Here is a 226,354-nt window from a genome sequence, read left to right as displayed (position 1 = left end):
AAACTCACCAACCTGTCCCGCGACTGGGTGATCATGAAGCTGAAGTTCACCGTGCCTTTCGATACGGATGTCGAAAAGGTTCGCAAGATCTTCAAGCGGATCGGCCAGGACATCATGGAGATGGATGAGTTCAAGGACGATATTCTGGCGCCGTTCAAGGGACAAGGTGTCGCCGATGTCGACGACGTCGGCATCGTGGTGCGCGGCAAATACACCACGAAGCCCGGCAAGCAGTTCGGCATCCGCAAGGAAATCTACAAGCGCGTGCAGCAGGCGTTTGACGAAAACGGCATCCAGTTCGCGCGCAAGGAAGTGCGGGTCAACATTCCCGACACCGCCAAGCTGGACGACAAGCAGAAGGAAGCCGTCACCGCAGCCGCCGCTGCCGCGGTCGCCGACATGGACAAGAAACCGGCAGCGGAATAAGGCCCTGCCTTGCTCCGGCTGCAAAAGCCGGCCTGCCGCTTTGATAAAATAAGCGGTGGGCACGGCGTTTGTGGCCCATCCTTCGAGACGCCGCTACCGCGGCTCCTCAGGATGAGGCGACAAGGGGGCGGAAAGGCTTCAGCAAACCGCAGCCTCATCCTGAGGAGGCCGCCAGGCCGTCTCGAAGGATGGGCCCAAAGCTCCAGCTCCCCATTTTTTCGACCGGATAAGCCGATACGCAGGTCAGCCCGTGCTTCACGTCGGATTTAACCGGCGTATACGCCCTTCTCCCGATTGAGCCGGACGCCGTTCCGTGCCTAAGATTGCATGTCCGCGGGAGGCGGGCAGGCAAAATGCTTTTGGGAGGAAGCCGCCTGATGAGTGACAACACGTCGACCCCGCACGGCGCCGGGGCACCTGCTGCCAATGGGCTACGGCCCATGCCCAAGGTCAACACGATCACCGTCAACGATGTGATCGATGCGTTTGCGGCGGGCCTTGCGGATTTCCGCAGGGCGCCGGTCTACGGCCTTGCCATCGGGGCGTTTTTCGCTCTCGGCGGCCTGTTCGTGATCCTGAGCGCGGCCGCCCTCAACATGAGTTACCTGTCCTATCCGGCAGCAGCCGGCTTCGTGCTGATCGGGCCGTTTGCCGCGGTTGGCCTCTACGAGGTCAGCCGGCGTCTTCAGAACGGCGAGACGCTGTCCTGGTCATGCATTTTCGGCACCATGTGGGCGCAGAAAAGCCGCGAGCTTTCCTGGATGGCCTTCGTGGTTCTGTTCATCCAGATCATGTGGATGTATCAGGTGCGCCTGCTGCTGGCGCTGTTCCTCGGCTTCCGGTCGTTTGCCTCGTTCGACGAGTTCCTGACCCAGGTCATCACCACGCCAGAAGGCCTGATGTTCCTGGCCGTCGGCCATGTGGTCGGTGCGATCCTGTCGCTGATCCTGTTTTCGCTGACCGTGGTGTCTTTTCCGCTGCTGATGGAAGAAGACCGGGACTTCATCACCGCCATGATCACCAGTGTGCGGGCCGTTTTCGCCTCGCCCGTCCCGATGATCGGCTGGGCCTTTGTCGTGACGGCCGTGCTGATCGTGTCGATGGCACCAGCCTTCCTCGGCCTTATCGTATCCCTGCCGATCCTTGGTCATACGACCTGGCATCTCTACAAGAAGTGTGTGGAGACGCCTGAGGCCTGATGATGTGAAGGCCTGCCTCCAGAAGGCGCGCAAGCACCGGCCGGGCGAACGCGGCAGGTGCGGCTGTGCAAAGGCGCGTTCGGGCAATCAAGCTGCAGGCGTCAGGCAGACAGGATCTTGCGGAAACGCAGCAGCACGATGGCCAGGGCTGCGGCGGACATCGCGCTCATCGCCAGCATTTCCCCGCCGACCAGCCCGAAACCGCTGCCCCGGTAGAGGACAGACTGGGTAAAGCGCACAAAATGCGGTGACGGGCTGATGGTGAGGATGACCGCCTGCAGCCAGGCGGGCATCGACTCCAGCGGCGTCATTCCGCCTGACAACAGGATCATGACGATGATGACGGGGATTACGAGCAGGCCGAACTGGCCCATCGACCGGGTGAAGCTGGCCAGAAGCAGGCCGATGCTAGCAATCGCGGCAATATAGATCGCAGACCCCGCCACAAACAGCCCGAGCGATCCCGCAACAGGCACCCCGATCAGGAATTCGACCACGAAGATGAGGCTCAGCACCGTTGCCGCCAGGATGACGAGGGCCGTTGCCAGGATTTTCGAGACGACGATCTCATGCGGGCGGACCGGCATCACCAGCACATGTTCGATGGTTCCGTGTTCCCGTTCACGGATCATCGATGCGCCCGAAAGGATCAGGGTCAAAATGGTGATGGAGTTCATGAGCTGCATCACCGAAGTGAACCATTCCGGTGTCAGGTTCGGGTTGTATCGGTTGCGGAAGACCACATCGACCAGCCCTGCCCCTCTGCCCGGCAGGTCGAAATACCGTGAGATTTCCTCGGACAACAGACTGGTCATGAAGGTCGCGCCGTTGCCTGCGTGGGCAACCGCCGTGGCGTCGATGTCGAGTTCGAGCGTTGCATTTCTCCCGGCGCGCAGATCGCGCTCGAAGTTGGGCGGGATCGACAGGATCAGGACATGATCGCCACGCTTCAGGGCCGCCTCTGCTTCTTTTGGATCGAGCTGGACGGGAGCCGCGAAGAGCGGTGGCTGGACCACGTCGGCCAGTCTTCTCGATAAAATGCTGTGATCTTCATCGACCACGGCCGTCGACAGGTCCTTGATGTCGGTCGAGACCGCGTAGCTGACCATGTAGGTCGCAATGGTGAAGACATAGACGATCAGAGCCAGCATCAGCTTGTCGCCGCGTATGGCGCGCAACTCCTTTACCGTGAGCAGGAGGATGTGTCTGACACTGGTGATCATCGAAAGGGACCCACGCATCGCTCAGCGCTCCTGCTTGCGCAAGGCAAGCACTGACAGCGCGAGATAGATGACCACGAACGCGCAGAGCATCGCCGCGCTCCAGCCCATGTCGGACCAGCCGTAGGCCTTGACGAAGGACCCTACGCTTACCTCCTGATACCAGGCGCCGGGAAACATCTTTCCCAGAAGCTGACTGGATGGTGTCAGCGAGGAGACCGGCACGATGAGGCCGGAAAAATTCACTGTCGGAATGATTGTGATCACGGCTGTGGCAAACACGGCGGACACCTGTGTGCGCGTGAAACTTGAAACAAGCTGTCCCAAACCGGTCGTTGCAATCACGTAGATGACGGAGACGGTGAAGAGCGCGAAGAGATTGCCCGTGAACGGAACGCCGAACAGAAGCCGGCCCATCAGGTAGAGCGTCCAGAAATTCAGCACTGCCACGGCGATATAGGGAAGCTGCTTTCCGGTCAGGAACTCCAGCCGGGTGACCGGCGTGGAGCGGAAATTGGCGATCGTTCCGGTTTCCTTCTCCCGGGCCACGCCGATGGCGGCCATGATCGCGGGGGTCAGCATGAGGATGAGCATGACCACGGACGGCACCATGGCATAGGCGCTCTTGAAGGCCTGATTGAACCGGTATCGCGTTTCGATGCTGACCGCGGCACCTGCTGCCCTGCCGCTTTCCTTCGCCAGCAGGTCCGAGAACAGGTTCAGGACGCCGAGCACGTAACCGTGCGCCGTTTCCGCGCGAAAGGGCATGGATCCATCCACCCAGAGCGAAACTTCCGGCACATGTCCGCGATGCAGATCCCGTCCGAAGCCGCTCGGGATCTCAAGCGCCACGGTGAGCGTGCCGCGGCCCATGCGGGTGTCGATCTCCGCCGGGCTTGAAATTGGCGGCCCCTCATCGAACTGGCGGATCGAGGTGAATTGCTCACTCAGACGGCGGCTCTCCGGGCTCTGGTCCTGATCGTAGACCGCAAAGGTGATGTGGTCGACATCGAAGGATATGCCGTAACCGATGGTGAACAGCAGGATTGCCGGCCCCATGAAGGCAAAGAACAGGCGTACGGGGTCGCGCATGAGTTCGAGCGTTTCCCGCGAGGCATAGGCCCAGAGCCGGGTGAGCGGGCGGTTTTTGTCCTTGCGGTCCGGGGTGAAAGCCACCTCGCCCGCGGGCTCAGTGGCGCGCTCGCCGGTCTCGTCTTCCAGCCAGCCGATAAAGGCCTCTTCCAGCGTGCTGTTGCCCCTTTTCTCTGTCAGCTCGGCGGGCGTACCGACGGCGAGAACCTTGCCGGCATGCATGAGCGAGACGCGGTCGCAGCGTTCCGCCTCGTTCATGAAATGGGTGGAGATGAAGATGGTCACCCCCTTGTCGCGGGAGAGCGAGATCAGCTTGCGCCAGAAACTGTCGCGGGCCACCGGGTCGACCCCCGAAGTCGGCTCATCCAGGATGAGTATCCGTGGCTCGTGGATGGTGGCGACGGCAAGCTGCAGGCGCTGCCGGATGCCCAGCGGCAGGCTTTCCGGCTGCTGGTCCGCAACGTCGGCGAGATCGAATTCCTGCAGCACGTCGTCAACGCGCGTTACCGCGCCCCCGTAAAGGCGGGCATGAAGTGCCAGGTTCTGCCGGACGGTCAGTTCCGAATAGAGCGAGAAACTCTGCGACATGTAACCGATGCCGAGCCGGGCCTCCATGTCCGCATTTGCCAGTCGTTTTCCGAAGAGACGCGTCTCACCTTCCGTCGGCTCCAGCAGGCCGGTGAGCATCTTCATCGTTGTGGACTTTCCGCAGCCGTTCGAGCCGAGGAACCCGAAGATCTCCCCTTCCTCGATCTCGAAACTGACATTGTCCACCGCGGTGAAATCACCGAAACGTTTCGTGAGCCCGGTCGCCGAAATCGCCGGGTCCGCCTCCGGGCGCTGCTTGCGGGGGCGCAACTCGACTGGCCTGTGCCGGCCGCGTTCGCTCTCCGGCAGGAGATTGACGAAAGCTTCTTCCAGCGTGTCGGCGCCGGCAATGTTCTTCAACTCCTGCGGAGAGCCCGACGAAATGATCCGGCCGCCGTTCACGGCCGCCAGCCAGTCGAAGCGTTCCGCCTCTTCCATATAGGCCGTTGCCACGATCACGCTCATGGAAGGCATCCGCACCCGCATGCGGTCGATCAGCTCCCAGAACTGACGGCGAGACAGCGGATCGACGCCGGTCGTCGGCTCGTCCAGAATCAGAAGAGCGGGATCGTGGATGAGTGCGCAGCACAGGCTGAGCTTCTGCTTCATACCGCCCGACAGCTTGCCCGCCGGCCGGTCAGGAAACGGATCAAGGCCCGTCGCCTCAAGCAGCATGGCAATGCGTTCGGCGCGCTCGCTGGCCGGTTGTCCGAAAAGACGGCCGAAGAAGTCCAGGTTCTCGCGCACAGACAGCGTGGGGTAGAGATTGCGTCCAAGCCCCTGCGGCATATAGGCGATGCGCGGCATGATCGACGCGCGGGCACGGGCGGAGGCGATATCGGTACCGAGGGTGACTATCCGGCCGGCTTGCAGCCGCCGTACACCGGCCAGGAGCGCAAGAAGGGTGGACTTGCCAACGCCGTCCGGGCCGATCAGGCCGGCCATGACACCTGCCGGGATCTGCAGGTGCACGTCGTCGAGCGCTACCGCCGGGCCGTAGCGATGGCCTACCCCTTCAAGTTCGCACGCCCAGCCCATCGCACTCACTGCGGCAGCTTGACTTGCAGATCGTCCGGCCAGACAGCCGCAGGGTCGGAGCGCACGAAGCCGACGCCGCGGATGCCCACCTTCACCCTGTCCTCGAACTGGCTCAGCAGATCACGCGGCACGGTCAGCTTGACCCGGAAGACAAGTTGCGAGCGCTCCTCATGCGTCTCCACGCTCTTGGGCGTGAACTGAGCCTGCGATTCTATGAAGGTGACGCGTGCCGGAATGACATATTGCGGTACAGGGTCCAGCACCATCCTGGCTTCGTCGTTGATCGACAGCACGCCCACCACATCTGCGGGCAAATAAAGGTTCATGTAGACATCGGTCAGATCCAGCAGCGTCACCACCGGCGTACCGGCGTCGATGACCTCCCCCGGCTCGTGGAGGCGGTATTCGACACGCCCGCGGATGGGCGAGCGGATGGTCAGATCGTCGAGCTGAACCTTGATCTCTTCAACGTTTGCCTCGGCCGCGGCAATCAGCGCATCGCCGCTGCTGACCTGAGCGCGCGCCTGAGCCAGCGATGCTTCAGCGGCCTTGAGCGTGTTGGTGGCATCATCCAGTTCGGCCTGGGAAACATGCCCACTCGCCTTCAGCCCCTCGATGCGCTTGTAGGTGGAGCGCGCGAGCGACAAGGCGCTTTCGGCCTGACTGACGGCAGCTTCCGCCTGCTGTTTCGAAGCCTTGCCTTGCAAGACCGAGGCTTTCGCGGCCAGAAGCTTTGCCTGAATGTCCCTGTCGTCCAGCGTTGCCAGCACGTCGCCCGCTTCAACTGTCTGGCCTTCGCGTGCAAGCACTTGCGTCAGCCGGCCGGGATATTTTCCCGCAACATCAACGTTCTGGGCCTCGATGCGGCCATTGGAACTGGCAATGTCCTCGTCGCCCAGGTTCCCGCGCAGCTTCTGCACGATCCGGTCGAATGCGTTTTCGGCAAAAGCTGGCGGCGCAGAAAACGCAATCGCGGAAAGGCAGGCAAACACAATCGCAAGTTTTCTGGAACCGATCGACATTTTCACTCGCTTCAGGACTGGGGAACCTCGACTGCCGCTCCCCCGTTCGCCTGGAACCGCAGGGCTGTGGCCATCGCTCACGGAGGAAGGCGTTCACTCGGCCGGAACCGGCCATTCTAGGGTGTGGGCTCAGAAATGAAGACGAAATGGCAGGAGAAATGGCGAACCCGCGTCAGGAAGAGTGCGCGGAGCGGGCTTTATGCCCGGTCAAGCAGGCTGACGACACGCGGTGAAACCATTTCATCTTCATTTATGAGTCCACACCTTAGCCTTATCACTCTTCAGGGTTGTTTTTCATGCGCCAAATCGTCTTTGCCTCAAGATCTTCCTCTGCCGTCCGGTAGTCGACGCGGGTGAGGTAAAGACCGTCGGCCGGCGCCACCGGGCCACAGGCGTTCCGGTCACGAGCGGCAAGCGCCTTCGTGATGTCTCCCGGGCCCCATTTGCCTTCGCCGACAAGGCGCAGCGAGCCGACCATGGAACGGACCTGATTGTGGAGGAAGGAGCGCGAAGCGCATTCGGCAATCACGAACTCGCCATCGCGATAGACGCGGAATTCCTCCAGCGTCTTTTCCGGGCTTTTTGCCTGGCAGCGCGTGTGACGGAAGGTGGTGAAGTCGTGATGACCGACGAACTCCTGCGCGGCCGCGTGCATGGCATCCGCATCGAGATGCACCTTCACATGCCAGGCCAGGCCAAGCTGGTGGGTGAGCGGCGGCAGCCGATTGTGAATGCGGTATCGGTAAGAGCGGCGAATCGCGGAAAATCGCGCGTCGAAGCCCTCGTGCATTTCCGCAGCATCGAGGATCACCACCGGGTCTGGCTGGCAATGGAAATTCAGCGCACCCATGACCGTTCTTGCGTCCCAGTCCTTCGAAAGATCCACATGGCAGACCTGCCCGGTGGCATGGACGCCGGTGTCCGTGCGACCGGCGCCGCCGATGGTCACCTCCTCGCCGGAGAATGCCTTGGCGGCACGTTCGATTACCGCCTGAACGGATGGCGCGTTCGCCTGGCGCTGCCAGCCGCTGAACGGCCTGCCGTCATATTCCACCGTCAGTTTGTAGCGGGGCATTACTCGAATTCTTCAAAGGGCGTGGCGAAGGCCACCTCGATGGGCAGGTCGCGCGATCCGGCTTCCGTCAGCGCCAACGCCATGAAGGCGTCGCCCGCATAAGGCCCCTGCACCTTGCGCGCCAGCACGGGATCGAAGCCGAAGCGCGGATAATAGGACGGCGGGCCGAGCACGAGAACAAGGTCCTCTCCGAGGTCCTTCAGACAGTCCAGTGATGCCTTGATCAAGGCCGAGCCGATGCCCGTCTTCTGGCGGTCCGGCCAGACGGATATCGGAGCCAGGCAGACGACCTGCATGCCCTGCCCAGACCCGACGGCTGCCGGTGTTACGCGGCTATAGGCAATATGTCCGACGATCCGGCCGTCGGCATCGACCGCGACCTGTTCCAGCACAAGGGCGCCGCAATGGCGCAGCGTGTGCACCAGCCGGGCCTCCATGTCGGATGGAAAGGCGGACATGACCAGCTCCCTGACGGCAGCTTCGTCGTCAGGTGTCACATTTCTGATGGTAAGGCCGGCAGCTTCGGCGGCTTGGGTCATTTCGGTCTCCTCAGACGCCAGCTTAGTCCAGAACCGTGCCGTCAGAAAGCGATGCGCCGCGCAGGAATTCCGCACCGCTCATCGGCTTCTTGCCGGCTCGCTGAACCTGCTCCAGACGCACCGCGCCTGTTCCGCAACACACCACCGGCACATCTGCCCCGGTCTGGATGGACCCCGGCGTGCCGGACGCTTCGCCAAGCGTGCTGCGCAAGACCTTGACCCGCTCCGCCTTGCCGCCGAGCGGCATTTCGCACCAGGCGCCCGGGAAAGGCGACAGGCCGCGAATGTGGTTGTGAACCTCGGCAGCCGGTTTCGACCAGTCGATCCGTGTTTCCTGCTTGGAGAGCTTGGCCGCGTAGCTGACGCCTTCCGCGGCCTGGGCCTGATCGCCGAGCGCGCCGCGCGACAAGGCAGCCAGCGCCCGGACCATCAGATCACCACCAAGCGAAGACAGCTTGTCGTGAAGGTCCCCGGCGGTCATGTTCTCGCCGATGGCAACGGTTTCCGACATGCACACAGGGCCGGTGTCGAGCCCTTCTTCCATGCGCATTACCTGAACAGCGGTTTCCGTATCCCCAGCCATGATCGCCCGGTTGATCGGCGCCGCACCCCGCCAGCGCGGCAGCATTGAGGCATGAAGGTTGAGACAGCCGTATTTCGGCGCGTCCAGGATGGGTTTCGGCAAAAGAAGGCCGTAGGCAACCACCACAGCGACATCTGCATCGAGAGCCGAAAAGGCTTCCTGTTCTTCCGCCCCTTTCAGGCTCTGCGGTGTGAACACCGGGATGCCGAAGGATTCCGCAGCCTCATGAACCGGCGATTTCTTCAGATCCATGCCCCGGCCCGCAGGACGCGGAGGCTGTGAATAGCAGGCGACAACATCGTGGCCCTGGCCGACGATTTCCATGAGGGTCGGCACCGAGAAATCCGGGGTGCCCATGAAGATGACACGTAAGGACATGAGGCTCCTGAGGCGTTTTGAAGAACTGCGCCCTTATTGCGTTTCACGCCGGGTGTTGCAAGGGGCGCGGGCGCTGTTTGCCACGCGTCCAATTGGCGCCATCTCCCCTGAAGGCCGATTTTGCGAGTTCGAACCCGACCGTGGGCCAGTGGGGACAGTCATGGCACCCCACGCCCCGTCCTGCTTGTTTGCTTCCAGCTTCGTGACAGCAAAGAGAACCGCGAGGTGTTGCAGGAACGGAGCGGTCCTCATATTTGCCGCCGCCACGTCTCTCGGGCGGGCGGCGCCGGATCAGAGTTTTCCGGCCATCTTCGCCTGCTTGGTGAATTTCTTGACCACCCGGTCGCGCTTCAGTTTCGACAGGTAGTCGATGAACAGCTTGCCGTTCAGATGGTCCAGCTCGTGTTGAATACAGGTTGCCAGAAGACCGTCGGCCTTGATCTCCTGTTCGGCGCCTTCCCTGTTGAGAAACTGAACCGTAACTTCGGCAGGCCGCTCGACCTCCTCGTAGTAGTCGGGGATCGACAGGCAGCCTTCCTGATAGACGGACAGATCGTCGCTCGACCAGACGATCTTCGGATTGATGAACACCATCGGCTCCTTCGGAGCGTCGTCCTTGGCGACATCAAGCACAAAGATACGTTGCAACAGCCCGATCTGGCTGGCGGCAAGACCGATGCCGGGCGCATCGTACATGGTTTCCAGCATATCGTCGGCCAGCTTGCGGACGTCGTCGTCGACGGTCGCGACAGGTGCACAGACCTCGCGCAGGACCGGATCGGGAATGGTGATGATCGGGCGTATTGTCATTTGCCTGACATAAGAAATCGCGACGCGGCGGTCAACGCGGAAATAGCGCGGGGACCTCCCGTTTTCAACGCTTTCGACCAGACCGATCACTTGCAATAGACCACAGCCCTCTGCAGCCGCGCGGATGGGCCTTCGCCCCGAATCGTTCTATGTTTGTTTCATGAATGAGATCCTGTTCGAGTTGAGTGGCCGTCCGGTGACGGTCCTGGAGGCTGCCATTGCCGGTGGCCTGTTTCTTCTGGCCCTGATTGTCTGGCTGGTGCTGAAGATCATGCGGGAGATCCGCCTGCGCGCCGAGTCGGATGCGGTGGCGGGCGAACGCATACACGAGCTGGAAAGCCATCTCTCCCAGCTTCTTAAGTCTCAGGGGGAAATGACCGGCCGCATGCAGACGATGGCGGAAGTGTTCGGCTCGCGGCAGTCCGACATGATGCGGGCCGTCAACGAGCGGCTGGACGGCATGGGCCACAAGCTGAACCTTTCGATGGCCGATACCAGCAAGCGCACCCAGGACGGCCTCAGGCATCTGCACGAGCGGCTGGCGGTGATCGACCGGGCGCAGCGCACGATTACCGATCTTTCCGGCCAGGTCGGCCAGTTGCAGGCGATCCTGTCCAACAAGCAGACCCGGGGAGCCTTCGGGCAAGGGCGGATGGAGGCGATTGTCCAGGACCAGATGGCCCCCAGCACCTATTCCTTCCAGGCAACGCTCTCCAACAACAGCCGTCCGGACTGCCTGATCCACATGCCGAACGGCGCCCCATCGCTGGCCATCGACGCCAAATTTCCGCTGGAAGCCTTCAACCTGCTGCGCGAAGCGGAAACGGACGACCAGCTGAAATATGCGCAGGCCCAGTTCCGCCGCGACTTCACGAAACACATTCAGGATGTCGCCGAGAAATATCTGTTGCCGGGCGAAACCCAGGATACCGCTTTCCTGTTCGTGCCGTCTGAAAGCGTCTTTGCCGAGCTCAACGAGAGCTTCGAGGATCTCATCCAGAAAGCGCACCGCGCGCGGGTGGTGATCGTCTCACCGTCGCTGCTGATGCTGTCGATCCAGGTGATCCAGTCGGTGCTACGCGATGCCAAGATGCGCGAGCAGGCCCATCTGATCCAGGCCGAAGTCGGCCACCTGATTGCCGATGTCAGCCGGTTGAACGACCGCGTCGGCAAGCTTCAGGCCCATTTCGCGCAGGCGAACAAGGATATCGACCAGATCCTGATTTCCTCCGACAAGATCTCCAAGCGCAGCCGCCGCATCGAGGATCTGGAACTGGGTGAACTGGAAAGCGCCGTAAAGGAAGATACCAGCGCGGAACCCAAGCTGGCGCTGACGCCTGAAGGGTGACGCAGCAATTCTGTTGCTGCTGTTTCAAGCCGGGTCTACAGTCCCGCCGGCTCGATCCGAGTCGATTTGGAGGCAGGTATGTCGTTCCGGAATTCTCTTTTTTCAAAGACACTTAACATCGCTCTTACCGGCCTGGCGCTTGGGGCACTTGCACTCCCGCTGAGCCAGAAGGCGGCAGCGGAAGAGTGCAGCCAATCGGTCGAAACTGTCTGGCTGGACACCTATTCGGTTGAAGCCGATGCACAGGGCGCATGCGGGTCCGCGGAAATCTCCATTGCAGTCTTCAATCAGTCCGGCGGCATTGAATATCAGGCCAGCTTCGATCAGAACGACCTCTTCGGTTTTTACGGCGTCGAAACCCTGAGCGACATGCAGGCAGCCTTGCTGGACTGGGTCAGCGGCTACACCGATGTCGCCACCTCCGCCAAACTGCCGGTTTGGCCGGAAGGCGCTGAAGGTCCGCAGGCAGGAGAGTTTCCCTTTTACGCCGAAGAAGGCGTGACACGGGAGATCTATGAACGGGCCCGCCAGGAAGACCGCCCCATGGTCTGCTTCATCCAGGGCACCGAAAGCCAGCTTTGCCTGGTGAAAAATCCGACGTCCGGCGCGCTTGAGTCCATCGGCGTGCAGACATTCCCGGGCTGATAAAACAGCCAAGGAAGCCAGCGACAAACACCCCACAATGGCATGACTTCAGGCTGGCAGGCTCCGGGCAGGTATTGCGAAGCCCGGAGTAACGCCGCTTTCAGTCCGCTTAAAGAACCGGCAGGCGCCGGGCCCCAGTGATCGCACCCCATTCAGTTGCCGCGATGCGGTCGATCGCCTTGTCCAGAGGCTCGTAAGCGACGGTCATCGTATGGCCATTGGCGTGAAGCAGGCGGTTGTCGCCAGTGATGATGCCGACATGCCCTTTCCAGAACAGCAGATCTCCGCGCTTCAGTGCCGCCGGATCGTCATGCGGAATGGCCTCACCGGCTTCCGCTTCCTGCATGTCGCTGTCGCGCGGCAGGTCGTGCCCGCCTGCCTGGGCGGCAAGCTGCACCAGCGCTGAACAATCAAGGCCAAGGCTGGAGCGTCCGCCCCAGCGGTAGGGCGTGCCGACAAACTCTTCCGCGACAGCCACCCAGTCGTCTTTGATCGTGTCCACGGGCACCAGATGTTTTGCGACGACCGCCGAACCGTCGCTCAAAAGCGCATAGCTGAGCCCCCGCGTTTCCGTTTCCCCCGTCACCGTGACAAGAGAGCCGATGGACAGGAGCCCCAGCGGTGGAAACTTCAGGTCGGCAACCGGGTAGCGATACGTGCGCAGTGCCCGCACCCTGTGTGTCGCCGGTTTGACCGGACCAAGACCATCGGAGGAAAACCAGCCGACATATCCATCCGTGTCGAGCTGCCCCCAGGCCCAGCCTTCCGGTGTCTGTTCATAGACCGTCACCCACTCGCCGTTGAGGGCTTCGGTGTCGATTGGCCTGTCCGGGCGCGGTTCGGGCCGGATCGGCAACTGATCGGCAACGACCTGAAACACTTCGCCTTCGGCAAACCGGCTGGCGATTGCCCGGCCTTCATAGTCGATGGCGGCAAGGTCTGCACGAACCGGGTGGCGGCGGCGGTCGAAAGTCTCGGTCATGGTCGATCCCGAACTGGGGTGGGCTGTCAGCGCGGCAGTTCCCTGGCCTTTTCAACCACCAGATCGCCGAGCTGCTCCAGATAAAGTGCGCCTTCCACCGTGCGGGTGATAATCACATTGCGTTTGTCGGCTTCATCGCGCTTGCGCGACAAAAGCCGCATACCACCCAGAGTGTCAAGCGCCCGGGTGATAGCGGGTTTGGTGACGTTCAACTTGGCTGCCAAACCGCGCACCGTGTGGGGCGGCGGCTCCAGATAAACCGTCATCAGGATCGTCAATTGGCGTGCGGAAAGATCCTGCTCGCTGTCGCGAACAAGCGCCAGATTGACCTCGTGCATCAGTTTCAGCGCCTGAGAAGCGCGCAGTTCGACGGCCATGAGTTACAGGGTCCCATCCTTTTCCCCCATCCATCTCCATGACCATCGAAGCACGAAAACGTTTCGGAGCCGTTATTGTGCGCTTGGAAAACGCTCGGAGATCACATCGAACAGACCACGAATGCCCTGGGCTTCGCCGCCCATCGGTTTTCCGGGCTTTTCCATCGGGGTCCAGCCGAAAATATCGAAGTGAACCCAACTGCCGGCGTTCTCGACGAAGCGGGACAGGAACAGGGCTGCCGTGATGGAGCCCGCAAAACCGGCACCTGACGTGTTGATGTGATTGATGTCGGCCACCTTGCTGTCGAGATATTTCAGATAGGGCTGCCAGAGCGGCATGCGCCACAGCGGGTCGGCAGTGGCCTCGGCCATCACCGCGATATCCTCGGAAAGTTCGTCGTCATGCGTGTAATAAGGCGGCAGATCCGGCCCAAGCGCGACGCGCGCGGCGCCCGTCAGCGTTGCCATGTCGATCAGCATCTCCGGGCTTTCCTCGTCGGCAAGCGCCAGCGCATCGGCCAGGATCAACCGGCCTTCGGCATCGGTGTTGCCGATTTCGACGGTCAGCCCCTTGCGGCTCGGCAGGATATCGCCCGGACGGAAGGCGTTGCCGGCAACGGCGTTTTCGACACAGGGCACGATGACCCGCAGGCGCACCGGAAGCTTTGCTGCCATGATCATGGACGCAAGTCCGAGCACATTTGCGGCTCCGCCCATGTCCTTCTTCATCAGCGCCATTGAGGATCCCGGCTTCAGGTTCAGACCGCCGGTGTCGAAGATGACCCCCTTGCCCACCAGCGTGACCTTGGGCGCCGTTTCGTCACCCCAGGTGAAATCCGCCAGGCGCGGCGCCCGGCTGCTGGCCCTGCCGACCGCATGCACCATCGGAAAATTCTCTTCCAGGAGATCTTCCCCGATAACGATCCGCCCGGTGCCGCCATGTTGCTTGAACAGCGCAACAACGGCCTGGGACAGTTCACCCGGTCCAAGATCGTTCGCGGGCGTGTTGATGAGATCACGCGCCAGCTTCACGCCGTCGAGAATCGTTCCGAGACGCTCGAGATCGACACTGTCGTCAACAGCCAGACGACGGGTCTTGCCTTCGCTTTTCAGGTAACGGGTGAAGGAATAGGTGGAAAGCGCAAAGCCGAGTGCTGCCTGTTCGGGATCCGGAAATCCTTCGGCAAGATGGTAGTCCCCTTCCGGCAGTCCCGCGACAAGGCCGCCAAGTGCCAGCGGATGCGGCAGGCCGTCGTCCTCAACGCCGAACAGCACCGCCGTACCGCCCTCTCCGGGAACGAGCAGAGACGTTGCGGGCTTTCCCGCGAAATCATTGACCTTGCACCAGTTTGCAGCCGGCGCACCAAGCCCGTCCAGAACCTGCGGCAGGCTTGCCTCGGTAACGGCGTGGATGGGCGTGGAGCTGGTAACATCGCTCTTGCGGACTAGGCTTTCGCGCACGGGGGACCTCCGTTGGAGATTGGATTCGATCTTCAAGACCTAGGACGCCCCGCGTCCGGACGCAATATGGCGCTGAGCGATCCGCACCGCTTCTCGCAAATCGCAACGATGCTTAACCAAGCATTAGGGTTAATTATCTATTTCTCATAGGGAAACATGAAAGCCGCCGACAACAAGGATGTTGGAAATGCAATCGCCCAGAATCGGTTCCGTTCGCCGTCGCACCCGTATCGCTACGACGCTGCTGGCCATGTCGGCGCTTGTCGTTGTCAATGGCTGTGCATCCAACCGGGCCAACACGGGCACGCATTCACCAGCCTCGGGCTACACCTCGCCGGGCTCTTCCCAGGCACTGGCGCAGGTCTCCAAATGGTCCAAGGCCTATGAGCGCGACCGCAAGGACCGCAGCGCCATCCTGGGATACTCCAGCGCCCTCAGCCAGAACGGACAGGTGCCCCAGGCCATGGCCGTGTTGCGCTCCGGTGTGATCGCTCACCCGAAGGACCGGGAAATCGCCTCGGCCTACGGCAAGGTGCTGGCGATGAACGGCCGGTTCGACGAAGCACTCAATGTCATTCGCGGTGCCCAGAGGCCGGATACACCGGACTGGAAGCTGATGTCCGCGGAAGCGGCGATCTACGATCAGACCGGCAACCACGACAAGGCCCGCAGCCTTTACAAGCAGGCTCTCATGATTGCCCCGAACGACCCCAGCCTTCTGAACAATCTGGGCCTGTCCTATCTATTGTCGAACGATCTGCCTGACGCCGAATACACCCTGCGCAAGGCAGCCGCCCTGCCCGGTGCAGACAGCCGCGTTCGCCAGAACCTGGCCCTTGTGCTGGGCATCCAGGGCAAGTTCGACGAAGCCATACAGGTGGCCCAGGCGGAGATCGATCCGCAGCAGGCACAGGCCAATATCGCCTATCTGCGCACCATGATGCAGAAACGCCAGCAGGGCTGACGCGCCTTTCCCTCATCAATCAAGCAGCTGTGTTCCTGACCGACCTGGCCCACGGCTCGACTAGCCGGCTCAGACGCAAAACTGGCTATGAATAAGCGCCTGTGCTGCAGACGCAGCTTTCCTGCGCGCATTCTCACCGCGATTTCAAATCAGCCAGGTATCGATGTCTGTAGTAGGAGTTGGGGTCTCCGGCGAGCTATCCGCCGGAGACAAAGATCGCAGCTTACCTGAAGGTGTCCATCACCTGGATGACCGCCGGTCCCATGATGATGAAGAACAGCACCGGCAGAAAGAACATGATCATCGGCACCGTCAGTTTCGGCGGCAGGGACGCAGCCTTCTGCTCGGCCATCTGCATGCGCTGTTCGCGGGTGTCGTCCGCCATCGTGCGCAAGGCGGTCCCGACAGGCGTGCCGTAGCGCTCGGCCTGGATGAGCGCCATCATGACGTTCTTGACCCCGTCCACGCCGGTTCGTTTCGCCAGGTTCTCATAGGCGATGCGGCGATCGCTGAGGTAGGAAAGTTCTGCGGTCGTGAGCGACAATTCTTCCGCCAGCTCAACCGACTGAACACCGACTTCCTCAGCAACACGCCTGAAGCCCTCTTCGATCGACATGCCGGATTCCACGCAGATCAGCATGAGATCGAGCGCATCCGGCCAGGCACGCTGAATGGTCAGTTTCCGCTTGTCGATCTTGTTCTTCAGGTAAAGGTTCGGCATGAAGGCACCGAGACCGGCAAGCCCCAGACAAAAGCAGATCTTCGACAATGCCGGCAGGTCGTCAGGCAGGACGAGAAACGCATAGGCAACCGAGAAAGTGAAGATACCGGCAGGTATAACGATACGCGCGACCAGGAAATAATACAGCGGCGCAGCCCCGCGATAACCTGCCATCCTGAGATTATCGACCGTCGTTTGGTCGGACAGCGCTTCCTTGAGGTTCAACCGATCGACAAGACTTTTCATCTGTGCTTTCGGCTGATTGCGCAAGGAGGCCTTCGCGTCCGCGTGGGTCGCCTGAAGTCGTGCCCTCTCCTTGGCCCGCAGCTTGTCGCGTTCGATCGCGACCGATTTCATCCGTGACTTCAAGGTGTCCCGGGACAAGAGCGGCATCACAAGGGAAAAGACGGTACCCGTAACCGCGATCATGGCCAGGACCGCTGCCAGAAACTGGCTGGATGCGAGGGTGTCGATGTCCATGCCGTCTCCTAGAAGTCGAAGTTGATCATGGCGCGCATCACCATGATGCCGCAAAACATCCAGAACAGGCCGCCGGCGATGATGATGTTACCCGCCGTCGTTTCGAACAGGACCATGATGTATTTGGGCGAAATCAGATACATGATCCCGCCGACGAAGAACGGCAGCGAACCGATGATCCCGGCAGAGGATTTTGCCTCGGCACTGAGTGCCTTGATCTTGCGTTTCATGGCCTTGCGGCCGCGCAGCACTTTGGACAGGTTGTTCAGCGCCTCGGCAAGACCGCCACCCGCCTTTTGCTGAATGGCAACCACAATGGCGAAAAAGTTGGCTTCGGGCAGAGGAACACGTTCGGGCAACTTGCCGACCGCATCGGCAAGTGAGATCCCCATGATCTGGGTTTCAGTGATCTTGCGGAACTCCGTTGCGACCGGATCGCGGGCTTCGCGGGCAACCACCTTGATGCAGTCGCTGAGCGGCAGACCGGCCTTGACGCCGCGCACGATGATGTCGACGCCGTTGGGCAGCTCTTCAAGAAAGGCGTTGAAGCGGCGCTTGCGTTTGCTGGCAACATACCAGCGGGGAAACCCGAGGCTTCCGGCAAAGCCGAATCCGGCAGCAATGTACAGATTGCCGCCACCTATGATCAGTCCCAGAATCAGGAAGACAACGCCCGCGACGATGCTGAAGATCACGAAATGATGGGTTTCCCAGGTCAGTCCGGCCTGCTCGATCTTGACCTTCAGCGGCACCTTCTGCTGCTTGTCCTGCTTGGCCTTTTGCCGTTCCTCGAATTCCTTGAGCTGGTCCTGGATCGACCGTTTGCGGCGGTCGACATCACGAAGGGCCTTGCGCTGGTTTTCGCTCTGGGGCCGGGCCGCAACCGCGTTGACACGCTGATCGCGCCGCTTGGAGCCGGACAGAGCGGGCTGAAACAGGCTGTAGATGATGCCGCCAACGGCGAGCATCACCAGGAGCGCGACGGCCAGACCGGTGATTTCAGGTGTAAGAAACTCTTCAAATCCGGACATGGGGTCCTCAATCAGCTACGTATTCAGGCATCTCGGAAGCATCCAGTGCCTGTGCCAGACGGGCTTCTTCGCCGAAATATCTGGCACGTTCCCAGAATTTCGGCCGACCGATCCCGGTTGAGCGATGCCGCCCGATGATCTTGCCGTTGGGGTCTTCGCCGACAATGTCGTAAAGGAAGACGTCCTGGGTCGTGATCACGTCGCCTTCCATGCCCATGACTTCGGTCACATGGGTAATGCGGCGGGAGCCGTCACGAAGACGCGCGGCCTGAACCACCACATCGATGGAAGAGACAATCATCTCGCGCAGGGTTCTGGAGGGAAGCGAGAATCCCCCCATGGTGATCATGGATTCCAGACGGGACAGGGCCTCACGCGGGGAGTTGGCGTGCAGCGTGCCCATGGAGCCGTCGTGACCGGTGTTCATGGCCTGGAGAAGGTCAAAGGCCTCCGGGCCACGCACTTCGCCCACGATAATCCGTTCAGGACGCATACGCAGACAGTTCTTCACAAGGTCGCGCATGGTGATCTCGCCTTCCCCTTCCAGGTTCGGCGGGCGCGTTTCCAGACGCACCACATGCGGCTGCTGCAACTGCAATTCGGCACTGTCTTCGCAGGTGATGATGCGTTCGGTGTTCTCGATGTAGGCGGTCAGGCAGTTGAGCAGGGTCGTCTTGCCCGAACCGGTACCGCCAGAGATCAAGACGTTACACCGCGAGCGCCCGATGACCTGAAGGATCGTCGCGCCTTCCGGTGTGATCGAGCCGAACTTCACGAGTTGGTCGAGGGTGAGCTTATCCCGTTTGAACTTACGAATGGTCAGTGCTGGGCCGTCGATGGCGAGCGGCGGGGCGATGACGTTGACGCGCGAGCCGTCGGGAAGACGGGCGTCACAGATCGGGCTGCTGTCATCCACACGGCGGCCGACCTGGCTCACGATGCGCTGACAGATGTTCATGAGCTGCGCATTGTCGCGGAATGCCACCCCGGTCTGTTCGACCTTGCCCGAGGTTTCGATGTAGACCGTATGGGCGCCGTTCACCATGATATCGGCAATGTCGTCGCGGGCCAGCAGCGGTTCCAGAGGTCCGTAGCCCAGAACGTCGTTGCAGATGTCTTCCAGCAGGTCTTCTTGCTCGGAAATCGACATCACCACGTTTTTCAACGCGATGATGTCATTCACGACATCGCGGATCTCGTCGCGAGCATCTTCGGCATCGAGACGGGCAAGCTGCGACAGGTCGATGGCCTCGACCAGCGCGTTGAAGATCTGGGCCTTGGTCTCGTAATACTCGTTGTTCTTCTTGCGCGCAGCCGGAGCGGCCGGTTGAGGCTCGGGCGGCGGCGGAGGGGCCGGAGGCGTCGCCGGCTTGGGAGGTTCGGTCTGGATCTTCTGCGGCGCCGGTTGTTCCGGCTGTGTTGCCTGCTCCACAGGCGCAGGTGCGTCCTGCAGCCCAGGTACGCTACCTGGCCGGAGGGTCTGGGGTCCAGACGATGAGCTGCCACGTCTACCAAACATAACGAACTATCTGCTCCGCTCTCAGGCCGGTCTAGCCGGCCTTCCGCTTCAATTTTGAAAGCAATCCGCCGAGGCTCGACCGCGACGCCCTGACGGGCTGCGCCTTGCCGGAAACGGTGTGTGCCAGGTCGTCAAACACACGCGAAATTGCATGTTTGCCGTCAATTTCGCCGATCATCTGGCCGTTGTTGGCCGCAGTTCCGAAAAGATGCGGCTCGAACGGAATGGTCGCATGCACCGTCAGTCCGAGCGCGCCGGCAAATTCGTCCGGCTTGATCTCGGGGCGTTTGGGCACATTGACCTTGTTCATGATGAGATGCGGCGGACGATCGTTCGGTCGCAACTGCTTCAACATGTCGACAACGTTCTTCGCATTGCGCAGGTTGGCCAGGTCAGGTTCCGCGACAAGGACGATCTCGTCGACGCCAAGCAGCGTGTTCTTGACCCAGGCATTCCACGCATGCGGCACGTCCAGCACGACGCTCGGCACCCCGGCCCGCATCGTCTCCACCAACTGGTCGAAGGACTTCTCGCTATAGTCGTAAGTGCGCTCCAGCGTGGCCGGTGCGGCCAGCAGGCTCAGGTGATCGTTGCACTTGGACAGAATGCGGTCGAGATAGGTTTCGTCCAGACGCTCTGGGGAAGACACGGCCTCAAAAACACCTTGCAAAGGGTCCTGATTGTAATCCAGTCCCGCGGTGCCGAATGGCAGATCGAGATCGGCCACGACGACTTCGCTTTGAAAAACGCGGGCAAGGGCCCAGGCGCCGTTGTGCGCGATTGTCGAGGCGCCGCAGCCCCCCTTGACGCCGAAGAACGCAATGGTGCGGCCAAGCGGTTCGGCATCGGGATCGGCATAAAGATTGGCGATGGAACCGATGAGCTGGAACACGTTGACCGGTGTGATCAGGTATTCGCTGACACCACGGGAGATCAGATCGCGATAGAGCGTCACGTCATTGACATCGCCAATGACGATCACCTTGGTCCCCGGATCGCAATACTCGGCCAGATGGTCGAGGCTCGGCAGAAGATCTTCGCGCCTGCCGGATGTCTCGACAACAATCAGGTTCGGTGTCGGGGCCTGCTCGAAGGTTTCGATCGCAGCGGGAATACCGCCCATGTCCAGTTTCAGATGCGCCTTCGCCATGCGCCGGTCTTCCATGGCAGCCTCCGCCACCCGCATGGTGGCGTCGGTCAGACAGAAGCCGTGCACGGTAATGCGCGGAATGGAACCGACATGGAGACCTTCGTCGCTGCCTGCATGGCTGTGCGGCGCAGGCTCGTAAACAGGCTCCATATAGCCGGACATGTCTTTGAAGTCTGGGTTGGCACTCATCGCTATCCCCTAGTCCTTGGCAACTTCAGCGCCGACACCTTCTTTGAAGTCACCCGCAGTTACCTCGCCCTTCCGGTATTTTTCTATGACCACCGCACGCCGACCCTGATCGGATGGGGCGGATGCTCTCGGTGTGATCAGGTCGGACGGATTGTCGACCATTGCCGCCAGGTTCGCCTGGCTGGCACAACCGAAGTTTTCGTAATTGATGTTTTCGCCGAAGCCGCCACCGATGTTTCTGGGCCAGGCCCCGCATTCGCCCGCAGTTGCCTGCATACGTGCGTAGGACAGGCGGATCGGGGCATCCGCGCCGGGGTCGCCGACAGAATAGGTCCGTGTGCTGATCCGGTTCCTGGAAACACCCCCTTGCTGCAGCGCCTGACGGATCTTGGGCGTGATCGAATGAACCGCCGCTTCATTGGCCCCGCCTGACGGGACGAGGATCTCGACGGATCCATTGCCTTTTTGCCGGGACTGCTGACCAAAGGCAGCAATGGTGCTTTCGATCGGACCGTTGATGTTACGCGTGTTGCGCCCAACGGGAAGATCCAGCGTTTCCGGCTCCTCGGTGATCACGATCGGGTGCATCAGCCTGTAGTCATGGGAGGCAAGCATCTGGCTCGTCGACTGCGACTGGTTCTGGCAGCCGGCAGCGATCAGGCATCCGAAGACCACAAGGGCTGTTTGCGAGAGCGTCTTTCCGCGGACTGTTTTCGACATGTTCATCCGTCCGTTCTCACTTGTAGATAAAGCCGACCTGACCGTGATAAGTGCCTTCGGCAGCGGCTCCGGTCGGGTTGTAGATCTTGTTCAGCCGATTGAGGAAAATCGTTCCGGCATCTGACGGCGCCATCAGGTTCTTGTCCGGGCGCTGCAGCTTGCTGACAGCAACTGGCTGAACCACGTAAGGCGTCACGAAAACCGCCAGTTCCGTCTGCTCTCGCAGAAAGTCACGGCTCTTGAAGAGCGCACCGAGGATGGGGATCTGCATCAGGCCAGGGACACCTTCGATGGCCTGCTGATAGGATTCCTGCAGGAGGCCCGCCATCACCAGCGTGCCACCGGACGGCAGTTCCATGGTCGATTCCGCCCGGCGCACCTTCAGGGCGGAAATGGTGATACCACCGGCCGACACCGCACCGTCGTTGCTCAGTTCGCTGACCTCGGTCTTCACCCGCAGGCTGATCCGGCCTTCGGACAGAACCACGGGCGTAAAGTCGAGACCCACACCGAACTTCTTGAACTCGACGCTGAGTTCACCGTCCCTCTGCGAAATCGGGATCGGAAATTCGCCACCTGCCAGAAAGCTCGCATTTTCACCGGAAATCGCTGTCAAGGTCGGCTCGGCCAGGGTGCGGATGACGCCTTCCCGCTGCAAGGCTTCCACCTGGGCGGTGATGCTCGTTGCGCCGGCGGTCAACTGGGTGCCGCCGACAGCCTGGTTCACGATTGTCGGGTTCACGGTGAAGTTCGGCAGACTGGACATGAAGGGCGTGAAGTTGCCAATGCCGATCGTGCCCTGGAACTGCACACCGAGCTGCTTGATGATCGACCGCTCGACTTCTGCGACCGTTACCTTGAGGTGAACCTGGTCCTTGCCGGCAACCGAGATCAGGTTGACGACTTCGCTTGCACTGGCGGCCCCTTGAAACTTGGCAGCGATATCTGCTGCCTGCTGGGCTTCCAGAGTGCTTTTGGCCGTACCGCTGAGCACCACGCTACCGTTGATCGATTCCGCGAAAATATTCGATCCGGGAATGAGCTTCCGGATGATCCGGGTGATGTCGGACGTGTCCTTTTCAACCCGGACGTCGAAACTCGCCAGCTCCCGGCCGCTTCGGCTGAACAGAACCAGGCGGGATTGGCCAGCGGTGTTGCCGATCACGAAGATGCGGCGCGGCGTTCTGAGAACGGCATCCGCGATCTCCGGATTGGACACCAGCACATCCGCCGCGTCTTCGGCGAGATTGATCACGACCGACCGGCCGACGCCAACATTCAGGATACGGCCTGTCGCCCGCTCGCCTGCGGCGATGTGGACCTGGCTTGGAAAATTGCCTTCAGCCTGCGCTACGGGAGCGGAAACTCCCATCAGCCCCCCCAGCAGAACCGCTGTGGCAGCCAGCTTGTAAAGATATTGTTTCATCGCGCCCCTCTTGCCGGACGTTCTGTTTTCAAACGGGCTCATTGCGCACCTGCCTGGCTCGTCACGCCGTATTTCACATAGCTGACACCCCTTCGGCGGCCGCCATCATCCTCCGCGTCGTCGGCGGAGTCCTGAGCACTGCGCAAAGCGAGCGCGATCGTGCCGATCTGCTGCGACTGGGCAATGATCTCCGACTGGGGCAACGACAGCTCCAGAGTGGCTGTCCGTTTGGGAGACAGGTTCTTCTGCTCCTGCTCGCCGGCGGTCGTGCTGTCGATTGCCAGGACGCGAATGTTCTCCAGGATCGTTTCGCTGACTGCGCTGGTGTCCGACTTGCGGGTCAAGATCACGTCGACCTTGTCGCCAGGAAGGATGAAGCCGCCAGCGCTTGTTTCCTCCTCGACGCTGACCGCAATCGCGCGTTTGCCCTTTGGCAGGATTGCGGCCATGAAACCCTTGTCGGTATTGATAAGACGCTCTGGGCGCACAGGCTCACCGGCGAAAATCGGAGCCCGGGCGATTCGGCCTGCATATTCCTCGTTCGCCAGCGGCGCGGCCTCCTTCGTCACGGCCCCGAACGGAACCGCATCTTCGGGCCAATTCGCCCAGGACATGTCGTCAGGCGACAGCTTGGCGCCTAGTGGAATGTCCCTCTGGGCTACCAAAACCTGCGTTTTGGTCTGCTCAGCGACGGGAGCCTGTACGATTTGCGGCTCGGCAGGCTTGTTGCCCGACATCATGACCATGCGGAAGGCGATGATGCCAGCCGCCACAGCAATTGCCAGGACGAAAATTCGCGCGATTTTCATGACCAAAACCCAATATTCCTATGCGCACATGCGCTGTTCCTGACTAGGATGACGGGTAATTGGTCAAAACATGGTTAATCAGACGTGGATGTTTTCAGTTAATATTCGTTAACTTTACTGAACACTTTCTTAAATCACTGCATTCTGCAACGTTTACTGCGCCAACTGGCAGCCAGACAGCTTCATGGGCGTGATTTCTTTTTGCTTGAAATGTGGTTGCGAAAGACTGTTAGGCAGGCAGAATACGGCAATAACCGCTGCACAGGCCATTCTTTACCCTTACAGGCGACTGTTCCGCCTCAGCGCAGAGAACGGATTGCGAGTTCACGCTACGTGAGCGCGTCAGACAAGGGCGAGAGAACCCGGCAGGCACGGTAAAGCGGGCAGCGGTCCATACCGCAGAAGTCGTTCAGGAGAATCCGTCAGCGGATAAGATCAAACCAGTAAGTGGAAGAATATACCTGAAGACCGGCAATCGCGATCGCGATGCCGTAGGGAATTCCGCTTTTACTGTCATGAAGGCGTGCGAACCATTCCTGGCGGTAGAGCACAGATGGCACGACGCTTTGCTGACGCATGATCAAAAGACCGAACGTCAAGAACATGCCATAGATAGCAACGAAAAGTACGAACATCAGCAGTTCCTGGGAAAAGCCGATCCATAAAGCAATCGCGCTGATGAACTTGACGTCGCCTCCCCCCATCCAGCCGAAAGCGAAGAACAGGAAACAGGGTGCGAAGACAACGGCGAAGGCCAGCGCATGCATCCCCCAGGCCTGCAACGGCAAGCCTGTCGCGACCGCCAGGATGGCAAAGCCCGCGATCAACAGCAGGGATACCCGGTTCTGGATGGTCATTGTCAGCAGATCGGAAGCGCCGCCAAAAGCGACCAGCATCGGAAAAATGACGAGAATTGCAGCCTGAACCATGGAAACTTCGTCTCTTCGAAAAACCAATGTCTCAAGGTTAGGGGGGAGAAGTTAACATTTCGCAGAAAACCAACCTCGAGGAACAAAAAACGGGCGGAAAATCCGCCCGTTCTTGTTCAACCTCATCGGCGGCTTGCGCCGCCGAGAGCGATTAGGAGCCGACCTTGGTCGCTGCGGTGTTCATTTCGCCCTGGATCTTCGTGAAGATGCCGCTGATGGACGTACCGGTTGCAGCCACTGCACCGACAATCACGATGGACAGCAGGCCAGCGATCAGGCCGTATTCGATTGCAGTCGCGCCAGATTCGTCATTTACGAAACGGTTGATAAGAGATTTCATGTGTTTTGCTCCAAGTACCACTGAATTGACAGCTTCAAGTCCGTCGGATCTTTTGTGTCCGATTGGACATAGGCTCACCCTAGGACAGAGAGCTTTCCAACAAGTTAAATTTACCACCCTCCATGAAGAGAATGCTGGCAATTATTACTATAGTTAACAATATGTATAAATAAAAATTTATTAATACGCTCTAAAAACTTTAATATAAACTCGCGAAATTTGAATATATCGACCTATATCTATCACTATTCGAAATTTAATGCGCTCATTTCTTAGTTCTTATTTGAGTTTTAGCGCCGTTTATACGAGGATTTCTTTCTGAAATATTCCAGTCTGACGCCGCAAAAAGTATGCATGCACAGAAAAACGTCCTCAAGCGCAGGAATAAAGACCAACCGCGCGAATAACCGGACGGAATAGCGACACAAGATCCCTTCACACTTCTTTCGGACAGCCGTTAGCAGATCGTTCACCACGTTTGACGCATGATCTTCTAAGAAAATGCACAATTGGAGTATCCATAGGCATGTTTGCGCAGCTAATCAGATGGACTGGCCTGTTTGCCGTTGCCCTGAGCACGACCGTAGCGGTCGCGCAGGACGGCCCGGTGCTCGTCACGGTCGATCGCGCCAAGGTCTTCAGGATCGAGGACGGCGCCGCGGCGGTGATTGTCGGCAATCCCTTTATCGCGGATGTGGCGATGTTCGATCAGAACACCGTTGTCATTACGGGCAAGAGCTACGGAACCACCAACCTTGTCATCCTGGATGGCGACAACAAGCCGATCGTGGACGAAACCATCACGGTCAAGGCGTCGGATGACGATGTGGTGTCGGTCTACAGAAAAGTCTCACGGGAATCTCTGTCCTGCAATCCGGCGTGCGAGCCGGTGCTGCGTCTGGGAGACTCGAACGAGGCCTTCAAGGAAACCGCCGACCAGGCAAGCGCGCGCAACGACCTGGCGATAAGGGCAGCCGGCGCGCCGCAGTAATGGACCAGTTGACGGAGTAGTCACCGAATGCGCGTGTTGAAGCGGCTTCTCACATCAAGACAGAATAGAGGGCGTGCCGCCTTTGGCAGGAATGACAGCGGTGCGACCGCCGTCGAATTCGCGCTGATCGCAATTCCGTTTTTTACAGTCGTGTTCGGGATCATTGAAGTGGGCCTCTACCATTTCGTCAACCGGATGTTCGACAATGCGGTGATCACCGCGTCCCGTGAAATCCGCACTGGCCAGGCTCATGAGGGCGGCTTTAACGCCACGACCTTCAAGACACATATATGCGACAATCTTCCGGATTTTCTGTGCTCCATGGACAGGCTGGTGGTCGATGTCGACAAGGTTGAAACCTTTGCCCTGGCAAAGTCCGCAAGCGAGAGCCTTTACGATGAAGAAGGCAATCTGAAAGAAGAGTCCAATTACGAAGATGCCGGAGCAGGCGAAATCGTCGTTGTGAACGCCATCTATAAATGGCCGATGATCACATCGCTTCTGGCGCTGAATCTCGCAGATCACGGCAACGAGCGCTATCTCACCTCTACCATGGTGTTTCGAAATGAACCCTGGAACTAAGACGCGTCGTCATTTCCCACAGCCCCGGTGTTTCCTGACCGGATTGCGGAGCATCGGCGCCGACAAGCGGGCGGTTACCGCGATCGAGTTTGCAATGATCCTGCCCTTCATGCTGATCCTGCTGATCGGCATGGAGGAAGTTACCGGAACCCTGGACCATGACCGAAAGGTCAGCCGTATCGCCAACTCTGTCGCCGACCTTGTCGCTCAAGGTCAGACCCTTACGCCTGCCGACCTGAAAGCCATGCTGGATATCGGTGGCAAGATCATTGATCCTTATCCTGACACAGACCTGGAAACGATCGTGGCCAGTGTCACGTTCGATGACGAGGGCACTCCGGCTGTCGATTGGAGTTATTCGTCGAAGGGTGGCTCTGCCTGGCCGGAGGGGTCCAAGCCACCGATTGAACTTCCGGAAACTGTAGCTGTCCCGAATTCGTCAATTGTTCTGGCTCAGGCGAACCTCAAGTACGTGCCGACGTTCTCCGGCATGTTCACCACGTATTTTGCCAGGGAATCCTCGATCGACCTGAGCGACTCCTATTACCTGCGCCCGCGGCTGACAGACACTGTCAAATGCCCGGCTTGCTGAGGAAACAAGCGTAAGGGCCGCCAGGCGAAAAGGGCGGCGCCAGAACCTACCATCGCGACCTGACATTCGCTGTTTCAAGCGACGGGACACCTCTCTAAGCTAACTCCCGTATTTTTAACTTCGCACAATCCGGCTAGTCTGCCTCGCAATGCTGCGTCGCAATATGCGCTTTTGAGTATGGGATTTTTGAACCGATGGCGACTAACAAGACTTACGATCAGATCAAAGTCGGCGACACCGCGGAAATCGTGCGGGAATGCTCCTCCAACGACCTTCTGGTCTTTGCGCACGCATCCGGCAATCACAATCCGATACATCTGCCTGACACCGACTGGACCGGCGATGGTCATATCGACAAACCCGTTGCACCGGCCATGTGGGTCGGAGGGCTTGCCTCCGCGGTACTCGGCAACATTCTTCCCGGGCCCGGCACGATCTACAAGGCCCAGTCGTTCCGCTTTCTTGGCGGAGCCGCGGTCGGCGACAAGCTGCATGTGAGGGTCACGGCAACCGAAAAACGGCCGAACAATATCGTCGTGTTCGACATGTCGGTGACACGGGGAGACGGCACCCGGCTTGTTGAAGGCGTTGCCGAAGTCGCTGCGCCGACACAGCTCATCGAGTTTGATTCCAGCGACATTCCTGCGATCCTGGTGCAGCGCCACCGGCACTTCAACCGGATGATAGAACTGGCAAAAACCCTGCCTGCCCTGCCGACCGCGGTGGCCGCACCAGACGATCCCAACTCGCTGGAAGGTGCCCTGATGGCCGCCCGCGAGGGGCTGATCCAACCCATCCTGATCGGCGCGAAAAACCGGATTGAAGCTGCAGCCAAAGAACTTGATGAAGACCTCAGCCCCTATGAGCTGATCGATATCGAAGATGAAATGGAAGCGGCCGGCCGTGCCGTCGCGCTGGTGCATGAAGGCCGGGTCAAGGCCGTGATGAAAGGCCACCTTCACACCGATCATCTTCTACACCACGTGGTCAAACGCGATGGCGGGCTCAGAACCAAGCGGCGCATCAGCCATGTCTTCGTGATGGATATTCCGGGCCGCAAGACCCCGGTCCTGATTTCGGACGCCGCAATCAACATCACACCCGACCTCAACACCAAGGTTGACATCACCCAGAACGCCATTGACGCCGCCTTGTCTCTTGGCCTGGAAATGCCACGCGTGGGCGTTCTGTCCGCAATTGAAACCGTGAACCCGGCGATCCCGTCCAGCCTCGATGCGGCGGTCCTTTCCAAGATGGCCGAACGCGGCCAGATCACCGGCGCAATCGTCGACGGTCCCCTGGCGATGGACAACGCGATCGATGTGCAGGCAGCCCGAACCAAGGGCATCACCTCCCTGGTTGCCGGACATGCAGAGGTCCTGATCGTACCGAACCTGGAATCGGGCAACATGCTGGCGAAGGAACTGACCTTCATCGCTCATGCGGAAGCAGCCGGCCTGGTCATCGGCGCCAAGGTTCCCATCATGCTGACCAGCCGGGCCGACGACAGCCGGGCTCGCCTAGCCTCCTGCGCCCTAGCCCTGCTTTACACGCACTGGCAAGCAACCGGCAATCCGGCAGGCATTTTCGACAGGGAAGGCGACGGATAATGGACCCGGTCATTCTTGTCCTGAACTCGGGCTCATCGTCTATCAAGTTTACGCTCTATTCGGGAGAAAGCGTTCAGCTCAAGGGGCAGATCTCCGGACTGGGGGCCACGCCGCGTATTGCCCTTGCCTCACGAGTTTCCGATACAAGAGTGGACAGGGCACTCACCGCAGACGAAGGCCGGAGCCACGTGGCTGCACTCGCCGCCCTTCTGCCGGTCCTGGAACAGGAACTCGGCGGTCGCAGTGTCGATGCCGTCGGCCACAGGGTAGTCCATGGCGGCGTGCCTCACACCGAACCGGTTCGCCTGACAGCAGAGGTCCTGGCGGATCTCAAAGCACTCGAACCGCTCGCCCCCCTGCATCAACCGCATAATCTGGCCGGGATTGCTGCCGCCAACGACGCTTTTCCGGAGGCGATGCAGGTCGCCTGTTTCGATACTGCCTTCCATCGCAGCCACCCGTGGGTCAACGATACTTTCGCCCTGCCCCGGCCCCTTTATGACGAAGGCGTGCGTCGCTACGGTTTTCACGGGCTGTCTTACGAGTATATCTGCTCCTACCTGAAACAGGCTCATCCGGAGATCTATGCCGGCCGGCTGATCGTGGCGCACCTTGGCAACGGGGCTTCCATGTGCGCCATCCGCGAAGGCAAGAGCATCGGCTCGACCATGGGCTTTACCGCACTCGACGGCTTGCCGATGGGAACGCGCTGCGGGCAGCTCGATCCCGGTGTGGTACTGTACCTGCTGACGACCAAGGGCATGAGCCCAGATGCTGTTTCGGATCTGCTTTACAAGCAGTCAGGCCTCAAGGGGCTTTCCGGCATCAGCCAGGACATGCGCACCCTGACGCAAAGCAGCGACCCGAAAGCCGCTGAAGCCATCGAGTATTTCGTTTTCCGCATCCGACGGGAACTGGGCGGCATGGCTGCCGTTCTCAGCGGCCTCGACACTGTTGTCTTCACCGGCGGCATTGGCGAGAACTCGGCACTGATCCGCGAGAAAGTCTGCGAAGGACAAGAGTGGCTTGGCCTTGAAATCGATCCGGCCAGAAACGAGGCGGGCGCAGAGGTTGTCTCGGCCGAAACCTCCCGCATCAATATTCTGGTTATCCCGACCGATGAAGAAGCCATGATCCGGCATCACACCGAAAAGCTGCTGGACACCAACGGCTGAGGGCGGACCGTCGTTGCGGTGAACAGCGATCCGTTCAGCGGCCCACCGGATCGAGCAACGCCGCGTAGTCGTTTTCATAGGTGCGCAGAACCGGCCGGTAATCGGCATGCACCACAGGCTCGAACCCGCCCGGAAGGTCCGGTTCAATGGCCAGATAGGCGTCGGGCGCTTCCCGGCGCATGTCCATCAAGCCGGCCCTGAGACGCCGTTTCAACGTGTCAGGCAAATCCTTGCGCACGGTATGCGCTGAATAAGGGATCGGCGGCGAGCGCCACACGACTTCCAGATCCTTGAAGCCGCGTTCACCTGAAACGTAAAAGTCGTTGAGCGTGCCGGCCGTGTAGCCGTTCTTTGCCTCGCCCGCCAGCGTCGACCAGCCCAGAGCCGCCTCGACCCGGCCATCCAGAACGGCACGGATACCTTCGACCGGATCCTTCACCTCGACAAGCGCACGGAAGTGCGCGCGCGCATCGATACCGTCCGCCGCCAGATTGGCAAGTGGAACGCGGTAACCGGTCACGGTGTGCGCACCACCGACGGCAAGGCGTGTCCCCTTGAGGTCAGCCAGGGTCACCTGTTCAGCGCCTCGTCTGGCGACCAGAATGGCATAGAAGCGGGCCGGGAAATCGTCCGGCGCAGCGGTCACCAGCGGCTCCACGCAACTGCAAAGCTGGTACACAGCGGCATAAGCGGAGGGAGAGAGCCGGGCATAATCGATCTTGCCGGTGGAGAGCGCCTCAACAGCGTCCGCCATGGTGTCCATCAGAAAGAGGTCCACCGGCAAATCGGCGATTTCCTCCAGAGCAAGACGAAATGGCTCCACCCGATCGCGCGCCCCCTCGTCAGTCGCGACCACCACGCCGAGCCGCAAGCGGTCAGGCATGGATTGCGCGTCTTCTGCATGAGCGGCGGCGGTGAACAAGACCGCCGCCAGAAAGGGGGTGATCCATCGGAAAAGGCGCTTCACAAGTGCCACATTGCCGACATAACCTTCTGATGAAACTTGCAAAATAATAACTCGCCTTTTGAACAACTTCCGCCAGAAAACCGGATCGGCCACATGAGCGATGCTATCACGACCGTCGTCTTCGATATAGGGAATGTCCTGATCGAATGGAATCCCGAATATCTATATCGCGAGCTGATTCCGGATGCCGCCGCACGCGAAGAGTTCCTGACGACGATCTGCACAATGGAGTGGAACCTGCAGCAGGATCTCGGCCGGCCCTGGGCCGAGGCCGTCGATGTTCTGTCCCGCCAACATCCGGACAAGGCGGAGCTCATTGCAGCCTACGACAACCGCTGGCACGACATGGTGCCAGGCGAAATTCCCGGCACGCCCGACTTGCTCGCACAGCTCAAGTCCCAGGACACGCCGCTCTACGCGATCACCAATTTCTCGGAAGACAAGTTTGCGCAGGCACAGGAACGATTTCCGTTTTTAAAGACAAGCTTCCGCGACATCGTCGTCTCAGGCGCTGAAAGGGAGATCAAGCCCGGCCTGCGTATCTACGAAATCCTGCTGGAGCGTAACGGACTGAAGGCGAATGACTGCCTGTTCATCGATGACAGCGAGCGCAACGTCGAAGCCGCCCGCAAGGCCGGCATGGCGGTGCATCACTTCAAGGGGGCTGAAGGGTTGCGCGCGGAACTGGAGCAACTCGGATTGCTGAACGGATAATCCCGCCGAAGGACAGGCTGCGTGCCCTGTCCTAGCGGCGAGGATTTATCCCTCGAAGCCTTCCAGCACATTGACGCAATTTGTACCCAGTGCCTCGACGGCGTAGCCGCCTTCCATCAGGAAAATGGTGGGTACGCCGACCTTGGCCAGCCTTTGTCCAAGCCGGATGTAGTCTTCGCTCTTGAACTTGAAACCGGAGATCGGATCCTTCTCGTAGCAATCCATGCCGAGCGAGACGATCAACGCGTCCGGTTTATAGACCAGCAGCCACCTGCACGCTTCCTCAAGGGCCGGCAAGTAGGCGTCCCAGTCCGTGCCGAGCGGCAAGGGCCAATTGCGGGTGAAGCCGGTGCCGGCGTGCTCGCCGGTCTCGTCGGCAAAGCCGAGGAAATAGGGATACTCGTGCTTCGGATCGGCGTGGATCGACAGGAACAGGACGTCCGGCCGGTCATAGAACAGCGCCTGGGTGCCGTTGCCATGGTGATAGTCGACATCCAGTATCGCGATGCGGTGCAGACCGTAGTCCCGCAGATACTGGGCTGCGACGGCGGCGTTGTTGAAGAAACAATAGCCGCCGAAGAAGTCGTAGCCGGCGTGATGTCCCGGTGGCCGGCACAGCGCGAAAGCTGATTTTTCGCCGTCGAGCAGCAGACGGGCGGCTGTCAGCGCGGTGTCGGCGGAAGCTCGTGCAGCCTTGTAGGTGTTCTCGCCAAGCGGTGTCCCGGCATCCATCGAGTAGCGCCCGAGCAGACCGTCGATGTGTTCGACCTCAACATCGTGGCGGAGGCTGCGGATGGGCCAGACAAAAGGAAAGGCCTCCCGTGTGCGTCCCGCAGCCGTCCATTTTTCCCAGAAGCTTTCCAGAAACGACACGTAATCGGGTGCATGTACCCTGTGCAGCGGGCGGACGGGGAATTCTTCCGGCACGACGATTTCGCCAACGTTGCGCTGCCGCACGGTCTTGAACACGATTTCGGCCCGGCTCGGGATCTCGACAGCGGGCTTCAGTTCGCCGTCGGATATTTCCTGCGCTGGTGCATGCGCGAGCTGGGTGTTTGAAAAAACCGTCTTCACAAGCCGCCCCCAAGTCCCTGTTGTCTCACACCGCTGCGCTACTGTAACCCATTTCAGGAAAAACGGAATTCCGTAACATGCGTATAAGTCTCTGAAGGCCGTAACAAAACGGGGGTGAAGCCGTCATGGTTGACACTGTCCGGCCAGCGCTGCGCTTCCAGGCACAGCCCGGCATGCGGCCCATAGGTCCTGCCGTCCAGGCCTGGAACCGGCACTGTCATGTGCTGGGCGTCATAGAGCTGAAGCCCCGGTTCGGTTGTCCAGATCTCCATACGCCGGTCACCGGAACTGTCTTCCAGGGCGGCAGCGAATTCGACGTTCTCGCGCGGGGCGTCCGCCAGGCAGAAATTATGATCATAGAGCACCTTTTCCTCACCGGCCTTGCGCCGCAACTTGCGTCCATCCCGGAAGTCATAAGGTGTCCAGGCAACGTTGCGGATCTCGCCTGTCGGGATCAGCGCCTCGTCCACGGGCAGATAGGTCTCGGCCGCGATTTCCAGCGTATGATCGAGTATCGTGCTGCTGCCATCCAGATTGAAATAGGCATGCTGGGTCAGGTTCACCGGTGTAGTCTTGTCGGTGGTTGCGGTGATTTTCAGGCGCAGCGCACCGGCACCGGTCAATGTGTAGCGGGCGAGCACTTCCACCCGTCCCGGATAGCCCATCTCACCGTCTTCGGAGACAAGTTTCAACAGAACGCTGGCCTTGTCGTGCTGCTCCACCTGCCAGACGCGGCGGGAAAATCCGACTGAGCCGCCGTGAAGGTGGTTCTTTCCCCCTTCGTTCTGATCGAGCTGACATTCGACACCGTCTATCGTCATCCTGCCACCGGCGATGCGGTTGGCGCAGCGTCCGGCGATCACACCGAAATAGGGTGAATGATCCAGATAGCTCTGGAGATCCTCAAAGCCGAGCACCACCGTCTCGCCGTCGACCTTGAGGTCACGGATGATGGCGCCGAGAGTGAGGATGGAAGCCGCCAGAGGTCCTTTTGCCAGCGTAATTTCCTGGACGGGCGTCCCGTCGGGCAGAACCCCAAATTCCTTGATCATGAAAGTCTCCGGCGAGAAAGCGGCAGAATGCACAAAAGGCGGCGGAACTATCCGCCGCCTTCCGTCAATCGGTCAAGTGGTTCAGAGCGTCTGGTTGTAGTCGCCCACTTCCGAATTTTCGCGCAGGACAGCATCAACCGCCTTGAACATGGCGTGGAGGCGGTCTTCGGAAACCGGGCTTTCCACCACGACCACCAGCTCCGGCTTGTTGGAGGAGGCGCGCACAAGGCCCCAGGTGCCGTCTTCACTGACGACGCGAACCCCGTTGACGGTGATCAGGTCGGTGATCGCCTGTCCGGCAACCGTTTCGCCCTTGGCTTTCATGTCCTGGAACCGTGCGACAACCCGGTCGACGACGTCGTATTTGATTTCGTCGTCGCATTTGGGAGCCATGGTCGGCGATCCCCAGGTCTTGGGAAGATCCCGGCGCAGGTCTGCCATGGTCTTGTCCGGGTTACGGTCGAGCATGTCGAGAATTGCGATGGCCGAAACGAGCCCGTCGTCATAACCGCGGCCAATGGGCTTGTTGAAGAAATAGTGGCCGGATTTTTCGAACCCGACCATGGCATTCAGCTCGGTGACGCGGCGCTTGATGTAGGAGTGGCCGGTCTTGAAGTAGTCGGTCTTGGCGCCGTTGGCCTTCAGCACGGGGTCCGTGTGGAAGAGACCGGTGGATTTCACATCGACCACGAACTGGGCACCTGGATGAAGCGCGGAGATATCGCGCGCAAGCATCACGCCGACCTTGTCGGCGAAGATCTCTTCGCCTTCGTTGTCGACGACGCCGCAACGGTCGCCGTCGCCATCGAAACCGAGGCCTACTTCCGCGCCGACTTCCAGCACCTTGTCACGAAGCGCGTGAAGCATCTTCATGTCTTCCGGGTTCGGATTGTAGCGCGGGAAAGTGTGGTCCAGCTCGGCATCGAGCGGGATGACTTCGGCGCCGAGCGCCTCCAGGATCTTCGGTGCAAAAGCACCGGCCGTGCCATTGCCGCAAGCCGCGACCAACTTGATCGGTCGCTTCAGTTTGGCCCTGTTGGTGAGGTCCTTGAAATAGACATCCGGGAACCCGTCGACGAAGCGATAGCTGCCGCCACCTTTCAGATCGAAGGCGGCTTCAAGAACGATCTCCTTCAACCGGCCCATTTCGTCCGGGCCGAAGGTCAGCGGGCGGTCGATGCCCATCTTGACGCCAGTCCAGCCATTGTCGTTATGCGACGCCGTGATCATGGCAACCGCCGGAACGTCGAGCGCGAACTGCGCGAAATAGGCCATCGGCGACAGCGCCAGACCAATGTCGTGCACGTTGATGCCGGCTGCCAGCAGACCGTTGACCACAGCCATCTTGATGGAGGAGGAATAGCTGCGGAAGTCATGGCCGACCACGATATCCGGGCGCACACCGCGTTCGTGGATGAGCGTGCCGATGCCCATACCGAGCGCCTGCATGCCCATCAGGTTGATTTCCTTTTCGAAAAGCCAGCGGGCATCATATTCGCGGAAGCCCGTGGGCTTCACCATGGGAAAGGACTCATACTCAAAAGTGTTGGGAGTCAAATTCGGACGCGGTTTCGGAAACATCAATGCCTCTCGGAGCAATGGAGATGAACGGAACAGGAAAACCCCAAGGGACGGTATGACAATTCACTGCACCAGCACAAGCGTGCCATCGGAGATGTCAAACCGCTTGAGTTGATTGAGAACGGACATGCCAAGCAGGGGTTCCCCAAGGCTTTGATCTTTCAACACAAGTGTGTCGATATTGCGTAATCGGATCTTTCCAATGCGCAAATTGTCAATGGTCGCCTTTGCGCCATGCACCGTGCCGTTTGCCGTCCGGATCGCGTATTTGTAGTCGGATGAATTCAGGAAAATGCCGATGTTTTCGGCAAGCGATTCCGGCAAAACGGTGACGGTTGCGCCCGTATCGACCAGCATGTCCACCGCACGCCCGTTCAGATAGGCATCGGCGACGAAGTGCCCTTGCCTGTTGGCCGAGATCCGATGGCTCCGCTCGCCAGTTTCATTCGCCCCGCTGTCGTCCTCGTCGTCGGCGCGATAATCGGCAAAAGTGCCACTGCTCACCAGCGCCGGAAACCTGTTCTCGAGCAGATAGGCCGCAAGAGGCGCGATCACGATACAGGCAAGGAAGATGATGACAAACCGCGACATACCGGGTCCCGACGTTGCGTGAACCCCTCAGATATCACGGTTTCCTTAGCGGCCTGTAAAACGGGATCAGTCAATTGTATCCGCCAGCCGGGCGATGTCTTCCAGATGCGGCGCGCTGGACTGGGCCCCTGTCACCGTGCAGGCCAGTGCACCGGCAGCAGCCCCCTCCTTCAAAGCCCGTTCAAAGGGGGCCTTTCGATCGAGCGCGGCAGCCAGAGCACCGCAAAAGGCATCTCCGGCGCCGGTGGAATCGACAGCCTTCACGACAGGCGAGCCAAAGCGGTAGCGCGCCGTTGGCGTGCGTGCCAGCACACCGTCTGCCCCAAGGGTGACGACGACAGACCGGCCGTCTGCCGCCAGCTTCTCGGCGAAGGTTTCCGGGTCACCGGCAATGGCGAGGCGCTCTCCGATCTCAGCCGCTTCGCTGAGGTTGACCACCACGGTTCCGGCAACGTCCAGGCAAGCCCTCAAATCCCCCTCCGGAACAGGTGCCGGGTTCCAGATGACGGAAGCTCCGGCATCACGGGCATGGCGGGCCCCTTCGACAACTTCAACCAGCGGCACCTCGCCCTGAACGAGCAGCGTGTCACCAGCCCCGAACCGGCCCTCCAGCCAGGAGGCCTCGACACGCGCGTTGGTACCGCTGGCGACGATGATCTGGTTTTCCCCCGCCGGATCGATGCCGATCAGGGCAAGGCCCGTCGACCCGGCCATCGTGCGCAGTCCGGAAAGATCGATGCCGGCCTGGCGCAGGTTCAAAAGTGCCAGGTCTGCAAAACTGTCCTGACCGACCGCCCCGATGAACCGCACATCGGCCCCTGCCCGCCTGGCGGCCAGCGCCTGGTTGGCGCCTTTTCCGCCCGGAAATGTCTGATGATCGCGGCCGCTCACGGTTTCGCCGGCGGTCGGAAGACGGGGCACGGCGACAACCAGATCCAGATTGATTGAACCAAAGACTGTAATCATGCCGTTTCCCCTTTTGGACCGAAAGGTTAGACACAGCAGGCTCGAGCGCAACAAAAAAGCGCGGAGAGATTTCCCCGCGCTTTCCTCCGTTCGTTTGTCGGCAGGTTACTTCGTGCCGTACATGCGGTCGCCGGCGTCGCCGAGGCCTGGAACGATATATCCTTTCTCGTTCAGCTTCTCGTCGATAGAGGCAGTGTAGACCGGCACGTCCGGGTGGTTCTCGGTGAAATTCTTGACGCCTTCGGGTGCTGCGAGCAGGCAGAGGAAGCGGATGTTGTTGGCACCGCGCTCTTTCAATTTCTGAACCGCGGCAATCGCCGAGTTGGCGGTGGCCAGCATGGGATCGACCACGATCACCAGACGTTCGTTCAGGTCTTCCGGAGACTTGAAATAATATTCAACCGGCTGCAGCGTCTGCGGATCACGGTACAGGCCGATGTGCGCGACGCGCGCGGACGGAACCAGATCCAGCATGCCTTCCAGAAGACCGTTCCCGGCGCGCAAGACCGATGCGAACACCAGCTTCTTGCCTGCCAGGGTTGGTGCCTGCATTTCGGCCAGCGGCGTCTCGATGGTCTGGTAGACAAGCGGTAGATCGCGGGTGACCTCGTAGCAGAGCAGCGTCGAGATTTCGCGCAGGAGCCTCCGGAACCCCTGAGTGGACGTTCCCTTGTCGCGCATGATGCTCAGTTTGTGCTGAACCAGCGGGTGGCTGATGACAGTGGCTCCGGACATATCTGCCTCTCTTTTCAATGGGGCCGTAACACCGGCCCGGTCTCGTAATTTTCCATGTTCGGGACCTATGCCCCGAACGGCAACCAAAAAACAGACCCCGGGTTCATGAAGTGCCCGAGTTTTTTCGCTTCCTGCGGATGTGTTTGCACATAAAGACCACCGGCACGGCTGGTCCCGCCTTCCAGGATGCAGGTAAGCGGCAACTGATCCTGATGGACCTTGAGTTCGTGCCGCAGCAAGTCGGCCAGTCTATCCGTCAGGGCAAGAGCGACCGCCCGGATTTCGATCATCCGGTCGCGGGCCGATTCCGGCGACAGCGCGGTGTCCGGTTCGAGGACCTTCAGCACCCCGGCGTCATAAAACAGGGCCGCATGGGCAAGATCGGCCGGCGGCGTCAACGCCTCCAGTCCGGAAACTTCGAACCCGGCCCAGGCAAGCGGTTCGATCAGCGAATAGACCATCTCCTGGGCAGCCTGGTGGAACGGCACAATGAACGGACCCGGTGTGCCACCCTGCCTTGAATGTTCGAAGCTGTCGCCATAGACCATGTTGCCGTCACCGGCCCCGCCTTCCCAGAGCGGACAGAACGATTCCAGCAACCTGTCGAGCAGGTCCCGCGCCGAAACCGCGCCATCGCTTTTCTTCGCCATCTGCACGGCAAGAAGGCCGGGCCGGGTCACGTCGCCTTCGCCAAAGAGATCCGGCCGCAGGGCGAGCGCCTCTCCGAAGCGTTTCAGATGGCGCTGCATCGCTTCGAGCAAGCCGTCGTTATCGCTTGCGTCCCATTGCAGGCCTTCGGCAAGTTCCATCCGGTCCATCTGCACAAGCGTTTGCGCGTCGACACGATAAGGGTCGGTCATCTCGCCTGAAAAGGAACCGGCGGCGAACATGTGAAAGGCTGCGAGTGCCGCAGCCTCCTGCCCGGTTGCCCTGGTCCCGGTCATCCGGTCTTCGAAAACCCAGCCTTCGGGGTGACGGGTCTTCATGTAGGTGCCGAGAATGGCAAGGTCGGCGGCGGCGGCCAGCATTTCTTCGGCGGTTTCAAACCCGCGCGCATTTGCCAGCGCGCCCCAGCGGTCGATGCCGCCCGCTTCGAAATTACGCCAGATTCCATAAGGTGGGATGTGAAAGTCCGGATAGTTTTCCCGTGTCGTTTCAAGCACTTTTGCCAGGGCAGTTTCAAGCTGATCCGGAACCGCTTCGACGTAGGCGAGTTTGCCATCTGAGGCGAGCTTCAAAAGCTCATAGGCTTTTTCCCGAACGTGCTGTGGCCGGAACAGGGACAAGGCTGGTTGGGTGTCGTTCATCGAAGATCGCCGGAACTGGAAAGGATTGTGTGAAAAGTCGCTGCTCTCGCCTATCTGCACACCATAACCTTGTCAAACCGGTTCGTCATTGGTCATCATCTTCGCGATCTGAACCCAAGTCCTTCAACCGTCCCAAACCGGAAGTTTTATGTCTGCCGTTGTTTCAATTGCCGCCCTCCTCATCGGATCCGGACTGCTGTTGCTTGCCGGAGGCCTGCACGGCCTCTTGTTGCCGCTGGCAGGTCTCGCCAACGGGTTTTCCGATGCCTCGCTGGGTCTGCTCGGAACCGGCTGGGCCGCAGGGTATGTCAGCGGTTGTCTGGCCGTACCGGTCATCGTGAAGCGGGTCGGACATGTGCGGGCCTTCGGTGCGCTTGCCTCGCTGGCGGGGATCTCCGTTCTTCTGAATCTCCTGTTCATGGACGCGGCCGTGTGGATCGTGCTGCGGGCAATCACCGGGTTCTGCTTTTCCGGCGCGGCGATGATCGTGGAAAGCTGGCTGAACGAACGTTCGACCAGCGAAACACGCGGGCGGATCTTCGGCATCTACACCATGATCAACCTGGGGGCGACCACTGCCGGGCAGATGCTGCTGACGCTTGGCGACCCGTCCGGCTTTTTCTTCTTTGTGCTCGGCTCGATCATCTACTCGCTGTCGCTGCTGCCGACGGCACTTTCCACCGCGGCGTCACCCCAACCGCTGACCCAGGCGCGGCTCGACCCCAAGAAGCTCTGGCGCAACTCGCCGATTGCAGTTGTTGCGGTTTTCATGGTTGGTATTTCGAACGGATCCTTCGGCACGCTGGGGGCCGTTTACGGTCTTCGGATCGGACTGGATGTTCCGGAAATTGCCATCATGATGAGCTTGGCGCTGCTGGCTGGCGCCGTGTTGCAGATCCCGGTCGGCATGCTCTCCGACAGGCTCGACCGGCGCCTGGTTCTGGTCGGCCTTGCCATTACCGCAATGTCCTTCGGCTCCAGCCTGTCGTTCTTCGGCGGTATCGATCCGACCATCACGGTTCTCCTGATCGCGGGCTTCGGCGGCGTGGTCTATTCCATGTATCCGGTGATCGTCGCCCACGCGAGCGACCATGCCGAACCAGGTGATTTCCTCAGGATCAGTGGCGGCCTTCTGCTTATCTTCGGCGCCGGCACCATGGTCGGACCGCTGCTTGCATCAGGGTTGATGACCTTCACCTATCCGGGGGCACTCTTTCAGGTGACGGCCGCGGCACACCTTTCCATGATGCTCTTTGCCCTCTGGCGCATGCGTCAGCGCGCTTCGCTTTCGCAGGAAGACAAATCTGACTTCGTCATGGCCGTATCGACCGCGCAGATCACGACACCGGAAACCGTCAGCCTGGATCCACGCACCGAAGTGGACGAGACCGGCGGGGACATCTGAGGGGGCCTGACGCCACCTTTACCTTTGGCAAATATCCCCAAAACCTCATCCTGAGGAAGCGCGCAGGTCCGTCTCGAAGGATGGGCCGCTTGTTCCTGGGGGCGCCGCCCATCCTTATCTGTTGAGATTTGATTAGATTGGTCTTGGGAGGGCCGGTTGCTGCCCTCCCAAGTGGGCCGGAGACCGTACCATCCTGGGTACTCGGCAAGTCCGTTCGAAGCCAGGTTCCCGGTCCACTTTCCAACTTATCCCGAATGGTTGCTCGCGCAAGAGTGCGTAGATAAGGCAGGGACAGATGGACGAGACCAAGCACTTTGTCGGAATTGACGTGTCGAAGGCAGCGCTGGATGTGCATGTTCTGCCAGTCGGCAAAAGCCAGCGGTTTCCCAATGATGGTGACGGCCATGCGGCTCTTGCGGGATGGTTGTCATCCCATCCAGTCGAGCGCGTGGTCCTTGAGGCGACGGGTGGCTATGAACGCAAGGCGGTGCAGGCGCTGCAGCAGCAGGGGTACCATGTTTGTGTGGTCAATCCGGCCCGCCCCCGGGACTTTGCCAAGGCCGGTAGTCGGTTGGCCAAGACCGACCGGCTGGATGCAGCCGTTCTGGCCCACTATGCGCAGGTGTTTGATCCGCCGTCGGCTCCTCGTCCGGGCGACGTCGAGGCGAAGCTTGCGCGCTATGCCTCTGCTCGGGACAGCTTTGTTGCCGAGAAGACCCGGCTGCGCAATCAGCTCGGCCTCAATGACGATGCTGATCTGGAGCGCATGCACCGGGATATACTGGAGACGATAGAGGCCAAGCTTGCGGAATTGGACCGCATGATCCAGAGCTGCATTCGCGAAAAGGCCGAGGTGAGCCAGCGCTATGACCAGCTCAGGGCCGTTCCGGGCATCGGGCCGGTCGCCGCCGTCAGCCTCCTGGCGTTCCTGCCCGAACTGGGGCGGGTCTCGCGGCGGGCCATTGCTGCCCTGGTTGGCGTCGCGCCCTTCGCCAGAGACAGTGGCATGATGCGGGGGCAACGCAGGATCGCCGGCGGCAGGGCCAAGGTGCGCAGGATGCTGTTCATGGCAAGCCTGTCAGCAGCACGCCACAACCCCATCATCAAAACCTTCTACGAACGCCTCATCAAAGGTGGAACAGGCAAGAAACAGGCAATCATCGCCTGCTCCAGGAAGCTCCTGACCATCCTCAACGCAATGGTCAGGGACAATAAGGAATGGCAGCCGATGAGCACCTAAAAACATGGTTGCTTCGAGACGGACCTGACGGTGCTCCTCAGGATGAGGTTTTGGGGATGAGAGGGCGAGAGGCGAGAGGCGAGAGGCACACAAAAGTTCACGCTGAATCAAACAAATGCAAAGCACCCGCGCATGGCCGACGTCATTCCGGACAAGCACAGCAACGCTGTGTGCCGATCCGGAAACCAGATTTCAGCGTGAGCGAAGCGAACTCTCTTGAAACAAATCTGGCGTGCCGCGCATCCGGCATGATGCAGAAAACCTGCCTCAGCCTGTCGGCACCTGCCTTGCGCTTTCCAGTCGCACCAGAAGCCTTGTGCGTGTCGGCTCATCGCAGAAGGCGGCTTCGATGGCGGTGCGGGTGACGTCCATCTGATCGTCGAAACTCCAGCCGAAGGTTTCGGTGACCGATGAATATTCCTTGCCGAGCGTGGTGCCGAAAAAGGGCGGGTCGTCGGAGTTGAGCGTGATCTTCACGCCTTCCTTGCGCAGCATGTTGACCGGGTGGAAGCGCAAGTGGGTGTAGACACCAAGGGCGATGTTCGAGCCGGGGCAAACCTCCAGCACGATTTCCTCATCGACAAGGCGCTTGACCAGGTCCTTGTCCTCAATCGCCCGCACACCGTGGCCGAGGCGTTTCACGCGCAGAAATTCGAGGGCCGCGGTCACACTGTCCGGTCCGCCGAATTCGCCCGCGTGCGCCGTCGTTCCAAGCCCGGCTTCCGTCGCCATGCGGAAGGCCTTCGCAAAATTGGCCGGGTGGCCGGAGCGCTCGTCGCCGGCAAGACCGAAGCCGGTCACCAGGGGATGCGGATTACCGACCACTTCCTTGACGACCCGTTCGACGGACGCCGAGCCGAAATGGCGGACGCCGATCGCGATCATACGGCCTTCGATGGCGGTGTCGGTCTTGGCACGTTCTATCCCGGCTGCCAGTCCCTCGACATAGGACCGGTATGACAGGCCCGCAGCCTGGGCATGGTCAGGCGAGATGAAGACCTCGCCATAGATTGCCCCTTCCGCCGCCAGCATACGGAAATAGGTTTCCGCCAGAAGGGCGTAGTCCGCCGGTGTCCTGAACACCGAACTGGCAACGTCATAGGCCTTCAGGAAGGTGGTGAAATCAGACCAGATGTATTTTCCGTTGCCGTTGAGCACGGCGGAAACATCCACGCCGCGCTTTTCGGCAAGTCGCTTGACCAGGGTCGGCGGCGCGGCGCCTTCGATATGACAGTGCAATTCCGCCTTCGGAACCGTGATGGCGTCGCTCATGTCGCGCTGGTCCTCGTTCGAGTATGGTGCCGGCCGCCTCTCCGTTTTCCTGAAGGAAAGGCGGAGGGGCGGCCTGCGGCTATTGTGCCCGATTCACCGGCTTGCCGGAATGCGGATGCGGTCAGAGAAAACTCGTGCCGTTCGGCCCGACCGCGATGCCCAGATGATCGGCGACCGTTTCGCCGATATCGGCATAGGTCTTGCGACCACCGACGCTTCTGCCTTCAAGGCCCGGGCCGGTTGCGATCACCGGAACATGTTCGCGGGTATGGTCCGTGCCGCGCCAGGTCGGGTCACAGCCGTGATCGGCGGTCAGGATCAGAAGGTCGCCGTCCTTCATCTTCGCAATCATTTCCGGCAGGCGGCGGTCGAAATGTTCCAGCGCGGCTGCATATCCCGGCACATCCCGGCGGTGACCGTAGAGCGAGTCAAAGTCGATGAAGTTGGAGAAGATCAGGTCGCCGTCAGAAGCCTCATCCATGGCTTGCAGCGTCTTGTCGAAGAGCTGATCATTGCCCGCCCCCTTCAGCACCTTGGCGACACCCTGATGCGCAAAGATGTCGGATATCTTGCCGACGCCATAGACCGTGCGACCGGCCTCTGTCAGCCTGTCGAGCAAGGTCGGCTCCGGCGGCAGCACCGAATAGTCGCGTCGGTTGGCGGTGCGCTGGAAAGTGTCGGAGCTTTCGCCGACAAATGGCCGCGCAATCACCCGGCCGATGTTGTAGGGATCGGCAAATTCCCGTGCGATCTCGCAAAGCTCGTACAGCTTCTCAAGTCCGTAGTGCTCTTCATGGGCGGCGATCTGGATGACGGAGTCCGCCGATGTATAGAAGATCGGCTTGCCCGTGCGGATGTGCTCTTCGCCGAGTTCGGCAATGATCACCGTGCCGGAAGCGTGTTTGTCACCCAGGATGCCGTTAAGACCCGCCTTCTCGCTGATCTTTGCAATCAGTTCTTTCGGGAAGGTCGGGATGGTTTCCGGGAAGTAGCCCCAGTCAAAACGCACCGGCACACCGGCAATTTCCCAGTGACCGGAAGGCGTGTCCTTGCCGTTGGAAACTTCAGCAGCATAGCCCCACAGGCCGTCCGGTTCTCCGGCGAACTCCAGGCCCGGCACGTCCTTGCCGGTGGACAGACGCCCGGCCGCACCCAGGCCGAGCCGGTCCATGTTGGGAACGGACAAGGGACCGGAGCGCAGACCGTCCTTGTCGCCTTCACCGGCAGCGCACCGCGCCGCGATATGACCCAAAGTATCGGCCCCGGCATCGCCAAAGGCGTCCGCATCCGCGGCACCGCCGATACCGAAACTGTCCAGAACGCACAGAATTGCACGAGGCATGGACATCTCCTCAAATTATCATTGCCGGCCGGTTCGACCGGAGAGGTTCCGGGCGACCATTCGCCCGGAACGCGTTTTCCCGGTCAGGGAGCGATGCGCTCAACGACGCTCGGTCTGTCCTCGACATCGGCCGCGGAGCCGACGGTGTAGGCCTTGCGCACTGCGACGGCGGCCTCTTCGGCCTCCGCCTCGGTCCTGGCATGGACGATGGCCAGAGGCGCATCCGCGTCCACGGTGTTGCCGACACCGGCAAGGCTGGTCAGGCCGACGGACGGATCGATCACGTCGGCTGCCGCCCGGCGTCCACCGCCAAGCGCGACGACCGCAACGCCGACTGCCCGGGCATCTACGCCCGTGACCACGCCGTCATGTTCGGCATAGACCGGCGCTTCCACCGGAGCCTTGGCGAGATAGAGTTCCGGCTTGTCCATGAAGTCGGCCGGGCCGCCGAGCGCGTGAACCATCTGGGCGAATTTCTCCGCCGCCTTGCCGCTCTGGAATGCGTCGCGCATCATGTCGGAACCGGCCTCTGCATCAGCGGCGATACCGCCGGAGGCAAGCAATTCGCCGCCCTGTGCCACGGTGACATCCCAAAGTCGGTTGTCGATGGCCGTGCCTTTCAGGAAGTCGACAGCGTTCTGCATTTCAACCGCATTGCCTGCGGCGGACGCCAGCGGCTCGTTCATGTCGGTGAGGAGCGCCGTGGTCTTCAGGCCCGCTCCGTTTGCAACCAGCACCAGGCTTTCGGCGAGCGCGCGAGCATCTTCCAGCGTTGCCATGAACGCGCCCGTGCCCCACTTCACGTCCAGCACCAGACCCTGCAGACCGGCCGCCAGCTTCTTGGACAGGATCGACGCGGTAATCAGATCGATGCTCTCGACCGTGCCGGTCACATCACGAATGGCATAAAAACGCTTGTCTGCGGGAGCCAGGTTGCCGGTCTGGCCGATGACGGCGCAACCGATCTCCTTGACCACCTTCTTGAACAGCAGATTGTCCGGCTGTGTCTGATAGCCCGGGATACTGTCGAACTTGTCCAGCGTGCCGCCGGTATGGCCGAGGCCGCGGCCGGAAATCATCGGCACGGCAGCACCGCAGGCGGCCAGCGCCGGTGCGAGCATCAAGGAGACGTTGTCGCCGACACCACCGGTGGAATGCTTGTCGAGGATTGGCGCGTCGATGCCGGACCAGTCCATCACATCGCCGCTGTCGCGCATGGCGAGTGTCAGCGCCACACGTTCGTCAACGGTCAGCCCCTTGAAGAAGACGGCCATGGCAAGCGCCGCCACCTGGCCTTCCGTGACCGAGCCGTCTGCCAGACCCTTGACGAAGAACTGGATCTCCGCAGCGTCCAGCGTTCCACCGTCGCGCTTCTTTCTGATGAGTTCTTGCGGCAGCATTTGTTGTCCTTCTTGAAGCCGTCTCAATAGCCGTGGTGGGAATGGTCCACGATTTCCTGGCCCTCGATCGTGGAGATCAGGGCATCCAGAAGACCGCTGGCGCCAAAGCGGAACGTGTGTGCCGATATCCAGTTCTGGCCCATGATCTTGTCGGCAAGCGCCAGATAGGCGGCTGCGTCCTCGGCCGTCTTGATGCCACCCGCCGGCTTGAAACCGATGACACGTTCGGCGTTGTCGCGCCGGGCTTCCTCGATCGCGGTCAGCATTATCTCGGCCGCTTCCAGCGTCGCATTGACGGCCACCTTGCCGGTCGAGGTCTTGATGAAATCCGCACCAGCCCCGATGGCAATGTTAGAAGCTGCGTGGATCAGCAACGGGTCCTTGATCTCACCCGTTTCCAGGATGACCTTGAGCAGCGCCGGTTCCGGAATGGCAGCCTTCACGCGGATGATCTGTTCTTCCGCAAAGCCCTTGCGGCCGGCGCAGAAAGCCTTGTAGGGCATCACCAGATCGATCTCGTCAGCCCCGTCGGCCAGCGCCTGCTTCGTCTCCAGCAAGACCGCTTCCGTATCTTCACCGCCTTCAGGGAAGTTGACCACGGTTGCCACCTTCACGCCGGTGCCGGTCAGCTCCTTCGCCGCCTGCGCGACAAAACGCGGCCAGACGCAGACAGCAGCGACAGACCCGTGATCCGTCACGGTTCGCCCGGTCAGTTTGGAGATGTCGGCTGCCGTGCAGTCGTCATTGAGGTTGGTCAGGTCGACGAGCCCGAGGGCACGTTTGGCGTTTTCGATCATGTCGCTCATTGGCCGATCTCCTTCACGAATGCCCGCACCAGCTCTTTCATACGTTCCATGCCCTGCAAGGCGACGGACTTGGTTTCGTCGTGAGACAGCGCATGCGTCTGCATGCCTGCGCCGTAATTGGTGATAATCGACATGGCCGCGACACGCATGCCCAGGAACCGGGCCATGATGACTTCCGGCACCGTGGACATGCCCACCGCGTCCGCGCCCAGTGTCTTGGCCATGCGGATTTCGGCTGGCGTCTCGAAAGACGGGCCGGAGAACCACATGTAGACGCCCTCGGCAACCGGATCGCCGGTTTCCTCGGCCACCTTCTTCATGGCCGCGCGCAGGTCCGCATCGTAGGCGGTGCTCATGTCGAGGAAGCGCTTTTCGTCCTCTTCGCCGATCAGCGGGTTCATGCCCGACCAGTTGATGTGGTCGGAAATCAGCATCGGCGAGCCGGGAGCAACTTCCTGGCGCAGGGAACCGGCCGCATTGGTTGCCAGCAGGATCTCGCAACCGAGCTCCTTCAGCGTTTCCACCGGCGTGCGCATGACCGTCGGATCGCCGCCCTCGTAATAGTGGGCCCGGCCCGACAGGATGACCACCGGCACTCCGGACAGCGTGCCGGCAACCAGCTCGCTGGAATGGGACGTGACGGTGGAGACCGGAAATTCGGTCAGGTGCGAATAAGGAATGCGGACAGCATCCTCGACTTCCTCGGCAAGCGCGCCGAGGCCGGAGCCGAGGATCATGCCAATCTTGTACGAGCCCTCCCGGGCAGCGCGGACAATATCCGCGCATTCACGGCCGAAACCACTCATTGTGGGTCAGTCCTTCTTATTTTGACGTGTATTCCAGTTCGAAGGCGGCAGGCAGCAGTTCATCCATCGTGAAGCTGCGCCGGATGCCGTCGAGATCCGCGACATGGACAACCAGTTCGTCCGTGCCGAATTCCTTCAGACGCTGGCGGCACATGCCGCACGGCGTACACAAGGCCGCATCGCCAATGACGACGGCCTCCGCGATTTCGCGATAACCGGCCGCGATCATGGCGCTGACCGCCCCACCTTCCGCACAGACGCTCACCGGATAGGAGGCGTTCTCGACGTTACAGCCGGTGAAAACGGTGCCGTCCGGTGCACGCAGGGCCGCGCCGACCAGGAAGTTGGAATAGGGTGCATATGCGTTTTCACGAACCGCTTTTGCGGCCTCGAACAACGCGTCCAGATCGCTCATGAACGCTCCTTGAGATACGGAATGCCTGCCGCCTTTGGCGGGATTGCCTTGCCGATGAAGCCTGCAAGCAGGATCACGGTCAGAATATAGGGCAGTGCCTGGAAGAACTGCACGGGAATTTCGCCGATACCGGGTAATTTCTGGCCCTGCATCCGGATGGCGACTGCATCGAGGAAGCCGAACAACAGGCAGGCGAACATGGCGTTTGCCGGTTTCCACTTGGCGAAAATCAGCGCCGCCAGTGCGATAAAGCCCTTGCCTGCCGTCATGTCCTTGATGAAGCCGGACGACTGGGCGATGGAGAGATAGGCTCCGGCAACACCGCACAGGGCACCGCAGGCGATCACCGCCCGGTAGCGCAGCCAGGTGACCGAAATACCGGCGGTATCGACGGCCGCCGGGTTTTCCCCGACCGCACGCAGACGCAGGCCGAAACGGGTGCGGAACAGCACCCACCAGGTCAGCGGGACGGCCAGGAAGGCCGCATAGACCAGAATGTTATGACCCGACAGAAGTTCACTGTAGAGCCCACCGATGACCGGAACGTCGCGCAGTTCCTCCGCGTACGGCAGGATGATGTCCCGGAAACGTCCACCCTCCGGCAGCGACGGCGTACGGCCGCCCTGACGGAACCAGGTCTGACCGAGCAGTGCCGTCAGGCCCGCGGCCAGGAAGTTGATGGCGACGCCGGACACGATCTGGTTGCCGCGATTGGTGATCGAGGCGAAGCCGTGGATCAGGGACAGGCCGATCGAGACGGCCATACCCGCCAGAAGGCCGATCCAGGCATTTCCGGTCAGGTACGCCACGGCACCGGCCCCAAAGGCGGCACCGAGCATCTTGCCTTCCAGGCCGATATCGACCACGCCGGAGCGTTCCGAATAGAGCCCCGCGAGACAGGCCAGCAGCAGCGGTGTCGACAGGCGGACGGTGGAATCGAGTGTCAGGATCACGATCTCGAACATGATCACGCCTCCTTCGCGGCAAGGGCCCGGGAGGGCGTGAACAGCTTGACGATGGCCGGACGGAACATGTGCTCAAGCGCACCGGCGAACAGGATCACGAGGCCCTGGATCACGATGATCATGTCCCGCGTGATGTTCGGCATTTCGAACGAAAGCTCCGCGCCGCCCTGATAGAGCATGCCGAACAGGATCGACGCCAGAACGATGCCGACCGGATGGGCCCGGCCCATGAGTGCGACGGCAATGCCGACGAAGCCGTAGCCGGTCACGAAGTCGATCAGCAACCGGTGCTGCGAGCCCATGATCTCGTTGATCGCCATCATGCCTGCCAGACCGCCGGATATGAGCATGGTGATGACAATGGTGCGCACCGGCGAGATACCGGCATAGACCGCTGCCGTGGCATTGGCGCCGAAGGACCGGATCTCGAAGCCCAGTTTGGTGCGCCAGATCAGGACCCAGACCAGCACACATGCCGCCAGCGCGACGAAGAGCGACAGGTTGACCGGGGCATAGCCGAAGCCGAAGGACGGGAAGATATCGTTCAGGAACGGCAGACGGCCGCCCGCCTCGAAGGTCCGCGTTTCGGGCTGCATCGACCCCGGTTTCTTCAACGCGTTGTTGAGCAGATAGACCATCAGCGACGAGGCGATGAAGTTGAACATGATGGTGGTGATCACCACGTGGCTGCCGCGGGTCGCCTGCAGCCAGGCCGGAATAAACGCCCAGGCGGCCCCCATCAGCGACGAGCCAATGATGGCAAACGGCAGGGTGATGTACCACGGCACGATTTGGTCCAGCGCCAGACAGGCAAAGGCAACCCCGAGACCGCCGATATAGGCCTGCCCCTCGCCGCCGATGTTGAAGAGCCCGGCATGAAAGGCGACGGCCACGGCCAGGCCGGTGAAGATGAAGTTGGTGGCGTAAAACAGCGTGAAGCCGATGCCTTCTCCATATCCTACGGAGCCCCAGACCAGGAGCTGCACCGCGTCCAGCGGGTTTTCACCGATCAGGACAACGACGAGGCCCGACACCAGAAAGGCGGCGGCCAGGTTCAGGAACGGTATCAGGCCGTAATCGACCCAGCGCGGGAGCTGACCGGCACTCATCGCGCGCCTCCTTCAACAGCCATCTTGTTGTTATCTTCCACACCGGCCATCAGCAGGCCAAGTTCGCCTTCGTCCGCATCGCTGCCGCGTTCGCCGACGATCTTGCCGTCGAACATCACCAGCACCCGGTCGGACAGCGCACGGATTTCGTCAAGTTCTACCGAGACCAGCAATATGCCCTTGCCGGCATCGCGCATTTCCACGATGCGGCGGTGGATGAATTCGATGGCGCCGATATCGACACCGCGCGTCGGCTGACCAACCAGAAGCACCTCCGGATCGCGCTCGATCTCGCGCGCCAGCACGATCTTCTGCTGGTTGCCACCCGAGAAATTGGCGGTCTTCAGCATCGGATTGGGTGGGCGGATATCGTATTTCTCGATCTCCGCCACAGCGTTTTTCTTGATGGCGGCAAGATCCATCAGAACGCCCCTGGAATAGGCCGGATCGCGGTGATAGCCGAGGATGGAATTCTCGTATTCGGAGAAGGAATTGATGAGGCCCATCCGGTGCCGGTCTTCCGGCACGTGGCCCATGCTCTTGGCCCGCATGTCTGCGGCATCAAGCGTGCTCGTTCCCAGATCAATGGTCTCGCCGTTGATCTTCAGCGTGCCTCTGGTCGCGCGGCGGATGCCCGCAAGGGTTTCCAGGAGTTCCGACTGGCCGTTGCCGGAGACACCGGCGATGCCGACGATTTCGCCCGCACACACGATGAAGGAAACGTCCTTGACCACCTGAACGCCGCGGCTGTCGGTGACCGTCAGGTTCTCGACTTCCATTACGGGTGCCTTGGGTTGCGCCGGTTTCTTGTCGACGCGCAGCAGAACACTTCGGCCGACCATCAGTTCGGCCAGTTCTTCCATGGAAGTGCTCGCCGTTTCGCGTGTCGCCACCATCTCGCCGCGGCGCATGACGGAAACGGTGTCCGTCGCTGCCATGATCTCGCGCAGCTTGTGCGTGATCAGCAGAACCGTCTTGCCCTCGTTCTTCAGGACTTCGAGGATCTTGAAGAGATGGTCCGCTTCCGGCGGTGTCAGAACGCCGGTCGGTTCGTCGAGGATCAGAACTTCCGCGCTGCGATAGAGCGCTTTCAGGATTTCCACTCGCTGCTGCAGGCCGACCGGTAGATCCTGGATCAGGGCGTCCGGATCGACACGCAGCTCATATTCGTCTTCCAGCCGCTTGAGTTCCGTCCGGGCGCGGTTGATGCCGCCGGACAGGAGGGCGCTGTCCTCGGCGCCCAGCACCACGTTTTCAAGCACCGAGAAATTATCGACCAGCATGAAGTGCTGATGCACCATGCCGATGCCCAAGCCGATGGCGGCCTTGGAGTCCGAGATGGTGACCTTCTTGCCGTCCACCAGGATGTCGCCCTCGTCGGCCTGATAGAAGCCGTAGAGAATGGACATGAGCGTCGATTTGCCTGCCCCGTTCTCGCCGATGATGCCGTGGATCGACCCTTTCTTGACCACAAGGTCGATGTCCTTGTTGGCATGAACCGGGCCAAAGCGCTTGTTGATCTTGCGCAGTTCGATTGCCGGCGTATCGCTCATGCGTTCCCCCAGGCGTGACTGTTTTTCTTTGTCATTGTTATTGCCCCTCGCCGCTGCCTTGCTGTGTCCCGATCAGAAAGGACACGCTCCGTCCGTGACGACATCGTGAACCTTGACGCTGCCGTCGGAGATAGCGGCAACGGCAGCGTCCGCCGCAGCCTTCATGTCCGGCGTGATCAGGTCCTTGTTGTTTTCGTCCAGCACCCAGTCCATGCCGCCGTCCGCGACGCCCAGCACCTTGATGCCGGGTTCGAAGGTTCTGTCCTTCGCTGCCTGAAAGCTGTCGTAGACGGCATTGTCCACGCGCTTGCGGATGGAGGTCAGGACCTTGCCCGGGTGCAGGCCGTTCTGGTTGCTGTCGGTGCCCATGCCGAGCACGCCCTTGTCTGCCGCTGCCTGCAGCACACCGATGCCGGTTCCCCCGGCTGCCTGAATGATCACATCGGCGCCCTGGTTGATCTGGCCAATGGCCAGTTCACTGCCGCGAACGGGATCGGCAAAGGCGGCCGGCGTATCGCCCGTCATGTTGGACAGAACGCGGATGTCCGCTCTGGCGGCCTGCGCGCCCTGCTTGTAGCCGCACAGGAACCGCTGAATGATCGGTATATCCATGCCGCCGACAAAGCCGATGGTGCCGCTTCTGGAGGCCATGCCCGCCAGCAGGCCGCCGATATAGGCACCCTCATGTTCCTTGAAGACGTAGGAGCGCACGTTCGGCTGATCGACCACCATGTCGACGATGGCAAAATCCGTATCGGGAAAATTGGGCGCTACCTGGCCAAGCGAATTGGCCTGATTGAAGCCGATGGCGACCACGGGCGATGCGCCCCGGCTGGCGAAATTCCGCAAGGCCTGCAGGCTCTGCGCATCGCGTTCCAACTCGAATTCCCGAACGGTGCCGCCGTCCTGGTCCTGAAACCGTTTCACGCCGGCATAGGCGCTTTCGTTGAATGAACCGTCGAACTTTCCGCCGACGGAATAAACGATGGCCGGTTCGGCCAGACTTGCCGTTGTTGTCATGAAGACAGCGCAGGCCGCAGCAATGACGCCTGATGTGAGACGGAGCATCCTGTCCTCCGAAAACGGGTTGGGCACGCCAGAAAATACAGGTGGACCTCCGCGCGAAACCGCGCGGAGGTCCGTTAGATCTGCCTTACATCGGGCAGGACTGGTCGGCCATGTAGTCGTGAACTTCGATCTCGCCGGAGATGATCTTCTGGGTCGCTTCTTCGACCTTGGCTTTCATCTCGTCGTTGACGAGTTCGGCATTGTTGTCGTCCAGCGCCCAGTCGACGCCGCCTTCCTTGAGGCCGAGCACTTCGAAGCCGGAAGACCAGCTGTCGTTGGCGGCGTCTTCGAACGCCTGGTAGACGGCGATGTCAACGCGCTTCAGCATGGAAGTCAGAACCGAACCCGGATGCAGGTTGTTCTGGTTGCTGTCCACGCCGATGCCGAGCTTGCCGGCGTCAGCAGCAGCCTGCAGAACACCGATGCCGGTGCCGCCGGCGGCGTGATAGACGACGTCAGCACCACGGTCGAACTGCGACTTGGCCAGTTCGCCACCCTTGACGGGATCGTTCCAGGCCGCGCCGGTGGTGCCGGTCATGTTCTCGAACACTTCCGCGTTCGGGTTGGCGGCCATCACGCCCTGCTTGTAGCCGCAGGAGAACTTGCGGATCAGCGGAATGTCCATGCCGCCGACGAAGCCGACCTTGCCGGTTTCGGACGCCATAGCGGCCAGCATGCCGACGATGTAGGAGCCTTCCTGCTCTTTGAACAGGATGGAGCGCACGTTCGGCAGGTCGACGACCATGTCGACGATCGCGAACTGCGTGTCCGGGAATTCCTTGGCAACCTTTTCCACGGCATTGGCCTGGGAGAAGCCGATGGCGACGATCGGGTTCATGCCGCGCTTGGCGAAGTTGCGCAGAGCCTGTTCGCGCTGGCTATCGTTCTGGATTTCGAAGTCGCGGTATTCGACGCCGGTGTCTTCCTTGAACTTTTCAGCGCCGTTGTAGGCACCTTCGTTGAACGACTTGTCGAAACGACCGCCCAGATCGTAAAGCACTGCCGGCTTGATATCGGCTGCAAGTGCGCCCACGGCGGTAAAGGCCAGGCCGGCAAGCGCGGTGCCGATGGTAAGAAGCTTTTTCACTTATATGTCCTCCGACATGCGGGGGCCTGCCTTGTGGCCGGCCCGTTTCCCCTCGTGGCCCAGCCGCATCATGCGGACTGTGCCAGCTGCAATCCGGCCCGTGCCGTCAGAGCCCTCGCAAGGGTCTCGTCTGCCACAAGGTCGGTAATGACACCGGTACGCAGGGCCGCGAGCGTGGCTTCCACCTTGCTCTCCCCACCTACCAGCGCAATCACACGGCGCCCGCGCACTTCATCGAAATGCAGACCCACGGCGCAATCGCCGAGCGGATCCGGGGCCAATTTTCCCTCGATCGTCAGAAAGCGCCCCATCAAATCACAGACGGCGCCGCCCGACAGCAAATCTTCCTGTTCTTTTTTGGAAATCATGCCGCGCTGGACAAGATGCCCCTCGTTCTCGACGGAGCCGATCCCGATCAGGAAGGCATCCGACTGGCGCGCGCGGTCCATCAGGTCCTGCACGCTGCGCTGGGTCAGGAACATCGCCTTTTCGTCCTGGTTCTCGGCAAAATAGGGAACCGGCAGATAGTAGCCGATGCCACCTGTGCGTTCCTGCATCTTCTGAACGATGTCATAGGGGTTGGCGGCAAGCGTGCGTGTCAGGGATCCGCAGATCGACATGATTTCCAGATCGTTTCGCGTGACCTTCGGCAAGGCCTCGACAGCCGCCGTCAGCGTACGGCCCATGCCGACGCCAAGGCGAGTGACATTGTTACCGCCGAGCAGGCCGGACAGAAACTGTGCCGCAGACACCGCCACGGCCCTGAGAGCGCTGTCGTCATCACCGCCGCCAAGATCGGGCGCGATGATGCAATTGGTCAGGCCGAAATGCTCCGTCAGCTCCTTTTCAAGCTGAAGGCATTCCATCGGGCGACCATCGACCTGGAATTTGACGAATCCGGCTTTTTGCGCATGAGCGATCAGGCGATGCACCTTGGCAGGCGACACGCCAAGCTGTGAGGCAATCTCACCCTGGGTACGGCCGCCCACAAAGGACAGCCACGCTGCCCGGATGGCCATATACGATGTCCAGTCGTCGTCGCGAGTCTGCATTCCGCGTCGAAACCTTCCCCTCCAGAGCCACTGCACACGCCTTGCGGCGGACAGGATGCTCAACCACTCTCAAAACGCCCGGCCTTTCGGCATTGCACCACGCTGGATGAAATACCTGCCCGTTCAGCCATGCGACGCGGTTGACCGCAACGGTCCGGCTGTGCCCTGCTCTCTTTCGGAGCTTTTGTTTTCCGGGGCCGCGAAGGCTCTCCGAAAAATTCTTCACCAAGTGAGAATTTCTTCAGATCATGACCAGCCTTGCCTTTGCCGTCAACTAAAAAAACTGCCAATTTTCTGGCTGATTGCTGCATTTCTGGGCAGCAATATGCGTCAAACACCACCTCTGAGTGGCGGCAAATTCTGCCCAAGGCTGCGGATTTTTTGGACGAGCACGGCAAATTTTGCCTAGCTGCACGGCAAAATTTGCCGGTGGATTTTCCACATCTAGCAAACACCAGTGCATGACCGGCCGGAATACGGCCGTTTAAACGGACTGCCCCGGACCCTGTCAAAGCTTCTGAATTGACTGCTTTTTTGGGACACCGACCTGCAATCTCGCCAGAATTTCTCACGGGTTTGCGCAAAAATGTGACCGTCATGGCGGATTGATTTCCCTCGAAAAAACACCACCTTACTTATACGTAAGGCCAGACGTTCGGCCATGGATGAAAAATTTGCCTAGCAAGTCGGGAACATATCCCGAGCCTGTGGATAGAACATGCACTGCGTGCACATTACTTTTGCCAGCTTGGGAATATTACGCTACGTTTGGCATGTAGCTTGCTAAGTAAATTTCGAAGCTGAACCAAGGCATTCAGCCAGTGCCTTGTTAGGAATCACGAGGAACGGAAAGATAAGGAATTAAACAACAAAATAAACAGGGGAGACGTGGCCATCCTGCCGAAAGGCTGACTTAAGGAGAAGAACCATGCGTCTCGACATAACAAAACTAGACTGTGCAACGACGGTTACAAATTTACTGTCACTGATCTGTGTGGCATTCCTTTTTGCCGCGCCTGCCTCAGCCCGAGACTACCGTCCGGCCCTGATGGCTTCTTCGCAATACAGCTATAATCCGGCCAATGAAGTGGACGTCGAGCTCGTCCTGGCTGTCGATATCTCTCAATCCATGGATACTGAGGAACAGGAAGTGCAGCGCGCCGGGTATGTCGCCGCTCTCACCTCCAGGGAATTCCTTGACGCCATTCAGGTGGGTCCGATCGGCCGTGTTGCCGTGACCTACATGGAGTGGGGCGGTGTCGACGAGCATTTCATCGTGGCCGACTGGACGGTGATCCAGGACGCAGGGTCTGCCGCTCACTTTGCTTCCAAGATCGCGGAAGCGCCGCTCCGGCAGGTCCAGCGCACCTCCATTGCCTCAGCGCTCGAAAAGTCCGTCTTTCTGGTTCAGAACAACCAGTATGAGGGTTTGCGGCGCGTGATCGACATTTCCGGTGACGGCCCGAACAACCAGGGCGGTTCGGTGACGGCAATGCGCGACCGCATGGTGGCAGCCGGCGTCACCATCAACGGTCTGCCGCTGATGATGAAATCGAACAAGAACACCTGGCAGGCAATGCTCAACCTCGACCACTATTACGAGGATTGCGTCATCGGCGGTCCGGGCTCCTTTGCCATTCCAGTGCGCAGCCAGGAAGCGTTCGCCGATGCGATCCGCATGAAGCTGGTGATGGAGATCGCCGGACTACACCTGCAGGAGCCCGACCCTTATTTCCAGCGTGTGGCCGGACGCGAGCCGATCCGCTGCAATCTGTTCGACTGACCGCCACGTCTCCATTCTCCTTATCACCTGCCGCGTTCCGGTCTGGAACGCGGCATTTTCTTTTCCTTTCGGCCAGCCGTCTTCCCGAAGGGAACAGCTTCTGAGCCAACCCCGTCATCTTCCTTTGCCTAAAGCGCTTTGAACGGCTAAACACTTTCCCGCTGCTGTCGCTTCCGGCCAGGGTGTCTTTTCGTCCGTTTTCATCAGTGCACGAACAGACCTCCCGGGACTTTGGTTTCGATCAGCTTTCGGCTATTCAATCGATCCGGATTGCCTAGACCCCAGAGGACCACCGATGCCTGCCACGCCCACTCTTGCGCTTGTCGCGCATGACGCCAAAAAAGACGCCATGGTCGAGTTCGCCAGACGGCACCAGGACAAGCTTTCCGTCTTCGATCTGGTCAGCACCGGCACCACCGGCGGCCGTATTCTGGAAGCCTGTCCGACCCTCAAGGTCACGCGGCTGAAAAGCGGTCCACTCGGCGGCGACCAGCAGATCGGCGCCATGATTGCCGAAGGCAAGCTGCAGGGCCTGCTGTTCTTCGTCGACCCGCTGTCGCCCATGCCGCATGATGTCGACGTGAAGGCCCTGATGCGCCTTGCCGTCGTCTATGACATGCCCATGGCCCTCAATCCGTCGACCGCGGATATCCTGCTGCGCTCCGCCCGCCTTCAGGGCCTCAAGACCACGTCCGCGACACCTGAAGTTGGCTCCCTGTCCTCATGAGTTTTTCCAAGAACACAAAATCCTTTGCCTATCCGGTTCTGGTGGCCGACATCGGCGGCACCAATGCCCGTTTCGCTCTGGTTGACGACGCAGAGGCGCCCACCCGCATGTGCGGCAAGACGGCGACGGCGGATCACACTGATATTTCCTCCGCCATCCGCGACGTGGTTCTTCCGGAAGCAACGCCGAAACCGCGCACCGCGATCATCGCGGTTGCCGGGCCTGTCACAGGCGACAAGATCCCCCTGACCAATGCGGCCTGGGTCATCGAACCATTGAAGATGATTGCCGACCTTGGTCTGGAGGAAGTCATCGTTCTGAATGATTTCGAAGCGCAGGCTCTGGCCCTGCCCGGGTACAGCGGCGGCGACATTGAACAGGTCGGCTCCGGCACCATCCGGGGTGAGAGCGCCAAGTTCGTGCTCGGCCCCGGCACCGGTCTCGGTGCTGCGGCAATGATCTATGCCGCACAGACCTGGATCCCGGTTCCCGGTGAAGGTGGCCATGTGGAACTCGGCCCGGTAACGCCGGAAGACGTTGCCATCTGGCCGCATATCGAACTTGTCGGCGGACGGCTGGGCGCAGAACAGATCCTGAGCGGCACCGGCCTGCCCCGTCTTGCCCGCGGCGTCGCCGCCTTTATGGGTACGCACCGGCGTTTCGAGACCGCAGCCAGCATAACCATGGCCGCAGAAGACAACGATCCGGTGGCGGTGAAAACGCTGGAGGTCTTCGCCCGGGCCCTTGGCCGCGTTGCGGGCGATTTCGCACTCACGGTTCTGGCACGCGGTGGCGTCTATCTTACCGGCGGCGTCACGTCGCGGATCACGCGTTTCCTGACCGACGGCGGTTTCCGCGCCGCATTCGAGGCCAAGGCACCCCATGAAGCCTTGATGGCCAAGATCCCGACCTTCATTGTCCGTCACCCGGACCCGGCGCTGGAAGGCCTTGCCTCCTTCGCACGCGCGCCGGAAGCCTTTGCGGTGGACATGCAGGGCCGACAATGGATCGCTGGTGCCGAACCGGGCGCGAGCTGACACGGGCGCCATGTTCTCCGCCCCAGCCTTCGCAACCTCGCTGCCAATCGACGGTGTCCTGCCGGAGCTTCTGGCAACGCTTGAGGCGGGGCCCAATGCGGTTCTGGTTGCCGAACCGGGCGCAGGCAAGACGACCCGCGTGCCGCTGGCTCTTTTGAATGCAGCCTGGCGTGGTGACGGCAAGATCCTGGTCCTGGAGCCAAGACGTCTGGCAGCGCGTGCCGCTGCGCGCCGGATGGCGGGCGAACTGGGCGAGAAACCAGGCGAGACCGTGGGCTACCGGGTGCGCATGGAAACGAAGGTCAGCACCCGCACGCGGATCGAGGTCATCACGGAAGGCGTTTTCACCCGGCTCATTCTGGACGATCCGGAACTGACGGGCGTTGCTGCCATTCTCTTCGACGAATTTCACGAACGCTCGCTTGATGGCGACCTTGGCCTGGCGCTGGCGCTGGATGTGCAGTCGGCGCTGCGAGATGATTTACGGCTGCTGCCGATGTCCGCAACGCTCGATGCCGCCAGCATTTCGCAGCTGCTCGGCAACGCGCCGGTGATTGAAAGCACGGGCCGCAGCTACCTTGTCGAAACGCGCTATCTGGGGCGAACGCCGAACGAGCGCATCGAACCGCAGACGGTGCGGGCCATCCGACAGGCTCTTGCAGAAGAAACAGGTTCCGTACTGGTGTTTCTGCCCGGACAGGGCGAGATCCGCCGCACCGCCGAGATGCTGGAGGGCAAGCTTCCTGCCAATTGCCAGGTGGCACCGCTTTACGGCGGATTGGACGCCAAAGCCCAGGACGCAGCCATCCGGCCGGCCGATGCCGGAATCCGCAAGATCGTGCTGGCGAGTGCCATCGCCCAGACCTCGCTGACCATCGAAGGTGTGCGTGTCGTTATCGACAGCGGTCTGGCGCGCGTGCCGAAATACGAGCCACAGACCGGGCTGACCCGGCTGGAAACCGTGCGTGTTTCCCGCGCATCCGCAGACCAGCGCCGGGGCCGTGCCGGGCGTACCGAGCCCGGTGTCTGCTACAGGCTCTGGGACGAAGCGCAGACCGTGGCCCTGCCCCAGGCTGAGGCGCCGGAGATCCTGGAAGCGGATCTGACCGGCCTGGTGCTGGACCTTGCTGCCTGGGGGACGCTCGATCCGCAGGCTCTCGCCTTTGCCGACCCGCCGCCGCAAGCCGCCTGGACCGAAGCAAAGGCATTGCTGCAGGATCTGCACGCACTGGATGACCACGGACGCCTGACCGGAGACGGCAAGGCCCTGGCAAAGCTCCCGCTGCATCCGCGCCTCGCGCATATGGTGATCGAAGGCGTTGCCCGCGATCTCGGCTTTACCGCCGCCATGATCGCGCTGGTTTTGTCCGAACCGGGCCTCGGCGGCCGGGACCCGGACCTGCGTGCACGTTTGCAGTCCTTGCGTCACGACAAGAGCCAGCGTGTAAAAGACGGCCGCCAGTTGGCCGAACGGTGGCTGAAGCAGGCTGACGGGTCGGGCAAGGAGATTGAGCCGGAGAGTGCCGGACTTCTGCTCGCCCTTGCCTATCCCGACCGGGTTGCCCAGCAACGCGGGCAAACCGGCCGCTTCCGCCTTGCGAACGGCCGGGGCGCTGAGTTGGAGGCGGAACATGCCCTTTCCCGGGAAGCGTTCCTGACCGTCGCCGATATTCAGGGCAAGGCCGCAAGCGGACGCATTCAGCTTTGCGCGCCAATCTCCAAGGCCGATATCGAGGATTTGTTTGCTGCCGACATTGTCGAGCAGGATGAAGTCCAGTTGACAGGCGATGGTGCGCTGAAGGCGCGGCGGGTCACCCGCTACAAGGCGGTCGAACTGAAGTCCGTCCAGATTCAGTCAGCCGATCCGGAAGCCGTTGAACGGGCCCTGATAGCCGAAATCCGCCGTCGCGGCGTCTCCCGCCTGCCCTGGAGCAAGGATCAGAAACGCCTGAAGAAACGTGTCGCCTATGCCCTTGAGAACGGCGCGCAGGATCTGCCCGACCTTTCCGACGGCACATTGACGGAGACACTGGAATCCTGGCTGCAGCCCTATCTCGCCGGCTGCACGAGCCTTGCTGCAATCGATACCGCTGTGCTGGGCAACGCGCTTGCAGCGCTCCTGCCCTACGATGCATCTGCACGGCTGGACAGCCTTGCCCCCTCGCACTTCACGGCCCCGACAGGCAGCAAGGTGCCGATCGACTATGGTGCAGCCGCAGGTCCGACGCTGTCCATTCGCGTGCAGGAACTCTTCGGCCTCAAGGATCATCCCAGCGTCTGTGACGGCAGACTGCCGCTGATCCTGGAACTTCTCTCTCCGGCTCAGCGCCCGATCCAGATCACCAAGGATCTCCCCGGTTTCTGGCAAGGCTCCTGGGCGGATGTGAAAGCCGACATGAAGGGCCGCTATCCGCGGCATCCCTGGCCGGACGACCCGACCGAGGCCGAAGCCACAAGACGGGCTAAGCCGCGGGGGAGCTAAGGCAGAAAGCCTTTCACTATAGAGCCAGCAATTTCTGATTGTGCTTGATGGTCGACTGGTGTTACCTAGGTGTAATGCCTTGCTGATTAAAGTTATTTTCCCCTCATGAGAACTCTTCCCTTCCTGGTTTTTTTTCTGATTATGGCATCTGGTGCACCGGCAGCGACACGTCTCGTCACGAAAGACGAGGCGAAGCTAATCGTTTCAGATATGCTGGAGCAAGCCGAGCCTTTACATCTCGAGTTGTTCGATCTCGACCCGTCCCTGGAGGACGTTCTCCTCAAGGGGAAAATCATATCGATCGGCAACAAGTTGACCGCCATCTCGACTTCCTACACACAAGCGCTGGAACGAGACCTTGCGTCAGGCGCGACTATGCATCCTGCCGGAGGAAAACAATCGCAGCTTGCCCCATTATGGATGTGCGAAAATGCGGTCTCGCAACTTTCGAAGTTTGCAGAGACCTTGGTGGATGTTGATCGTCAGATTCAGAACCCGATGTATCTTGCCCGGACCTATTTCGGTTTCTTGAGCAATCGCGAAGATTGCAGGTACCAGATGGGCGAAGATCCTCCTGAAAATCTGAAGCAGCCGTCAGATCTTTACCGAAAGTATCTTGACCGCCTGAAAAACACTCTTCTCGACATGCGAAAACTCGACGATCCGGTATATTTCAAGGAGGCCAGATCCGATCCGGCAGAGTGGGTCCTGTTGCAGCGGAAACTGTTCTGGACTCTGCAAATCGGGCAGCGCTGGCCCCTCTACAAACTCCATTCGATCATGTCCAATCCGAGACCTTACTCGCCGGAGAAACAGAAAATCGTCGATCGTTTTCGCGCCTGCCAATCCCTGCAGACGTCATTTGACCGGCTATTCGACCGGTTCACAGCCAGCATCTTCTTCAACCAGCCTCCCTTGCTTGACTCTAGGTCCCTGTCAAAGCTGCTCGGGGAAATGAACGAGTGCGAAGACCTTCTGGCTGACCGATAGACCGGCGACACTCAGGTGCTATCCGCCAAACGTTATCTCGGAGAGCTCACTATCCAACTCGTTACCCTCTGTCATTGCCGAACTTTATTCGGAAATCCATGCTGGACTCGTTGAAACGACAAACCATCACATTTTCGATGAAGCGTCGTGGATGCCAGAGTCGAGCCCATTGGTGTCCGGTTTAAGTTCAGTGATTGGAGCTAACTCGCTGTCTTTTTTCCGAAACATTCGCTCTTCAGGGGCCTGGGATACGGTCCTCCTTCTCTCGGTTGTCATCCCGGTTTGGCGCGTAGCGTCAAGACCGGGACCCAGGATTCCGTGTGGCTGGCGATAGAAAAACTGAGCTAAGTCATGAAGATACTGGATCCCGGATCTCCGCTTCGCTCCGTCCAGGATGACAATCAAAAAACCGACCCATACTTGAAATCCCTTTCCGGCTCTTTGAACCAGGCAACAGTAGATCACCTCCGGCCATGACGCAGGAGAGGTTGAACGCGGTTTCGCGACGGCCCGTTTCCCCTCAATCGTCCGAGGCTGCCACCAGGCTGGCATTGCCGCCGGCGGCGGCGGTGTTGATGGAGACCACCTGTTCCAGGGCAAACCGGGTCAGGTAGGCCGGGCCGCCGGCCTTGGGGCCGGTGCCGGACAGGCCGGAGCCGCCGAAGGGCTGGGTGCCGACAACCGCGCCGATGGTGTTGCGGTTGACGTAGACGTTGCCGACAGAGAGGCGATCGACCACTTTCTTCACCGTTGCATCAATACGGCTGTGAACACCGAGTGTCAGACCGTAGCCGGTACCGGCAATCTGGTTCAGCACCTTGTCCAGGTCGCCCGCCTTGTATCGAACCACATGCAGGACAGGTCCGAAGACTTCCCGCGTCAGGGCCTCGGCCTTGTCCAGTTCGATGATGTGCGGAGCAACCCAGGAGCCATTGGCCAGCTTGCCGTGCGGCGTCTTGCCGGCATAGCGCAGTTTCTGGCTCTCCTTCATGTCGTCGACATGGGAGAGAATGTTGTCGCGTGCTTCCTCATCAATCACCGGACCGATGTCTGTCGACGGCAGCCGCGGGTCGCCCAGGCTGAGTTCCTTCGCTGCGCCTTCCAGCATGTCCAGCAGGTGATCGGCGACATCCTCCTGCACATACAGCAAACGCAGTGCCGAGCAGCGCTGACCGGCGGAGCGGAAGGCGGACATCATGACGTCATCGCAGACCTGTTCAGGCAGAGCCGTCGCGTCGACGATCATCGCGTTGATCCCGCCCGTTTCGGCAACGAGCGGAACAATCGGGCCGCGTTTTGCAGCCAGCGTGCCGTTGATCAGCCAGGCGGTTTCGGTCGATCCGGTAAAGGCCACCCCGGCAACAGCCGGATGGGAGGTCAGTGCGGCACCTACATCACCTTCGCCCGGGAGCAGGTAAAAGACATCTTCGGGGATACCGGCCTGATACATCAGCTTGGCTGTTTCATAAGCGATCAGCGGTGTCTGTTCCGCAGGCTTGGCCACAACGGCGTTGCCCGCCATCAGCGCGGCGCTGACCTGACCGAGGAAGATCGCCAGCGGGAAGTTCCAGGGAGAAATGCAGACGAAGACGCCGCGGCCACGATAGCGGTAGCGGTTTTCCTCGCCGGTTGGTCCTGGCATCAGCCTGCCTTCGCCGAACAGGTTTCTGGCTTCGGCTGCGTAGTAACGGCAGAAGTCGACCGCCTCACGAATTTCAGCAATGCCATCGGTCAGGCACTTGCCGGCTTCCAATGAGAGGATCGTCATCAGACGGTCCCGGTTGGCCTCCAGCAGGTCGCCAACCTTGTCGATGGCGGCCGCCCGCTCTTCAACCGGTCTGCGCGACCATTTCTCGAACCCCTTCTGGGCATTTTCGACAGCAAGGCGGGCCGTCTCGCTGTCCGCGAAACGCACCGTGCCAACCTTGGTTGTGCCGTCCATCGGGGCAAACACCGGATTTGCGTCGCCCGACGGTTTCAACCCCGCGCCCAGCGTGGCAGCGTCAGTGAAGGGAGCCGTGGTCTTGGCCATGCCGGATGTCAGCAGGTTGCGCTCCGCTGCATGACCGAACTCCACGCCATTGGAATTGCGGCGGCTGTCGCCGTAAAGGTCCTTCGGCAGCGGGATCGAGCGGTTGACGGCATGGTGGCCGTTGTCCAGCAGCTCTTTCGGCCGCTTGAGCATCTTTTCAACCGGTACGGAAGCATCCCCCACGATGGTGACGAAGGAGGAGTTGGCACCGTTTTCCAGAAGACGGCGCACGAGATAGGCCAAGAGGTCCTTGTGACCGCCGACCGGGGCGTAGATCCGGCACGGGAAGCCGTCACGCTCGACAACGGACTTGTAGAGGCTCTCACCCATGCCATGCAGGCGCTGGAACTCGTAGCCCTCCGCCTTGCCGCCGGACAGTTCGATGATCTGGGCAACCGTCAGCGCATTATGGGTGGCGAACTGCGGGTAGAGGACATCACGCGCCGCCAGCATCCGCTTGGCGCAGCACAGATAGGAAAGATCCGTTGCCGCCTTGCGCGAGAACACCGGATAACCTTCCGCACCGCCTTCCTGAGCGTGCTTGATTTCCGTATCCCAATAGGCGCCCTTGACGAGGCGTACCATCAGTTTGCGATTGGTCTTGCGGGCTGCGTTGACCAGCCAGTCGATCACGTGAATGCCGCGCTTCTGATAGGCCTGAACCGCAAGGCCGAAACCGTCCCAACCTTCGGTGACCGGATCGGTCAGCATGGCGGCAATGATATCCAGAGAGATCTCAAGCCGGTCGGCTTCTTCGGCATCGACGGTGAAGTTGAGGTTGTGGTCCTTGGCCATCTGCGCCAGTTCGCGCAACTTTGGCAGAAGCTCGTCGCGCACGCGCTCGCCGTTGACGGCCTGATAGCGCGGATGCAGCGCGGAAAGCTTCACCGAAATGCCCGGTCGGTCCGGCAGTTGCTTGTCGCCTGCGGCCTTGCCGATGGCGGCGATTGCCTTGGCATAGGACTGGAAGTAACGCTCGGCGTCCTTCTGCGTACGCGCGCCTTCACCCAGCATGTCATAGGAATAACGGTAGCCCTTGGCTTCCTGGGTCCTGGCGCGCTCCAGAGCCTTCTGGATGGTTTCACCGAGAACGAACTGGTGACCGAGCAGGCGCATCGCCTTTCGGGTCGCCATACGCACGGTCGGCATGCCCATGCGCTTGACGAGGCTGGACAGGATCGACTGGGGCGTGTCGCCCGGGTGCAGCAGACGGGAGGTGACGCCCAGCGCCCAGGAAGAAGCGGAGACAAGCCAGGTGTCGGATTTCGGGCCTGAGGGATCGTCGAAGCGGGCGGCTGCCAGCTTGTCCTCGATCAGCTTGTCGGCGGTCTTGGCATCCGGAACGCGCAGCAGCGCTTCTGCCAGCACCATCATGGCAAGGCCTTCGCGGGTTGTCAGGCCGAATTCGCGCATGAAGTCTTCCACGCCGCCGAGGCCCACCTGCACCGAGCGCATGTCCTGAATATAACCCCGGGCACGCTGGTCGATCAGCTTCTCCACCACCGGGTCGGTGTTGGCTTCCTTCAGAAGCGCTTCGACAAGCGTTTTGTCATCGGGGGCATATGCCGGGCGAAACGGCTCGAGTTCGGTCGAATTGACTGTCTTCATGGCTGCAACGGTTGCGGTCATGAGAACCTCCCAAAGGGGCCCCGCGGGGCCGGGTCACTAGATCCCCTAAAATATCTTGATTCAAAGTCCGCTTTTCGCTGTTTTTCGGGCCGTTCTCCGTGTATTTCTCTATTAATTTCTTTTTCGTAGGGAAATTCCCCATGCTTGACGCTACAGACCGGCGGATTCTGAAGGTTCTCCAGCAAGACGGCCGTATCACCAACACGGACCTCGCCGAGCGCGTCCATCTTTCAGCGACCGCAACAGCCGAACGCATGAAGCGGCTGGTGCGGGAAGGTTACATCGAACACTTCTCGGCCAGCCTCAATCCGAAGATGGTGGACCGGGGCTTGCTGGTCTTTGTCGAAATCCGTCTCGACCGCACGTCTCCGGAGATTTTCGACGCCTTCAAGGTTGCCGTCGAGCGATCGACCGACATCATGGAATGTCACATGGTGGCGGGTGGCTTCGACTATCTCATGAAGAGCCGCGTCAAGGACATGGAAGCCTATCGGGCCTTTCTGTCAGATGTCGTGCTAGCCCTGCCAGGTGTGCGTGAAACGCATACTTATGCCGTCATGGAAGAGATCAAGGACACGCATATCCTGCCCGTGTAATTTCCTGCACGACCACAAAAGCCCGAACACTCCTCGTTCACAAAGCCTTGTCTTGACCGCGCAATGCGCCTTGCGCGAGGGAACGGAGACCGGACACGATCCGCAACAGGGGACAATCTGATGAAACGCACGCTTGCCGCAACGCTTGGATTTCTCGGAGCACTCATGGCACCGGTTGCCTCTCCGGCACAGGAAGCTGCCACTGATCCGGCGTGGCAGGCCGTTCTGGACGATGCCAGAGGCGAGACCGTTTATTTCCACGCCTGGGGCGGCGAGCCGCGTATCAACGCCTATATCGCCTGGGCCGCAAGGGAAGTCGCAAACAATTTTGACGTTCGGGTGCTTCAGGTAAAGGTCAGCGACACGGGCTCGGTCGTCTCGCAGGTTCTTGCCGAAAAATCGGTCGGCAAAAGCAGTGGCGGCGCCGTTGATCTTGTCTGGCTCAACGGCGAGAACTTTGCGGCCATGAAGGAACAGGGTCTGCTGGCGGCCCCGGGATGGGCGCAATCCTTGCCGAACTGGCGCTACGTCGACGTGGAGAACAAGCCGACTGTCGTCCAGGACTTCACCGTTCCGACGGATGGCCAGGAAAGCCCGTGGGGCATGGCCAAGCTCGTGTTCATGTATGACAGCGCCCGCCTGGACACTCCGCCTGCAACGCTTGACGGGCTCCTGAGCTACGCCAAGGCGCATCCGGGCCGCTTCGCCTATCCGCAACCGCCCAACTTCTATGGCACGACCTTCCTGAAGCAGGTTCTCGTCAGCACGGTTCCCGACAAGGCTGCCCTGACAAAGCCGGTGGACGAGGCGCGTTTTGCAGAAATGACTGCGCCACTGTTTGCCTATCTGGATGAATTGCATGGCGCGCTCTGGCGTCAGGGCCGCGCCTTTCCGAAGGATGCCGCGCATATGCGCCAGTTGCTGGCCGACGGGGAACTGGACATCGCTTTTTCTTTCAATCCGTCCGATGCCTCAAGTGCCATTGCCAACGGCGAACTGCCGCCCACCGCCCGCACCTTCGTTCTGGATGGCGGCACTATCGGCAACACCCACTTTGTTGCGATCCCCTTCAACAGTTCCAGCCAGGCGGGGGCCAAGGTCTTTGCCAATTTCCTGCTGTCGCCTGCGGCACAGGCCCGCAAACAGGATCCTGCCATCTGGGGAGATCCGACCGTGCTGAACGTCGCCGGGCTGCCTGAAACCGAGAAGGTTCTCTTCGACACGCTCGACCTTGGACCGGCAACGCTGACACCCGAGCAGCTCGGCCCGGTGCTGCCCGAACCTCACCCGAGCTGGGTCAGCGCGCTGGAAGAAGCCTGGACCGCCCGCTACGGCGCCGAGTGAGCCGGAGGACGTGACGACGAAGCCGAGAGCGGGTCCAGCCGTACCGGTTATCCTGGTATCGGTCTTTCTGGCCGGGCCGGTTCTTGCCGGCCTTGCGGGTACCCTCCTGCCTGCCTTCGGCTACCTGCCGGCGCTGGGCCGCACCGGGTTCTCCCTTGAACCGATCCGGCATCTTTTCCAACAACCGGGCCTGATGACTTCTGTCTGGCTCAGCCTTGCCACGGGCCTGATGGCCTCCGTCCTGTCTTTGGCGATCGTGCTGCTGTTCGTGGCGGGCTGGTCTGGCACGAGGACGTTCCGACGCCTGACAAGGTTTCTGTCGCCGCTGCTTTCCGTCCCTCACGCCGCGGCGGCCATCGGCCTTGCCTTTCTAATCGCTCCATCCGGATTTCTGGTTCGGCTGGTCTCGCCCTGGGTGACCGGCTGGACCCGGCCGCCGGATGTTCTGATCCTCAACGATCCGCTCGGCATTGCCATGACCATGGGCCTTGTCGCCAAGGAAGTGCCTTTTCTGTTCCTGATGACACTCGCCGCGCTCAACCGCCCGCGGATCCAGGAGTATTTCAAGGCAGGGGCCAGTCTTGGTTATGGCCGTGTTGCAACCTTCTTCACAATCGTGCTGCCGCAGATCTACCCGCTGATCCGCCTGCCGGTTCTGGCGGTGATCGCCTATGCCACATCCGTCGTGGATGTTGCTGCCATCCTCGGGCCGACGACACCGGCCCCGCTCGCCCCGCGCCTCGTCCTCTGGATGAACGATCCGAATCTGGCCTACCGCCTGATGGCATCGGCCGGGGCCTTGCTGCAACTTGCCGTCAGCGCGGTTGCGCTCGGAACCTATCTGGCAGGCGAAAGACTGATTGCGGCGACTTCAAAGCGCCATCTCGTCACCGGACATCGTCACCTGCGCGAGCGCACTGCCAGATATGGTGGACTTCTGGTGATGGTCACCATAATTGCGGCCATGGTCCTGTCTCTCATGCTTCTCGGCCTGTGGTCCGCGGCTCGTTCATGGTGGTTTCCCGCCGTTCTTCCGCAGGCCTGGAATGTCATGCGAATGGCCGACACACTCGGCATGAGCCTGGGACTTCTCGGCACGACGGTCGCTCTGGCATCGGCCTCCGCTCTTGTCGCGACCGCCCTCACACTGTGGCTGCTGGAAAATCGCGATCACCGCAAGACATCCTCTTCCCGCCGCCTCAAAACACTTGTCTTCCTGCCGCTGCTGCTGCCACAGATCAGTTTTCTGTTCGGATTGCAGTTGCTGTTCCTGTCGGCTGATTTCAGCGGCACCTTCACCGCCGTTCTGCTGGCCCACCTGGTTTTCGTCTTGCCCTACGCCTTCCTGGCTTTGAGCGATCCCTGGGCCCGGCTCGATCCGCGCTATGCCAAAGCAGCCGCCGCCATCGGCGCATCCCGTGGCCGCATCTTCTGGCAGATCCGTTTGCCGTTGCTGCTGCGGCCCGTGCTGGTAACGCTTGCCGTGGCAGCCGCGGTCTCCGTCGGCCAGTATCTGCCAACCCTGATGGTTGGCGCGGGCCGGATTGTCACGGTGACCACCGAAAGCGTCGCGCTTGCGAGTGGAGGCAGCCGGCAGTCCGCCGCCTTGCTGGCCCTGCTGCAGCTTGGTGTTCCGCTGGCGGGCTTTGTGCTGGCTGCACTGCTGCCGGCCCTGCTTCACCGCAACCGGGCTGCAATGCGGCTGGAAAGGTGAGATCGCCGATGCACACCAACAGTGAGACAACAGGACTTTTTCTTCAGAACGTCGCGCTGCACCTTGGCGAAACGCTGCTGCTCAGGATCGACTGCCGGATAGAGCCCGGAACAGTGCTTACCGTCATGGGGGAAAGTGGCAGTGGCAAATCCAGCCTGCTCGACTTCATTGCCGGTTTCCTGCGGCCGGACTTTCAGGCCAGCGGCAAGATCCTGCTGGACGGGCAAGACCTCACGCCCCTTAACCCGCAAGAGCGGCACATCGGCCTGATGTTCCAGTCACCGCTTTTGTTTCCGCATATGTCGGTCTTGCAGAACCTGATGTTTGCCATTCCCGCAAGCGTCCGAAAGAGGTCGATCCGGCGGGAGATGGCGCAACAGGCGCTTGACGATGCCGGGCTTGCCGGGTTCGGTAGCCGGGACCCTGCGACCCTGTCCGGCGGCCAGCAGACCCGGGTCGCGCTTATGCGAACCCTTCTCGCCGAACCGCACGCGCTGCTGCTGGACGAACCTTTCTCAAATCTCGACAAGGCCCGCCGTGCCGACATTCGCGCGCTGGTCTTCGATGCGGCGAGAGAAAAGGGATTGCCGGTGCTTCTGGTCACGCACGACGAGGAAGACGCGACTGCGGCCAGCGGCAAGGTTCATGTTCTCGATGAGAGCGGACCGGGCAACGGCTGCGTCTGAGGTTTGGCCCGCGGTCTATCTGACGCAGCCAAGTCTACTTTCTTCTTGCCCTGTGAGCGTGGGCAAGTGGAACGCTTTGGGGAAAACGAAGCTTACGTCGACATCCGGCCCTGCGAGTGGGCTCCGGATCTGCGCTTCGCCAGTCCGGGGTGACACCGGATTGATGATCTGGACGTCGTGTCAGACAAGTAGGTCACATAGATGCAATTGCCCCCGCACACAGGGGCAGACGAGAAAAAGCAGAAGAACTGCGCCGTCTAAATAATTTTCTGATGACCGGCAGGACATCCCTGCCGTTGCCGGATTGGCTCCGACGACGGCAGAGGAAAATCGGGCTCGCGAGCCCTGCCCTTATTCGGCGGTATCCGCGGATTTTGCCTGCAGCAGGGAGTAGTTGTCGATGCCGATCCGTTCGATCAGGTCGAGCTGGGTTTCGAGGAAATCGATGTGGCTTTCCTCGTCGCTCAGGAGCTGTTCAAACAGCGCCATGGAGACATAGTCGCCGAGTTCGCGGCAGACTTCCCGGGCTTCGTGGTAAAGGGCGCGCGCAACGTATTCGGCAGCAAGATCGCCTTCCAGGCATTCCTTGACCGACTGACCGATCCGCAGCGGATCGAGGGTCTGAAGATTGGGCAGACCTTCCAGGAAGATGATCCGGTCCATCAGGTCCTGGGCGTGCTGACGCTCCTCGTCAGCTTCCGCCAGTTCCTTGTCGGCCAGCTTGCCGAAGCCCCAGTCGGCCAGAAGCCGGGCATGGACCCAATACTGGTTGACCGCTGTCAACTCGTGCCGCAGGGCCTTGTTGAGATACTCGATTACGCGCGCTTCGCCCTTCATGACCCTCTCCTTATGAGATCAACCAGGGGCAGCTCATCAAGCGAGCAGGCCCGGAGGTGATCGAAATCTGTGTGCCGGCGCATGCCTTTTGCGAGGCAATTGCCGGTCTCTTCTAGCGGTTCGCGGCCTGCTTCAACGGAGCGGGCGACTCTTCCTGCTGCGGTTGCTCTTCAGAACTTTTTTCGTGAATGATGTCAATGACTGACGGAAAGCAGCTTCCACAGCGCGGCCGGCATCCCAGATGACGGAACACAGCTCCGGGCGTTGGCACCTTGCCATTCGGGTCTGCACGCATTTCTTTCGCGGCTTCGCGAAGTTGCTTGTCAGACAGTACGTTACAGGAGCAAATGATCATTGTAGGATCCGGCGCGCGTCCTCATATGCGAACATATTGGCATTGACGAATTCCAGCGCAATAACGAAACTCGAATGCAAGAGTCAACTTTTTCCACGCCTTTTGCATGCCAGCAGGGAAATAACATGACCGGCCAGGGTATCCCCGACGAGCGTCCGACACTCGTGCTGACAGGCGCGAGCCGCGGCATCGGACACGCCACCGTCAAGCGGTTTTCCGCCCAAGGCTGGCGGGTGATCACCTGCTCCCGGCAGGCGTTTTCAGACAAGTGTCCCTGGCCGATGGGGCCGGAGGATCACATCCAGGTGGATCTGTCCGATCCGGAGAACCTCGGTTTCGCCACCCAGGAAATCCGCAAGCGCCTGGAAGCAAACGGTTCGCGACTTCACGCTCTGGTCAACAATGCAGGCATCAGCCCAAAAGGGCCTGACGGGGAACGGCTTGATTCGCTGACGACCCCCATGCACGAGTGGCGCACCGTCTTTCAGGTCAACTTCTTTGCGCCCATTCTGCTGGGCCGTGGCCTTTTCAAGGAATTGAAGAACGCCAAGGGATCCGTCGTCAACGTCACGTCGATCGCCGGAATGCGCGTGCACCCATTCGCCGGTACCGCCTACTCCACCTCCAAGGCAGCGCTTGCAGCGCTGACCCGGGAAATGGCGGCCGACTTCGGCCCGCACGGCATCCGCGTCAACGCCATCGCTCCGGGCGAGATCGATACATCCATCCTTTCCCCAGGAACCGAAAAGATGATCGAAGACATTCCGCTGCGCCGCCTTGGCCTGCCGGACGAAGTCGCTGACACGATCTATTACCTGTGCTCGGAAAAGTCTTCTTACGTTAGCGGAGCAGAAATCCACATCAACGGCGGACAGCATGTATAGGTCGACTACGCAACCCGTCTTTCTTCAAGCCCGCATTTCTATTTGACGGATATAGGCCAGATTTTCAAAGGAAGCCGATTCTTCTTCTAAATATTACCTGAACCCCAAAACGCACGATTTACCTAATGTTCATCGGGCTTCGAGATACTGACGCAACGACAATGCAGTTGTTCCGGCTGTGTGGGGAGAAGATGAAAAGAATATTGAAGGTTCTGACCGACTTGAGATTCGGCTTCAAGGTCGGTGGCGGTTTTCTGGCTGTCCTGCTTTTGACCGCAGTCGTCGGCGGTGTGGGGTTCCTGGCCATTCACGGCCTGTCCTCGCGGTTCGTCGTTGCCGATCATGCAGCGACGATTGCCGGCAAGATGCAGGCGACGTCCCTGACGCGCGAAGACTACCTCAACAATCCGTCAGAAGACCTCCGCACTTCGGTGCTTGAAGGCGTGGCAGCGCTTCAGAGCGAACTTGAGGTCCTGACAGACGAGGTTGCCGGCGACACCGCAGCGGAAGCCCAGGTTGCCGAGGCCGAGGACGCGGTCTCGCGCTTCTCGACAACGTTCGAGCAGGTCGCCGTGCAAACTGCGCAGCAGGCAGAACGCCTTGCCACGCTGCAGGAAAGCACAAGCAATCTGGAATTGCTGGCAACGAACATCAGCGACGCCGTTCTGACGGAAGAAAAGCGCATCAGCGCCGAAGCTTTTGCCGCGAACAGCCGGCTGGACGATGCCAACCAGCTTCAGCGGGCCGTGTTCGAACTGAAGGACGAAGTCGTCCAGGTTCACATGCTCTACCTGCAGGGCAGCGGCAACATCGACGGTGAAGAACTCACCACAGCCATTGATACTGCGCGCAACCTCGTCTCTTCCACGAAGCAGATGAAATACAAGCAGATCGAGGGAATCGATCGCAAGACCGTCAGTTCGCTGGCGGCGCAGGCAAACAAACTGAATGCCGCCCTGGAAAACCTGACCAAGGATCTTGGTTTTTCCGAAGCTTATGAAGCGCGCCTGGCCGTCGGCAACGCAATCGAAGGGATGAACAACCTGACCGAGGACATTCTCGGGCAGGTCCACCCAGTCGTTTCCCAGGCCAAAACGGACGCATTGACCGCTTCAACCCGTCTGGCAACGGTGCGCTCGATTGCCGAGAAAGCCACCAGCCTGAACGAGATGGCTCTGGCTGCCCGTGCTGAAACGCTCTACCTCTTCGGTGCTTTCGGTTCCAGCGACGCGTCTCTCGTGGAAGAAGAGATTGCAAAACTGACTGCCCTCGAAAAGGACATGGTCAAATACGCCATGATCCTGCCGGCCGCGGCCGATGCGATCAATGGCATTCCGGAGTCCGTTGCAACGCTCGACAAGTCTTACCGCGAAATGCTGGTCACCAAGGCGGACCTGGCCGCAAAACGTGCGGAACTTGACGAATTGACCCGCCAGGTCGGTGCCGACATCGCCTCGATCTCCGCCGCACAGTCGCAGGCCGCCAATTCGGCTGCAACGGCTGCACAGGTTCAGATTGCCGTGACGATCCTGCTCGCCATCATGGGCGGCATCGGTCTGGCCTTCATCCTGAATCTGGCGATCACCCGCCCGATCCGCACGATAACCGGCGTCATGGACCGCCTTGCAAACGGCGACAACGAAGTGGCGATCCCGGGGATCGACCGCGGCGACGAGATCGGTGACATGAGCCGGACGGTGCAGGTGTTCCGCGACAACGCGGTCGAACGCGCCCAGTTGCAGGAGCAGAACGCACGCGAGGAAGCCGCCCGGCAGGAACGCCAGGCACGTATCGACAACCTGATCCAGTCTTTCCGGTCCAAGGCGGAAGAAGCGCTCGGCTCGGTGGAAACCACCGCAGGCGGTCTCGACTCGACCGCCCAGGCGCTGACGGAAATCGCTCGGGACAGCGCAGGCTATGCCAGCGAGACCCAGAACTCGTCGAACGAGACCACCAACAACGTTCAGACTGTGGCAAGCGCCGCTGAAGAACTGGCGGCCTCCATTGGCGAGATTTCCCGCCAGGTTGCCCAGACGACCGAAATCGTCGACCGGGCCACCACTGGAACGCGGATCACCAATCAGAAGGTCGAAGGCCTGGCGGAAGCCGCCACCAAGATCGGCGAAGTTGTGACCCTCATCCAGGCGATTGCCGAGCAGACCAACCTCTTGGCGCTCAACGCCACCATCGAGGCGGCACGTGCCGGTGAAGCCGGAAGGGGCTTCGCGGTTGTTGCAGCCGAGGTGAAGGAACTGGCCACCCAGACTTCCAAGGCCACGGAAGAGATCTCCAGCCAGATCACCGAGATCCAGAACGCCACCAAGGAATCCGTTGTCGCCATTGGCGAGATCGCGGAAACCATGACCGAGGTGAACACCTACACCACGGCCATTGCATCGGCTGTCGAACAACAGGGTGCCGCCACCGCGGAAATTTCGCAGAACGTGCAGCGCGCGGCGGAAGGAACCGGTGCCGTGTCCTCGTCCATGTCGCAGCTTTCCCAGGCTGTCGACCAGACGTCCTCGTCTGCCGACATGGTGCTGTCGGCCTCCGGTGAACTGACCCAGAAGACCCACGAACTGAAGCGTGAAGTCGAGCAGTTCCTGTCAGAGGTTGCCGCGGCCTGATAGCGCACTTCCAACTCAAAAGGGGCGGGTGAGCTTCGGCTGCCCGCCCTTTTTCGTTTGCGTGCGAGCGCCCCTTGACCGCCGCAGAAATTTGCCTTTGAGGTGCTCAGGCGCACGGTCGCGAAACGCCGGACCGAGCAGGTTCGAAGGCCGGGAGCCCCACCATATCCCCCCTGCCGGGACATCTAATCTACTTTCAAATGAAGGCAGGATGTTTTATGGCGGAACAAACTTCAAACCAGACAGAAAACGAGTGAGACCCGTGGCGGATCAGACCAGTGCCTCCACCTATGCCCCGTCCGGCAAGCCTGCACACCAGAGCTGGCCGGTGATCCTGGAAACCAAGGGCTGGAAGGATTATCGGCTTCTGGACATGGGACAGGGCGAAAAGCTGGAGCGCTACGGCCGGTTCACCATCGTGCGCCCGGAACCGCAGGCCATGGGGTCGCGCCGGCTGAAGGAAAGTGTCTGGAACCGTGCCGATGCGGTCTTTTCCGGCGATACGGAAGAAGAAGGTCCGGGCCGCTGGAAGTTTTCCGGCAGCGTTCCGGAAACCTGGCCAATGTCCTATGGACCGGTGCGCTACAACGGCCGCTTCATGTCCTTCCGCCATGTCGGCGTCTTTCCCGAACAGGCCGCCCACTGGGACTGGGTCAACGGCAAGATCCGCGCCGAGCGTGAACGCGCGCCGGATAAGCCGCTGAAGATCCTCAACCTCTTCGGCTACACCGGCCTTGCCTCCCTGCTGCCGGCGACCGAGGGGGCCCAGGTAACTCACGTGGACGCTTCCAAGAAAGCTATCGGCTACGCCCGCGAGAACCAGGAGATGTCCGGTCTCGAAGATCTGCCGATCCGCTGGATCTGCGAGGATGCTTCCAAATTCGTCGCCCGCGAAGTGCGGCGCGGCAACACCTATGACGGCATCATTCTGGACCCGCCGAAATACGGCCGTGGTCCGAAGGGCGAGGTCTGGGACATCTACACCAGCCTGCCAGGCATGCTGGCCGACCTGAAGCAGCTTCTGGCCAAGGATGCTCTGTTCATGATCCTGACCGCCTATGCGATCCGCTCCAGCTTCGTCGCCATTCACGAACTGATGGCCGAAACGCTGGATACCGAAGGCGGCTTGCTGGAGTCCGGAGAACTGGTCATCCGCGAGGAAGATGGCAAACGCGCGCTGTCCACGTCGCTCTTTTCCCGCTGGAGCAGCAGATGATCGAAAAACGCCAGGGCGCGGTGAAACAGATCACCAGCCATTCCAATCCGATCGTCAAGGAAATCAAGGGGCTTGTCGCGCAGCGCAAGCACCGCAGCCAGTCCGGCCTGTTCGTGGCCGAAGGCCTGAAGCTGGCGACCGACGCGCTGGAAGCCGGCTGGGGCATTCGCTATCTGGCTCTTGGTCCGGACGCACGGGACAATCCTGTTGCGCAAAAGGCCGCTGCTGCCGCCAAGGCGCGCGGTGCACTGATCCTGGAAGTGTCAACCGCCGTCATGTCCGCGATGACCCGCAAGGACAATCCGCAGATGGTCGTCGGCGTCTACGAGCAGCAGCTTCTGGGGCCCCGCGATATCGAGCCCTCCGGTACCACGCTCTGGGTCGCGCTCGACCGGGTCCGCGATCCGGGCAACCTTGGCACCATCATCCGTACGGTGGATGCCGTCGGCGGTGCCGGTGTCATGCTGGTTGGCGATTGCACCGACCCCTTTGCGGTTGAAGCGGTGCGCGCCACCATGGGCTCGCTGTTTCATGTGCCGCTGGCGAAACTCGGCAAGGACGAATTCAAGTCGCTGGCCGCAACCTGGCCTGGCACTGTCGCCGCAACCCATCTGAAAGGGTCGGTCGACTATCGCACACCCGACTACGCCGAGCCGGTTCTGCTGGTTATGGGCAACGAGCAAAAAGGGCTGGAAGACGATATGGCCGCCGCCTGCCCGACGCTGATCCGCATTCCGCAGGTCGGCCAGGCCGACAGCCTGAACCTCGCTGTTGCCACGGGCGTCGCGCTTTATGAAATCCGCCGCAAACACCTGGAGCTTTAATACGAATGCGACTGTTTATCTTTGGCACCGGGTTTTCCTCAAAGGCATTCGTGGAGGAAGTGCGCGACCAGTTCGACTGGATCGGCGGCACAACACGCTCTCCGGAAAAGGCTGATGCGCTCCGGAACCTTGGGGTCGAGCCGTTTATCTTCGACGGGGAAACGAAGGGCGAAGGGATTGCCGACGCCCTGAAAACCGCGACGCATGTTCTGGTGTCGATCGCCCCGGACGAGGCTGGCGACCCTGTACTGAACCAATATGCCAGCGAGATTGCAGCCGCGAAACCGCAATGGATCGGGTATCTGTCCACCGTCGGGGTCTACGGCAATCACGATGGTGCCTGGGTCGATGAGGACACGCCGCTGAACCCGGTTTCCAAACGCTCCGTGCAGCGGGTTACGGCGGAAGAATCTTGGCTCGCATTTGCGCAAGAGAACGACGTTCCGGTGCAGATTTTCCGCCTCTCCGGCATTTATGGTCCGGGCCGGAATGCTTTCGAGAACTTCAAGAAAGGCACCGCTCGGCGCCTGGTGAAGCCGGGACAGGTGTTCAACCGCATTCATGTGGCCGATATTGCCGGTGCGTTAAAGGCAGCCATGGCAAAGCCGTCGACGCGTGTCTTCAACGTGACGGACGATGAACCGGCCCCGCCGCAGGATGTGGTTGCCTTTGCCGCGCAGCTTCTGGGCGTCGAAGCGCCGCCGGAAATCCCTTTCGAGACCGCCGATCTCTCGCCGATGGCCAGGTCCTTTTACGGCGAGAACAAGCGGGTTTCCAACCAGCGCCTCAAGGAAGAGCTTGGGTTTACGTTCCGCTATCCGGACTACCGCACCGCTTTGAAGGCCTTGCTGAAAACGGTGTGATCCCGCCGCAAGTTGCGATCTTGATCAGACCATAAGGTAGCGGCGTCCTTTTCAGGCGCCGCTTGCCTTTTTGGCGTTTTACTTGGGCTGCGGCACGACCCGCAGGTAAGGCTTCAGGGTTTTCCAGCCTTCGGGGAATTTTTCCTTAGCCTCCTCATCACTCACCGCCGGAACGATGATGACATCTTCACCGGACACCCAGTTGGCCGGCGTTGCGACCTTGTGAGCGGACGTGAGCTGCAGGCTGTCGATCACGCGGATGACTTCATCGAAGTTCCGACCCGTGGACGCCGGGTATTCGATCTTCAGCTTGATCTTCTTGTCCGGACCGATGACGAAAAGCGACCGGACAGTGAGCGTGTCGTTGGCGTTGGGATGGATCATGCCATAGGCAGTCGCCACCTTGCGATCCGGATCGGCAATCAGCGGAAAGTTCAGGGCGACGCCCTGCGTATCGGCGATATCACCGACCCAGGCGCGATGATCCTCGATAGGATCGACCGAAACGCCGAAAACCTTGACGCCACGGGCTTCGAACTTGTCCTTGAGCTTGGCGGTCATTCCAAGTTCAGTGGTACAGACCGGCGTGAAGTCCTTCGGGTGGGAAAACAGAACCGCCCAGGATCCCTCGATCGCTTCATGAAAACGGATCGGACCATCCGTGCTGTCGGCTTCGAAATCCGGTGCCTCGTCTCCGAGCAATAGTGCAGACATGAATGAGCTCCTTAAAATTACGGACCGCAAAGTCAGCTTCGCGGCAGTTTACCCTTCAGTTTTTGCGCAGTCTTGTCGAGTCTTCCAGCGTGTTCCGGCCGAGGGCAAATGAACGCAGGGGTTGACGTTGCCCGGTTCAGCCCCCAGTTTCCAGTCACAATAAGGCGGGACTTTTCGCCACATAATTCAAAAACTTGCATGGGAGAACCTTATGACCACCTGGCGCGTCTACCTGTCCGGCGAGATCCATACCGACTGGCGGGACAAGATCATGGAAGGCGCCGCGGCGCTCAAGTTGCCGGTGGAATTTTCCTCTCCCGTCACCGACCACGATGCCAGCGACGATTGCGGTGCTGCCATTCTGGGCGGTGAGGACAACAAGTTCTGGTACGACCACAAGGGTGCGAAGGTGAACGCGATCCGGACGCGGTCGCTGCTGGAGAAGGCCGACATCGTGGTCGTCCGCTTTGGCGACAAATACAAACAGTGGAACGCGGCCTTCGATGCGGGCTATGCCGCTGCGCTCGGGAAGTCGCTGATCGTTGTGCACGACCCGTCGCTGACGCACCCGCTGAAGGAAGTTGACGCAGCTGCGCTTGCGGTTGCCGAAACGTCCGAACAAGTCGTCGATATTCTCAAATATGTTATACTGGGAAAGCTCGATCGCTGAGCAGGTCTTGAAATTAACAATTTCATTACCATACTAATAGACACTATGGAAAAGCCCGGGGTTTTTTCCGGGCAACCAGACCTCAGCCAAATGGAACGGCATCTTGAAGCGAGGCAGTCGCGAAAAGACTGCGCGCGCCGATGTCCAGTTTCGAGCAGGGTCTGAGAAGTACTTTAGTATTATCATCAACACTGTCATCAAGGCGTTGAAAAAGGCAGATATGAATGCCGCTCATGTGCCAAGGATGACGAAAATTAGAAAGAAGACTCCATGCTGCATGGAAACGTGAAATGGTTCGATAATCGCCGAGGTATCGGTACGATCGAACCGCAAGACGGCGAGGACATCCTTGTCGACATTTCGGCTCTGCGCCGGTCCGGTATCGACACTCTGACGGAAGGCCAACTCGTGGCATTCGACCTGGAGTGGCGCCGCGGTCAGATGGTGGCTGAAGACCTGAAAGTCCTGTAAGATCCCTTACAGGTCATTACCGGGTACAAGGGCGGTTCGACCGCCCTTTTTTATTGGATATTTTAAGATGCAGATTGAAGAGAGATTGCAGCAGGGCATCTCCGCCCACCGGGGTGGCGACCTGGAGGCTGCGCTCAACGCCTACAAGGACGTGCTTGCAGAAGATCCCGATCACGCGGACGGCCTGCATTTCCTGGGACTTCTGCATTTCGATGCCGGCCATGCGGACAATGCGATCGCGCTTATCCAAGCCTCCCTGGAAAAGAACCCCCGCAACTTCTCCGCCTGGAACAACCTAGGCAATATCCTGAAGCTTTCGGGCAACAAAGACGAGGCGCTGAAGGCCTATCTGCGCGCGGTAGAGATCGAAGTTCGCCATGAGGAAGCCTGGAACAACATCTCGATGATGCTCCAGGAAGCCAGCAACAACGACGAGCTTCTGCCAATGCTGCGGGAAGTCGTGCGCCTCGACCCGGACAACCACAGCGGCTGGCACAACTTCGGCCTCTCGCTGATGCTTGCCGGCCAAAGGGAGGAAGCGGCGGACGCATTCGAACGCTGCCTTCAGTTTCCGCCGGACGTCTGGAACGACAAGGGTTGGCATCCCCGCGTGCTGTGCGCGCTCGGGCGGCCCGACGTCGCCACCCGGCATATGGAGATGCTCGTCGCAACCTTCCCTGACGATCCGGTCATCAGCTATCAGCTGGCCGCCATCCGCGGCGAAGACCTGTCACTCGCGCCCGTGGACTATGTCCGAGATCATTTCGACAGCTTCTCGGAAAGTTTCGACCAGGTTCTGAACGGGCTCGGTTACCAGGCACCGAAGCTGGTCGCCGAGGAGGTCGCGGAGCTGGCGAGCGGGCGCGACGTCCCGTTCGCCCATGTGGCCGACCTCGGCTGCGGCACCGGCCTGTGCGGACCGCTGATCCGCGACCACAGCGCCCGGCTCACCGGCATCGACCTGTCGCCGGGCATGTTGCGCAAGGCAGCCGCACTGAAGGTCTACGACTTCCTGGTCGAGGGTGAACTCGTTGAATTTCTGTCCTCGGATCTGCCAGCCCGTTTCGATCTGGCTGTCTGCGTCGACACGCTGTGCTATCTCGGTGATCTGGAGGCCTTCATGCAGGCGTTGCAAAGCGCCCTCGCACCGGGCGGCGTACTCGTCGCAAGCGTCGAGCATCTCGATAGTTCAGACGGGCCGGATTACCGCGTCGACACCACGGGACGCTACGCCCACAGGCCCGAGTATCTCAAGCGCTGCGCAGAGGCCGCGGGCCTTGTCTATGCCCGGGAGAAACGGGATATTCTGCGCCGAGAACTCGGCAAGGACGTGCACGGGCTCGTTTTTCACATCCGCAAGCCAGACGCCAGCCAAACGTGATGGCCTGTTCGCGCGGCCAGCAGGTGAATTCGTTCAAGTATACTCAAAGCGGTTGTGCCGGAGCGTAAAGTTGTTACGGTGTCGCCGTTGGGAACAAGTGTCCGTTTGGAGGGACCGTTAATGTCGGAATGCAATGTTCTGCTGGTGTATCCGCGCTTCAATGCCGGTTCATTCTGGAACTATGGTGCAACCTGCGAAATGGTGGGGGCCAAATACCCCGCTCCTCCTCTCGGCCTAATCACCGTTGCCGCAATGCTGCCGGACACCTGGAACGTGCGTCTGATCGACCGCAACACCGGCGAGTTGACGAATGACGATCTCGACTGGGCCGATATGGTCATGACTGGCGGCATGTTGCCCCAGCAGGCCGATTGCCTCGCCGTCATTCGCCGTTCTCAGGCAAAGAATGTTCCCGTTGTTGTCGGCGGCCCGGACGCCACGTCCTCTCCCGAAGTTTACGAGGCAGCCGATTTCCTGGTGCTTGGAGAAGCCGAAGGCATTCTCACCACCTTTATTGATGCCTGGAAGGAAGGGGTACGCAACGGCCGTTTCTCTGCCGAGAAATTCAAGGCCGACGTTGCTTCCAGCCCCGTGCCGCGTTTCGATCTTCTGAAATTTAACGATTATGTCCAGATCGGCGTGCAATATTCGCGAGGCTGCCCGTTCACCTGCGAATTCTGCGACATCATCGAGCTTTATGGCCGCGTGCCGCGCACCAAGACCAATGAGCAGATGCTGGCCGAACTCGACCGGCTGTACGAGCTTGGGTACCGGGGTCATGTCGACTTCGTCGACGACAACCTGATCGGCAACAAGAAGGCCGTGAAGGGTTTTCTTCCGGAACTGGCAAAATGGCAGAAGGAACGAAACTATCCGTTCGAAATGTCGACCGAAGCGTCCCTGAACCTTGCCGACGACGAAGCCCTTTTGAAGATGATGCAGCAAGCCGGGTATTTCTCCGTCTTCATCGGCATCGAAAGCCCGGATCCCGAAGTTCTGGTGGCAACACGCAAGAAGCAGAACACCCGCCGCGACATCGCCAAGAGCGTCCACAAGATCTACGATGCCGGCATCTTCGTGCTGGCCGGCTTCATCGTCGGCTTCGACGAGGAAAGCGACAGGGTGGCCGACGAGATCTCCGCGCTGATCGAGGAAGCCGCGATCCCGGTTGCCATGACCGGGCTGCTCTATGCCCTGCCCAACACCCAGTTGACCCGCCGGCTCGCCAAGGAAGGCCGCCTGCATGCCGACTTCGCCACCGATGATCCGGACACGGAGCATGGCGACCAGTGTACCGCCGGTCTCAACTTCACCACCGTGCGCCCGCGCGCGCAGATCCTGGAAGACTTCAAGCAGGTCATCGACCGGGTCTACGGACCGGAAGCCTATTTCGGCCGTGTCCAGAGAGTGGCTGCCATGCTCGACATGAGCGGCGCCAACGGCTCGATTTTCGGTGCAGGTTTCTTTCACGACATCAAGATGTTCGGCCGCCTGATCCTGGCAATGACCTTCAAGGAGACCACCTACCGCGGCCCGTTCTGGAAAACCCTGGCCAAGACCGCCTTCACCAATTTCAGGGCGATCAAGCCGGTGTTGATGATGCTGGCGCTCTACGTGCACCTGGGGCCGTTCTCCCGGTTCGTCATTGCGCAGATCGACAAGCAGATCGCCGAAATCGAAAAGGGCAACTGGGAACAGCCGGCACTGGTGGCCGCCGAGTAATCGGACAAGGTCACCCGTCCTTCACTCGACAGGATTGGCGGGAAAAGAGTTGCGGTCCGGTACCTCCAAACGCAGCGCGCTGGGGTTCATCCTGGTCACGCTGGTTCTCAACTCCATGGGCATCGGCCTGATGATGCCGGTCATGCCTTCACTTCTGACCGAACTCACTTCCCTGCCCGTGAGCGAAGCCGCCCGCTGGGGTGGCGCGCTCAGTGTCGTCTACGCCTTGATGCAATTCGCCTTCGGACCGACGCTCGGCAACCTGTCCGACAGGTTCGGCCGCCGCCCGGTGCTGTTGGTGTCCATGTTCGCCATGGCTGTCGACTATCTGATCATGGCGCTGTCCTGGCATCTGGCCGTGCTGTTTATCGGCAGAACGCTTTCGGGTATTGCCGGAGCAACCTTCTCGGCAGCTTCCGCCTTCATCGCCGATGTGTCGTCCAAGGAGGACAGGGCGAAGAACTTCGGGCTTGTCGGGGCTGGATTTGGCGTCGGTTTCGTGCTCGGGCCAATGATTGGCGGTTTTCTCGGCGAATACGGATCCCGCGCACCGTTTTATGCGGCAGCGGGTCTTTCCTTCGTCAATTTCCTTTTCGGCTATTTCATGCTGCCGGAAACACTGAAGGACGAAAACAGGAGACGCTTCGACTGGAAACGTGCCAATCCGTTCGGCGCGTTGAAGCAGATCGCGGTTTATCCGTCGGTGCGCACGCTGTTGCTGGCCATCTTCCTGTTCGATATCGCCCATTTGGTCTACCCGTCCGTCTGGAGCTACTATGCGGAGGAAGTCTTCGCCTGGAGCCCTGGCGATATCGGCCTGTCGCTGGCCGCCGTCGGCGTCGGGTTTGCCTTCGTTCAGGGGTATCTGATCCGGGTTCTGGAACCGAAGCTCGGGCCCGGCCGGACGCTGTTCATCGGCCTGGTAGCCAATCTCATAGCCTTCGCGGGTCTTGCCGTCGCCGATACGGGCTGGATGGCCTATCTGCTGATTTCCTTTGCAGCGCTCGGCGCGATGGCAACGCCTGCCTTCACCGGCCTGATGTCCGTTCGCGTGCCGGACAATGCGCAAGGCGAATTGCAGGGTCTGATCGCGAGTGCCGCGGGGCTTTCCATGGTCATCAGTCCCCTGGTGATGACGCAGGCTTTCGCCATGTTTTCAGGACCCGACGCGGCGGTTTTCTTCCCGGGAGCGCCGTTCGCCCTGGCAGGTCTGTTGATCCTCGCCGCCATGCTGATCGCCCTTCCCTTCATGCGTCTCCAGGAAAAATTGCCGTCTCCTTCCGAGTTGGACGATCGGAAGACGCCAGCCGAATAGTCAGGTTTCCCCCTCGTGTCAGCCAGTTTCTCTTCCCTTCTCGATGGCCCTCGCCTTGCGCCGGCCTCCGGCAATCCCGCCCGCCAACTGGTGGTGATCCTCCATGGCTATGGGGCCGATGGCCCGGACCTGATCGATCTCGGGCGTGCCTGGCAGGGACAGCTTCCCGACGCTGCCTTCGTTGCGCCAAACGCCCCGGAGCCCCTTCCCTTTGAAGCGCTCGGCGGGCGGCAATGGTTTGCGCTCCAGGAGCGCGACCTCAACGAATACCGCCTTGGCGCGCAAGCCGTCCAGCCGGTGCTCGACCGGTTTCTGGACGACGAACTGTCCCGTCTTTCTCTCGATGACAGCTCGCTGGCACTGGTCGGCTTCAGCCAGGGTGCCATGATGACCTTTCAATGTGGTCTGCGCCGCCCGTCTCCTCCGGCAGCACTGATCGGCTATTCCGGACTGTTGCCGGGAGCAAGCCAGCTTGATGGGATCAACACCCAAAGCCCGGTGCTGATCGTGCATGGCCAGGAAGACGATGTCGTTGCCTGTTACCACGCCGAGGCGGCGCAACAGGCGCTTGACGATGCCGGTGTTTCCTCAAGCCTGCATCTGTTGTCAGGCCTCGGTCATTCCATCGATGAACGCGGCATGGTGCTGGGCGGCCGGTTTCTGGAAAAGGCATTTGGTCCCGACAGAACGACGTGAGGGCGGTCCCATATTGGTTAATGGCCTGTTAACGGTTTTGGAGGATGATTTCTGCAACTGTGCCGGACCAGGAAGGGCCGGACAAGACGGGATCCGAAGCCATGCAGATTTCCATCGAAACCACCACGCAAAGCGCCAGCCTGTTTTCGGCGTCCTTTTCGAGTGGCGGTGCTGAAGGCCAGAAGAACGATCCCAAGGGCAACGCCTATGGCCACGAGATCGGCCAGCGCAATGGCCACGACAAGTCCCCTGCAGTCAGTGTTCTGGAAGCTGCCAGCAAACAGGCCGAGGAAGACGCCGTCGTGATCGCCGCGCTTCAGGATGCGGTCGAAAAAGGCAAGGGCAAGGACGACGATGAGGACAAGGACGGCGCGCTTGCGACTGTCGAGGACTACCAGAAGACCGCCGGCAAACTGAAGGCGGCTCTTGGTGAAGAGGACAGCGGCCCGTCGGCCAATGTCGCCTATGAAAGCGCGACCATTTCAACGACCACGATCGAAGCCGAGATTGACGGCGAAACCGTCTCCGCTCAGTTCGTGTCCTTCGAGCGGGTGTCCTACGACAGCGAAACCGGTCTTTCCGTCCGCTCCGCGAACGCCTCTTCCATTGAAGGCAACTTCGACAACGGCTCCTTCAGCTACCAGAGCGCAGCCGTCAGCGAACTTTACGCAGGCACAGGCGATCAGGTTTCCAACCTGCTGGGCCTGGTGGCCTGAGGGGAACCCCGTCTCGCGCATTCTCCCGCACCTTGAGCGGCTGATTGGCTTCTGAAGACGGCCATCTGGGTGCGCGCAGAATTTCTGGCGGCCTCACTTCTTGTTCATAGTCGAGAGTTTCCAGACAGACGACGTCGGAACTCCCGCTCAGAAACAGAAAGGGGAGCCGAAGCTCCCCTTTCTCAGTGTCTCAGGCCTTTTTCAGGTAGGCAACGATGATGTCGAGCGCGGCCTGAAGGTCGCCCTTGTCGATCATTTCGGTGACCGTGTGGATGTAGCGGGTGCCGACGACGATGCCGATTGCCTTGGCACCGGCAGCCGCCTGCTGGGCAGCGGCGCCATCCTGACCGCCGGCGGCCAGCATGGTGCGCTGGAACGGGATCTTTTCCTTGACCGCGATGGCTTCGAATTCCTTCACCAGGTCCCGGTCGGCGATAAAGCTGGAATCCTTGACGTGCAGACCGAAGCCCTCGCCCTGCACCGTGGTGCGGTCCTGCTCGGGAACGCCCGGCGTGTCGCAGGAAAGCGTGGTGTCGATGCCGAGGCCGATGTCCGGCGCAATGGCGAAGGAGGCTGTGCGCGCGCCGCGCAGGCCGACTTCTTCCTGGCAGGTGAAGGCGACGTGGATCTCGCATTCGTGCTTGGCCTTGCCGAGGCCCTTGATCGCCTCGATGCCGAGCCAGCAGGCAATGCGGTTGTCGAGTGCCTTGGAGACGACTTTATCGCCGATCTCGATCAGCGGCTCATCCATGGTGACCATGTCGCCAACCTTGACGATGTCCTTGGTCTTTTCGCCAAGGCCCATGTCGATGACGAATTCCTTGGGTTCCGGCACCTTCTTGCGCTCTTCCGGCGAAGAAATGTGGATCGGCTTGCCGCCCGGGTTCATCACGCCCTTGAAGTCACCTTCATCGGTAGACACAAGCACGCGGCGGGAAAACAGGTTACGGGCATCGAAGCCACCAACCGGCTGCACATGGACGAAGCCCTTGTCCGTGACATGGGAGACCAGAAAGCCGATCTCATCCATATGGCACAGGAGCATGACCTTCTTCGGGGAGCCCTTCTTGGAGGACTTGCGGCTGTCCCGGCGGCAGAGCAGCGAGCCCATCGGGTCGACGGTAACCTCGTCGAACAAGCCCTTGATTTCCGCCCGGATCAGGTCTCGGACCCGGTGTTCGTGGCCCGGAACACCCGGCGTTTCGCAAAGACGGCGAAGAAGATCGATATTCATGAAACTTCCTGTGAAGGTTGGAAAATCGGCACGATCCTAGTCCGAAAGGCCGCACGGGATAAAGAGCCAAGACGGAATAGTTCGAAAAGAGAGACTTGTTGCGGGCCCACAGCCTGCGATAAGCCTCGGCGAAACACCGCACGCGCACAGTCAGGACACACCCTCTGTCCCGCCGACTGAAGGCAATGCGCTCCACCCTTTTATGGAAAGGCAATTCGCGTTGACCTCTCTCCTGTCCGACACCGTCCACGTTGAAACACGCGCCGTCTCGGTCGGCAGCAGCATCGTTCACGTTCGCATCTGGACACCTGAAGACCGTTTGCCCGACAAGGTGCCGGTGCTGCTGTTTCACGATTCTCTTGGATGTATCGCCCTCTGGCGCGATTTTCCCGAACGCCTTGCCCGTGCCAGCGGACGGGTCGTGATTGCCTACGACAGACCCGGTTTCGGGCAGTCCTCGGCGCGCAGCGATACATTGCCTGCCAGCTTCATTGCGGATGAAGGCAGAACTGTGGTGCCCGTCTTGTGCGACCAATTGGGGCTCAGCCGGTTCGTCGCCTGCGGCCACAGCGTGGGTGGCGGCATGGCCGTGCATACGGCCGCGCAGCATCCGGACAAGGTCACGGCCCTGGTGACGATAGCCGCCCAGGCCCTTATCGAGCACCGCACGCTGGAAGGTGTCCGGGAAGCCCGCACCACCTTTGCCGATCCGGGTGCGTTCGAAAGGCTGACCCGCTATCACGGCGCGAAAGCGCGCTGGGTCCTGAATGCCTGGACGGAATCATGGCTTTCGCCGGCCTTTGCCGAATGGTCGCTCGACGACGCCCTTGCCGGTGTTCGCTGCAGCACAATCGCCATCCATGGCGCGCTTGACGAATACGGCTCACCGCGCCACCCGGAACACATCGCCAAAAGCACGGGCGGGCAAAAAGTCGTGCTGCCGGATACGGGCCACGTCCCTCACAGGGAGTGTCCCGAAGTGCTGGTCGAAACAATCTGCGGTTTTCTGGCGAAGGCCTCCTGAGGTGGTTTCCGGGCAATCTGCGCAGAGTCTTCGCAGATTGCCCGGGCCGGTTTAACTTCTTGCTCGCCAATTTCGAAAAATCGTCCTCCTGTTTTTCGCTTTGCCATTGCAGTGTCGCATTTGATGACAACATTCTAGCGGTAAGCAAAAAGCGTCTCCCGTCTTTCCGGAGAGATGTATCGCCTTCCATTGCGACGACCCCGGGGAACCCCATGGCCCAGAAAAAACGTTTTATTCTTTCCATTGACGGTGGCGGCATTCGCGGCCTCATTCCGCTTCGCCTGCTTGAAACCCTTGAAAGCCGATTGAGCCAGCGCGGCGTCAGCACGCCGCTGCACCAGATTTTCGATCTGATGGCCGGGTCTTCCACCGGCGGCCTGATTGCTGCCGGCCTTTCCGCCCCACGCCCTGGCGGTTCCGCCGGCGCTCCCGCAGCATCGATCACCGAACTCCGAAGCTTTTTCGAGCGCGATGCGCGGGAGATCTTCAAGTCCTCGATCTCGGCGCGACTGGCACGCACCGTCACCAGTTCCCTCGGCCTGTTCGACGAAACCTACGATTCTCGCCCGCTGGAAAGGATGCTGAAGGAACGCTTCGGCTGGACCTCCATGGCCAGCGGCCTCACCCATCTCGTGCTGACCGCCTACGATCTGGAACAACGCAAGGCGGTGTTCCTGACCAATGGAGTTGAATCCAGCGGCAGCCGTCCGGACGACTATTACTTCTGGCAGGCGGTGCGGGCGACCACTGCAACCCCGTCCTATTTCGAACCGGCCCGCGTTGAAAACCTCAGCCGCCGGCGCGAGGAAGCCCTGATCGATGGAACGGTGTTCATGAAGGACCCGACCTTGGCGGCTTATCTGGAAGCCCGTAATCTCGGATGGGGCGACGACGAGATCGTCATCCTGTCACTTGGCACCGGCCGGGCGCCCAGCCGGTCTTTCCTTTACAAGGATGCCGTCGGCTGGGGGGCTCTCGGTTGGCTGCAGCCTTCCAAGGGGGCGCCGCTGATGTCGATCCTGGCCGATGCTCAAAGCCAGACAACCTCCGATCAGGCAAGCCAGCTCTTCGCCGAACTGCCGAACGTGAGCTATCACCGGCTCGATGGCGAACTGCCCGCGGAAGCCGAGGACATCGACAACGCTCGGCCCGGCAACATCATCACGCTGAACGGTGCCGCGGACCGGGTGATCCGGGACAACACCGTTTTCCTGGATTCCTTCGCCGACATGATCGCCGCGCATGTGGATAATAGCGAATCGGATGCGGAGACGCCCGATTTGGTGCATGCTGCCTGAGGATTGAAATGGCCGGCGCATGGCGGCGGCCAGACACCCAGACTGGCGCACGAGGTTTCGACGTGAGAGCGGGGAGAACAGGCAAGCGAACCGGCTGGATCCTTTCGGTGTCCGGCGTGATGGCATTTGCAGCAGCCTTGCAGGTTTCCTGCCTTGTCGCGTCAGCCACACCGGTGCCCTCCGCCAAGCCGGCCGACCCAGCCTCCGAGGCCTATTCGCCAACTCTCGAGATCGTGGCCGGTGTGCCGGTTCCGGCAAAGAAACGCGACGTGCCGGAAGGCTATGTCGCGAACAAGCCGAAGCTTGTGCTTTATGGTGACCAGCCAGCCCGTGACTACTTCGGTGCCGCCAACGGCCCTGCCAATCTGAAAGCCCGCTCGATCGGTTCCTATGCCAAGGGGTGCCTTGCAGGCGGCGCGGAGCTGCCGACGGATGGCCCCACCTGGCAGGCGATGCGCCTGTCGCGAAACCGCAACTGGGGCCATCCTGTCCTGATCGACTATCTGAAGGACCTGGCGAATGACACTCCGAAGGTCGGCTGGAACGGGCTGCTTGTCGGCGATATCGCCCAGCCGCGCGGTGGGCCGATGACATCCGGTCATGCCAGCCACCAGATCGGACTCGACGCCGATATCTGGCTGACGGAAATGCCGAACCGCCGTCTGACTGCACAGGAGCGGGAAGATATTTCCGCCATTTCGATGCTGATCGGCCCGATGGACGTCAAGGGTGCCGACCGGCGGGTGGACCCCGGGAAATGGTCCGACAAACACGCCAGGCTGATCCGGCGCGCTGCTTCAGACCAGCGTGTGGCGCGTATCTTCGTCAGTCCGACGATCAAGAAGGCCTTGTGCGATTTCCAGAAGGGCGGTGACCGCTCCTGGCTGCGCAAAGTGCGGCCATGGTGGGGCCATCACTATCATTTCCATGTACGCCTATCTTGCCCGAAGGGCAGTGCCGGCTGCGAGAACCAGAACCCGCCGCCACCCGGCGACGGCTGCGGCGCCGACCTCGCCTACTGGCTGTCGGATGAGCCCTGGGTTCCGAAAAACCCACCCAAGCCGGGCGAACCTCCAAAGGTCGTCAAGAAACGTCCCATGGCGCTGGCCGCCCTGCCGAATGACTGCCGGAATGTGCTGACGGCAAATTGAGACGGGCTGGATAACACCTAGGGTGTGGCCCCATTTCATCTTCTTTTCAGAGGCCACACCCTAAGCTTCCGGCGACTGCATCGGTCCCAGAACCTTGGCGACGAAGACCAGATCCAGCCAGCAGCCAAACTTTGTGCCGGCTTCCGGCAGGCGTCCGGCGACATGGAAGCCGAGTTTCTCGTGCAGGGCGATGGAGGCTGCATTGCCGCCGTCGATCACGCCGACCAGCACATGCAGGTTCTTGGCGTTGGCAATCTCCATCAGGCGTTCCAGCAGCGCGCGGCCAATGCCGCGGCGCTGTGCCGCCGGGTCGACATAGACCGAGTGTTCCGCCGTCAGGCGATAGCCTTCGCGCGGCCGGAACGGGCCGAAACTGGCGAAACCAAGCACGGCATCCGTTTCGTCCACCGCCACGAGAACCGGAAGATCCTGCTTCATCCGCCCCTCAAACCAGGTCAGTCTTTCGTCCAGCGTTTCCTCGCGACTTGTCCAGGCTGCCGTCGTCTCGCGCACGGCCTGGTTATAACGTGCCAGAATTGCCGGAACGTCCTTCGGTTCTGCATTGCGGATCAACATCGGAAACTCTTGTCGGGCTGTTCAAATCATCTCTGCCAATACAATCTAGATCACACTTTAAGATTGAATTGCCAAGACAAATGTCTGCCACGAACTACGTCATTTGCCGAGGATGACAGATCCCGTTGGCCATGGGGGACCCCGGCGTAGGGCAGAGGGTGCAAAAAAGCACCGGGATTCAACGCACGCAGGCTTCAATCCACTAGGCGAAATCGAATTGCAGTGGTAAAGGGGCGGCCATGACGACGAAGAAGCTTTCCAACATCCGCAACTTTTCCATCGTGGCTCATATCGATCACGGCAAGTCGACCCTGGCCGACCGTCTGATCCAGATGACCGGCACGCTGACCGACCGTGAAATGACCGAGCAGGTGCTCGATTCGATGGACATCGAACGCGAGCGCGGCATCACGATCAAGGCGCAAACAGTGCGCCTGATCTACAATGCCAAGGACGGCGAACAATATACGCTGAACCTGATCGACACGCCGGGCCACGTGGACTTTGCCTATGAAGTGTCCCGCTCGCTTGCGGCCTGTGAAGGCTCGCTGCTGGTGGTCGATGCTTCGCAGGGTGTGGAAGCACAGACACTCGCCAACGTCTATCAGGCCATCGACAACGATCATGAGATCGTCACCGTCCTCAACAAGATCGATCTGCCCGCGGCCGAACCGGACCGCATCAAGGAGCAGATCGAGGATGTGATCGGCATCGATGCGTCGGAAGCCTGCATGATCTCCGCCAAGACCGGTCTTGGCGTCGATGACGTGCTGGAGGCGATCGTCAAAAAGCTGCCGCCGCCGGAAGGCGATCCGGACGCCACGCTGAAGGCGATGCTGGTCGATAGCTGGTACGACACCTACCTTGGCGTGATGGTGCTCGTCCGCGTCATCGACGGTTCCCTGAAGCGCGGCCAGAAGATCAAGATGATGGGCACGGGCGCTGCCTATGACGTTGATCGTGTCGGCGTCATGACGCCTAAATTCCTGCAGGTGGATGAGCTTCATGCCGGCGAGATCGGCGTCATCACCGGGTCCATCAAGGAAGTGGCCGACACCCGTGTCGGCGATACCATCACCCTGGAAAAGAAACCCTGCACGCAAGCCCTGCCGGGCTTCAAGCCGGCTCAGCCGGTCGTGTTCTGCGGCCTTTTCCCGGTCGATGCGAACGACTTCGAAGACCTGCGCGCTGCCATGGGCAAGCTGCGCCTCAACGATGCCTCGTTCTCTTTCGAAATGGAAACCTCCGCCGCCCTCGGCTTCGGTTTCCGCTGCGGCTTCCTCGGCCTGCTGCACCTGGAAATCATCCAGGAGCGGCTCTACCGCGAATTCGACCTCGACCTGATCGCGACCGCACCGTCGGTGGTTTACCAGATGTCCCTGACGGACGGTTCGGACGTGGAACTTCACAACCCGGCCGACATGCCGGACGTGGTGAAGATTTCCGAGATCCGCGAGCCGTGGATCCGCGCAACCATCATGACGCCGGACGAATATCTGGGCGGCATTCTCAAGCTGTGCCAGGAACGGCGCGGTCTTCAGATCGACCTGTCCTACGTCGGCTCCCGCGCGATGGTGACCTACGACCTGCCGCTCAACGAAGTCGTGTTCGACTTCTACGACCGTCTGAAGTCGATCTCCAAGGGTTACGCGTCGTTCGACTATCAGATTTCGGACTATCGGGCCGGCGATCTCGTCAGGATGTCGATCCTGGTCAACGAAGAACCTGTCGATGCGCTTTCCGTGCTCGTGCACCGCAGTCAGGCGGAACGCCGCGGTCGCGCCATGTGCGAAAAGCTGAAGGAGCTGATCCCGCGGCACATGTTCAAGATCCCGATCCAGGCAGCCATCGGCGGCCGGGTGATCGCCCGCGAGACCATCTCCGCCCTGCGCAAGGACGTGACCGCCAAGTGTTACGGCGGTGATGCCACCCGTAAGCGCAAGCTGCTGGAAAAGCAGAAGGCCGGCAAGAAGAAGATGCGCCAGTTCGGCAAGGTCGAAATCCCGCAGGAAGCCTTCATCCAGGCCCTGAAGATGGACGAGTGAGAGACCGGTTGGCGCAAAGCGCCAACCCAAAGGTCCCGTAAACCTCTGCCCGGTTTCGAACGGCCGGCGGCACCCATGAAGCCGTGACAAGAGGTATCAGCACCTGCAATTAGCAGGTGAAGGCCTTGCCTTCGGCAAACCGCCGTGACAAATGATGGAAACCTTTACCCTTCCTGACTGAAACGCCATAGGCCGGCAGAAACAGCCAACCTGCAGCGCGTCCCCTAGCAAGGCCTTGCCATGAGTATCGAACAGACCCTTTCCGACCGCGCCGGCAATGCCTGCGAATTCTGCGGTGCCACCGATGCGTTGCAGCCGCTCGACGTTGGCCCGGACGCCAACGGCACGGCGGAGATGGCGGTTCTCGCGTGCACGACATGCGCGGATCAGATTTCGGGCACTGCCGATATCGACCCGAAGCACTGGCTCTGCCTGAATGACGCCGCCTGGAGCCAGGTGCCGCCGGTTCAGGTTGTCGCCTACCGCATGCTCTCAAGAATGCCGGATGAAAGCTGGGCACGTGATCTTCTGGACATGCTGTATCTGGAAGAGGATACGCTCGCCTGGGCAAAGGCCGGCCTTGATGCCAGCACGGATGCAGACGACGGTGTGGTCCACAAGGATACCCACGGCGCTGTTCTTGCCGCCGGCGACACGGTGACCCTGATCAAGGATCTCAAGGTCAAGGGCGCCAACTTCACCGCCAAACGCGGCACCGCCGTGCGCAACATCTCCCTTGTTGCGGACAATGCCTCCCAGATCGAAGGCCGCGTGAACGATCAGCGCATCGTCATCCTGACGGAGTTCGTGAAGAAATCCTGAGTTCTCTGGCAGCCCTATGTCAGTCCACAGGCACGACCAGCCCCGTCGCGCCTCCCTCAACGCATTTGGCATAGGCAAGGCCGACACGCCGGGACGAGACCTGTTCGTGACCGGGGAACATGGCACCGTAGCGGCTGGCCGAGACCTCCAGAAGTCCGGGGCTCACGACATTGATCCTGAGACCACGTGGCATGTCAATGGCCGCCGCCTTCACGAAGCCGCCGAGCGCTCCGTTGGCGGTCGCCGAGCCCGAACCGACCCGGATCGGGTCCCGGTCGAGAATTCCGCTGGTCAGCGTGAACGATCCGCCCTCGCTCACAACGTTCAGGCCCTTCAGAACGAGATTGATCTGAGTAAGCACCTTGTTCTTCAGGCTGTAGAGATATTTCTCCCCGGTCATCTCCGCCAGCCGGCCAAATGCGACCTCGCCGGCAGCACAGATAACCGCATCCACGGGACCGGCTTTCGCATACATTGCCTCGATGCTTTCCTCATCGGCGAGGTCCACCTTGATATCACCCGATGAGCGCCCGGCCGTGATGATCTCATGACGGGGGGAAAGTTCGGCACAGGCTGCCTGCCCGATCGCTCCGGCTGCACCGACAACGATGATCCTCATGGGTGTTTTCCTTCCAGTTTGTCGTAGATGGCAAGCTTCTCGGCAAGAACCTCTTCGCAGCGGTCGAGATCGGCGCGTTTGCGTTTGAGGGTTTCGGCGTGGCCGAGCAGCAAGGCCTTGCGCTCGCTCACGGTGCGCCCGCCCTCGCGGTAAAGCGCGGCGAAACACTGCATGTCCTTCATCGACATGCCGGTCTTGCGCAGCCAATAGAGCAACGTGAGCCACTCCACATTCTCGGGAGAAAACCGGCGCAGGCCGTCCGCCCCGCGGTCGATGGCAGGAACGATCCCGGACTTCTCGTAATATCGGATCGTATCGGCGCTTAGGCCGCTTCTGATGGAGGCTTCCGAGATCAGCATGGGTTCCACTCTTGTTGGTCAGGTGAACCCTAGCTCCCTGGAGCAACTCCAGGTCAAGGGTTCACAGATGGTCCCTGAAGGCACCTAGAATTGCAGAGGCGATGTCGTCCTCGCGGCAGAAGAGCGTCATCTTTGTCTTTGGCAAGACCGGAAGCTGAAAGAGGTCGCCAACCTCACGGCACCCGGCCGGAATGTTGCGCCTGTCGAGGCAGGCGATGCCGAGGCCGGCACTGACCGCTGCCTGGATAGCGCCGACACCCGTGCCGGTAAAGGCGTCTTCATAGGAAATCCCGGCGTCCTTCAGCGTGCCTTCCGCCAGGCGCCTGAGGGCGCATGTCTCGGACAGGGCGACAAGGGGAAGCGCGGCGCCGGCCTTCCAGGCAAATTCCCGGGAGGCCGTCCAGACAAGGTTCTCCTCAAAGGCCACACGGCCGGTGCCCTCGACATCCTCGGAGCGCACCATGACCGCGCTGAACAGCCCTGCCTTGAAATCGGTATAGAGCGTATCGGAATAACCGACCGCAACGTGCAGGCGATGCTCCGGCAGAGCCTTGCTGAGCGCGGCGATAATGGCCGGCAGATTGCCGCCGGCGGCATGATCACTGATGCCGCAGCGCAGCCGTTTTTGAACGGACGGGCCGGAAATACGGGCCGTCACACTGTCATGAAGGTCGATCAGGCTGCGCGCGTCGTTCAGAAACCGTGCGCCGAAGCTCGTCAGCCGGACGGAGCGCGGCGAACGGCTGAGGAGGGTGTTGCCGAGACGGTCTTCCAGCTTCTTGATCTTTACGCTGACAGCAGACTGGCTTGCCCCCGTCATCTGCCCTGCCCGGGTAAAGCTGCCTGTTTCGGAAACGCGCACGAAAGCGCGCAGAAGATCCATATCGAGATCGGTCATTCAATCATTCTAATTTATGATTTTTGAAATATCAAAGATTTGTTTCTGTTATCTTTGGCAACGCAATAAAGTTGGCTCATTCCCGAAAGACGGAGGACATGATGCCGCTTACCAACGTTTCCCTGCTGAAGGGCTCCAAAACCGCAGTCCAGAAAGCCGCGATCCTGGATGAAATCTATCAGGCCATGCGCGAGACCTTCGGTGTGCCGCAGGACGACAAGTTCATGATGATCACCGAACATGCGCGCGAGGATTTCCTGTTCGGCCGTCATTTCATGAACATCGACCGGTCCGACGACCTGATCATCATTCAACTGACTGTCAGCGACACGCGCAGTGTCGAGCAGAAGAAGGCGCTGTTTGCGCGGATCGCCAGAGGCCTTGCTCGCGAAGTCGGCATTCGTTCCGAAGACATCTTCATCAATCTGGTGGAAACCAAGCTGGAGAACTGGTCATTCGGACACGGCGTCGCGCAATTTGCCGACAGGCAGCCGGTCGCGGTTTGATCCGGTCCGTTGGGCAGCAGCAGGACTGCCTTGCCCGCCCAAAAACAGAAACGGCGCCGGGCTTATGGCCCAGGCGCCGTTTTCTGGTTGGGAAGTCTTGTCCAACCGGCCAGTCCTCGTGGAGGGTCGATCGGTAGGGTCACAGACCGGCTTTTCAGCCGGCCTTAAGCCTTAGCGCCGGTTGAGCGGCAGATCGGCCAGTTCGCGCTGGGACATACGCACGATTGCCGGATGGGACAACGGGTCGGTGCGGTCATAAGCGGATGCCGGACGGGCCGTCATGTAACGGCGCATAAACAGTTTCATCATGAGGTTCAGTCTCCTTATTATTGTTTTTTGCATGGCCAAATTCCTTCTTTGAATTTAGCTATGCTCTTTATATAGACGCTCTCATTCGCTAAAAAAATCGACTTATTCTGAGTTTCAGTTTAGTTTTACTAAATGAAAAACCTCAACAGCATTCACTGTCCGGCGTTCGTGCCGTAGAAGCCATTGCCCGGGCTGGGCTCGTCAAGGCGGCCGCGAACGAACTCGGGGTCACGGTTGGTGCCGTCAGCCAGCAACTTCACAAGACGGAGGCGCAGCTTGGGGTGCAACTGTTCGAGCGGCAAAACCGGCTGTTGCTGCCGACCGCACATGTGCTTGCAATGCAGCCGCATCTGACCAGCGCCATGTCCTCACTCTCGACCGCCATCGCCACCACCCAGCGCGGACGCGAGGATGCGCTGACCATCTCCGTTGCACCGGTTTTCGCCGGCAAGTGGCTGGTGTGGCACCTCAAGAATTTCAACAAGGCGCATCCGGGCATCAGGGTTCGGGTGGAAGCGACGGTAGATCTGGTCGATCCGGACATGAGCGATGTCGACCTTTGCATCCGCGTCGGCAAGGGGCCCTATCCGGGCGTCAGGGCAGAACAACTGTTGCATCAGCGGGTGTTTCCCGTCTGCAGCCCGGCGCTGGCGGAACAGATCAGGGAGCCGAAGGACATCGGCAAACTGCCGATCATCCGCGACCCCGGCCAAATGTTTACCTGGAAAACCTGGCTGGATCTCTTTGGCCTCGACGAGAGCATCCTGCAGGACGGCCCGACCTTTTCCGACGGCTCACTGTGCCTCGATGCGGCAATTGCCGGCCATGGGGTGTTCCTGGCGTGGGAAACGCTGGCCGTTTATGCGGTCAAATCCGGTCAGGTGATCGCGCCCTTCCCGGAGCGTCCGGCCACCGGCAGCGCCTACTGGCTGATCAGCGGCAAGAACGCCCCGCAGACCAGGGCCAAGAAAGCCTTCGGCGACTGGCTGCGCGAAGAACTGCAAGGCTCCATCGGCAGACCGAAGGGGGCGGACGCGGTGGTGGCGTAAGCCAGGCTGATGGCGGGTCACTTCCGGCAGAGCCCTCGGCTAGTCTGCACCAGCAATGGATTTGCCCAGGACATCGGCCTTGACCGCACCGCGCGTACCCATTGGACGCTCCGGGCCGACGGTGCTATCCCGGCGCGTCTGCGCTTCCATCTCGCCATTCAGCTCGGCGCCGAGCAGGACGATGTAGGCCGAAATCCAGAGCCACATGAGCAGAATGATGACGCCCGCAAGGCTGCCGAAGGTCTTGTTGTAGCTGGCAAAGTTCGACACATAGACCGAAAAGCCGTAGGACGCGGCGAGCCACAGCAGGCAGGCGACAACGGCACCGGGCGTTATCCATTTCCATTTCGCGTCGGTTCTGGACGGTCCGAACCTGTAGACGAAAGACAGCCCGGTCACTGTCAGCAACCCGAGAATGATCCAGCGCGCCGAGGACAGGATCCTCTCCAGCCATTCCGGCAGGGCGAGGTAACTGAAGATGACAGGCAGCAGCAGCGCGGAAACCAACCCCAGAACAAATGCAAGAACAAGCAGCAAGGCCATCGCCAGAGTGCGGACCTTCAGTGCGATGAAGCTGCGCTTCTCGACCTCGTCATAGGCAATGTTCAACCCCTCCATGATGCTGGCCATGCCCCTGGATGTAGAATAGATCGCAATGCCCAGACCAATGATCAACGCGAAGCTGAGCCCTGCATTCTCGCTGCCGGCGACATCCGCCGCCTGCGCCAGAATGATCTGTGACGCTTCATGCGGGAGGACGCTCTCGATCAGCTCAAGCTGACGGCTCACCTCGACCGGCTCGACGATGAGCCCGGACAATGCGGTGAGAGCGGTTATGGTGGGGAAGATTGCCAGGAGACCGTAGAAGGCCACGCCCGCCGCGATCAGGTCGATATGGTCGCGCTGTACCGCGTTCCAGACGCGCACGCCGATGTCCAGCCATCCCACCGGCGGGATCTTGTCCGGACTGACAGCTTCTCTTCCACGTGTCATGCATGCCCCCTCTGGTACCCGAACGCCCGGCTGTCCCCGGACGTCGGCAAACAGCAGGGAACTCAGCAAGTGAACGCCTGTGCGGGAAATGAGTTCCTCTGCGTGGCAATCGACCCCCGGCCCAGTGCGCGGCGGACTGCCTTTTCCGCTTGCCAACGCCCCGCCTTTCGCTACATTGACGCCCCATGAGCGATCGTACAGCACATATCCGCCGTTCCGGACTTCCCGAAGGCTGTCAGGCCCTGTCCGGGTTCGACGTGCGCCTCATTGAGCTGCAGGGCCCCGCCTGCGGGCGATTTACGCGCTAACGCGCTTTAATTCCGGCGCTTTTCATCACTTCGGGAACTCACGCAATAATGCGCATGAGGCCGTGGCAATCGCTGCGATTATTCGCTAAAAGACCCCGACTTTCTGTTTCGACACCTCCGCGCGCAACGCGCGAACCGATGACCGAGTACGCATGTCCAACCTCGACACTCTTGAAACCGATCTTCTGGCCGCCATCGAAGGCGCCGGGACCGAAGCCGCCCTGGAAGACATCCGCGTTGCCGCCCTTGGCAAGAAGGGCTCAATCTCCGAGCAGATGAAAACGCTCGGCAAGATGACGCCGGAAGAGCGCCAGGTGATGGGCCCTGCCCTCAACGGCCTGAAGGCGAAGATCACCGACGCAATCGCCGCCCGCAAGGACGTGCTGGCGGAAGCTGCGCTGGAAGCGCGGCTGGCCAGCGAGCGGGTGGATATCACCCTGCCCCTGCGCCCCACACCCGTGGAGACCGGCCGCATTCATCCGGTCAGCCAGGTCATCGACGAGCTGACGGCGATCTTTGCCGACATGGGCTTTTCCATTGCCGAAGGCCCGGACATCGAGACCGATGAACTGAATTTCACCGCGCTGAACTTTCCCGAAGGCCATCCGGCGCGCGAGATGCACGACACGTTCTTCTTCAATCCGAAGGAAGACGGCGAACGGCTGCTGCTGCGCACGCACACCTCGCCGGTCCAGATCCGGACCATGCGCAGCCAGGAACCGCCGATCCGCGTCATCACGCCGGGACGGACATACCGCTGTGACAGCGACCAGACCCACACGCCGATGTTCCACCAGGTGGAAGGTCTCGTGATCGACAAGGGCAGCCATTTCGGCCACCTGAAATGGGTCCTGCGCGAATTCTGCAAGGCCTTCTTCGAAGTCGACGACATCAAGATGCGCTTCCGCCCGAGCTTCTTCCCGTTCACCGAACCGTCCATGGAACTCGACATCCAGTGCGACCGGTCCGGCGGCGAAGTGAAGATCGGCCAGGGAGAGGACTGGCTGGAAATTCTTGGCTGCGGCATGGTTCATCCGAACGTCATCCGCAATTGCGGGCTCGATCCGGATGTCTACCAGGGGTTTGCCTGGGGCATGGGGATCGACCGTATCGCGATGCTGAAATACGGCATGCCGGACCTGCGCGCCTTCTTCGACGCCGACGTCCGCTGGATCCAGCATTACGGCTTCCGACCACTCGACCTGCCGACGCTGTTCGGTGGTCTGTCCAGTTAACCGCCTGAATTGGGGGGCGCCACCATGTCTTTGCTGATCCGCATCGTCCTTGCCGCCATGCTGACCGTTGCCGCCCTGTTGCCGGCAGCAGCTCAGACCGCCGATAAGGAAACGCGCGTTGCGACGCCGACCTCGTTCCTGGAGGCTTGCGCCGAAAAGATCGAGAACCGGGGCCGCCTTCGCTTCTGCGATACCTATTTCCGCGAAAAACTGGGCACCGAAGCCGATGCGCTGCTGTATCTTCGGGACCGGATCACGCGTCTGCGGGCCGGCCATGAGGAAAGCTCGACCGAGAAGTACCAGAGCTTCCTGCAGGCGATCTATATTGTGGCCTTTCTGACCATCGCTTCGATCGTGCTGATCGCCAGCGACCGCCGGATCGGCGGCACCGCGAAGTGGGCCGGCCTGACCAGCACCGCGGCTCTTCTGGTGATGGTGGTCATTGTCGCCATGGGCTGGCTCGGCAAATACCGGGCCGAATACGCTGCCCAGATCGAGCTAGGCATCCTGCGGGACCGGATCGAGACGGAAGCGGCTCAGGCAATTGCCACAAAACAGCAGATCACGCCGGAGATGGTGCGCGGCTGGACCCGTGACTTTTCCGACATCGGCCGCCGTTTTGCCGAGAATTACGGCGCTGCGACCATCATTCCCGAAGTGGACCGGCTCGGCAACTGACGCCTCCACATCCCGTTTCGCGGTTCCGACACCGCACCAAGTTTGAAGAGATCGAAAGATGAAATTCACCCTTTCCTGGCTCAAGGAGCATCTGGAAACCGACGCCAGCCTGGAGGAGATCGTTGAACGTCTCACCCTCATCGGCCTGGAAGTCGAGGAAGTCACCAACCGTGCCGACCGCCTGAAGCCGTTCAAGATCGCGAAGGTTCTGGAAGCCGAGCAGCATCCGAATGCGGACCGGCTGCGCGTTCTGAAGGTGGACACTGGCGAAGGCGACCCGGTTCAGGTCGTCTGCGGGGCTCCCAATGCCCGCGCCGGTCTTGTCGGCGTGCTCGGCAAGCCGGGCGACTATGTTCCCGGGCTCGACGTGACGCTGTCGGTGGGCAAGATCCGCGACGTGGAAAGCTTCGGCATGATGTGCTCGGAACGGGAGCTGGAACTTTCCAACGAACATGACGGCATCATCGACCTGCCGGCGGATGCGCCGGTCGGCATGGCCTATGCCGAATGGGCGGGGCTTGACGAGCCGGTCATCGAAATCGGCCTGACCCCGAACCGCCCGGATTGCACCGGCGTCTACGGTATTGCTCGCGACCTTGCCGCTGCCGGTCTCGGCAAGCTGAAGGAACGCAGCAACGAACAGGTTCGCGGCACCTTCCCCTGCCCGGTCGACGTCACGCTGGACTTCGGCCACACCAAACCGATGTGCAAGGCTTTCGGCCTGCGCCTGGTCAAGGGCGTGAAGAACGGCCCATCGCCGAAGTGGCTGCAGGACCGCCTGACCGCCATTGGCCTCAGGCCGATCAACACCCTTGTCGACATGACCAACTACATCACCTTCGACCAGGGCCGACCGCTGCATGTGTTCGACGCGGACAAGGTGCATGGCAATCTTGTGGTGCGCCGTGGCAAGCCGGGCGAGACGATCGACGGCCTCAACGGCAAGACCTATGAGATCGATGATACGGTCTGCGTCATTTCCGACGACAACGGCGTGGAAAGCCTCGGCGGCATTCTGGGGGGCGAACCTTCCGGCTGCACGGAAGAAACCGTCAATGTGCTGATCGAGTCCGCTCTGTGGGACGAAGACGACATTGCCGCCACCGGCCGCAAGCTTGGCGTCAACACGGATGCCCGTTACCGCTTCGAGCGCGGCGTCGATCCGGACTACATGATGCCGGGCCTGGAATATGCCACGCGTATGGTTCTGGAGCTGTGCGGTGGTGAGGCGTCGGAAACGGTTCAGGCCGGGTCCGTGCCGGAAACCAGCAAGATCATCGAGTTCCCCTATTCGGAAATCAAGCGCCTGTCCGGTGTCGACGTTCAGCCTGCGGAGGCCAATGTCACGCTGAAATCGCTCGGCTTCTGGGTTTCCGGCTCCGGTGACACGGTCAAGGTGGCCGCACCGAGCTGGCGTCCGGATATCGAAGGCAAGGCCGACCTCGTGGAAGAGGTGGTGCGGATCATCGGTCTGGACCGGGTGCCGTTCACGCCACTGCCGCGCACCGGCACCGTGGGTCAGAAGGTGCTGACCACCGGCCAGATCCGCCGCAACAAGGCGCGCCGAGCCCTGGCCGCCCGTGGCTTCAATGAAGCGGTCACATGGTCGTTCATCGCAAAGGATCACGCCGAACTCTTCGGTGGCGGCAGCGCCGCGCTGGCGCTGGCCAATCCGATTTCCACCGAGATGTCCGACATGCGCCCGAGCCTGCTTCCGGGCCTGCTCGTGGCTGCGCAGCGCAATGCCGACCGGGGATACGGCAATGTTGCCCTGTTCGAGGTCGGTCAGGTGTTCGAGAACGACACTCCGGAAGGCCAGAAGATGGTCGCAACCGGCGTGCGCCGCGGGTCTGCGAAGCTGCAGGGTGCCGGCCGGCACTGGTCTGGCGTTTCCCAGACCGTTGACGTGTTCGACGCCAAGGCGGATGCCGAAGCGGCGCTGGCTGCCATCGGTGCTCCGGTGGACAAACTGATGGTGTCGGCAGACGCACCGGCAACATTCCATCCGGGCCGGTCGGGCTGCCTCAAGCTCGGCCCGAAAAACGTGCTGGCGGTGTTCGGTGAAATTCATCCGCGCACGCTGCAGATGCTTGATATCGAAGGCCCGCTGATCGCGTTCGAGATCTACCTGGATGCCTTGCCCGAACCCAAGGGCAAGGGTGGCCGTTCCAAGGGCGCGCTCAATGTCAGCGGTCTGATGCCGGTCCAGCGCGACTTTGCCTTCCTTCTCGGCAAGGACGTTTCGGCCGAGGCGCTGCTGAAAGCCGCGCGTGGTGCGGACAAGACCCTGATCAGCGATGTCACGCTATTCGATATCTACGAAGGTCAGGGCGTGCCGGAAGGACAGAAGTCCGTCGCGATCGACGTGACGATGCAACCGCGCCAGAAAACCCTGACGGACGAGGAAATCGACGCCGTGGCGAAGAAGATCATCGCCAATGTCGAAAAGGCAACCGGCGGCACGCTGAGAGGCTGATCGGCTTTTCAGAAGACTGAATGAAACAAGGCCGCGCGAAACACCATCGCGCGGCCTTTTTTACTGGCGGGTCTGCCCCATCTCGGCGCAGACCAGAACGGAACACTTCGGCTCGTCCTTCGTCGGCACGAACGTCGGGCGCACGGTCTGCCCCGAGAAACACTGGTTCCGGCCAGACACGAAGCGGTCGAACTTGTAGGGCCCGGACTTCAGATTGATGCCACCGAACCTCTTGATCAGATCCTGGGTCTGGGCACAGGTCAGTTGAGTGGTGTCCGGCTGGCGCCGGGTCTGCGCTTCGGCCTGCAGCACAGGCACAAGAGCCGCCCCCATGAACAGGCCTGCCTGAAGCGCGAACTTCGCGATTATTAGCGGTTTTCTTGTATTATTCTCGTTCATCGCAAGGCCTTTCCTGAGTATTCAGGCGAAGTCATGTATTAAATGTCTGAGTTTTCCAGCAGTGGGCAATCCGCATTTCATATTTGTGGAACGGTTTCGAATTGCAACACAGCATTGCCCCGTCAGCTTGTGAAATAGCAAGAAAAGACTGCAAGGCGGTTAAGACATCTGCCTCAGTTCGCTGTTTGGGAGCGCGCTCGTTTAACGCTACGTCCGAGCGTATGGCCACCTGTGACCGGCAACGCGCTAAGGCCTGCCTCCCCCGGCCGGAAAGCCGCGCGAGCCTGAGTGCGTCAAAGCCGGCACCGTATGCCGTTTGCAACGAAGTGGCCAATGAGCTTTGACCGGCGGCCGCTCAGTCGTACCGCCAGGGCTGGGGATTGACGCAGCGAAGCACGTAGCATTTCGCATTGTCCTTCGTCGGGATGTAGTCCCGGCGCGTAACCTCTCCGTGCTGGCAGAAGCTCCGGTTGGCCACATAGCGGTCGAACGTATATCGTCCGGTGCTCATCACAACAGCGCCGCGCTGATTGATCATGGACTGGGCCTGGCCGCACGACATGGTGGTGGAATTCGGCCGTCCGGATTGAGCGGCGGACGGGAGAGCGGTCACGAGAACCGCCCCGCAAGCGGCCAGTGCAGCGATCACATATTTGCGTGGCAAGGTGTTCATCGGCAATTCCTGAAGTCTCAAAGCGCACTCGAAAGAGATGGCGTCGACGCCGCTCATGTCAAGTCAGTGCCGGCCCCGAACCTGTGACGTCCGTCGTGCCACGCCGAGTCCTGATGCGAAAGTTCGTCGCCTCGCAAGGCTCGCGATCACCTCAGAATCGGATAGGTTGTCCTCTCGCCAAATGAGGACCCGCACATGAGCGCCGATTTGCAGATGAACGAACGCGACGCAACGTTGGGCGATCCCTATGGGGCGAGCGAAGACACGCGGCTGGCAAGGCTTGAGCAGATCATCCGATCCATTCCCCATGTGATGGAAATTCTGACGACAGTTCGCGATCTTGACCTGCCGGATGCCTGGCTCGTATCTGGCGGCATCTACCAGACCGTCTGGAACGTCCTCACCAACCGTCCCATGCTGCACGGCATCAAGGACTTCGACATCATCTATTTCGACGGACAGGATCTCTCCTACGAAGCCGAAGACGCCATCATTGGCAAGGTCAACGAAGCTCTGCCGGAGTGGGTCAGCCTGCTGGAGGTGCGAAATCAGGCCCGTGTACACCTGTGGTATCAGCAGCGTTTCGGAAGACCCTACCGCCCACTCGACTGCGCAATGGATTCCCTGACGACCTATGCCTCACGCACCCATGCGGTGGCGGCGCGGCTGACACAGGACGGGCGCATGCTGCTGCATGCGCCTTTCGGCCTTGCCAACCTGTTCGGCATGCGTCTGGTGCCCAATTACACCCAGCCGAACCCGGAGACCTATGGGGAAAAGGCGGAGCGGATGAAAGCGCTGTGGCCGGAGCTGACGGTCATTCCCTGGGACAACGCCTGAAACGCTGGTGATCCCTCTGCGTTTGCGATCTTCAACCGGCCTTGCGCGCGGCTTGGCTTTGCTGGCCGGCTTCGATGCGCCAGAGCCCCGCCTCCTGTTCTGAAAGCAGGTGCGCCCGTATCAGACCGCGCACGGAATTGCCGACGTAGACGTCTTCGGCTTCCTGCAGATCCTGCGGTGTCAGATCCGCTTCGCTGGCGAGGCCGCGCTCCAACAGGCCTGCCCGGAACGTGCCGGGCAGCAGTCCGTGGCGAAGCGCCGGGGTCAGCAATCTGCCGTTCTTCCTGACGAAGAGGGTCGTGTAGCTGCCTTCGGTGAGATAGCCATTCTCGTTCAGGAACAGCACCTCCTGGCAACCGGTTTGCGCCTGATAGCGCTGACGCGTGTCATCGTAAAAGGCACGGTTGGTGGTCTTGTGGAACAGGAACCTGTCCGAGGACTGCGTGCTTTCTTGCGCGATGACGAGATTGAAGACGGCCTCCTCGCCTGCCGGAGGCAGATCCGTCGAGCTGACCGAAACGCCGCCATCTGCCGACAACAACAGACGCACACGTCTGGAGCCGGCAAAGGCGCGGCTCTGCCGCAGGAGTTCCGCACGAATGTCGTCCGCCTGGAAACGGAAGCCGAAATAGGCGGCTGAAGCCTCAAGGCGCTGCATGTGCCGTTCCAGAAGCAGATAACCGTCGCCCGGGTGGTAGGCCAGTGTCTCGATCAGCTCAAAGGCAGGCGTCTCCTCGCTCATGAACCGCAGCTTCAGGGCGCATTCGTCATATTCGGGAGACGCACCGCTGTCGAAGATCACGCCGGACCCGGTTCCCGCTTCGCCGCTGCCATCTTCTCGCAGCACCAGTGTCCGGATCGCGACGTTCAGGCGGAAGTCGCCACCGGGCGCAAGGTAACCGATGGAGCCGGTGTAGACGCCGCGCGGGCCTGTCTCCAGGTCGTGGGCAATCTGCATGGCACTGAGCTTCGGCGCTCCGGTGATCGAACCGCAGGGAAACAGATGTTCGGTGATGCTGGCAAACCCGACGTGCCCCGGCACCTCGACCTCCACCGTGGAGGTCATCTGGTGAAGGCTCTGGTAGCGCTCTACCTCGCACAATTTGGTCACCTTCACCGAATCGGTTTCGGCAATGCGCGACAGGTCGTTGCGCATCAGATCCACGATCATGGTGTTTTCAGACCGCTGCTTGGGATCGCTCGAAAGCGTACGTGCAATTGTGGCGTCCTCCGATGCGTAGCGCCCCCGGGGCGCGGTGCCTTTCATCGGCCTGGTTCGCAGGCGCGTTCCCTGACGCTCCAGAAACAGTTCCGGCGAAAGCGACAGGATCGTCCGGTCTTCAAGGCGCAGGAAGGCGGCGAACTCCACCGGCTGGCGGCGTAGAAGATCCTGGAAGATCTGTTCAGGCGCTCCCTGGTGGCGGAACCTTGCGCGCATGGTCAGGTTGACCTGATAGATGTCGCCCTTCGCGAGATGGCCGCGCACGCGGGCGAAAGCCGTGTCGTAGGCGGCCCTGTCCATGTCGAACTCCGGCTTGCCGATGGCAGCCTTGGCCCCATCCGCAGCGCTTGCCAGCAAGGCTCCTGCTTCGGCAAGGTCCAGTTCCTCAGGCGCATCGTAAAGCCCGAACCACAGCAAAGGCTCACCGGTTTCCAGAAACCGCTGACGCAGCTTTTCCTCGAAGGCAAACCCCAGTTCATAGGCGAGAAAGCCAGCGGCATAGCGCCCTTCTTCTTGGGCCGCCTCCAGCCGTTCGAGGCAGCCCCTGACTTCGTCGAGCCGGGTGCAGGAGATGACCTCCTCCGGTGCCTGAAACAGCAGCGCCGAGCGCTGCTTCAACAGATCCAGCAGAAGGACCGATCCGGGCCGGAGGGGAGAGGCAGGCATCGTAGGCGTCAGTGTCCGCAAGGGTGAAGAATGCCGTCAGCGTGGCGCGTTGCCGCCCACGCCGCTGGTCTATTAGCAGCGGCTCATGGCATTCAAGCGGCATCAGGTCAACCCGGCAGGCCTTCACATGACGGAACGCACGAAAAAACCGGCGGGCTGGCCGCCGGTTTCAGGCAATCACATCCTGGCAAAGACCTGCCGTCAGGCCGCAACGTCCTTCAGAAAGGCGGTAATGGCCCGGCGCATGTCCTGGGTTTCCAGATCGAGGGTTTCGGCCGCCTCGACCATGGACCCGACCGAGTGGCTGGTGCGCTCGACCGATTCCCGCACGCCGTCGATGTTGTTGGCGACCCGCCCGGTTCCATCCGCGGCTTCTGCCACGTTGCGCGAGATTTCCTGCGTCGCCGAGCCCTGTTCACCGACGGCGGCGGCAATGGCGGCCGTGTAACTGTTGACCTCGTCCATCGTCGCTGCAATCACGCCGATGGAGTCTACCGCATCCTTTGTCTCCGCCTGGATCGCCGCGATCTGGGCGCCAATCTCTTCCGTTGCCTTGGACGTTTGCGTGGCCAGTTCCTTGACCTCGGCCGCGACAACGGCAAAGCCCCTGCCCGCTTCGCCTGCACGGGCTGCCTCGATGGTGGCGTTGAGCGCCAGTAGGTTGGTCTGTTCGGCAATCGCCTGGATCAGTGTGACGACCTCACCGATCCTGTTGGCCGCATTGGCAAGACCCGCGACCTTGCTGTTGCTGGTTTGCGCGTTTTCTGTCGCCCTGTTGACGATGCTGGTGGTCTGTTCGACCTGGCGGGAAATTTCGGCAATCGAGGAAGACAGTTCCTCGGCGGCGGAGGCGACCATCTGGACGTTGGACGAGGCCGTTTCGGACGCATCCGAAACGGATCCTGCACGCGCAGACGTGTTCTCGGCCACCGCTCCAAGTTCGGAAGCTGCGTCCCGCATTTCGCGCACCTTCAGACCGACTGCATCGAGCTTGGCAGCGATATCGCCTTCAAAAGCGAGGATACGTTCGTTGATCGCCTGTTGCTTGGCGCGCTCCGTTTCGTCGTGCTGCGCGGTCTGCTGTTGCAACGCCAATGACCGGGAACGGGCTGCCTCAGCATCCTCACGCGCCTTGTCGGACGTGGCAAACGCTCGTGCCAGGCTGTCGGTCATCCACCACAGGGCAGCGACTTCCGCAACCACGATGACCGCATGAAACACCACGCGGCTGAAATCGGCTCCGCCGGGGAAAACGGCCCAGGGCATGGCGAAATTCAGCACAAGGTGATGCACGGCAACCACGGCTGCATAGGCGACCAGCGCCCGCCAGTCGACCCAGCTTGCCAGGATCGCCAGAACGGCGAAGAAATACATATGCGCATCGAGCTGATAGGAAATCTGCCCGTCCGGCACCGCCAGAGCGGCTACGAACAGGGCAACCAGACCTGCAAGTGACATGGATGTGGCCAGGCGCGTTTCGACACCGGATCCGAATTTCACCCAGGTGCCGGTGGCAGCCACACCCAACAGCAGTGCTGCGCCGCAGACCGCCACAAGCGAAACGTTGCCGACCCACCAGGCCGTTCCCATGACGAGGAAGACGTTGATCCAGATAAAGTGGATCAACATCCGGGCAAATTTCTGCCGGAACTGGTCCAGGCCGGAAAGCTGATCCGCTTGAGACATTTCCACCATTTTCATTTCATCTGCTCCAGGGAGACACCGCTTAGTCGTGCACAGGCTTGCGCAATGAAGGATGAGGCCACAAATCCTGCCCCCGAGCGGTAAAGACTTGCAATGGACTGCTGTTCGCCTGCCTCGGTGAGCGCCACCCAGTTTCTGTCCCCGACGAACAGCACCGGACCGCCCGATCTGGCAATGACGGAGACCGCGCTGTCGCCCCAAGGCCATGCGAACACCGCCACCGGCCCTTCACGGGCAGGCACCAGTGCGCCGACCAGCATCAGCACACAGCTCGCCAGAAAATATCCCGCCACGAAAATTTTTGCCGAACGGCTCACCGAATCGATCCTTCAACGCACCTGCGTTGGATCGACGTTCGCAGTGTAACTTTAAGAAATTCTGAAATTTCTACTTATGGTAGTTGCTACACAACAAAGTCCGGGAAGATGTTATTGCCGCAGCACCAGCGCTTCTGCGGAAGGTGGCCAGGTCTTTCAAGAGTGCCCCAACGCTACCCTGTATGACCGGGACTGAACCACGCAGACAAAAACGGGGCAGCGCCTTCGCAGGCGCTGCCCCTTGCTACAGGAAGCCGGAATTTGGTGCGGCCGTCAGGCGGTCTGACCCAACCCGACGGGGCACGAGACGCCCGTGCCGCCTATGCCGCAATAGCCGGCCGGGTTCTTGGCCAGGTACTGCTGGTGGTAGTCTTCGGCAAAGTAGAAACTATCCAGTTCCCGGATCTCGGTCGTGATGCTGCTGGTCACACCACCGGCCTTCAGAGCCGCCTGATAGGCTTGCCGGGACTGTTCGGCCTGCGCAAGATCACCGCCATCCTTTACATAGATCGCAGACCGATACTGGGTTCCGGTATCATTGCCCTGGCGCATGCCCTGGGTCGGGTCGTGATTTTCCCAGAAGACCTTGAGCAGCTCGCCCAGAGAAATCTCTGCCGGGTCGTAGACGACCAGAACCACTTCGGTGTGGCCCGTGCGCCCGGTGCAGGTTTCATGATAGGTCGGGTTCGGCGTGTAGCCGCCCGCATAGCCAACTGCCGTGACGTAGACACCGGGCAATTGCCAGAACAGGCGTTCGGCACCCCAGAAGCAGCCCATGCCGACGACAAGGGTTTTCATGTTGTCCGGATAGGGACCTGCCAGCGGCCGTCCGTTGACGAAATGCGGCTCGGCCGGCCGGATGGCTTCGGCACGCCCCGGCAGGGCCTCGTCCTTGGCCGGCAGCGAAAATTTCTTTGTCAGCATCGTCATGAACGACATGGCACTCTCCCGCGTTTGCCGGCACGTTACCCGTGATTGTCACTGGATCGGGCCGGCTGATTTCAGGAGCATAATGTGGCGCAGCAGCACGCGGTTTCCAAGAGGCCCGTCACGCAAGAGTGTCCGGCCGTGAACCTTTGGGCCGCTTTGCCCTCCGGAGAATGGTCGTATCAGGCGTAGAGCGCTCGCTGGCTCCGCCGTTTTGCCCCGAGCCAGAGGAACACAAGCCCAATGGGGGCGAACACGGCCCAGACCGGCCATGTCAGCACAGTCTGTTTCAGGGTCTGCCACACCGTCGCATCGAACGTGGCCACGATGTGGGCTTCCGCCACTGCAAGGGAAGCTGGTGAAAGGTCCTGCCAGACCTGGCCAAGCTGAGCGAGGTGGATTTCCGAAAGAGCAATCGAAGAACTTGCGTCGGAGATGCCGGCGATAATTGCGACGGCGACAAAGCCATAGCCAAAGATGCGGAATAAAAACTTCAAAACACTGATCATCGTTCTGCTTTCAGCATTGCATATTAAAAACGGAGTGCCCTGCTCCAGTGAGGCTTTCAAATATTAGCCGCCGGATGTTGAGCATTCCTTTAGGGTAATAGCACCCGGCAGAGGAACAAGATTTGATATTCAACACATTCTTGTGACTTTGGTTCCCCGGCTTCGCAAGTGTTTTTCCTCTCGCTTGCTTGCACATGAGAGCTCCTAAATTAAAGGTTGCATTGCGCCAACTCACGAAACACCTTGCACACGCCCCCTCGGACAAGCACCTATGGACGCGAAAGGGAACGCTTGCCTGTTCTGCCAGCTTCACGCCAGCAGCGAGGCCTTGCAAGGACGCTATCCCGTAAATCTCGTCCCGCCAGCCGGGTTTCAACTCTGATTCTGTGCAGTCACACCCCTGCCGCCATGCCATTGAACCCACCCGGCCCAGCCTTGCCGGCAGGGTAGCACACATGATTTTTGGATCCGTGTCCTGGCGCTTTTCGCGCCGCATTCCGGCGGTTTTTCACCTGTTCACTCTTTGCCTGAATGCCCCGGCAATCCACAACGACCGGGGACGATAAAAAAAACTTGTTCAAGTGCTTGCACTTGGTCGCGCCATGGGTATATTGCGCCCCACTCAAGCGGGTGACGCTTGCGACGGACAGGTGGCCGAGTGGTTGAAGGCGCACGCCTGGAACGCGTGTATACGGGCAACCGTATCGAGGGTTCGAATCCCTCTCTGTCCGCCATTTCCATCCTTGCGTTGCCGACTTCGGCACCTTGAGCGCTTGGCTCCGGGTTTGGATCTCCTCCTCGTTTCTACGCACTTCCCGATTTCTTGGCAGATTGGCATATGGTCTTGTGACCAGCGCTATCAGTCAGGTCGTGTCTGCACCGGCCTAATCTCAATGGCAGGCCCCGATGTCCCTTTCTATGTCCCGACACAAAAAAGGGCCGGTTACACCGGCCCCTCCTCGTGTCTTGCTTCTGCCGTCAACCGATGCGGATGGACTTGACGTTGACGAACTCCTTCAGCCCTTCCGGGCCATGCTCCCGCCCGTAGCCCGACGTCTTCACGCCGCCAAAGGGCATCGTCGGGTAGGCGACGTTGAACGTATTGATGAAGACCATGCCGGTGTCGAAATGCTCCGTCGCCAGCTTGCGGGCACGTTCCGTGTCCTTGCTGAAGATCCCTCCGCCCAGACCATAGCGGCTGCTGTTGGCGATCCGCGTGGCATCCTCTTCGTCCTTGGCGCGGATAATGGCAGCGGCCGGGCCGAACAACTCGTCCTCATAGGCGGGCTGCCCAGGCTTTACATCCGCCAGCACGGTGGCCGGATAGAACCAGCCTGTGCGGTCCGGGATCTTGCCGCCAACCACGAGCCGCGCACCCTTTTCGATGCTTTTTTGAACCTGATCGTGCAGCTCGTCGCGCTGCTTCCTGGTGACCATAGGGCCCAACTGGGTGTCTTCGTCGGACGGATCGCCGAGCTTGATCTCTTCAAAGGCCTCGGCATAGGCCTTGACGAAAGCATCGTAGTTCTTCTCGGTAACGATGAACCTCTTGGCGTTCACGCAGGTCTGGCCGTTGTTATAGATACGTCCCTGCACGCAGGTTTTGACAGCCAGGTCGAGGTCGGCATCGTCCAGCACCAGATAGGCGTCGTTGGAGCCCAGCTCGAGCACCGTCTTCTTGACCAGTTCGGCAGCCTTTGCCCCGACAACACGGCCAGCCTTGTCACTGCCGGTCAGCGTCACGCCGCGCACGCGGTCGTCTTCAATGATCTTGTCCGACTGATCGTGCGAGATCAGCAGCACGCCAAACAGCCCCTTGGGCAGCCCCGCCCGCTCATAAAGATCGCGCAGGAACAGGCCGCTGCCGGTGCAGGCCTCGGCATGTTTCAGCAGAACGCCGTTACCCGCCATCAGGCTGGCGATCGAATAACGGACAGCCTGATAGGCCGGAAAGTTCCACGGCTGAATGCCGTAGACCACGCCAATGGGAGAGTGCGTGACGTAGCCCTTGCCACTGTCGACCTCGCGCTCCTCGTCAGCCAGAGCTTCCGGACCGATCTTGGCCGTATAATCGCAGATGGCGGCGCACAGGCTCACCTCACCGAGGCTGTCCTTGAGCAGCTTGCCCACTTCGTCGGTCATCAGCCTGGCAAACTCGTCCTGCGACTTGCGCATTTCCGCGCCAATCGCCACGATCACTTCGGCACGCTCCTTCAGGCTTTTATGGCGCCATTCGAGGAATGCCTTGTGACTGGCCTCAACGACCGCCATGGCTTCCGCGTCAGACATATAGGGATAGGATTTGATTTCCTTCTCGGTCAGCGGATTGATCGTCGTAAGAGACTTGGACATGGGACTATTTCCTTCTGGTTCAGGTATTCGTTGAAACGGGGGCGAGACAGTCAGCCGTGGGTGGAGCGATGACTGGACAATGTCTTTTCGACATCCGCCAAAGCCCCCATGACCTCCTTCTGCCAAGCGCCCTGTGGCAGCTTGCGGATGGCGGAATGGGCGGCACACACGAAGGGCGTTCCGGACCATGCCTCTGCAAGGTCACGCGCCCATCGGTCGTAGTCATCCGCGGCGCCTGCACGCTGCTGCAGTGCCTTGGCGAGCTGCGGATGGAACCTCAGTATCGACTGCGGCAAAAGCTTGCCAAGAAAACCCGGTGCCGCCAGCACATTGAGCGTGTCATCGACATGGACAATGCCGCTTTCCCGATGACGCACGAGGACCGAGGCAACGTGCACGTTCTTGTGGGGAGAGACGAAGTCGACCCCCTGCGGCACCGAGAACTGAAGGTCCCCGGCAAACTCTTGCCAGGTCGCCTCCTGCTCGATGAGACCCGTCTCCCACGGCAGGTCGGATGCCTGCTGAACATGGCGGCGCGTGCCGATGAGGCGGGCGTGGGGCAGAAGCGCGTGAACGGCAGAACAATGGAGCGTATGGAACGGATGCACGTTCAGGATAGCCTCGATGGCGCGTCCCTCGTCCGTCAAGGACAACAGCGCATTCCGGTCGTCTTCATCCAGGTCATAGCTGTCGAGAAGCAGGAACTTTCCGTTCGCCCGCCGCACGAGCGACATATGGGTGCCGAAGTTGATGACCTTGGCGATCTTGAGATCGCCACGAAACGTCCAGAAATTGTCGGCCAATTGCCTCATAAGGCGGCTTTCCCTCCAATAAGGATGTGTGTCAGACGGGCACAACCGTCAGTCCTTAAACGGATTAGGGCGGGGTCCGTTCCCGCGACAAAATGGATCGGCCGCGTCGCGCGGCAGGCAATGACGGTCTCCTGCCTGACTTATTCAGCCTCTGCCACACGCATGCCGAAGGCTTCTCACCGCGGTTGAGGCGGTGTTCGTTTTCAGGTCGAAAGGCTGGCAGGATACCCCCCTGCAACGGGCAGGCATGAGATGACGAAGCTGCGCAGTTGCCGGTATCGCAGGCGGCCTGCAAGCAACAAGACCGACGGCTCGCACGCAGCTTTTGTCTCGCCTCCCCCGTGAAGGTTGGTTCAGTTGGGAGACGCAACAAATCCAAAGCTCAAGAAAGATCCCGCAATCCGAAGATTGCGGGACGTCTTCTAGGCCACTTCGGCGGGATCCAGAAAGCCACCGGATTGTCTGTTCCACAGCTGGGCGTAGACCCCGCCCTTTTCCAGAAGCCTCTTGTGGGAGCCTTCTTCGATGATCCGACCCTGATCCATGATGATGAGCCGGTCCATCGCCGCGATGGTGGACAGGCGGTGGGCAATGGCGATGACCGTTTTGCCCTTCATCAGATCAAACAGGCTCTCCTGAATTGCGGCCTCGACTTCCGAGTCCAGAGCCGACGTCGCCTCATCCAGGATCAGGATCGGTGCATCCTTCAAAAGAACCCGGGCAATCGCGATCCGCTGACGCTGGCCGCCTGAGAGCTTGACGCCGCGCTCGCCGACATGCGCATCCAGGCCGCGCCGTCCCCTGAAATCCTGCAGGTCAGGAATGAAGGACATGGCGTGGGCCTTTTCCGCCGCCACGATTGCCTCTTCCCGGGTCGCGCCGGAGCGGCCGTAGACGATGTTTTCCAGCACCGAGCGGTGCAGCAGCGAGGTGTCCTGGGTGACCATGCCGATCTGCGCCCGCAGGCTGTCCTGGGTAACGGCGCTGATGTCCTGGCCATCGATCAGGATACGCCCGCCTTCCAGGTCGTAGAAGCGCAACAGCAGATTGACCAGCGTCGACTTGCCGGCACCGGACCGCCCGACCAGACCCACCTTCTCGCCGGGTTCGATTCGAAGGGACAGGTCCTCGATGACGCCCTTGTCCTTGCCGTAGTGGAAGCGGATACGGTCGAAGACGATCTCGCCCCTGGAGACCGCCAGCGGCTTGGCGCCCTCACGATCCACCAGAGTATGCGGCTGGGAAATCGTTGACATGCCTTCCTGGACCGTTCCGACATTTTCGAAAATGTCAGTCGTGATCCACATGATCCAGGCGGACATATTGACGATGCGCACCGACAGCGTGATGGCCAGCGTCAGCGACCCGACCGTGACGAGACCGCTCTGCCAGAGGCTGATCCCAAGCGCACTCAAGGACGCTATGAAGATGCCGTTGACGATCCAGAGCAGAATGACCATCTGCGTCAGCGGCCGAAGGATGTCGTAAAATTTCCTGGTGTGATCCTCCAGCGACTCGCGGGTATAGGCTTCCTCATTCCGGCCAGCGGCGAACAGTTTGACAGTCAGGATGTTGGTGTAGCTGTCGACGATCCTCCCCGTCAGGCTCGAACGCGCTTCGGACATGATCGCCGAGCGTTCCTTGATCTTGGGAACGAAGTAGCTCAACAGCCCCACGTAAATGATGAGCCAGCCGGCAAGCGGCAGGATCAGCCAGGCATCGACACCGGCAAACAGATAAATGGCCGAAACGACATAAATCAGTACGAACCAGATCGCATCGATCAGTGACACGACGGAGCCGCGCAGGGACGGTCCTGTCTGAATGATCTTGTTCGCGATCCGCCCGGCAAAATCGTTGTTGAAGTAGGATAGCGACTGCCCCAGAACGTGCTTGTGCGTCTGCCAGCGAACGAGGTTGGTCATGGCCGGCTCGATGATCTGGAACTTGATCATCGTGTGACCCGAGCCAAACAACGGCCGCAGGATCACGACCACCACCAGCATCCAGATCAGTTCGCTGCCGTGCTCTGCAAGCAGTCGATCGGGACCGGTCGTGTTCAGATAGTCGATGATCCGCCCCAGGTAATCGAAGAGCGCGACCTCAATGATGGAAACCACGAAACCAAACGCCATGAGCCATGCCAGAGGCTTCCAGATCTGGCGGATGAAATGCCAGTAGAACGCGCCCAGATCGGAAGGGGGCGGCGTTCCGTCGTGGTGCTTGAAAGGGGAAACGATGTTTTCGAGATAAGAGAAGACCGTGTTCATCGGCCAAGTGCTCCGTTCAAAGGTAGAGATTTACGAAAAAAATCGTACCGGGACGGAGATGCTCATCAGAGATTCGGGTCGCAGGCGGTACGGAGGAAATGCTGATACCGACACGGGAACCGAATTTGGTCTGCGTGCCGGTCTAGTTTTGACCGAGGGTTCGCATTGGGATCTCTTGAATTGTGATTGCTGTTGAACACGAAAGCCGACGGCCGCGCAAAATGTGCAGGCCATTCGGCATTACAACCCTAACGCTTGTTTCGCGCAGATCAAGTTGAAAATGTGAAGGTAGGCAATGGCGGGCACACACGTGTGAATTGTGCCACACTCAACGAAACACACATAAACCGCAGTTGCCCCCGACTTACCGGGTGTTGCTCAGTCAGCTGCCTGCGGCCGCTTTCCGATACAAAACAGGTACCAGCACACTTTGTCTGTATTCGATGAACGAGTTGCGATTACATCTTAAAAGAACCGCTAAAACCTGACTTATCAATACGTGTTTCGACGGGCGAGCCTGGTGTAGTTTAAAATCCCCTTTAAAATGACCTATGCATTGTAATACTTGACGCAAATTCTTTCCTTCGCCAAATATTATCCGAGAATTTCTCTTACATTAATTTTCAACGCATATTATCTCATCAAAAAACTATTACCCATTTACAGATCCATCACACAGGCAAACTTCGCAACTAAAAGGTCTCGCGACTTGTAGGAAAACTTGCGACATTCAAAGCTTCCCCTGCGCAGTGGTAATGGTGTAGTATTTGTTAACGTGGGGATTGATGATTGATTAAACTTTATTTCTTCGCTCCTGTGCGAAAAGTTCAGGTAGTGGGCTGGGTGACAGAACGGCAGGGGAAGGGAGGCGGTATGGTCCGACCCGCGAGCAGGAAGAGTGCCCGTAACAATCTCCGCAAGACCGCGCTTGTAGTGGAAGCTCTCGCACTTTGATTACGGAAATAATTCCGAAGTAAACCTATACGAACACTAAGGGTTATATTTCAAAATAGAAAAGCATCAAGCTTAGGCAACAAAAAAGAGCTCAAATCAAGTCGCGCTCTGATTGATAATGAAGGCCACCGTACTTTTGGTGGCAACGCTATATATTTCAGCGTGTATTCCCCGGAGGGATATTCTATTTTTACAGCTCGTTAAGGGCATGAGAAATCCATCGCCAGTGTAATACACCCTGTAAAAAAATATAGCCGCAGATATTTCGCTCTAGAATCAAGTTCGGTTTTAATCGAAGAGGGTGGGTCAAAATGAGCAAAGTACATATTAGCTTTATCGGTCAATTACTCGATCAACCGTTTTCCTTAAGAGATCAAACCACATTTACGCAGGCGAACGGAAGAGCGCACGCCAAATTACCTTCGTCGTCAATCGATTTTCCTTTTAGTCGATGGAAGAAAGCAGCCGGTACATCGGGCGATATGCACTCGGCAGCCGGCTCGTTCATCCTGGCGCAGGCCGTGAAGCGCAAGCGGCACCGCATTGCCAGAAATCTGCATGATCACGCCGGCCAATATGTTGCCGGCAAGCGTGAGCGCGTGCGGGGAATCGAAGAACCTTTCGAGATCCCAAGTCCCGTTAAGAAAAACAGGACCCACATTACTGTCTTCCTTCCTTCTAATCATCACTAAAAGCCGATCCGAAGGGAAGCGTTACAATGACGCCAAAGCTTATCCGTGTGGTCATCGTTGGCGACCATCCAGTGATGTTTGCTGGAGCCCTGGCCTTTATTGAACGGTCGGAGATTAATAGGCAACCGGCGCCGAACGGCTTCACCTGCCTGGTAGCGAGGAAGGATCCGTAATGCGTGTAGTGTTTGTTCTTGCGGGCCTCGGGGCAGGCGGCGCGGAAAAAGTCGTCAACCTGCTGGCCCACCACCGCCTTGCCGCTGGCGACGATGTACATGTGATCGCCCTCAATGCGACCGATTCCACCTCGTATTTTTCCTATGATCCCGACATTCAGGTCGAAGGCCTGAGCCGCACCGGCCGCTATTCCCGGCATTTTGTCACTGTGCAACGGGCAAGGGATCTGCGCAGGCGCTTGGCAGCGATCAAGCCGGACTTGGTCGTCTCCTTCCTGACCAAGATCAACGTCATCACCGTCCTTGCCACCGCGGGTGCCGGCACACCGACGATCATATCCGAGCGCAACAATTTCGATGTTCAGCAAATGAGCCGCTTCTGGCGCTGGTCGCGGCCGATGGCGGCCTTTGCAGCGACCAGGGTCGTCGTCATGACGGAGCGCGCGCGGGCAAGACAACCCGACCGCGTCCGAAAAAAAACCATCGTTATTCCAAATCCGGTCACGCCGCTGCCGCGCGCCAAGCTGCGGCCCGATGCGGGCCGCAGGGTAGTCGCGGTAGGACGCCTCGACCGGCAGAAAGGGTTTGATATCCTCATCGCTAGCTTCGCCCAGGTTGTGGAGCGCGTCCCTGATGCGGAGCTGACAATCTATGGTGAAGGTCCGGAGCGGTCCGCGCTCGAAAAGCAGATTTCCGACCTCGGGCTGCAGGAAGTCGTCCGTCTTTCGGGTGTCACGCGAGTACCGGGCGAATGGGTATCACCTGGCGACGTGTTTGCCCTGAGTTCACGCTTCGAAGGTTTCGCGAATGTCGTTCTCGAGGCGATGTCGAGCGGAATGGCTGTTGTTTCCGTCGACTGTCCCTGGGGTCCCGGCGAGATCGTGCAGGACGGAACCACGGGTCTGCTCGTGCCGATGGGCAGCAAAGAGGCGCTTGCTTCGGCGATCACTCGGGTCCTTACCGACCCGGAGTTGCGCAGGTCTTTCTGCAAGGCCGGCCCACCCTCGCTGGACCGGTTTTCCACGGCAACCGTCCTGGCCAAATGGGACGAGACAATTTTTCAAGCCACAGGCCATCCGCCTTTTACGGCTTTTGCTGATGCTTGAGATGGAGTTCATGAACGTATCAGCGACGTGAGGGAGCAGAGAAAGGGGAAGAGGCCAGCATGGCGTGGCGCTTCAAGCGCGCTGAAGCTGACTGGGCGTCAAATCGGGGCATGGGATCTCCCTGGTGGTTTCAGTTGGAACCGCGCCTCGGATTCCCGATGTCCGAAATCGGCAGGCATTTCAGGCATACGCGACTGCTGGAGCGAAACTCGCACAGGCGTATTGCAAACAGGCTTACCGTTCTTGCAATGCCAAACGGATACCTAGCGCGCAGTAGATGGTGCCAACCAGTTTGCCCTGCCATTTCAGAACGGCGGGATTCCGGCGAAGGAAGTTACCGAGACCGCCGGCGCTGACTGCAAAGACGATCGTGCTGAGCAATCCGAGAAAGACAAAAACGATTCCCAATACACTAAGCTGGATTGCGACCGATCCGTTTTCGGGATGAACAAACTGTGGCAGAAAAGCCAGGAAGAAGAGTGCGGTTTTCGGGTTCAAAACTTCAGCCAAAACCGCCTGGCGAAAAGCGCGGCCTGTGGTGATCGGAAGCGCTCCTCTCGTCAAGTCGCTTGGGGCTTTCTCGAAGATTGCCCGTATCCCGAGATACACGAGATAGGCAGCGCCGGTGTATTTGATGACACTGAAAAGAAGCGCCGATGTAGATATGATGGCAGAGAGTCCGACAATCGCTATGAAGGTGTGGAGGACATCCCCTGCTGCAATTCCTGCTCCGGTCGCAATTCCCACCCTTGTTCCCGAACTGGTCGCCCTGGCAACAGTCAGGATCGTTGCCGGTCCTGGAATGAAAACAAATCCGAAGACGATCGCAATATAGGTCATCAGGGTGGCAGGGTCGATCATGCAGCAGCTCCGCTACTTTGGTGCTCTCAGTCATCAAGCCATGCTCTGTTTCATAGCGCAATGACGGCTTCGTCCGGAAATGGTCATTCACCCGAACCTCACGGATAGACCGAACCGGTCAGGCCATTTCGCTCAATTAACCGCCAGATCCCGCAGCCCTTTTAAAACATGATAAAAAAATTCAACTTTTTTCAGTGCGACCGGTTCCCTCACCGACCACTTTCGGTGTAAAGATCGGATAGCCAAGGCAGCGCCTGTCTTTATGACGACCGCGCGGACCGCCTCAGCCTCCAAACTCTCCAGCAGTTCTGCAAGCCGATCGCGCGGTTGATGCGTCCCGAAGGGATCGTCTTGCCAGCGGGCTGACGACACGAAAGCGGCGGCTGGAGAGATGTCTTTAACTCGAATGGTGTGCGGCTGACGGTCCAGTGTGGAGCCATACCTGCCGCAAAGCCCTGCGGGAGAGCGAAAGGATGAAGAAGTCTTTGGTTCCGGTGCCGGTTCGCACCTGTGCGGCTGCCTTGATGCTGAGCTGCCAGCTTGCAGCCGGGGCAAGCGCCCAGAGTGTTGCGCAGGCAGCCTCCGAGGTGAGCGCCAAGTCAGCAGAAGAGATTTCCGTCCAGTTGAATGACGCGGAGACTGTCAATGGGTCCTGCCGGCTGACCTTTGTCATCCGCAATAGCCTGCAAAAGCCCGTGAAAGCCCTTGGTCTTGATCTGGTGATGTTCGACACCTCCGATGGTGTTTCCGGCTATGCCGCCATCGACTTCGGTGACCTGCCCGCCGGCAAGACACGTGTCCGGCAATATGACGTCGCCAAGGGAGAGTGCACCGGCATCTCCCGTGTCCTTTTGAACGAGGTGCGCGCCTGCGACCTTCAGGACGCCGCCCAGCAGGACTGCCTGCCGCTGCTGCGGATCGACTCGCGGTCGGAAATCGACCTGATCCTCTGATGACAACCCAAGCGTGATCAAAATGCCTGATGTCCTTCCAGCGGCCCTGCCGCACTTCCTGTCTCCCCTCTCCGGCCTCGTCGAACAGGGCGGCCCGGTGGTGTTGTTCCTGCTCGTTCTTTCTCTGGCGGCGGCGGCGCTGATCGTCGCCAAGCTGCTGCAGTTTCTCTATCTCGGGGTTGGCCGCTTCGGCACCGCCCGCAAGGCGCTGTACCTGTGGCTGGACGGACGGCCGCAGGAAGCAAAGGCGATGGCGGCCAGCGGAAAATCCGTGGTTGCCGACATCATGCTGAAACTGGTGCAGGGCAGCGCCCGCAGCGACACAAGGACCGACCTTCTGAAAGAGGATGTCGAGCGGATCTGCATCCAGCGGATCAACATGCTGAGGGCCTATCTGCGCCCGCTCGACATGATCGCGCAGACAGCGCCACTGATCGGCCTCCTGGGAACCGTGCTCGGCATGATCGAGGCTTTTCAGGCCATGCAGGGTGCCGGCGCGGCGGTGGATCCTTCCGTTCTGGCAGGCGGAATCTGGGTGGCGCTGCTGACGACCGCTGTTGGCCTTTCGGTCGCGATCCCCGTGTCTGCCATTGTCGGCTGGTTCGACAGCCGCATCGAGGCGGAGCAGTCCGAGATGGAAGCGCTCGTCACGGCCTTCTTCACCGGCGCCATCGCAGAACGCGGCGCGGCCCGGATCGTGGCGCTGGAGGCTTCGGAGACGAGGCATGCGGTTTAAAGCAAGGAACCGGCGCAAGCCCGTTGGCTTGACCTCGCTGATCGATGTCATCTTCCTGCTGCTGCTGTTCTTCATGCTGGCGTCCAGCTTCACGCGCTATCAGTCGCTGGATCTCTCCAGTGGCGGGGAAGGTGGCGGCGCGGCGGAAAGGCCGGCGTACCTGCGCATTCACGCGCCGGAAAAGCTGGACCTCAACGGCCGCCCGATCCTGAAGGCGGACATGCCGGATCTCTTTTCCGCGCTGAAGCAAAACAGCATCGTCGCGATCTGGTCCGGCCCGGACGCAAATGTCCAGGACGTGGTCGACGTCATGTCGGCGGCCCGCCGGAGCGGGCTGAAGAGTGTCCTGGTGACGGGACAATAGGTGATCTCATGCGCTTGAAATTGCCACAACGCCGCGAACCGCCGGAAAACACCATTCCGCTGATCAACGTCGTTTTCCTGATGCTGATCTTTTTCCTGTTTGCCGGATCGGTTGCCCGGGACGATGCCCGGAAAATCGAACCGCCGCTGAACATACTTGAGGACGAGACCATCCGGTCCACCGGCGCCCTCATCGTCGACCAGCAAGGCCGCACCTTTGCCGGAGACACCGAAATCGGCGTCGCCGACTGGCTGGCAGCACGTGGCGCGGCAGACGGCTCAGATGGCCCGATCAAGGTGGCTGCCGACGGCACCCTGAAGGCGGATACCCTGGAAAAGGTGCTGCGCGACCTGAAGGACGCCGGGCGCAGTGACATTTTGCTTATAACTAGAAGAGGCTCGAAGTGAGTTTCGCGCGTTTCCTGGCTGCCGGGGCAATCCTCTCTCTGGTGCTTCATGGCACCGGTGCCGCCTTCTTTGCGAAAGATCCTGGCGAAGTCTCGATTGCAGCATCGGAAGGCGGCGGCGTTTCCGTGATCGGATCCATCGAGGATCTTGTCGCCGGTGCGCAGGTGGATGCGGTTGCGGATCACCCGCCGCTTGAAGACGTACCGCTGGATGTGACGCCAATTGAAGAGGCGCAGGTAAGCGCGGCAACGCCCGAGGTGCGTCGTGACACTGCGGTCAAACCGGTGGAGGTGCAACCAGTCCCGGCCGTTGCCAAGGCCGTGCCTGACGTGCCGGTGTCAGAAGCTGTCCTGTCCGTTCCGGCGACGGCAGGCATTACCTCAACGGAGCTGGTGACAGCGCCTGTAACGACACAAAGCCGGGTTACACCGGAACCGGTCAAGCCGGTCGAGCCAGCACCGCAGCAGAAGCCTGTCGAACTTGCACGGGTGGAGCCTGCTGCACCGATGGAGACGGTTAAGCCGGTGGAATTGGAAGCGGAAGTGCAACAGCCCATTGCCGATCCGCTCGCCGAGGTTATACAGACGCCAACCCGTAAACCCGAGCCGCCTGTCCGCAAGGCAGAAGCTCCCAGGGTGGACGAGCGTGAAACACCCAAGAAGGTTGAGAAAACGCAGACCAGGGGTGCGGAGACCAACGCCCGCAAGGGCGGTGAGCGCATCACCAGCAAAAGCGCGAAATCGAATGTCAATGGCCGTGCGAATGCCCGTACCAATGACGGCGGCACGAAAGCGACGTCCAATTACCAGGGCAAGGTGGTGGCGAAACTGCGCCGGGCAAAACGCTATCCCCGGGAAGCAAAGCGACAGAGACTGGTGGGAACTGTGAACGTCGGCTTTACGATTTCCTCCAACGGTGCTGTTTCCGGCATTCGCATCACCCGGTCTTCCGGGCACCCGGTGCTGGACCAGGCCGCGCTCGACATGGTGCGCAGGGCCGCCCCAATGCCGAAGTTTCCGGGCGAACTTCGCGTTGCACGCATGAACATGCAGGTGCCTGTCCGCTTCGACCGCTAACACGTCAGCTCTAGGACGAGGGCACTTGCGCTGCCTGACGTGGTGCCCGTCAAGCAGCAGGTGTCTGCCGGTAGCTCTGTTCCAGCTCGATCAGGCGTTGCTTGCGCCAGAGCCCTCCGCCGTAGCCGGTGAGAGAGCCGTCGGCGCCGATCACCCGGTGGCATGGCACCACAAGGGCGAGCTGGTTAGCGCCATTGGCCCGGGCAACTGCCCGCACAGCTTCCGGCCGACCCAGGGCCCGTGCCAGTTCGGAATAACTTCGTGTCTCGCCGGGTGGAATGGTCAACAGCTCGCGCCAGACATCCCGCGTGAACGCCGACCCGTGCAGCGCGAGCCTTGTTTCAAACCGGCCACCGGTACCGGCGAAAAAACGGTCGAGTTCGCTCTGGATCTGGTCTGTGACATCCGTCCGACCGAAGCCGATCTCGCCCTTCGCATAAGTCTGGAGCTTCCTGAACTCTGCCGGAAAGGCCTTACGGTCGAGGAATTCCAGAAGGTGCAACTGGGTCTTGTCGGCAACGGCAATCAGCGGGCCGAGCGGCGATGCCACCCAGTCGGCAAACAGCAGCGGTTTGGTGGAAAAGGCCCCGGGAGACTGGCCGAGGATCCTGGCAAAGGCTTCGCGGAACGCGCTTGGGGAATCGAAGCCTGCCGTGATCTGCGCATCAATCACCTTGCCGCCTTCTGCAAGCGTGGAGAAGCCTTCCTGGAGGCGTCGTTGACGCGCCATTTCCAAAAAGGTCATGCCGAAATGCCGCTTGAAGGCCCGGCGCACCGTTGAGGGGTCAAACCCCATGCGAACGAGATCCGGTTCGCCCCAGCGGTAGCCGGGCCGTTTTTCCAGCGCCTCGATCAGCGGTTTTACCACCGGGTCGGCACTTGCCTCCGGTGTCGTCGGGCGGCAGCGCTTGCAGGGTCGGAAGCCCGCGTCAAAACATTCGGCAACCGTGTCGTAGAAGGTGCAGTTCTCCCGCTTCGGCTTGCGCGCCGGGCAGGTCAGCCGGCAGAAGATGCCGGTGGAAGCCACACAGACGAAGACGCGTCCGTCATAAGACGGATCGCGGTTCAGAAGCGCTTCATAGAGCGTGTCGAAACTGGGTCGGGTCATCAGCATGACCCGACCTTACGCCCGGTGTGAGTGCATTGCAGCCGGAAATCGGGCGTTAATTTCATTCCATCGGATAGCGCCGGAAAACAGACCTTTCCATCGTCATCCCGGCCAAGCGCCAGCGCGAGCCGGGATCGGAGAGCCACCAGCGGACGACGTGGGCACGCGCTCAAAAGGCAAGGCACTGGCGCCCCGGTCCCGGATCTCCGTTTCACTGCGTCCGGGATGACCAACCGAGAGGTGAGAAGTCACGCGGCCAAATATTTCGTGACACACCATGGCAAACCCTCCCCATCGTCATCCCGGCCAAGCGTCAGCGCGAACCGGGATCGGAGAGCCACCGGCGGACGGCGTTGGGACGCGTTCAAAAGGTAAGGCACGGGCGTTCCGGTCCCGGATCTCCGTTTCACTGCGTCCGGGATGACAAGCCAAGAGGTGAGAAGTCACGCGGCCAAATATTTCGTGACACACCATGGCAAACCCTCCCCATCGTCATCCCGGCCAAGCGTCAGCGCGAGCCGGGATCGGAGAGCCACCGGCGGACGGCGTTGGGACGCGTTCAAAAGGTAAGGCACGGGCGTTCCGGTCCCGGATCTCCGTTTCACTGCGTCCGGGATGACAAGCCAAGAGGTGAGAAGTCACGCGGCCAAATATTTCGTGACACACCATGGCAAACCCTCCCCATCGTCATCCCGGCCAAGCGTCAGCGCGAGCCGGGATCGGAGAGCCACCGGCGGACGGCGTTGGGACGCGTTCAAAAGGCAAGGCACGGGCGCTCCGGTCCCGGATCTCCGTTTCACTGCGTCCGGGATGACAAGCCGAGAGGTGAGAAATCACGCGGCCAAATATTTCGTGACACACCATGGCAAACCCTCCCCATCGTCATCCCGGCCAAGCGTCAGCGCGAGCCGGGATCGGAGAGCCACCGGCGGTCGGTGTGGGCACGCGTTCAAAAGGCAAGGCACGGGCGCCCCGGTCCCGGATCTCCGTTTCACTGCGTCCGGGATGACAAGCCGAGAGGTGAGAAGTCACGCGGCCAAATATTTCGTGACACACCATGGCAAACCCTCCCCATCGTCATCCCGGCCAAGCGTCAGCGCGAGCCGGGATCGGAGAGCCACCGGCGGACGGCGTGGGCACGCGTTCAAAAGGCAAGGCACGGGCGCCCCGGTCCCGGATCTCCGTTTCACTGCGTCCGGGATGACAAGCCGAGAGGTGAGAAACTGGCCCCTACCGGTACACTTCGCTCTCACCGGGGAAGCTGCGGTCCTTGACCTCTTCCGAATAGGCCTTCACCGCTGCCTCGATCTGGCCACCGAGATTGCCATAGACCTTGACGAATTTCGGTGGCGTCGGGTTGAGGCCGAGCATGTCTTCCAGAACCAGGATCTGACCATCGCATTCGGCCGACGCGCCGATGCCGATGGTCGGGATCGCGATCTGTCTGGTGATTTTTGCCGCCAGCGGCTCGACCATGCCTTCCAGAACCAGGGCGAAGGCCCCCGCCTCGGCAACGGCCTTTGCGTCTTCCTCGTGGCTCGCCCAGCTCTCCTCGTCGCGCCCTTGTGTCTTGAACCCGCCCATGACGTTGACCGATTGCGGCGTCAGGCCGATGTGGGCCATCACCGGAATGCCGCGTTCGGTCAGGAAGTGGATGGTCTCGGCCATGCGGGCGCCGCCCTCCAGCTTCACCGCACCGCATTGGGTTTCCTTCATCACGCGGGCGGCGTTGCGGAAGGCCACCGACGGGCTTTCCTCATAGGTGCCGAAGGGCATGTCGACCACCACCAGCGCCCGGCTGGTGCCGCGTACCACGGCCTTGCCGTGCATGATCATCAGTTCCAGCGAGACACCAACAGTGGATTCCATGCCGTGCATGACCATACCGAGGCTGTCACCCACCAGGATGAAATCAGCGTATTTGTCGACGATGGCCGCCGTATGCGCGTGATAGGAGGTCAGCGAGACGATGGGATCACCGCCCTTGCGACGGGTGATCTGCGGGGCCGTGATGCGGCGGACGGGTTTCTGGGTGCTCATGCGGCGTCCTTTCGATAAGGGGCTTGAGACGGATTATCGGGCGGCGGGTGCAATCACCCGCTGGTCGATCAGGAGAACGGTGCCAAAGCGCACGGCCAGCAGCACGACAGCCGGGCGGTCGAGGGTGCCGGAAAGCTCTTCAAGGGTTTCTGCGTCGCGGATGTCGACGCTTTCCACCTTTCCGGAGGGGGCTTCGCCAAGGCTTTTTCGGACAGCGGCTTCCAGCACCGAAATTGCAGGGGCCGATTTCGCGAGTTCCTCGGCAGCGCTGAGCGACCGGCTGAGCTGGACAGCCTCGGCCCGGTGCTCCGCCGTCAGGCGAACGTTGCGCGACGACATTGCCAGCCCGTCATCCTCGCGCACCGTCTTGTGCGGCACGATTTCCAGCGGCATGTCGAGATCGCGAACCATCTGCCTGATCAAGGTGAGCTGCTGATAATCCTTCTCGCCGAAGACGGCGAAATCCGGCGTGACGATGTTGAAAAGCTTGGTGACGACCGTAGACACACCCCGGAAATGACCGGGCCTGAGAGCGCCCTGCAAAATGGCGGAGAGGCCCGGAACCTCGACAAAGGTGTCGCCACCGGCACCGTACATTTCCTCAACGCTCGGCAGAAACACGGCGTCGGTGCCTTCCGCCTCCAGCAGCGCAAGATCGCGCGCTTCATCACGCGGATAGGTCGACAGATCCTCATTGGGGCCAAACTGGGTGGGGTTGACGAAAATGGTGGCAACCACGCGCTCCGCCTTTTGCCGCGCCATGCGCACGAGGCCGAGATGGCCCTCATGCAAATAGCCCATTGTCGGCACCACCCCGACGGTTTCACCCGCGCGTTTCCAGCCTCGCACGGCTTCGCGTATCTCCGCCTTCGTCCGGCAGATGATCATCGTTCTCATCCTCCCGCGACCCCGTTTCCCGACCGGGGTTTCTTTTCGCGGGTGCAGCATAATGACGGTGAGAGGAATGTCCAGTGTACAAAGGGACAGAGAGTTTGCAGGCCCCGTTACTGTCTATTATTACAAGGTAGATCCGCGTGAGGAAGACGACATAGACTTGCGCCACGACAGCGCCAGAAGAAGAACCGGCTTTCGAAGACAGGCCAAAGGCAAAGGCGCGGCACCTGGGGGAGTGACTTATCAAGACGCATGTGAAGCGGCTCGTCCTCTATTTTCCCGGCTATGATTTGCGCCCGGCGCGTTACTGCTTCGCGTTGCTCCGAAAGGAGTTCAACACCTTCCTGAAAGTTCGGCTGGTGGACGGAGCCTTGTCCGAGCTGAAGGAAGGTCTCGAGCCTGGCGGCACCACCTCCAGCTGGAGCGGGCATGTTGACTGGCCCGAGGCCCACGTCGACACGAGGTTCGTGCAAATCGGCTGGCGGGATGTCATCAAACCCGATTTTCAACGCTCCTGGCTGCGGACGGTTTTGGATGCGCTCCGGTCTTTCATGTTGGTCGCGCAGGCAGGCGGATATCGGGCCGCATTGAGAAGCAACTGGGCGCACGGGGTCTTCTGTCTATATCCCCCGGTAGGTCTTATTCTCTATTTCCTGACCAGCCTGCTGCCACCCATTCTTCTGGCGCCGGTCATTCTGCGCAATGTGGGCGCGGCAGTCCGGGAGGACCAAGCAGACGAAATCGCCTGGTCCGTGTTGCTGGGAGGCAGCGCGGCGTGGCTGGTCGCGGTTTATCTGCTCATGACCTGGCTGGAGCCAAAGTCCTATTTCCGGTACCTGGTCAACAGCTGGCACTTCATGGCCCGGCTCGCCCGCAACGATCACCCGGAGATGCTTGCCCGCATAGAGGAAAGCGCAGACCTGATCGTTGCCGCAGCCTCCGAAGCGGACGACGACACGGACCTGGTGTTCGTGTCTCATAGCTGTGGCACCTTCGTGGCGATCTATATTCTTGCCGCGGTTCTGCGCCGGCAACCGGACATCGTCCGGCGCCCCGGCGGCTTCGCTTTTGTCACGTTGGGACCTGCGTTCGATTGCCTGGGCGGCTTTGGGCCGGACGGCGGTTTTGGAGAGGCCATGACGGCGGTGGCACGGTCCGGTGTCGACTGGACGGATCTTTACGGCCCCCACGACCCGCTCTGCGGTGGCCGCACCCCACCAGTGGCGCGTTATGCCCGGCCGGCCGGGCCAAGCGAAGCTCTCCCGGAGCCAAGACGGTTCAGCGTGTGCATTCCCGACAGGATGACCGCAGACAGGTTCCGACACCTGCGCTTTCGCTTCTTCGCGCTTCACTTCAATTATTTTTTCGCTTCGGTGCGTCCGGGCTTGTTCGACTTCTACCGCCTGACCCTTGGCCCCAAACGCGCTGTTGACCAGCTCACCGCCTGGGACATGGGGCGGGATTAACGGGCCACGCGATCTCCCGACATCTCCCCCAAGCCTAGCGGTCGCCGGGGAAGCGAACGGTCTGCAAGAGTTCAATGACCTCGCCGGCCGGCCCTTCGAAAATTGCGTTTCGAACCCGGACTTCGGGTTGGCCAAGGGTCAGTGCTTCGGGACCGTTGAGATGCCTGGCACCTGCTTCAACAATCCGAGTGCAAGCCTGGTCAAGATCAGTCACGCTCAGGCAAAGGTGCGCGAGTGCACCCGTCGAAACCTCTTGACCGTTTTGCGCACCGACGCCTTGCATCGGGATCCCGGCCTGCAGATCGAACAGTTCGATCCAGCTTTTCCCGTCGGGTGCCTGCATCATCACCGCGCGGTCAATGCCATAGTCCGGCAATGTCCAATCGTGCACCTGGCGGAAACCGATTTCTTCATAAAACGAGACGGACCGCTGCAGGTCAGGCGAGCGGATTGCAAAGTGGTGAAAGCCAGTGAAAACTTGTTCTGACATCGGTTGATCTCCATGTTTCGGGAGACATCTATCGGAGCTTCCCGCGCATGAACCAGTCTGACAATTTTGACACAGCAAGCCACCGGACCTGGTCGACGATCCAGCAGCGAAACCGCGGTAACCTTCATGGCTGGTGCGATCTTGCTGCTGGCCTCCAGACGGTGAGCGGACAATGGAAAGCCTCGATCCTGATTGCCCTGTCCGAGAGGGCGCGCGCTCTGCCGGATATTCAGCGCCGCCTTGAATTTGCAAGCCGCCGTGTCCTCGTCCGGGCGTTGCGCGAACTTGAAAAGGACGGACTGGTGTCGCGATCGGCCGATGTTGCAACAGCCTATTGCCTGTCGCGCGATGGCCTGGCGCTGGTGCCCATCCTGCGGGATCTTGCGGCCTGGAATTCTGCCCGGGCCGGCTGACGGTCCCTAAACGCGAACGCCATAAACAAGCGTCTGAAATGCGCTGCCCTCTGCAACGCTGCGGGGGCATCAACATCACGCGCCTCGTCTGGCGCACACAGATGTCTGTCACGGACCAGGCCAGGCCTGATCAACAAATATCCGGGACAGGATCGCGCCGGCTACATCCCAAGATACAATTACAGATTGAGTTTCAGGAGGTATGATTCTTGATTGAATACGCTGGTATTTTGTCGAAAACTTCTGGCTCACCGATGAAAACCAAAAGCTGACTTTACACGTAGAGCGCGATACGGGAGTCTGCGCTTGGGGGCATTCATTCTCGATAGGCTCACTTGAGAGGTCCGATGCGGATTCTGAGATTGTTGCTTGCAGGCCTGGTCATCATCACCGCGGGGTTTGTCATTGCAGGCGAACATCTGTCAGGCACAAGTGCAGACGCCGTCATCAATGCCAGGCTTACCACGGTTCGGGCACCAACAGCAGGCCGCCTGACGCTGGAACACAGGCTTCTCGGATCTTCCGTCACAGAAGGCGAACAACTCGGGTCGATCAATGATCCCCTCGTCGACAACATCCACCTCTATGAATTGATCCGCCAGAAGGCCTTTGCGAAAGCGGAGGTCGAGCGGCTGACCAACATGATCGCCGCGATCGAACAGTCCGTAAGCGATCTAAAGGCGAAATCGGAACGCTACCAGCGGCAGCGGATCCTGCAGCTCGAAGCGGAGCTGCGTGCCCTGACGTTCGAAATTGGCGCCGCCGAAGCAAGGGGGGATGAAGCAGAGGCAGCTTTCAAACGCTCAAAACAACTGACCGACCGCGGGTTGGAACCTTCGGCGTCCTTCGAGCGGATCAGGGCGACGCAGCGGGTTGCAGCTCAGGATCTGGAAGGGGCGCGCCAGAGGGCGGCCGTCGTCGAAATCGAACTGCAGGCGGCCCGGAACGGAACGTTTCTCGGCGATGGGTACAATGACGCACCCTATTCCGAACAACGCATCTCGGAACTGACACTCGACCAGTCCGAGAAACAAGCCTTGCTCACCGCGGAAAAAGCAAAGGCAGAGGCGCTAGACAATCGCATTAATGTCGAGCGGCTCAGAGTGAACCGGATGACGTCCTCGAAGCTCATTTCGAACGTCAACGGAACCATCTGGGAAGTTCTGGCTGCGAACGGCGAGACGGTTGAACGAGGCGAGCCCCTGATGCGCCTGGTGAATTGCTCCTCCGCGATCGTCACCTTAAGCGTCGCGGAATCTGTCTATAACCGTCTCAAGATCGGTGACCTTGCCAAGTTTCGCGTGAGCAACGACCAGAAGGTTCTGGACGGTACGATCACGCGCCTGGCCGGTTCCGGGGCAGAGACGATTTACAGGAACCTTGCGGTTGCGCCCAGCGAGCGGCACCTGCAGCGCTTTGACGTGACGCTTCTTGTGCCCACGATCCGCGAAGACCCGGCACTTGCCTGTGCCATCGGGCGAACGGGCCGAGTTTTCTTCGAAGCAAGACCGCTCGATTTCCTGCGCAACCTCTGGCTCTGAAATGTTCCCGGTCGTCTATCTCAGTGACACTATCTCCAGCATCGTGCAGCTCAATCTGGTGCTGGCATTCGGGATGCTTGTGCCTTTGCTGCTCTCCCGGGAGAAGACCTGGCACAGGGCATTGCTCTTTGCAGCCTGTGCCGTGCTGACCGCGCGATATCTTTATTGGCGCGCCGCTTACACGCTTGCGCCGTTGGACCTGACCCTGGACTGTCTGGCAAGCTGGTCGTTCTTCGCCATCGAGTGCTCCGCATGCCTGTCGTCGCTCAGTGCATTTCTTATCCTGTCGAGACATCGCGACCGCAGGCAGGAGGCGAGCAGGCAGCAGGACTGGTGGGAACCGGAGCCCGCACCGAAGGTGGCCGTTCTCATTCCCACCTACAACGAAGAGCGGGACATTCTGGAACGGACCATCGTAGGGGCACTTGCCCTCGATTACCCGGATTTCAGCGTTCATGTGCTTGATGACAGCGGGCGCGACTGGCTGAAGAATTACTGTGCTTCGCGAGGCGTTACCTATGTCAGGCGGTCCGAGCACACGGGAGCCAAGGCCGGCAACATGAACCATGCGCTCCGGCAAATGGCCGCGGAAGGTCCGGAGCCCGCCTTCATTGCCGTTCTCGATGCAGACTTCGTGCCGCACAGCAATTTCCTAAAAAGAACGGTCGCCCTCCTGAAGGACGACAAGGTTGGACTGGTTCAGACACCGCAACATTTCTTCAACGCCGATCCGATCCAGCACAATCTCGGCCTCAGCCGGTCCTATCCGGACGAACAGCGCTTTTTCTTCGACTATCTGCAGCCCTCGCGTGATGCCTGGGGCATAGCCTATTGCTGCGGAACCTCCTCCGTCATCCGGTGGAGCGCACTCAAGGAGATCGGCTGGTTTTCGACGGAAAGTGTCACCGAAGACTTCCTTCTGACACTCTGCCTGAAGGACGCCGGTTACACCTCTGTCTACCTGAACGAAGCCCTTTCCGAAGGCCTCGCGCCGGAAGGGCTCAAGGAATACATCAGCCAGCGCGCCAGATGGTGTCTCGGCATGATGCAGATTGCCCGCAGCCGGCTTGGCCCCTTTTCCCAAAATCGTTTGCACCTTGCCGACCGCTGGAGCGTGATCGACAGCGTTCTCTACTGGACAACGAACTTTCCGTTCCGGATCGCCATCCTCGTCTATCCGCTGCTCTACTGGTACTTCAACATCATGGTTGTCGATGCAACCTTGCAGGAAGTCCTGCGGTTTTTCGGCACCTACTACCTCTGGATCCTGATTACCCTGAACTTCGTGTCCGGTGGTCTGGTGGTTCCGGTCGTCAACGACATCAGCCAGCTCCTCGGTGCCGTGCCGATCACCAGAGCTGCCATCACGGGACTGTTCTTTCCGAAGGGACATCCCTTTTCCGTCACCGCAAAAGGTGGAGACAGAAGCCGTGTGGTCATCCAGTGGCGCTTGATTGCGCTCTTTGGCACCTTCTTCGGGCTGACCGTTGCCGGCTTGCTGCTCGGAATCATCTCCGACTACTTTGCGTATAACGATGCGGGTGACGGCAAGATCGTTGTCATGTTCTGGACGTTCTACAACCTGATCGTCCTCGGCGTGACGATGATTGTCTGCGTGGAACTTCCAAGGCGCGAGATCCATTTCCAGGACAAGCCCGAACGAGCCATCCTTCATACAGACAAGGGCAGAACCCGTGTCTGGATAATCGATCTTACGCAAAACTCTGTCAGGATCCGTGGACCGGCCATGCATGACGATGCGCCGGTCAAGATCGAAATAGAGGGCGTCGGCATCGTCGATGCCGTGGTGACGCTGCCGAGCGACGACGGCGCCCGCCTGCTGCTGGAGCCGAAACCGGAACAGCATGAAGCCTTGCTGCGCCGCTTCTATACAACGGGAGAGGCTCCGGGTGTCACCAAGACCCGTTACCGTGCATTGCTTGGCGATCTGGCCAAAAGACTGTCGGCATCGCACCGCTGACGGGGCACACTTTCACGGGTGCAACACGTTTTGCAGTCTTGCGACCGCCGCACTCAGCACGTTCGCTTCAGTCGTTGTCTTCGCCTCGTAGGGGTAGATCTCGTCGCCGCGCATGACTGCCCTGGCCGAGTTTGCCAATCTGCGGAAAGGGCGAACAAAAATCAGGATGAACAAAGTCGTGAGGGCCGCCAGAACGATGCCAAGGGTTACGAAGTAGGCGATGAACACATTCGTGAAATCGCCGATCGGATGCGCTGTGTTGCTGACGCGCGCGATCATGCTCCAGCCGAATGCAGGCAGATCCGCATAGCCGAGGTCTGGTATCACCGTCGTGAAGTAAGTTGTGCCGTCCGGCCATGTCTCAGCCCTGGTCTGCCACGCTCCGGTCATTGCAGAGCGGAAGCTCTGCAGCTTGTCGATAGGGTCGGAAAGACCGTCCGTTCTTGCGACGATGCTTCCTGTCCGGTCGATGACATAGACCTCCAGTCCCATGGAATGCGCAGATTCTGCCAGATATTGCTCGACCCACTGATGATTGATGTGGAACGCCAGCACCCCTTCGACCTCCCCGAACTCATCAGTCACAGGTGTTGCCATGTCGAGAAAGCGCCGCAGATCATTTCCGGAAGCCGGTGGCACATCGGCCTGATGAACATCCCCGGCGAAATCACCTCCCAGCCCGTTCCGGAACCAGGGGCTGGAAGAAACATCCGTTCCTTCCAGCATGCTGGCCGAGGCCGTCAGGACCGTTCCATCGACCGACGCAAGACCAGCCCAGGAAATTCGTTCCTCGCCGGCAACAACCATATCCAAGGCGGTCCTGATGGCCGTCTCCCCCCGTCCGGTCATATCCACGGCAATAACCCGAAGATTGCGCCAATCCTGGTAAAGCTCCCGGGCAAATTCGAGTGCAACCCCGTTGCCCCTGACCGACACCGCTTCGGCAAGTGCCGAATCTCGGCTCTCTTCCAGCCGCTGGCCGACAAACGACCAGGCGGTAAGCACTGCAATCACACCTCCAAGGGCAACAAAACCGCAAACGGCCACCACCAGAGAGGGGTAGCCGCTCCTGGCATGTTTTTCTCTCATCGGTCACTCCTCATCCCACAGGAGATGAATCAGACACAGCGAATTGGGGAATTTGGTGACGCTCACCACCACCGATGGTGGGAAACTCGAGGCGGCAGGTTGTTTCAGGCGCGATGGTTAAGAGTTTCTTACCATACTGATTAAACTTCGACCCATCATGGAGGCTCGCAAACTAGGTAGTAATGGCAGCGTCGCTACACATGGATGCATCAGACAATTGCGCCACCTGTGCCGTCCACAAACTGGCTGCCAATTCTGCAAATGTCTTCTTCTGGAGCTCCTTCAGTCTGCCCCGTTCTAAAACGCCCCATCATACGCCCGCCGTTCAATCCGGCAGGCCAGCAGGGTGAAGCCTTCGCGGTGCAAGGCATCTTCGGCCTCGCGGTGCAGTGTCGCTGCGTCCTCCACCCACAGCCCGTGGCCACCATAGGCCCTGGCGACGGCCGGGAAGTCGGTTTCGCCGAAATCGACCCCCACATTCGGGCGCTGGCTGGAGCGTTGCTTGAGTTCGATCAGCGACAGGCTGGTGTCGACCAGCACGCAGATGATGACGGGGATCTTGAGGTCACGCAGGGTGGAAAGTTCGCCGAGGCACATTTCCAGACCTGCGTCGCCGACAAAGGCAATCACAGGGGACGCGCCTTCGACAACGCGGTGGCCCATGGCCAGCGGGACGGCGCAGCCCATGGTGCAGAGGGCTGAGGACTGCAGCATCTGTCGCGGCATCGGGCAGCGCCAGATCTGGCTGACGAGAATTCGGTGAGCACCGCTGTCGGCGGTAGCCACCGTGTCAGCCGGCAAAGCCGCGCGCAGTGTGTGGAAGACCGTGCCCGGCCCCCAGCCGGAAGCTTCCGGTGCGAAGGCCTTGTCGAGCTCTGCCCGAACGGTAATGGGTTCTCCCGCCGGCCAGGATGGTTTTGACGGCTGGCGTGCCGCACCCAGAAGATCCAGCGCCGGCTGCACGGCACTGCGCAGCGTTGACCGCACGCTGTGCATGCCATGGGTGCGCAGCACCGGGGTGATGTCGACCACCGGGGCATCGGCATCCCACGGATTACGCCAGTTGATGCGCATTTCGATGGGGTCGTAGCCGAGCAGCAAGATGCAGTCGCTCTTGTTGATCAGTGGCAGCAGCAGCCCATCGGCCTTGGGTGACAGGCCAGCTCCGCCGAGGGCAAGCGGATTGTTTTCGTCCAGGAGCCCCTTGCCCTTGTAGCTGGTGACGAGGGGGATCTGAAATGCTTCGCAGAAATCGGTGATTGCCGCCGAGGCTGCTTCGTTGACGGCATCGACTCCGGCAATCGCAATTGGCCGTTCGGCATTCCTGAAAAGCTCCAGCGCGGTGTCGAGATCCGGTCCGGATACGGGAGCCGTCGAAACGGGAGACGACTGGAACACCCGGCTCCAGGCTTCCTGTGTTTCCCCCTCGGCCACACGGATCGGCACGTCGATATGCACCGGGCCTGGCTGACCGTCGAGCGCGATGGCCAGCGCCTTTTCCATCATCACGTCCAGTGCACCGAGGCGGGCAGAGAAGCTGGCCTTGACGATGGGCCGCAGCAATTGCTGATGATCAAACACCTGGTGGGTGTAGCTTTCCGCTTCGCCCTGGTCGACACAGCCGGTAAGGAAGATCAGCGGCACCCGGTCCTGCCAGGCGTTGGCAACGACGTTGACCGCATTGGCCGCACCCGGCCCGAGCGTTGCCAGAAGCACGCCCGGTGCACCATCCGCATGCCAGCCGCCTTCGGCCATGAAGCCGCCCGCGTTCTCGTGTTTCACCAGGACAAAATTCAGCCCGGCCTCGTCCAGCGCCTGCATGAGGGCCAGAACCTCGCCGCCCGGAATGCCGAAGGCGTGACGGCAGCCTGCCGCGTGAAGCTTGCCTGCGATGATATCCGCACCGGTGGTCATTTGCTGCTGTGTCCTTCAGTCGCCGCGTCTGGCGGGGTTGGGCCGAGGTCGAGAACACCTCTGCCGGCAAGTTCGGAAAGGGTGGCCTGGCTCAGGCCGAGATGACGGGTCAGAACGTCCGTGGTGTCGGCCCCCACAAGTGGCGGCGCGCTGCGGTAGGCAACCGACGTCTTTTCCAGATTGATGGGCGAGCCGATCAGATCGACTTCACCACCGAGCGGATGCGGCAGGGTTATGCGCATTTGTCGGGCCATCACCTGCGGATCGGCAAAGACCTGTTCCAGATCGTTCACCGGGCCGCAGGGAACGCCCGCGGCCTCAAGCTCGGCGATCCACGCTGCCGCGGTCTTTTTGATCGTGAGGCGGCGGATCTTCGGGATCAGCTCCGTGCGGTTGCGCACCCTGTCGGCATTCTTGGCATAAAGCGGATCATCAGCCAGTTCCGGCGCACCGGCGACCTTGCAGAACTTGACGAACTGGCTGTCGTTGCCGACCGCCAGAATGAAGGACTGGTCGCTGGCCGGAAACGTCTCGTAAGGCACTATGGTCGGATGGCCATTGCCGAGCCGTCCCGGCACCTTGCCGGAGGTGAGATAGGCGACGCCCTGGTTGATCAGCCAGGAGACCTGCGCATCCAGCAGCGAAATGTCGATGGACTGGCCTTCGCCGGTGCTGTTGCGGTGGTTGAGCGCGGCGAGGATGGAGACCGTCGCATACATGCCGCACATGACATCGGCGATGCCGACGCCGCATTTGGTTTCCGTGCCGCCGTCCTCATCCGGAAAGCCGGTCAGCGACATGATCCCGCCCATGCCCTGGATCAGGAAATCATAACCGGCCCTCTGTGCGTAGGGGCCGGTCTGCCCGAAGCCGGTGATGGAACAATAGATCAGGCGCGGGTTGCGGGCTTTCAGCGTGTCGTAGTCAAGCCCGCGCCGCTTCAGATCGCCGACCTTGAAATTCTCCACCAGAATGTCGGCCTTTGCCGCCAGATCGGCAATCAACTGCTGCCCTTCGGGGCTGGCAAGGTCGATTGCGACGGAGGCCTTGTTGCGGTTGGAGGAAAGGTAATAGGCACTTTCGCCGGTCTCCCTGCCCTCGCCGTCCTTCAGGAAGGGCGGTCCCCAGCCGCGCGTGTCGTCGCCCCGGCCCGGCCGCTCGATCTTGATCACTTCTGCACCAAGATCGCCCAGAATCTGCGTGCAGGTCGGCCCGGCGAGAATGCGGGAAAGGTCGAGGACAACAAGGCCAGACAAGGCACCGGGGGCGGCAGAGGACAGCTGGGACAAGGCTCACCTTCGAAATGACGTTTTCCGGTAAAGGCCACAGGCCGGTGGGCGCCGTCAACAAGCCAGCACCAGCCCCTCGAACAAGCCACCTCACTTTCTCGTTAGAGAATTGGGAAAAGGGGCGTTCGGAAAAGGACGTCTGAAAGGTGGAGGAATGGCGCAGACCGGGCAAAGGGAGTGTCGGGATCAACGCACCTAATTGCCAGGAGAAGCGGTTGCGAGACAATTGAAACTCTGGAATCGAGTAGGCCCCGGGTCTCGCGGTGACTCGCCTGGGAGGACGACGGAGAGGGTTTTCTTGCGGCAGGTCAGTTTCTAACCCTATGAATATCCAACCACCTCTTGTGCCCTTGGCCAGTTCGTCATGCCATGGCTTGACCATGGCATCCATGCCGTGTCCCTTCCTCCACTCACTGCCTTACGAGATGTGAGGAAGCGGCATGGATTGCCGGATCAAGTCCGGCAATGACGGAGGAAAGAGGAGCAAGAGACTTGCGGCTTGCCCTTTCTAGTTTCCTTTAAGTGGAGTGGGCAGGCGACGTGTAAGTACGCAATTCTCTCCGTCGTCATCCCGGGCGGAGCCGAGATCCAGAATTTGGGTGACGAAGGGCTCGATATTTAGGGGACTGCAGATCAAATGGATGTTCCCCATCCCCGAGAGGTTTGTTGACCTTGGATGCCTTGAAATCCACCTGGGCCACGGCGCACACCTCGTTCTTGCCTACGTCGACCAGCCCTTCATCTCGGCGAGCTCATTCCAGGCGCGCTTGATCCAGTTTGCCCGCACGCTGTGGCCGCCGTCGTGGAGGCAGAGTTCCAGGAAGCCTTTTTTCGGCTGCCAGGTCTCGCAGGTGAGATTACCGTCGGTGTAGGTCTTCGGCTCGGTATCCGCGAGACCATCCTGGCGGCGCCAGACGTCGAAGCTCTTGAAAACATCACCCTGTTTCCACTTTCCTTCACCAAGCCAGCGCCCTTCCAGCGGCACAACGGTGTCCGAGGTCCCGTGAACGTGGAACAGATAGGGCGTTTCCGCCTCGCAGGATTGCGGCAGAGGCTCCCAGAAGGCACCGGCGATGGGCGCGTATCCGGCAAACAACCCCGACTCCTCGCAGGCCGTGTACCAGGTCATGAATCCGCCTTCAGAAAAGCCGGACAGCATCGTGCGGCTTCGGTCGATGCCGAAGCGGTCGGCAAGATCCTGAAGGACGGTGTCGAAGAAAGCCGGTTCGTCGCGCAGGTTGCGCGGCGAGGTCGGGAAGGACCAGGTGCCGTTCACGCCCTGGACGGCAACAAAGGCAACCCCCAGGTCATCCGCCATCTGAAGGAAGCTCTGGTTACGGATCTCATTGATCGCCTTGCCCTTATAGCCATGGAGAAAGAAGATCGCGCCCATTGGCTTGTCGGTCGGCTGGTTGGCCGGCAGATGGATGTAATATTCACCGTTCCCGACGTCGCAGGGTTTTTCCCCGCCGCAGCCCGCGGTTCCCGCCGCTTGAGACGGCGCGCTGAACGCACCCAGGGCCAGAACCACGGTGCCCGCCATCAGGCTGAAACGTCTGGAAAGACCGGTAACTGTCACCAATGACATGAAGTGCTCCTTGCATGGTAAAACCCACTGCCCCGCTGCGCCGGTAAGGATGCTCTCCGAACCGCATTTGTCCAGCGGCATGTCTTCACAAATCGGCGAGAGGGGCGCGGTGACGGGACCCGGTCAGTCCCACGCGCCTTCCGTCGGAATATTGAGAAGTCGGCCGCAATGCTTGCAATGCACCGCGTCCGGGTCGTGACGGTTGAGGCCGCAATCGGGACAGGGCAGATTGACCTTGGCCGGACGGAAGATCGTCTGGACCAGGCGCAGAAACAGGGCAACGCCAAAGATCATGATCAGCACTGTCATCAGCCGGCCGACGCTGTCGGTCATGGTGATGTCGCCGAAACCGGTGGTCGTCAGTGTTGTCACGGTAAAATAAAGCGCGTCGAGATAGTTGTTGATGTTGTCGTTGCGGTCGTTCTCGACCACGAACACCAGAGCCGTAACCACAAAAATGAAGACGATCAGGTTAATACCCGACTGGAAGATCTCTTCGTTGCGGCGGAACCACTTCGACGCCTGACGAAGCTCCTTCAACAGGTGATAGGAGCGCATCAGCCGTAACATCCGCACAACGCGCAGGAAGGCGAAATTCTCGAAGAAGGCCGGGGCGACCAGAGAGACGATCACCACAAAATCGGCAAGCGAGGTGAAGCTGAAGACATATTTTACCCGCCGGCTTTCGGCGACCAGGCGGGCAACATAGTCGAGCGCCAGAACCGCGGCGATCGCATAGTCCAGTTCATGATGGATGCGATCCCTGTCGATCATCGACGAGACGATGAAATAGCCGATGGTCACCAGATCGAACAAAAGAAGCGAATAGCGGAAGGCCCGCGACGCGACCGTGTCGCCAAAATAGAGTTGCCGCAGGATTTTCTGCAAACTCCGCTTCGTGTCTGCCATCGGCTTCCCCTGTTCCTTGCCGGCCTAACCGGCATACGCTTTGTGCGCTAGATAGATCATTCGTGCGGATGACGCACGACGCTGCTGCAAACAAGCTGTTTATTCTCACGCCCGACCGCACTAATGTCCGCGGTCAATCAACCGTGACATCCTGAATTCCGCTGAATGCAGGAGGCTCGAAACTTTTCAGAACCAGTCTGCATTCCGGCGTTCCTGCGACCGCTCGCGAATGCCGGCAGGTACAGAGGCCGGAAAGGCCCATCCAGAACGGAAGCGTTACATGTTTGATTTGACGGGACAAGTTGCCCTTGTGACGGGCGCGAGCCGGGGCATCGGAGAAGCTGCCGCACGGAGCCTCGCGAAATACGGTGCCAAGGTGGTGCTGGCGGCGCGCTCCGACAAGGATATCGAACGCATTGCCGGCGAGATCCGTGCAGAAGGCCAAGATGCGACCGCCGTGGTTTGCGACGTCGCCGATTACGATGACGTGGTCAAGGCGGTGCAGACCGCCGTCGACACCTATGGTGGCCTCGACATCCTCGTCAACAATGCCGGGGTGATCGAACCCATCGCCCGCATCGAAGACAGCGATCCGGCAGAGTGGGGCAAGGTCATCGATATCAATGTGAAGGGCGTCTACTACGGCCTGCATGCCGCGGCCAAACATATGCTGGCCAAGGGCGCCGGCACCGTGGTCAACATCAGCTCGGGTGCTGCGGTCAGCGCGTTGGAAGGCTGGAGCCACTATTGCGCGTCCAAGGCGGCCGCGCTCTCCCTCACCCGCTGTGCGGACAAGGAATTCGGCGACAAGGGCCTGCGCATCGTCGGCCTCAGCCCGGGCACGGTGGCAACGCAGATGCAGGTCGACATCAAGTCTTCCGGACTGAACCCGGTGAGCCAGCTCGACCCTTCGGTGCATATTCCAGCCAGTTGGGTGGGGGAAGCCATCTGCTGGCTGTGCACGCCTGCCGGCGATGCCTATCGCGGTGTGGACTGCTCGCTGCGCGACGAGGATGTGCGCAAGTCCGTCGGTCTGATTTGATTGCTGTCAGCGCTTGAGTCTGAAGGCTTTTCAACGAGGTGAGGACCTGAAAAAGCCAACGAAGCAGCAAAAACAAAAGAGGGCCGCGTTAGCGGCCCTCCCATGAGATCGACGTGACACAAGTCCCGGATCAGATCCCAGCGAAATCTCGCACTACCAGAGGCTGCTCCAGCACCGTTCGATTCCGCCCAGACACTTGGGCCACGCACCGATACTCATTAGACATGGGCACACCTCCTTTCAGTTGTTGAACACAGTAAGAGTGTGGGGTCGCAAAACCCGTTTCACAAGCCTAAATTCAAGGCGCGGTTGCCAATCCGTTACGCAATTCACAGAACTGTCACCGGGAGGCCACAGCCTTATCGGCGATGGACAGGAAGACCTGGTCGAGTTCCCCTGCCAGTTCTTGCAGGGCCGGGCCACCTTCTTCCATGTAGGGCGCAAAGACAAAACCGGGTGTTTTCCAGGAAAGCGTTGCCGTTCCATCGGCGTTTTCGGTCACATAGAAACGTATGGGCGCCTCAATGCCCGCGGCAACAGAAGCTTCCAGCATCCGGACGGCATAGTCATTGCGGTAAACGCCGATGACCCGGTTACCCGGAATGGTTATTCCCCTGCCCTTGGCACCATCCGACGCGCTGGCCTGGGTCACCGCCAGCATGCCTTCGTCCGTGATCGCGCTTTTCAGATCGTCGACCAGTGTCGTGTAGCTCTTTTCCGTGGGCAGGACCTGCCAGCCCTCGCGGCCGGACAGACCGTCGGCCCTCGCCAGTCCGGCGGCCAACAGGCTGGTGATAAAAACCAGGGCTAACAGACGCATCTTCTTTCTCCCGCGAGCGGTGTTGCAGTGCGGCTTACTCTAGCGAGGTCTGCCTCACGGGCGTCTCACAATGCGGTGTGGCGGGCCAGCCCCTTGCCTTAGTCCATGCCGAGACGCAGGCGCACGCGGGTTCCGGCAAGACTGCCGAGGAAGCCGAAAACCAGCCAGAGCCAGCCATGCAGCGAGCCAGACACAAGGCCGCCCAGATAAGCGCCGATGTTGCAGCCGTAGGCCAGACGGGCGCCGTAACCCATCATCAGACCGCCTGCGACTGCCGTCAGCACGTCGCGGCGGCTCAAACGCCAGACAGGTGCAAAGCGGCCGGCCAGACCGGCGGCTGCCATCGCGCCCAGGATGATGCCGAAATCCATGACCGAGGTGGTGTCACGCAGCACCGGGTTTTCCAGCGCACCGCGCTGCCAGGTCCAGTAAGGCCAGCTCTCCACCGGCACACCGGCAGTATGAAACAGCTTGCCACCCCAGAGCGCAAAGGCAGAGGTGATGCCCCAGGGCCGACCGATCACTATGAGGGTGGCAATGCCGACGATCGCCAGCATCACAGCGCCCATCATGGGTGACCAGGGACCGGCGAAAAATGACTTTGTGGGCCTTGCTTCGGCAATCGAGCCATGTGCGCGCCGTTCGATGACGACGGTCGCAATTGCCAGCAGGCCGAGCACAAATGCGGTCAGAAGAAAGGCGCCATGAGGCCCGAACTCCCGAATGAGCGACATTGGCGGCAGCTTGGGCAGACGGCCCCACAGGTGCAGATGCGCGGTGGCTGCCACCGAACCGAGGATGAAGCTTGCCAGGGTGATCATCATGCGGGTGGAGCCGCCCCCGGCGGTGAACAGCGTGCCGGATCCGCAGCCGCCACCCAGTTGCATGCCGATGCCGAAGAGGAAGGCTCCGAACGCGGCCGCCAGACCGAAGGGAAAGACGAAGCCGCCTGTCGGCCAGCCAAGCACATGCCCCCAGGCAATCAGGGGAAAGGAAACGGCGCTGGTCAGAAGAATGAGCACGAATTGCGCCCTGAGGCCGCCGCCGCGTCTTTCCGTGACGATCCGCCGCCATGCGGCTGTGAAGCCGAAGCTTGCATGATAGAGCGACAGTCCGGCGAGACCGCCGATCAGGGCGGCCACCGCCTGACGTGGTCCGGCTTCGCCATAAGCGCCCAGAGCGACCATGGCCAGAAGGCCGGCCGCGATGGCGACAACGGCTGCTTGAGATTTCCCGACGGCCAAGGCCATGTGTTGCTGCTCCCGCGCAGATCCGACTTTCAAACCCCGATACGAAGACTTGCACTTCCCGCCTTAATTTCGCAACGAAGGTGTCTTTTCTTCACCTACACATTGCCAACACCTTTTTGTGTTTTGCAGTTCAAGTGCAGCCTGCGGATTTTGAATGGAAATATTCAGCCGTCCGGAGCTCTGCAGCCGCGGTTGGCGGGACCCGGTTTCAGAGGACCGGAGTGAGAAACAAAAAGGCCTGTTATGCGTCTAACTGATCAATTCGGATATGAGCTTACCCTGTCCGGCAAGGAAGCCCTGACCGCCTGGAACGAGACCGTGAAAGCCTTTCTGGCGCATGGCAGGACCACCCCGCAATATCTCGAGACCTGTCTCGGTCTGGAGCCGGACTTCGCGCTGGGTCATGCCACCCGCGGGCTTTTCTGTCTCCTGCTTGGCCGCCGCGAGATGACCGCAACGGCACAGGAATGCCTGTCGATCGCCAGTACCTCGGCCCTGAACACGCCGGTTACGGCCCGCGAACAGGCTGTCATCGATGCCCTTGGAAACTGGTTGCAGGGCTATCCGACACGCTCTGCCGATCTTCTCGATGCCGTGCTGGTGACGGTTCCGCAAGACACCTTGATCATGAAGCTGGTTCACGCCATCCGCTTCGTTCTGGGTGACGCCACCGGCATGCGGAAGTCGATCGAACGGGTACATGCGGCCTACGACGAAACGCACCCGGCCTACGGCTACCTGCTTGGCTGCCGCGCGTTTTCGCTGGAAGAGACAGGCGACTATCGCCTGGCGGAGACCGCTGGCCGCAGAGGGCTGGAGTTTGCCCGCGACGATGCCTGGGGCCTTCACGCCGTGGCCCACGTGCATGACATGACCGGCCGCTCCGAAGAAGGCACGGCCTGGCTGGAATCCCAGCCGGAAGGCTGGGCGCATTGCAACAATTTCGGCTATCACGTGTGGTGGCACCTGGCGCTGATGTATCTGGACCGGGGCCAGGCCGACAAGGCACTGGCGCTTTACGACAACGACGTCCGAAAGGACAAGACAGACGACTACCGCGACATTTCCAACGCGGCGTCCCTTCTTGTCCGTCTGGAGATTGAAGGCGTCGATACCGGTGCGCGGTGGGACGAGCTGGCGCTTTTGTCCGATAAACGCGCCGAAGACGGCAGCAACGTCTTTGCCGACCTGCATTACCTTCTGGCCCTGTTGAACGGTGGCCGCCGCATGGGCGCCGAGCGGCTGCTGACCGGGCTGAAGGAGCGCGCGCAAAGCGAAACGGATATTGGCCGCATCACCGCGGAAGCCGGACTGCCGACAGGCCTCGGCCTGGAACAATACCGCAAGGGCAATTACGCCTCCGCCTTTGCCCTGCTGGACTCGGCAAGAGACAATCTAAACATGGTCGGCGGCTCGCACGCCCAGCGCGATGTTTTCGAGCGAATCACGATCGATGCAGCCCTGCGGGCAGGCATGCCAGAGGATGCGGAACGGCTGCTCAAAAGCCGGACGCACAAACGCGGTGCGCTGGATCGATTTGCCGAACAACGCCTTGAACTATGCGATAAAATGCACCGCGCCCACCGAGTGATGGAAGACCAAAAACTCAGGGCTACCGGCTCGGTCTGATCCCCTGCCGGCACTCGATTGACCAATTATCTCTGGACCCATCGTGAACGCTCACACACAAACGAAACGACCACGCGATCCGCGGCTCGATTTTTTCCGCGGCCTTGGAATGTTCATTATCTACGTTGCCCACCTGCCATGGAACTGGTGGACGCTCTGGATCCCTGCCCGGTTCGGGTTTTCCGATGCAACGGAAATCTTCGTCTTCTGCTCCGGCATGGCGTCCGCGCTCGCCTTCGGCAAGATCTTCGATATTCACGGCTGGGGCATGGGGGCAGCCCGTATCCTGCATCGCATGTGGCAGGTTTACTGGGCGCACATCGGCCAGTTCCTTGTCATTGCCGTCGGCCTCGCCATGCTGCAGAACAGCGGCTATCTGACCGAGTGCTGCAATCTGACGGAAAACTACGTCGCCTCGCTCAATCTCCAGCATCTTTACGACAAGACCGAGGTCGCCCTGCCCGGACTGCTGACAATGACCTGGGTGCCGAATTATTTCGACATTCTGCCGATGTATGTGGTGATCCTGTCGCTGGTCCCGGTAATCATGCTGGTCGCCCGCTATTCGGTTCCGGGTGCTTTCGCGGTGTCGGTCGGCCTGTGGCTGGCCGCCCAGTTCGATCTTCTGAGCCTGCCGGCCGAACCCTGGTCCGACCGGGAGTGGTTCTTCAACCCCTTCGCCTGGCAAATGCTGTTCTTCACCGGCTTTGCCTTCATGCGCGGCTGGATTCCCGCACCGCCGGTCAGCAAGCCCCTGATGGTGCTGTGCGCGGTGGTCCTGATCGTAACTGTTCCCTTCGCCTACTTCCGCGCTTATCAGGAAATGCACCTGAACCTGGTCTGGGCTCGTGAAATCCGCGAAATGATCACCCCGCTCTGGATCAAGACCGAATTCGGTCTTTTCCGCTATCTGCACTTTCTGGCATTGGCCTATCTGGCCTGGGTCGCCGCGGGCGAACACGGCAGGCGCCTGCTGGGGCACGGTGAGATCTGGGGCCAGTTCGTGCGCGTCGTCCAGAAAGTGGGCCAGCAGTCGCTGCCGGTGTTTATGGCAAGCCTGGTCATCGCCCAGGCTGCGGGCATCCTGCGCGACATGGTCTGGGGCCGTGGTGACTGGTTGCCGCAGATCCTGTCCAATCTCCTCGGTTTCCTAGCTCTGATTGCCGTTGCCTATGTGGCCGGCTGGTACAAGAGCCAGCCCTGGCGCAAGCCGCCCGCAACGTCTTCCTCCGGCCCTTCCGAGCGGCCGAAGACACCGCCCGCCGATGGCAATGAACCGACAGCCAGGGCCAAGGCCGAAACCCGCGAACCTGCCCTCACCTAACAGAGGGAACGACGCCTTCTCCTAACTTGAGCGCCCGCAGGAAAAATGCCTTCTGCGGGCGTTTCGGTTTCCGGCGCGCTGCGCAGCGTTCGATCGTCCTGGACGAACCCTTTCAAACCCCTGCCCTGAAAACACAAACACCGGCCAAGCGGCCGGTGTCGTAACGGTTGTTCAGGTCATGCGGGTGGCGTCAGTGCAGGGACGCCATTTCCAGATCCGCTTCAAAGGCATTGGCAACGGCTGCTTCCCGGCTATCCGCCAGCAGGATCGGCGTACCGTCCGCATTGAGGAGCGCGTAAAGCGTCATGTTGTCGTGCAGCGGCGGGACATCGGGAAACATTTCCTTCAGATCCCGGGCCTTGATCTGTTTGATATAGGCAACATCTCCGGTGCCCAGTTCGGTCAACTCGTCAACCGACATGAACTCGGAAAAGAGCGTGCGGTCTGCCCAGGAAGGGCTATTGGGGTTTTGCATCAGTCATTCTCCATATGTTGGCCGGCGAGCGTTCATTCGCCGCTGGAGATTTCTATTTTTCTGATGACACGCTCCGGTTCAGGACGTGCCAGGTCGATGGACAGAAGCCCATCTTTCAGGTCGGCTCCGAGGATCTCGATCCCCTCGGCCAGGACAAAGGCCCGCTGGAACTGACGGGCGGCAATGCCGCGATGCAGATACTGCCGGGTCTTGTCGTCGACCTGACGACCCCGGATAACCAGCTGACTCTCTTCTACCGAGACCTCAAGCTGCTCTCTTGTGAACCCTGCCACCGCAAGGGTGATCCGAATGACATCGCCCTGATCTTCCGTTTTCGGGAGTCTCTCGATGTTATAGGGCGGATAACCGTCGTTGGCGGCCTTGGAGACGCGATCGAGCACGCGCTCGATATCGTCAAACCCGAGCATGAACGGGCTAGAAAACGCTGACATGCGTGACATCCTCAAAGTCCTTGTTGAAGCGACCTTGTGCCCGGACCCTTTCAAGGCATCCGGACCGGAACCAACCGGTTCCTTTCATGATTAAATATGGAGCTTCGTTAAAATTGATTCAAGGAGCCAGACTTTCACACGATTTTTGCTTTGGCTTCTCTGTGAATTATTCAACAGAACGAAGACAAAATCGGGTTCTGTTTCAAGAACTTCGTCAGAGCAGACACCGCCTGGCGAACTGTTGGTTCATGGCGTTCATCCTGATGCATTACAAGCCACCGCTCGGTTTCCATGCCCTCGAAGGGGCCGCCAATGCGCACCAGATCGGGAAAGGCATCGCCAACAAAGGTCGGCAAAAGCATCCGCGCGTTGCCCTTGCGAACCAGCGACAGGGCAAGCGAAGCCTTGTTGACGGTGATCACCGCCTCAGCGCCATGGTTTTCCGTCAACCAGAGGCCGGTCGGTGAATGGGCATCGTCTTCCACGAGCCCGATCCAGCCGGGCTCCGCGCCTTTGGGAACACTCGCGGCCTGATAGGCGGCGTACTGCACCCTTCCCACCTTCTGCCCGGCCAGCCAGGCCTGTTTGGGCCGGCTGTTGCGGATACCTATATCGATCTGCCGGCGGGCAATGTCCCGGTTCCTGAGATCGGCGAGAATTTCCGGCATCCATCCGGCGTCAGGCGTCCAAAAGGACGACAGGTTGTCGATGAGGAGCCGCGCCGTCCAGTCTCCGGCGGAAATCCGGATCCTCCGACGCAGCCCTTCTCCCTCTTTCCAGGCTTCGATGCTGCGGGCGGTCTGATCCATGTCTTCAAGGTACCGCAGAAGATCATGCGCGGCGGCGGTGAGCTGATAGCCTCGCGCTTCGCGTTCCACCAGGCGGACATCGAGGCTCTTCTCCAGAGCGGCAACCCGGCGGCCGAGCGTTGCAGAACTGACGCCGGCCTTGTCTGCCGCGCCGGCAAGACCACCTGCTTTGGCAACCGCCAGAAACAGCCGAAGATCTTCCCAATCGATATTTCGTTTCATTTTTGAAATCTCGTTTTCAATTAGAAAACATGGGAATAGGCACCTCTCGTGAGACTATCTGCAAATACCCTTTCAACAAAATCAAAATTGAATGGAGCCGCAGATGCTCATTCCCTATTCGATGCCTTTGCAAAGGAAATGCGGTGACACCCGCATGCCAAGCTGGAACGATCCCGTCAGATCGCTCTATCCGCATCATGCGGAATTCTGGCCGCAGGAAGTGCCGGAGCATGTCCGGCTGCTTGACCTCAGCAGGAGGCTGGCCCGTAAACGCCGGCGGCTTCTCCTGTTGAAACTGCTGAAAATATGCCTTGGCCGCCCCCTCAGACGGAAAAGGCCCCGGCGTTTTTCCGGGGCCTCTTGTGGGAATGCATCTGTCAGATGCGCGGCAGACCGCGGCTCTTCCGGCCAGGGTGGCGTCGCCATGTTTCCGGAAGTGCCGGCTGCTTGATACGGCTCAGTTTGCGGCCGGGATCAGGCGGCTGCCGTAGGGGTTGTCGATCACCATCTTCCAGCTGCCATCCGCCTGGCGCCGCAGCACGGCGATGGACAGGCCCTCGCCGGAGACCGGCTTTCCTTCCGGGTCGGTGCCGGTCATCGTCCAGGGGGCGATGTGAACGGCAAGATCGCCCTCCACGATCACTTCATGTCCCGAGTAGGTGAATTTCGGCGATATGGAGCGGAACTGGTGAAACAATTCGCGCGCCAGAGTGCTGTCGGACACCGGGTTGCCGGGCTCGAATGCGATGCTCTGGCTCGGCTCATAGGTCTGCATCACCGTATCGATGTCACCCGTTTCGAAAGAGGTGGTCATTTTTTCGATCAAGGTGATGACGTTCAGTTCTTCCTGGCTCATGTCTTTGGTTCCTTCTGCGAAGCTGGGTTGGGAAAAGGTCATCACGGCAAGTACGGCTGCCGTTGCTGCGATGTGTTTCAACTGGGTCACGGGAGGTCTTCCTTTCTGTCGGCAAGGCGGTGCCAGTCCCGCCCGTTGCCGGGCTGGTTGATGCGTTCGGTTACTGGCGGATCTGATCGCGTCAGTGACGGGGAGAGAGGATTTCGGTCAACTGGACGCGGATATCTTCGGGGCAGCGTTGCCGGGGCACGGCGTTCTGAAGTTCAAAGGCCTTCAGGCCGTCGATCACCGATGCCACCTGCCGCCTGGCGTCGTCATAGGTTTGCGATGCACCGGCAGAATTGGGATAGGCCCCGGGCTGAAGACGGCCGGAGGCGATTGCCGCCGGCAGGCGCTTCGGGCAACTGCATCTGGCACTTGCCGAGACGACGCCGCAGTGGCGCGCGGTAAAGGCCATCACCTCGTCCCGCGCCCGCGACAACCGCTTACGGTAGGCCGCAGGAGCGATTTCCAGGATGCTGGAGGCTTCGCCGTGCTCCAGTTCCAGAATATCCCCCAGCACGTAGGCCAGTCTCAGCTCCATGGTCAGGCAAAGCAGCATGGCCATGGTGCAGGAGATCCTGAGTTCATTCAGCAGCAGAACGTCGTCCGGCGCCTTGGGCGGCTCTGCCACCAGGCCGTCTACCAGGTCGGCGGCAAAGGCATCGAACGTCAGCCCCAGATCCCGGTCGCGAACTTTCCTGGCGCTCACCAGATAGCGCACGGCCACACGGTAGACCCAGGTGGAAAAGCGGCTCTCTCCCTTAAAAGTCGAGAGTTTGGTCAGGATCAGGATGAGGATTTCCTGAGTCGCCTCACGGGCGTCTTCCGGATTGACCAGAATGCGCCTGGCCAGATGATGGATCTGGTCCTGAACGCCTTCCAGAACCCGTTCCAGAGCAATCCTGTCACCTTCCTGGGCTGCCCTGACCGTTTCCGTTTTCACGCTGATTGCCGTCATGTCGTGTTCCGTCTCTTGCTGTCTCGTTATGTTAGAGAGCGCGAGGCTGGAATGTGTGACACATTTTTTTCATCACCGTGCAGCTTGCGCGATCCAGCCGGAAAAGCCACTCTGCCGCTCCTGCCGCCGGACCTGTTTCCGATCCCAAGACTTAACGAGCCCACCGATGACCCGCGACGAGTTTGACGCCTTCTGCAAAAAGCTTCCGGCAACCACCCATGTGATCCAATGGGGAAATGCATCGGTCTGGAAGGTCGGGGGCAAGATCTTCGCCATCTGCTCGGGTTGGGGCGAAGGCGATTTTCCGCGGTTCAGTTTCAAGTGTTCCGATATCTCCTACTCCTTGCTCACGCAGCAGGAGGGGATGATCCCGGCGCCCTATCTTGCTCGCGCCAAGTGGGTGCAGATGGAAGAGGAAGGCGCGCTTTCCGACGAGGACCTGAAGGCCTATATCGAAGCCGCCCGCAAGATCATTGCGGCCAAGCTGACCAGGAAACAGCAGAAGGAGCTTGGTCTTGCCGGGTGAGATGGCAGGCAAATGGCGGTCGCTTTGTCTGCTGATGCTTGCCGAGATCGCCGCCATGAGCCTGTGGTTCATGTCTGCAGCGATCCTGCCCGATCTGACCCGCGAATTTGCCATATCCGATTTCGCCCAGGCCGCGCTTTCCAGTGCTGTCCAGATCGGCTTCGTGTTCGGCGCCGTCACGTCGGCCTTGCTGGGCCTCGCTGACCGGATCGATCCCCGCCGTTTCTTCGCTTTCAGCGCGATCACCGCTGCGCTGTTCAATGCCAGCCTGCTGGTGGTCGAGCCGGGCGGGCTGGTGTCGATCCTTGCGCGGTTTGCCACCGGTGTTCTGCTGGCCGGCGTCTATCCGGTCGGCATGAAGATCGCTGTCGGCTGGGGCCAGAAGGATCGTGGGTTTCTGGTCGGCACGCTTGTCGGCGCACTCACCTTCGGCTCTGCCGCACCGCATCTTCTGGCTCTTTTCGGCGGCACCGACTGGCGCTGGAGCCTGAGCGTTGCCTCGCTTGCCTCTGCTGCAGGCGGTTTGCTGTGCCTTTTTGCCGGGCTCGGACCGTTCCACGCCAAGGCGCCCCGCATGAAGATGAAGGCCATCTTCACCGCCTGGACAAACCCGAAGATCCGCTATGCCTATGCAGGCTATCTCGGCCACATGTGGGAGCTTTATGCCATGTGGGCCTGGATCGGCGTTGCCCTTGCCGTTTCGTTCTCCGCCCATATGCCCGCAGAGACCGCAATCCCACTGTCCCGCCTGATCGCCTTCCTGACCATTGCGGCCGGTGGTGCTGCCTGCGTCGTTGCGGGGATCATGGCAGATCGTGTCGGCAAGGCGAACATCGCCATCGCGGCAATGGTCGTCAGCGGTACCGCCGCGCTTGCCTCAGCGCTTGCCTTTGGCGGGCCCGTCTGGCTGACAATCCTGTGTGTCCTCATCTGGGGAGCGGCGATCCTGCCGGATTCAGCCCAGTTCTCAGCCCTTGTCGCCGACTACGCCCCGCCCGATCAGGCCGGCAGCCTGATGAGCCTTCAGACCGCCCTCGGCTTCGCGCTGACCTTCTTCACGGTCCAGCTGACGCCGCTCGGCGCAGAACTGATCGGCTGGCCCGGCGTGTTTGCTGTGATGGCCATTGGCCCGGCATTCGGGATTATGGGGATGCTCAGGCTCAAACGGCTTTGATAAGGCAAGTTCAGTGAGCGACAGAGACTTCAAGATTGCGGCAATTGCGTTAGCGGTGGGTTGGCCAGCATACTTTTTATTCCTGATGGCTGAAGCAAAATCGAGGAGTGCCGATAAGTTTTTTTGGACCCTAGCATTTCTTACAATCGTTTTGTTCGGGCAGCTCATAAAAAGAAAAAGAAAGCAGGAAGACCCATCATTCTTCAACGAGTTTGTAATTTGTTTTGTCGGATGGACTTCTTAATATTTAATGACACAATTGAATAGCAACTTAGTGTTTTTAAGCCATTTATTTTACGGACTTTTTCTTTTCTCGATGTACACAGCCGTTCTTGCTCTGGCTATTTTGATGCGAAAAATCGAAACCAAGGACAAACTATATTAGGACTTCATATTTTTTCGAAAGACTTATTGTTTTTCCATCACCAGCTCGAACTCCGAAAATCCGAAATCCTGACCGTTGATCCTGAGGCTGACCGCCTGTGTGCCACCGTAGTAGACACGTGTTGTGATCGGCCGGATGGCGTGGCTGCGGGACAGGGTCAGCCGCTCGCCCGGGGCCAGTGTCAGCTTGGTCCATTTGAACACCTTGGGCGCCAGCGTGCCGTTGGCTTTCTTGAAATGGATCAGATAGTCGAGCACAAGATCCTGCAGGTTGCTGCTGGTCGAGACCAGTTCGAACTCGAAACCGACCGCCTCTCCATAGGCGACTTCTGACGTCAGGATCTGCGGGCCCTCGACCCGGACCTCCGGCGGATTGAGCCCGAAGGCCTCCAGCGTTGCCGTGTGGCCCTGCTTGATCAGCGACCGGCAGGCATGGCGCACAAGTTTTTCACGGGGTTTCTCCGCATCCTTCAACCAGCTTTTGGCGATATCGGCCACCAGATCAGGATGATCCTTGGCGATGTCGTTGAGATGATTGGCAACGGACCGTCGGACATAGTCTTCCGGGTCGTCTTTCAAGGCTTCCAGAAGCGGCAAGGTAGGTGTGGGGTCGACCACCAGGGCCTGAAGCCGCATGCCCCACGGCAAGCGCGGGCGGGTTCCTTCAGAGACCAGACGGCGCACGTGTACGCTTTCGTCCTTCACCCAGGGGGCCATGATGGCGAGCGCCCGTTCCTGATCCTGCGCCAGAAACGGGCGCACGTCGAATTCGGATGTCGCCCGTTTGGTCATTTCCTTCAAGAGTGCAAACGAAGCATCGAAATCATCCAGGCCGCTGGCCGCGACAACCATGCCAAGCGGCATCATGCCCCAACCGCGGATACCGCGTTCGTCACTGCCCCGGTCGAAGGCAATTTCCGTCATCGGGTGCAGCATGGCCTGCAGGATGGCAAAGCGGGACGACAGATCCCGTGGCAGATACCGGTCCAGATGCCTTGCGATCAGGCCGGCTCGCTGCTTGAGCTCCAGATCCTCGAGCTCCGCCAGGATGTCCGCTTCAAAGCCCAGACGGTCGAAACCGGCGTGATGTTGCGCAGCATGACTGCCGATGCAGCGCACCAGTTCCGGCGAAATGTTGTTCTTGAAGGGTTCCAAAGGTCTCTCCCCGACACGGTTCTCGAGATGTTTGCCAGAGCGGCAGCAGGAGTTCCAGACACCTCGTGCCGTTCTCCTGACAAGCACCGTCAGGAGGGTTGCACGACCACGTCCCGAGGAAGCGCGCCAGGGTTGGCTCAGGATGAGGTGGTGAAGTGGATGCGGCTCGCAGGTTGAAGGGCTGACCGGCCGGTTGTCCGACAAACAAAAAGCCACCCCGGCATAACCGGGGTGGCTTGTCCGGGTTCGGCGGCCCTCGTCAAACCGCCTCGCCTGACGTTTGCTGATCAGTCGATCCGCTGTCCGGTTTCGGCGTCGAAATAATGGATGTTTTCCGGAGCCGCGCGCAGATAGAGCTTTTCGTCGGGTTCATGACGGGCATGGCTCGACACGCGAACCAGGATCTCGTCGCCGCCATCTGCAAAGCTGGAATAGAGATAGCTTTCCGCACCGACCGGCTCGAGCACGTTGACGCTCGCTTCCAGATGGATGCCATCGCCCTCGCCGGGCGCGCTGACCACTTCGAGGTGCTCCGGACGGATACCGATGATGTAGGCATCCCGGCCCTTTGTATTTGGGCCCTTGAGGCCTGTGCCGGTTGCAAGCGCAAGGCCGTTGCCGTCCGCCTTGACCTTCAGGAGGTTCATGGCCGGCGAACCGATGAAGCTGGCAACAAAGGTGGAGGCCGGCTTGTCGTAGACATCAATCGGTGCGCCGATCTGCTCGATGTTGCCGCCGTTCAGAACCACGAGCCGATCGGCCAGCGTCATGGCTTCCAGCTGATCGTGGGTGACATAGACGCTGGTGGTGCCGAGCGCGCGCTGCAGGCGCTTGATTTCAACGCGCATCTGCACGCGCAGCTTGGCATCGAGGTTGGACAACGGCTCGTCGAACAGGAAAGCCGCAGGCTCGCGCACGATGGCACGGCCCATGGCGACGCGCTGGCGCTGGCCGCCGGAAAGGGCCCGCGGCTTGCGTTCCAGGTAATCGCCGATTTCCAGAATGCGCGCGGCTTCCTTCACCCGGCGGTCGATCTCGTCCTTGGCCATGCCGCGGTTCTTCAGGCCGTAGGCAAGGTTGTTGTAGACCGTCATATGCGGATAGAGCGCATAGTTCTGGAACACCATCGCGATGTCACGGTCGGCCGGGTCGACGTTGTTGACCACCCGGTCACCGATGCGGATGTCGCCGGTGGTGATTTCCTCAAGGCCTGCCATCATGCGCAGCAGCGTGGACTTGCCGCAGCCCGACGGACCGACCAGGACGATGAATTCACCGTCCGCGATGTCGATGGAAACGCCTTTGACCGCTTCCACGTTGCCGCCATAGACCTTGCGGACCGTGTCGAGAGTTATCGTTGCCATTTATCTAAAAACCTCACTTGTCGCTCTCGACGAGCCCTTTGACGAACCAGCTCTGGAAAATCACCACGATGAGCACCGGCGGCACGATGGCGAGGATCGCCAGCGCCATGGCCTCGTTGAAGTCCGGGATTTGCGCCCCGACCCAGACCTGCAGGATCTGCTTGATGCCGCGAACCAAGGTAAACAGGCTCTCGTCAGTGGTGATCAGCGTCGGCCAGAGGTACTGGTTCCAGCCATAGACGAACATGATGATGAAGATTGCCGCGATCATCGTCTGCGACAGCGGCACCAGGATGTCCTTGAAGAATTTCCAGGGACCGGCGCCGTCGATGCGGGCGGCTTCCAGAAGCTCGTCCGGTACCGACATGAAGAACTGACGGAAGAAGAAGGTGCCGGTCGCCGAAGCGATCAGCGGCACGATCAGGCCCGAATAGGTGTTCACCATGCCAAGCGACTGGACGATTTCGTAAGACGGCAAAATGCGCACTTCCAGCGGCAGCAGGAGCGTTGCGAAAATCACCCAGAAGCAGAGGGTTGCCATCGGAAAGCGGAAGTAGACGATTGCGTAGGCCGCCAGCATGGAAATGACGATCTTGCCGACGGCAAAGCCAAGGCCGAGGATCATCGAGTTCTTGAGCATCACGAACCCGTTGACTTCCTTCGTAAAGCCGCCGGCCTCGAACAGGACCGTCTCGTAGTTCTCGAAGAACTTGCCGCCCGGGGTGAACTGAATGCCTTCCTTGTAGATGGTGATCGCATCGTGCGTGCTGGTCAGAAACGCCAGCACCACCGGGGTGACCATGAAGAAGACGCCCAGAAGAAGAATGATGTGATCCGAGATCTGCAGTTTTTTCATCGCCGCCTCCCTTACGTGTAGTGCACGCGCCGCTCGATAAGGCGGAACTGGACGATTGTCAGGATGAACACCATCACCATCAGGATGACGGACTGGGCCGACGATCCGCCAAGGTCATTGCCGCGGAAACCATCCAGGTAGACCTTGTAGACCAGGGTCACCGGGTTGTTGCCGGGCTCGTTCTTCACAATGACGTCGATGATGCCGAACGTGTCGAAGAAGGCGTAGGTGATGTTGATGATCAGCAGGAAGAAGCCGGTTGGGGCCAGCAGCGGGAAGGTAACGGTCCAGAACCGCCGGAAGCCGGACCGGCAGTCGATGCTGGCAGCCTCCTGAACGGATTTGGAAATACCCTGAAGACCGGACAGGAAGAAGATGAAGTTCACCGGGATCTGCTTCCAGACGGCGGTGACGATCATGGCGAAGCTGGTGTCGAAGTAGCTGACGCCGATCTGCATCTTCCAGCCGAACAGGGCGAACAATTCGACGATGGGGCCGACATGCTGGTCGAACAGAAGCACGCCGATCAGGCCGGCGACGGGTGGAGCAACTGCATAGACCCACATCAGCAGGGTCTTGTAGGACGACGCCCCACGCAGAACCTTGTCCGCCTTGACCGCCAGCAGAAGGGCTATCCCGAGCGACAGGAGCGTCACGAAGAAGGTGAAGACTGCCGTGAAGCGCGCCACCCGGCCGTAGTCGGTGGACGTGACCATGTCCTTGAAATTATCGAGACCGACGTAGTCGAGCCGAAGCCGAACGGGTCTTCGAGATAAAAGGAGGACTGGATCGCTTGCGCGGCCGGCCACAGGAAGAAAACCGTCACGATGCCGAGCTGCGGCAGGAGCAGCAGATACGGCAGCCACGGAGACTGAAACTGGACTTTTTTCATTATTTCGTTTCTCGACCACCGGGAACGATTGGTGCCGGCCACCCCTTGTGGGACGGCCTGCCCGAAACGTCAGGCATTGGTTCGAATGCCCGAAATTTCATTCATTTCGCTGCGGATCGACATCGGCCACCCCGCCCCCTCCGGCTGAATGTCGGTCGATCCGGACCATAAACGCACATATTCGGCAGAATGGGTACGCCTATACAGCCACGCTCAAAGGTCGATAGGGGCGCAAGGCGCCCCTATCGGTCTGGCAACCAAGTCAGACTTAGTTGCTGGTGGTCTTGGCGAAACGCTCAAGAAGCTTGTCGCCGTCGGCCTTGATCGTTGCGAACGCGTCGTCGACGCTGGTTTCACCAGAGAAGACCTTGCCGAGTTCGCGGTTCATGACGTCGCGGATCTGGACGTAGAAGCCCATGCGGTAGCCCTTGGTCCACTCGCCGCCTTCCAGGGAAAGCTGCTGGATGCCGACTTCGGCCGCCGGGGTGCGCTCGTAGTGACCGTCCTTCTTGGCCAGCTCATAGGCAGCTTCGGTGACCGGCACGTAACCGGTTTCCTTGTGCCACATGTACTGGACTTCCGGAGAGGTCAGGTACTCGAAGAAGGAGGCAACGCACTTGTTCTCTTCAGCCGACTTGCCGGACATTGCAAAGAGAGCCGCACCACCGATGAAGGAAGCCTTGTTGGCGCCTTCAACAGCTTCCCAGTAAGGCAGGAAGGTTGCGGAGAACGGGAAGTCGACCGTGTCGGCGATACCGCCGAAGGAGCCTGAAGACCCGATCCAGAGGGCAACCTTGCCTTCGTTGAACGGGGTCTGGTTGTCACCCCAGCCGGTGCCGTAGTAACCGAAGAGGCCTTCGTCGAGCCACTTCTTGGCAGCCTTGAAGTGGTTCTTGATCGGCTCGCCGAAAACCAGCTCGGTGCCTTCCGCGCCGTCGTAACCGTTGTTGTTGGTTGCGAACTGCAGGTTATGACGGGACTTGAAGTTCTCGACGAATTCCCACGGCAGGTGCGACTGAACGAGCGGCACGTAACCGGCTTCCTTCAGCTTCGGAGCAATGGCTTCGAACTCTTCGTAGGTCTTCGGAGCTTCGACACCGGCCTTCTTCATCGCATCTTCGTTGATGTAGAGGATCGGAGCGGAGGAGTTGAACGGCATGCCGATCATCTTGCCGTCGCTGTCGGCATAGAAATAGCGAACACCGGCGATGTAGTCTTCGATGTCGAAGGCAACACCATTGTCCTTGAGCAGGTCTTCAACCGGAACAACAGCACCCTTTGCACCGATGATGGTGGCGGCGCCAGCATCGAACACCTGCAGGATGTTCGGCTGTTCGCCAGCGCGGAATGCTGCGATGCCGGAGGTCAGGGTTTCTTCGTAGGTGCCCTTGAAGACCGGCGTGATCTGGCAGGCGTCCTGGGATTCATTGTAGCCGTTGGAAATGTCGACAACGACTTCGCCGAGCTTGCCGCCCATGGCGTGCCACCAGGAAATGTCGGTCGCCGCATATGAAGCGGAGGACGTGCCCAACAGGGCGGCCGCAGCAACGAGGCTGGCGACGGTCTTGCGATAAGCCATGTTTATTTGCTCCCATCTAGCAGGGCGTTTTTGCCCCGGTCAGCAGTTGGTTCTCTCTCGGTGCCGAAATGGCTTTATCAGCACCAGAAACGATAACGCCTGCGTTTCGTATTGTTTTCATATGAACGTTATATGACGCTCATATGAACATTAAAAGACGCCTTGACCGCGTCCGCAAGAGGGAACGGATTAAATTTGAAGAATCCTGACCATTCAGTGGATGCAAGGCTGCCGTTGCAGAGGAACCCGCGATCTCGTCCGGCCGTCAAAGCATGCCTGTGCGCACGGCTTCCCCCATGCTGCAATCCGCGTTAACGCTGGCGTTTTCGCTGAATTTAGGTGGCTCATATGAAACTGGTCAGTCGTTCATATGAACTCCTGGTGACATTCGCCGGCCTGTGGAAAGTGCGGATTTTTTCAATCGCTTACCAGCCCGGGACAGGAGGTCCGGACCCGGCAGGTGGCTTCGGCCTGCCTTGCCGCGCCTTCAGGCGTCCTGTCCGAAGATCCGGCGCTTCGTGCTTGCGGAGGAATGCAGGATCTTGTTGTAGAGATAATGCTTGGCCCGCTTTTCCAGAAAGCGGAACGCGTATTCCAGCCTGCCCAAGAGGCTCCGCCGGGGCTTCGGCCCCGGTGTCAGATGTTTGTGAATGCGGCCCTCGTCGCAGAGCTGCTGGACCCACTGCTTTTCCGCATCCCAGTCATGGGTGTGCTGCTTGCCCTGATGGGTGAAGCCGAAGAGGTGGATTTCAGCGTCCGGCAGAACATCCAGGAATTCGGCGATGATGGATGCGCCCGATGTCGGGTTGCTGCGGTCGAACGGATCGAATCTCTTCAGGTGTTCCCGCGCCTTGTTCGTTGGGCCGAAACCCAGATAGCGCGGCTTGCATTCGCGCGCGAACAGCCAGTCGACCTCGCCGTTCTCCTTTATGTCGTTCACCCAGACTTCCGGCGCGCGCTCAAGGGCAAGCGGGTTGATCCGCTTCGACATATAGACCCGGGCGCGGTTGAGCATCAGAACGTCGACCCGCTGGCCTGCGGCCCCAAGGGCCGGCGCGCTGTTGAAGCGCAGCACCAGGTCCGCCTTGTCGATTTCCGGCGCATCGGCCTCGGAAATCGGTCCGTTGCCGACGATGGAAATCGTCCTGATCTTCCGGCCGTCCAGAAGGCTGCTGGTCATTGGTGCTTTCCTGCCTGTTGTGCCGGGCGTATAGCAACCCGGCTCCTGCCCGGCAACGGCTGTTTGGAATGGATACGGCCTGTATCCGGTTCCGCAAACAGCTTCCATGGGTTAGGCTTTGCTCAACCGATTGCTACAGACGATCCTTGCATGTCCTTGAAATTCTCCTCCGTCTTTCCGTTGAAACACGCCCGCGCCCATGAAGTGTGCGGCGACAGCGCGTTGAGCTTTGCCGCGATCGCCGCGGGGATGACCAAGGGCGCCGTCGTGTGGATTTCGGAAGACTGGCGGCCGACGGTGAACCCGGAAGGTCTTGCCCCCTATTGCGATCCGGGCCGGCTGCTTCTCACCCGCGCCGGCAACCAGCTGACTGCTCTGGCCAGTGCGGAGACCGCGCTCAGGTCCGGCGCCGCCGGGCTGGTGGTGGCCGAACTGTCCGGCACTGTCGGGCTGACGGAAGGCCGCCGGCTGCAGCTGGCGGCCGAGGCCGGGCGCACCACGGCCATCCTGCTGATCCCGGAAGGTGCGGGCAGCAATGCGGCCGAAACCCGCTGGCGCAGCACCGGTCTTGCCGCCCCGTCCGGTCCCTCTTCCGGGCTTGCGCCGGTGCCTCGTCAAAATGGTCACGACTCGACTCATTGGCGCTGGTCGCTTATAAAGAACAAAATAGGAACATTGTCGGAATGGGTAGTACGTTGGGATGCAGCGGCGCATCGTGTCATTGTGGTTTCCGAGGCTGGCGGCTGAGCGCTCCCTGCGTGCCCGGCCCGTCGACGCGCCCTTTGCGCTGAGCCTTTTCGACCGCAATTCCGAACGCCTTTACGACCTGTGCCCGCGTGCCGAAAGCTTCGGCCTCAACCGCGGCATGACGCTGGTTCACGCCCGCAGCTTCTGCCCCGGCCTGCTGACCCGCCCGGCGGACCCGGCCGCCGACCAGCGCTTTTTGAGGATGCTGGCCCGGTGGGCGACCCGCTACTGCCCCTGGGTCGGCCTTGACGGGCGCAACGGCCTTTTTCTCGACATCACCGGCTCGGCCCATCTGCTTGGCGGCGAGGAACCGCTGCTGGACGACATCCGCGCCCGGCTGGCCCGGGCGGGGCTGACCGCCCGGCTCGGCCTTGCCGACACCCCGGGAACGGCCTGGGCGCTGTCCCGGTTTGCCGAAGGCATTGCCGAGACCGGCGAGACCCTTGCCCGCATCGGCCCGCTGCCCTTGTCGGCCCTGCGGCTGTCCGACCAGACCTGCACCAGTCTGGAACGGCTCGGCATCGCCACGGTCTCGCAGCTCTACAATCTGCCGCGCGCCACCGTTGCCCGGCGATACGAGCCTGACGTCCTGCGCCGCCTCGACCAGGCTCTGGGGGCGCTGCCCGAGCAGATTTCCCCCCTTGGCGAAGAGCCGGGCTTTGCCGTGCGCATGACCCTGCCCGATCCGATCGGCCTTCTGGACGATGTCATGGCCGCCGCCCGCCGGCTGACCGCGCATCTGTGCCAGCGGCTCGACACCGCGCAGAAGGGCGCGCGCAGCCTGAAGCTGACCTTTCGCCGGGTCGACCAGGAAAACCAGGCAGTGGAACTGAAGCTCGCCCGGCCGATGCGCGACCCGGAACGGATCCTCGCCCTGTTCGAGCGCGGGGTCAGCGCGGTGGATGCGGGCTATGGCATCGACATGATCCGCCTGGAGGCAACAGAGGTGGAACCGCTCGGCATGCGCCAGCTGGACCGCACCGAAGGCCTGGAGAAGGACGGGCTCGACGATCTCATCACCCAGCTCGGCAACCGGGTGGGCCTCGACAATATCCTGCGGTTCCAGCCGGTCGACAGCCACATTCCCGAACGTAGCTTCAAGCTGGTGCCCGCCGCCTACAGCCGCCCGGCGCAAGCCTGGCCCGCCAACCGTCCGCGCCCGATCCGCCTGTTCGCGCCCGAACCGATTTCCGGCACCGGCTTCGAACCGCCCCGGCGCTTCCGCTGGCGCGGCCGGGCCCTGACCGTGTTCGAGGCCGAGGGGCCGGAACGGATCACCCCTGCCTGGTGGGACCTGGACGACAGCTGGGCCAAGGGCCTGCGCGACTACTGGCGCATCGCCACCCACCAGGGCCAGCGCCTGTGGCTGTTCCACACGCCCCAGCACCCGGCCTGGTTCGTGCAAGGGGAGTTCGGCTGATGGGCTTCCGCAGTTTACACCCCGCCTCCATCGCTTCCATCGCCTTCCCGGCCAGGCGCGGCACGAACACAGCCAAACCGGCAGGTCCGGGCTCCCAGATCCTGGGCTCCCCGGTCCCGGATCTCCGCTCCGCTGCGTCCGGGATGACGGCGGAGAGGACGGTTGTTGTTCCGGCCCTTCGGAATGCCTCTGGGCTTTGCGCCCTCCTGCCCCTTGCAAGGAATGCGGCTGGAACTGCGGTGTCTCAGGATTTGCCCCTGCTGTCATCCCCGCGCAAGCGGGGACCCAGGACATTCCATAGGCTGCAAACGGTGCCGGTCAGATCGACCCTGAATTCCCCGATCCTATGCTCCCCGGTCCCGGATCTCCGCTTCGCTGCGTCCGGGATGACGGCGGAGAGGATGGTTGTTGTTGCGGCCCTTCGGAATGCCTCTGGGCTTTGCGCCCTCTTGTGCCTTGCGAGGAAAGCGGCTGGAACTGTCGCGGCTCAGGATTTGCCCCCGCTGTCATCCCCGCGCAAGCGGGGACCCAGGACACGCCATAAGCTGCAAACGGTGCCGGTCAGATCGACCCTGAACTCCCCGATCCCGGGCTCCCCGCCCCCGGATCTCCGCTGCGCTGCGTCCGGGATGACGGCGGAGAGGACCACTGCCGTTCCGGCTCTCCCCGCCCCTTGCTCGGTGTCACCCCGGACGAGCATCGCGAGATCCGGGGCCTACTCGTTTGCAGAGCGGTGCCGTCAGGGGCTTCCGGTGCCGGCAGGGAAAGCGGACCGGCGGTTGAGGCCGGGCTTTGCGCTTTTGTTTCGCCAGGGCGGTACGCGGGGATATGGGGATCTCGCGCATCTGTCTTGCAAGGACAGCGCCGGAAAGAACAGGGAGGCCTGCCGATGAGCGTGCTGCCTTCGCCTGACGATTTCCGGCCCGAGCCGGTCCGCTATGCGGAGCTGGCCGTGACGTCGAATTTTTCGTTCCTGCGGGGAGCCTCCCATCCGGAGGAACTGGTGACCCGTGCCGCCATGCTCAATCTCGATGCGATTGCCATTACCGACCGCAATTCGCTGGCCGGGGTTGTCCGGGCCTATTCGGCGCTGAAGGAGATCAAGCGGGCGGCGGCCGAGGAAGGCGTGCAGATCCGCTCGCATTCGCAGATCGACACCTCCTCCCGCAAGGAGACGAACACGAGCCCGCCCCTGCCTGCCCCGCAGACGCTGAAGCTGCCGCGGCTGATTGTCGGCGCGCGGCTTTGCCTGCAGGACAGCCCGCTGCACTGGGTAGCGCTGCCGACCGACCGCGCCGCCTATGAGCGGCTGAGCCAGTTGCTTACCCTCGGCAAGCGGCGTGCGGAAAAGGGCGAGTGCCACCTGAACTTTGCCGACCTGATGAACGCCTGCAAGGGCATGATCCTGATTGCCCTGCCGCAGCCGGAGATGGCCCGCGAGACGATTTGTGAGACGGCTAAGGATCACATTCACCGCCTGCGCCAGGAAGCGCCGGGACATGTGTTTCTGGGCGCGGCGCCCCGCTATGACGGCACCGACCAGGCCTGGTTCCGCACCTGCGCCCGCGCGGCGCATTCGCTTGCCGCGCCGATGGTCGCCGTCGGCGATGTGATGATGCACCATGCCGGCCGGCGCCGGCTGGCCGATGTGCTGACGTGCCTGCGCGAAGGCTGCACCATTGACGACATCGGCACACGGGCCCTGCCCAATGGCGAACGCCGGCTGAAGGCGCCGGAGGATATGGCAAGGCTGTTCCGCCACCATCCGGCAGCCCTTCGCCGGACGCTTGAAATCGCCACCCGCTGCAGCTTCGATCTGTCCGAACTTTCCTACGAATATCCGGACGAGATCACGGGCAACGAACCGCCCCAGGAGCGGCTGGAACGGCTGACCTACGAGGGGCTGGAGAGGCGGTATCCCGCGGGCGTGCCGGACCACGCGCTGGCGCTGGCGGAAAAGGAACTGAAGCTGATCCGCAAACTTGCCTTCGCCGCCTATTTCCTGACCGTGCATGACATCATCCGCTTTGCCCGCAGCAAGAACATCCTGTGCCAGGGGCGCGGTTCGGCGGCCAATTCCATCATCTGCTATGCGCTCGGCATCACCGACGTGGGGCCGGAAACCATCACCATGGTGTCGGAGCGCTTCATCTCCGAACATCGGGGCGAGCCGCCGGACATCGACGTCGATTTCGAGCATGAGCGCCGCGAGGAGGTGATCCAGTATGTCTATGAAAAATACGGCCGCCACCGCGCCGGGCTCTGCGCCACGGTGATCCACTTCCGCACCCGCGCGGCGATCCGCGAGGTCGGCAAGGTGATGGGCCTGAATGCGGATGTCACCGCCGCGCTGGCCGGGCAGATCTGGGGCAGTTCCAGCAAGGGGCCGGAAGAAACGCGGATGCGGGAGATCGGGCTCGATCTCGACAATCCGCGCGTTCGCCAGACCATCGAGCTGATCCGCGAAATCATCGGCTTTCCGCGTCATCTCAGCCAGCATGTCGGCGGTTTCGTGATCACGCAGGGGCGGCTTGATGCCCTCTGCCCGATCGAGAACGCGGCCATGGAAAACCGCACGGTGATCGAATGGGACAAGGACGATATCGACGCTCTCGGCATCCTGAAGGTGGATCTGCTGAGCCTCGGCATGCTGACCTGCATCCGCAAGTGCTTCGAGCTGATCGACACCCACCATGGCCAGGAACTGACACTCGGCACCGTGCCCCAGGCCGACAAGAAGACCTATGACATGCTGTGCGTGGCCGATGCCATCGGCGTCTTTCAGGTGGAAAGCCGGGCGCAGATGAACTTCCTGCCGCGCATGCGCCCGCGCGAATTCTACGACCTCGTCATCGAGGTGGCGATCGTGCGCCCCGGCCCGATCCAGGGCGGCATGGTGCACCCTTACATCAACCGCCGCCAGGGCCGGGAGAAGGTCACCTTCCCCTCAAAGGCGCTGGAGGAGGTGCTGGGCAAGACGCTTGGCGTGCCGCTGTTCCAGGAACAGGCGATGCAGATCGCCGTGGTCGCCGCCGGGTTCACACCGTCGGAAGCCGACAAGCTGCGCCGCTCCATGGCCACCTTCCGGCGCATGGGCACCATCGGGCAGCTGAAGGACAAGTTCATCTCCGGCATGCTGGAGCGCGGCTACGAGCTGGAATTCGCCCAGAACTGCTTCGGCCAGATCGAGGGGTTCGGCGAATACGGCTTTCCGGAAAGCCATGCGGCCGCCTTTGCCATGCTGGCCTATGTCTCGGCCTACCTGAAATGCCACTTCCCGGCAGAGTTCGCCTGCGCGCTGCTGAATGCCCAGCCGATGGGCTTCTATGCCCCGGCGCAGATCGTGCGCGATGCCCGCGAGCACCAGGTGGAGGTGCGCCCCGTGTGCGTCAACACCAGCCTGTGGGACAACACCCTGGAGCGGCGCAGCGACGGCGCACTGGCGCTGCGCCTGGGGTTTCGCCAGATCAAGGGCCTGCGCGAGGAGGACGCGGCTTGGATCGTCGCGGCCCGCGGCAACGGCTATCCGGATACGGAAACCCTGTGGCTGCGCACCGGCGTCATGCCGACCACGCTGGAGCGGCTGGCCGAAGCCGATGCCTTTGCCGGCATGGGGCTCAGCCGCCGGGCCGCCCTCTGGCAGGTGAAGACCATCCGCAGCCCCAAACCGCTGCCGCTCTTCAACGACCCCATCGACGGCGAGGCGATCTTCGAGCCGGATGTCCTCCTGCCCACCATGCATCTGGGGCAGGAAGTGGTGGAGGATTACCTGTCCACCCGGCTAACCCTTCGCGCCCACCCGATGGAGCTGCTGCGCCCGCATATCCCGCACCTGACCCCGCATGACCGGCTGGCGGCGCTGACCCCGCGCGAGGCGCGCCGCGTTTCCGTCTGCGGGCTGGTGATCACCCGCCAGCGCCCGGGCACGGCCTCGGGCGTGATCTTCCTGACGCTGGAGGACGAGACCGGCGTTTCCAACGTGGTCGTCTGGCCGAAGATGTACGAGAAATTCCGGCCCGCCGTTCTCGGCGGACGGCTCCTGAAGGTCACCGGGCGGCTGGAGCGCGAAGGCATGGTCGTTCACCTGATCGCCGACCACATCGAGGACCGCTCCCGCGACCTGTCGCTTCTCGGCCACCCCAACGACGACGTTCTGGGCCAGACGACCACCAAGACCGACGACGTGCCGGTGCATCTGAAATCAGACGCGCAGAAGACACGGGCGATGCATCCACGCGAGCAGGCCAAGCGGCTGTTTCCGAGCCGGGATTTTCATTGAGGGGTGGTGCGTGAGATGGGTGGGGAGTGGGCGTTTGGTCCAATGTTCTTTATGCCCGCAAATCGACCCTTCGCAACAACAGAGATGCAAAACTTCTGTACTGTATGATTCAATTGAACAGGGGGGGGAACGCTCCCTGTTCGTTCAATATTGGCTAACCCGAATACAATGAAATTGCTCTTGGAAAGCTTCCCTAATACAATTGCAAAGGGCCGTGTCCTCGCTCTATGTCCTTCAACTTGATTACATTCGTGGAACAGCTCCACCTTACTCATTTGATATTGATCTGCTTATAATCGCTATGCAATTTATAGATGTGACTCAATGCTGAAGAATGAGTTTGATATTGAAAACCGCTTCGAACCTTTTGCGCAATGAATTCAATGTGCTTAAAGCTGAATACTCATCGTCGGCCGAGGAAATTTCGGATCTTTTGGAAGACGCTGAATTTGAGGGCATTTATTCGGACGATGTGCTAATCAAAGCCCAACAAACTCTTGTTGCTCCGAAAGATCGGCTAATCGCAGAACTTTGTTGGTTACCTGAGTTGAGCCGACAACAAAGGGAAAAGGCGCTTCAGGTCATTAAAGAAAGTGACACTAGCCAAGTACCTCAACAAATAGATCATTTTCCTGATCTAGCCAAAGCTAACATTCTTGCCTACTGCGCCTCCGAAATGGAAGGTGCCAAAGCAATAATTTTGTCGCTCTGCAATTGTTGGGATGACCTCGACCTAGATGCTTTGACAAATTTTATTAACGACAATCGGAAACTTGCTGGCTTCCCCCAGGTTAGCTTGGTTCAGGTTGAAGATGTCGTGAGTAATATTTGCCTTAAGCAAGCCATAACAGCGGCTGCGTCCATATGGCGATCTGGAGTACCCGGCTTTTTGATGAATTCTATTGTTGAGAAGGAACTCTCACGAAACCCGGAAAGTACTTTTCTAAAAAATCTTGTACGCGAATATGACAAGAATAGTGAAAAAGATCTTGCAGAAATCGCTCAGAAGATTTCCGATGCGGCGGAAAAAGCCAGGTCTGCTGGCGATGATCTAGGGTTCCATATACAAGATATAGATGGATATCTATTTCAATGGGATGAAATAAACCAACCAGTTCAACTTTATGACCAATCGCGTGGCCATGAAGAGGCACGTTCAAAAGCGCTTTATCAAGAATTGCGTGCGCTTAGCGTAGAGCTTGCCAACGAGCACAATCGTTTCGAAGCCTCGTTGCAGCTTTCTGAGGCTCTGCTCCGAACATTCCCGGAGCTTGAGTCGGCGGCTGAAATATTGCGTGGTGACGTCACTGATCTTGAAGACTTGGTCGAGCAGGAAAAGAACAATCGAATATTACAGCCCTTATTTGAGGCCTGTAATGCTGCGAAAGATGCTCCTCGAACCCCGTTGAAGGCCACGTTGCGTGCAGAGGGGTTTAGCGAACGCTCCAAGGGTGTGATTGGCGAGATAGCTGGTTCGTTGCAACGATCCTGCACCAAGCTGGATGATACTCGTGTCGCATACATGATTGTCCGCAATCTTTGCCTATACTGGAATAACGAGAAGGAGGATCCGGAAGCAGCATTCTTACTTATCGATGGGTTGATCACCTACGCAGGTAATGCGTTGGAAAGTGAAATGTCGGAAAGGCTAAGTGAAGATCGGGCGACATTGCACACGAATTGGAAAATGGGAGAATTGGAATCCAATAGAGGAAATAAAACCGCTATTTTACGAACTCTTGATGACCTTTTAATCTACGCGAAACCTAACGAAAAGTACGAATTCGAAAAATTAAGAAATGATATTAAAAAACAGAGCACTAAAAAGTACATTAAGTGGTCGATTTACGCTGTAATTGGCCTCTTCATTTTGCTCTCGATCATCGACAGCGAAAGCAAAAAACGGACTAGTGCAACCAAATATACGCCTTCCAATTCGTCAAGCCAACAGTCAGTTTCCGTGTCTTCCGAATCAATGCCACCAGTCGGGACTGGATTATCTCTAACAGAAAGCCAGGTGAGATACTGTATTTTTCAAGATAAACGACTAGATTTTATGCGAAATATGCTTTCAGACAATGCGGAAATAAGTCACTTTAATAGATTGGTCGGTGATTGGAATGCGCGTTGTTCAAATTATAGATATTTACCTGCAATAATGTCGAAAATTCAAGATGAAGTTGCTGGTAGATCCCATGACTTGCAGCTAGACGCACAAAGGATTTTGGGAAAGTGAATGATTTAATGACAGAAGCTGAATTCGCGACTGATTTGGCGGGGCTTTTTGTAGATTATTGGAAGTTGGCACGAGGCTCTGCACGAGCGGCGGATTTGTTACAGGAAGCCGATTCTAAGAGGCTCTTGTCTCAAGTAAAATATGCGACCAGGCAATTGAACGAGTACGCCGAACGTTATGGATTCCGTATTGTCGAATTCGATGGACTAGCATTTGAACCTGGTATGGCCGCTTCAGCTGACAATGCCGACGATTTTGAAGATGAGGAATTACTGGTTGTCACAAGAACGATCGAGCCAGCCATTGTCTACGACATGCGAGTTATTCGGACAGGCCGTGTAGTCGTCGCTCATAAGAACTCGTAAGGAGAGCTCTGGTGTATCTTGGAATTGATCTAGGAACTTCGAATTCTGCTGTTGTTGGGTATCTTGATGGTCAGGGCCGTTTGTTTAAGGCAGCTGACGGAGCGGACGTTTTGCCCAGTGTGATTTACTTAGACCGACGCGGTCATCGGTTTGTTGGAAAAGCAGCACAGGATCGCCTGCTCACAGCCCCCAAAAATGTTGCTTCGGGCTTTAAGAGACTTATGGGGACAAAAACTCCAATTAAGTTTGCAGGAGAGTCTTGGACGCCCGAACAATGCAGCGCAGAGATCATTAAGACGTTAGTCGGCCAAGCAATAACGGAAACAGGGGTACAGGAAGTTTCGGGCGCTGTGATCACGATTCCGGCTGCATTCAATCAGATGCAGAACGAAGCGACAATTTCAGCTGCTAAAATGGCTGGTCTTAAACGGGTCAGTTTGTTGCAGGAGCCCGTAGCTGCTGCAATGGCCTCCATCGCACATAGCAAAAAGCGAGATGGCGTTTTTTTAGTGTATGACCTAGGCGGTGGCACGTTTGACGTTGCACTTGTTTTGAGCACACAAGGCGCAGTCAACGTAATCGCCCATGAAGGTATCAATATGTTGGGCGGTCGTGATTTTGATCGGATGATTTTTGACGAGCTCGTGCGACCATGGATCATTGATCAATTCGATATTCCAGAACATTTCCAAAAGGAAGCCGAATACGCCCACATCGCCAAAGTCGCTCGGTTCTCAATAGAGCGAGCGAAAATCCAGCTGTCGGCTGCAAATACCGCCTCGATTTTTGCGAGCGAGGATGAACTTCGTGCTACGGACAGACAGGGTGAGGAAATGTACATCTCGCTTGACATTTCTCGGGACGAAATTGAGCGCCTTATTCGTGATCGATTGAATGAGACCATTGATTTATGCCGTAAAATTATTCGCGAAAACGGCTATTCAAACGAAGACATTTCTCGGATCGTACCTATCGGTGGTCCATCAAAAATGCCGATAGTTCGGCAATTGCTAAGGGACGAACTGGCAATCGAAGTTGAGCAGGGTCTCGATCCTATGACCGCGGTAGCAACCGGGGCTGCCATTTTTGCAGAAAGTCGAAACTGGACAGATGAAGGTTCTACTCGCAAAGAGTCACGCGTAAGCGAGAAGGTTACCGGTTCCGTCAACTTGTCATTGGATTTCAAGAGTCGAGTATCGGACGAGACGACACGTTTGCGCCTGAAACCTGCGTCCGAGATTATCCCAGGATTTGAGGTCGAGGTGCTCGATGAAGATGGCGGAACAAGCGGCAAGAAACCGATCGATGGCCTTGTGAATTTAACACTTAGACTCAGCAAAGAGGGTGAAAACCGCTTCAAAATTCGTGTGACGGATCCGTCAGGTAACGAAGTTGGTGATGTGAGTCGGCAAATTACGATTGTTCGTACAGCGGCAAGTGCTGCTGGGATCCCCCAGACATATACACTTGCGGTCAAAACCCAAGCCGGAGTCGTTGGGGCCGAACGAAACGTTTTGTCTCCGCTTCTGCGCAAAGGAGCGAGCTTACCAGCTGAAGGGGAAGAAGCATTCCGCGCTGCCAAGACACTGAAGGGTGGCGATCGCGACTTTATTTCCTTTCAATTTTATCAAATGGCAGAAGGAATTGAGGACCCGGAACGTAATCTTTACATTGGAGATTTTCAACTGGATGCAGCAACTGAACTTGACTTGGGCGAACGCCTCAATCGCGGAGATAGCATTATCGTCCGCTGGAAAATGAGCGACAACGGCCTTTTGAATTTTTCAGTGGAGTTACCCACTCTTGGAAAAATTATTGACGCTCACAACCTCTATTTAGCGCCTGCAGGACACAAGAATTTCGAAGGTCAAGCTGGTTCGGAAATTGCGTCACAGCTGCTAGCGCAAGCTGAAAAAGATTTGGAAGAGATTGACGAGGTTCTTGGAGAAACCGCAGATCCATCAGGTTCGCTTCGCAATCGAATTGAGAGCCAACACTTGGCTTTGTCTACATCAACCGAGGCGGATACCAATCGATCTGTTGCTGAAGAGGCGCGTCGGCTGCAGCAGCAAATTGCACTATTGCGCATGGCTCCAGAGAACCAGAAGCGGGTATTAGATGCGGAGATCGCGGTCGCCGAGGAAGACTTCGATTTGCTAAGGTCTTTGGCTAGTGAGGTAGAAGTTGGTCGGTACGAACGTCTGGTGACGAACGCGCGACGCTTGGTTCGGGAGCAAGATTATGAAGCGGCACGCCATAGCGTGCAAGAAATGCGCGGTATGCGTATGAAGTTGATGGTTCAAAGTCCAGACTATCTAGTCGGATTGTTCCGAAACTTAGCTGAATCGACTGATAATGTGGTTGATCCACTATTACATGAGCAACATATCGCCGAGGGTTTTGAGGCAATACAAGGCAATGATATTGAACAGCTCAAGGTAGTCATCGGACAGATTTTTAAGAATCAGGTCTTCGGTGGTGGGGATGCTGCCGAGATCGTGGAACTGGCGCATATCCTGGGTCGGTAAGAGTTGGGTGGAATTATACTCCTTGTGATTCTGTATGGCTAAATTCTGTCGCTGGTGTTGCGGCTGACATGCTCCCCTGAAAGTTCCTCGTTTTGAGGTTAGTCTGTTCCCAATTGAAGGAAACAGACGAAGCAGCGATCCGTTGCTTGAATAACGAACGTCGGCTGTGGCCCAAAAGCAGGAGACTGCCTCGGACGGCCTGTCCACGCCTGACCAGAAAATCAACACCCACTGAGCTGCCACTTCCGCCCTTTCAGCGCCCGGGACAATGGCTTAAGAAAAGAACTCTTCAGCTTTTCCAGCGCTTAGAGGGGACACATGGAACAACGCAGATTGGGCGCCAACGGGCCGGAAGTGGGTGCCATCGGCTATGGGGCGATGTCCTTCTCCGACATGTACGGGCCGACGAACGAAACGGAAAGCCACGCGATTCTGAATGCCTGCCGCGATCTGGGTGTCACGCATCTGGATACGGCCAATGTCTATGGCATGGGCAAATCGGAAAGCGCCATCGGCACCTATCTGAAAGCCAATCCGGGTGCGCGGGACGAATTCGTGATCGCGACCAAGGCCACGATCACCAAAGATGCGGACGGCAACCGCAGCTTCGACAATTCGGCGGAGCACCTTGAAGCCGAGCTGGACAAGTCTCTGCAGCGGCTCGGCCTGGAGTGCGTGGACCTGTTCTACGCCCATCGCCGCGATCCGCGCTTCACGCCGGAAGAAACGGCGGCCAATCTCGGCCGGCTGGTCGAAAAAGGCAAGGCCCGCGCCATCGGTCTGTCGGAAATCGCGCCGTCCACCCTGCGGCGCGCCATGAAGGTGTTTCCTGTCGCGGCCGTTCAATCGGAATATTCGCTTTCCACCCGCGCGCCCGATCTCGGGCTGGTGCAGGCCTGCGCCGAGCTTGGTGTTGCCATGGTGGCGTTTTCGCCCGTGGGCCGCTCGCTGCTGACGGACCACCCGATCCCGCGCGAGCGGATCGCCGACCTGCCATTCCTCAGCACCAACCCGCGGTTCATGGAGCCGAACCTGACGGAGAACCTGCGCATCATGGAGGGCTTCCGCAAGCTTGCGGCGGAGATGGGCACGACGGCGGCGGGGCTGGCCAATGCCTGGCTGCTGACCCGCGGACCGCATGTGATCCCGATCCCGGGAACGCGCTCCGTGGAGCACCTGCGTGAATGCATCTCGGGCGCGGCGCTGACCCTCACGGCAGCGGATCTGGAGCGTATCGAGGCCGTGCTGCCCGTCGGCTGGGCCCACGGCGACCGCTACTCGGATGCGCAAGGGATCGGGCCGGAGCGCTATTGCTGAGCTGACCACCCAGACCGACGACGTGCCGGTGCATCTGAAATCGGACGCACAGCGGGCCCGGGCCGTGCAGCAGAGGCGGGCCATGCAGCAGAGCCGGGCCGGGCATCCGCGCGAACAGGCCGGGCGGTTGGTCCCGAGCCGGGAGTTTCATTGAGGACATAGCGTCACCCGGGCTCCCGCATCCTTGCCGGCGTCCGCACAAATGCGCAGCTTGCGCTCAAAGGACAGCCGTGTACTGCTAGCAGTCAAGGGAGGACGTTCATGATATCGAACCGCTGGCTGATACTGGCCGTCCTTTTCTTTGCCCGCTTCACGATGGCCTTCCAGTTTCAGTCGATCGGCGCCCTGTCGCCGCTCATCATCGAGACTTACACGGCGGACTTTTCCGATATCGGGCTGCTGGTCGGGCTCTATCTGGCCCCGGGTGTCGTCATTGCCATTCCCGGCAGCGCCATCGCCGTGCGCTTCGGCGACAAGCGCGTGGTTGCGCTCGGCATGGTGATGATGCTTGCCGGCGGCGCCCTGACGACCCTTGTGACGGACTGAAACGTGCTTGTGGCGTCCCGGCTTCTGGCCGGTGCCGGCGGGGTCATCCTCAATGTCGTCATGACCAAGATGCTGGTCGACTGGTTTGCCGGCAAGGAGATATCCACCGCGATGGCTATCTTCATCAATTCCTGGCCCGTGGGCATTGCCGCCGCCCTGCTCACGCTGCCGCTGATCGCCGCCTCCGGTGATCTCACTCTGGCCTGGTGGGCCGTTACCGCGGTCATTCTGGCGGGGCTGGTTCTGCTCCTGATGTTCTACCGTTCGCCCATGGGCGCCACGACGGCACCAAGCCTGCGGATCGCCCAGCTTCCCGTCTACGCCCTGGTGCTCGCCAGCACGATCTGGGCTCTCTACAACGCGGCACTGGCCATGGTGTTCAGCTTCGGCCCCGCGCTGCTCAAGGACCAGGGCTGGACGCTGGCGGCGGCCGGCTCGGTGATCAGTGCCTTCATGGTCGTCTTTTCCGTCGCCGTGCCGCTTGGCGGTATCCTTGCCGACAAGACCGGCCGGGCAAACGCGATCATCATTGTCAGCCTCGCCGCCTTTGCCGTGCTGATGCCCCTGGTCCCGGTCTTGCCGCCCTTCGCCGTTGCCGTGGTCTTTCTGATCGTCGGCGGACTGTTCGCGCTTGCGGCCGGACCGATCATGACCCTGCCGTCGTCCATTCTGCCTCCGGCGAGCCGAACCTTCGGGATGGGTGTCTTTTTCTCGATCTATTACGTGGTGATGATGGTTGCCCCACGGGTTGCCGGGGAACTGGCGGACTGGACCGGAAACGCCGGCATCGCGTTGATCGCGGGAGCCGGCATGGCGGCCATCTGCATTCTCGTCCTGTTCCTGTTCGGCAAGGCACGGCGCAAGCTGACACCGGCCTGACGGAGGACTGCGAATTTTTCGCCGGCTGAAGGCGCTACCGCCTTGCCGTTGTGCGGGCGTGGAATATTTCGCCGGCTCAGCTGAAATCATCCCTTTCCAAAACGGCGCCGACCGGTCACGGTGCCCGGATGAGTGCTATGTTTGAAGAACTGGACTACGCCCCGACACCGATCGGCGCGATATCCCTGCGCCGCCGGCATATCCTGGCCCTGAAGACCGACGTCTTCGAAATCCTCCTTGGTGAGGAACACCTGATGTCGAGCCTGTTCACCGCGTCGGAAATCGCGCTGGCGGACAAGGGGCTTGCGGCCCTCAGCGGCGACAAGCTGGACGTGCTGGTGGGCGGACTAGGGCTTGGCTATACCGCGCGGGCCGTCCTGGCCCATGAGAGGGTTGCCGACCTTACCGTGGTTGACCTCCTGGCACCCGTGATCCGCTGGCATGAGGAAGGTCTCGTGCCGATGAAAACCGAGCTTGCCGACAACCCGCGCTGCCGGCTGGTGCAGGGCGATTTCTTCGCCATGGCCGCCTCGGAAGACGGCTTCGATGCAGACCAGCCCGGCCGCCAGTATGACGCGCTTCTGATCGACATCGACCACACCCCGGAACGTCTGCTGCATGGCGGATCCAAAGGCTTTTACACGCCCGAAGGCCTGCGCTCCGTCCAGCGGTTCGTGAAGCCCGGTGGGATCGTCGGGCTGTGGTCTGATGAGGCACCGGACGAGGCCATCACGGCCTTGCTTGGCCAGGCGTTTGACGAGGCCTGGGCCGAGCCGGTGGTGTTTGCAAACCCCTTGCAGGACGGGCGCGAGGTGACCCAGGCGGTCTATCTGGGGCGCAAGGGGTGAGTTGCTTACGCGCTCTTGGAACACAGAAACGCTGCACCACCGCGATAACAAGATATCGATGATCGCCAACACCGGGACAAAGATCTGTCGCCTGAACCTCAACCGCCGATTAAACTCGAGATATGCTAGCAAGAATTTTTATCGCACTAATATTTCTAACGAGCCTTCCTGCCTTCGCTCAGCCTGAGGATGCCCTTAGCTTTTGCCGCGAAAAAATCCGCCTGGAACAAGAGGCTGTTCACACGGCGCTGGAGAAACACCAGCAGGCCCTGGATCGCTACCTCGCATTCGTCAAAAAACAGGAAGACAGTGGATGGGCGGGATCCAGCTCCCAGCGCAAGCAGCAGATCCTGGGCGACATCGCCTTTTTTCGGCAGCCGATCGAAGACCTGAAAAAGACGGAATTCACCCAGGAGGCCGGTTGCCTTGACTCAGTCTCAGCCCAACGGTGGGCGACACGAGCCTTTATCGTCAATCAGGCCGGCTACTCACAAGGACGCGTTTCCTTGCAGCAAGTCATGTCCAACTGGGAAAGCGACGCCTTTGCCGAGCTCCGGTCCGCTGTCGAAGCAACGGAGAAGCATACCGAAGACAGCTGCGTCTACGTCACCTACGACCGCCAGGCAGTTGCGGCCTCGTGTTCATCGCGTCTCTATGTGTTTTCGCAATCACAAGAAGGAAGAGATCTCTCGAAATCGATCGTTCGGGAATTAAGTCATCTTTTCCCAAAGGGCACCCTGACCGAACAAAAACTATCGACGTGCCATGGCATGGTAGAGTGCTATCTCCCTGCCGAGTACATTTTATATCTATCAAAGTTTCGACCCGAGAACTGAACGACATCGTCTTTTTCCGGCAACCGATCGAAGACCTGAAAAAGACGGAGTTTACGCGTGAGGAAGGGAGCAATCAGCCGCGCGGGAAATAGCTTTCCCGCTCGGCATCCATGGCCTTCCGCCAACGTTCTTTTAACGAGCCGCGGCTTTCCGGATAGCGTTGATCCAGAGCCTCGGCAAAGGTCATGCGGTCGGTTCGGAAATAGCGGAAGCCCTGGCGCAGCTCGCACCAGGCGGCAAGGATGCGGCCTTCGTCCCGGTAGCCCAGCAACACGGGCCAGACCACCCGCTGGCTTTCCTTACCGTCTCCATCGCGGTACCCCAGCGACACCTTTCGGCCTTCCAGAATGGCCTGCCGCAGCATGGCTGCATCAACCTTGTCCTCGGTTGCCGGGCCAACAGGCCGCACGCTCATCGCGGCGGCCGCAATGTGGCGGCGCAAGGGCCTGGGCGTGATGGCCTCGATCTTGGCGATCAGGTTCTCCGCTGCCCTGGCAAGGTCCGGCTCGGCACGGGTGGAAACCCACAAGGCGCCCAGAACCGCAGCATCGATTTCCTCGGCTGTCAGCATCAGGGGCGGCATGTCGAAGCCCTCTTCCAGAACATAGCCGACCCCGGCCTCCCCCCGGATCGGCACGCGCTGCGCGGTCAAGGTGGCGATGTCGCGATAGACCGAACGTTTGGAAACCTCCAGCTCGTCCGCGATCGCCTGCGCCGACACCGGCCGGCGCACCCGGCGCAGGATCTGGATGATTTCAAACAGTCTGTCTGCGCGCCGCATGGCCCGTCTCCCCGGCACAATGCTGCCAACACGGTGTCAGCAGGGGGCCTTTATAGGACCCGGACACCAGAGTTGGAAGCGTTCGGAGACCATGACCCGAAACCTGACAAAACACCTCTTGAGGATCCTTGCGATCCTTTTTCTGACTAGCGGAACAGCGCTTCATGCGCAGGAGACAGACATGAAGACTTCACAAGCAGCAACCGTTCAAAGACTTGGCGTCTATGTTCTGTCCAGCGACCTGAAACGCTCCAGGGAGTTCTATGGAGCGATCTTCGGCACAGCGCCGAAAATCGAGACGGATGTCTTGATCGGTTTCGATGTGGCGGGGGGCCTGTTCGCCGTCATTTCGAAACAGACCTTCGCGCCGGATGCGAAGCTCTGCGGCAACACTGTGCCCTATCTGAAGGTAGACGACATTCAGGCGGCCCTTCAGCATGTCGAGACAATCGCCCCCGATGCGCTGAAGGCACCGGGCCTGATCAGCGAAGGGCCGATCAGTCTGTTCAAGGTCACCGACCCGGATGGCAACATTCTCGAATATTATTCGCTCAACACGCCGATCGACGGGCTCTAGAACAGCTACTCGGAGGCTTCTTCCGGGGTGCTCAGAGACGCCAGTCCCTTGGGCGTCAGGGCGTAGATGCCTCTTTCGACCCTTTCGAACCAGCCGTAGTGATCGTCGGCCATCATGCGGGTTGCCGTGGCAACGCCGGTTGCCCTGGCAACATCCGCGCCGCGGCTGGGGCCGTTGAGGGAAAGATGTTCGGCGCAGCGGATCGCGTCCTGGCGGTAGGCTGTCACAAGGGTGGTGCGCGTCGAACCGCCGGTGTTCGGATCACCGACCCGGCGGGCGAACTCCCGCAGGAGCCGATCTTTCCTCGTCTTGGATTTGCGCGGGGTGAAAGGCGCCGGATCCAGGTGCACCTCGACAACGCCATCCGGCAATCTGACCGTGATCACACCGAGGCCCAGCCTTCGGGCAAGCTGCAGGTTTTTCTTCAGGGACTGGAGGAACTGCCGGCCCGTGCCCCTGGCAACTGCGACATAGACCGCGTCGGTCACGGACTGGCGCACGACCGCCTGATGAAACAGGCTCAAGGTGAACCCGGTCTTGAGTTCGACGATCACCGGGTCCGCACCATCGCGGCACGCGACGATATCGGCCGAACCGACCTCGGCCTTTACCTCGTAACCCTGTGCAACAAGAAGAGCTTTGACCGGCGGGTAGAGCTCGGTTTCCAGAATGCGCCCCATGGCTGCATCCTACGTTCGATGCAGCGGCCGGGCAATAATCCGGCAAGGGGCGCCGCGCGAAATCCAAGGAATAGATGCGCAGTGGATCCGACAGGACGGAGCCGGAAGGCTGCCACCTTAAACGGACCGGACCACATTGCGGGATCCGGTCCGCCTGTTCCTGGCGCGCTCCGATGCGGAACGCATGCGCTTATTGCTATTGCGCCGTCTGGGGTTCAGCCACTGCAGGGACATTCAACTGTTCAGCCTCCTGCCGTGCCTTTGCGGCTTCTTCCGCCTGACGCATCTGCAGCGAGGTCAGAAACTCGGGCGCTGCATCGATCTCATCCAGAGAGGCCTTGATCACCAGCTTCTGATCACCCGGTTCTACCTTGCTGTGCTCGACCGCATCATAGGGAACGCCGATAAGCTTGGTGCCGAGGCCCAGAAATCCTCCTGCCTCGATCACGACACCGACGACCTTGCCTTCGTCATCGATTTCAAGTGCAGCCACCTCGCCGATCGTCTCGCCAGCCGGATTGGTGACTTCCTGACCGATCAGGTTGCTGGAAAGCCAATGCCCGAATTCCTGCTGGGTAATGAAGGGGGTCACGCCTTCAAACGAAATCTCAGGCGCATCGCCCTCGGGCATTGTGTCCTGGACCATCGGGTCTGCTTCGCGGGGTTGAGAGGTCTCCTGCGCCAGCGCGGGACTGAGCGACAGCGCCAGGGCGGCAAATGTAGCCGGAACGATGTTGCAGTTCATGTTTCACTCCCTTGTTGTCGCGCCGGCAGAGCAGACATTTTGTTCACCCTCACCGATGCGTAGACAAACAGATAGGAAGCAAAATTGACCTTTTCGGGCAAAGGTCTGAGAAATTTTTCTATTAAATATCAATATGTTAAATGATTTCACCCAGCAGGACATACCCGCTAAACGTGTCAATTTGATGATGAATTCAATCTATGCGGGCGCCGTACAGCCACCGCGCTCCCTCAATGTCACTCGGCTGCAGACCCTCGAAGGTTTCCCGGTACTTGAAGTGCATGATCGAGCTCTTGCGAAGGTAATGATCAAGGCCGATCGCATGACCGATTTCATGGGCAAAAGTGTATCGCAAATCGTAGGTCTTCAAATCACCATCGAAGCCGATCTTCCACTTGTGGACCGGATTGAGACAAACGGCAGACCTGGTGATCCGGGCAAGCTTGACCGCCGCCGTGACACCTGTCCTTGCTTCCGATTGCTGACCGGGTTTTCCGAGCCCCCGGTCCGAAACGTCTGTCACATCCGAATTCGGACGCTCTGCAAGGTCGGAATGAAACCTGACATTGGTGAATGCAAATCCCCTTGGAATGGACTGCACGCCCAGCAGAATATCTGCCGCGTTCACATCCGCGATCTCTTCGAAGGTGAGCCCGCTGACATTTTGCCAAAGCTGGAAGGCGAGCGATGCCTGACGCCGGACGTCTTCAAGGCCCAGGGAACTCAAACGCGCAAGGCGCGCCAGACTGTCCATCGCCCCGCAATTTCGTGCTTTCTCCTGCACGATGGGCTGTTGGACAAAGGCATAGGTCACGTGCGCCGGCGTACCGAGCTCTGCCTTTCCCCATTTCACGAGGTTCCCTTCCAGCTTGAGCGGGGCAAAACCTGCAGCATTGCCAGCCAGCGAGGGAACCAATGAACAAAAAGTCACAAGTGCAGCGATGAGGAAAATGAAGCCGGTCTTCAATGTCTCACTCTTTGGTCGTTCAAGGGTCGGGCAAGACTGCTGACCGTAACGCCAAGGCCGCGTCCTGGATCAGTTTACAATGCGGCAGCTTTACCGCGCCTTGAGCAGGCTTTCATGCCTGCGTCCAGGAGCCAACATCAAGGCAACTCTCGGCTCTCTGCATCTGACCCGAACGTTACGTCACATTGGCGGCGAAGAAAATCCGGAAAACCCCCATGCGGACACGAAATCCCGAGAAAAGTTGAGTTGATTGAAAAATTACAACAGTCCGGCCTCCGCACAATGACGCAGTTCGCTCACGCAGGTGTGAGCGCGACGCGCGGCATGAGCGGGCCGAACGCCTCGGAAATGCCCGGAAGCACCCTATACTGATGTATCGGACGCGCCCGGTTTTCCAGAAGAACCCGGGCCCAAACGCCCGACAGGAGATCGATGATGACAACCGGCCTCATGACCCGCCGCACCCTGCTCCTCACCGGAAGCGCCTTTCTGGTGACAGGCGTCTCCGGCTGGAGTGTCCCGGCCCGCTCAAACGGGCTGGCACCAACACCTTCCATGCGAGGCGGGTCCAACAACTACCGGCCCGGTGCACCGATTGTCGACAGGATCGGCGGCGGCGGCTTCTGGATGACCGGCACCGTGCGGCGCGCGGGCGACGGAGCGCCGCTGGCCGGACAGCGCATACAGATATGGGCACATACGACCGAAGGTCACGAGCGCGACCAGCGCAGCCATGGTGCAACGCTTACCGATGCCAATGGCGTCTTCCGACTGGAAATGCCCCAGATCGTTCCGGCTTTCGGGCAACCCCACGGGCACCTGGCCTATGATAGCGGAGAGTTCGAAACCGTGTTTCTGCGGCCGGTGATGAAAAGCTCCGCCGACACCAGCCTGGAAGCACATTTCGTGCTTCAGCCTGCTTGACCCGGAGCCGCCCGACGGCATGAGCCGCCTTCGTGCTTTCCTGATATGGGCTGGCCTGGCAACCATCGTTGTTGTGCCGATCCTCGCGGCTGCGGCAAGCCCGCTGCTGCAATGGCGCCAGCCGGTCTATATTGCGGCAGGCTTTGCCGGCATCGCCGCGATGGTGCTGCTCTTGCTGCAACCGCTGCTGGCCGGAGGATATCTGCCCGGCGTTTCCGGCCTGCGCGGACGGCGCTTGCATCTCTGGACCGGTATCTTGCTGGTGTCGGCGATCATCCTCCATGTCGGTGGGCTCTGGATCACCAGTCCGCCAGACGTGATCGACGCCCTTCTCTTCAGATCGCCGACTCCGTTTTCTGCCTGGGGTGTCATCGCCATGTGGGCCGTGTTCGCCGCTGCCTTTCTTGCCGCGTTCCGGTGGAGCCTTGCACTTTCTCCCCGTCTCTGGCGCCGACTGCACACTCTGCTGGCAATGGTGATCGTTGCCGGCAGCGTGGTTCATGCGCTGCTGATCGAAGGCACCATGGAGACATACTCCAAAGCCGCACTTTGCGCGCTGGCAGTGGCTGCAACGGTGAAGGTGATTGTTGACCTGAGGATCTGGGCAAGGCGTTCACGCGGGGAAAGCTGAAACTCCCACGCGAAGCGGGCCAGGCTTCAATTTACCAGCTCATAAACCCTAGAAATGCGCTGCCCAGTAGCCGAAGGTTATGTTTTTCGGATCCTGTGGCAATTTCTTGATCAACGCTGTTTGCGGGTTCGTCAGAGGGCCGCTGTTCTTTCCATCGATGTAATGTCGCCGAAAATTCTGCCTGCACGCACCGAATTCCGCCGTGCGTATTATCTGTTCGCAAAGATACAGAACCGTTCGAGCGTTCGGATTTTTCAGATCCACATTCTCCATGAGCAAGGGATGGATCCTCATGTAATCATCACGCGCCTGAATCCGTCCGCAAACGATGTCAGCAGCGAACCCTGCAAGCGGAATTTTGGAAATGGTGGCTCCGAGGCCTTTGCACGACAAATCAAACCAGGGCACGCTGTTTGGGTCGTCGACTGAATTCTGGTTACCGGCCATTCTACCCCCAACAAAAATATCAAATACAACCAATGAAAAACTTCTCGTTGAGGAAAATAGTCACGAAGCCTGTCGCAAATCAACAAGTAAAAGTTCGTTGACAACCACGCTGAAAAGGCTTCCGGCGAAGAGAGGATACGTCGAGGTTCATCATTTCACGCGGGCTAAAAACTCAGTTCGAAATGGCAGCGCCGCACATCGCTCGCCTGTGCTTTTCCGCAAATTCTAACATTAAGTTTGCGCCGGAACAGCGCGTCACCTGCCATGTCTAAACTGCCGTTCCCGTGCTATGTTTTTTCCAGAATTCTGTTTCAAACGAAAGAGCAGCCCGCCTCTTGTCTCGCCTCAGGGATTTCGTCCTGGGAACCAGTGCAGTTGCTACACCTTTTCGAAAGCCTGATGTGCCATGCCCGTCCGTTTGCTTGCCTGGTTCCTTCTGCCGTTTGAGGCGCTTCTGTCCTGCGTTGGGAGTGCTTCCGCCGCCGAGTTGACGCTTGTCTCCTTCCGTTACAGCGATGCCGCACCGGTCGTGCATCTGCGGCTGGAAGGGGAGATCCGGGCCGATGACGGCGAGCGGGTGCAAGAGGCCTTTGTGCAGCTCGCGCGCTGTTCGGGAACGGCCTGCAACAACAACTTTGGCGGACCGCGTGCCGTCGTCTCGCTGGCGAGCCCGGGAGGCTCCTATTCGGCGGGGGTGAAGCTCGCGGATTTTTTCAGAGACAATACCATCGCGACGGTGGTCGAAGCCGGAGACACCTGCGTTTCGGCCTGTGCCATGGCGTTTCTGGGCGGCTCGTCCTTCTGGCCGACCGGCGGCATCGGCACCTTTGTCGACCGCACCATCGAACCGGGTGCGCGGGTTGGTTTCCACTCGCCCTATTTTACCGAGGACACGGCGGTGGCCGCCGTCCGCAGCGGCCAGTTGGGTCAGCTTCTCGAGCTGACACGGCTTGCCATTGCCGACATCGTCAAGAACCTGACACGCTACTCGGTCAGTCAGCACGTTCTGGACCGGATCATCAGCATGGGCCCGGAAGGATTTTATGAAATAGACACGCCTGCCGCGCTGTTTGCCATCAGGGCGCAGTTGCCCAGCTTCGACCCGGCCCTTCTGGAGATCCCGTTCGAGGACCAGATCCTCAACGTCTGCAGCCGCCTTGCCGCGCTGCACTACGAGCAGCCGTTGAGCCTGCTCGACGCAACACTGCTTCAAGACACCAACAACGGCCGCACGCCGGAGGGCGACAGGATCCGGCTTTACGACCTTGCCGACCGGCCGCTCAACGTTGCGGGTTGCGGCGTACCGCATGACAAACAGACCGGTCCCCTCGACACCATGTCGCTCTACCGGCTTGTCAGCGACGGCGAGATCTTCGAGCCACTGTTATCGTTTCATTCTTCAAAGGATGGTGGCTGGTCGGCCCTCGGCTATCGGGGTGGCCGGGCGACGGATGCCTTCATCAAGCTCGGGCCGCTCAACCATGTGCTGATGGCTCCGGATGAAAAACTGAACGACCTGCCGCCTGCAGTCACGGCAGAAATCGAAACTGCCAAAGGCAGGATCGCCGATCCTGCCCTGCCGAGCCACAGTCGTCCCTGGCCGGCTGAAACGCTGTTCGCCACACCCTGGTCGCGCAGCTACCTTGGCGCAGGGCTGACGATTGTCGAACAGACCGGCCCGGCACAGCTCTTTGAAGAGCTGGCCGAGCAGGCGGAAGGAACCAGCATTCTCTATAGTCAGGACAAGCCGGGCATTCTGGTCCGGTCTGGCGAGGACACCGAAAACGGCACCTCCTACTACTGGCTCGCCCTCCGCTCCGGCAACCGAACCGCCACCATCCGCCTCGAAGCCCCCGTCCTGGCGGCCGGCCTGACTGATGCCCAGAAATCCCTGATGAGCCTTGTTGCGTGCTCAACCGATTTCGAAGAGGTTCATCTGGGGTGTTTCAAGTAGGGGACGATTTGGCGTGACGGGTTCTACAGGTTCATAGATCCGTTTTGGTTTCTATCATATAGGCAACGCCAATATCATTTGATAACTCGCAATTCCCATGCGCTTTCATCACGCGAAGCTGGCCTGAAAACTCGTGGCGGTAAGCGCCACGTGCGCCTCTAAAGGCGGCCGTATCTCAAAAGCCTTCGGGCCTCTTGCAAATTCGTAGAGGCGGAAGAGGTACCAGTCGTCGCGACGAGCATTGGCAACCTCTAACTCGTTCCGGGAAATATGAAACGGCGTGCGTTCCCAGCCATTTGTCGTTTTTACCTCAATGAGGCGCTCTCTTCCGTCCGGCAAAAAACTGAGGATATCGTATCCTGCGCCATCTCCATCTTCTTGCGATGTCCAGCGGACCCGTCTTGCCAAGTCGTCAAGGCCCAGTTCTTTCAGTTGTGCACGCTCTCGGTGAAAAACAATCTCTTCACCGGCACGACCTAGTTTCCTGTTACGTTCGTCGCGCCCAGCGATATCAAAGCGCCTCGCGACGGCTTGCAATTTTTCCGTTTCTTCCGGAGGAGGAGTGTTTCTTAGCGTGGGCGCGACTCCAACAAACAGTGTTGTCGCTTCAGACAATTCAGAGTGTAGAGGATTATGAAGGGCCGTTTCCCACTCTGGATGTTTTGCCAACCATCGTGAAATAGCTTCGGCCAGCGCCATCTGAAAATTGAAACGAGGTTGGTATCCCTTGATGATTGGGAGCCCAAATCCCTTGGCCGCCGCTGACACGTTGCAATACTTAAACTCTATCGAACCACGGGTACGACCGATTTGCTCTTGCAACAGGCGATTGTGGACTGCTTTGACATAAGATTGGCCTGCAAGCTCATCGCTGAGCATCGCGAAATACGACGCCACAACGGCGTCATTCTCCGTGTCAGACCAATCATCCAAACTCATATTTGACAGATTAGTCTAGCAGGTTAGTTGTGTCATGTTAGAAATTTCAAGGACTTACGGTTCGCATTCCATGCGCGTTACATCTTGCTGACTTTCGCGAAAATGCACCTCTAGAACGTCGTAGCTTGGTCAATCGCTGCCACATAGGCGTACCTTACAAACGTCAGGTCACCGCGCCATGTTCGGCGAGGAAGTTCAGCAATACTCGAACGCGTGCGGGCAAAGGGCCACCCTGACCGGTGTAGACGGCGTGGAAGGCTTCGTTGTCGTCTGCGTAGCACTCTTCGAGAACCGGTTTCAGACGTCCCGCGGCGATGTCGTCCCGCACGGTAAAGGCGGCCAGGCGGGCCAGCCCCAGACCATGGATTGCCAGCCGGCGGATAGCTTCGCCGTCGCTAGCCTGAACGCGGCCAGGCGGGCAGACCGCTATCGGCTCGTCGTTGCGCAGAAAGCGCCAGGTGTCGACTTCCCGCGGATAGGTGAACCCGATCTTCCTGTGTCCCGCCAGATCCGCGACGCAGGACGGTTCCCCGGCACGCCGAAGATAATCAGGCGAGGCGACGATCAGCATCGGCGTTTCGCCGAGCTTGCGTGCAACCAGGCTGGAATCCTTGAGCGGCCCGGCCCGCACCACAACGTCCGTCCGCTCCGCGAGAAGGTCGATCAGGGCGTCGGTCAGAACGATTTCGAGAGAGATATCCGGATATTGCTCGAGGAACAGAGGCAGGACCCGCTCGAGGATGTGGGTCGCATAGGAGGCGCTCGTGTTCAGCCGGATGCGCCCGACAGGCTGCTCGCCCAGCCCTGCCTGCCGTTCCGCCTCATCGATACTTGAGAGAATTTCTCTCGCGCGCTCGTAAAAGACACAGCCTTCCGCCGTCAGATCCAGACGTCGTGTGGACCGGTTGAAAAGCCGTGCGCCGAGCCGGGTCTCCAGCCGGGAAATCAGCTTGCTGACGGCGGACTGGGTCATCGCCAGTTGCCTGGCCGCATGGGAAAACCCGCCCAGTTCGACGACCTGGACAAAGACTTCCATCTCACCGCTGCGGTTAATACTGGCACGCGACATATGATTTCAATTCACTTATCTTATTCATTCCGGGCGTATAGTTCATGATATGATTGCTGCCTAGGTTCCGTCCATCGAAATGTCATGGACGAGATCCACAATGCCTATTGCCCTTTATGCACTGGCGGCCGGAGCCTTCGGTATCGGCGTCACAGAATTTGTCATCATGGGTCTTCTGCTTGAGGTCAGCCGCGATCTTGGTGTCTCGGTCGCCTCGGCGGGTATGCTCATCTCAGGCTACGCCCTCGGGGTGGTAGTCGGCGCCCCCATCCTGACCGTCTTCACCGCGACCTGGAACAGAAAGCGCGTACTGGTCGGCCTGATGGTGATCTTCATCGTCGGAAACGCTGCCTGCGCGCTCGCGCCAAGTTACGGCCTGCTGATGGCTGCCCGTATCCTCACGGCCCTCGCTCACGGAACCTACTTTGGTGTCGGCTCGGTCTTCGCCGCCTCCATGGTCGCCAAGGACAAGCAGGCCTCCGCGATTGCCATCATGTTCACGGGGCTGACGCTCGCCAACATTCTCGGCGTTCCAGCCGGAACCTGGCTTGGCCAGCAATTCGGCTGGCGCATGACCTTCTGGGCCGTGACGCTGATCGGTCTGGCAGCACTCGCGGTGCTCATTCAACTCGTCCCGGCGGATCGTTCGCACACAGCACAATCCGGCTGGCGGGCCGATCTAAAGGCCGTGACGCGCGCAAACGTCCTGCTCGGGTTCCTGACCACGGTTCTGGGGTTTGCAGGTGTCTTCACCCTGTTCACCTACATCGCCCCGTTGCTGACGCAGGTCAGCGGATTTGCGGACGCGGCGGTCTCTCCCATCCTGTTGATCTTTGGCGCCGGCCTGGTCGCCGGGAACCTGCTGGGCGGAAAACTTGCCGACATCAGACTGAAGACGGCGCTCATCGGCAGCATGGCAGCCCTGGCGCTCGTGCTGGCCGTCATGTCCGCCGCCTTTGGAAACCAGACCGCAGCCGTGGTGCTGACGGGACTGCTCGGCGTGGCGGGTTTCGCAACGGTTCCTCCGCTGCAGTCCTGGGTTCTGTCAAAGGCCGTTGGCGCCGGAGAAAGCCTCGCCTCCAGCCTGAACATCGCCGCTTTCAATCTTGGCAATGCGCTTGGGGCCTGGGCCGGCGGCATTGCCATCTCCCATGGGCCCGGACTGGAAAACCTGCCTCTCGTCGCTGCGGGTTTTCCTCTCCTCGCCATCGTGATCGCGCTTGCTTCCTTCGCGATTGAGCGGCTGCACGCCCCTTCCCCGATCTCCACTCACCAGACTGCCAGCTAGAAAGGACATCACCAGAATGGACTATCATTATCTTGGAAACTCCGGGCTCAAGGTTCCCGCCCTCAGCTTCGGTGCCGGCACATTCGGCGGTTCCGGCCCGCTCTTCAGTCATTGGGGCACAACGGACGTTGCAGAGGCGCGCCGCCTCGTCGACATCTGCCTTGAGGCCGGTGTCAACCTGTTCGACACCGCCGACAATTACTCCGAAGGCGCTTCGGAAGAAGTGCTCGGCGAAGCGATCAAGGGCCGCCGCGACGCGGTGCTGCTATCGACAAAAATGAGCCTCCCGCTGGGGGATGGGCCGAATGAGGCCGGGTCCTCACGCTTCAGGTTGATCAGGGGTGTCGAGGCCGCACTCAAGCGCCTTGGAACGGACTATATCGATCTTCTGCAACTGCACGCCTTCGACGCCTTCACCCCGGTGGAGGAGGTGCTGTCGACGCTCGACCAGCTCGTCCGCGACGGGAAGATCCGCTATGTCGGGGTATCCAACTTCTCCGGCTGGCAGATCATGAAATCGCTCGCCGTTGCTGAGAAATACGGCTGGCCGCGCTATGTCGCCAACCAGGTCTATTATTCGCTCGTCGGCCGGGACTACGAATGGGACCTGATGCCTCTCGGCGCGGACCAGGGCCTCGGCGCCATGGTGTGGAGCCCGCTTGGCTGGGGGCGGCTTACAGGCAAGATCCGCAGGAACAACCCTATCCCCGAGGGCAGCCGATTGCATGAGACCGCAAGTTTCGGACCGCCCGTCGAGGACGATCTGCTCTATTCGGTAGTCGATGTCCTGGATGCGATTGCGGAAGAAACCGGCAAGACGGTCCCGCAGGTTGCAATCAACTGGCTGCTTCAGCGTCCTACCGTGGCGTCGGTCATCATCGGCGCGCGCAACGAGGCGCAGCTTCGCGACAATCTGGGGGCGACTGGCTGGGCGCTGACGGACGAGCAGATTGCGCGTCTTGATGCCTCAAGCACGCGGACTGCGCCCTATCCGCATTTTCCCTATCAGCGGCAGGACGCTTTCGCACAGCTCAATCCATCCCTGGTCTGAAGAGCACGGAAGAGCGGCGCGGCAGGTGACTGCATCAACCTGTCGCGCCAGTGGACCTTCCTGCTCAATACCAGAACCCTTCCCGCCGCCAAATGGTGAAATGGCCACGCACAGGCGGGTACGGGGTTCCGCCATCGATCGTGAATTCGCACCCGCCTTTGAGGCCCTTGCCTCCGGTTCGGCGCAGGGTGACATATTCGTTGCACTGCGGGCCGCCGCTGGAGCTCTGGCACATGTCGATCCGGGCGCGCTTGTCGTCCATTACATCCCAGACCCAGTCGACCAACGCCACGTGGCCGTTCCAGACCATGAAGTCGAGCGGTTTGACCTCGTTGATGTCATCGATGTTGATCTTGGCAACTTTCTCCGGATAATTTTTGGGAACGTTTCCGTAATATTTGTCCCACTCCCCGGTATAGATCAGGAAATTGGCGACGAAACCGATGCAATCCATTCCGAAAAACCGGTCCTGCACCATTTGCTGCAGTGCTGCCTGGTCTGACATCTTGTCAAAATAAAGCTTCTTGATCTTTCCTTTTTGCTCGACATTCTTGCTGCCGTCCTTGTTGGCCCGGCCGCAGACCTCGACCGTATACTGATCCAGAAGATGTTTGTTCTTCAGCATGAAGTTCCAGATCTTGATGAATGTCTTGTCGTTTCCCTGCCCCTTGAGTGCCAGATCGATGGCATTGGTGCCGAGATGCTGGTTCAGCGAGATGCCGTCAGCGTCCTTGATCCAGCGAAATTGCTTGAAAAAACTTGTCGCACTGTCGTTGCCGCCATTGGAGCGGGTCTTGCACAGATATTGTGAAAGCTTGACCGGGCCGGCGCTGGTCGGCAGGCCCGGTTTGGTGAGATAATCTACATATTCATAAGGCAGAAAAAAAGACTCGGCCACATTCACTCTCCCATGGTTAGGCCCCCTCAATGGCCCCTGAAGCTGTATGCGTATTCGGCGTCTTTCGTAGGCTTGCCGGTGCAGCCAAATAGCCACGTCCCCGGCGAATGCGTCTGTCTTCCACGTCACACAATTTATCATTGTTCCAGTGCGCGGCGTCACACCCATTGATGGGGCTAGACCGGTAAGATTCGAGCGGGGCGCTGCACCCAGTACGAGAAAACCGATGATCCTGTGGCCTTCGATCCCGGCACATATTTCGTTCGGCCAGGACGGCACCGGAGAAGGACATCCCCCTCACCGCATTTCAGCGATGGACAGACCTCGCCGACATCCATATGATCAAGTCATCTGATGATTTGGTAATTTGTGATGCAATCTCTGGCAAAAACCAGCCTTGTCGACAGTGCGGCAGAGGCGATCCGGGCGGAAATCGTAGGCCATCGCTGGTCCGTGGGCGAAAAGCTGCCCAACGAGGCTCAGCTTTCGGCGCAGCTTTCCATCAGTCGCGGCACCGTGCGCGAAGCTGTGCGCGTGCTTGTTTCGCAAGGCTATCTGGAAACCCGGCAGGGCTCGGGAACCTATGTGCTGTCGGTCGTGGATGCCACCGGGCCATTGACGATGGCGCGGCGGGCCACCCTGCGCGACCAGTTCGAGGCCAGACTGGCTTTGGATGCGGAGGCTGCCCGGCTGGCAGCCCACCGCCAGACGCCGACGGTGATCACCGAACTGCGCCGCTTGCTGGCTGAGCGAGGCAACTATGATGGTCAGGACAAGGCCGGCTTCGTGGATCGCGACTTCGCCTTTCACCGGGCCGTTGTTGCCGCCTCGCAAAACAGCGTGCTGGTCAACATGTACGAATTCTTCTCCGGTCTGATCGGCGAGACCATCGAGGCGACACTCGGAAAAGACCTGCAGGAACCGGACATGGCCGCCCATGCCGCCATTGTCGACGCCATCGAGACAGGCGATCCGGAGATGGCCGAGGCCGCCGTTCGCCGCTTCATGGCCCCGGTGCTGAGAGACCTCGAGCGGCTGCTCGGCTCATGAGCAAGGCATCTGAAATCGATCCGGGCTCGATCGAACTGATCGATGCCGAAGACATCGACGTTTCCACCGAACAACCACAGCCGGCTGCCCAGAGCGGACTGGTGCGGTTTCTGCTGGGCGCAAGCCTGGTGATGATTGCCTTCAATCTGCGCCCGGTCTTTTCCAGCGCCTCGGCGCTGCTGCCGGAAATCCGCGAGAGCTTCGGCCTGTCACCGACCGGTGCAAGCCTTCTGACAACGCTGCCCGTTGTCTGTCTCGGCCTGTTCTCGCCGCTGGCCCCACGCCTTGCCCGCCGCATCGGCACCGAACGCACCTTGCTTGCGGTTGTGCTTTTGCTGGCCCTTGGCACGGCTGCGCGCGGAACGTCTTCCGTGCCGCTGCTGTTTCTCGGAACGGCGCTGGCAGGTGCCTGCATTGCGGTTGGCAATGTTCTGCTGCCCGGGCTCGTCAAGCGCGACTTTCCCGACAAGGCCGCACTTGTGACCGGCTGGTACACGATGGCGCTATGCGCCGGAGCCGCCGCTGGCGCAGGACTGACCATTCCGTTTGAAGCGGCCCTTGGCGGCTCTATCGAGGGCGCACTTGCGATCTGGGCCGTGCCGGCGCTCGTGGTGGCTGTCCTGTGGTTTCCGCAGGTGATGGCAACGCGCAAGCGGGCAAGGGGCGCAACTTTTGGTGTGGAAGGCATGTGGGGCGACAGGCTGGCCTGGCATGTCACCTTGTTCATGGGTCTGCAATCCGCCCTTGCCTATTGCGTCTTCGGCTGGCTGGTGCCGATCCTGCGGGCGCGCGGGCTGGACGGCGTCACCGCCGGGGCCATCGTATCGGTGTCGGTGATGGTGCAGGCTGCCGCCTGCCTGATCGCGCCGCATCTTGCTGTTCGCGGCAAGGACCAGCGGCTGATCAACGTCACGCTTTGCGCCATAGCGGTTATCGCCCTGCTCGGCCTGCAATTCGCGCCGCTGTCCACCGTCTGGATCTGGGCGGTTCTGCAGGGTATTGGCCAGGGTGGACTGATTGCTGTGGCACTTACGGTCATCGTGTTGCGGACGCAGGATTCCCATTCCGCCGCCCAGCTTTCCGGCATGGCCCAATGTGTCGGCTACACGCTTGCGGCTATCGGGCCGCTGATCGTCGGACTTATCCGGAGCTGGACGGGAAGCTTTGCCTGGAGTGCGGTGCTGTTCGTGGCGCTTGGCCTTGGCGCTGCCATCAACGGCTGGTTTGCCGGAAAGGCGAGCCACGTCAACGTGGAGACGATCAAGCTGTCCGGCTGACCTCGCCAGAAGGGCTTGATGTTTCCAGCCGGTATTTCAGGAAGCGGGTGCTGTCATAATCCGTCTCGCCGATGAAATGGGCTCCCATCCGCCGCAGTGCACTGAGGTTCCGGCGGGATGGTGGCAGCAGGAAGGTGACGAAAGGAATGCGCGGGTCTTCCTTGGCAAAGGCCAGCGCCATTCTGGTGATCGGCATGCCGAGGCCGAAGGCTGACGGATGCAGCACCAGGCCGAAATCCCAATCCTCGCCTTCCTTCTGAAATCCGCCCCAGCCGACATAGCGGCCATCTGCCAGAAAGGCCCAGTGTCCAAGCCCGTCGCGCTGCCAGCAAGCTTCCTTGGCCGCGACGAAATTTTCAGCGGTGGCATGATCCCAGGTGAAGGTCAGAAGCGGCATATGGGTGCCGACACGCGGGTCGGACATATGCGCGACCAAGTCCTCCAGAGCGATGTCCGGCAGGCGCACAAACTCGATTATCGGCTGACTTGATCTGGGCATGGGCTGGCGTCTCCTGAAACTGGCCAGCGCCTCTTGCACCCAAAATTGCGGCTTCGATCAAGACAACTCAATTGCCAGACGATCAACACTGCGTGTTCAGGCGGTCATAAGTCCAGCTGACAGGAACGCAGCGTGAGGCGAAGTGTGCCGCAACCGGTATTAACGGCGGTACGTCGCGGCGATGCGGGAAATCTCTTCGTAGATGCCAGCAAGGATATTCAGGCTCTGGCCCGCCTCTTTCAGGCGGGCCTCAAATTCCGGCAGACTTGCGATCTGCTCGATCAACAGCCGCTTGCGGACAGCGCCGTAGTCATCCGTGATCTTCTTGCCTTCCGGCGTTGCCTGATAGGTCACACCCGAGCGGCCCGAGCCCTGCTTTTCAATCAACCCCGCCGCCACGAGCTTTCGCATCGAATACTGGATATTCGGAATGTCGTCCCGGTTGGTGAGACGAGCCAGTTCCTTGATGCTTTTGGCCCTGTCGTTCATGCGCACGATATGCAGCAGCGCGTTTTCCGGGCCGGTCGCCCCCACATCGCTGACGGAGGCCAGGCACTCGGTCTGCCAGCGTCCGAACGCCTCGAAGCAGCGCATCAAGGCAAATTCCAGCTCGGTGCAGACAACCTCCGCATCATTCTCTGAAAGGTGCCAGTGATAATTGAGCTTCTGATCGTCCGACTTGCCGGTCATCGGGTCCTCTTCGTTTTTCGATTCGAATATAGCTGCGATTCCGTTTGACGTAAGGGCGTTTTTGCACATAGTTTTAAATAAAAAATACAATTGAAAATCTATCCTAAATGGAGGGGATCCATGCCTACCAATATGATGAAAGACAAGACCGGCTTTAAACTCGGGACGTTTTCGTCCAACTGCTCGTCCGGAATGACGGTGACCAAATCGCCGTCCCGTTGGGTCAACAGTTGGGAAAACAACCTCAAACTCGGCCAGATGCTGGACGAGGCCGGCATCGACTTCATGCTGCCGATTGCTCGCTGGATCGGTTACGGCGGCGAAACGGACTTTCACGGCAGCGTTCTGGAGACGATCACCTGGGCAACCGCGCTGCTGGCCTCGACAAAGAACATCACGGTGTTTGCCACGGTGCATACGGCTGCAAACAATCCGGTGGTCGTGGCCAAGCAGATCGCAACGATGGATCAGGTGGGCAACGGCCGCGCGGGGCTGAACATTGTCGCCGGCTGGAACAAGCCGGAATACGAAGCCCTGGGTCTGACCCTGCCTGACGATCACGAAACCCGCTATGGCTACGCTCAGGAGTGGTTCGATGTGGTTGAAAAACTCTGGACCTCGCAGGAGTATTTCGACTGGGAGGGCAAGTATTTCAACCTGAAGCATGTCGCTGGAGACCCCAAGCCCGTCAACGGCCGCCCGCCCATCCTGAACGCGGCAGGCTCGGCAACCGGACGCACCTTTGCCACCGACAACGCCGACTACCTGTTCACTCCGGCCATTGATCTCAGCCGTTCGGTTGACGAAATCAAGGAACTGAAGGCGCAGGCGGCTGAGAAAGGCCGCGATGTCGGCGTTCTGACCTTCAGCCACGTGATCTGCCGCGAGACAGAAGAAGAAGCGACGGCCCTTCGAGACCGGCTGATGGGCGATCTGGCCGACTGGGAAGCGGTGGACAATCTGGTCAATCTTCAGTTTGCGCACGCTCAGTCGTTTCCGCACGATCTGCTGGCCCAGATCAAGAACCTGTTCGCCATGGGTCACGGCGGCTTCCCACTGGTCGGGACACCGCGGCAGGTTGCCGACGGTATTCTCAAGCTGCACGAGACAGGCTTTGCCGGAACGACGCTCTCCTTTGTCGATTACGTTGAGGAATTCCCCTATTTCCGCGACAACGTTCTGCCGCTGCTTGCGGAAGCCGGTATCCGGTAATGGAACCCGTACCGTCCAAAGACTTCACCAACGCCATGCGGGCGTTGGTGGGCAATTGTTCCGTGATCACGGTCGGTGAGGGAGAGGACATTTCCGGCCTTCTCGTCACATCGGCCATGTCGCTGAGCGCCGATCCGCCGATGGTGCTCGCCTGTGTCAACAAGGCGTCTTCCAGTTGGCCTCTGTTGAAGAAATACCCGAAATTCGGGTGGTCTTCGCTCGGCCCGGAACACCGGAAGGTTGCCGAGAATTTTTCCGGGTTTGGTGGGGTCAAAGGCGCAGAACGATATGCCGGGGCCGATTGGCGCACGGCGGAAACCGGGGCCCTGCTTCTGGAGGGCGCACCGGCGGCTTTCGATTGCGAAGTCGAGGAGATGATCGACAGGGCAACCCACTCGATTGTCATCGGCAAGGTGCGTGCAATCCGGCAAAACCAGTCAAAGGGTGCGCTGGTTTACTGGAACGGAGCCTTCCATCCCTTGTGAGGGCTCGGCGGCCAAAGCCATTGATGTGAGAGCCTGCGGGCGGAGAAGGCAGGTCATTGCCGAAGAAGCGTCTCTCCGCCCCTCGTACCTGAAAAGATCTGAAAACGCCCCCTGTGACCGCAAGGCGTCCGGAGGCCGCACATTCTTGCGGGTTTCAGAGCGTGTCTTCCTCATGAAGATCCGGTTTGCCGTGTTCCATGGAAGCTGAATAGGGAACCATTCTGCCTGCCACCCGTTACTTCAGTGGACCCACATCAGATACAGGAGGACCAGATGGACCTTTCCATGAACGACCTCAGCCCGAAACTTCGCGAAGAAGCTGAAGCGGAGGCGAAAAAGATCAAACGGGTCGCCGACAAAACCAACGCCGGCGGTCAGCTGGGCGGTACGTTTTTCGGGCAGGAATCGGACGACGGCATGGCGCCGCCGAAATCGGTAGCAGCCGGTCGCTCCTGACACACATCCGGCATATACGGCAGGCTGACCCAGCCTGCCGGTGAACCGACCGACGGCCTGAGGCCCAAAATAATAAGAACGACCTATCCAGGCGCCCGCCGCCGGGTCGGTTTCACTTCAGATCGTCAGCCGGGCCCTCGCCTTGAAGACGATCATCCTTCCAGAATCAAATGCGGTACGAACCGAGACAGGTCCTGCGTGACGGGCGCTTTATCCTCACGCAAACAGATCCCCGATGCCTGACCGCCAATGATCCACGAACCAATCATCACATAGTCGTCGCCGAATTTCGGCGGCTCGGAATAGGCCTGTAAAATGTGGCCTTCCGCGCCATACCCTCCCGGTGTACTGAGGTCTTCGCCGCCGGCACCGCGCACCGTGATGTTTGCGCCTTCCCGGCTGAAGAAGGGTTTGCGCACATATGCGCCTTTCAGGAAGGCTTCATCCGCCTCGCCTTCAAAGTAAGACGGCAAAAGGTTTGGATGATCAGGAAACATGTCCCAGAGAACCGGCAGGATTGCCTTGTTTGAGAGTATAGCCTTCCAGGGCGGCTCCAGAAGCTGGATCGGCGCATCTGGCAGGAAGGGGCCGTAATCCTCGCGCAGCATGTCCTCATAAGGATAGAGCTTGAACAGCGCGTCGATGACGAAGCTGTCGGCATCGGCAAAACGGCCTTCTGCGTCCAGTCCGATTTCTTCCACGGCAACAAAATGCGGTATCAGCCCCGCCTGCCTGGCGCAGTCTTCCAGGTAGCGCACCGTGGCGCGGTCTTCATCGTGATCCTTCGATGAGGCGAAGTGGATGTGATAGCCGGGTGCAAACATGGCGGCGAACCGCTCGATCAGGCGGTCCTGCACGGAGTTGAACTGATCGCTGCCCGCCGGCAGAACACCCGCCGCCATCTGCTGTTCCAGCCACATCCATTGAAAGAAGCCGGTTTCGTAAAGCGCTGTCGGTGTATCGGCGTTGAATTCGAGAAGTTTTGCCGGGCCTCTACCGTCGTAAAAGAAGTCGAAACGGCCATAGAGCGAGGGTTGCTGCTGCTCCCAGGAGTTGCGGATCCAGGAGCGGTATTTTTCCGGGATCGCCATCTTGTCCATGAGCGCGTTGTCACGCACGGCCCGGTCGACCAGATCGAGGCACATGCCGTAAAGCTCCTGGGAGGGATCTTCCAGGTCGTCCTCGATCTCGCGCAGGCTGAACTGATAGGCGTGGGTCTCGTCCCAGTATGGCGCGCCATACATGGTGTGAAAGCCGAAGCCGAGCTGCTCGGCTTCTTCCTTCCACCCCGGTCTTTCGGGAACTGCGATCCGCTTCATGATGCGAGCGGCGCGTCAGAGTTTGGCCAGAAGGGCCTGCACGTCGTTGCGAGCCGGATTTTCCAGGGCCTTGATCTTGGCTTCCAGATCCGCACCACTTTCAAGGCGGGCATCTTCCTCGGCGGCTTCCAGCATGGCCTGCTGTTCGGCCTGGCGCTGCTCCAGCCGGGCAAGGCTGTCGACCGCGCTGGCCAGCCGGCCGTCGGACGCCGTGGTATTGGTGGAGGCTGCCTTCTGCGCCTTGATCAAGGCTTCGTTGGCCCTGGCGCTTTCCATCTTGCGCTGCAGGGTTTCGATCTTGTTCATCGACTGGCGAATGGTGCTGTCCATCCGCTCTTCGGTGGTCTTGTACTGCTCGAACAGAGCCTGGTCGGCTTCCGCCTTGTCGCGCAGTTTCAGCACGCTCTCGATAATCTCGATGGCCAGAGGCTCGTCACCCTGTGCCTTGGCGCTGCGGGCTGCTTCGGTGCGGCGCTCGATCTCTGCCATCAGCTCAGCGACGGATTTTTCCTTCAGCTTGCGGTTGGCCGCCATGCGCGCCTTTTCGTCCTTGGCCGCGCCGATCGCCTGTTTCGCCTCACGGATTTCCTGTTCCAGGATCGTCATCAGGTTGGCGTCCTGAACGGACTCCGCGGCATTGTGGGCGTGGCCCTTGAACGCCGTGATCAATTTGCCCCAAACACTCATCTTCAAATGTCCTTCTTCAAATTGGCGGCGGGATCAGGCAACGGCCGTCGGACCGACGTCGGCGGCCAGTTCCAGGGCGCAGTTGGCGATGGTGCGCAGTTCCGTCTCGACAGAATCGAGGGTCGAGCGCACGGACATGGCGCCAAAAAGCTCGTAATATTCACGTCCGTCGATCATGTCGATCGACAGGGCGCAGAGCGGTAGAAGCTTCTTGTGGTTGCGCAACATCATCGCTTCAAAGGAAGCCGGATCGTCCTGGGCTTCGCAGGGCCAAAGCACTGTGGACGTCAGAATCTGAGTCTCGCCGACAACCATGAACAGGGTGATCTCACCGGCCGACTGAAGCTGGACTTCCAGCACGCCAGGTTGGTCCGGACTGATCACGCAGCCGATTTCACCTTCGCCGAAGGTGTCCGATTGCTCCAGAGCTTTCTTGAGCTCCGAAAGTGTCCAGGGAGATTGCCGCGTACTCATCCAAAGCCCTCCATTTCAAAGCCGGAACCGGGATCCGGCACCGAACAAGTAGAAGCGCAGCCTACCCGTTTCAAGCGATTATTCAGGAAGCTATGCTGAATTGACAAGGCGGCGGCGGCTGGTCAGAGTAGCCCGCGACCGAAACAGGGGGCAAATTTCAGCGGTGCCGATCCTGCAACTCATCATTTCCCGGCTCTACCAGCATGTCCTGGAGCTCAAGCTCTGGCTGCTTGCGACGCTGATCTGCGCCTATATGGTGATTTCATGGATCCTGTTTTTCCTCGCTGGTGAAACCGGCCTGACAGGCAATCCGCTGACCTTCATCTATTTCGCGGCGACGACCGCCTCGACGGTCGGTTACGGCGACCTGTCGCCGGCAACGGAGGCGGGCCGGATGGTGGCTGCCTTCTGGTTCTTTCCGGGCGCGCTGCTGATTTTCTCCGCGGTGCTGGGCCGGTTGACGGGTGTCCTTGTGGAAGGAGTAAGGCGTATGGCTGACGGCAACGGAAACTATGAGAGGGTGCAGAACGCCACTGTGATTGTCGGCTACCACCGGGACAAGACACCGCTGATGGTGGAGAACCTGATTGCCGGCCAGGACGGCGACGACAAGATCATCCTGCTCGCCGATTCCAAGAATGTGGAAGTGCCGGAAGGGGTCCGTCTGATCCGGGCCGAACGCATGGATGCCCTGCAGTCGCTGCGGCGCGCGGCCATCCCCGGTGCGCAGAAAGTGCTTGTCTATGCCGGCTCGGACGCGGAAACCTTCAACACCTGCCTTGCCATTCGGGAACTGAACGACACCGTGCACATCGCGGCCTATTTCGAGGATCGAGACACAGCCCGGCGCGCGGGCAAGCTCGCCCATATCGAGCCGGTGGTGTCGAACGCCTGCGAGGCGCTGGTCCGCGCGGCGCAGGACCCGGGCGCGGGCCAGATCCTGATGGCGCTGTCTACAGCCGGCCTTGGCGCGACCATCTATTCGGCCATCGTCCAGAGCAGCAGCGGCACGGATACCGGCTCTCTGGAACAGGCCCTTTCCAAATCCGAAGGCACGCTGATCGCCGTTTCCCAGCCGGACAATCCGGATTTCCTGTTCAGGCCCTTCCCCAAGACGTTGAAACCGGGCGGCTCAATCTATTATCTCGCGAACAAACGTCTCGCGGCGCGCGAGATCGAGGACAGTCTTGGGGGAACAGATGTTCGGATCACTGTTTAACAAGAAGGACAAGGGCTGGCAGCCACCGGAAATTCTCGGCCTGACGATCGGGCGGGGCATTTCCTTCGACCCCATCGCGCTGCGCCTTCTGCCTGCCGACAGCCTGATCGAGCGGCCGGACACAACGCTGATGATCACCGCCCAGGGCCATTGCGACCTCGGCGAGCAATCGCACATGCATCGTTTCTATCCGGACGACGACCGTTTCCTGATCCAGTTTCAGGGCGGCGACGGCAAGGAGGACGAGCGCGTCGACGAGATCATGCTGTGGTATTTCTATGACGTGCAGTATCCGTCCGGCGATGCCGAGTGGAACCGTGTGAAGTCCGCCATCCGCCAGACCAGCTTCTCGCTGCCCGGTGAAGAAGGCGACTTCCGCTTCGAGCGGGCCTGGTTCGACACATCAACTTCACCGGAAGATCCCATGACCTACTGGGAGGAAGTCTGCGACGACCGCAATGGCGGCGGCAGGCGCAAGATCTTCCAGACGGCGATGCTTTTTGCCCGGTCCCTCAAGGATGGGCGGGACGAAATGCTGCTCGTCAACATGGAAGAGCCGGAAAATGCGGAACGCAGTGTCGCGTTCATGCTAGGCTTCCCCCTAGAACGTCATAATTTTTCTGTCTGAACTGAATAGTGGAGACCAATATGGCAGACCTTCAGGCGTCCCTTTCAGGCATCGTTCCATTTATTGCCTATTTCATAGTAGCCATCGTCATGCTGCTGGTTTTCATGAAAATCTATACGGTGATGACGCCGCATGACGAGATGGCCTTGATCAAGGAAAACAATGTTGCCGCTTCGGTGGTCTTCAGTGCGGCCTTTCTCGGCTTTTCGCTGCCACTGGCCAGCGCCGCCGCCAATTCGGTGAGCATCTTCGACTTCATCGTCTGGGGCATTATCGCCTGCGCCGCCCAGCTTGTCGTCTATCAGGTCTTCCGCCGGTTCTTCCCGAAGGTCACGGACCGTATCAAGGGCGGCGAAATGGCGATCAGCACCAATCTTGCTGCCATTTCACTCACGGTCGGCCTGCTGAACGCGGCCTGCATCACCTATTGACCTGGCCGGATCGGGCACGGTCCTCCACCGATGCCCCGGCCGCATCACGCAAAGCATTTCATCAGACCGTTTGAAGGTCGGGAGAAAATTCATGAAACGCTCCAAGTCGATCAAGCTGATGGTCATGGCGACGACAACCGTGACCATTGCGGGCTGTTCGGACGAACCGACGCTGGATGGCAAGGTCTACAAGACCGAGGCGGAATGTGTCGCCGACAGCTATGTTCCGGACGAGGTCTGTGTCGAGGCAATCACCGCCGGCAAGGCAATCCACAAGGTTTCGGGACCGCGCTATGAAAATGTCCAGCTTTGCAACGAGCAACACGGCAACAATGCGTGCGCCTATGACACTGCCAGCGACGGGACGTCCTACTACACGCCGTTTCCGGCCGGGTACTTCCTGGCAGGGGCGCTGACCGGTGCCGTCACCAACCAGCTGATCCAGAGCAACGTCCGCCCGATCTATTCGGAACGCGGCAGCACACGGTACTACACATCCGGTGGATACTACGTCGGCAGCTACGGCGGTGGCAGCTGGCGCACCTATGACGACGCAGTCAAAACGCCGCCCAAGCCTGCACAGGTCCAGACACGGACCTCCGTTGCCTCGCGCGGCGGGTTCGGCAGCCGGTCAAGTTCCGGGTTCCGGGGCGGGTAACTGTCCCCTCCAGTCACGGGCCTTGAAGCTGCCGGGGCCAGGTCCGGTGATCTGACGCCAGCCTTGGCACGTAAAATCGCCAAAGCGCGAGGGTGTTGAAATGTACCGGCTTCTTTCTTTCGTCTGGTGTCTGGCGGCAACGTTTCTTTGCGCTGTTGCTCAAGCCAAGGACCTCGAGGGCCAAAGCGAAGCAGGCCGGTCGGCCCATGCCTTCACATTCGAAATGCCTTTTGGCGAACCGCTTGCGCTGAAGGACTACGCCGGCAAGGCGGTGCTGGTCGTCAACACGGCCACGGAATGCGGCTTTAGCGGTCAGTTGGCCGGCCTGCAGAAACTCCATGAAGCCTATTCGGACCGGGGCTTGCTGGTGCTCGGGGTGCCTTCCAATGATTTTGGCGGCCAGGAACCCCGGGCTGACGGTGACATCGCCAAGTTCTGCGAGGCCAAATACGGTGCGGAATTTCCGCTGGCTGCCAAGACGGTGGTGAAGGGCGATCAGGCCCACCCGTTTTATCTCTGGGCTGCCCGCGAACTTGGCCCCACGGCGCGGCCGTACTGGAACTTCCACAAGTATCTGATTGGGCCTGACGGCAGCATTGTCGCCTGGTTCCCGACACCTGTGCCCCCGACCGCCCCGGATATGACGGCAGCGATCGAAAAGGTCCTGCCGGGGTCCTGATCCCGCCTCTTCATCGTTGCAAGACTGGCAATGCCCTCGCGAGCCGGTGGGCATGCTTTCCTGCCCGCAGGCAGGCCCGAGCTCGCGTGGTTTGCAAGCTGGCGACCCCAAACTTCGTTTGCCCTGCCGAGTTTCTCCCTCCCCCTCTGCTGCTTCGCAGCGTGGAATCCGTGTCTTGGCCGTTGCCTCTGCACGCGCAATGCGCTAGGCAACGTAAGTAATGTAATAACATTACTAATCAATTGACCCTTTTCCCTCCCTTTTCAGCAGAGGATCATATCCATGCAATCACGGTTTGGCAGTCTGGCGGGCGCTTGTGCGCTCGTAGCGTCGTTCCTCGTGGCCGCTCCCGCCCAGGCGCAGGAAGCCAAGGACACAGTGACGAAACACGACCATTCGCACGCACATTCCCACGATCACGCAAGCGATGCAGAGCGGCAGATTTACAAGGGCTATTTCGAGGACAGCCAGATCCAGCCGCGCCTACTCACCGATTGGCAAGGCGAATGGCAGTCCGTTTATCCCTACCTGCAGGATGGAACGCTGGACCCGGTGATGGCGCACAAGGCCGACCATGGCAGCAAGACGGCTGAAGAGTACAAAGCCTATTACGAGGCGGGCTATCGCACCGATGTCGACCGGATCGTGATTGGTGCGGACAGCGTGACCTTCCAGATGGAAACCGGCGCCTTCGAAGGGCAATATGCCGCCGATGGCTTCGAGATCCTGACCTATGAAAAAGGCAATCGCGGCGTCCGCTTCATCTTCAAGAAAACCGCAGGCGATGACAAGGCCCCGGCCTTCATCCAGTTCAGCGATCACCGGATCGCCCCTTCGAAATCCGACCATTATCACCTTTACTGGGGCGACGACCGGCAGGAGATCCTGAAGGAACTGACCAACTGGCCGACCTATTATCCGGCCGCGTTGAGCGGAGACGAGATCGTCCATGAAATGACGGCGCATTAAGGCCGCTCACGCCGATACCGACGATGCGCGCTGGCCCTCACCATCAAGCGAAGGCCGAGCGCGCGTTGTCCCCTGCGGCTGGAGCAAGCCCCCCTCGTCCAGCCCTCTTGAGCCACATCAACGCCAGCATCTCAGTCCACGCCTAGGCTGCCAGAAGTATTTCCCGCAACATGGAGATGAAGCATGGCTGTTTCCGACTGGAACGACTTTGTGGCCCAAACCGATGAACGCATGGCTGCCGTACGTAAAGGCATTCCGGAGGTCGCCAAGGGCTTCGGATCTCTGGCGAAAGCCGCGACCGCGCCGGGTGCTCTCGATGCGAAGACCAAGGAACTGATCGCGCTGGCGATCGGCATCACCGCCCGCTGCGACGGCTGTCTTGCCTATCACGCCCGCGCCGCGGCACGCCTTGGAGCGAACAGGGACGAGATCCTCGAGGTGATCGGCGTCTCGGTCTACATGGGCGGCGGCCCCTCGATGATCTATGGAGCCGAGGCGCTGGCAGCCTTCGACGGCTTGAAAGACGACGGCTGAGCAGAGCATTTTTTCAGGCAAGCCGGACGGCTGTCGGCAGGCTCACCCCTCTCCTTCCAGCAGTGCGTCCGCCAGGGCTTCGCACGCGCTGGATCGGGTGTGCTTGCTGCGCACGAGGATGATGTCCAGCGGGTCCAGCGGCGGCAGGCCGCTGTCGTGATCGACACGTTCGACCGTCGGGGGAACCGCCATCTGTACGACGGCGGCAACGGCAAGGCCTGCCTCGACAAGCGTGACCAGCGCCGAATGGCTGAAACTGGAATAGGCGGAGCGGTAGCGCAGGCCGCTGCGCCCCAGCGCTGCCAGCGCAACCGTCCGGGCCTGGCTGCCAGGTTCATAAAGCGCAACGGGCAGCGGGTCCCGTTCCATGGCCTGGCCATCGCGGGAGCTGATCCAGACCATCGGCTCCCGGCGGATGAGCCGCCCTTCCGTTCCGCCTGTGCGCGTGACGATGGCAAGGTCGATCCGGCCATCCTCGACCTGCGGCAGCAGCGCGGTCGATTGGGCACAGACGACGTTTAACTCGACACGCGGAAACAGACTGGCGAACCGCCTGAGAACATCCGGCAGCATGGCGGCGATGTAGTCGTCCGGCGCTCCGATGGTGACCGTCCCTTCCATCTCCGGCTGGCGAAAGGCTTCCACAGCCTCATCATGCAGGCGCAGAATTCTCCTGGCGTAGCCTTCCAGTTCCTCCCCCGTCCGCGTGAGGGCCAGATTGCGCGTGTCGCGCACAAACAAGGGCTTGCCGATGCGGTCTTCCAGCCGCTGGATCTGCATGGACACCGTCGCAGGCGACTTGTGCACGCGGGTTGCCGCGCGCGAAAAGCTCATGGCATCGACACAGGCGAGAAAGGTGCGCAGAAGGGCGTGATCGAGCTGCATAATTCTTCAATATTTTCAAAAAGTATCTTCAGATTATATCGTTTGACCAAACAATAAAAGGGGCCGCACTTTACCACCAGACGGCGGACCCACGCCGATGTTGCATCAATTTGCAGCGGCTGAGCGCTGCCAGTCAGGACACGTCCCATGACCAGACAGATGGAAGGCATGATCGGCCTCATCACGGCACAGACCCTGCTTGGCACGATCGGGCTGTGTGTTCTGGAAAGCGGAGCGGATCCGGTCACCGTCGCCTTCTATCGCTGTGCAATCGGGGGCCTGGCCCTGGCTCTCTATTGCCAGTACCGCGGGGATCTGATGCGGCTTGTCAGGCTCTCGCCGCGCATTCTGGCCATGGCTGTTGCCAGCGGCATGCTGATGGCGGGCAACTGGGTGCTGTTCTTCGAGGGCATTCAGCGAACGGGCATTGCCGTTGCCACAATCACGTTCCACATCCAGCCGTTTCTCGTGGTGCTGCTGGGCGCATTCGTTTTCCGGGAAAAGCTTCGTGCGGTCACGATGCTCTGGATCGGCGTTGCCCTGGCCGGTCTTGCACTCGCCACGGGGTTGAGCGGAATGGAGCTGGCAGGAGACCGGTCCTATCTCATCGGGCTCGCGTCAACGCTGGCTGCGGCATTTCTTTATTCCGGCGTGACAATCATCGCCAAGGGACTGACCGGGATATCCGCGCCGCAGCTTGCCACGGTTCAATTTGCGACCGGCACCGTGATGCTGGCAGCCTTCAATCCTGCCAGCCCTTTGACCTTGACCGCTGACCAGTGGGGCTGGCTTGCGGTCATCGGGCTCGTGCATACCGGCGGTGTCTACGTCGTGCTCTACAAGGCACTGCCGAAACTGACGACACCCGTCATCGCCGTGCTCTTGTTTCTTTATCCAGCCAGCGCCGTGCTGGTGGACGCCGTTGCCTATGGCCACCTGATCAGCTTCCTGCAGCTTGCCGGCCTCGGACTGATCATTCTGGCCAGCCTTGCGGTCACCTTGCGCTGGGGCGTTCGGACCGTTGCCTCGACCGACGGTCCACAGCTCGTACCGCCGTCCTCCTCCCGCTAGCACCTATCAACCCCGCGCCATCACACCTCGTAACGCATATACGCAAAACGCCTGCTGTCCGGCGCCCAGGAAGGAACATTTAGGGTTCCCTGACCGCCGAACAGCGACAGCAGAATGCGCGGCGAACCGCCTTCAGCGGGCATAAGGCGCAGCTCGACTGTCCTTTCGGCAGGATGCCCTGTCGTGCCTGCCTCATAGGCGAGGTAGGCAACAGACTTGCCGTCGGGAGATGGATGGGGAAACCAGTTGACCCGCTCGTCCTTCGTCATCTGCTGCAAGCAGCTGCCATCCGGCCGGACCCGCCAGAGCTGGACAGAGCCTGCCCGCTCGCCGTTGAACCAGATCCACTTGCCATCGGGCGTATAGTCCGGCCCGTCGCAATGATCGAACTCACGGGTAATCTGCCGTTCTTCACCGCCGTCGAGACCAATCGAGAAAACCTGAAAGGTCCCCCCGGTTTCCGGCCGTTTGCCGACATAGGCAAGCGTCTCGCCGTCCGGCGACCAGCCGTGCCAGTAGGAGGGCGTCCGTGATGTGATCCGTCGTGGTTCACCGCCCGTGACGGGCAGCGTGTAAATGCAGCTCTCCCCGGCCTCCGTCGCATCGCTGACCACCAGCATGGAACCATCCGGCGACAGACCGTGATCATTGTTGAGGGCTGTGGCAAAGCCGGTATCGATCTCAAGAAGCCCCGGATCGTCGAGCGCAACCCGGTAGAGCCGGCCACCGCCATTCACGATCAGAGCCGCCCCGTCCGGCGTCCAGTTCGGCGCTTCCAGATGGCGCTCCGTCTCGTAGAGAACGGTTTCCGTCCCGGTTTCAACATCGATCGTTGCAAGAATGCTCTTCATCGGCAGCTCCTGATTTCTCCGGAGCTTGGCACGGGACTGTGCTTTTGAGAAAGGGCGGATATGGCACGCTCAGCCTTCGGCCTTCCCCAGGGTGGTCGTCCGTTGCACCAGATGCACGTCACAGACCCTGACCTGTTGTGGCAGGTCCGGGTTTTCCAGACGCTGCATCAAAAGGTCGAGTGTTGCCTCGCACAGATCCTGACGGCTTTGGGAAAAGGTGGTCAGGTCGTAGGCTTTCCAGGCAGCCTGGGGAATGTCGTCGTAGCCAACCAGTTGGATATCCTGCGGCACACGCAATCCGTGGATGTGGCGCAGACCGTCCAGAACCCCCAGCGCCAGATAATCTGCCGCGCAAAAGACGCCGTCGACCTCGTTCCTTACCCGGTGAAGGAATTCGGCGGCGACCAGTCCGCCGTCGTAGGTCTGTGCGCCCCGTGCGATGCGGAGGACCGGCACGCCTCTGTCATTGGCCGCCTGTTCGAACGCAAGTGCGCGTCCATTGATGGAAAAGGATGACCGTTCCGGCGTGACCACCGCCAGCTTGCGGCAGCCGCTGGCAATCAAGTGTTCACACGCCATCCGCCCGCCGTCCTCGAAGGCGGTCACGACCCGGTCGACCGGCGCTCCGGGGTCGCGCTTGTTGACGACCACCAGCGGCACGCCGTTTTCCAGACATTCGATGCAGATTTCTTCCGGCGGAGTGTCGGACGTGACGATGACACCGGCAACGCTGTATTGCAGCAGAGACCCGATCAGGTCGGCGACATCCGTCGATTTTTCTCCCCGCAGCAGGATCGGCCTGAACCCGCATTCCAGCAGCCCTTTCGACAGAAGGTCTATCTGTTCGGAGCGGAACGGATTGTCGAGATCGGCCGCGACGACGCCGACCAGATCGGACTTCTGCTTGTGCAGCGAACGGGCCAGCACGTTGACCCGGTACCCGAGCTGACGCGCCGCGGCGATGACCTTGTCCCGGGTTTCCTTGGAGACGCTCGCGCCGTCCGTGAAGGTTCTGGAAACAGCCGAACGCGACACGCCGGCCAGGCGGGCGACGTCGAAGGAATTCACCGTTTTCTTGAAACCTGGAGCGTCCGACATGTTTCTTCCGTTTATACGCTTTTACCGAGCATCCGGGCGACGAGAAAGGGCTCATTCACGTTGAAGAGATCCGGCTTCAAGGCCAGCAGGCGCTCGATCTCGGTGACGTCCTTGCCCATGTAAGCGATCATCGGCCTGCGCCCGGCAGCCCTGACCACCTCAAAGGCCGCAAGGCTGGCATTCAACGCATTGAATTCGATGATGCCTGCCTGGAGCGATGACAGGCAGGTTTCAAGACTATCGAAATCCTCCGCCCGCGCCATCAGCCGCGCCTGCGGAAAGGCCTCCTCGATGGTCCGAAGCCTCGCGGGATCCTGCGCCCAGAAAAAGACCTCTTCCGTCGCCAGCGTTTCCAGAACACTGGTCACCGTGTGATGCGGATCAGCCTCCTTCAGCTCGACATAGAGCTTGCCACCCATCTGCAAGGCCGTTTCGAGAACCGCACCAAGGGACGGAAGGCCTTCGCCTTTGAAAAACGGAGCAAACTTGCCCCCCGCGTCCAGCAACGCCAGCTCAGCGCCTGTCTTTTCCTCAATCGCGCCGGAGCCGTCCGTGGTGCGGTCAAGCGTGGCATCGTGATGGACCACGAGTTGCCCGTCCGCCGTTTGCTGAACGTCGATCTCAACGTTAGCAAACCCGGCTGCCCAGGCTGCCTTTGCTGACGCCAGCGTGTTTTCAGGCGCGATCTTGCAGGCCCCGCGATGACAGACGATCTCCGGCCCCGGGACTGCGGAGCGGGCGAACCTTGCCACCATTTCCGGCTGATCGGAGCAGATGCCGAGGATCGGGATCTTCACAAGCGCTTCGATGACATCGGCACGCTCCTCATGCCAGGTCACGACCGGCAAGCCACGGTCCTTTGCCTTGGCAAAGAAGGCTTCATCCAGCAAGTGGTCCGGCCTTTGGGCTGCCCGCTCCCAGCAGGGGTGAATGATTTCCGCTCCGCACCGGTCGGCAATCGGAAAGGGATCCTTGCCAAGGCCGACCAGAATGGAGACGGGATAGGGACAGCCGTTTGCGATCAGTGCCGCTGCATAGTCCGGTGTATTTGCGCCGACGATAACCCGCTCGATCCGCTGTGCCAGAAGATCCGCGATCGCCAGCGAGGCCGCCTCGCCTTCCTTGGCATCCAGATAAATGCCGGCGCCCAGACGGGCCGCAAGGGCTGCGATCTGCGAGAACAGGGGCGCCTCGCGTCCGACTTCGGCCGTCAGGGCCTGCAGCCGGGCAGCCGTCAGATCCGCCACCTTGAGGTCAAGGCCGCAGACCGCTTTCAGATCTTCATCGTGAAAGGCAACCGGGACCCGGTCAGCGGTCAGCCGGACATCGACCTCCCACATATCGGCACCAAGCTCATGGGCAATTTCATAGGCCCGCAACGTGTTGTCGAAGGCATAGGCGCTCGCGCCGCGATGGGCGATGGAAAGCGGAAAGCAGCGCGGCTCGCTGAGCCAGGCCCGGCCGGGCCGGAAGGTTTGCGGGACCGGTTCCATCAGAGCCTGCTTCCGTCCGGACCGAAGGCAAGGATGCGGTCTTGCGCGATGCCCCAGGTCACTTCGTCACCCAGCTTGTGATTGCCGCCATGCGGCTGGATCGAGCGCAGCACGGCGCCGTTCTCCAGAGTGACGTCGTAAAGTTCTTCCCGGCCCTGGATCTCGACGAAGCTGACCTTGCCGGTCACCTTCAGCGGATTACCCGGCTGGAAGAACTCCGGACGGACACCAAGGCGCATCGGCACGCCTGAACCGGCGATGGCGAGATTGGACGGGATCGGCAGGGTAACTCTGGAATTTGCCAGGCGGAAACCACCCTCTTCCGTTGTCCCGTCCAGAAACGCGATCGGCGGATTGCCGAGAAAGCCCGCGACGAAATCCGATGACGGGTTGTCATACATTTCGGACGGGCTGGACAGTTGCACGATCTCGCCCCTGTTCATGATCGCAATGCGGTCGCACATGGACATGGCTTCCACCTGATCGTGAGTGACAAGCACCGCGGTGATGCCGGTTTCCTGCTGGATGCGGCGGATTTCCGAGCGCATTTCCAGACGCAGTTTCGCGTCCAGGTTGGCCAGCGGCTCATCAAGCAGCAGGATGTCCGGTTCTCGCACCAGCGCCCGTGCCAGCGCGACACGCTGCTGCTGTCCGCCGGACAATTGCGCGGGCCGGCGTGCCATCAACTCGCCGATCTGGACAAGGCCTGCGATTTTCTCGACCTTGCGGGCGATATCCGCCCTGTTTTCCCGGCGCACTTTCAGTGGGAAGGCGATGTTCTCATGAACAGTCATATGCGGATAAAGCGCGTAGTTCTGGAAAACGACGCCGACATTGCGCTGCTGCGAGGGGAGTGTCGTGACGTCCCGCTCGCCGAACAGAAGCCGGCCGCCATCCATGCGGTGAATGCCGCAGACAGCGAACAGCGTCGTGGATTTGCCGCAGCCGGACGGCCCGAGCAGGGCCAGCATCTCGCCGCTGTCGATCGTCAGGGACATGTTGTCGATGACGGTGGTTTCACCAAACGTCTTGGTGAAATTTTCAAGTGCGATACGCATCAGCCTTTCGTGCCTCCGCCATAGATGTTCATGAGTTTGCGGTTGAAAACCACGTAGATCAGAATGACCGGCAGGGCGTAGAACAGCCCGATGGACTTGAAGAGGTTAAAGTCCGGCTTGCGGTCGTCCATGATGGTGTTCTGAAGATAGGTTGCCAGAACCTGCGACGCCCCGCTGGGGGCCAGAACCTGAGGCAGGATGAACTCCTTCCAGGCTTCCAGGAACGAGAACAGCGCCAGAGCCGCGATACCGGGTTGAACCTGCGGCAGGACCAGTTTCCACCACACGGTGAAGCGGCTGGCGCCATCGGTGATCCCCGCCATCTCGATCTCCCAGGGCACGGTGTCGTAAAACCCTTTCATGATCCAGATGCCGAGCGGCAGCTCCAGGGCTGTCTTCACCAGGATCACGCCGATCAGCGTGTTGTAGAGCCCGCTCATCTGCAGCATCAGGAAGATGGCGATGATGAGGGTGACCGTCGGAAAGGCGTGCAGGGTCAGAATGCCACCAAGGAAGAACTTGCGGAACGGCATGTTCAACCTGGACAGGGCGTAGCCTGCGGTCAGCGATATCATCACGACGATCAGGCTGGTGGAGCTGGCAAAGAGGAAGGTGTTGGCCGTGACCGGCCAGATGCTTGCGCGGCCGGTTTCCGGCTTTTCGAACAGGAATTTCCAGTGTTCGAGGGTAAACCTGTCCGGCAGGAGCGAGCCTGCCGTGGTATCGGTGACTGTGTCCACCACCAGGTAGAAGTACATCAGCACCAGCGGCAGCGACAGGATGCTGAGCAGCACCAGGATCGGCCAAATACGGAAGTTGGGTCTCATCTCCATCTCTCCCCTATTGCTCGATACGCGGCTTGGCCACGAGGTCGTTGAAATTGAAGAGGCGCAGATAGATCAGCGCTGCGGCAATGCCGATGACCACCAGGACCATCGCCAACGCGGCCCCGAGGCCGTATTGCAAGACGCCGCCGTAGTTGTTCAGCGCGGTGTGGAAAGTGTAGAGCGCCCACACCTCGGTGGCCTTGCCCGGCCCGCCATCCGTTGACAGGTAGATGTAATCGAAGGACGTCAGCAGCGAGAGAGTCTGATAGGCGGTGGTGAACAGGATCGGCCATCTGAGTTGCGGCATGATGATGTAGCGGATCTGCTGGAGACGGTTGGCTCCATCCACCTCACTGGCATGAAGCATGGTTTCCGGGATTGCCTTGATCGCGCTGGAGAACAGGATCATGCCGAGCGAAGCGCCGACGAACCCGTTGATGAGCACCACGACCACCCAGGCATTGATGTCGGAATGCAGCATCCAGTTTCGCGGGGGCACGCCGAAATGGGCCAGAAAGCTGGACAGGAACCCGGTATCCCAGGCCATCCATTTCCACATCATCACGTAGATGACCGGCGGCAGGATGCGCGGCAGAAACCAGATCGTGCGAAAGGTGGTTGCAACGCCGGACGGCAGATAGAAAGTGGTGACGGCCAGGAACAGGCCGAACCCGATGCTGAACGCCAGGGTGAAGGACACATAGATCAACGTGTTGCCGGCGGCCCGCAGGGTTGACGGCAGCGAGGCGATCAGACGATAGTTTTCCGTCGTCCAGACCCAGCCGGTATAGGCGGTCCTGGTCAGCTCCGCCGTTTCGGTTTCCCCAAGGCCGAGATCCAGTTCGTCCACGGACGTCAGAAAGGCTTGTTCGGTTTCAAACCGCGTGTTGAGGATCGAGCGCTTGAAGAGGTCGGCCGCTTTTTTCAGATCCCGTGTCGAGCGAGGGCGTTCCTTCAGCCGCTTCAGCTCACGCTCCAGGTCACGCCGGCCGGCGAAACTCTTGCCGGACAATTCAGCCTCGATCTCCTGCGCGAAGGCCTTGCCGAAGTCGGCCTGGACAGCCGCGAGACCGGCAGCGTCGATCTTGTAGGTATCCTCGGCCAGACGGTCGGCCGTCGTCTCCGGAAAGCCCTGATCCTTGAGCAATCGGATCGTGCGTTCCGTCACCTCGTAGGCGCCACCGGAGGAAATGCCGGTTCCGGAACTCATGTTGGTGAAGGAGAACATCATTGTCAGCACCACCGGCGCCAGGAACAGAAACACAATGATGAAGAGCGCAGGGGTCATGAACCCCAGCCCGAGCAGGTGCGCGCGTCTCATCTTATCCTCATGAAGGGTGAGCCGGGCAGCGAACCGCCCGGCAAGGCAGATGGAGGATGGATGGCTTAGCGGACGATCAGGTCGTCACCGAGCACAGCCGTCATTTCCGCTTCCACTTCGGCAACCGCGTCAGCCGGAGATTTCGTGCCGGTCCAGGCCGTTTCCAGACCCTTGAACATGATCTCGGAGAACTTGCCGTAGTTCGGGTTGTTCGGCTGGGAATTGGCATACGGCAGCAGGCGACGGGTTGCTTCGGCTGCCCAACGGTCGTTGGCGTAAAGCTCGATGTTGGACTGCTCCCTGGCAATGCCCAGGTGTGCAGACTTGATGGCATGCAGCGTGTTGATGCGCGGTTCGGACGCAATCTTGATCAGCTGTGCGGCGATCTCGATATCGTCTTCGTTGTCCTGCTTGGTGAGCAGGTAGGCCAGCGGGTGCGTGATGGTGTTGGCCTGGCCGTTTTCATTGCCTGCCGGGATGAGCGTGAACTGGATGTTGCCGAAGAAATCGTCCAGACCTTCCTTGCCGGTGTAGCGGGCATAGTGCCAGGTGCCGCCGTGCCACAGGGCCGCCTTGCCGGACGCCACTTCCGCGTACCACTGGTCCCACTCGGTGCCGATGTGGTTCTTACGGGTCACCTTTGCTTCCACCGCGTCCACGAAGAACTGGTAGAAATCGGTCATCGCCTGCTTGTCCAGAACCAGCTTACCGGTTTCCTTGTCCATCAGCTCACCGCCGAACGACTGGTAGAACTGGGCATAGTCCGGACCGTTCGAAACGCGCGGATAGAAGCCGTAACCTTCCTCGACGATTTCCATGTCGACGGCTTTCTTGGCATCTTCCAGCACGTTCTGGAGTGTGTATTCGCCAGCTTCCACCTTTGCCGGGAGCGCGTCGATCTCTTCGTCGGTGTAGCCGATCTTCTTCATGGTATCGCGCCAGAAGAAGAACGGACGGCTTTCCGCATCCTGAGGCAGACCATAAACGACGCCGTTATAGGTCGTGATATCGAGCAGGTTTTCGTAGATGTTGTTGATCGGCCAGGTGTCCATGTCGACATAATCCTCGACCGGAACGATCAGGCCCGACTGGCTCCAGGGCGCGATGTCCAGGTGGCTGGTCACGACGATGTTCGGGGCGCTGCCTGCTTCGGCGGCCAGGGTCACGGCCTGCCTGAATTCGTCCCAGCCGGCAAAGTCGCGTTTCTTTTCAACGCTGATGTTCAGCTCTTCGCCGCGGATCGCATATTCGCGGGACAGGATGTCGGCCGCCATCTCGATAGCATCGAGACGGTAGACGTCGCTGTCGTTGGAACCACCAGCCCAGACGGTGATGGTGAGGTCTTTGGCCAGAGCGTCTCCGGCAAAAGCCGCGGTTGTGAGTGCCAGGACGGCAGCCGCTGTGGACTGGCGCAGTTTGGAAACAAGAATGCTCATCGTATTTCGCCTGCTGTCTGTGTTGGGGCACCTCACTCCCGGAAGTGCCTTGGAAAGAACAAATGCGCTTGCACACGTGTGCAAGCGGCGTTCTAGCGGGCGGGTATTACGGGCATGTGACAGCCTTGCGGAAATTCCGGACCGGGACATGCGGCAGGTCCGGTTTCAGCCAGAGTGTAAAAGCGGATCACGACGGCAGGACGACAGCATACCCGACACCACCTGAAGAGACAGTCCGGGCAAGACAAAACGGGGGAGCGGGCTTTACCCGGCCTTGATGATTTTTGGGTATAGCAACACCCCGAACGGCAATTTCATGATCCTCCGGTCTCTGCGGAGCCGGACCAGCGGGGAGTTGAACCCATTAAGCGCCTTGTTATCGATCTGGACGGAACCCTGACCCTTGCGGACACCTCCGACTACCGGAACGTCTCACCGAACCTGCCCCTTGTCGAAAAGCTGCGGGAGTACAAGGAACAGGGCTTCGAGATCGTGATCCAGACCGCACGCAACATGCGGACGCACGAAAACAACGTCGGCAAGATCACGGCGCACACCGTGCCGATCATCATCGAATGGCTGCAGAAACACGACATTCCCTATGACGAGATCTTCGTCGGCAAGCCCTGGTGCGGGCACGAGGGGTTTTATGTCGACGACCGCGCCATCCGGCCGGACGAATTCGTCCGCCTGTCGAAACCGGAAATCGACTCCCTGCTCGGCAACGCGCCGAAAAACTGACGCCTCAACAGGGTCCGCAGCCAGAGACCTGCGGGCCCTGCCACCTTGCCGGCGCGAAAGGTTCTGGGTCGGCGTTAAAGCTTTTGGCCGTCCGGCCCCTTCTTCCGGTAGACGGTCCACGAGGGGCTCGTGGCAACCTCCCGGTAGTGCTCCAGCACATAGGGCTGATAGATTTCCCAGAGCATTTCTCCAGACGGGTCTCCATGGCCCACGATCACGAATTCCGCATCGGAGAAGAACTCTTCTTCCGGCTGGTGAATTTCCTTGGAGAACGTTCTGCCGTTGTGGAACCAGATCGGCACCCTGGCGGGCGAAGGCTTGTTCAGAAGGGATGGAAACGGATTGGCGAAGTTGAGCGCCAGCACTGGGCCAGCCTCCGGCTCCGCGGCACCGGCTTGCCGCAGCAGGTTGAACCCGTCCAGCATCCGGTTGTAGTCGACAGTCACTTCCTCCTCGGGCTGCTCATGCCAGCGCGGATGCAGGACAAAGCCCGCCTGTCCTGTGCCGGCCAGCCGTTCGTCCGCCGGATATTGCCGGCTTTGCAGGAACTGCGCGACCATGGCCCCGCCATCGCGCACCGGATAGATCAGGGCAAGTGCGATGGTCAGGACCGAAAGGATGTCGAGCGTCAGGGCCTGCGACGCTGCCTGCCCCGACTGCTCCACGAGCCCGTCCTTGCGGAACAGCCCGGCCCACTGCGCGGCGATGACCGGAAGCACTGCGTAGATCGGACTTTCCGACAGCCAGTGGTTCTGCATGAGAATGACGCAGGCCATGGCGGCGGCAACCAGGATCAGAACGACAGGTGTGAAGCGTTTTCGTTCAGAGCTGTTTTCACATAGCAGCAGATAAAGCACGGCACTGCCGATGGCCCAGACGGCCGCTTCGCCAAGCTGGGTGATCAGCTTGATGATGCGCCAGGCTTCCTTCGCAAATCCGGAGACGGTCTTGATGTCCGCAAGGTTCTCGGTGACCTGACCGGTGACCAGCTCCGCCGCTGCAAGGGAGGCCGCAAGGCCAAGCAGAACAATGACGGCATGTTTTATCGAAACGTTCCGGAACACTGTTGCCGCAACCAGCAATCCGACCAGCGCCGCACCGAAGGTGACCTTGATCAGGCAGATGACGGCAATCGAGACACCAAGCAGAAAAGCTTCCGGTATTCCCCTGCGTCCGGGTGGACAGCAGAAGGCCACCGTGACAACAGCCGCCAGGGCCGCCGCCCAGCGATTGTAGGGGGCAAGCCAGCTCATGCTGGTCTGGGCGAAGATCATATCCGGTTCGCGCGGCGTCACGACCGTGGCAACGGCGATCAGCACCACAAGACCGAGCGTGCCGAAATTGACCTGGCGCGTCAGCGTGAGGAGCGCAAGCACCAGCGTGCCCAGCGCGAAAACGGCGTTTGCCAGGGGAACCGATGTCGCATCCACCTGGCGCAGACCGGTCGCGATCCGGAAGACCCAGTCGTAGACCGGGCCGATCGGGCTGAAATAATCGACGCTCGAGGCCTGGCCGTAGGCGGATTTGTTGGCCGTGTCGAAGGCCGTCCAGAGGTCGTGCAGGTAGCGTTCGTGATCAAAGAACAGATGCGGCAGCGTGGCGCTGACGACGATCAGTCCGGCGGCACCGACCAGGCAAAGCAGCCCGACAAAGCCGGAGGCATAGTCCTTGCGCAGGTACCAGACCGCAACGAGTGCCGGAAACAGCAGAATGGCGAAGGCATAGGTCGAAAGGGCAATCATTTGGCAATCGTCCACTTTGCCGCGGAAGGCGGCGGGGATGCGATGAAGGCTTCCAGCTGTTCCGGCGTGCCGAGCATGCCGACATCCTCGAACGCAAGCTGGCTGATGGTGACATCCGCTCCGTCCGCGATGATCTGGTTGTACATCGGCGCGATGTAGCGCTCGCCCTTTTCCTCTCCGGCGGCGCGGAAGAACCGGGTGTAGACGTCCCGGTAGCGTGCGACGCTGTCAAACCAGTAGAGACCGACGGTCGCATGATCGGAGATGCGCTCCTTCTCGCGCAGCTCCACCACGCGGCCGGTCTCGTCGGTGCGCGCGAAGGACCAGCCGTTGCCCGGTCCGGGGAAACACGGCACATGCCCGGCGCACTCCGCCGGATCGGCAGGCGCCATCGCTCCCGGCGCCACATAGGTATCGATGTTGAAAATGGCGAGCGGCTGATTTTCAGATGCTGTTGCCACCAGTTCCAGCGCCGTCGTCGCCTGGCCGTCGGTAAGTTCGTCAAGCTGGACGATGCCGTCGACCTTGATGCCAAGCGCCTTGCAGCGGGCAGTCAGGAAGTCCGGCGCGTTCAATCCGCTGCGCACGGCAAAACGGAACGACCAGCCGGCTTCCCGGTAAGCCTCCAGAGAGAGCATGGACCAGTCGAACAACGGCCGGCCCAGCGCCTCGATCTCGTATTTCGGCCGCTCGTATCCCGCCTTGGTGAAGCGGCTGCCGAGACCGGCCATGGTAATTGCGACGATGCCGCTCATCAGCTTGCCTTTCTCTGGCGTTTCTGCCCGCTTTCGAGCTGGTCGAGGATCGAGGCCGCGATCAGCGCAAAGCCGACAAGCTTGTCCGGATGGTCTGTGTGAAGCGGCAGCATGGACAGGAACAGCGACAGTTCGACCGCACGCACATGGCCAACGTCGAGGCCTTCCGCCTCCAGCCTGTCGCAGAAGTGCCGTTCGGCCCAATCCGCCGGGGGCGCAATCGTCCAGTCGAGCTCCAGCCTCAAATCCTTGTTCAGATAGACGCGGAACAGGCCATTGTTGACATAGTCGTAGCTGCCCAGAATGGAGTGGCTGATCTTGGCCACGTCATAGAGCGGATGCATCATCGCATCGTTCGCGGACAAGGCGCCACGCGGATCGATCAGCCGCATCAGGCCGATCCGCCTGTCGAACAGGATGTTGGAAAAGCACGGATCGCCGTGGGAAAACACCAGTTGATCCGTGCTGGCGACCGCCTTGCGAACGAACGGGCGTGCCTGCTCCAGCATATCGGACAAACCGCCGCGCGGTCCTGCCCGTTCCAGGATCTGGTTGGTCTGCCTGCCGCGCTCGGTTTCCAGGAACGCGGCGAGGCGCTTGTCCAGCTTTTCCAGTATCTGCGTTTCCGCGCGGGCGCGGTCTTTCTTTCCCGTGGGTCTCGCGTTCAGATAGTTGAAGATCTGATCGAGCAGGACCCTGAAGTCTCCTTCGGTGAAGGAGTGATGCACCCATTGCAGTGCCGCGTCCGGGATCGCCAGATGCTCCATGCGGTAGCCGGCCTGCTTGCCATCTTCCCAGAAGCCGAAGGTCGGCAACAGAAACCGCTGCAACTCCGGCGGTGCAGCATGAAAGAAGCCGTGCTCGGCGCGCATTTTTGCAATGTCGCTGGACTGCTTGTGAAAGACGTTGTCTTCCGCACGGGCGGAATTGAAATGACGCAGTTCTGTTGCGCCGGACAGAAACAGCATCAGGTTGCGCGGTTCGCGAATATCGATGAACCGGGCGTGATCGGTGATGATCTCCGTGCGATCGCGCAGCGACAGCAGCAGCAGGCGACGAGCCTCGGGCGTGTCCGCACACAGAAGCGATGCAGCTTCGGTGTGGAACAGGACGGCGACGGCCTCGTCTTCGATCACCGGGGTGGCCAGCATTGTCTTCAGGGCGTATCCGGCTTTGCGAACCAGCACCGAAAAGCCTTCCGGATCAAGCGGCGGCAGACAAAGCGGCACGCGCAGATAGATGGCCGCATCGCCCCGGTCGCGGATGCGATCAGCAAGTTCGACACCGCTGTCCGGCGACGTCAGATGTTCGACCGATTCCGCTCCGGCCTCCAGCGACATGGCCGTGAGTTCTTTCGCCAGGGTCTGGCGGCGGCGCATGATGTCGGAAAACCGGACTTCGCCAAGCGCGGCCCGCACGCTTTCGGCCGGCGGATCCCGGTCGTCGAGAATTACGGAAAGCGCTTTCGTCATAAAACACCGGTCCTGTTCTGGGCACGCAGCGGTTCGTTGCGCACGCGCGGCAGGTAGATCCACATGGCAAGCGGCCAGACCAGCGCAAGGGACAGCAGACACAGGCTGCTCCACGTGCCGACGGCCCCCTGGAAGCTGGCGACGGGCCCTTCGAACACCCGCTCCGCCAGAAGCACGATCCCGCTGGTTCCGACAAAGTTGGCCGAGGTTAGGGCCAGCACCGTTGCGGCCAGGGCCTCCAGGCCCCAGATGACCATGGACATGACCAGCAGCACGGGCCCCTGCACGCGGAAAAGATCGGCCCCACGTGTCGTGATCTGGCGCAGACCGTCAAGCTGGCCAAGGTGCCGCAGCGAATTCGGGTTGCGGTGGTTCAGAACCACGTAGTGCTGCACGGCCCGCAAGATGCCGGGCCCAAGCACGAAGACGACAAGACCTGCCAGCACGGCAACGCTGGTTACGGCCAGAAGAACCATCGGGCCGGTGGCCAGCGGGCCGTGATAGGCATAGACGATGCCAAGCAGCGCCAGGATCATCAGCCCGTCGAAAAACCGCTCCAGAAGAATGATGATCAGCGCCCCGGGAAAGCTTTTGCCCAGATACCAGAGCTGATGCAGCCTCAGGATCTCGCCGAGCTTGAACGGAATGACAAGGGCGCCCGGGCTGGTCACCATGTGCAGGAGTGCGCTGGAGCGCCCGGATATGCCGAGCAGCCGCGAAGCCATGATCGCCAGACGCACGGCGCGCACGCAGTGGGAGGCGAGATAGATACCCCCCGCAAGAACAAGCGCCTGCCAGGGTTTGCCGGCAAGTTCGGCCACCCCCTCCTCAACCAGCCACCAGAGCGCAAGGCCGAACGGCAGGAACAGGACCGCATAATGCAGGGCAAGGCCCGCTGGCAGCCTGGCATTCCGCAATCGGCCAGATGTGCGCACAGCCCGCACCTCAGGCAATCCGCGTCGAGGGATAGGCGGCACGCGGTGTCTGCCGGTGATCGGCGGCAAAGAAAGCCGTCGGCCGGAACAGACGCAAGCCGACGATACGCAGGAGCTGGACCCCCATCTTGCTGAGCTTGGCGTTGGAGATCTGGTCGTCTTCACGCCAGGTCAGCGGAAAGAACGCCAGCCGGAACCGGTTCCGCACGACACCCAGGATCAGGTAATAATTGAACGTCAGGTCGTCGGCATATTTCAGGTGAAAGCCGGACCTGAAAGCCTCGACCCGGAACAGGTTCAACCCGGAGCCGAGGTCGAAGAGACGTTGGCCGCTGATGGCCGAGAAGATCAGGTTGAAGGCATGATTGGCCGCCGTGCGCAGGAGAGAATACCCCTCCAGCTTCGAGCCTTTCATGAAGCGTGCACCCATCAGGAAATCGAGATCCTTGTGACGGCCTGCCGCCAAATGCGGCACCAGGTCGGCAATCGAGCCCTGGTCATCGCCATGCAGCACGACCAGATAGTCGTAGCCGTTCACCATCGCGAAGTTGATCGCAACCTTGTGCGACCCGCCGAGACCGTAGTTGTCGTCGTTGTGCAGCAGGGCGGTTTCGGCATACCCGAGCTTCGCCAATCCGGCCTCGGCCGCCTCGCGCGTGCCGTCCGTCGAGCGGTTGTCGACACACAGGACGCCATCGACGACAGCCTTCACCTCAGGTGCCTCAAGCTGTTTCAGCACACGCGGGATCTGCGCTTCGCAATTGTAGCAGGGAATGAAAACAAGAACGCGGCCGGTCATGAAGGCCCCTCAATCTGACTTGCGGTGTTCGAGCAGGAACCGCATGAAGAAGAAATTCGCGACAAGGGTGAACGGCGTGACCAGCATCTTGGCGGTGATGCCGCACAGGGTCACCGGCTTCAAACCGAACCCGGCCACAAAAGCGGTTCCGCCGGCGGCGTCCAGCAGCGACATCAGCACCCAGCTCAATGCGGCCGTCAGGGCAGAGGCGGCCGTCACGGCAACAACCTGCCAGATCCAGTAGAGCACCAGGAGAGTTGCCGTCGATCTGTTGCCGGCCTTTTCGAAAATGTGCTTTCCGGCAACGAAGAAGACGAAGGTCACACCGCAGAAGGCACCGATGAAATTCGCCCAGAACACGGGCAGCCCGCTCTGCGTGAGCGTCGCCATGGTCAGGAAATCCAGGCACCAGCCGATCCCGGAGATCAGGGCAAACCCCGAGAAGCGCTTTGCGATTGCATTGTAACGGTTCAAGGAAGACGACCCTGACTTCTGTTTGCCGTCACGTTCCGCAACGTTGGATACGCTCCCGATATGCTTCATGAAGCCACCGTCAGCAAGCACGGGAATGACGGTCGATCCATGTGCTGAAATTGCCCTCGGCCGGCATCGGAAAAACCTGTTCACATCCTGAAAACAAAGAAGCCGTTTCCGCCGAACTCAGCGACCGAAACGACCCGCTCTCACGCTGCGAAACCCTAGCGTTGAATTGTTTCAATGCCGTTAATCGGCGAATCTGACAATGGGTCGGCCTGTCGGGCCGGTGTCAGCACGCCTGCAAGGCCGAGCTGTGATGTCGTCTTTTGTCAGTGAGATTTGCCTTTCAAGGGCTTCGGCTGCACCCGAAGCTACCGTTCAAACAGCGCGCGGCAAACGGGTGGAAAGAGCCCTTCCAAGACCTTACCAAGACAATTCCACGATGCTATTTTCCGGTGATGCAGGGCAATCGCTATCACCATCTCGGCTGGCATCACGGGGTTCAGCTCTTCGAGGCTTCGTTCAGTCGGCAGACCTTCACACGGCACGCGCACGAAGGATTTGCCATAGGCGCCATCGCCGCTGGCGCTGGCGGTTACATCTGCCGCGGTGAGAGCATGACGCTTCCTGCGGGGTCGCTGTCGCTCATGAATCCCGAAGAGCCCCATACCGGACATGCCGCGACCAACCACGTGCGTTACCATATGCTCTATGCGTCCGAAGAGGCGGTGCGCGCCATCCTCGACCTGAAAGAGCTGCGCGGCTTCAACCAGGTCGCTCCCCGGGATCACGGTCTTCGGCTGGCACGTGCGCTCGGTGGCCTTGCCCGTTTTCTGAACATGCCAGCGTCGGCTGACCGGAACCTGGCAGTGGAAGAGGCTGTTCACGATGTTCTCTCCGTCGCGTTCACTCGCTATGGCAGAGCGGACTTGCGTTCTCCTGGCCGCGAACCGGCGGCGGTCGGTCTGATGCGGGCACGAGCGATGGCGGCGGTCGAGTCCGGCGAGCCTCTGACCCTTGATGATTTGGCGGCCGAGGCCAATCTCAGCGTGTCCTATCTGATCCGAAGTGTCCGACGCGCGACCGGCATGACGCCGCACGCCCTGATCGTCCAGGCCCGGGTAGATCATGCGCAGCGGTTGCTACTGAATGGCGTTCCCGCCGCTGAGGCAGCCCACGAAGCAGGGTTCTGTGATCAGGCCCATCTGATCCGGCAGTTTCGCCGCCATTATGGCGTGACACCCGGCGCGCTGAGACGGCACTGATGGTTCACTTTTGTCCAATCGCTCCCGGACCCGTCCATGCCAATAGCGTTCCGAAAGGAGCGCGATCATGTCATTCAAACCTGTTATTATTTTGTCCCAGGAGCTCCCCCTCGGCGTGAAAGCCAATTTCGCCGCCGTTCTGGGGATGAGCCTTGGGCATCTTCGCCCGGACCTCATCGGAGCCGAGACGCCAACCTACGACGGCGTCTGCCTTCCCGGTATTACCAACACCGCCCTTCCGGTCCTGGGGGCGCCTGCCGACGATCTTCCTGCGCTGTTCTTCGCCGCAGAGGACCTACCGGTCCGGTTGGCTTACATGCGCGACGCTTTCGAGGCGAAGGACTATGACGATTACACGGCCCGGATCGCGTCGAGGCCAATCTCCGACCATGCGCCGCAAGCGATCCTGCTTGGAGGGCCCAGAAAGAAGGTCGATCGCATTTGTGGCCGCCTGCCCCTGCTGCGCTGACCCATGCCTACGTTGGAAACAATTCTGGCCATGTCAGGCTTTGCGGTCGCTGCATCGGCAACGCCCGGACCGGTCAACATCATCGGAGCGATGACCGGCGCACGCTATGGGATGGGGCAGGCTCTGATCTTTGTTACTGGTGCCACTGCGAGTTTTCTCTTCATTCTCATCACCTTCGGCGCAGGCTTGTTGCGTGGGGCGGAGTGGATCACGGCTTTGCAAGTCCCGATGATCGTGATTGGCAGCACGTATCTGGTCTGGATGGCAGTGGGGCTCTTGCGGGACGACGGGGTAACGGACCGCCCCACCTTCCTCCGTACGCCAGGCTTCTGGTCGGGGGTGCTGGTTCAGGGGTTAAACCCGAAAGCGTGGCTTGCTGTGGTCTCGTCCCTCTCGGCTTTCGTGCTGCCGCTGACCGACCGCGTCACGGGACTGGCGGTGTTCGCCGCGCTCTTCGGCGCAATCTGTTGGACATCCCTGGCCATGTGGGCCTGGGGTGGCGCTCAAATCACGCCCAACCGGATGCGTTTGTTCAATCGTGCGATGGCACTCGCACTCGTGGTCGCGGTGACGTGGATGTTGGGCAAGACTTTTTTTTGAAGTCTCTTTCGGTTCTTCAGGCAGCTTCGCCTCGCTCTGCAGCGGCTTGCACCACTCGCAGACAAAGCCCGCTTCGGCATAGGCATATCGTTCAGAAGCAATGCTTCTGGCGCATAAGGCAGATTTATCTGGAGTTGTCCGAAAGAGGAATGGTGGAGCCAAGGTCCACCGAACTACTGTCTTTCTGTGTCGCAGCGCATCTTCACTACCCTTTGAAATCAGTTATATAAATGCTCCGACTGTCGTCTAGTGTCGCTGTGTATTTTTGGCTTTCTCCACGTTATGGTGGGGTAGTTGGTGGGGTAGAGAAGTGGCAAGAAGAAAAAACCCAACGAATTTGCTTCCTCCCAAAGCGGCGACGGCGCTGGTGAAAGACGGTCGGCATGCAGATGGTGGTGGGCTCTATCTTCAGGTCAAGGGAAACGCCCGTTCGTGGCTCTTCGTCTACCGATGGGATGGGCGGCGGGTGGAAATGGGCCTGGGTCGAGCAGGTGGCGACAAAGACGACGTTACCCTCGCCGCCGCCCGCAATCTTGCGTTGGACTTCCGCCGGATGCTTGATGAGCACCCTCCGCGTAATCCATTAGAAGTTCGCCGCGCGGCGGAAGCCGCTCACGCCGCCGCCAACGAAATCCCTACCTTCGGCAAGTTTGCAGATGAATTCATCGAGAGACGCAAAAGCCAATTCCGCAACGCGAAGCACCTTTACCAGTGGGAGCAAACCCTGGGAGACGCCTACTGCAAGAGATTGCGCAAAAAACGCATCGATACGATTGAGACAGAAGACATCCTGTCGGTGTTGCAGCCGATTTGGACTACCAAGCAAGAGACGGCATCACGTCTACGTGGACGCGTCGAACAGGTACTCGATGCAGCCAAGGTAAAAGGCCATAGGGGAGGTGAAAACCCCGCCCGATGGAAGGGGCATTTGGAGCACCTTCTTTCTGAACGAAAGAAGCTGCAACGGGGACACCATTCTGCCCTTCCGTATCAGGAACTGCCGGCTTTCATGGCAGAACTTCGGGAACGTGAGGCAGTCAGCGCAAGTGCGCTGGAATTTCTAATCCTCACTGCATCGCGCTCGGGCGAGGTCAGAGGCGCCGAATGGCCCGAATTCGATTTCAAAAGCAATGTCTGGACAGTGCCGGGCGACCGAATGAAAACAGGCGAACCCCATCAGGTTCCGCTTACCGCAGCAATGATCGCGGTGCTCGATACTGTCGCCCCGCTGTCAGGAAAGAAAGGGTTTGTGTTTCCGGGCGTGAAGAAGGGTCGCCCGCTTTCGGACATGGTGTTTAAATCGCTGTTCAAGCGCATGAGCCGCGATGGCATCACAGCACACGGCTTCCGGTCTTCGTTCCGGGATTGGGCAGGTGACAAGACGAGCTTCCCACGCGAGGTCGCAGAAGCGGCGCTCGCACACAAGGTGGGAGACGAAGTTGAAAGAGCCTACCGCCGATCTACGGCGCTCGAAAAGCGGCGCCAACTGATGCAAGAGTGGGAACGGTATTTGTCAGGCGAGACGACAAAAGTTGTCAGCATTCGAATAACGCCCTGAAAAATTCATCAAAATCCGTCAAGATCGAATGCAGTCAATCTCCCTGTATTCGGAATTCGCGGTCAGAATAATCTCTTTGCGACTTCCATCTTACAACCAGATCGTCTCCTTCGATTGAAATAACCGCGCGCCCCCATGGCGCTTCTCCAATTTCTATTACTCTCGTCATTTCAGTAGTTAATTCGCCTACATTGAGCGAAAATTTTCCCAATTTGTACGCGATCTTATTGGGATCATGGTCTGATATTATTAACACAGTTCCGAAATGTTCGTTCGGAAGTGGAAGTCCCACAATAAGCTCACAATTTCCATGCTTCTCAACAGCGCTGGCTAGTGCTTCGCTTACTTCCGCAAGTGGCCTTGCTTCCTTTTGATTTAAGGCAGCGGCAATTCTATCCCAAAGAGCGTCCCCAGCACGTTTCCCAATCGCAGCAAAAAATGCAGTTGCCGCCCCCGTTAACGGCAACCAAACTTTCGCACTGCCAATGAGTTGAATAAATTGCTCTCCGGCACTCGGATCAGCCGATTTTCTGACATACCAATTAGGCTCTCCAACATCGATATTTGACCGCAGACGTTTATGCAGGAGAAGTCCCTCTTCCGTGGCAATTTCCGATGTTAGGACCAATAGTCCCGTCTCAATATTTTTCATTTTTTATCCGTGTCGGTTACGTGAAACACAACGAAAAAGAGTTCCTGGGTATCGGCGCGTTTTAGAAAATTGGCAGCTAACTTTAGCTTCTCGCGGCATACCGAAATCAACAAACGGACTTATAGAGCGCCTGCGCTTCTTCAAATGTCACAGGCGTTTTCGGTTTCCTGTCCATAAGTGTAACTGACCCGCTCGTTTTTCGATCAGTCCAATATTCACCCTCTATTCTTAGAGGATTGGCGCTCTCAGCCAACAAAAGCATTGCACCATAGTGGACTTCGCTTCGATATCTAAAGGCAGACCGCGGCTTATTTCGATAAGTGCAACTAACCTCGAATGTGCCGTCACTGCATGCTTCGACCCCGGCTGAAACGGTCTGAGATCTGGACTCTTCCGTGATCAAGCGGATGCTCAATTTCGAAGCTGTTTGCCTAATCACCATGAAACAATGGATCGTCGGAATACCTTCATTTGTTTCCGGATTAATCCAGTCGCTTTGAAGTTCAGTTTTCCAAGTACCGTGCAAATTTGGACGCTTGATTAGCCAGCCTCGAAAAATAATCCATTTCCATGCCCAAACGTCGAAAACAAAAATTGTGAGCGACACAGCTCCCACTACCGACCCAAATGGCGCCAGCATTTCCCAGCTTAGTGGGACACCTCTCCAGGCAAGTAACCCAATCCAATACACGACTGAAAGCCCGAGGAATGCGCTAATTTGTGATCGCGTTAGCATCAACTGTAACCCACATAATCCCAGCAATCCGAAAGGAACCGATGTGTGCCTTCCCATGTCCAAGCTTGATTGCCACCGAACAAATATTTCAGCTCACTGACCTCACCCCACTCAGAACAATCTTCGAACCTAATTGTGTTGTTGAACAAGTAGACAAGAGCCTCACGCATCGACTGGACCCAAGTACCTTGCATTAAGTCCTTGTCTGGCACATTCCAAATAAGGCATTCCATCAGGAAACTTGACGTTCCCTCCGCTGAAGCGATGTTGTCGCTAAGCATTGCATAACGCAGCGACTTCAAAATTCTTACGCAACCTTTGTACGAACGCGACGTGCGATCATTTTTCCAAACACCGTTTTCATAGTGCTGGTCGGGCCAATTAATGATGCTCCTACCGGCACGCGTACGCATTTCAACGCCTTTGATCTTGGAGCCGTCACCAGCGTGTCGGAAATGGTCAAAGAACGGAGCTACATCCGCATCAACCCGGTAGCTGTTGGCCTTGATATCAAATGCCTTGTCCCCAGGATCTACGGCCGCTCTCCCGAAGTAATCGACCAGCGCCGTCTCTAGCTCGCTGCGAAAAACATCAAAGTGGTATGTCGCTGGTGTGATGCCAAGAGTTTCGCGGGTCGCTCCCTCAGGCCCCTCCCAAAAGAAGGTGTCACTACAAACGACGGCGATATCTACGTCGCTATCTCCCCGAACATTGACGCGATTGCGATATGACCCCTGAGGAAAAACTCGAATGTTACGCGCTTTAAGCTGGTCACTACCCGAAATAGCATTTTTTACAGCGCGTTCCGCATTGTCCATTTTATCCTGCTCCGTCTTAGACGGAGGAGCCGCGAACCTTGTGAATTGATCTTCAGTATAATTCATTAGACTACGTTAGGTTGTTGAAACGACTCAATTAATACCACACCTAGCAACATCTAAAAAATGCCTGCTCATCCAATACACTGGCTCGTGTTGCCTGCGCCGGCAAAATGAACTGTTTTGCCTGACTATTGGCGTAAATCAGCTTTTCTAGTCGATCTCTGGCGTCACTGCGGAACCATCAGTGGGATTTATCTCAATACCGGAGCGGCTTGCGTACTCGGTTGCAGATTGAATGGTCACGTTGATTTCATGCTGATAAAACCAGCAAATCTCTGCCAAGTCGCGCGATGAAAGCGACAATACTTTTCGGGGTGCGAACGAGCGCTTGCGCGCGACGGCCCGAGTAGCAATTGTTGCACCGTCTGGCAGCAAAATTCCTTCCTCGGGCATATCTGCCAAAAGGTGTTCTGTCCCGTTTGGCTCAATGGCAAGAAAATCCATCCCCAGCCATTGAACGAGGAGAGTACCGTCCGGCCCAACATCACTTTCGGAAACTCGCCCCCATCGATGGGATAAACAGTTTCGGGCCTTACTTATGGATTGAAGTTCATGAGCGTGTTTGGGTCCAACATCAAATACCTGTCGCAAAATATTTAGCTTGTTTGGCGTCCCAGCACGTTCGAAACGCGATTGGCTATCTTTGGCATAGTCAAGTGGCGAGGCCACCCCAGAAACCGCGGCTTCGATCAATCTTAATATGTAATGCAACCTGTCGAGAAAAGTTGCAAACCCCTCTGCGAGCTCTCGAAGTGCCCCCGCTTCAATCCAATTTCGAAATTCGCTTTTAAAGTGGCGTAGTGTTTCCTCAGTCACGTTCGAAGGAACGAGACGAATTTTTGGCGTCTCCGTAAGTTGGTACTCATTGAAACCTGGGTTCGTTGCTGCATTCACCCCTAGAGCCATGAAAACAGATGCCCTGCGAACGGATTTGCAAGCTTCGTTTTGAAGTTCAACAAAGTCTATGTTGATGTGCGTCTTTTCCATTGTGCGACCCAAGTTGGTGAAGCTCACACTTCCACTCGTGCCCAGCCAATCCTCCACGCGCAAGACCTTTGATTGCGGCAGACGATTTTGTGTTGGATTTTTTCCAACTCCAATCCAACTCGAAATCCAACGAATTGCTCATGCACAGCCTTAAAATAAAGAAAAATTCTATGCACTCTTAAATTTTAGTTGGATTAAAACCTTATTCAATTTTAGTAAATCCAAATTGTAAACTTACTTCTATTCAATATAATTCCGATATTGCTTGATTGGAGAAAGAGTTATGAAATCTATCATCTCATCACTGCACAGAAGCCGGTATCCTTGCACGCGCATTGGGAGGCTCTCGCTTCTAACACATCCCCCACAATGACCGCCGGTCGGGAGTTTGCTGACCTTCATGCTCAGTGGCTTTCGATGACGCCCGGAGACGAACGCGACGATCTGTGCGAAGTGCTCAATGCAAAGGCCAACGCCCTTCGGGCACTGCCTTGTACCTCGGTTGAGGAACTGCCGTTGAAGGCGCTGGGAGTGGCCTGGACCTTCGGCATCACGCACCGGCCCATCCCTACCGAAGACGAGGATTATCTCGCGTTCGTGCTGGCAAGCCTGCTATCGGACATCCAATCGGCGGCAGGATAAGCCAGCATCCACACTTCTTGCTGGAATAAATCCAAGTAAAAAACAAACTTATCTAGAAACGATAAAATAGCGTGACATCTCAATTTGTCGCCATTTCACAAGCCAATTCAGTCACCTAACATCAAAATGTGACATACTTTGCAGAGCGTGACATTTCAGAATGTCACGTTTTTTTCTTCCCAAAATCCACTTTACAAAAAAAATCCCTCGCCATTTTGTGGCGAGGGAAGTTGTCCAGTAATGGACCGTGATAACATGCATAAACAAATACTGTCATTTTATTTCCGGCGTGTCTAGACGAGAAGTTTCAATCTGACTGCCTCAACCCGGATCGCCGGACGGATATCCACAAACCCGTCCGCAAGAAGCACGTCCAGTGCCTTTTCTACCTCGCGGGTTGAGATATGGGTTCCCTTCACAATCCGCCGGAGCTTCACTTCCTCATCATCTGGCTCTAGCACGGCCAGATATGCAGCGATCTTTGAAATGGGCTCAGAGCGCCCGTAGCGCTGGTAAATCTCACTTACCCACCTCATCAGGTCGGACAAGCTAGGGGCCGGTCCAGAGACGTTTGTCGGGATCTCGGCATTCAGGGCCGCGAGCAATTTCCGCTCCTCCTCCGGGGAGAACCTGGCAGGGCACTCAGTCGTCATTCTCAACCTCTCCTCCTCGCAGCATGTCCGCTCGGTCCTTAAGCTTGGCCGCGATCCGAGCCATCGAGGCGTGAACCTCTCCGTTAAATCGAGTGCGTTCAGTGCGATCACGTGTGAGGCGGGCCGGAAGACCAACAAATTCGCTCCTCATCGCAGCAAGCACCTCATCGAAGGCCACTTCAAAGTCTTCGAGCGGGATTAGTTCCCGCTCAGCTTTTGCCATTGACAGCTCATGCCTTCGTGCACGGGCATTAATTTCACGCGCCTTGGCCTTGGAAAGCTCGCTGTCTTCGCGGCTTTTCCGAGCATGCTGAAGGATCGAACGAACCGACATTGCAAAAGGCCACTTCCCCCTTGACGTAGGTTTCACACCTGCATCGCTGAGGAGATTACGAGCCTGCCGGTCAGTCACTTCCAGAATTTCCGCAAGAACCGAAATTCCGACAGTCTCAGGTACGGAATTGCTTGAGTTTTCAGTCATTGTTCACACTTTCCACCTCTCAAGTGAAACGGAAACGCAATTGTTCAACCATAAAAAACGCAGACAGATCGGGGGCAGGATTACCCGCAAGGCGGCAACGCCTAGTACGGTCCCTAA

The 226,354-nt window shown here is 59.9% G+C and carries 213 protein-coding genes, 1 tRNA gene and 2 pseudogenes (1 of these 216 cut by a window edge); 99 read left to right on the top strand and 117 right to left on the bottom strand.

All coding sequences use genetic code 11. From position 1 onward, the window contains the following. On the top strand, positions 1–426 hold the final stretch of the coding sequence (locus SIAM614_RS10215) for a mechanosensitive ion channel family protein (protein WP_208983946.1). Its footprint begins 1,692 nt before the window's first position; only the last 426 of its 2,118 coding nucleotides appear in the window; its start codon lies off the left edge, out of view; its stop codon occupies positions 424–426. Positions 427–803: 377 nt separating this feature from the next. Then, on the top strand, positions 804–1,625 hold the full coding sequence (locus tag SIAM614_RS10210; protein WP_006934198.1) for a DUF2189 domain-containing protein: 822 nt from the start codon (positions 804–806) through the stop codon (positions 1,623–1,625). Between the two features lie 101 nt (positions 1,626–1,726). Here the strand turns inward: SIAM614_RS10210 and SIAM614_RS10205 are convergent, their stop codons facing one another. From SIAM614_RS10205 to def, 7 genes are all read right to left on the bottom strand, one after another. Next, positions 1,727–2,866, bottom strand: a complete 1,140-nt coding sequence (locus SIAM614_RS10205; RefSeq protein WP_006934197.1) for an ABC transporter permease — start codon at positions 2,864–2,866, stop codon at positions 1,727–1,729. 3 nt (positions 2,867–2,869) lie between these two features. Then, positions 2,870–5,563 (bottom strand): ribosome-associated ATPase/putative transporter RbbA, encoded by a 2,694-nt coding sequence (rbbA, locus tag SIAM614_RS10200; RefSeq protein WP_006934196.1) that lies wholly within the window; start codon positions 5,561–5,563, stop codon positions 2,870–2,872. A gap of 5 nt (positions 5,564–5,568) precedes the next feature. Further along, positions 5,569–6,585: an HlyD family secretion protein gene (locus tag SIAM614_RS10195; RefSeq protein WP_050789362.1), complete on the bottom strand. Its 1,017-nt coding sequence runs from the start codon at positions 6,583–6,585 to the stop codon at positions 5,569–5,571. Between the two features lie 274 nt (positions 6,586–6,859). After that, complete coding sequence (gene truA / locus SIAM614_RS10190; RefSeq protein WP_006934194.1) at positions 6,860–7,660, bottom strand: tRNA pseudouridine(38-40) synthase TruA; 801 nt, start codon at positions 7,658–7,660, stop codon at positions 6,860–6,862. Further along, positions 7,660–8,199 (bottom strand): GNAT family N-acetyltransferase, encoded by a 540-nt coding sequence (locus tag SIAM614_RS10185; protein ID WP_006934193.1) that lies wholly within the window; start codon positions 8,197–8,199, stop codon positions 7,660–7,662. The genes truA and SIAM614_RS10185 overlap by 1 nt, the downstream gene beginning before the upstream one ends. Before the next feature lie 22 nt (positions 8,200–8,221). Beyond that, on the bottom strand, positions 8,222–9,160 hold the full coding sequence (gene fmt / locus SIAM614_RS10180; protein WP_006934192.1) for a methionyl-tRNA formyltransferase: 939 nt from the start codon (positions 9,158–9,160) through the stop codon (positions 8,222–8,224). A gap of 291 nt (positions 9,161–9,451) precedes the next feature. Then, on the bottom strand, positions 9,452–9,970 hold the full coding sequence (gene def, locus SIAM614_RS10175; RefSeq protein ID WP_040439861.1) for a peptide deformylase: 519 nt from the start codon (positions 9,968–9,970) through the stop codon (positions 9,452–9,454). A gap of 160 nt (positions 9,971–10,130) precedes the next feature. Here def and SIAM614_RS10170 point away from each other — a divergent pair, with 160 nt between their 5' ends. After that, the gene (locus SIAM614_RS10170; RefSeq protein WP_040439859.1) at positions 10,131–11,318 is read left to right on the top strand and encodes a DNA recombination protein RmuC; all 1,188 of its coding nucleotides are present in this window, start codon (positions 10,131–10,133) and stop codon (positions 11,316–11,318) included. 78 nt (positions 11,319–11,396) lie between these two features. Beyond that, positions 11,397–11,963: a hypothetical protein gene (locus SIAM614_RS10165; RefSeq protein ID WP_040439798.1), complete on the top strand. Its 567-nt coding sequence runs from the start codon at positions 11,397–11,399 to the stop codon at positions 11,961–11,963. Between the two features lie 109 nt (positions 11,964–12,072). Here SIAM614_RS10165 and SIAM614_RS10160 read toward each other — a convergent pair whose 3' ends face one another. The 3 genes from SIAM614_RS10160 to SIAM614_RS10150 form a co-directional block, all read right to left on the bottom strand. Then, positions 12,073–12,945: a C40 family peptidase gene (locus tag SIAM614_RS10160; RefSeq protein ID WP_006934187.1), complete on the bottom strand. Its 873-nt coding sequence runs from the start codon at positions 12,943–12,945 to the stop codon at positions 12,073–12,075. Positions 12,946–12,971: 26 nt separating this feature from the next. Beyond that, complete coding sequence (locus SIAM614_RS10155; protein ID WP_006934185.1) at positions 12,972–13,322, bottom strand: MarR family transcriptional regulator; 351 nt, start codon at positions 13,320–13,322, stop codon at positions 12,972–12,974. Positions 13,323–13,394: 72 nt separating this feature from the next. Continuing rightward, entirely contained in the window at positions 13,395–14,783 is a 1,389-nt protein-coding gene (locus SIAM614_RS10150) for a leucyl aminopeptidase family protein (RefSeq protein WP_006934184.1), read from the bottom strand. Between the two features lie 187 nt (positions 14,784–14,970). Here SIAM614_RS10150 and SIAM614_RS10145 point away from each other — a divergent pair, with 187 nt between their 5' ends. After that, positions 14,971–15,747 carry a tetratricopeptide repeat protein gene (locus SIAM614_RS10145; RefSeq protein ID WP_040439857.1) on the top strand — a complete coding sequence of 259 codons (777 nt, stop codon included), beginning with the start codon at positions 14,971–14,973 and terminating at the stop codon, positions 15,745–15,747. A gap of 223 nt (positions 15,748–15,970) precedes the next feature. On the opposite strand, the gene SIAM614_RS10140 is transcribed toward SIAM614_RS10145, so the two are convergent. The 9 genes from SIAM614_RS10140 to SIAM614_RS10100 all read right to left on the bottom strand — a co-directional run bounded on the left by SIAM614_RS10140 (position 15,971) and on the right by SIAM614_RS10100 (position 25,061). Then, positions 15,971–16,948 carry a type II secretion system F family protein gene (locus SIAM614_RS10140; protein WP_006934182.1) on the bottom strand — a complete coding sequence of 326 codons (978 nt, stop codon included), beginning with the start codon at positions 16,946–16,948 and terminating at the stop codon, positions 15,971–15,973. 8 nt (positions 16,949–16,956) lie between these two features. Beyond that, positions 16,957–17,979, bottom strand: a complete 1,023-nt coding sequence (locus SIAM614_RS10135) for a type II secretion system F family protein (RefSeq protein WP_006934181.1) — start codon at positions 17,977–17,979, stop codon at positions 16,957–16,959. Positions 17,980–17,986: 7 nt separating this feature from the next. Beyond that, positions 17,987–19,498 carry a CpaF family protein gene (locus SIAM614_RS10130; protein ID WP_040439796.1) on the bottom strand — a complete coding sequence of 504 codons (1,512 nt, stop codon included), beginning with the start codon at positions 19,496–19,498 and terminating at the stop codon, positions 17,987–17,989. A 31-nt stretch (positions 19,499–19,529) separates the two neighbouring features. Next, complete coding sequence (locus SIAM614_RS10125; RefSeq protein WP_006934178.1) at positions 19,530–20,837, bottom strand: AAA family ATPase; 1,308 nt, start codon at positions 20,835–20,837, stop codon at positions 19,530–19,532. A 9-nt stretch (positions 20,838–20,846) separates the two neighbouring features. Beyond that, entirely contained in the window at positions 20,847–21,557 is a 711-nt protein-coding gene (locus SIAM614_RS10120; RefSeq protein WP_208983945.1) for a CpaD family pilus assembly protein, read from the bottom strand. Positions 21,558–21,573: 16 nt separating this feature from the next. Next, positions 21,574–22,983 (bottom strand): type II and III secretion system protein family protein, encoded by a 1,410-nt coding sequence (locus SIAM614_RS10115; protein ID WP_208983944.1) that lies wholly within the window; start codon positions 22,981–22,983, stop codon positions 21,574–21,576. A 38-nt stretch (positions 22,984–23,021) separates the two neighbouring features. Further along, positions 23,022–23,792, bottom strand: a complete 771-nt coding sequence (cpaB, locus tag SIAM614_RS10110; RefSeq protein WP_006934165.1) for a Flp pilus assembly protein CpaB — start codon at positions 23,790–23,792, stop codon at positions 23,022–23,024. Between the two features lie 422 nt (positions 23,793–24,214). Beyond that, a complete protein-coding gene (locus SIAM614_RS10105) occupies positions 24,215–24,721 on the bottom strand; it encodes an A24 family peptidase (protein ID WP_006934164.1) in 507 nt (168 codons plus the stop codon). A gap of 151 nt (positions 24,722–24,872) precedes the next feature. Next, positions 24,873–25,061 (bottom strand): Flp family type IVb pilin, encoded by a 189-nt coding sequence (locus tag SIAM614_RS10100; RefSeq protein WP_006934161.1) that lies wholly within the window; start codon positions 25,059–25,061, stop codon positions 24,873–24,875. 526 nt (positions 25,062–25,587) lie between these two features. On the opposite strand from SIAM614_RS10100, the gene SIAM614_RS10095 reads away from it, so the two are divergent. The 5 genes from SIAM614_RS10095 to SIAM614_RS10075 all read left to right on the top strand — a co-directional run bounded on the left by SIAM614_RS10095 (position 25,588) and on the right by SIAM614_RS10075 (position 30,011). Further along, complete coding sequence (locus SIAM614_RS10095) at positions 25,588–26,052, top strand: pilus assembly protein N-terminal domain-containing protein (protein WP_006934157.1); 465 nt, start codon at positions 25,588–25,590, stop codon at positions 26,050–26,052. A 27-nt stretch (positions 26,053–26,079) separates the two neighbouring features. Then, positions 26,080–26,634 (top strand): TadE/TadG family type IV pilus assembly protein, encoded by a 555-nt coding sequence (locus SIAM614_RS10090; protein WP_006934156.1) that lies wholly within the window; start codon positions 26,080–26,082, stop codon positions 26,632–26,634. Further along, positions 26,618–27,226 carry a TadE/TadG family type IV pilus assembly protein gene (locus SIAM614_RS10085; protein ID WP_208983943.1) on the top strand — a complete coding sequence of 203 codons (609 nt, stop codon included), beginning with the start codon at positions 26,618–26,620 and terminating at the stop codon, positions 27,224–27,226. Before SIAM614_RS10090 ends, SIAM614_RS10085 begins: the two co-directional genes overlap by 17 nt. A gap of 194 nt (positions 27,227–27,420) precedes the next feature. Beyond that, positions 27,421–28,836, top strand: coding sequence for a bifunctional enoyl-CoA hydratase/phosphate acetyltransferase (locus tag SIAM614_RS10080; RefSeq protein WP_006934153.1), 1,416 nt, complete (start codon positions 27,421–27,423; stop codon positions 28,834–28,836). Beyond that, positions 28,836–30,011, top strand: a complete 1,176-nt coding sequence (locus SIAM614_RS10075; RefSeq protein ID WP_006934152.1) for an acetate/propionate family kinase — start codon at positions 28,836–28,838, stop codon at positions 30,009–30,011. The genes SIAM614_RS10080 and SIAM614_RS10075 overlap by 1 nt, the downstream gene beginning before the upstream one ends. 34 nt (positions 30,012–30,045) lie before the next feature. Here SIAM614_RS10075 and phnD read toward each other — a convergent pair whose 3' ends face one another. Beyond that, a complete protein-coding gene (gene phnD, locus SIAM614_RS10070; protein WP_208983942.1) occupies positions 30,046–31,020 on the bottom strand; it encodes a phosphate/phosphite/phosphonate ABC transporter substrate-binding protein in 975 nt (324 codons plus the stop codon). Between the two features lie 51 nt (positions 31,021–31,071). Between phnD and SIAM614_RS10065 the strand changes: the two genes are divergently transcribed. After that, on the top strand, positions 31,072–31,692 hold the full coding sequence (locus SIAM614_RS10065; protein ID WP_006934150.1) for an HAD family hydrolase: 621 nt from the start codon (positions 31,072–31,074) through the stop codon (positions 31,690–31,692). A gap of 45 nt (positions 31,693–31,737) precedes the next feature. Here the strand turns inward: SIAM614_RS10065 and SIAM614_RS10060 are convergent, their stop codons facing one another. From SIAM614_RS10060 to SIAM614_RS10030, 7 genes are all read right to left on the bottom strand, one after another. Next, the gene (locus SIAM614_RS10060) at positions 31,738–32,766 is read right to left on the bottom strand and encodes a histone deacetylase family protein (RefSeq protein ID WP_006934149.1); all 1,029 of its coding nucleotides are present in this window, start codon (positions 32,764–32,766) and stop codon (positions 31,738–31,740) included. Positions 32,767–32,819: 53 nt separating this feature from the next. Beyond that, positions 32,820–33,818 carry an aldose epimerase family protein gene (locus SIAM614_RS10055; protein WP_006934148.1) on the bottom strand — a complete coding sequence of 333 codons (999 nt, stop codon included), beginning with the start codon at positions 33,816–33,818 and terminating at the stop codon, positions 32,820–32,822. A gap of 81 nt (positions 33,819–33,899) precedes the next feature. Continuing rightward, positions 33,900–35,399 carry a phosphomannomutase/phosphoglucomutase gene (locus tag SIAM614_RS10050; RefSeq protein ID WP_006934147.1) on the bottom strand — a complete coding sequence of 500 codons (1,500 nt, stop codon included), beginning with the start codon at positions 35,397–35,399 and terminating at the stop codon, positions 33,900–33,902. 63 nt (positions 35,400–35,462) lie between these two features. Further along, the gene (locus SIAM614_RS10045) at positions 35,463–35,990 is read right to left on the bottom strand and encodes a retropepsin-like aspartic protease family protein (RefSeq protein WP_006934146.1); all 528 of its coding nucleotides are present in this window, start codon (positions 35,988–35,990) and stop codon (positions 35,463–35,465) included. A 66-nt stretch (positions 35,991–36,056) separates the two neighbouring features. Then, positions 36,057–36,956 carry a ribokinase gene (locus tag SIAM614_RS10040; protein ID WP_006934145.1) on the bottom strand — a complete coding sequence of 300 codons (900 nt, stop codon included), beginning with the start codon at positions 36,954–36,956 and terminating at the stop codon, positions 36,057–36,059. A gap of 105 nt (positions 36,957–37,061) precedes the next feature. Then, positions 37,062–37,691, bottom strand: a complete 630-nt coding sequence (gene upp, locus SIAM614_RS10035; RefSeq protein ID WP_006934144.1) for a uracil phosphoribosyltransferase — start codon at positions 37,689–37,691, stop codon at positions 37,062–37,064. 65 nt (positions 37,692–37,756) lie between these two features. Further along, positions 37,757–38,998, bottom strand: coding sequence for a DUF1688 family protein (locus tag SIAM614_RS10030; RefSeq protein WP_006934143.1), 1,242 nt, complete (start codon positions 38,996–38,998; stop codon positions 37,757–37,759). A 148-nt stretch (positions 38,999–39,146) separates the two neighbouring features. Here SIAM614_RS10030 and SIAM614_RS10025 point away from each other — a divergent pair, with 148 nt between their 5' ends. Next, entirely contained in the window at positions 39,147–40,403 is a 1,257-nt protein-coding gene (locus SIAM614_RS10025; protein ID WP_006934142.1) for an MFS transporter, read from the top strand. A gap of 295 nt (positions 40,404–40,698) precedes the next feature. Next, a complete protein-coding gene (locus SIAM614_RS10020) occupies positions 40,699–41,643 on the top strand; it encodes an IS110 family RNA-guided transposase (protein WP_006934141.1) in 945 nt (314 codons plus the stop codon). Between the two features lie 267 nt (positions 41,644–41,910). Here the strand turns inward: SIAM614_RS10020 and SIAM614_RS10015 are convergent, their stop codons facing one another. The 13 genes from SIAM614_RS10015 to SIAM614_RS31965 form a co-directional block, all read right to left on the bottom strand. Further along, positions 41,911–42,915 (bottom strand): adenosine deaminase, encoded by a 1,005-nt coding sequence (locus SIAM614_RS10015; RefSeq protein WP_006934140.1) that lies wholly within the window; start codon positions 42,913–42,915, stop codon positions 41,911–41,913. Between the two features lie 121 nt (positions 42,916–43,036). Beyond that, positions 43,037–44,257: a phosphopentomutase gene (locus tag SIAM614_RS10010; protein ID WP_040439850.1), complete on the bottom strand. Its 1,221-nt coding sequence runs from the start codon at positions 44,255–44,257 to the stop codon at positions 43,037–43,039. A gap of 83 nt (positions 44,258–44,340) precedes the next feature. Then, positions 44,341–45,657: a thymidine phosphorylase gene (gene deoA, locus SIAM614_RS10005; protein WP_006934138.1), complete on the bottom strand. Its 1,317-nt coding sequence runs from the start codon at positions 45,655–45,657 to the stop codon at positions 44,341–44,343. Positions 45,658–45,680: 23 nt separating this feature from the next. Further along, positions 45,681–46,463 (bottom strand): deoxyribose-phosphate aldolase, encoded by a 783-nt coding sequence (gene deoC / locus SIAM614_RS10000; protein ID WP_006934137.1) that lies wholly within the window; start codon positions 46,461–46,463, stop codon positions 45,681–45,683. Further along, complete coding sequence (locus tag SIAM614_RS09995; RefSeq protein ID WP_006934136.1) at positions 46,460–47,269, bottom strand: purine-nucleoside phosphorylase; 810 nt, start codon at positions 47,267–47,269, stop codon at positions 46,460–46,462. Before SIAM614_RS09995 ends, deoC begins: the two co-directional genes overlap by 4 nt. Positions 47,270–47,285: 16 nt before the next feature. Next, complete coding sequence (locus tag SIAM614_RS09990) at positions 47,286–47,684, bottom strand: cytidine deaminase (protein WP_006934135.1); 399 nt, start codon at positions 47,682–47,684, stop codon at positions 47,286–47,288. Further along, positions 47,681–48,649, bottom strand: a complete 969-nt coding sequence (locus SIAM614_RS09985; protein ID WP_040439792.1) for an ABC transporter permease — start codon at positions 48,647–48,649, stop codon at positions 47,681–47,683. Before SIAM614_RS09985 ends, SIAM614_RS09990 begins: the two co-directional genes overlap by 4 nt. 2 nt (positions 48,650–48,651) lie before the next feature. Beyond that, positions 48,652–49,758 (bottom strand): ABC transporter permease, encoded by a 1,107-nt coding sequence (locus SIAM614_RS09980; RefSeq protein ID WP_006934133.1) that lies wholly within the window; start codon positions 49,756–49,758, stop codon positions 48,652–48,654. After that, on the bottom strand, positions 49,755–51,311 hold the full coding sequence (locus tag SIAM614_RS09975) for an ABC transporter ATP-binding protein (protein ID WP_006934132.1): 1,557 nt from the start codon (positions 51,309–51,311) through the stop codon (positions 49,755–49,757). Before SIAM614_RS09975 ends, SIAM614_RS09980 begins: the two co-directional genes overlap by 4 nt. Before the next feature lie 72 nt (positions 51,312–51,383). Continuing rightward, the gene (locus SIAM614_RS09970) at positions 51,384–52,379 is read right to left on the bottom strand and encodes a BMP family lipoprotein (RefSeq protein WP_006934131.1); all 996 of its coding nucleotides are present in this window, start codon (positions 52,377–52,379) and stop codon (positions 51,384–51,386) included. Between the two features lie 85 nt (positions 52,380–52,464). Next, positions 52,465–53,466 carry a BMP family lipoprotein gene (locus SIAM614_RS09965; protein ID WP_006934130.1) on the bottom strand — a complete coding sequence of 334 codons (1,002 nt, stop codon included), beginning with the start codon at positions 53,464–53,466 and terminating at the stop codon, positions 52,465–52,467. 68 nt (positions 53,467–53,534) lie between these two features. Next, positions 53,535–54,518 carry a sugar-binding transcriptional regulator gene (locus SIAM614_RS09960; RefSeq protein ID WP_208983941.1) on the bottom strand — a complete coding sequence of 328 codons (984 nt, stop codon included), beginning with the start codon at positions 54,516–54,518 and terminating at the stop codon, positions 53,535–53,537. Between the two features lie 59 nt (positions 54,519–54,577). Continuing rightward, positions 54,578–55,117, bottom strand: coding sequence for a hypothetical protein (locus SIAM614_RS31965; protein WP_157139778.1), 540 nt, complete (start codon positions 55,115–55,117; stop codon positions 54,578–54,580). A 329-nt stretch (positions 55,118–55,446) separates the two neighbouring features. On the opposite strand from SIAM614_RS31965, the gene SIAM614_RS09955 reads away from it, so the two are divergent. The 5 genes from SIAM614_RS09955 to SIAM614_RS09935 all read left to right on the top strand — a co-directional run bounded on the left by SIAM614_RS09955 (position 55,447) and on the right by SIAM614_RS09935 (position 61,537). Continuing rightward, on the top strand, positions 55,447–56,301 hold the full coding sequence (locus tag SIAM614_RS09955) for a DUF1194 domain-containing protein (protein ID WP_208983940.1): 855 nt from the start codon (positions 55,447–55,449) through the stop codon (positions 56,299–56,301). A gap of 295 nt (positions 56,302–56,596) precedes the next feature. Next, positions 56,597–57,028, top strand: coding sequence for a methylglyoxal synthase (locus SIAM614_RS09950; RefSeq protein WP_006934126.1), 432 nt, complete (start codon positions 56,597–56,599; stop codon positions 57,026–57,028). Further along, entirely contained in the window at positions 57,025–58,065 is a 1,041-nt protein-coding gene (locus tag SIAM614_RS09945; protein WP_006934125.1) for an ROK family protein, read from the top strand. Before SIAM614_RS09950 ends, SIAM614_RS09945 begins: the two co-directional genes overlap by 4 nt. A gap of 10 nt (positions 58,066–58,075) precedes the next feature. Beyond that, on the top strand, positions 58,076–60,547 hold the full coding sequence (hrpB, locus tag SIAM614_RS09940) for an ATP-dependent helicase HrpB (protein WP_040439787.1): 2,472 nt from the start codon (positions 58,076–58,078) through the stop codon (positions 60,545–60,547). 105 nt (positions 60,548–60,652) lie between these two features. After that, the gene (locus SIAM614_RS09935) at positions 60,653–61,537 is read left to right on the top strand and encodes a hypothetical protein (RefSeq protein ID WP_006934123.1); all 885 of its coding nucleotides are present in this window, start codon (positions 60,653–60,655) and stop codon (positions 61,535–61,537) included. A 520-nt stretch (positions 61,538–62,057) separates the two neighbouring features. Here the strand turns inward: SIAM614_RS09935 and putA are convergent. Further along, positions 62,058–65,198, bottom strand: a complete 3,141-nt coding sequence (gene putA / locus SIAM614_RS09925) for a bifunctional proline dehydrogenase/L-glutamate gamma-semialdehyde dehydrogenase PutA (protein ID WP_006934118.1) — start codon at positions 65,196–65,198, stop codon at positions 62,058–62,060. 140 nt (positions 65,199–65,338) lie between these two features. On the opposite strand from putA, the gene SIAM614_RS09920 reads away from it, so the two are divergent. From SIAM614_RS09920 to SIAM614_RS09905, 4 genes are all read left to right on the top strand, one after another. Beyond that, positions 65,339–65,794 (top strand): winged helix-turn-helix transcriptional regulator, encoded by a 456-nt coding sequence (locus tag SIAM614_RS09920; RefSeq protein WP_006934117.1) that lies wholly within the window; start codon positions 65,339–65,341, stop codon positions 65,792–65,794. A gap of 120 nt (positions 65,795–65,914) precedes the next feature. After that, positions 65,915–67,138, top strand: coding sequence for an ABC transporter substrate-binding protein (locus SIAM614_RS09915; RefSeq protein ID WP_006934115.1), 1,224 nt, complete (start codon positions 65,915–65,917; stop codon positions 67,136–67,138). 10 nt (positions 67,139–67,148) lie between these two features. Further along, complete coding sequence (locus SIAM614_RS09910; RefSeq protein ID WP_006934113.1) at positions 67,149–68,852, top strand: ABC transporter permease; 1,704 nt, start codon at positions 67,149–67,151, stop codon at positions 68,850–68,852. 8 nt (positions 68,853–68,860) lie between these two features. After that, positions 68,861–69,538 carry an ATP-binding cassette domain-containing protein gene (locus SIAM614_RS09905; RefSeq protein WP_006934112.1) on the top strand — a complete coding sequence of 226 codons (678 nt, stop codon included), beginning with the start codon at positions 68,861–68,863 and terminating at the stop codon, positions 69,536–69,538. A 351-nt stretch (positions 69,539–69,889) separates the two neighbouring features. Here the strand turns inward: SIAM614_RS09905 and bfr are convergent, their stop codons facing one another. Together bfr and SIAM614_RS09895 are read right to left on the bottom strand one after the other, a co-directional pair. Next, a complete protein-coding gene (gene bfr / locus SIAM614_RS09900; protein ID WP_006934111.1) occupies positions 69,890–70,375 on the bottom strand; it encodes a bacterioferritin in 486 nt (161 codons plus the stop codon). Positions 70,376–70,487: 112 nt separating this feature from the next. Continuing rightward, entirely contained in the window at positions 70,488–70,730 is a 243-nt protein-coding gene (locus SIAM614_RS09895; RefSeq protein ID WP_081455221.1) for a (2Fe-2S)-binding protein, read from the bottom strand. A 125-nt stretch (positions 70,731–70,855) separates the two neighbouring features. Here SIAM614_RS09895 and SIAM614_RS09890 point away from each other — a divergent pair, with 125 nt between their 5' ends. The 5 genes from SIAM614_RS09890 (at position 70,856) to SIAM614_RS09870 (ending at position 77,144) form a co-directional block, all read left to right on the top strand. After that, complete coding sequence (locus SIAM614_RS09890) at positions 70,856–71,614, top strand: SDR family NAD(P)-dependent oxidoreductase (protein ID WP_006934110.1); 759 nt, start codon at positions 70,856–70,858, stop codon at positions 71,612–71,614. A 191-nt stretch (positions 71,615–71,805) separates the two neighbouring features. After that, on the top strand, positions 71,806–74,241 hold the full coding sequence (locus SIAM614_RS09885; RefSeq protein WP_208983939.1) for a methyl-accepting chemotaxis protein: 2,436 nt from the start codon (positions 71,806–71,808) through the stop codon (positions 74,239–74,241). 262 nt (positions 74,242–74,503) lie between these two features. Then, complete coding sequence (locus tag SIAM614_RS09880) at positions 74,504–75,457, top strand: class I SAM-dependent methyltransferase (RefSeq protein WP_006934107.1); 954 nt, start codon at positions 74,504–74,506, stop codon at positions 75,455–75,457. Then, on the top strand, positions 75,454–76,281 hold the full coding sequence (locus SIAM614_RS09875) for a TrmH family RNA methyltransferase (protein ID WP_006934105.1): 828 nt from the start codon (positions 75,454–75,456) through the stop codon (positions 76,279–76,281). Before SIAM614_RS09880 ends, SIAM614_RS09875 begins: the two co-directional genes overlap by 4 nt. A gap of 5 nt (positions 76,282–76,286) precedes the next feature. After that, positions 76,287–77,144, top strand: coding sequence for an SDR family NAD(P)-dependent oxidoreductase (locus SIAM614_RS09870; protein ID WP_006934102.1), 858 nt, complete (start codon positions 76,287–76,289; stop codon positions 77,142–77,144). A gap of 78 nt (positions 77,145–77,222) precedes the next feature. Here SIAM614_RS09870 and SIAM614_RS09865 read toward each other — a convergent pair whose 3' ends face one another. Next, the gene (locus SIAM614_RS09865; RefSeq protein ID WP_040439782.1) at positions 77,223–77,858 is read right to left on the bottom strand and encodes a peroxiredoxin; all 636 of its coding nucleotides are present in this window, start codon (positions 77,856–77,858) and stop codon (positions 77,223–77,225) included. A gap of 211 nt (positions 77,859–78,069) precedes the next feature. Here SIAM614_RS09865 and SIAM614_RS09860 point away from each other — a divergent pair, with 211 nt between their 5' ends. The 7 genes from SIAM614_RS09860 to SIAM614_RS09830 all read left to right on the top strand — a co-directional run bounded on the left by SIAM614_RS09860 (position 78,070) and on the right by SIAM614_RS09830 (position 84,829). Continuing rightward, positions 78,070–78,528: a YtoQ family protein gene (locus tag SIAM614_RS09860; RefSeq protein ID WP_006934098.1), complete on the top strand. Its 459-nt coding sequence runs from the start codon at positions 78,070–78,072 to the stop codon at positions 78,526–78,528. Positions 78,529–78,798: 270 nt separating this feature from the next. Beyond that, complete coding sequence (locus SIAM614_RS09855; protein ID WP_006934095.1) at positions 78,799–78,999, top strand: cold-shock protein; 201 nt, start codon at positions 78,799–78,801, stop codon at positions 78,997–78,999. A gap of 67 nt (positions 79,000–79,066) precedes the next feature. Beyond that, positions 79,067–80,380, top strand: a complete 1,314-nt coding sequence (locus SIAM614_RS09850; protein WP_006934093.1) for a tetratricopeptide repeat protein — start codon at positions 79,067–79,069, stop codon at positions 80,378–80,380. Between the two features lie 120 nt (positions 80,381–80,500). Then, the gene (locus SIAM614_RS09845; protein ID WP_006934091.1) at positions 80,501–82,102 is read left to right on the top strand and encodes a B12-binding domain-containing radical SAM protein; all 1,602 of its coding nucleotides are present in this window, start codon (positions 80,501–80,503) and stop codon (positions 82,100–82,102) included. A gap of 49 nt (positions 82,103–82,151) precedes the next feature. Further along, positions 82,152–83,417, top strand: coding sequence for a TCR/Tet family MFS transporter (locus SIAM614_RS09840; RefSeq protein WP_006934090.1), 1,266 nt, complete (start codon positions 82,152–82,154; stop codon positions 83,415–83,417). A 15-nt stretch (positions 83,418–83,432) separates the two neighbouring features. Next, entirely contained in the window at positions 83,433–84,113 is a 681-nt protein-coding gene (locus SIAM614_RS09835) for an alpha/beta hydrolase (protein WP_006934088.1), read from the top strand. A gap of 44 nt (positions 84,114–84,157) precedes the next feature. Next, positions 84,158–84,829 (top strand): hypothetical protein, encoded by a 672-nt coding sequence (locus SIAM614_RS09830; RefSeq protein ID WP_006934086.1) that lies wholly within the window; start codon positions 84,158–84,160, stop codon positions 84,827–84,829. Between the two features lie 190 nt (positions 84,830–85,019). Here SIAM614_RS09830 and SIAM614_RS09825 read toward each other — a convergent pair whose 3' ends face one another. Then, a complete protein-coding gene (locus tag SIAM614_RS09825) occupies positions 85,020–86,063 on the bottom strand; it encodes a M42 family metallopeptidase (RefSeq protein ID WP_006934084.1) in 1,044 nt (347 codons plus the stop codon). A gap of 220 nt (positions 86,064–86,283) precedes the next feature. Here SIAM614_RS09825 and SIAM614_RS09820 point away from each other — a divergent pair, with 220 nt between their 5' ends. From SIAM614_RS09820 to mepA, 3 genes are all read left to right on the top strand, one after another. Further along, positions 86,284–87,087 carry an alpha/beta fold hydrolase gene (locus SIAM614_RS09820; protein ID WP_006934082.1) on the top strand — a complete coding sequence of 268 codons (804 nt, stop codon included), beginning with the start codon at positions 86,284–86,286 and terminating at the stop codon, positions 87,085–87,087. Positions 87,088–87,299: 212 nt separating this feature from the next. Then, entirely contained in the window at positions 87,300–88,385 is a 1,086-nt protein-coding gene (locus SIAM614_RS09815; protein ID WP_006934080.1) for a patatin-like phospholipase family protein, read from the top strand. A gap of 8 nt (positions 88,386–88,393) precedes the next feature. Continuing rightward, complete coding sequence (mepA, locus tag SIAM614_RS09810; RefSeq protein WP_006934079.1) at positions 88,394–89,536, top strand: penicillin-insensitive murein endopeptidase; 1,143 nt, start codon at positions 88,394–88,396, stop codon at positions 89,534–89,536. Between the two features lie 60 nt (positions 89,537–89,596). On the opposite strand, the gene SIAM614_RS09805 is transcribed toward mepA, so the two are convergent. Further along, positions 89,597–90,112, bottom strand: coding sequence for a GNAT family N-acetyltransferase (locus SIAM614_RS09805; RefSeq protein ID WP_006934077.1), 516 nt, complete (start codon positions 90,110–90,112; stop codon positions 89,597–89,599). Positions 90,113–90,351: 239 nt separating this feature from the next. Here SIAM614_RS09805 and lepA point away from each other — a divergent pair, with 239 nt between their 5' ends. Next, positions 90,352–92,157, top strand: coding sequence for a translation elongation factor 4 (lepA, locus tag SIAM614_RS09800; protein WP_006934073.1), 1,806 nt, complete (start codon positions 90,352–90,354; stop codon positions 92,155–92,157). Positions 92,158–92,397: 240 nt separating this feature from the next. Continuing rightward, positions 92,398–92,979, top strand: coding sequence for a PhnA domain-containing protein (locus SIAM614_RS32915; RefSeq protein ID WP_006934072.1), 582 nt, complete (start codon positions 92,398–92,400; stop codon positions 92,977–92,979). A 19-nt stretch (positions 92,980–92,998) separates the two neighbouring features. Here the strand turns inward: SIAM614_RS32915 and SIAM614_RS09790 are convergent, their stop codons facing one another. The 3 genes from SIAM614_RS09790 to SIAM614_RS09780 all read right to left on the bottom strand — a co-directional run bounded on the left by SIAM614_RS09790 (position 92,999) and on the right by SIAM614_RS09780 (position 94,855). Further along, a complete protein-coding gene (locus tag SIAM614_RS09790) occupies positions 92,999–93,598 on the bottom strand; it encodes a short chain dehydrogenase (protein WP_006934070.1) in 600 nt (199 codons plus the stop codon). Further along, the gene (locus tag SIAM614_RS09785; protein ID WP_006934068.1) at positions 93,595–93,957 is read right to left on the bottom strand and encodes a MerR family transcriptional regulator; all 363 of its coding nucleotides are present in this window, start codon (positions 93,955–93,957) and stop codon (positions 93,595–93,597) included. Before SIAM614_RS09785 ends, SIAM614_RS09790 begins: the two co-directional genes overlap by 4 nt. Before the next feature lie 61 nt (positions 93,958–94,018). Beyond that, a complete protein-coding gene (locus SIAM614_RS09780; protein WP_006934067.1) occupies positions 94,019–94,855 on the bottom strand; it encodes a LysR family transcriptional regulator in 837 nt (278 codons plus the stop codon). Between the two features lie 101 nt (positions 94,856–94,956). On the opposite strand from SIAM614_RS09780, the gene SIAM614_RS09775 reads away from it, so the two are divergent. Continuing rightward, the gene (locus SIAM614_RS09775; protein WP_040439836.1) at positions 94,957–95,361 is read left to right on the top strand and encodes a tautomerase family protein; all 405 of its coding nucleotides are present in this window, start codon (positions 94,957–94,959) and stop codon (positions 95,359–95,361) included. A gap of 171 nt (positions 95,362–95,532) precedes the next feature. Here SIAM614_RS09775 and SIAM614_RS32425 read toward each other — a convergent pair whose 3' ends face one another. Next, positions 95,533–95,670: a hypothetical protein gene (locus SIAM614_RS32425; protein WP_006934065.1), complete on the bottom strand. Its 138-nt coding sequence runs from the start codon at positions 95,668–95,670 to the stop codon at positions 95,533–95,535. Between the two features lie 104 nt (positions 95,671–95,774). Between SIAM614_RS32425 and SIAM614_RS09770 the strand changes: the two genes are divergently transcribed. Further along, a complete protein-coding gene (locus SIAM614_RS09770) occupies positions 95,775–96,719 on the top strand; it encodes a LysR substrate-binding domain-containing protein (RefSeq protein ID WP_324293997.1) in 945 nt (314 codons plus the stop codon). A gap of 39 nt (positions 96,720–96,758) precedes the next feature. Here SIAM614_RS09770 and SIAM614_RS09765 read toward each other — a convergent pair whose 3' ends face one another. Continuing rightward, positions 96,759–97,712 (bottom strand): YihY/virulence factor BrkB family protein, encoded by a 954-nt coding sequence (locus tag SIAM614_RS09765; RefSeq protein ID WP_006934062.1) that lies wholly within the window; start codon positions 97,710–97,712, stop codon positions 96,759–96,761. A 185-nt stretch (positions 97,713–97,897) separates the two neighbouring features. Between SIAM614_RS09765 and SIAM614_RS33310 the strand changes: the two genes are divergently transcribed. The 4 genes from SIAM614_RS33310 to pheT all read left to right on the top strand — a co-directional run bounded on the left by SIAM614_RS33310 (position 97,898) and on the right by pheT (position 102,409). After that, positions 97,898–98,020 (top strand): hypothetical protein, encoded by a 123-nt coding sequence (locus SIAM614_RS33310; protein ID WP_267871941.1) that lies wholly within the window; start codon positions 97,898–97,900, stop codon positions 98,018–98,020. Between the two features lie 152 nt (positions 98,021–98,172). Beyond that, positions 98,173–99,255 carry a phenylalanine--tRNA ligase subunit alpha gene (gene pheS / locus SIAM614_RS09760; RefSeq protein ID WP_006934061.1) on the top strand — a complete coding sequence of 361 codons (1,083 nt, stop codon included), beginning with the start codon at positions 98,173–98,175 and terminating at the stop codon, positions 99,253–99,255. A gap of 24 nt (positions 99,256–99,279) precedes the next feature. Then, entirely contained in the window at positions 99,280–99,933 is a 654-nt protein-coding gene (locus tag SIAM614_RS09755; RefSeq protein ID WP_006934060.1) for a hypothetical protein, read from the top strand. A 58-nt stretch (positions 99,934–99,991) separates the two neighbouring features. Further along, a complete protein-coding gene (pheT, locus tag SIAM614_RS09750) occupies positions 99,992–102,409 on the top strand; it encodes a phenylalanine--tRNA ligase subunit beta (RefSeq protein ID WP_006934059.1) in 2,418 nt (805 codons plus the stop codon). Between the two features lie 60 nt (positions 102,410–102,469). Here pheT and SIAM614_RS09745 read toward each other — a convergent pair whose 3' ends face one another. Further along, positions 102,470–102,808 carry a hypothetical protein gene (locus SIAM614_RS09745; protein WP_006934058.1) on the bottom strand — a complete coding sequence of 113 codons (339 nt, stop codon included), beginning with the start codon at positions 102,806–102,808 and terminating at the stop codon, positions 102,470–102,472. A 355-nt stretch (positions 102,809–103,163) separates the two neighbouring features. Beyond that, on the bottom strand, positions 103,164–103,481 hold the full coding sequence (locus SIAM614_RS09740; protein WP_040439774.1) for a hypothetical protein: 318 nt from the start codon (positions 103,479–103,481) through the stop codon (positions 103,164–103,166). Positions 103,482–103,676: 195 nt separating this feature from the next. Between SIAM614_RS09740 and SIAM614_RS09735 the strand changes: the two genes are divergently transcribed. Then, positions 103,677–104,321 carry a nucleotidyltransferase family protein gene (locus SIAM614_RS09735; protein WP_006934056.1) on the top strand — a complete coding sequence of 215 codons (645 nt, stop codon included), beginning with the start codon at positions 103,677–103,679 and terminating at the stop codon, positions 104,319–104,321. A gap of 31 nt (positions 104,322–104,352) precedes the next feature. On the opposite strand, the gene pabB is transcribed toward SIAM614_RS09735, so the two are convergent. The 5 genes from pabB to SIAM614_RS09710 form a co-directional block, all read right to left on the bottom strand. Continuing rightward, positions 104,353–106,209, bottom strand: a complete 1,857-nt coding sequence (gene pabB, locus SIAM614_RS09730) for an aminodeoxychorismate synthase component I (protein WP_006934055.1) — start codon at positions 106,207–106,209, stop codon at positions 104,353–104,355. A gap of 201 nt (positions 106,210–106,410) precedes the next feature. After that, positions 106,411–107,910, bottom strand: a complete 1,500-nt coding sequence (locus tag SIAM614_RS09725; RefSeq protein ID WP_006934054.1) for a methyl-accepting chemotaxis protein — start codon at positions 107,908–107,910, stop codon at positions 106,411–106,413. Further along, the gene (locus SIAM614_RS32720; RefSeq protein ID WP_157139775.1) at positions 107,907–108,230 is read right to left on the bottom strand and encodes a hypothetical protein; all 324 of its coding nucleotides are present in this window, start codon (positions 108,228–108,230) and stop codon (positions 107,907–107,909) included. The genes SIAM614_RS09725 and SIAM614_RS32720 overlap by 4 nt, the downstream gene beginning before the upstream one ends. Positions 108,231–108,503: 273 nt before the next feature. Continuing rightward, entirely contained in the window at positions 108,504–109,169 is a 666-nt protein-coding gene (msrA, locus tag SIAM614_RS09715; RefSeq protein WP_006934052.1) for a peptide-methionine (S)-S-oxide reductase MsrA, read from the bottom strand. 170 nt (positions 109,170–109,339) lie between these two features. Next, on the bottom strand, positions 109,340–109,654 hold the full coding sequence (locus tag SIAM614_RS09710; RefSeq protein WP_157139774.1) for a hypothetical protein: 315 nt from the start codon (positions 109,652–109,654) through the stop codon (positions 109,340–109,342). Between the two features lie 656 nt (positions 109,655–110,310). Here SIAM614_RS09710 and SIAM614_RS09700 point away from each other — a divergent pair. After that, a tRNA-Ser gene (locus SIAM614_RS09700) sits at positions 110,311–110,400 on the top strand. Between the two features lie 244 nt (positions 110,401–110,644). Here the strand turns inward: SIAM614_RS09700 and SIAM614_RS09695 are convergent. From SIAM614_RS09695 to SIAM614_RS09685, 3 genes are all read right to left on the bottom strand, one after another. Beyond that, positions 110,645–112,018, bottom strand: a complete 1,374-nt coding sequence (locus SIAM614_RS09695) for an NAD-dependent succinate-semialdehyde dehydrogenase (RefSeq protein ID WP_006934050.1) — start codon at positions 112,016–112,018, stop codon at positions 110,645–110,647. Positions 112,019–112,068: 50 nt separating this feature from the next. Continuing rightward, positions 112,069–112,830, bottom strand: a complete 762-nt coding sequence (locus SIAM614_RS09690; RefSeq protein ID WP_040439770.1) for a hypothetical protein — start codon at positions 112,828–112,830, stop codon at positions 112,069–112,071. 422 nt (positions 112,831–113,252) lie between these two features. After that, positions 113,253–115,100 carry an ABC transporter ATP-binding protein gene (locus tag SIAM614_RS09685; protein ID WP_006934048.1) on the bottom strand — a complete coding sequence of 616 codons (1,848 nt, stop codon included), beginning with the start codon at positions 115,098–115,100 and terminating at the stop codon, positions 113,253–113,255. 1,265 nt (positions 115,101–116,365) lie between these two features. Here SIAM614_RS09685 and SIAM614_RS31960 point away from each other — a divergent pair. Both SIAM614_RS31960 and SIAM614_RS09675 read left to right on the top strand, forming a co-directional pair. After that, positions 116,366–116,746 carry a hypothetical protein gene (locus SIAM614_RS31960; RefSeq protein WP_157139773.1) on the top strand — a complete coding sequence of 127 codons (381 nt, stop codon included), beginning with the start codon at positions 116,366–116,368 and terminating at the stop codon, positions 116,744–116,746. A gap of 172 nt (positions 116,747–116,918) precedes the next feature. After that, a complete protein-coding gene (locus SIAM614_RS09675) occupies positions 116,919–118,025 on the top strand; it encodes a glycosyltransferase family 4 protein (RefSeq protein ID WP_006934046.1) in 1,107 nt (368 codons plus the stop codon). Positions 118,026–118,259: 234 nt separating this feature from the next. On the opposite strand, the gene SIAM614_RS09670 is transcribed toward SIAM614_RS09675, so the two are convergent. Beyond that, positions 118,260–118,886 carry a LysE family translocator gene (locus tag SIAM614_RS09670; protein ID WP_006934045.1) on the bottom strand — a complete coding sequence of 209 codons (627 nt, stop codon included), beginning with the start codon at positions 118,884–118,886 and terminating at the stop codon, positions 118,260–118,262. A 473-nt stretch (positions 118,887–119,359) separates the two neighbouring features. On the opposite strand from SIAM614_RS09670, the gene SIAM614_RS09665 reads away from it, so the two are divergent. From SIAM614_RS09665 to SIAM614_RS32910, 5 genes are read left to right on the top strand one after another with little or no spacing between them, the layout of a single operon-like run. Then, entirely contained in the window at positions 119,360–119,839 is a 480-nt protein-coding gene (locus SIAM614_RS09665; protein WP_006934044.1) for a hypothetical protein, read from the top strand. Positions 119,840–119,861: 22 nt separating this feature from the next. Continuing rightward, positions 119,862–120,575, top strand: a complete 714-nt coding sequence (locus SIAM614_RS09660; protein ID WP_040439831.1) for a MotA/TolQ/ExbB proton channel family protein — start codon at positions 119,862–119,864, stop codon at positions 120,573–120,575. Further along, positions 120,565–120,939 (top strand): ExbD/TolR family protein, encoded by a 375-nt coding sequence (locus tag SIAM614_RS09655; RefSeq protein ID WP_040439768.1) that lies wholly within the window; start codon positions 120,565–120,567, stop codon positions 120,937–120,939. The genes SIAM614_RS09660 and SIAM614_RS09655 overlap by 11 nt, the downstream gene beginning before the upstream one ends. 8 nt (positions 120,940–120,947) lie before the next feature. Continuing rightward, positions 120,948–121,346: an ExbD/TolR family protein gene (locus SIAM614_RS09650; protein ID WP_006934041.1), complete on the top strand. Its 399-nt coding sequence runs from the start codon at positions 120,948–120,950 to the stop codon at positions 121,344–121,346. Then, positions 121,343–122,422, top strand: a complete 1,080-nt coding sequence (locus tag SIAM614_RS32910; RefSeq protein WP_006934040.1) for an energy transducer TonB — start codon at positions 121,343–121,345, stop codon at positions 122,420–122,422. The genes SIAM614_RS09650 and SIAM614_RS32910 overlap by 4 nt, the downstream gene beginning before the upstream one ends. A 49-nt stretch (positions 122,423–122,471) precedes the next feature. Here the strand turns inward: SIAM614_RS32910 and SIAM614_RS09640 are convergent, their stop codons facing one another. The 3 genes from SIAM614_RS09640 to panC all read right to left on the bottom strand — a co-directional run bounded on the left by SIAM614_RS09640 (position 122,472) and on the right by panC (position 126,458). Beyond that, positions 122,472–123,536, bottom strand: a complete 1,065-nt coding sequence (locus SIAM614_RS09640) for a bifunctional transcriptional activator/DNA repair enzyme AdaA (protein WP_006934039.1) — start codon at positions 123,534–123,536, stop codon at positions 122,472–122,474. 1,224 nt (positions 123,537–124,760) lie between these two features. Continuing rightward, positions 124,761–125,570: a 3-methyl-2-oxobutanoate hydroxymethyltransferase gene (gene panB / locus SIAM614_RS09635; protein WP_006934038.1), complete on the bottom strand. Its 810-nt coding sequence runs from the start codon at positions 125,568–125,570 to the stop codon at positions 124,761–124,763. A gap of 33 nt (positions 125,571–125,603) precedes the next feature. Further along, positions 125,604–126,458 (bottom strand): pantoate--beta-alanine ligase, encoded by an 855-nt coding sequence (gene panC, locus SIAM614_RS09630; RefSeq protein ID WP_157139772.1) that lies wholly within the window; start codon positions 126,456–126,458, stop codon positions 125,604–125,606. Between the two features lie 260 nt (positions 126,459–126,718). Here panC and SIAM614_RS09625 point away from each other — a divergent pair, with 260 nt between their 5' ends. Further along, entirely contained in the window at positions 126,719–127,930 is a 1,212-nt protein-coding gene (locus tag SIAM614_RS09625; RefSeq protein WP_040439766.1) for a hypothetical protein, read from the top strand. Positions 127,931–127,964: 34 nt separating this feature from the next. Here the strand turns inward: SIAM614_RS09625 and SIAM614_RS09620 are convergent, their stop codons facing one another. Further along, a complete protein-coding gene (locus SIAM614_RS09620) occupies positions 127,965–128,420 on the bottom strand; it encodes a VOC family protein (protein WP_006934028.1) in 456 nt (151 codons plus the stop codon). A gap of 47 nt (positions 128,421–128,467) precedes the next feature. Between SIAM614_RS09620 and SIAM614_RS09615 the strand changes: the two genes are divergently transcribed. The 3 genes from SIAM614_RS09615 (at position 128,468) to SIAM614_RS09605 (ending at position 132,355) form a co-directional block, all read left to right on the top strand. Next, positions 128,468–128,833 (top strand): winged helix-turn-helix transcriptional regulator, encoded by a 366-nt coding sequence (locus tag SIAM614_RS09615; protein ID WP_006934026.1) that lies wholly within the window; start codon positions 128,468–128,470, stop codon positions 128,831–128,833. 347 nt (positions 128,834–129,180) lie between these two features. Next, positions 129,181–130,374, top strand: a complete 1,194-nt coding sequence (locus tag SIAM614_RS09610) for an HlyD family secretion protein (RefSeq protein ID WP_006934024.1) — start codon at positions 129,181–129,183, stop codon at positions 130,372–130,374. A 1-nt stretch (position 130,375) separates the two neighbouring features. Then, positions 130,376–132,355: a glycosyltransferase family 2 protein gene (locus SIAM614_RS09605; protein WP_006934022.1), complete on the top strand. Its 1,980-nt coding sequence runs from the start codon at positions 130,376–130,378 to the stop codon at positions 132,353–132,355. A 12-nt stretch (positions 132,356–132,367) separates the two neighbouring features. Here the strand turns inward: SIAM614_RS09605 and SIAM614_RS09600 are convergent, their stop codons facing one another. From SIAM614_RS09600 to SIAM614_RS09580, 5 genes are all read right to left on the bottom strand, one after another. Beyond that, positions 132,368–133,444, bottom strand: a complete 1,077-nt coding sequence (locus SIAM614_RS09600) for a cache domain-containing protein (RefSeq protein WP_006934020.1) — start codon at positions 133,442–133,444, stop codon at positions 132,368–132,370. Positions 133,445–133,741: 297 nt separating this feature from the next. Then, complete coding sequence (locus SIAM614_RS09595; RefSeq protein WP_006934019.1) at positions 133,742–135,358, bottom strand: thiamine pyrophosphate-binding protein; 1,617 nt, start codon at positions 135,356–135,358, stop codon at positions 133,742–133,744. Beyond that, the gene (locus SIAM614_RS09590; RefSeq protein ID WP_006934018.1) at positions 135,355–136,647 is read right to left on the bottom strand and encodes a CaiB/BaiF CoA transferase family protein; all 1,293 of its coding nucleotides are present in this window, start codon (positions 136,645–136,647) and stop codon (positions 135,355–135,357) included. Before SIAM614_RS09590 ends, SIAM614_RS09595 begins: the two co-directional genes overlap by 4 nt. Positions 136,648–137,368: 721 nt before the next feature. After that, positions 137,369–138,235 (bottom strand): alpha/beta hydrolase family esterase, encoded by an 867-nt coding sequence (locus SIAM614_RS09585; protein WP_157139771.1) that lies wholly within the window; start codon positions 138,233–138,235, stop codon positions 137,369–137,371. A gap of 123 nt (positions 138,236–138,358) precedes the next feature. After that, a complete protein-coding gene (locus SIAM614_RS09580) occupies positions 138,359–139,144 on the bottom strand; it encodes an ion channel (protein ID WP_006934014.1) in 786 nt (261 codons plus the stop codon). 280 nt (positions 139,145–139,424) lie between these two features. Between SIAM614_RS09580 and SIAM614_RS09575 the strand changes: the two genes are divergently transcribed. After that, positions 139,425–140,186 (top strand): SDR family NAD(P)-dependent oxidoreductase, encoded by a 762-nt coding sequence (locus SIAM614_RS09575; protein WP_040439827.1) that lies wholly within the window; start codon positions 139,425–139,427, stop codon positions 140,184–140,186. A gap of 340 nt (positions 140,187–140,526) precedes the next feature. Here the strand turns inward: SIAM614_RS09575 and SIAM614_RS09570 are convergent, their stop codons facing one another. Further along, a complete protein-coding gene (locus SIAM614_RS09570; protein WP_040439765.1) occupies positions 140,527–141,006 on the bottom strand; it encodes a DUF302 domain-containing protein in 480 nt (159 codons plus the stop codon). Positions 141,007–141,104: 98 nt separating this feature from the next. Continuing rightward, entirely contained in the window at positions 141,105–142,256 is a 1,152-nt protein-coding gene (locus SIAM614_RS09565) for a YeeE/YedE family protein (RefSeq protein ID WP_006934011.1), read from the bottom strand. A 243-nt stretch (positions 142,257–142,499) separates the two neighbouring features. Between SIAM614_RS09565 and SIAM614_RS09560 the strand changes: the two genes are divergently transcribed. Together SIAM614_RS09560 and SIAM614_RS09555 are read left to right on the top strand one after the other, a co-directional pair. Further along, positions 142,500–143,885: a tetratricopeptide repeat protein gene (locus SIAM614_RS09560; RefSeq protein WP_006934010.1), complete on the top strand. Its 1,386-nt coding sequence runs from the start codon at positions 142,500–142,502 to the stop codon at positions 143,883–143,885. 109 nt (positions 143,886–143,994) lie between these two features. Then, entirely contained in the window at positions 143,995–145,209 is a 1,215-nt protein-coding gene (locus SIAM614_RS09555; protein WP_006934009.1) for an OpgC family protein, read from the top strand. A gap of 190 nt (positions 145,210–145,399) precedes the next feature. Here the strand turns inward: SIAM614_RS09555 and SIAM614_RS09550 are convergent, their stop codons facing one another. The 5 genes from SIAM614_RS09550 to SIAM614_RS09525 all read right to left on the bottom strand — a co-directional run bounded on the left by SIAM614_RS09550 (position 145,400) and on the right by SIAM614_RS09525 (position 149,023). After that, a complete protein-coding gene (locus tag SIAM614_RS09550; RefSeq protein ID WP_157139770.1) occupies positions 145,400–145,684 on the bottom strand; it encodes a BQ00720 family protein in 285 nt (94 codons plus the stop codon). A gap of 32 nt (positions 145,685–145,716) precedes the next feature. After that, on the bottom strand, positions 145,717–146,145 hold the full coding sequence (locus SIAM614_RS09545; protein ID WP_006934007.1) for an Hsp20 family protein: 429 nt from the start codon (positions 146,143–146,145) through the stop codon (positions 145,717–145,719). Between the two features lie 161 nt (positions 146,146–146,306). Then, on the bottom strand, positions 146,307–147,167 hold the full coding sequence (locus tag SIAM614_RS09540; protein ID WP_006934005.1) for a LysR family transcriptional regulator: 861 nt from the start codon (positions 147,165–147,167) through the stop codon (positions 146,307–146,309). Between the two features lie 457 nt (positions 147,168–147,624). Next, the gene (locus SIAM614_RS30520; protein WP_050789360.1) at positions 147,625–148,113 is read right to left on the bottom strand and encodes a YybH family protein; all 489 of its coding nucleotides are present in this window, start codon (positions 148,111–148,113) and stop codon (positions 147,625–147,627) included. A 91-nt stretch (positions 148,114–148,204) separates the two neighbouring features. Further along, positions 148,205–149,023 (bottom strand): RNA polymerase sigma factor, encoded by an 819-nt coding sequence (locus SIAM614_RS09525; protein WP_006934002.1) that lies wholly within the window; start codon positions 149,021–149,023, stop codon positions 148,205–148,207. 166 nt (positions 149,024–149,189) lie between these two features. On the opposite strand from SIAM614_RS09525, the gene SIAM614_RS09520 reads away from it, so the two are divergent. Genes SIAM614_RS09520 through SIAM614_RS09510 form a run of 3 tightly spaced genes read left to right on the top strand, consistent with a single transcriptional unit; the run spans position 149,190 to position 150,967 of the window. Next, positions 149,190–149,549 (top strand): MmcQ/YjbR family DNA-binding protein, encoded by a 360-nt coding sequence (locus tag SIAM614_RS09520; RefSeq protein WP_006934001.1) that lies wholly within the window; start codon positions 149,190–149,192, stop codon positions 149,547–149,549. After that, positions 149,539–150,723 (top strand): MFS transporter, encoded by a 1,185-nt coding sequence (locus tag SIAM614_RS09515; RefSeq protein ID WP_006934000.1) that lies wholly within the window; start codon positions 149,539–149,541, stop codon positions 150,721–150,723. The genes SIAM614_RS09520 and SIAM614_RS09515 overlap by 11 nt, the downstream gene beginning before the upstream one ends. Before the next feature lie 13 nt (positions 150,724–150,736). Then, positions 150,737–150,967 (top strand): hypothetical protein, encoded by a 231-nt coding sequence (locus tag SIAM614_RS09510; RefSeq protein ID WP_006933999.1) that lies wholly within the window; start codon positions 150,737–150,739, stop codon positions 150,965–150,967. Between the two features lie 164 nt (positions 150,968–151,131). On the opposite strand, the gene SIAM614_RS09505 is transcribed toward SIAM614_RS09510, so the two are convergent. The 6 genes and pseudogenes from SIAM614_RS09505 to SIAM614_RS09480 form a co-directional block, all read right to left on the bottom strand. After that, positions 151,132–152,262: a DNA alkylation repair protein gene (locus tag SIAM614_RS09505; protein WP_006933995.1), complete on the bottom strand. Its 1,131-nt coding sequence runs from the start codon at positions 152,260–152,262 to the stop codon at positions 151,132–151,134. A gap of 287 nt (positions 152,263–152,549) precedes the next feature. After that, the gene (locus tag SIAM614_RS09500) at positions 152,550–153,626 is read right to left on the bottom strand and encodes a sn-glycerol-3-phosphate import ATP-binding protein UgpC (RefSeq protein WP_006933994.1); all 1,077 of its coding nucleotides are present in this window, start codon (positions 153,624–153,626) and stop codon (positions 152,550–152,552) included. Between the two features lie 13 nt (positions 153,627–153,639). Further along, positions 153,640–154,482: a sn-glycerol-3-phosphate ABC transporter permease UgpE gene (gene ugpE / locus SIAM614_RS09495; protein ID WP_006933993.1), complete on the bottom strand. Its 843-nt coding sequence runs from the start codon at positions 154,480–154,482 to the stop codon at positions 153,640–153,642. 11 nt (positions 154,483–154,493) lie between these two features. Beyond that, positions 154,494–155,374 (bottom strand): annotated as a pseudogene (locus SIAM614_RS09490) (ABC transporter permease subunit). Positions 155,375–155,642: 268 nt separating this feature from the next. After that, positions 155,643–156,953: an extracellular solute-binding protein gene (locus SIAM614_RS09485; protein WP_006933991.1), complete on the bottom strand. Its 1,311-nt coding sequence runs from the start codon at positions 156,951–156,953 to the stop codon at positions 155,643–155,645. Between the two features lie 487 nt (positions 156,954–157,440). Beyond that, complete coding sequence (locus SIAM614_RS09480; protein ID WP_006933990.1) at positions 157,441–158,133, bottom strand: glycosyltransferase family 29 protein; 693 nt, start codon at positions 158,131–158,133, stop codon at positions 157,441–157,443. Between the two features lie 150 nt (positions 158,134–158,283). On the opposite strand from SIAM614_RS09480, the gene SIAM614_RS09475 reads away from it, so the two are divergent. The 10 genes and pseudogenes from SIAM614_RS09475 (at position 158,284) to SIAM614_RS09420 (ending at position 174,134) form a co-directional block, all read left to right on the top strand. After that, on the top strand, positions 158,284–158,880 hold the full coding sequence (locus tag SIAM614_RS09475) for an ImuA family protein (protein ID WP_006933987.1): 597 nt from the start codon (positions 158,284–158,286) through the stop codon (positions 158,878–158,880). Continuing rightward, positions 158,849–160,300 (top strand): Y-family DNA polymerase, encoded by a 1,452-nt coding sequence (locus tag SIAM614_RS09470; protein ID WP_229597956.1) that lies wholly within the window; start codon positions 158,849–158,851, stop codon positions 160,298–160,300. Before SIAM614_RS09475 ends, SIAM614_RS09470 begins: the two co-directional genes overlap by 32 nt. Positions 160,301–161,189: 889 nt before the next feature. Further along, positions 161,190–164,579, top strand: a complete 3,390-nt coding sequence (locus SIAM614_RS09460; protein WP_006933982.1) for an error-prone DNA polymerase — start codon at positions 161,190–161,192, stop codon at positions 164,577–164,579. A 346-nt stretch (positions 164,580–164,925) separates the two neighbouring features. Next, positions 164,926–166,815, top strand: coding sequence for a hypothetical protein (locus SIAM614_RS09455; RefSeq protein ID WP_157139769.1), 1,890 nt, complete (start codon positions 164,926–164,928; stop codon positions 166,813–166,815). A gap of 8 nt (positions 166,816–166,823) precedes the next feature. Continuing rightward, positions 166,824–167,180: a hypothetical protein gene (locus SIAM614_RS09450; RefSeq protein WP_006933978.1), complete on the top strand. Its 357-nt coding sequence runs from the start codon at positions 166,824–166,826 to the stop codon at positions 167,178–167,180. A gap of 11 nt (positions 167,181–167,191) precedes the next feature. Further along, positions 167,192–169,708 (top strand): Hsp70 family protein, encoded by a 2,517-nt coding sequence (locus SIAM614_RS09445; RefSeq protein ID WP_040439762.1) that lies wholly within the window; start codon positions 167,192–167,194, stop codon positions 169,706–169,708. 318 nt (positions 169,709–170,026) lie between these two features. After that, entirely contained in the window at positions 170,027–171,025 is a 999-nt protein-coding gene (locus SIAM614_RS09440) for an aldo/keto reductase (protein ID WP_006933975.1), read from the top strand. Positions 171,026–171,286: 261 nt separating this feature from the next. Then, positions 171,287–172,450: pseudogene (locus SIAM614_RS09430) on the top strand (MFS transporter). Between the two features lie 137 nt (positions 172,451–172,587). Then, positions 172,588–173,298: a spermine/spermidine synthase domain-containing protein gene (locus SIAM614_RS09425; RefSeq protein ID WP_006933971.1), complete on the top strand. Its 711-nt coding sequence runs from the start codon at positions 172,588–172,590 to the stop codon at positions 173,296–173,298. 122 nt (positions 173,299–173,420) lie between these two features. Then, complete coding sequence (locus SIAM614_RS09420; protein ID WP_006933969.1) at positions 173,421–174,134, top strand: hypothetical protein; 714 nt, start codon at positions 173,421–173,423, stop codon at positions 174,132–174,134. A 73-nt stretch (positions 174,135–174,207) separates the two neighbouring features. Here SIAM614_RS09420 and SIAM614_RS09415 read toward each other — a convergent pair whose 3' ends face one another. Continuing rightward, positions 174,208–174,915 carry a helix-turn-helix transcriptional regulator gene (locus SIAM614_RS09415; protein ID WP_006933967.1) on the bottom strand — a complete coding sequence of 236 codons (708 nt, stop codon included), beginning with the start codon at positions 174,913–174,915 and terminating at the stop codon, positions 174,208–174,210. A gap of 181 nt (positions 174,916–175,096) precedes the next feature. Here SIAM614_RS09415 and SIAM614_RS09410 point away from each other — a divergent pair, with 181 nt between their 5' ends. After that, the gene (locus tag SIAM614_RS09410; RefSeq protein ID WP_157139768.1) at positions 175,097–175,492 is read left to right on the top strand and encodes a VOC family protein; all 396 of its coding nucleotides are present in this window, start codon (positions 175,097–175,099) and stop codon (positions 175,490–175,492) included. A 5-nt stretch (positions 175,493–175,497) separates the two neighbouring features. Here SIAM614_RS09410 and SIAM614_RS09405 read toward each other — a convergent pair whose 3' ends face one another. The 3 genes from SIAM614_RS09405 to SIAM614_RS09395 all read right to left on the bottom strand — a co-directional run bounded on the left by SIAM614_RS09405 (position 175,498) and on the right by SIAM614_RS09395 (position 177,770). Next, positions 175,498–176,172, bottom strand: coding sequence for a DUF2161 domain-containing phosphodiesterase (locus tag SIAM614_RS09405; RefSeq protein WP_006933959.1), 675 nt, complete (start codon positions 176,170–176,172; stop codon positions 175,498–175,500). Positions 176,173–176,368: 196 nt separating this feature from the next. Continuing rightward, positions 176,369–176,917, bottom strand: coding sequence for a PRC-barrel domain-containing protein (locus tag SIAM614_RS09400; protein ID WP_006933958.1), 549 nt, complete (start codon positions 176,915–176,917; stop codon positions 176,369–176,371). Between the two features lie 193 nt (positions 176,918–177,110). Beyond that, positions 177,111–177,770 carry a matrixin family metalloprotease gene (locus SIAM614_RS09395; RefSeq protein WP_157139767.1) on the bottom strand — a complete coding sequence of 220 codons (660 nt, stop codon included), beginning with the start codon at positions 177,768–177,770 and terminating at the stop codon, positions 177,111–177,113. 549 nt (positions 177,771–178,319) lie between these two features. Here SIAM614_RS09395 and SIAM614_RS09390 point away from each other — a divergent pair. Then, positions 178,320–178,808 carry a peptidase associated/transthyretin-like domain-containing protein gene (locus SIAM614_RS09390; protein WP_006933952.1) on the top strand — a complete coding sequence of 163 codons (489 nt, stop codon included), beginning with the start codon at positions 178,320–178,322 and terminating at the stop codon, positions 178,806–178,808. 19 nt (positions 178,809–178,827) lie between these two features. After that, positions 178,828–179,439 carry a ferric reductase-like transmembrane domain-containing protein gene (locus SIAM614_RS09385; protein ID WP_006933949.1) on the top strand — a complete coding sequence of 204 codons (612 nt, stop codon included), beginning with the start codon at positions 178,828–178,830 and terminating at the stop codon, positions 179,437–179,439. 48 nt (positions 179,440–179,487) lie between these two features. On the opposite strand, the gene SIAM614_RS09380 is transcribed toward SIAM614_RS09385, so the two are convergent. Further along, on the bottom strand, positions 179,488–179,886 hold the full coding sequence (locus SIAM614_RS09380) for a hypothetical protein (RefSeq protein WP_006933947.1): 399 nt from the start codon (positions 179,884–179,886) through the stop codon (positions 179,488–179,490). Between the two features lie 406 nt (positions 179,887–180,292). Between SIAM614_RS09380 and SIAM614_RS09375 the strand changes: the two genes are divergently transcribed. Further along, positions 180,293–181,840 (top strand): COG3904 family protein, encoded by a 1,548-nt coding sequence (locus SIAM614_RS09375; RefSeq protein WP_006933945.1) that lies wholly within the window; start codon positions 180,293–180,295, stop codon positions 181,838–181,840. Between the two features lie 108 nt (positions 181,841–181,948). On the opposite strand, the gene SIAM614_RS09370 is transcribed toward SIAM614_RS09375, so the two are convergent. After that, positions 181,949–182,779 carry a DUF3883 domain-containing protein gene (locus SIAM614_RS09370; RefSeq protein WP_006933943.1) on the bottom strand — a complete coding sequence of 277 codons (831 nt, stop codon included), beginning with the start codon at positions 182,777–182,779 and terminating at the stop codon, positions 181,949–181,951. Between the two features lie 163 nt (positions 182,780–182,942). After that, a complete protein-coding gene (locus tag SIAM614_RS09365; RefSeq protein ID WP_040439761.1) occupies positions 182,943–183,848 on the bottom strand; it encodes a LysR family transcriptional regulator in 906 nt (301 codons plus the stop codon). 100 nt (positions 183,849–183,948) lie between these two features. Here SIAM614_RS09365 and SIAM614_RS09360 point away from each other — a divergent pair, with 100 nt between their 5' ends. Together SIAM614_RS09360 and SIAM614_RS09355 are read left to right on the top strand one after the other, a co-directional pair. Continuing rightward, positions 183,949–185,136 (top strand): MFS transporter, encoded by a 1,188-nt coding sequence (locus SIAM614_RS09360; protein ID WP_006933938.1) that lies wholly within the window; start codon positions 183,949–183,951, stop codon positions 185,134–185,136. 16 nt (positions 185,137–185,152) lie between these two features. After that, on the top strand, positions 185,153–186,187 hold the full coding sequence (locus tag SIAM614_RS09355; protein ID WP_006933937.1) for an aldo/keto reductase: 1,035 nt from the start codon (positions 185,153–185,155) through the stop codon (positions 186,185–186,187). A gap of 64 nt (positions 186,188–186,251) precedes the next feature. On the opposite strand, the gene SIAM614_RS09350 is transcribed toward SIAM614_RS09355, so the two are convergent. Beyond that, positions 186,252–187,085 carry a hypothetical protein gene (locus SIAM614_RS09350; protein WP_040439759.1) on the bottom strand — a complete coding sequence of 278 codons (834 nt, stop codon included), beginning with the start codon at positions 187,083–187,085 and terminating at the stop codon, positions 186,252–186,254. Between the two features lie 372 nt (positions 187,086–187,457). On the opposite strand from SIAM614_RS09350, the gene SIAM614_RS09345 reads away from it, so the two are divergent. Further along, positions 187,458–188,135 carry a FadR/GntR family transcriptional regulator gene (locus tag SIAM614_RS09345; protein ID WP_006933933.1) on the top strand — a complete coding sequence of 226 codons (678 nt, stop codon included), beginning with the start codon at positions 187,458–187,460 and terminating at the stop codon, positions 188,133–188,135. Continuing rightward, on the top strand, positions 188,132–189,412 hold the full coding sequence (locus SIAM614_RS09340; RefSeq protein WP_006933932.1) for a CynX/NimT family MFS transporter: 1,281 nt from the start codon (positions 188,132–188,134) through the stop codon (positions 189,410–189,412). Before SIAM614_RS09345 ends, SIAM614_RS09340 begins: the two co-directional genes overlap by 4 nt. On the opposite strand, the gene SIAM614_RS09335 is transcribed toward SIAM614_RS09340, so the two are convergent. Together SIAM614_RS09335 and SIAM614_RS09330 are read right to left on the bottom strand one after the other, a co-directional pair. Further along, positions 189,396–189,911: a GNAT family N-acetyltransferase gene (locus SIAM614_RS09335; protein ID WP_006933930.1), complete on the bottom strand. Its 516-nt coding sequence runs from the start codon at positions 189,909–189,911 to the stop codon at positions 189,396–189,398. The genes SIAM614_RS09340 and SIAM614_RS09335 overlap by 17 nt on opposite strands. A gap of 159 nt (positions 189,912–190,070) precedes the next feature. Then, a complete protein-coding gene (locus tag SIAM614_RS09330) occupies positions 190,071–190,601 on the bottom strand; it encodes a winged helix DNA-binding protein (protein WP_040439758.1) in 531 nt (176 codons plus the stop codon). A 120-nt stretch (positions 190,602–190,721) separates the two neighbouring features. Between SIAM614_RS09330 and SIAM614_RS09325 the strand changes: the two genes are divergently transcribed. From SIAM614_RS09325 to SIAM614_RS09315, 3 genes are all read left to right on the top strand, one after another. After that, entirely contained in the window at positions 190,722–191,813 is a 1,092-nt protein-coding gene (locus tag SIAM614_RS09325; RefSeq protein WP_040439756.1) for an LLM class flavin-dependent oxidoreductase, read from the top strand. Further along, complete coding sequence (locus SIAM614_RS09320) at positions 191,813–192,298, top strand: flavin reductase family protein (protein WP_006933926.1); 486 nt, start codon at positions 191,813–191,815, stop codon at positions 192,296–192,298. The genes SIAM614_RS09325 and SIAM614_RS09320 overlap by 1 nt, the downstream gene beginning before the upstream one ends. Positions 192,299–192,571: 273 nt before the next feature. Then, on the top strand, positions 192,572–192,754 hold the full coding sequence (locus SIAM614_RS09315) for a hypothetical protein (protein WP_006933923.1): 183 nt from the start codon (positions 192,572–192,574) through the stop codon (positions 192,752–192,754). 152 nt (positions 192,755–192,906) lie between these two features. Here the strand turns inward: SIAM614_RS09315 and SIAM614_RS09310 are convergent, their stop codons facing one another. The 3 genes from SIAM614_RS09310 to SIAM614_RS09300 are packed head-to-tail and all read right to left on the bottom strand — an operon-like array spanning position 192,907 to position 195,234. Next, positions 192,907–194,073 carry a glutathionylspermidine synthase family protein gene (locus SIAM614_RS09310; RefSeq protein ID WP_006933921.1) on the bottom strand — a complete coding sequence of 389 codons (1,167 nt, stop codon included), beginning with the start codon at positions 194,071–194,073 and terminating at the stop codon, positions 192,907–192,909. A 15-nt stretch (positions 194,074–194,088) separates the two neighbouring features. After that, a complete protein-coding gene (locus SIAM614_RS09305) occupies positions 194,089–194,760 on the bottom strand; it encodes a PspA/IM30 family protein (protein WP_006933919.1) in 672 nt (223 codons plus the stop codon). 33 nt (positions 194,761–194,793) lie between these two features. Continuing rightward, positions 194,794–195,234 (bottom strand): YjfI family protein, encoded by a 441-nt coding sequence (locus SIAM614_RS09300; protein WP_006933917.1) that lies wholly within the window; start codon positions 195,232–195,234, stop codon positions 194,794–194,796. 163 nt (positions 195,235–195,397) lie between these two features. Here SIAM614_RS09300 and SIAM614_RS09295 point away from each other — a divergent pair, with 163 nt between their 5' ends. The 7 genes from SIAM614_RS09295 to SIAM614_RS09265 all read left to right on the top strand — a co-directional run bounded on the left by SIAM614_RS09295 (position 195,398) and on the right by SIAM614_RS09265 (position 200,352). Beyond that, the gene (locus SIAM614_RS09295; RefSeq protein WP_006933915.1) at positions 195,398–196,453 is read left to right on the top strand and encodes an ion channel; all 1,056 of its coding nucleotides are present in this window, start codon (positions 195,398–195,400) and stop codon (positions 196,451–196,453) included. Then, positions 196,434–197,081, top strand: a complete 648-nt coding sequence (locus tag SIAM614_RS09290; protein WP_006933913.1) for a DUF2491 family protein — start codon at positions 196,434–196,436, stop codon at positions 197,079–197,081. Before SIAM614_RS09295 ends, SIAM614_RS09290 begins: the two co-directional genes overlap by 20 nt. 20 nt (positions 197,082–197,101) lie before the next feature. Continuing rightward, positions 197,102–197,512 (top strand): DUF350 domain-containing protein, encoded by a 411-nt coding sequence (locus SIAM614_RS09285; RefSeq protein ID WP_006933910.1) that lies wholly within the window; start codon positions 197,102–197,104, stop codon positions 197,510–197,512. A gap of 91 nt (positions 197,513–197,603) precedes the next feature. Continuing rightward, the gene (locus SIAM614_RS09280) at positions 197,604–198,170 is read left to right on the top strand and encodes a DUF1190 domain-containing protein (RefSeq protein WP_006933909.1); all 567 of its coding nucleotides are present in this window, start codon (positions 197,604–197,606) and stop codon (positions 198,168–198,170) included. Between the two features lie 100 nt (positions 198,171–198,270). Next, positions 198,271–198,849 carry a glutathione peroxidase gene (locus SIAM614_RS09275; protein ID WP_006933907.1) on the top strand — a complete coding sequence of 193 codons (579 nt, stop codon included), beginning with the start codon at positions 198,271–198,273 and terminating at the stop codon, positions 198,847–198,849. A 282-nt stretch (positions 198,850–199,131) separates the two neighbouring features. Then, positions 199,132–199,818: a ZinT family metal-binding protein gene (locus SIAM614_RS09270; RefSeq protein ID WP_006933905.1), complete on the top strand. Its 687-nt coding sequence runs from the start codon at positions 199,132–199,134 to the stop codon at positions 199,816–199,818. Positions 199,819–200,001: 183 nt separating this feature from the next. Continuing rightward, positions 200,002–200,352, top strand: coding sequence for a carboxymuconolactone decarboxylase family protein (locus tag SIAM614_RS09265; protein WP_006933902.1), 351 nt, complete (start codon positions 200,002–200,004; stop codon positions 200,350–200,352). Between the two features lie 42 nt (positions 200,353–200,394). On the opposite strand, the gene SIAM614_RS09260 is transcribed toward SIAM614_RS09265, so the two are convergent. Beyond that, positions 200,395–201,237, bottom strand: coding sequence for a LysR substrate-binding domain-containing protein (locus tag SIAM614_RS09260; protein ID WP_006933899.1), 843 nt, complete (start codon positions 201,235–201,237; stop codon positions 200,395–200,397). 147 nt (positions 201,238–201,384) lie between these two features. Here SIAM614_RS09260 and SIAM614_RS09255 point away from each other — a divergent pair, with 147 nt between their 5' ends. After that, a complete protein-coding gene (locus SIAM614_RS09255; RefSeq protein ID WP_006933897.1) occupies positions 201,385–202,308 on the top strand; it encodes a DMT family transporter in 924 nt (307 codons plus the stop codon). A 20-nt stretch (positions 202,309–202,328) separates the two neighbouring features. Here SIAM614_RS09255 and SIAM614_RS09250 read toward each other — a convergent pair whose 3' ends face one another. The 7 genes from SIAM614_RS09250 to SIAM614_RS09215 all read right to left on the bottom strand — a co-directional run bounded on the left by SIAM614_RS09250 (position 202,329) and on the right by SIAM614_RS09215 (position 210,392). Next, on the bottom strand, positions 202,329–203,159 hold the full coding sequence (locus SIAM614_RS09250; protein ID WP_006933895.1) for a TolB family protein: 831 nt from the start codon (positions 203,157–203,159) through the stop codon (positions 202,329–202,331). A gap of 69 nt (positions 203,160–203,228) precedes the next feature. After that, on the bottom strand, positions 203,229–204,257 hold the full coding sequence (locus SIAM614_RS09245; RefSeq protein WP_006933893.1) for a LacI family DNA-binding transcriptional regulator: 1,029 nt from the start codon (positions 204,255–204,257) through the stop codon (positions 203,229–203,231). Between the two features lie 11 nt (positions 204,258–204,268). After that, on the bottom strand, positions 204,269–205,750 hold the full coding sequence (locus SIAM614_RS30510; protein WP_006933891.1) for a glycerophosphodiester phosphodiesterase: 1,482 nt from the start codon (positions 205,748–205,750) through the stop codon (positions 204,269–204,271). Then, positions 205,750–206,808 carry an ABC transporter ATP-binding protein gene (locus tag SIAM614_RS09230; RefSeq protein WP_006933885.1) on the bottom strand — a complete coding sequence of 353 codons (1,059 nt, stop codon included), beginning with the start codon at positions 206,806–206,808 and terminating at the stop codon, positions 205,750–205,752. The genes SIAM614_RS30510 and SIAM614_RS09230 overlap by 1 nt, the downstream gene beginning before the upstream one ends. After that, positions 206,808–207,641, bottom strand: coding sequence for a carbohydrate ABC transporter permease (locus tag SIAM614_RS09225; protein ID WP_006933883.1), 834 nt, complete (start codon positions 207,639–207,641; stop codon positions 206,808–206,810). The genes SIAM614_RS09230 and SIAM614_RS09225 overlap by 1 nt, the downstream gene beginning before the upstream one ends. A gap of 7 nt (positions 207,642–207,648) precedes the next feature. Next, complete coding sequence (locus SIAM614_RS09220; protein ID WP_006933882.1) at positions 207,649–208,956, bottom strand: carbohydrate ABC transporter permease; 1,308 nt, start codon at positions 208,954–208,956, stop codon at positions 207,649–207,651. A gap of 65 nt (positions 208,957–209,021) precedes the next feature. Beyond that, a complete protein-coding gene (locus SIAM614_RS09215; protein WP_006933880.1) occupies positions 209,022–210,392 on the bottom strand; it encodes an ABC transporter substrate-binding protein in 1,371 nt (456 codons plus the stop codon). Between the two features lie 363 nt (positions 210,393–210,755). Here SIAM614_RS09215 and SIAM614_RS09210 point away from each other — a divergent pair, with 363 nt between their 5' ends. Further along, positions 210,756–211,133 (top strand): HAD hydrolase family protein, encoded by a 378-nt coding sequence (locus SIAM614_RS09210; RefSeq protein WP_040439755.1) that lies wholly within the window; start codon positions 210,756–210,758, stop codon positions 211,131–211,133. Between the two features lie 74 nt (positions 211,134–211,207). Here the strand turns inward: SIAM614_RS09210 and SIAM614_RS09205 are convergent, their stop codons facing one another. From SIAM614_RS09205 to SIAM614_RS09180, 6 genes are read right to left on the bottom strand one after another with little or no spacing between them, the layout of a single operon-like run. Continuing rightward, positions 211,208–212,875, bottom strand: a complete 1,668-nt coding sequence (locus SIAM614_RS09205; RefSeq protein WP_006933876.1) for a hypothetical protein — start codon at positions 212,873–212,875, stop codon at positions 211,208–211,210. After that, a complete protein-coding gene (locus SIAM614_RS09200) occupies positions 212,872–213,630 on the bottom strand; it encodes a glycosyltransferase family 2 protein (RefSeq protein ID WP_006933874.1) in 759 nt (252 codons plus the stop codon). Before SIAM614_RS09200 ends, SIAM614_RS09205 begins: the two co-directional genes overlap by 4 nt. Beyond that, a complete protein-coding gene (locus tag SIAM614_RS09195) occupies positions 213,630–215,102 on the bottom strand; it encodes a hypothetical protein (protein ID WP_006933872.1) in 1,473 nt (490 codons plus the stop codon). The genes SIAM614_RS09200 and SIAM614_RS09195 overlap by 1 nt, the downstream gene beginning before the upstream one ends. Further along, complete coding sequence (locus SIAM614_RS09190) at positions 215,099–216,037, bottom strand: lysylphosphatidylglycerol synthase domain-containing protein (protein ID WP_157139765.1); 939 nt, start codon at positions 216,035–216,037, stop codon at positions 215,099–215,101. Before SIAM614_RS09190 ends, SIAM614_RS09195 begins: the two co-directional genes overlap by 4 nt. Before the next feature lie 10 nt (positions 216,038–216,047). Continuing rightward, a complete protein-coding gene (locus tag SIAM614_RS09185) occupies positions 216,048–216,836 on the bottom strand; it encodes a glycosyltransferase family 2 protein (protein WP_006933868.1) in 789 nt (262 codons plus the stop codon). A 9-nt stretch (positions 216,837–216,845) separates the two neighbouring features. Then, complete coding sequence (locus SIAM614_RS09180) at positions 216,846–217,379, bottom strand: GtrA domain-containing protein (RefSeq protein WP_157139764.1); 534 nt, start codon at positions 217,377–217,379, stop codon at positions 216,846–216,848. 392 nt (positions 217,380–217,771) lie between these two features. Between SIAM614_RS09180 and SIAM614_RS09175 the strand changes: the two genes are divergently transcribed. The 4 genes from SIAM614_RS09175 to SIAM614_RS09160 all read left to right on the top strand — a co-directional run bounded on the left by SIAM614_RS09175 (position 217,772) and on the right by SIAM614_RS09160 (position 221,205). After that, positions 217,772–218,578 (top strand): AraC family transcriptional regulator, encoded by an 807-nt coding sequence (locus SIAM614_RS09175; RefSeq protein ID WP_006933864.1) that lies wholly within the window; start codon positions 217,772–217,774, stop codon positions 218,576–218,578. 67 nt (positions 218,579–218,645) lie between these two features. Further along, positions 218,646–219,047 (top strand): DUF2000 domain-containing protein, encoded by a 402-nt coding sequence (locus SIAM614_RS09170; RefSeq protein WP_040439753.1) that lies wholly within the window; start codon positions 218,646–218,648, stop codon positions 219,045–219,047. Between the two features lie 30 nt (positions 219,048–219,077). After that, positions 219,078–219,647, top strand: a complete 570-nt coding sequence (locus SIAM614_RS09165; protein ID WP_050789358.1) for a LysE family translocator — start codon at positions 219,078–219,080, stop codon at positions 219,645–219,647. 310 nt (positions 219,648–219,957) lie between these two features. Beyond that, positions 219,958–221,205 carry a tyrosine-type recombinase/integrase gene (locus tag SIAM614_RS09160; protein WP_229597955.1) on the top strand — a complete coding sequence of 416 codons (1,248 nt, stop codon included), beginning with the start codon at positions 219,958–219,960 and terminating at the stop codon, positions 221,203–221,205. Between the two features lie 34 nt (positions 221,206–221,239). Here SIAM614_RS09160 and SIAM614_RS09155 read toward each other — a convergent pair whose 3' ends face one another. The 4 genes from SIAM614_RS09155 to SIAM614_RS09145 form a co-directional block, all read right to left on the bottom strand. Beyond that, positions 221,240–221,857: a hypothetical protein gene (locus SIAM614_RS09155; protein ID WP_006933856.1), complete on the bottom strand. Its 618-nt coding sequence runs from the start codon at positions 221,855–221,857 to the stop codon at positions 221,240–221,242. A 106-nt stretch (positions 221,858–221,963) separates the two neighbouring features. Beyond that, complete coding sequence (locus SIAM614_RS33520) at positions 221,964–222,497, bottom strand: Cap15 family cyclic dinucleotide receptor domain-containing protein (protein ID WP_198137294.1); 534 nt, start codon at positions 222,495–222,497, stop codon at positions 221,964–221,966. Between the two features lie 95 nt (positions 222,498–222,592). Then, a complete protein-coding gene (locus tag SIAM614_RS09150; RefSeq protein ID WP_198137293.1) occupies positions 222,593–223,411 on the bottom strand; it encodes a nucleotidyltransferase domain-containing protein in 819 nt (272 codons plus the stop codon). Positions 223,412–223,624: 213 nt separating this feature from the next. Further along, complete coding sequence (locus SIAM614_RS09145; protein ID WP_157139763.1) at positions 223,625–224,461, bottom strand: hypothetical protein; 837 nt, start codon at positions 224,459–224,461, stop codon at positions 223,625–223,627. 417 nt (positions 224,462–224,878) lie between these two features. Here SIAM614_RS09145 and SIAM614_RS09140 point away from each other — a divergent pair, with 417 nt between their 5' ends. Beyond that, on the top strand, positions 224,879–225,103 hold the full coding sequence (locus SIAM614_RS09140) for a hypothetical protein (RefSeq protein ID WP_157139762.1): 225 nt from the start codon (positions 224,879–224,881) through the stop codon (positions 225,101–225,103). A 293-nt stretch (positions 225,104–225,396) separates the two neighbouring features. Here SIAM614_RS09140 and SIAM614_RS09135 read toward each other — a convergent pair whose 3' ends face one another. Both SIAM614_RS09135 and SIAM614_RS09130 read right to left on the bottom strand, forming a co-directional pair. Then, the gene (locus SIAM614_RS09135; RefSeq protein WP_006933847.1) at positions 225,397–225,756 is read right to left on the bottom strand and encodes a hypothetical protein; all 360 of its coding nucleotides are present in this window, start codon (positions 225,754–225,756) and stop codon (positions 225,397–225,399) included. Beyond that, positions 225,746–226,237: a hypothetical protein gene (locus SIAM614_RS09130; RefSeq protein WP_006933845.1), complete on the bottom strand. Its 492-nt coding sequence runs from the start codon at positions 226,235–226,237 to the stop codon at positions 225,746–225,748. Before SIAM614_RS09130 ends, SIAM614_RS09135 begins: the two co-directional genes overlap by 11 nt. Positions 226,238–226,354 lie beyond the last annotated feature (117 nt).

Origin of the sequence: Roseibium aggregatum IAM 12614 (assembly GCF_000168975.1) — a bacterium.
In the GTDB taxonomy this organism is placed as follows: domain Bacteria; phylum Pseudomonadota; class Alphaproteobacteria; order Rhizobiales; family Stappiaceae; genus Roseibium; species Roseibium aggregatum.
The sequence above is the reverse complement of the archived record's forward strand: the minus strand, read 5'-3'. Positions and strand labels throughout refer to the sequence as shown.

What these genes read in the sequence shown, in the direction of transcription:
- SIAM614_RS09745 (WP_006934058.1), bottom strand. Translation starts at nt 102,808, where the DNA reads ATGAACGAGAATAATACAAGAAAACCGCTAATAATCGCGAAGTTCGCG.
- mepA (WP_006934079.1), top strand. Translation starts at nt 88,394, where the DNA reads ATGGCCGGCGCATGGCGGCGGCCAGACACCCAGACTGGCGCACGAGGT.
- SIAM614_RS10130 (WP_040439796.1), bottom strand. Translation starts at nt 19,498, where the DNA reads ATGTTTGGTAGACGTGGCAGCTCATCGTCTGGACCCCAGACCCTCCGG.
- SIAM614_RS10065 (WP_006934150.1), top strand. Translation starts at nt 31,072, where the DNA reads ATGAGCGATGCTATCACGACCGTCGTCTTCGATATAGGGAATGTCCTG.
- SIAM614_RS09550 (WP_157139770.1), bottom strand. Translation starts at nt 145,684, where the DNA reads ATGCAAAACCCCAATAGCCCTTCCTGGGCAGACCGCACGCTCTTTTCC.
- SIAM614_RS09540 (WP_006934005.1), bottom strand. Translation starts at nt 147,167, where the DNA reads ATGAAACGAAATATCGATTGGGAAGATCTTCGGCTGTTTCTGGCGGTT.
- bfr (WP_006934111.1), bottom strand. Translation starts at nt 70,375, where the DNA reads ATGAAGGGCGAAGCGCGCGTAATCGAGTATCTCAACAAGGCCCTGCGG.
- pabB (WP_006934055.1), bottom strand. Translation starts at nt 106,209, where the DNA reads ATGCCTGCCTCTCCCCTCCGGCCCGGATCGGTCCTTCTGCTGGATCTG.
- SIAM614_RS09615 (WP_006934026.1), top strand. Translation starts at nt 128,468, where the DNA reads ATGAACCAGTCTGACAATTTTGACACAGCAAGCCACCGGACCTGGTCG.
- SIAM614_RS09675 (WP_006934046.1), top strand. Translation starts at nt 116,919, where the DNA reads ATGCGTGTAGTGTTTGTTCTTGCGGGCCTCGGGGCAGGCGGCGCGGAA.
- SIAM614_RS09250 (WP_006933895.1), bottom strand. Translation starts at nt 203,159, where the DNA reads ATGAAGAGCATTCTTGCAACGATCGATGTTGAAACCGGGACGGAAACC.
- SIAM614_RS31965 (WP_157139778.1), bottom strand. Translation starts at nt 55,117, where the DNA reads ATGACGGTCACATTTTTGCGCAAACCCGTGAGAAATTCTGGCGAGATT.
- SIAM614_RS10195 (WP_050789362.1), bottom strand. Translation starts at nt 6,585, where the DNA reads ATGTCGATCGGTTCCAGAAAACTTGCGATTGTGTTTGCCTGCCTTTCC.
- SIAM614_RS09670 (WP_006934045.1), bottom strand. Translation starts at nt 118,886, where the DNA reads ATGATCGACCCTGCCACCCTGATGACCTATATTGCGATCGTCTTCGGA.
- SIAM614_RS09180 (WP_157139764.1), bottom strand. Translation starts at nt 217,379, where the DNA reads ATGAAGCATATCGGGAGCGTATCCAACGTTGCGGAACGTGACGGCAAA.
- SIAM614_RS09860 (WP_006934098.1), top strand. Translation starts at nt 78,070, where the DNA reads ATGACCACCTGGCGCGTCTACCTGTCCGGCGAGATCCATACCGACTGG.
- SIAM614_RS09950 (WP_006934126.1), top strand. Translation starts at nt 56,597, where the DNA reads ATGCCTGCCACGCCCACTCTTGCGCTTGTCGCGCATGACGCCAAAAAA.
- SIAM614_RS10020 (WP_006934141.1), top strand. Translation starts at nt 40,699, where the DNA reads ATGGACGAGACCAAGCACTTTGTCGGAATTGACGTGTCGAAGGCAGCG.
- SIAM614_RS09570 (WP_040439765.1), bottom strand. Translation starts at nt 141,006, where the DNA reads ATGCGTCTGTTAGCCCTGGTTTTTATCACCAGCCTGTTGGCCGCCGGA.
- SIAM614_RS32915 (WP_006934072.1), top strand. Translation starts at nt 92,398, where the DNA reads ATGAGTATCGAACAGACCCTTTCCGACCGCGCCGGCAATGCCTGCGAA.
- SIAM614_RS09170 (WP_040439753.1), top strand. Translation starts at nt 218,646, where the DNA reads ATGTCATTCAAACCTGTTATTATTTTGTCCCAGGAGCTCCCCCTCGGC.
- SIAM614_RS09695 (WP_006934050.1), bottom strand. Translation starts at nt 112,018, where the DNA reads ATGTCCAAGTCTCTTACGACGATCAATCCGCTGACCGAGAAGGAAATC.
- truA (WP_006934194.1), bottom strand. Translation starts at nt 7,660, where the DNA reads ATGCCCCGCTACAAACTGACGGTGGAATATGACGGCAGGCCGTTCAGC.
- SIAM614_RS09885 (WP_208983939.1), top strand. Translation starts at nt 71,806, where the DNA reads ATGAAAAGAATATTGAAGGTTCTGACCGACTTGAGATTCGGCTTCAAG.
- SIAM614_RS09290 (WP_006933913.1), top strand. Translation starts at nt 196,434, where the DNA reads ATGTTCGGATCACTGTTTAACAAGAAGGACAAGGGCTGGCAGCCACCG.
- SIAM614_RS09205 (WP_006933876.1), bottom strand. Translation starts at nt 212,875, where the DNA reads ATGATTGCCCTTTCGACCTATGCCTTCGCCATTCTGCTGTTTCCGGCA.
- SIAM614_RS09775 (WP_040439836.1), top strand. Translation starts at nt 94,957, where the DNA reads ATGCCGCTTACCAACGTTTCCCTGCTGAAGGGCTCCAAAACCGCAGTC.
- SIAM614_RS10015 (WP_006934140.1), bottom strand. Translation starts at nt 42,915, where the DNA reads ATGAGCGACGCCATCACGGTTCCGAAGGCGGAATTGCACTGTCATATC.
- SIAM614_RS10100 (WP_006934161.1), bottom strand. Translation starts at nt 25,061, where the DNA reads ATGAAATCTCTTATCAACCGTTTCGTAAATGACGAATCTGGCGCGACT.
- SIAM614_RS10090 (WP_006934156.1), top strand. Translation starts at nt 26,080, where the DNA reads ATGCGCGTGTTGAAGCGGCTTCTCACATCAAGACAGAATAGAGGGCGT.
- SIAM614_RS09765 (WP_006934062.1), bottom strand. Translation starts at nt 97,712, where the DNA reads ATGACACGTGGAAGAGAAGCTGTCAGTCCGGACAAGATCCCGCCGGTG.
- SIAM614_RS09255 (WP_006933897.1), top strand. Translation starts at nt 201,385, where the DNA reads ATGACCAGACAGATGGAAGGCATGATCGGCCTCATCACGGCACAGACC.
- SIAM614_RS09320 (WP_006933926.1), top strand. Translation starts at nt 191,813, where the DNA reads ATGGAACCCGTACCGTCCAAAGACTTCACCAACGCCATGCGGGCGTTG.
- SIAM614_RS09990 (WP_006934135.1), bottom strand. Translation starts at nt 47,684, where the DNA reads ATGAGCGATCTGGACGCGTTGTTCGAGGCCGCAAAAGCGGTTCGTGAA.
- deoC (WP_006934137.1), bottom strand. Translation starts at nt 46,463, where the DNA reads ATGAGCGACATGATCGAAAACGCCAAACGTGCCCTCGGGCTCGTCGAC.
- SIAM614_RS09555 (WP_006934009.1), top strand. Translation starts at nt 143,995, where the DNA reads ATGTTCATTATCTACGTTGCCCACCTGCCATGGAACTGGTGGACGCTC.
- SIAM614_RS09140 (WP_157139762.1), top strand. Translation starts at nt 224,879, where the DNA reads ATGACGCCCGGAGACGAACGCGACGATCTGTGCGAAGTGCTCAATGCA.
- SIAM614_RS09565 (WP_006934011.1), bottom strand. Translation starts at nt 142,256, where the DNA reads ATGGCCTTGGCCGTCGGGAAATCTCAAGCAGCCGTTGTCGCCATCGCG.
- SIAM614_RS09500 (WP_006933994.1), bottom strand. Translation starts at nt 153,626, where the DNA reads ATGGCAACGATAACTCTCGACACGGTCCGCAAGGTCTATGGCGGCAAC.
- SIAM614_RS09410 (WP_157139768.1), top strand. Translation starts at nt 175,097, where the DNA reads ATGAAGACTTCACAAGCAGCAACCGTTCAAAGACTTGGCGTCTATGTT.
- SIAM614_RS09260 (WP_006933899.1), bottom strand. Translation starts at nt 201,237, where the DNA reads ATGCAGCTCGATCACGCCCTTCTGCGCACCTTTCTCGCCTGTGTCGAT.
- SIAM614_RS09185 (WP_006933868.1), bottom strand. Translation starts at nt 216,836, where the DNA reads ATGACCGGCCGCGTTCTTGTTTTCATTCCCTGCTACAATTGCGAAGCG.
- SIAM614_RS09345 (WP_006933933.1), top strand. Translation starts at nt 187,458, where the DNA reads ATGCAATCTCTGGCAAAAACCAGCCTTGTCGACAGTGCGGCAGAGGCG.
- SIAM614_RS09175 (WP_006933864.1), top strand. Translation starts at nt 217,772, where the DNA reads ATGCAGGGCAATCGCTATCACCATCTCGGCTGGCATCACGGGGTTCAG.
- SIAM614_RS09270 (WP_006933905.1), top strand. Translation starts at nt 199,132, where the DNA reads ATGCAATCACGGTTTGGCAGTCTGGCGGGCGCTTGTGCGCTCGTAGCG.
- SIAM614_RS09655 (WP_040439768.1), top strand. Translation starts at nt 120,565, where the DNA reads ATGCGGTTTAAAGCAAGGAACCGGCGCAAGCCCGTTGGCTTGACCTCG.
- SIAM614_RS33310 (WP_267871941.1), top strand. Translation starts at nt 97,898, where the DNA reads ATGAGCGATCGTACAGCACATATCCGCCGTTCCGGACTTCCCGAAGGC.
- SIAM614_RS09365 (WP_040439761.1), bottom strand. Translation starts at nt 183,848, where the DNA reads ATGTCGCGTGCCAGTATTAACCGCAGCGGTGAGATGGAAGTCTTTGTC.
- SIAM614_RS10080 (WP_006934153.1), top strand. Translation starts at nt 27,421, where the DNA reads ATGGCGACTAACAAGACTTACGATCAGATCAAAGTCGGCGACACCGCG.
- SIAM614_RS09450 (WP_006933978.1), top strand. Translation starts at nt 166,824, where the DNA reads ATGACAGAAGCTGAATTCGCGACTGATTTGGCGGGGCTTTTTGTAGAT.
- SIAM614_RS09485 (WP_006933991.1), bottom strand. Translation starts at nt 156,953, where the DNA reads ATGGCTTATCGCAAGACCGTCGCCAGCCTCGTTGCTGCGGCCGCCCTG.
- SIAM614_RS10105 (WP_006934164.1), bottom strand. Translation starts at nt 24,721, where the DNA reads ATGGTTCAGGCTGCAATTCTCGTCATTTTTCCGATGCTGGTCGCTTTT.
- SIAM614_RS10185 (WP_006934193.1), bottom strand. Translation starts at nt 8,199, where the DNA reads ATGACCCAAGCCGCCGAAGCTGCCGGCCTTACCATCAGAAATGTGACA.
- SIAM614_RS09165 (WP_050789358.1), top strand. Translation starts at nt 219,078, where the DNA reads ATGTCAGGCTTTGCGGTCGCTGCATCGGCAACGCCCGGACCGGTCAAC.
- pheT (WP_006934059.1), top strand. Translation starts at nt 99,992, where the DNA reads ATGAAATTCACCCTTTCCTGGCTCAAGGAGCATCTGGAAACCGACGCC.
- SIAM614_RS09890 (WP_006934110.1), top strand. Translation starts at nt 70,856, where the DNA reads ATGACCGGCCAGGGTATCCCCGACGAGCGTCCGACACTCGTGCTGACA.
- SIAM614_RS09560 (WP_006934010.1), top strand. Translation starts at nt 142,500, where the DNA reads ATGCGTCTAACTGATCAATTCGGATATGAGCTTACCCTGTCCGGCAAG.
- SIAM614_RS09825 (WP_006934084.1), bottom strand. Translation starts at nt 86,063, where the DNA reads ATGAATATCGATCTTCTTCGCCGTCTTTGCGAAACGCCGGGTGTTCCG.
- SIAM614_RS32425 (WP_006934065.1), bottom strand. Translation starts at nt 95,670, where the DNA reads ATGATGAAACTGTTTATGCGCCGTTACATGACGGCCCGTCCGGCATCC.
- SIAM614_RS09265 (WP_006933902.1), top strand. Translation starts at nt 200,002, where the DNA reads ATGGCTGTTTCCGACTGGAACGACTTTGTGGCCCAAACCGATGAACGC.
- SIAM614_RS09780 (WP_006934067.1), bottom strand. Translation starts at nt 94,855, where the DNA reads ATGACCGATCTCGATATGGATCTTCTGCGCGCTTTCGTGCGCGTTTCC.
- SIAM614_RS10045 (WP_006934146.1), bottom strand. Translation starts at nt 35,990, where the DNA reads ATGTCGCGGTTTGTCATCATCTTCCTTGCCTGTATCGTGATCGCGCCT.
- SIAM614_RS09525 (WP_006934002.1), bottom strand. Translation starts at nt 149,023, where the DNA reads ATGACGGCAATCAGCGTGAAAACGGAAACGGTCAGGGCAGCCCAGGAA.
- SIAM614_RS09370 (WP_006933943.1), bottom strand. Translation starts at nt 182,779, where the DNA reads ATGAGTTTGGATGATTGGTCTGACACGGAGAATGACGCCGTTGTGGCG.
- def (WP_040439861.1), bottom strand. Translation starts at nt 9,970, where the DNA reads ATGACAATACGCCCGATCATCACCATTCCCGATCCGGTCCTGCGCGAG.
- SIAM614_RS09360 (WP_006933938.1), top strand. Translation starts at nt 183,949, where the DNA reads ATGCCTATTGCCCTTTATGCACTGGCGGCCGGAGCCTTCGGTATCGGC.
- SIAM614_RS09985 (WP_040439792.1), bottom strand. Translation starts at nt 48,649, where the DNA reads ATGTTCGAGATCGTGATCCTGACACTCGATTCCACCGTCCGCCTGTCG.
- SIAM614_RS09335 (WP_006933930.1), bottom strand. Translation starts at nt 189,911, where the DNA reads ATGCCCAGATCAAGTCAGCCGATAATCGAGTTTGTGCGCCTGCCGGAC.
- SIAM614_RS09330 (WP_040439758.1), bottom strand. Translation starts at nt 190,601, where the DNA reads ATGACCGGCAAGTCGGACGATCAGAAGCTCAATTATCACTGGCACCTT.
- lepA (WP_006934073.1), top strand. Translation starts at nt 90,352, where the DNA reads ATGACGACGAAGAAGCTTTCCAACATCCGCAACTTTTCCATCGTGGCT.
- SIAM614_RS09865 (WP_040439782.1), bottom strand. Translation starts at nt 77,858, where the DNA reads ATGTCTGCACTATTGCTCGGAGACGAGGCACCGGATTTCGAAGCCGAC.
- SIAM614_RS10095 (WP_006934157.1), top strand. Translation starts at nt 25,588, where the DNA reads ATGTTTGCGCAGCTAATCAGATGGACTGGCCTGTTTGCCGTTGCCCTG.
- SIAM614_RS09375 (WP_006933945.1), top strand. Translation starts at nt 180,293, where the DNA reads ATGCCCGTCCGTTTGCTTGCCTGGTTCCTTCTGCCGTTTGAGGCGCTT.
- ugpE (WP_006933993.1), bottom strand. Translation starts at nt 154,482, where the DNA reads ATGAAAAAACTGCAGATCTCGGATCACATCATTCTTCTTCTGGGCGTC.
- SIAM614_RS09380 (WP_006933947.1), bottom strand. Translation starts at nt 179,886, where the DNA reads ATGGCCGGTAACCAGAATTCAGTCGACGACCCAAACAGCGTGCCCTGG.
- SIAM614_RS10050 (WP_006934147.1), bottom strand. Translation starts at nt 35,399, where the DNA reads ATGTTTCCGAAACCGCGTCCGAATTTGACTCCCAACACTTTTGAGTAT.
- SIAM614_RS09755 (WP_006934060.1), top strand. Translation starts at nt 99,280, where the DNA reads ATGTCTTTGCTGATCCGCATCGTCCTTGCCGCCATGCTGACCGTTGCC.
- SIAM614_RS09915 (WP_006934115.1), top strand. Translation starts at nt 65,915, where the DNA reads ATGAAACGCACGCTTGCCGCAACGCTTGGATTTCTCGGAGCACTCATG.
- SIAM614_RS09895 (WP_081455221.1), bottom strand. Translation starts at nt 70,730, where the DNA reads ATGATCATTTGCTCCTGTAACGTACTGTCTGACAAGCAACTTCGCGAA.
- SIAM614_RS10125 (WP_006934178.1), bottom strand. Translation starts at nt 20,837, where the DNA reads ATGAGTGCCAACCCAGACTTCAAAGACATGTCCGGCTATATGGAGCCT.
- SIAM614_RS09275 (WP_006933907.1), top strand. Translation starts at nt 198,271, where the DNA reads ATGTACCGGCTTCTTTCTTTCGTCTGGTGTCTGGCGGCAACGTTTCTT.
- SIAM614_RS09980 (WP_006934133.1), bottom strand. Translation starts at nt 49,758, where the DNA reads ATGAGTGCCGGTCAGCTCCCGCGCTGGGTCGATTACGGCCTGATACCG.
- SIAM614_RS10210 (WP_006934198.1), top strand. Translation starts at nt 804, where the DNA reads ATGAGTGACAACACGTCGACCCCGCACGGCGCCGGGGCACCTGCTGCC.
- SIAM614_RS09790 (WP_006934070.1), bottom strand. Translation starts at nt 93,598, where the DNA reads ATGAGGATCATCGTTGTCGGTGCAGCCGGAGCGATCGGGCAGGCAGCC.
- SIAM614_RS09200 (WP_006933874.1), bottom strand. Translation starts at nt 213,630, where the DNA reads ATGAGCGGCATCGTCGCAATTACCATGGCCGGTCTCGGCAGCCGCTTC.
- SIAM614_RS09230 (WP_006933885.1), bottom strand. Translation starts at nt 206,808, where the DNA reads ATGCGTATCGCACTTGAAAATTTCACCAAGACGTTTGGTGAAACCACC.
- SIAM614_RS09385 (WP_006933949.1), top strand. Translation starts at nt 178,828, where the DNA reads ATGAGCCGCCTTCGTGCTTTCCTGATATGGGCTGGCCTGGCAACCATC.
- SIAM614_RS09325 (WP_040439756.1), top strand. Translation starts at nt 190,722, where the DNA reads ATGCCTACCAATATGATGAAAGACAAGACCGGCTTTAAACTCGGGACG.
- SIAM614_RS33520 (WP_198137294.1), bottom strand. Translation starts at nt 222,497, where the DNA reads ATGCTGGCGCCATTTGGGTCGGTAGTGGGAGCTGTGTCGCTCACAATT.
- cpaB (WP_006934165.1), bottom strand. Translation starts at nt 23,792, where the DNA reads ATGAAAATCGCGCGAATTTTCGTCCTGGCAATTGCTGTGGCGGCTGGC.
- SIAM614_RS09310 (WP_006933921.1), bottom strand. Translation starts at nt 194,073, where the DNA reads ATGAAGCGGATCGCAGTTCCCGAAAGACCGGGGTGGAAGGAAGAAGCC.
- SIAM614_RS09875 (WP_006934105.1), top strand. Translation starts at nt 75,454, where the DNA reads ATGATCGAAAAACGCCAGGGCGCGGTGAAACAGATCACCAGCCATTCC.
- SIAM614_RS09315 (WP_006933923.1), top strand. Translation starts at nt 192,572, where the DNA reads ATGGACCTTTCCATGAACGACCTCAGCCCGAAACTTCGCGAAGAAGCT.
- SIAM614_RS09725 (WP_006934054.1), bottom strand. Translation starts at nt 107,910, where the DNA reads ATGAAAATGGTGGAAATGTCTCAAGCGGATCAGCTTTCCGGCCTGGAC.
- SIAM614_RS10055 (WP_006934148.1), bottom strand. Translation starts at nt 33,818, where the DNA reads ATGATCAAGGAATTTGGGGTTCTGCCCGACGGGACGCCCGTCCAGGAA.
- deoA (WP_006934138.1), bottom strand. Translation starts at nt 45,657, where the DNA reads ATGCTGCCGCAAGAACTCATCAGAAAGAAGCGCGACGGTGGAACGCTG.
- pheS (WP_006934061.1), top strand. Translation starts at nt 98,173, where the DNA reads ATGTCCAACCTCGACACTCTTGAAACCGATCTTCTGGCCGCCATCGAA.
- SIAM614_RS09355 (WP_006933937.1), top strand. Translation starts at nt 185,153, where the DNA reads ATGGACTATCATTATCTTGGAAACTCCGGGCTCAAGGTTCCCGCCCTC.
- SIAM614_RS09805 (WP_006934077.1), bottom strand. Translation starts at nt 90,112, where the DNA reads ATGTTGATCCGCAATGCAGAACCGAAGGACGTTCCGGCAATTCTGGCA.
- SIAM614_RS09155 (WP_006933856.1), bottom strand. Translation starts at nt 221,857, where the DNA reads ATGAAAAATATTGAGACGGGACTATTGGTCCTAACATCGGAAATTGCC.
- SIAM614_RS10145 (WP_040439857.1), top strand. Translation starts at nt 14,971, where the DNA reads ATGCAATCGCCCAGAATCGGTTCCGTTCGCCGTCGCACCCGTATCGCT.
- SIAM614_RS09935 (WP_006934123.1), top strand. Translation starts at nt 60,653, where the DNA reads ATGAGAACTCTTCCCTTCCTGGTTTTTTTTCTGATTATGGCATCTGGT.
- SIAM614_RS09545 (WP_006934007.1), bottom strand. Translation starts at nt 146,145, where the DNA reads ATGTCACGCATGTCAGCGTTTTCTAGCCCGTTCATGCTCGGGTTTGAC.
- SIAM614_RS10140 (WP_006934182.1), bottom strand. Translation starts at nt 16,948, where the DNA reads ATGGACATCGACACCCTCGCATCCAGCCAGTTTCTGGCAGCGGTCCTG.
- SIAM614_RS09475 (WP_006933987.1), top strand. Translation starts at nt 158,284, where the DNA reads ATGTCCTTGAAATTCTCCTCCGTCTTTCCGTTGAAACACGCCCGCGCC.
- SIAM614_RS10115 (WP_208983944.1), bottom strand. Translation starts at nt 22,983, where the DNA reads ATGAAACAATATCTTTACAAGCTGGCTGCCACAGCGGTTCTGCTGGGG.
- SIAM614_RS09305 (WP_006933919.1), bottom strand. Translation starts at nt 194,760, where the DNA reads ATGAGTGTTTGGGGCAAATTGATCACGGCGTTCAAGGGCCACGCCCAC.
- SIAM614_RS09685 (WP_006934048.1), bottom strand. Translation starts at nt 115,100, where the DNA reads ATGAACACGGTCTTCTCTTATCTCGAAAACATCGTTTCCCCTTTCAAG.
- SIAM614_RS09285 (WP_006933910.1), top strand. Translation starts at nt 197,102, where the DNA reads ATGGCAGACCTTCAGGCGTCCCTTTCAGGCATCGTTCCATTTATTGCC.
- SIAM614_RS09195 (WP_006933872.1), bottom strand. Translation starts at nt 215,102, where the DNA reads ATGACGAAAGCGCTTTCCGTAATTCTCGACGACCGGGATCCGCCGGCC.
- SIAM614_RS09995 (WP_006934136.1), bottom strand. Translation starts at nt 47,269, where the DNA reads ATGAGTGGTTTCGGCCGTGAATGCGCGGATATTGTCCGCGCTGCCCGG.
- SIAM614_RS10170 (WP_040439859.1), top strand. Translation starts at nt 10,131, where the DNA reads ATGAATGAGATCCTGTTCGAGTTGAGTGGCCGTCCGGTGACGGTCCTG.
- SIAM614_RS10075 (WP_006934152.1), top strand. Translation starts at nt 28,836, where the DNA reads ATGGACCCGGTCATTCTTGTCCTGAACTCGGGCTCATCGTCTATCAAG.
- SIAM614_RS09815 (WP_006934080.1), top strand. Translation starts at nt 87,300, where the DNA reads ATGGCCCAGAAAAAACGTTTTATTCTTTCCATTGACGGTGGCGGCATT.
- SIAM614_RS09580 (WP_006934014.1), bottom strand. Translation starts at nt 139,144, where the DNA reads ATGGCAGACACGAAGCGGAGTTTGCAGAAAATCCTGCGGCAACTCTAT.
- SIAM614_RS09480 (WP_006933990.1), bottom strand. Translation starts at nt 158,133, where the DNA reads ATGACCAGCAGCCTTCTGGACGGCCGGAAGATCAGGACGATTTCCATC.
- SIAM614_RS09520 (WP_006934001.1), top strand. Translation starts at nt 149,190, where the DNA reads ATGACCCGCGACGAGTTTGACGCCTTCTGCAAAAAGCTTCCGGCAACC.
- SIAM614_RS09855 (WP_006934095.1), top strand. Translation starts at nt 78,799, where the DNA reads ATGCTGCATGGAAACGTGAAATGGTTCGATAATCGCCGAGGTATCGGT.
- SIAM614_RS09610 (WP_006934024.1), top strand. Translation starts at nt 129,181, where the DNA reads ATGCGGATTCTGAGATTGTTGCTTGCAGGCCTGGTCATCATCACCGCG.
- SIAM614_RS09440 (WP_006933975.1), top strand. Translation starts at nt 170,027, where the DNA reads ATGGAACAACGCAGATTGGGCGCCAACGGGCCGGAAGTGGGTGCCATC.
- SIAM614_RS09340 (WP_006933932.1), top strand. Translation starts at nt 188,132, where the DNA reads ATGAGCAAGGCATCTGAAATCGATCCGGGCTCGATCGAACTGATCGAT.
- fmt (WP_006934192.1), bottom strand. Translation starts at nt 9,160, where the DNA reads ATGTCCTTACGTGTCATCTTCATGGGCACCCCGGATTTCTCGGTGCCG.
- hrpB (WP_040439787.1), top strand. Translation starts at nt 58,076, where the DNA reads ATGTTCTCCGCCCCAGCCTTCGCAACCTCGCTGCCAATCGACGGTGTC.
- SIAM614_RS31960 (WP_157139773.1), top strand. Translation starts at nt 116,366, where the DNA reads ATGAGCAAAGTACATATTAGCTTTATCGGTCAATTACTCGATCAACCG.
- SIAM614_RS10040 (WP_006934145.1), bottom strand. Translation starts at nt 36,956, where the DNA reads ATGATTACAGTCTTTGGTTCAATCAATCTGGATCTGGTTGTCGCCGTG.
- SIAM614_RS09735 (WP_006934056.1), top strand. Translation starts at nt 103,677, where the DNA reads ATGAGCGCCGATTTGCAGATGAACGAACGCGACGCAACGTTGGGCGAT.
- SIAM614_RS09135 (WP_006933847.1), bottom strand. Translation starts at nt 225,756, where the DNA reads ATGACGACTGAGTGCCCTGCCAGGTTCTCCCCGGAGGAGGAGCGGAAA.
- SIAM614_RS10010 (WP_040439850.1), bottom strand. Translation starts at nt 44,257, where the DNA reads ATGCCTCGTGCAATTCTGTGCGTTCTGGACAGTTTCGGTATCGGCGGT.
- SIAM614_RS09785 (WP_006934068.1), bottom strand. Translation starts at nt 93,957, where the DNA reads ATGCTGATCTCGGAAGCCTCCATCAGAAGCGGCCTAAGCGCCGATACG.
- SIAM614_RS09955 (WP_208983940.1), top strand. Translation starts at nt 55,447, where the DNA reads ATGCGTCTCGACATAACAAAACTAGACTGTGCAACGACGGTTACAAAT.
- SIAM614_RS09225 (WP_006933883.1), bottom strand. Translation starts at nt 207,641, where the DNA reads ATGGAGATGAGACCCAACTTCCGTATTTGGCCGATCCTGGTGCTGCTC.
- SIAM614_RS09220 (WP_006933882.1), bottom strand. Translation starts at nt 208,956, where the DNA reads ATGAGACGCGCGCACCTGCTCGGGCTGGGGTTCATGACCCCTGCGCTC.
- SIAM614_RS09460 (WP_006933982.1), top strand. Translation starts at nt 161,190, where the DNA reads ATGAGCGTGCTGCCTTCGCCTGACGATTTCCGGCCCGAGCCGGTCCGC.
- upp (WP_006934144.1), bottom strand. Translation starts at nt 37,691, where the DNA reads ATGTCCGGAGCCACTGTCATCAGCCACCCGCTGGTTCAGCACAAACTG.
- SIAM614_RS09920 (WP_006934117.1), top strand. Translation starts at nt 65,339, where the DNA reads ATGCTTGACGCTACAGACCGGCGGATTCTGAAGGTTCTCCAGCAAGAC.
- SIAM614_RS09660 (WP_040439831.1), top strand. Translation starts at nt 119,862, where the DNA reads ATGCCTGATGTCCTTCCAGCGGCCCTGCCGCACTTCCTGTCTCCCCTC.
- SIAM614_RS09420 (WP_006933969.1), top strand. Translation starts at nt 173,421, where the DNA reads ATGCTAGCAAGAATTTTTATCGCACTAATATTTCTAACGAGCCTTCCT.
- SIAM614_RS10025 (WP_006934142.1), top strand. Translation starts at nt 39,147, where the DNA reads ATGTCTGCCGTTGTTTCAATTGCCGCCCTCCTCATCGGATCCGGACTG.
- SIAM614_RS09245 (WP_006933893.1), bottom strand. Translation starts at nt 204,257, where the DNA reads ATGTCGGACGCTCCAGGTTTCAAGAAAACGGTGAATTCCTTCGACGTC.
- SIAM614_RS09650 (WP_006934041.1), top strand. Translation starts at nt 120,948, where the DNA reads ATGCGCTTGAAATTGCCACAACGCCGCGAACCGCCGGAAAACACCATT.
- rbbA (WP_006934196.1), bottom strand. Translation starts at nt 5,563, where the DNA reads ATGGGCTGGGCGTGCGAACTTGAAGGGGTAGGCCATCGCTACGGCCCG.
- SIAM614_RS10165 (WP_040439798.1), top strand. Translation starts at nt 11,397, where the DNA reads ATGTCGTTCCGGAATTCTCTTTTTTCAAAGACACTTAACATCGCTCTT.
- SIAM614_RS09575 (WP_040439827.1), top strand. Translation starts at nt 139,425, where the DNA reads ATGTTTGATTTGACGGGACAAGTTGCCCTTGTGACGGGCGCGAGCCGG.
- SIAM614_RS09905 (WP_006934112.1), top strand. Translation starts at nt 68,861, where the DNA reads ATGCACACCAACAGTGAGACAACAGGACTTTTTCTTCAGAACGTCGCG.
- SIAM614_RS09130 (WP_006933845.1), bottom strand. Translation starts at nt 226,237, where the DNA reads ATGACTGAAAACTCAAGCAATTCCGTACCTGAGACTGTCGGAATTTCG.
- SIAM614_RS09960 (WP_208983941.1), bottom strand. Translation starts at nt 54,518, where the DNA reads ATGCAGACTCGCGACGACGACTGGACATCGTATATGGCCATCCGGGCA.
- SIAM614_RS09740 (WP_040439774.1), bottom strand. Translation starts at nt 103,481, where the DNA reads ATGAACACCTTGCCACGCAAATATGTGATCGCTGCACTGGCCGCTTGC.
- panC (WP_157139772.1), bottom strand. Translation starts at nt 126,458, where the DNA reads ATGATCATCTGCCGGACGAAGGCGGAGATACGCGAAGCCGTGCGAGGC.
- SIAM614_RS09605 (WP_006934022.1), top strand. Translation starts at nt 130,376, where the DNA reads ATGTTCCCGGTCGTCTATCTCAGTGACACTATCTCCAGCATCGTGCAG.
- SIAM614_RS10085 (WP_208983943.1), top strand. Translation starts at nt 26,618, where the DNA reads ATGAACCCTGGAACTAAGACGCGTCGTCATTTCCCACAGCCCCGGTGT.
- SIAM614_RS09145 (WP_157139763.1), bottom strand. Translation starts at nt 224,461, where the DNA reads ATGGAAAAGACGCACATCAACATAGACTTTGTTGAACTTCAAAACGAA.
- SIAM614_RS09425 (WP_006933971.1), top strand. Translation starts at nt 172,588, where the DNA reads ATGTTTGAAGAACTGGACTACGCCCCGACACCGATCGGCGCGATATCC.
- SIAM614_RS09845 (WP_006934091.1), top strand. Translation starts at nt 80,501, where the DNA reads ATGTCGGAATGCAATGTTCTGCTGGTGTATCCGCGCTTCAATGCCGGT.
- panB (WP_006934038.1), bottom strand. Translation starts at nt 125,570, where the DNA reads ATGAGCACCCAGAAACCCGTCCGCCGCATCACGGCCCCGCAGATCACC.
- SIAM614_RS09280 (WP_006933909.1), top strand. Translation starts at nt 197,604, where the DNA reads ATGAAACGCTCCAAGTCGATCAAGCTGATGGTCATGGCGACGACAACC.
- SIAM614_RS09830 (WP_006934086.1), top strand. Translation starts at nt 84,158, where the DNA reads ATGATTTCTGCAACTGTGCCGGACCAGGAAGGGCCGGACAAGACGGGA.
- SIAM614_RS10160 (WP_006934187.1), bottom strand. Translation starts at nt 12,945, where the DNA reads ATGACCGAGACTTTCGACCGCCGCCGCCACCCGGTTCGTGCAGACCTT.
- SIAM614_RS09585 (WP_157139771.1), bottom strand. Translation starts at nt 138,235, where the DNA reads ATGTCATTGGTGACAGTTACCGGTCTTTCCAGACGTTTCAGCCTGATG.
- SIAM614_RS09970 (WP_006934131.1), bottom strand. Translation starts at nt 52,379, where the DNA reads ATGCTCCGTCTCACATCAGGCGTCATTGCTGCGGCCTGCGCTGTCTTC.
- SIAM614_RS09690 (WP_040439770.1), bottom strand. Translation starts at nt 112,830, where the DNA reads ATGAGGCAATTGGCCGACAATTTCTGGACGTTTCGTGGCGATCTCAAG.
- SIAM614_RS09595 (WP_006934019.1), bottom strand. Translation starts at nt 135,358, where the DNA reads ATGACCACCGGTGCGGATATCATCGCAGGCAAGCTTCACGCGGCAGGC.
- SIAM614_RS10120 (WP_208983945.1), bottom strand. Translation starts at nt 21,557, where the DNA reads ATGTCGAAAACAGTCCGCGGAAAGACGCTCTCGCAAACAGCCCTTGTG.
- SIAM614_RS09620 (WP_006934028.1), bottom strand. Translation starts at nt 128,420, where the DNA reads ATGTCAGAACAAGTTTTCACTGGCTTTCACCACTTTGCAATCCGCTCG.
- SIAM614_RS09600 (WP_006934020.1), bottom strand. Translation starts at nt 133,444, where the DNA reads ATGAGAGAAAAACATGCCAGGAGCGGCTACCCCTCTCTGGTGGTGGCC.
- SIAM614_RS09665 (WP_006934044.1), top strand. Translation starts at nt 119,360, where the DNA reads ATGAAGAAGTCTTTGGTTCCGGTGCCGGTTCGCACCTGTGCGGCTGCC.
- SIAM614_RS09975 (WP_006934132.1), bottom strand. Translation starts at nt 51,311, where the DNA reads ATGAGCGATACGCCGGCAATCGAACTGCGCAAGATCAACAAGCGCTTT.
- msrA (WP_006934052.1), bottom strand. Translation starts at nt 109,169, where the DNA reads ATGTCGTTCATGACGATGCTGACAAAGAAATTTTCGCTGCCGGCCAAG.
- SIAM614_RS10030 (WP_006934143.1), bottom strand. Translation starts at nt 38,998, where the DNA reads ATGAACGACACCCAACCAGCCTTGTCCCTGTTCCGGCCACAGCACGTT.
- SIAM614_RS09415 (WP_006933967.1), bottom strand. Translation starts at nt 174,915, where the DNA reads ATGCGGCGCGCAGACAGACTGTTTGAAATCATCCAGATCCTGCGCCGG.
- SIAM614_RS09215 (WP_006933880.1), bottom strand. Translation starts at nt 210,392, where the DNA reads ATGAGCATTCTTGTTTCCAAACTGCGCCAGTCCACAGCGGCTGCCGTC.
- SIAM614_RS09850 (WP_006934093.1), top strand. Translation starts at nt 79,067, where the DNA reads ATGCAGATTGAAGAGAGATTGCAGCAGGGCATCTCCGCCCACCGGGGT.
- SIAM614_RS10155 (WP_006934185.1), bottom strand. Translation starts at nt 13,322, where the DNA reads ATGGCCGTCGAACTGCGCGCTTCTCAGGCGCTGAAACTGATGCACGAG.
- SIAM614_RS09400 (WP_006933958.1), bottom strand. Translation starts at nt 176,917, where the DNA reads ATGAACTGCAACATCGTTCCGGCTACATTTGCCGCCCTGGCGCTGTCG.
- SIAM614_RS10135 (WP_006934181.1), bottom strand. Translation starts at nt 17,979, where the DNA reads ATGTCCGGATTTGAAGAGTTTCTTACACCTGAAATCACCGGTCTGGCC.
- SIAM614_RS09405 (WP_006933959.1), bottom strand. Translation starts at nt 176,172, where the DNA reads ATGGGGCGCATTCTGGAAACCGAGCTCTACCCGCCGGTCAAAGCTCTT.
- SIAM614_RS09870 (WP_006934102.1), top strand. Translation starts at nt 76,287, where the DNA reads ATGCGACTGTTTATCTTTGGCACCGGGTTTTCCTCAAAGGCATTCGTG.
- SIAM614_RS09945 (WP_006934125.1), top strand. Translation starts at nt 57,025, where the DNA reads ATGAGTTTTTCCAAGAACACAAAATCCTTTGCCTATCCGGTTCTGGTG.
- SIAM614_RS09150 (WP_198137293.1), bottom strand. Translation starts at nt 223,411, where the DNA reads ATGGACAATGCGGAACGCGCTGTAAAAAATGCTATTTCGGGTAGTGAC.
- putA (WP_006934118.1), bottom strand. Translation starts at nt 65,198, where the DNA reads ATGACCGCAACCGTTGCAGCCATGAAGACAGTCAATTCGACCGAACTC.
- SIAM614_RS10205 (WP_006934197.1), bottom strand. Translation starts at nt 2,866, where the DNA reads ATGCGTGGGTCCCTTTCGATGATCACCAGTGTCAGACACATCCTCCTG.
- SIAM614_RS09300 (WP_006933917.1), bottom strand. Translation starts at nt 195,234, where the DNA reads ATGAGTACGCGGCAATCTCCCTGGACACTTTCGGAGCTCAAGAAAGCT.
- SIAM614_RS30510 (WP_006933891.1), bottom strand. Translation starts at nt 205,750, where the DNA reads ATGGAACCGGTCCCGCAAACCTTCCGGCCCGGCCGGGCCTGGCTCAGC.
- SIAM614_RS09640 (WP_006934039.1), bottom strand. Translation starts at nt 123,536, where the DNA reads ATGCTGATGACCCGACCCAGTTTCGACACGCTCTATGAAGCGCTTCTG.
- SIAM614_RS09390 (WP_006933952.1), top strand. Translation starts at nt 178,320, where the DNA reads ATGACAACCGGCCTCATGACCCGCCGCACCCTGCTCCTCACCGGAAGC.